Source organism: Acinetobacter sp. 1124_18A (assembly GCF_052824995.1).
Window position 1 is genome coordinate 115,344 of the sequence record NZ_VTDF01000005.1, and the last position, 190,477, is coordinate 305,820.

The 190,477-nt window shown below is 37.5% G+C and carries 180 protein-coding genes, 2 tRNA genes and 9 pseudogenes (1 of these 191 running past the window's edge); 122 read left to right on the forward strand and 69 right to left on the reverse strand.

Annotated features, from left to right (window positions below; all coding sequences use genetic code 11):
- Positions 1-371 carry the beginning of a peptidoglycan DD-metalloendopeptidase family protein gene (locus FY048_RS11880; protein ID WP_446091268.1) on the reverse strand. Its footprint begins 439 nt before the window's first position, so the window shows 371 of its 810 coding nt (coding positions 1-371); the start codon lies at positions 369-371; the stop codon falls past the left edge of the window.
- A gap of 338 nt (positions 372-709) precedes the next feature.
- Here FY048_RS11880 and FY048_RS11885 point away from each other — a divergent pair, with 338 nt between their 5' ends.
- The gene (locus FY048_RS11885) at positions 710-4,618 is read left to right on the forward strand and encodes a Dyp-type peroxidase (protein ID WP_446091269.1); all 3,909 of its coding nucleotides are present in this window, start codon (positions 710-712) and stop codon (positions 4,616-4,618) included.
- A 324-nt stretch (positions 4,619-4,942) separates the two neighbouring features.
- Entirely contained in the window at positions 4,943-7,522 is a 2,580-nt protein-coding gene (clpB, locus tag FY048_RS11890) for an ATP-dependent chaperone ClpB (RefSeq protein ID WP_446091270.1), read from the forward strand.
- 50 nt (positions 7,523-7,572) lie between these two features.
- Here the strand turns inward: clpB and FY048_RS11895 are convergent, their stop codons facing one another.
- Positions 7,573-8,067 carry a CinA family protein gene (locus FY048_RS11895; protein WP_446091271.1) on the reverse strand — a complete coding sequence of 165 codons (495 nt, stop codon included), beginning with the start codon at positions 8,065-8,067 and terminating at the stop codon, positions 7,573-7,575.
- Between the two features lie 267 nt (positions 8,068-8,334).
- Here FY048_RS11895 and FY048_RS11900 point away from each other — a divergent pair, with 267 nt between their 5' ends.
- The gene (locus tag FY048_RS11900; RefSeq protein WP_446091272.1) at positions 8,335-8,751 is read left to right on the forward strand and encodes a hypothetical protein; all 417 of its coding nucleotides are present in this window, start codon (positions 8,335-8,337) and stop codon (positions 8,749-8,751) included.
- 18 nt (positions 8,752-8,769) lie between these two features.
- On the opposite strand, the gene rlmKL is transcribed toward FY048_RS11900, so the two are convergent.
- Entirely contained in the window at positions 8,770-10,980 is a 2,211-nt protein-coding gene (gene rlmKL, locus FY048_RS11905) for a bifunctional 23S rRNA (guanine(2069)-N(7))-methyltransferase RlmK/23S rRNA (guanine(2445)-N(2))-methyltransferase RlmL (RefSeq protein ID WP_446091273.1), read from the reverse strand.
- 239 nt (positions 10,981-11,219) lie between these two features.
- Here rlmKL and FY048_RS11910 point away from each other — a divergent pair, with 239 nt between their 5' ends.
- The 5 genes from FY048_RS11910 to FY048_RS11930 all read left to right on the forward strand — a co-directional run bounded on the left by FY048_RS11910 (position 11,220) and on the right by FY048_RS11930 (position 16,468).
- On the forward strand, positions 11,220-11,564 hold the full coding sequence (locus FY048_RS11910; RefSeq protein WP_446091274.1) for a hypothetical protein: 345 nt from the start codon (positions 11,220-11,222) through the stop codon (positions 11,562-11,564).
- Positions 11,565-11,688: 124 nt separating this feature from the next.
- Positions 11,689-12,705, forward strand: coding sequence for an aspartate carbamoyltransferase catalytic subunit (locus tag FY048_RS11915; protein WP_003652674.1), 1,017 nt, complete (start codon positions 11,689-11,691; stop codon positions 12,703-12,705).
- A 12-nt stretch (positions 12,706-12,717) separates the two neighbouring features.
- Complete coding sequence (locus tag FY048_RS11920; protein ID WP_446091275.1) at positions 12,718-13,956, forward strand: dihydroorotase; 1,239 nt, start codon at positions 12,718-12,720, stop codon at positions 13,954-13,956.
- A gap of 210 nt (positions 13,957-14,166) precedes the next feature.
- On the forward strand, positions 14,167-15,594 hold the full coding sequence (locus tag FY048_RS11925) for an OmpA family protein (RefSeq protein WP_446091276.1): 1,428 nt from the start codon (positions 14,167-14,169) through the stop codon (positions 15,592-15,594).
- Positions 15,595-15,688: 94 nt separating this feature from the next.
- Positions 15,689-16,468 carry a Rossmann-like and DUF2520 domain-containing protein gene (locus FY048_RS11930; protein ID WP_446091277.1) on the forward strand — a complete coding sequence of 260 codons (780 nt, stop codon included), beginning with the start codon at positions 15,689-15,691 and terminating at the stop codon, positions 16,466-16,468.
- A 14-nt stretch (positions 16,469-16,482) separates the two neighbouring features.
- Here FY048_RS11930 and FY048_RS11935 read toward each other — a convergent pair whose 3' ends face one another.
- Both FY048_RS11935 and trmB read right to left on the reverse strand, forming a co-directional pair.
- The gene (locus FY048_RS11935; protein ID WP_446091278.1) at positions 16,483-17,109 is read right to left on the reverse strand and encodes a glutathione S-transferase family protein; all 627 of its coding nucleotides are present in this window, start codon (positions 17,107-17,109) and stop codon (positions 16,483-16,485) included.
- 194 nt (positions 17,110-17,303) lie between these two features.
- Positions 17,304-18,020, reverse strand: coding sequence for a tRNA (guanosine(46)-N7)-methyltransferase TrmB (trmB, locus tag FY048_RS11940; protein ID WP_174745688.1), 717 nt, complete (start codon positions 18,018-18,020; stop codon positions 17,304-17,306).
- 145 nt (positions 18,021-18,165) lie between these two features.
- On the opposite strand from trmB, the gene FY048_RS11945 reads away from it, so the two are divergent.
- Both FY048_RS11945 and FY048_RS11950 read left to right on the forward strand, forming a co-directional pair.
- Positions 18,166-20,604 (forward strand): ExeM/NucH family extracellular endonuclease, encoded by a 2,439-nt coding sequence (locus FY048_RS11945; protein ID WP_446091279.1) that lies wholly within the window; start codon positions 18,166-18,168, stop codon positions 20,602-20,604.
- 207 nt (positions 20,605-20,811) lie between these two features.
- Entirely contained in the window at positions 20,812-21,423 is a 612-nt protein-coding gene (locus tag FY048_RS11950) for a glutathione binding-like protein (RefSeq protein ID WP_016138765.1), read from the forward strand.
- Between the two features lie 57 nt (positions 21,424-21,480).
- On the opposite strand, the gene FY048_RS11955 is transcribed toward FY048_RS11950, so the two are convergent.
- Together FY048_RS11955 and ahpF are read right to left on the reverse strand one after the other, a co-directional pair.
- Positions 21,481-21,825 (reverse strand): hypothetical protein, encoded by a 345-nt coding sequence (locus FY048_RS11955; protein WP_016138764.1) that lies wholly within the window; start codon positions 21,823-21,825, stop codon positions 21,481-21,483.
- 174 nt (positions 21,826-21,999) lie between these two features.
- Positions 22,000-23,565, reverse strand: a complete 1,566-nt coding sequence (gene ahpF, locus FY048_RS11960) for an alkyl hydroperoxide reductase subunit F (RefSeq protein WP_446091280.1) — start codon at positions 23,563-23,565, stop codon at positions 22,000-22,002.
- Between the two features lie 267 nt (positions 23,566-23,832).
- Here ahpF and FY048_RS11965 point away from each other — a divergent pair, with 267 nt between their 5' ends.
- Positions 23,833-24,051: a DUF1653 domain-containing protein gene (locus FY048_RS11965; protein WP_446091281.1), complete on the forward strand. Its 219-nt coding sequence runs from the start codon at positions 23,833-23,835 to the stop codon at positions 24,049-24,051.
- Between the two features lie 45 nt (positions 24,052-24,096).
- A complete protein-coding gene (locus tag FY048_RS11970) occupies positions 24,097-24,684 on the forward strand; it encodes an O-methyltransferase (protein ID WP_446091282.1) in 588 nt (195 codons plus the stop codon).
- A 64-nt stretch (positions 24,685-24,748) separates the two neighbouring features.
- Here the strand turns inward: FY048_RS11970 and FY048_RS11975 are convergent, their stop codons facing one another.
- The gene (locus tag FY048_RS11975) at positions 24,749-24,964 is read right to left on the reverse strand and encodes a KTSC domain-containing protein (protein ID WP_016138760.1); all 216 of its coding nucleotides are present in this window, start codon (positions 24,962-24,964) and stop codon (positions 24,749-24,751) included.
- A gap of 193 nt (positions 24,965-25,157) precedes the next feature.
- On the reverse strand, positions 25,158-25,721 hold the full coding sequence (gene ahpC / locus FY048_RS11980) for an alkyl hydroperoxide reductase subunit C (RefSeq protein ID WP_016138759.1): 564 nt from the start codon (positions 25,719-25,721) through the stop codon (positions 25,158-25,160).
- Positions 25,722-26,073: 352 nt separating this feature from the next.
- Between ahpC and hrpA the strand changes: the two genes are divergently transcribed.
- Positions 26,074-29,931 carry an ATP-dependent RNA helicase HrpA gene (hrpA, locus tag FY048_RS11985; protein ID WP_446091283.1) on the forward strand — a complete coding sequence of 1,286 codons (3,858 nt, stop codon included), beginning with the start codon at positions 26,074-26,076 and terminating at the stop codon, positions 29,929-29,931.
- A gap of 95 nt (positions 29,932-30,026) precedes the next feature.
- Complete coding sequence (locus tag FY048_RS11990) at positions 30,027-31,133, forward strand: beta-ketoacyl-ACP synthase III (RefSeq protein ID WP_446091284.1); 1,107 nt, start codon at positions 30,027-30,029, stop codon at positions 31,131-31,133.
- A 103-nt stretch (positions 31,134-31,236) separates the two neighbouring features.
- Here the strand turns inward: FY048_RS11990 and FY048_RS11995 are convergent, their stop codons facing one another.
- From FY048_RS11995 to benA, 7 genes and pseudogenes are all read right to left on the reverse strand, one after another.
- Positions 31,237-32,493 (reverse strand): OprD family outer membrane porin, encoded by a 1,257-nt coding sequence (locus FY048_RS11995; protein ID WP_446091285.1) that lies wholly within the window; start codon positions 32,491-32,493, stop codon positions 31,237-31,239.
- Between the two features lie 44 nt (positions 32,494-32,537).
- On the reverse strand, positions 32,538-33,896 hold the full coding sequence (locus FY048_RS12000) for an aromatic acid/H+ symport family MFS transporter (protein WP_016138755.1): 1,359 nt from the start codon (positions 33,894-33,896) through the stop codon (positions 32,538-32,540).
- Positions 33,897-34,372: 476 nt separating this feature from the next.
- Complete coding sequence (gene benE / locus FY048_RS12005; protein WP_446091286.1) at positions 34,373-35,566, reverse strand: benzoate/H(+) symporter BenE; 1,194 nt, start codon at positions 35,564-35,566, stop codon at positions 34,373-34,375.
- A gap of 57 nt (positions 35,567-35,623) precedes the next feature.
- Complete coding sequence (locus FY048_RS12010; protein WP_446091287.1) at positions 35,624-36,409, reverse strand: 1,6-dihydroxycyclohexa-2,4-diene-1-carboxylate dehydrogenase; 786 nt, start codon at positions 36,407-36,409, stop codon at positions 35,624-35,626.
- Between the two features lie 21 nt (positions 36,410-36,430).
- Complete coding sequence (gene benC, locus FY048_RS12015; protein ID WP_446091288.1) at positions 36,431-37,447, reverse strand: benzoate 1,2-dioxygenase electron transfer component BenC; 1,017 nt, start codon at positions 37,445-37,447, stop codon at positions 36,431-36,433.
- A 52-nt stretch (positions 37,448-37,499) separates the two neighbouring features.
- A pseudogene (gene benB, locus FY048_RS12020) lies at positions 37,500-38,019 on the reverse strand (benzoate 1,2-dioxygenase small subunit).
- Positions 38,016-39,398, reverse strand: a complete 1,383-nt coding sequence (gene benA, locus FY048_RS12025; protein WP_446091289.1) for a benzoate 1,2-dioxygenase large subunit — start codon at positions 39,396-39,398, stop codon at positions 38,016-38,018. The pseudogene benB and the gene benA overlap by 4 nt, the downstream one beginning before the upstream one ends.
- Before the next feature lie 106 nt (positions 39,399-39,504).
- Here benA and FY048_RS12030 point away from each other — a divergent pair.
- Both FY048_RS12030 and FY048_RS12035 read left to right on the forward strand, forming a co-directional pair.
- Positions 39,505-39,634, forward strand: a pseudogene (locus tag FY048_RS12030) (hypothetical protein).
- 44 nt (positions 39,635-39,678) lie between these two features.
- The gene (locus FY048_RS12035; RefSeq protein ID WP_446091290.1) at positions 39,679-40,638 is read left to right on the forward strand and encodes a LysR substrate-binding domain-containing protein; all 960 of its coding nucleotides are present in this window, start codon (positions 39,679-39,681) and stop codon (positions 40,636-40,638) included.
- Between the two features lie 52 nt (positions 40,639-40,690).
- Here the strand turns inward: FY048_RS12035 and FY048_RS12040 are convergent, their stop codons facing one another.
- Positions 40,691-40,891: a heavy-metal-associated domain-containing protein gene (locus tag FY048_RS12040; RefSeq protein WP_077162564.1), complete on the reverse strand. Its 201-nt coding sequence runs from the start codon at positions 40,889-40,891 to the stop codon at positions 40,691-40,693.
- Positions 40,892-41,057: 166 nt separating this feature from the next.
- Between FY048_RS12040 and FY048_RS12045 the strand changes: the two genes are divergently transcribed.
- The 3 genes from FY048_RS12045 (at position 41,058) to FY048_RS12055 (ending at position 44,441) form a co-directional block, all read left to right on the forward strand.
- The gene (locus tag FY048_RS12045; protein WP_446091291.1) at positions 41,058-43,529 is read left to right on the forward strand and encodes a heavy metal translocating P-type ATPase; all 2,472 of its coding nucleotides are present in this window, start codon (positions 41,058-41,060) and stop codon (positions 43,527-43,529) included.
- 75 nt (positions 43,530-43,604) lie between these two features.
- Complete coding sequence (cueR, locus tag FY048_RS12050) at positions 43,605-44,006, forward strand: Cu(I)-responsive transcriptional regulator (RefSeq protein WP_446091292.1); 402 nt, start codon at positions 43,605-43,607, stop codon at positions 44,004-44,006.
- A gap of 27 nt (positions 44,007-44,033) precedes the next feature.
- Entirely contained in the window at positions 44,034-44,441 is a 408-nt protein-coding gene (locus FY048_RS12055) for a GFA family protein (RefSeq protein WP_446091293.1), read from the forward strand.
- A gap of 634 nt (positions 44,442-45,075) precedes the next feature.
- Here FY048_RS12055 and FY048_RS12060 read toward each other — a convergent pair.
- Positions 45,076-45,432, reverse strand: coding sequence for a four-helix bundle copper-binding protein (locus FY048_RS12060; protein ID WP_446091294.1), 357 nt, complete (start codon positions 45,430-45,432; stop codon positions 45,076-45,078).
- Between the two features lie 475 nt (positions 45,433-45,907).
- The gene (locus FY048_RS12065; protein WP_016138745.1) at positions 45,908-46,237 is read right to left on the reverse strand and encodes a hypothetical protein; all 330 of its coding nucleotides are present in this window, start codon (positions 46,235-46,237) and stop codon (positions 45,908-45,910) included.
- A 443-nt stretch (positions 46,238-46,680) separates the two neighbouring features.
- Here FY048_RS12065 and FY048_RS12070 point away from each other — a divergent pair.
- Together FY048_RS12070 and FY048_RS12075 are read left to right on the forward strand one after the other, a co-directional pair.
- A pseudogene (locus tag FY048_RS12070) lies at positions 46,681-47,274 on the forward strand (LysE family translocator).
- Positions 47,275-47,322: 48 nt separating this feature from the next.
- Complete coding sequence (locus FY048_RS12075) at positions 47,323-47,541, forward strand: hypothetical protein (RefSeq protein WP_446091295.1); 219 nt, start codon at positions 47,323-47,325, stop codon at positions 47,539-47,541.
- Between the two features lie 264 nt (positions 47,542-47,805).
- On the opposite strand, the gene xseB is transcribed toward FY048_RS12075, so the two are convergent.
- Together xseB and xseA are read right to left on the reverse strand one after the other, a co-directional pair.
- Positions 47,806-48,000, reverse strand: coding sequence for an exodeoxyribonuclease VII small subunit (gene xseB / locus FY048_RS12080; protein ID WP_446091296.1), 195 nt, complete (start codon positions 47,998-48,000; stop codon positions 47,806-47,808).
- The gene (xseA, locus tag FY048_RS12085) at positions 47,990-49,255 is read right to left on the reverse strand and encodes an exodeoxyribonuclease VII large subunit (protein ID WP_446091297.1); all 1,266 of its coding nucleotides are present in this window, start codon (positions 49,253-49,255) and stop codon (positions 47,990-47,992) included. The genes xseB and xseA overlap by 11 nt, the downstream gene beginning before the upstream one ends.
- A gap of 255 nt (positions 49,256-49,510) precedes the next feature.
- On the opposite strand from xseA, the gene FY048_RS12090 reads away from it, so the two are divergent.
- Positions 49,511-49,587: transfer RNA gene (locus tag FY048_RS12090), tRNA-Met, on the forward strand.
- A 173-nt stretch (positions 49,588-49,760) separates the two neighbouring features.
- A complete protein-coding gene (locus tag FY048_RS12095) occupies positions 49,761-49,994 on the forward strand; it encodes a hypothetical protein (RefSeq protein ID WP_009388781.1) in 234 nt (77 codons plus the stop codon).
- Positions 49,995-50,145: 151 nt separating this feature from the next.
- Here the strand turns inward: FY048_RS12095 and FY048_RS12100 are convergent, their stop codons facing one another.
- Entirely contained in the window at positions 50,146-50,817 is a 672-nt protein-coding gene (locus FY048_RS12100) for an XRE family transcriptional regulator (protein ID WP_446091298.1), read from the reverse strand.
- A 673-nt stretch (positions 50,818-51,490) separates the two neighbouring features.
- Here FY048_RS12100 and FY048_RS12105 point away from each other — a divergent pair.
- From FY048_RS12105 to FY048_RS12115, 3 genes are all read left to right on the forward strand, one after another.
- Positions 51,491-51,745 carry a hypothetical protein gene (locus FY048_RS12105; protein WP_446091299.1) on the forward strand — a complete coding sequence of 85 codons (255 nt, stop codon included), beginning with the start codon at positions 51,491-51,493 and terminating at the stop codon, positions 51,743-51,745.
- A 210-nt stretch (positions 51,746-51,955) separates the two neighbouring features.
- Complete coding sequence (locus tag FY048_RS12110) at positions 51,956-52,345, forward strand: hypothetical protein (protein ID WP_016138728.1); 390 nt, start codon at positions 51,956-51,958, stop codon at positions 52,343-52,345.
- Between the two features lie 30 nt (positions 52,346-52,375).
- A complete protein-coding gene (locus FY048_RS12115) occupies positions 52,376-52,921 on the forward strand; it encodes a glycoside hydrolase family 108 protein (RefSeq protein WP_446091300.1) in 546 nt (181 codons plus the stop codon).
- A 98-nt stretch (positions 52,922-53,019) separates the two neighbouring features.
- Here FY048_RS12115 and FY048_RS12120 read toward each other — a convergent pair whose 3' ends face one another.
- Positions 53,020-53,637, reverse strand: a complete 618-nt coding sequence (locus FY048_RS12120; protein WP_336167797.1) for a LysE family translocator — start codon at positions 53,635-53,637, stop codon at positions 53,020-53,022.
- A 240-nt stretch (positions 53,638-53,877) separates the two neighbouring features.
- On the opposite strand from FY048_RS12120, the gene FY048_RS12125 reads away from it, so the two are divergent.
- From FY048_RS12125 to FY048_RS12140, 4 genes are all read left to right on the forward strand, one after another.
- On the forward strand, positions 53,878-54,810 hold the full coding sequence (locus FY048_RS12125; protein WP_446091301.1) for an LpxL/LpxP family acyltransferase: 933 nt from the start codon (positions 53,878-53,880) through the stop codon (positions 54,808-54,810).
- Between the two features lie 342 nt (positions 54,811-55,152).
- Entirely contained in the window at positions 55,153-55,365 is a 213-nt protein-coding gene (locus FY048_RS12130) for a cold-shock protein (RefSeq protein ID WP_174746988.1), read from the forward strand.
- 210 nt (positions 55,366-55,575) lie between these two features.
- On the forward strand, positions 55,576-55,800 hold the full coding sequence (locus FY048_RS12135; RefSeq protein ID WP_016138723.1) for a hypothetical protein: 225 nt from the start codon (positions 55,576-55,578) through the stop codon (positions 55,798-55,800).
- 397 nt (positions 55,801-56,197) lie between these two features.
- The gene (locus FY048_RS12140) at positions 56,198-57,007 is read left to right on the forward strand and encodes a pyrroline-5-carboxylate reductase family protein (RefSeq protein ID WP_446091302.1); all 810 of its coding nucleotides are present in this window, start codon (positions 56,198-56,200) and stop codon (positions 57,005-57,007) included.
- 15 nt (positions 57,008-57,022) lie between these two features.
- Here the strand turns inward: FY048_RS12140 and FY048_RS12145 are convergent, their stop codons facing one another.
- From FY048_RS12145 to FY048_RS12155, 3 genes are all read right to left on the reverse strand, one after another.
- Positions 57,023-57,139, reverse strand: a complete 117-nt coding sequence (locus FY048_RS12145) for a hypothetical protein (RefSeq protein WP_446091303.1) — start codon at positions 57,137-57,139, stop codon at positions 57,023-57,025.
- A gap of 178 nt (positions 57,140-57,317) precedes the next feature.
- On the reverse strand, positions 57,318-57,803 hold the full coding sequence (locus FY048_RS12150) for an Lrp/AsnC family transcriptional regulator (RefSeq protein WP_034677787.1): 486 nt from the start codon (positions 57,801-57,803) through the stop codon (positions 57,318-57,320).
- Positions 57,804-58,035: 232 nt separating this feature from the next.
- Positions 58,036-58,710 (reverse strand): HAD family hydrolase, encoded by a 675-nt coding sequence (locus tag FY048_RS12155; protein WP_446091304.1) that lies wholly within the window; start codon positions 58,708-58,710, stop codon positions 58,036-58,038.
- A gap of 196 nt (positions 58,711-58,906) precedes the next feature.
- Here FY048_RS12155 and FY048_RS12160 point away from each other — a divergent pair, with 196 nt between their 5' ends.
- From FY048_RS12160 to FY048_RS12170, 3 genes are all read left to right on the forward strand, one after another.
- Positions 58,907-59,674 carry a class I SAM-dependent methyltransferase gene (locus tag FY048_RS12160; protein WP_446091305.1) on the forward strand — a complete coding sequence of 256 codons (768 nt, stop codon included), beginning with the start codon at positions 58,907-58,909 and terminating at the stop codon, positions 59,672-59,674.
- Positions 59,675-59,956: 282 nt separating this feature from the next.
- Entirely contained in the window at positions 59,957-60,295 is a 339-nt protein-coding gene (locus tag FY048_RS12165) for a hypothetical protein (RefSeq protein WP_016138719.1), read from the forward strand.
- A gap of 866 nt (positions 60,296-61,161) precedes the next feature.
- Entirely contained in the window at positions 61,162-61,716 is a 555-nt protein-coding gene (locus FY048_RS12170) for a TetR/AcrR family transcriptional regulator (protein WP_446091306.1), read from the forward strand.
- A 67-nt stretch (positions 61,717-61,783) separates the two neighbouring features.
- Here FY048_RS12170 and FY048_RS12175 read toward each other — a convergent pair whose 3' ends face one another.
- Positions 61,784-62,728, reverse strand: a complete 945-nt coding sequence (locus FY048_RS12175) for a metal-dependent hydrolase (RefSeq protein WP_446091307.1) — start codon at positions 62,726-62,728, stop codon at positions 61,784-61,786.
- A 284-nt stretch (positions 62,729-63,012) separates the two neighbouring features.
- Complete coding sequence (locus FY048_RS12180) at positions 63,013-63,246, reverse strand: DUF2171 domain-containing protein (RefSeq protein WP_004793546.1); 234 nt, start codon at positions 63,244-63,246, stop codon at positions 63,013-63,015.
- A 249-nt stretch (positions 63,247-63,495) separates the two neighbouring features.
- Between FY048_RS12180 and FY048_RS12185 the strand changes: the two genes are divergently transcribed.
- From FY048_RS12185 to FY048_RS12200, 4 genes are read left to right on the forward strand one after another with little or no spacing between them, the layout of a single operon-like run.
- Positions 63,496-64,509, forward strand: a complete 1,014-nt coding sequence (locus FY048_RS12185; RefSeq protein ID WP_446091308.1) for an acyl-CoA dehydrogenase — start codon at positions 63,496-63,498, stop codon at positions 64,507-64,509.
- Positions 64,497-65,291, forward strand: a complete 795-nt coding sequence (locus tag FY048_RS12190; RefSeq protein ID WP_446091309.1) for a PIG-L deacetylase family protein — start codon at positions 64,497-64,499, stop codon at positions 65,289-65,291. The genes FY048_RS12185 and FY048_RS12190 overlap by 13 nt, the downstream gene beginning before the upstream one ends.
- A complete protein-coding gene (locus FY048_RS12195) occupies positions 65,266-65,865 on the forward strand; it encodes a class I SAM-dependent methyltransferase (RefSeq protein WP_446091310.1) in 600 nt (199 codons plus the stop codon). Before FY048_RS12190 ends, FY048_RS12195 begins: the two co-directional genes overlap by 26 nt.
- The gene (locus tag FY048_RS12200; RefSeq protein WP_174732214.1) at positions 65,862-66,506 is read left to right on the forward strand and encodes a glycosyltransferase; all 645 of its coding nucleotides are present in this window, start codon (positions 65,862-65,864) and stop codon (positions 66,504-66,506) included. The genes FY048_RS12195 and FY048_RS12200 overlap by 4 nt, the downstream gene beginning before the upstream one ends.
- Positions 66,507-66,510: 4 nt before the next feature.
- Here the strand turns inward: FY048_RS12200 and FY048_RS12205 are convergent, their stop codons facing one another.
- Positions 66,511-66,873, reverse strand: a complete 363-nt coding sequence (locus FY048_RS12205; protein WP_446091311.1) for a DUF3592 domain-containing protein — start codon at positions 66,871-66,873, stop codon at positions 66,511-66,513.
- A 245-nt stretch (positions 66,874-67,118) separates the two neighbouring features.
- On the opposite strand from FY048_RS12205, the gene FY048_RS12210 reads away from it, so the two are divergent.
- Positions 67,119-68,366 (forward strand): mechanosensitive ion channel family protein, encoded by a 1,248-nt coding sequence (locus tag FY048_RS12210; RefSeq protein ID WP_446091312.1) that lies wholly within the window; start codon positions 67,119-67,121, stop codon positions 68,364-68,366.
- 187 nt (positions 68,367-68,553) lie between these two features.
- Here FY048_RS12210 and FY048_RS12215 read toward each other — a convergent pair whose 3' ends face one another.
- Positions 68,554-68,958, reverse strand: a complete 405-nt coding sequence (locus FY048_RS12215) for a hypothetical protein (RefSeq protein WP_446091313.1) — start codon at positions 68,956-68,958, stop codon at positions 68,554-68,556.
- A gap of 309 nt (positions 68,959-69,267) precedes the next feature.
- Between FY048_RS12215 and FY048_RS12220 the strand changes: the two genes are divergently transcribed.
- Positions 69,268-70,032, forward strand: a complete 765-nt coding sequence (locus FY048_RS12220; RefSeq protein ID WP_446091314.1) for a COG4705 family protein — start codon at positions 69,268-69,270, stop codon at positions 70,030-70,032.
- A 71-nt stretch (positions 70,033-70,103) separates the two neighbouring features.
- Here FY048_RS12220 and FY048_RS12225 read toward each other — a convergent pair whose 3' ends face one another.
- Positions 70,104-71,321 carry an MFS transporter gene (locus FY048_RS12225; RefSeq protein ID WP_446091315.1) on the reverse strand — a complete coding sequence of 406 codons (1,218 nt, stop codon included), beginning with the start codon at positions 71,319-71,321 and terminating at the stop codon, positions 70,104-70,106.
- A gap of 110 nt (positions 71,322-71,431) precedes the next feature.
- Here FY048_RS12225 and FY048_RS12230 point away from each other — a divergent pair, with 110 nt between their 5' ends.
- Both FY048_RS12230 and FY048_RS12235 read left to right on the forward strand, forming a co-directional pair.
- Positions 71,432-71,878 carry a winged helix-turn-helix transcriptional regulator gene (locus FY048_RS12230; RefSeq protein ID WP_130174032.1) on the forward strand — a complete coding sequence of 149 codons (447 nt, stop codon included), beginning with the start codon at positions 71,432-71,434 and terminating at the stop codon, positions 71,876-71,878.
- An 85-nt stretch (positions 71,879-71,963) separates the two neighbouring features.
- Positions 71,964-72,293 carry a hypothetical protein gene (locus FY048_RS12235; RefSeq protein WP_004793524.1) on the forward strand — a complete coding sequence of 110 codons (330 nt, stop codon included), beginning with the start codon at positions 71,964-71,966 and terminating at the stop codon, positions 72,291-72,293.
- Positions 72,294-72,455: 162 nt separating this feature from the next.
- On the opposite strand, the gene FY048_RS12240 is transcribed toward FY048_RS12235, so the two are convergent.
- The 6 genes from FY048_RS12240 to cysS form a co-directional block, all read right to left on the reverse strand.
- The gene (locus FY048_RS12240) at positions 72,456-74,354 is read right to left on the reverse strand and encodes an AAA family ATPase (RefSeq protein WP_446091316.1); all 1,899 of its coding nucleotides are present in this window, start codon (positions 74,352-74,354) and stop codon (positions 72,456-72,458) included.
- Positions 74,341-74,853, reverse strand: coding sequence for an ABC-three component system middle component 5 (locus tag FY048_RS12245; protein ID WP_446091317.1), 513 nt, complete (start codon positions 74,851-74,853; stop codon positions 74,341-74,343). Before FY048_RS12245 ends, FY048_RS12240 begins: the two co-directional genes overlap by 14 nt.
- A gap of 1 nt (position 74,854) precedes the next feature.
- The gene (locus FY048_RS12250; protein ID WP_446091318.1) at positions 74,855-75,442 is read right to left on the reverse strand and encodes an ABC-three component system protein; all 588 of its coding nucleotides are present in this window, start codon (positions 75,440-75,442) and stop codon (positions 74,855-74,857) included.
- A 3-nt stretch (positions 75,443-75,445) separates the two neighbouring features.
- Positions 75,446-75,640 carry a hypothetical protein gene (locus FY048_RS12255; RefSeq protein WP_446091319.1) on the reverse strand — a complete coding sequence of 65 codons (195 nt, stop codon included), beginning with the start codon at positions 75,638-75,640 and terminating at the stop codon, positions 75,446-75,448.
- A gap of 563 nt (positions 75,641-76,203) precedes the next feature.
- Positions 76,204-76,279 (reverse strand) — tRNA-Gly (locus tag FY048_RS12260).
- Positions 76,280-76,342: 63 nt separating this feature from the next.
- A complete protein-coding gene (cysS, locus tag FY048_RS12265; protein WP_419295948.1) occupies positions 76,343-77,764 on the reverse strand; it encodes a cysteine--tRNA ligase in 1,422 nt (473 codons plus the stop codon).
- A gap of 163 nt (positions 77,765-77,927) precedes the next feature.
- Between cysS and FY048_RS12270 the strand changes: the two genes are divergently transcribed.
- The 12 genes from FY048_RS12270 (at position 77,928) to FY048_RS12325 (ending at position 89,520) form a co-directional block, all read left to right on the forward strand.
- A complete protein-coding gene (locus FY048_RS12270) occupies positions 77,928-78,569 on the forward strand; it encodes a hypothetical protein (RefSeq protein WP_446091320.1) in 642 nt (213 codons plus the stop codon).
- A 203-nt stretch (positions 78,570-78,772) separates the two neighbouring features.
- Entirely contained in the window at positions 78,773-79,750 is a 978-nt protein-coding gene (locus tag FY048_RS12275; protein WP_446091321.1) for a KpsF/GutQ family sugar-phosphate isomerase, read from the forward strand.
- 3 nt (positions 79,751-79,753) lie between these two features.
- Positions 79,754-80,293: a KdsC family phosphatase gene (locus FY048_RS12280; protein WP_004793423.1), complete on the forward strand. Its 540-nt coding sequence runs from the start codon at positions 79,754-79,756 to the stop codon at positions 80,291-80,293.
- A gap of 37 nt (positions 80,294-80,330) precedes the next feature.
- Positions 80,331-80,879, forward strand: a complete 549-nt coding sequence (gene lptC, locus FY048_RS12285; protein WP_446091322.1) for an LPS export ABC transporter periplasmic protein LptC — start codon at positions 80,331-80,333, stop codon at positions 80,877-80,879.
- Positions 80,863-81,411 (forward strand): lipopolysaccharide transport periplasmic protein LptA, encoded by a 549-nt coding sequence (lptA, locus tag FY048_RS12290; RefSeq protein ID WP_446091323.1) that lies wholly within the window; start codon positions 80,863-80,865, stop codon positions 81,409-81,411. The genes lptC and lptA overlap by 17 nt, the downstream gene beginning before the upstream one ends.
- On the forward strand, positions 81,411-82,157 hold the full coding sequence (gene lptB / locus FY048_RS12295; protein ID WP_003650837.1) for an LPS export ABC transporter ATP-binding protein: 747 nt from the start codon (positions 81,411-81,413) through the stop codon (positions 82,155-82,157). Before lptA ends, lptB begins: the two co-directional genes overlap by 1 nt.
- Positions 82,158-82,430: 273 nt before the next feature.
- The gene (locus FY048_RS12300; RefSeq protein WP_446091324.1) at positions 82,431-83,897 is read left to right on the forward strand and encodes a TolC family outer membrane protein; all 1,467 of its coding nucleotides are present in this window, start codon (positions 82,431-82,433) and stop codon (positions 83,895-83,897) included.
- A complete protein-coding gene (locus tag FY048_RS12305; RefSeq protein ID WP_016138700.1) occupies positions 83,894-86,032 on the forward strand; it encodes a type I secretion system permease/ATPase in 2,139 nt (712 codons plus the stop codon). Before FY048_RS12300 ends, FY048_RS12305 begins: the two co-directional genes overlap by 4 nt.
- Positions 86,029-87,225: an HlyD family efflux transporter periplasmic adaptor subunit gene (locus FY048_RS12310; protein ID WP_446091325.1), complete on the forward strand. Its 1,197-nt coding sequence runs from the start codon at positions 86,029-86,031 to the stop codon at positions 87,223-87,225. Before FY048_RS12305 ends, FY048_RS12310 begins: the two co-directional genes overlap by 4 nt.
- Before the next feature lie 93 nt (positions 87,226-87,318).
- Positions 87,319-87,918, forward strand: a complete 600-nt coding sequence (locus tag FY048_RS12315; RefSeq protein WP_045435841.1) for an IMPACT family protein — start codon at positions 87,319-87,321, stop codon at positions 87,916-87,918.
- Complete coding sequence (locus tag FY048_RS12320; protein ID WP_446091326.1) at positions 87,911-88,522, forward strand: DapH/DapD/GlmU-related protein; 612 nt, start codon at positions 87,911-87,913, stop codon at positions 88,520-88,522. The genes FY048_RS12315 and FY048_RS12320 overlap by 8 nt, the downstream gene beginning before the upstream one ends.
- A gap of 155 nt (positions 88,523-88,677) precedes the next feature.
- Positions 88,678-89,520 (forward strand): universal stress protein, encoded by an 843-nt coding sequence (locus FY048_RS12325; RefSeq protein WP_045435836.1) that lies wholly within the window; start codon positions 88,678-88,680, stop codon positions 89,518-89,520.
- A 116-nt stretch (positions 89,521-89,636) separates the two neighbouring features.
- On the opposite strand, the gene FY048_RS12330 is transcribed toward FY048_RS12325, so the two are convergent.
- Positions 89,637-90,305: an O-methyltransferase gene (locus FY048_RS12330; protein ID WP_016138695.1), complete on the reverse strand. Its 669-nt coding sequence runs from the start codon at positions 90,303-90,305 to the stop codon at positions 89,637-89,639.
- Between the two features lie 211 nt (positions 90,306-90,516).
- On the opposite strand from FY048_RS12330, the gene FY048_RS12335 reads away from it, so the two are divergent.
- Positions 90,517-90,957, forward strand: coding sequence for a GNAT family N-acetyltransferase (locus FY048_RS12335; protein WP_446091327.1), 441 nt, complete (start codon positions 90,517-90,519; stop codon positions 90,955-90,957).
- Between the two features lie 45 nt (positions 90,958-91,002).
- Here the strand turns inward: FY048_RS12335 and FY048_RS12340 are convergent, their stop codons facing one another.
- From FY048_RS12340 to FY048_RS12360, 5 genes are all read right to left on the reverse strand, one after another.
- Positions 91,003-91,725 carry a D-Ala-D-Ala carboxypeptidase family metallohydrolase gene (locus FY048_RS12340; RefSeq protein ID WP_198078827.1) on the reverse strand — a complete coding sequence of 241 codons (723 nt, stop codon included), beginning with the start codon at positions 91,723-91,725 and terminating at the stop codon, positions 91,003-91,005.
- Between the two features lie 131 nt (positions 91,726-91,856).
- Positions 91,857-92,180 carry a ferredoxin FdxA gene (gene fdxA / locus FY048_RS12345; RefSeq protein WP_003650851.1) on the reverse strand — a complete coding sequence of 108 codons (324 nt, stop codon included), beginning with the start codon at positions 92,178-92,180 and terminating at the stop codon, positions 91,857-91,859.
- Positions 92,181-92,525: 345 nt separating this feature from the next.
- Complete coding sequence (locus FY048_RS12350) at positions 92,526-93,056, reverse strand: GNAT family N-acetyltransferase (RefSeq protein ID WP_446091328.1); 531 nt, start codon at positions 93,054-93,056, stop codon at positions 92,526-92,528.
- A gap of 61 nt (positions 93,057-93,117) precedes the next feature.
- Positions 93,118-95,757 carry a DNA mismatch repair protein MutS gene (gene mutS / locus FY048_RS12355; protein ID WP_045435827.1) on the reverse strand — a complete coding sequence of 880 codons (2,640 nt, stop codon included), beginning with the start codon at positions 95,755-95,757 and terminating at the stop codon, positions 93,118-93,120.
- 272 nt (positions 95,758-96,029) lie between these two features.
- On the reverse strand, positions 96,030-96,941 hold the full coding sequence (locus tag FY048_RS12360; protein ID WP_446091329.1) for a LysR family transcriptional regulator: 912 nt from the start codon (positions 96,939-96,941) through the stop codon (positions 96,030-96,032).
- 103 nt (positions 96,942-97,044) lie between these two features.
- Between FY048_RS12360 and FY048_RS12365 the strand changes: the two genes are divergently transcribed.
- Entirely contained in the window at positions 97,045-98,235 is a 1,191-nt protein-coding gene (locus FY048_RS12365) for an MFS transporter (RefSeq protein WP_446091330.1), read from the forward strand.
- Between the two features lie 169 nt (positions 98,236-98,404).
- Here FY048_RS12365 and paaZ read toward each other — a convergent pair whose 3' ends face one another.
- Positions 98,405-100,507, reverse strand: coding sequence for a phenylacetic acid degradation bifunctional protein PaaZ (gene paaZ, locus FY048_RS12370; RefSeq protein WP_446091331.1), 2,103 nt, complete (start codon positions 100,505-100,507; stop codon positions 98,405-98,407).
- A 265-nt stretch (positions 100,508-100,772) separates the two neighbouring features.
- On the opposite strand from paaZ, the gene paaA reads away from it, so the two are divergent.
- The 13 genes from paaA (at position 100,773) to FY048_RS12435 (ending at position 112,142) form a co-directional block, all read left to right on the forward strand.
- The gene (paaA, locus tag FY048_RS12375; RefSeq protein ID WP_016138686.1) at positions 100,773-101,711 is read left to right on the forward strand and encodes a 1,2-phenylacetyl-CoA epoxidase subunit PaaA; all 939 of its coding nucleotides are present in this window, start codon (positions 100,773-100,775) and stop codon (positions 101,709-101,711) included.
- 32 nt (positions 101,712-101,743) lie between these two features.
- Positions 101,744-102,034, forward strand: a complete 291-nt coding sequence (gene paaB / locus FY048_RS12380) for a 1,2-phenylacetyl-CoA epoxidase subunit PaaB (RefSeq protein WP_016138685.1) — start codon at positions 101,744-101,746, stop codon at positions 102,032-102,034.
- Between the two features lie 12 nt (positions 102,035-102,046).
- Complete coding sequence (paaC, locus tag FY048_RS12385; protein ID WP_446091332.1) at positions 102,047-102,802, forward strand: 1,2-phenylacetyl-CoA epoxidase subunit PaaC; 756 nt, start codon at positions 102,047-102,049, stop codon at positions 102,800-102,802.
- 16 nt (positions 102,803-102,818) lie between these two features.
- The gene (gene paaD, locus FY048_RS12390) at positions 102,819-103,319 is read left to right on the forward strand and encodes a 1,2-phenylacetyl-CoA epoxidase subunit PaaD (protein ID WP_446091333.1); all 501 of its coding nucleotides are present in this window, start codon (positions 102,819-102,821) and stop codon (positions 103,317-103,319) included.
- Positions 103,320-103,342: 23 nt separating this feature from the next.
- Complete coding sequence (paaE, locus tag FY048_RS12395) at positions 103,343-104,404, forward strand: 1,2-phenylacetyl-CoA epoxidase subunit PaaE (RefSeq protein ID WP_446091334.1); 1,062 nt, start codon at positions 103,343-103,345, stop codon at positions 104,402-104,404.
- Positions 104,405-104,413: 9 nt separating this feature from the next.
- Positions 104,414-105,187, forward strand: a complete 774-nt coding sequence (locus FY048_RS12400) for an enoyl-CoA hydratase-related protein (RefSeq protein WP_446091335.1) — start codon at positions 104,414-104,416, stop codon at positions 105,185-105,187.
- Positions 105,187-105,978 carry a 2-(1,2-epoxy-1,2-dihydrophenyl)acetyl-CoA isomerase PaaG gene (gene paaG / locus FY048_RS12405; protein WP_130118533.1) on the forward strand — a complete coding sequence of 264 codons (792 nt, stop codon included), beginning with the start codon at positions 105,187-105,189 and terminating at the stop codon, positions 105,976-105,978. The genes FY048_RS12400 and paaG overlap by 1 nt, the downstream gene beginning before the upstream one ends.
- 2 nt (positions 105,979-105,980) lie before the next feature.
- A complete protein-coding gene (locus tag FY048_RS12410) occupies positions 105,981-107,519 on the forward strand; it encodes a 3-hydroxyacyl-CoA dehydrogenase (RefSeq protein ID WP_446091336.1) in 1,539 nt (512 codons plus the stop codon).
- Between the two features lie 12 nt (positions 107,520-107,531).
- Positions 107,532-108,740 (forward strand): 3-oxoadipyl-CoA thiolase, encoded by a 1,209-nt coding sequence (gene pcaF / locus FY048_RS12415; RefSeq protein WP_446091337.1) that lies wholly within the window; start codon positions 107,532-107,534, stop codon positions 108,738-108,740.
- 40 nt (positions 108,741-108,780) lie between these two features.
- Complete coding sequence (gene paaK, locus FY048_RS12420) at positions 108,781-110,070, forward strand: phenylacetate--CoA ligase PaaK (protein ID WP_017390397.1); 1,290 nt, start codon at positions 108,781-108,783, stop codon at positions 110,068-110,070.
- Positions 110,071-110,123: 53 nt separating this feature from the next.
- Positions 110,124-111,089 carry a phenylacetic acid degradation operon negative regulatory protein PaaX gene (paaX, locus tag FY048_RS12425; RefSeq protein ID WP_000062822.1) on the forward strand — a complete coding sequence of 322 codons (966 nt, stop codon included), beginning with the start codon at positions 110,124-110,126 and terminating at the stop codon, positions 111,087-111,089.
- A complete protein-coding gene (locus tag FY048_RS12430) occupies positions 111,076-111,681 on the forward strand; it encodes a gamma carbonic anhydrase family protein (protein ID WP_446091338.1) in 606 nt (201 codons plus the stop codon). The genes paaX and FY048_RS12430 overlap by 14 nt, the downstream gene beginning before the upstream one ends.
- Positions 111,682-111,758: 77 nt before the next feature.
- Positions 111,759-112,142 carry a PaaI family thioesterase gene (locus FY048_RS12435; RefSeq protein WP_272274827.1) on the forward strand — a complete coding sequence of 128 codons (384 nt, stop codon included), beginning with the start codon at positions 111,759-111,761 and terminating at the stop codon, positions 112,140-112,142.
- Positions 112,143-112,331: 189 nt separating this feature from the next.
- On the opposite strand, the gene FY048_RS12440 is transcribed toward FY048_RS12435, so the two are convergent.
- The 3 genes and pseudogenes from FY048_RS12440 to FY048_RS12450 form a co-directional block, all read right to left on the reverse strand.
- Positions 112,332-112,766 (reverse strand): hypothetical protein, encoded by a 435-nt coding sequence (locus tag FY048_RS12440; RefSeq protein ID WP_446091339.1) that lies wholly within the window; start codon positions 112,764-112,766, stop codon positions 112,332-112,334.
- Between the two features lie 1,127 nt (positions 112,767-113,893).
- Positions 113,894-114,214: pseudogene (locus tag FY048_RS12445) on the reverse strand (PAAR domain-containing protein); the annotation flags it as partial.
- Complete coding sequence (locus FY048_RS12450) at positions 114,207-114,659, reverse strand: PAAR domain-containing protein (protein WP_446091340.1); 453 nt, start codon at positions 114,657-114,659, stop codon at positions 114,207-114,209. The pseudogene FY048_RS12445 and the gene FY048_RS12450, both read right to left, overlap by 8 nt.
- A gap of 217 nt (positions 114,660-114,876) precedes the next feature.
- On the opposite strand from FY048_RS12450, the gene FY048_RS12455 reads away from it, so the two are divergent.
- Together FY048_RS12455 and FY048_RS12460 are read left to right on the forward strand one after the other, a co-directional pair.
- A complete protein-coding gene (locus FY048_RS12455) occupies positions 114,877-115,527 on the forward strand; it encodes a hypothetical protein (RefSeq protein WP_446091341.1) in 651 nt (216 codons plus the stop codon).
- An 895-nt stretch (positions 115,528-116,422) separates the two neighbouring features.
- Positions 116,423-116,977: a TetR/AcrR family transcriptional regulator gene (locus tag FY048_RS12460; RefSeq protein ID WP_446091342.1), complete on the forward strand. Its 555-nt coding sequence runs from the start codon at positions 116,423-116,425 to the stop codon at positions 116,975-116,977.
- A 45-nt stretch (positions 116,978-117,022) separates the two neighbouring features.
- On the opposite strand, the gene FY048_RS12465 is transcribed toward FY048_RS12460, so the two are convergent.
- On the reverse strand, positions 117,023-117,490 hold the full coding sequence (locus tag FY048_RS12465) for an Lrp/AsnC family transcriptional regulator (RefSeq protein WP_004642213.1): 468 nt from the start codon (positions 117,488-117,490) through the stop codon (positions 117,023-117,025).
- A gap of 118 nt (positions 117,491-117,608) precedes the next feature.
- On the opposite strand from FY048_RS12465, the gene FY048_RS12470 reads away from it, so the two are divergent.
- The 3 genes and pseudogenes from FY048_RS12470 to FY048_RS12480 form a co-directional block, all read left to right on the forward strand.
- Positions 117,609-118,469: an EamA family transporter gene (locus tag FY048_RS12470; RefSeq protein ID WP_446091343.1), complete on the forward strand. Its 861-nt coding sequence runs from the start codon at positions 117,609-117,611 to the stop codon at positions 118,467-118,469.
- A gap of 202 nt (positions 118,470-118,671) precedes the next feature.
- A complete protein-coding gene (locus FY048_RS12475; RefSeq protein ID WP_446091344.1) occupies positions 118,672-119,298 on the forward strand; it encodes a hypothetical protein in 627 nt (208 codons plus the stop codon).
- A gap of 37 nt (positions 119,299-119,335) precedes the next feature.
- A pseudogene (locus FY048_RS12480) lies at positions 119,336-119,434 on the forward strand (aminotransferase); the annotation flags it as partial.
- A gap of 110 nt (positions 119,435-119,544) precedes the next feature.
- Here the strand turns inward: FY048_RS12480 and FY048_RS12485 are convergent.
- A complete protein-coding gene (locus tag FY048_RS12485) occupies positions 119,545-119,778 on the reverse strand; it encodes a hypothetical protein (protein ID WP_155120866.1) in 234 nt (77 codons plus the stop codon).
- A gap of 280 nt (positions 119,779-120,058) precedes the next feature.
- Between FY048_RS12485 and FY048_RS12490 the strand changes: the two genes are divergently transcribed.
- The gene (locus tag FY048_RS12490; RefSeq protein ID WP_446091345.1) at positions 120,059-120,283 is read left to right on the forward strand and encodes a hypothetical protein; all 225 of its coding nucleotides are present in this window, start codon (positions 120,059-120,061) and stop codon (positions 120,281-120,283) included.
- Positions 120,284-120,466: 183 nt separating this feature from the next.
- On the forward strand, positions 120,467-120,706 hold the full coding sequence (locus FY048_RS12495; protein WP_127491211.1) for a hypothetical protein: 240 nt from the start codon (positions 120,467-120,469) through the stop codon (positions 120,704-120,706).
- A gap of 110 nt (positions 120,707-120,816) precedes the next feature.
- Here FY048_RS12495 and FY048_RS12500 read toward each other — a convergent pair whose 3' ends face one another.
- Positions 120,817-120,969, reverse strand: coding sequence for a hypothetical protein (locus tag FY048_RS12500; RefSeq protein WP_003650910.1), 153 nt, complete (start codon positions 120,967-120,969; stop codon positions 120,817-120,819).
- Positions 120,970-121,483: 514 nt separating this feature from the next.
- Here FY048_RS12500 and FY048_RS12505 point away from each other — a divergent pair.
- From FY048_RS12505 to FY048_RS12525, 5 genes are all read left to right on the forward strand, one after another.
- On the forward strand, positions 121,484-121,633 hold the full coding sequence (locus tag FY048_RS12505) for a hypothetical protein (RefSeq protein WP_005041751.1): 150 nt from the start codon (positions 121,484-121,486) through the stop codon (positions 121,631-121,633).
- Positions 121,634-121,727: 94 nt separating this feature from the next.
- Positions 121,728-122,198 carry a hypothetical protein gene (locus FY048_RS12510; protein ID WP_446091346.1) on the forward strand — a complete coding sequence of 157 codons (471 nt, stop codon included), beginning with the start codon at positions 121,728-121,730 and terminating at the stop codon, positions 122,196-122,198.
- A gap of 145 nt (positions 122,199-122,343) precedes the next feature.
- Positions 122,344-122,532 (forward strand): hypothetical protein, encoded by a 189-nt coding sequence (locus tag FY048_RS12515; protein WP_446091393.1) that lies wholly within the window; start codon positions 122,344-122,346, stop codon positions 122,530-122,532.
- Between the two features lie 39 nt (positions 122,533-122,571).
- On the forward strand, positions 122,572-123,198 hold the full coding sequence (locus FY048_RS12520) for a hypothetical protein (RefSeq protein WP_213073792.1): 627 nt from the start codon (positions 122,572-122,574) through the stop codon (positions 123,196-123,198).
- Positions 123,199-123,887: 689 nt separating this feature from the next.
- Positions 123,888-124,460 carry a TetR/AcrR family transcriptional regulator gene (locus FY048_RS12525; RefSeq protein WP_446091347.1) on the forward strand — a complete coding sequence of 191 codons (573 nt, stop codon included), beginning with the start codon at positions 123,888-123,890 and terminating at the stop codon, positions 124,458-124,460.
- 157 nt (positions 124,461-124,617) lie between these two features.
- On the opposite strand, the gene FY048_RS12530 is transcribed toward FY048_RS12525, so the two are convergent.
- Positions 124,618-125,055 (reverse strand): DUF2147 domain-containing protein, encoded by a 438-nt coding sequence (locus FY048_RS12530; RefSeq protein ID WP_198496124.1) that lies wholly within the window; start codon positions 125,053-125,055, stop codon positions 124,618-124,620.
- A gap of 511 nt (positions 125,056-125,566) precedes the next feature.
- Between FY048_RS12530 and FY048_RS12535 the strand changes: the two genes are divergently transcribed.
- On the forward strand, positions 125,567-126,037 hold the full coding sequence (locus FY048_RS12535) for a Csu type fimbrial protein (RefSeq protein WP_151745203.1): 471 nt from the start codon (positions 125,567-125,569) through the stop codon (positions 126,035-126,037).
- Between the two features lie 43 nt (positions 126,038-126,080).
- Here FY048_RS12535 and FY048_RS12540 read toward each other — a convergent pair whose 3' ends face one another.
- From FY048_RS12540 to FY048_RS12555, 4 genes and pseudogenes are all read right to left on the reverse strand, one after another.
- Entirely contained in the window at positions 126,081-126,779 is a 699-nt protein-coding gene (locus FY048_RS12540; RefSeq protein ID WP_446091394.1) for a DUF1826 domain-containing protein, read from the reverse strand.
- 148 nt (positions 126,780-126,927) lie between these two features.
- Positions 126,928-129,456 (reverse strand): TonB-dependent siderophore receptor, encoded by a 2,529-nt coding sequence (locus FY048_RS12545; RefSeq protein ID WP_446091348.1) that lies wholly within the window; start codon positions 129,454-129,456, stop codon positions 126,928-126,930.
- 58 nt (positions 129,457-129,514) lie between these two features.
- Positions 129,515-130,481, reverse strand: a pseudogene (locus tag FY048_RS12550) (FecR domain-containing protein).
- Positions 130,482-130,511: 30 nt separating this feature from the next.
- Positions 130,512-131,018 (reverse strand): sigma-70 family RNA polymerase sigma factor, encoded by a 507-nt coding sequence (locus FY048_RS12555; RefSeq protein WP_017390315.1) that lies wholly within the window; start codon positions 131,016-131,018, stop codon positions 130,512-130,514.
- Between the two features lie 369 nt (positions 131,019-131,387).
- Between FY048_RS12555 and FY048_RS12560 the strand changes: the two genes are divergently transcribed.
- Positions 131,388-132,767 carry an EAL domain-containing protein gene (locus FY048_RS12560; RefSeq protein WP_446091349.1) on the forward strand — a complete coding sequence of 460 codons (1,380 nt, stop codon included), beginning with the start codon at positions 131,388-131,390 and terminating at the stop codon, positions 132,765-132,767.
- Positions 132,768-132,914: 147 nt separating this feature from the next.
- On the opposite strand, the gene FY048_RS12565 is transcribed toward FY048_RS12560, so the two are convergent.
- On the reverse strand, positions 132,915-133,337 hold the full coding sequence (locus tag FY048_RS12565) for a DoxX family protein (RefSeq protein ID WP_016138644.1): 423 nt from the start codon (positions 133,335-133,337) through the stop codon (positions 132,915-132,917).
- Positions 133,338-133,700: 363 nt separating this feature from the next.
- On the opposite strand from FY048_RS12565, the gene FY048_RS12570 reads away from it, so the two are divergent.
- Positions 133,701-135,647: a phosphatase PAP2 family protein gene (locus FY048_RS12570; protein ID WP_446091350.1), complete on the forward strand. Its 1,947-nt coding sequence runs from the start codon at positions 133,701-133,703 to the stop codon at positions 135,645-135,647.
- Between the two features lie 121 nt (positions 135,648-135,768).
- Here the strand turns inward: FY048_RS12570 and FY048_RS12575 are convergent, their stop codons facing one another.
- Genes FY048_RS12575 through FY048_RS12585 form a run of 3 tightly spaced genes read right to left on the reverse strand, consistent with a single transcriptional unit; the run spans position 135,769 to position 138,618 of the window.
- On the reverse strand, positions 135,769-136,683 hold the full coding sequence (locus FY048_RS12575; RefSeq protein ID WP_446091351.1) for an alpha/beta hydrolase: 915 nt from the start codon (positions 136,681-136,683) through the stop codon (positions 135,769-135,771).
- A complete protein-coding gene (locus tag FY048_RS12580; RefSeq protein WP_446091395.1) occupies positions 136,667-137,578 on the reverse strand; it encodes an alpha/beta fold hydrolase in 912 nt (303 codons plus the stop codon). The genes FY048_RS12575 and FY048_RS12580 overlap by 17 nt, the downstream gene beginning before the upstream one ends.
- On the reverse strand, positions 137,566-138,618 hold the full coding sequence (locus FY048_RS12585; protein ID WP_446091352.1) for a sugar phosphate isomerase/epimerase family protein: 1,053 nt from the start codon (positions 138,616-138,618) through the stop codon (positions 137,566-137,568). The genes FY048_RS12580 and FY048_RS12585 overlap by 13 nt, the downstream gene beginning before the upstream one ends.
- A 180-nt stretch (positions 138,619-138,798) precedes the next feature.
- On the opposite strand from FY048_RS12585, the gene FY048_RS12590 reads away from it, so the two are divergent.
- Positions 138,799-139,398 (forward strand): TetR/AcrR family transcriptional regulator, encoded by a 600-nt coding sequence (locus tag FY048_RS12590; protein ID WP_446091353.1) that lies wholly within the window; start codon positions 138,799-138,801, stop codon positions 139,396-139,398.
- A gap of 78 nt (positions 139,399-139,476) precedes the next feature.
- Here the strand turns inward: FY048_RS12590 and FY048_RS12595 are convergent, their stop codons facing one another.
- Positions 139,477-140,097 carry an NUDIX hydrolase gene (locus FY048_RS12595; protein WP_446091396.1) on the reverse strand — a complete coding sequence of 207 codons (621 nt, stop codon included), beginning with the start codon at positions 140,095-140,097 and terminating at the stop codon, positions 139,477-139,479.
- 348 nt (positions 140,098-140,445) lie between these two features.
- On the opposite strand from FY048_RS12595, the gene FY048_RS12600 reads away from it, so the two are divergent.
- Positions 140,446-141,456 carry a DUF6670 family protein gene (locus FY048_RS12600; RefSeq protein ID WP_446091354.1) on the forward strand — a complete coding sequence of 337 codons (1,011 nt, stop codon included), beginning with the start codon at positions 140,446-140,448 and terminating at the stop codon, positions 141,454-141,456.
- A 199-nt stretch (positions 141,457-141,655) separates the two neighbouring features.
- Positions 141,656-142,687 carry an AraC family transcriptional regulator gene (locus tag FY048_RS12605; protein WP_446091355.1) on the forward strand — a complete coding sequence of 344 codons (1,032 nt, stop codon included), beginning with the start codon at positions 141,656-141,658 and terminating at the stop codon, positions 142,685-142,687.
- Here the strand turns inward: FY048_RS12605 and FY048_RS12610 are convergent.
- Together FY048_RS12610 and FY048_RS12615 are read right to left on the reverse strand one after the other, a co-directional pair.
- Complete coding sequence (locus tag FY048_RS12610; protein WP_446091356.1) at positions 142,677-143,435, reverse strand: HD domain-containing protein; 759 nt, start codon at positions 143,433-143,435, stop codon at positions 142,677-142,679. The two genes, FY048_RS12605 and FY048_RS12610, sit on opposite strands and share 11 nt — an antisense overlap.
- Before the next feature lie 112 nt (positions 143,436-143,547).
- Positions 143,548-144,057, reverse strand: a complete 510-nt coding sequence (locus FY048_RS12615) for a GNAT family N-acetyltransferase (RefSeq protein ID WP_446091357.1) — start codon at positions 144,055-144,057, stop codon at positions 143,548-143,550.
- A 216-nt stretch (positions 144,058-144,273) separates the two neighbouring features.
- On the opposite strand from FY048_RS12615, the gene FY048_RS12620 reads away from it, so the two are divergent.
- From FY048_RS12620 to FY048_RS12685, 14 genes and pseudogenes are all read left to right on the forward strand, one after another.
- On the forward strand, positions 144,274-144,516 hold the full coding sequence (locus FY048_RS12620; protein ID WP_045435854.1) for a CPCC family cysteine-rich protein: 243 nt from the start codon (positions 144,274-144,276) through the stop codon (positions 144,514-144,516).
- A 734-nt stretch (positions 144,517-145,250) separates the two neighbouring features.
- On the forward strand, positions 145,251-145,799 hold the full coding sequence (locus FY048_RS12625; protein ID WP_446091358.1) for a TetR/AcrR family transcriptional regulator: 549 nt from the start codon (positions 145,251-145,253) through the stop codon (positions 145,797-145,799).
- Positions 145,800-146,171: 372 nt separating this feature from the next.
- Positions 146,172-148,643, forward strand: a complete 2,472-nt coding sequence (locus FY048_RS12630) for an RHS repeat domain-containing protein (RefSeq protein WP_446091359.1) — start codon at positions 146,172-146,174, stop codon at positions 148,641-148,643.
- Between the two features lie 458 nt (positions 148,644-149,101).
- The gene (locus tag FY048_RS12635) at positions 149,102-150,646 is read left to right on the forward strand and encodes an RHS repeat-associated core domain-containing protein (RefSeq protein WP_446091360.1); all 1,545 of its coding nucleotides are present in this window, start codon (positions 149,102-149,104) and stop codon (positions 150,644-150,646) included.
- 19 nt (positions 150,647-150,665) lie between these two features.
- On the forward strand, positions 150,666-151,247 hold the full coding sequence (locus FY048_RS12640) for a suppressor of fused domain protein (RefSeq protein WP_446091361.1): 582 nt from the start codon (positions 150,666-150,668) through the stop codon (positions 151,245-151,247).
- 224 nt (positions 151,248-151,471) lie between these two features.
- A pseudogene (locus FY048_RS12645) lies at positions 151,472-151,636 on the forward strand (RHS repeat-associated core domain-containing protein); the annotation flags it as partial.
- Positions 151,637-151,705: 69 nt separating this feature from the next.
- Entirely contained in the window at positions 151,706-152,131 is a 426-nt protein-coding gene (locus FY048_RS12650; RefSeq protein WP_446091397.1) for an HNH endonuclease, read from the forward strand.
- A gap of 9 nt (positions 152,132-152,140) precedes the next feature.
- The gene (locus FY048_RS12655) at positions 152,141-152,815 is read left to right on the forward strand and encodes an SMI1/KNR4 family protein (protein WP_446091362.1); all 675 of its coding nucleotides are present in this window, start codon (positions 152,141-152,143) and stop codon (positions 152,813-152,815) included.
- Positions 152,816-152,869: 54 nt separating this feature from the next.
- Positions 152,870-153,304: a hypothetical protein gene (locus FY048_RS12660; RefSeq protein WP_446091363.1), complete on the forward strand. Its 435-nt coding sequence runs from the start codon at positions 152,870-152,872 to the stop codon at positions 153,302-153,304.
- Between the two features lie 2 nt (positions 153,305-153,306).
- Positions 153,307-153,561: a hypothetical protein gene (locus FY048_RS12665; RefSeq protein ID WP_446091364.1), complete on the forward strand. Its 255-nt coding sequence runs from the start codon at positions 153,307-153,309 to the stop codon at positions 153,559-153,561.
- A 391-nt stretch (positions 153,562-153,952) separates the two neighbouring features.
- On the forward strand, positions 153,953-154,405 hold the full coding sequence (locus FY048_RS12670; RefSeq protein WP_446091365.1) for a hypothetical protein: 453 nt from the start codon (positions 153,953-153,955) through the stop codon (positions 154,403-154,405).
- Positions 154,406-154,454: 49 nt separating this feature from the next.
- Entirely contained in the window at positions 154,455-154,754 is a 300-nt protein-coding gene (locus FY048_RS12675) for a hypothetical protein (RefSeq protein ID WP_446091366.1), read from the forward strand.
- Between the two features lie 333 nt (positions 154,755-155,087).
- Positions 155,088-155,792 (forward strand): hypothetical protein, encoded by a 705-nt coding sequence (locus tag FY048_RS12680; protein ID WP_446091367.1) that lies wholly within the window; start codon positions 155,088-155,090, stop codon positions 155,790-155,792.
- Between the two features lie 142 nt (positions 155,793-155,934).
- Positions 155,935-156,252 carry a hypothetical protein gene (locus tag FY048_RS12685; RefSeq protein ID WP_446091368.1) on the forward strand — a complete coding sequence of 106 codons (318 nt, stop codon included), beginning with the start codon at positions 155,935-155,937 and terminating at the stop codon, positions 156,250-156,252.
- Between the two features lie 36 nt (positions 156,253-156,288).
- Here the strand turns inward: FY048_RS12685 and FY048_RS12690 are convergent, their stop codons facing one another.
- Entirely contained in the window at positions 156,289-157,254 is a 966-nt protein-coding gene (locus tag FY048_RS12690) for an oxidoreductase (RefSeq protein ID WP_446091369.1), read from the reverse strand.
- 109 nt (positions 157,255-157,363) lie between these two features.
- Here FY048_RS12690 and FY048_RS12695 point away from each other — a divergent pair, with 109 nt between their 5' ends.
- From FY048_RS12695 to FY048_RS12760, 14 genes are all read left to right on the forward strand, one after another.
- Positions 157,364-158,290 (forward strand): AraC family transcriptional regulator, encoded by a 927-nt coding sequence (locus FY048_RS12695; protein WP_446091370.1) that lies wholly within the window; start codon positions 157,364-157,366, stop codon positions 158,288-158,290.
- 77 nt (positions 158,291-158,367) lie between these two features.
- Complete coding sequence (locus tag FY048_RS12700) at positions 158,368-158,562, forward strand: hypothetical protein (RefSeq protein WP_035364364.1); 195 nt, start codon at positions 158,368-158,370, stop codon at positions 158,560-158,562.
- A gap of 250 nt (positions 158,563-158,812) precedes the next feature.
- Positions 158,813-159,271 carry a hypothetical protein gene (locus tag FY048_RS12705; RefSeq protein WP_003650983.1) on the forward strand — a complete coding sequence of 153 codons (459 nt, stop codon included), beginning with the start codon at positions 158,813-158,815 and terminating at the stop codon, positions 159,269-159,271.
- 312 nt (positions 159,272-159,583) lie between these two features.
- Positions 159,584-159,928 carry a hypothetical protein gene (locus tag FY048_RS12710; protein WP_446091371.1) on the forward strand — a complete coding sequence of 115 codons (345 nt, stop codon included), beginning with the start codon at positions 159,584-159,586 and terminating at the stop codon, positions 159,926-159,928.
- Positions 159,929-160,052: 124 nt separating this feature from the next.
- Positions 160,053-160,997: a DUF4424 family protein gene (locus FY048_RS12715; RefSeq protein ID WP_446091372.1), complete on the forward strand. Its 945-nt coding sequence runs from the start codon at positions 160,053-160,055 to the stop codon at positions 160,995-160,997.
- 95 nt (positions 160,998-161,092) lie between these two features.
- A complete protein-coding gene (gene mumR, locus FY048_RS12720; protein WP_446091373.1) occupies positions 161,093-162,004 on the forward strand; it encodes a LysR family transcriptional regulator MumR in 912 nt (303 codons plus the stop codon).
- Between the two features lie 340 nt (positions 162,005-162,344).
- Entirely contained in the window at positions 162,345-163,598 is a 1,254-nt protein-coding gene (locus tag FY048_RS12725; protein ID WP_003650999.1) for an NRAMP family divalent metal transporter, read from the forward strand.
- A gap of 34 nt (positions 163,599-163,632) precedes the next feature.
- Positions 163,633-164,397: a LamB/YcsF family protein gene (locus FY048_RS12730; protein ID WP_446091374.1), complete on the forward strand. Its 765-nt coding sequence runs from the start codon at positions 163,633-163,635 to the stop codon at positions 164,395-164,397.
- Between the two features lie 2 nt (positions 164,398-164,399).
- The gene (locus FY048_RS12735) at positions 164,400-165,215 is read left to right on the forward strand and encodes a putative hydro-lyase (RefSeq protein ID WP_446091375.1); all 816 of its coding nucleotides are present in this window, start codon (positions 164,400-164,402) and stop codon (positions 165,213-165,215) included.
- Between the two features lie 32 nt (positions 165,216-165,247).
- Complete coding sequence (locus FY048_RS12740; protein ID WP_446091376.1) at positions 165,248-166,831, forward strand: 5-oxoprolinase subunit B/C family protein; 1,584 nt, start codon at positions 165,248-165,250, stop codon at positions 166,829-166,831.
- Positions 166,831-168,549 (forward strand): acetyl/propionyl/methylcrotonyl-CoA carboxylase subunit alpha, encoded by a 1,719-nt coding sequence (locus FY048_RS12745; RefSeq protein ID WP_446091398.1) that lies wholly within the window; start codon positions 166,831-166,833, stop codon positions 168,547-168,549. The genes FY048_RS12740 and FY048_RS12745 overlap by 1 nt, the downstream gene beginning before the upstream one ends.
- 304 nt (positions 168,550-168,853) lie before the next feature.
- Complete coding sequence (locus FY048_RS12750) at positions 168,854-170,074, forward strand: chloride channel protein (protein ID WP_446091377.1); 1,221 nt, start codon at positions 168,854-168,856, stop codon at positions 170,072-170,074.
- Positions 170,075-170,314: 240 nt separating this feature from the next.
- Positions 170,315-171,232 carry a hypothetical protein gene (locus FY048_RS12755; protein WP_446091378.1) on the forward strand — a complete coding sequence of 306 codons (918 nt, stop codon included), beginning with the start codon at positions 170,315-170,317 and terminating at the stop codon, positions 171,230-171,232.
- Positions 171,233-171,908: 676 nt separating this feature from the next.
- On the forward strand, positions 171,909-172,463 hold the full coding sequence (locus tag FY048_RS12760) for a TetR/AcrR family transcriptional regulator (RefSeq protein ID WP_437119477.1): 555 nt from the start codon (positions 171,909-171,911) through the stop codon (positions 172,461-172,463).
- A gap of 55 nt (positions 172,464-172,518) precedes the next feature.
- On the opposite strand, the gene FY048_RS12765 is transcribed toward FY048_RS12760, so the two are convergent.
- From FY048_RS12765 to yddG, 3 genes are all read right to left on the reverse strand, one after another.
- Positions 172,519-172,752 (reverse strand): hypothetical protein, encoded by a 234-nt coding sequence (locus tag FY048_RS12765; RefSeq protein WP_013198320.1) that lies wholly within the window; start codon positions 172,750-172,752, stop codon positions 172,519-172,521.
- Positions 172,753-173,173: 421 nt separating this feature from the next.
- Complete coding sequence (locus FY048_RS12770) at positions 173,174-173,605, reverse strand: SRPBCC family protein (RefSeq protein WP_446091379.1); 432 nt, start codon at positions 173,603-173,605, stop codon at positions 173,174-173,176.
- 128 nt (positions 173,606-173,733) lie between these two features.
- Positions 173,734-174,666 carry an aromatic amino acid DMT transporter YddG gene (gene yddG, locus FY048_RS12775; RefSeq protein ID WP_446091380.1) on the reverse strand — a complete coding sequence of 311 codons (933 nt, stop codon included), beginning with the start codon at positions 174,664-174,666 and terminating at the stop codon, positions 173,734-173,736.
- A gap of 204 nt (positions 174,667-174,870) precedes the next feature.
- On the opposite strand from yddG, the gene FY048_RS12780 reads away from it, so the two are divergent.
- Together FY048_RS12780 and FY048_RS12785 are read left to right on the forward strand one after the other, a co-directional pair.
- A complete protein-coding gene (locus FY048_RS12780) occupies positions 174,871-175,821 on the forward strand; it encodes a 3-hydroxyacyl-CoA dehydrogenase NAD-binding domain-containing protein (RefSeq protein ID WP_446091381.1) in 951 nt (316 codons plus the stop codon).
- A 236-nt stretch (positions 175,822-176,057) separates the two neighbouring features.
- Positions 176,058-177,220 (forward strand): annotated as a pseudogene (locus FY048_RS12785) (zinc-dependent alcohol dehydrogenase).
- Between the two features lie 118 nt (positions 177,221-177,338).
- On the opposite strand, the gene FY048_RS12790 reads toward FY048_RS12785, so the two are convergent.
- Positions 177,339-177,875, reverse strand: coding sequence for an NAD(P)H-dependent oxidoreductase (locus FY048_RS12790; RefSeq protein ID WP_446091382.1), 537 nt, complete (start codon positions 177,873-177,875; stop codon positions 177,339-177,341).
- A 92-nt stretch (positions 177,876-177,967) separates the two neighbouring features.
- On the opposite strand from FY048_RS12790, the gene FY048_RS12795 reads away from it, so the two are divergent.
- Positions 177,968-178,321, forward strand: a complete 354-nt coding sequence (locus FY048_RS12795) for a winged helix-turn-helix transcriptional regulator (RefSeq protein ID WP_446091383.1) — start codon at positions 177,968-177,970, stop codon at positions 178,319-178,321.
- Between the two features lie 150 nt (positions 178,322-178,471).
- On the opposite strand, the gene FY048_RS12800 is transcribed toward FY048_RS12795, so the two are convergent.
- Positions 178,472-178,873, reverse strand: a complete 402-nt coding sequence (locus FY048_RS12800; protein ID WP_446091384.1) for a hypothetical protein — start codon at positions 178,871-178,873, stop codon at positions 178,472-178,474.
- Positions 178,866-180,206, reverse strand: coding sequence for an MFS transporter (locus tag FY048_RS12805; RefSeq protein WP_446091385.1), 1,341 nt, complete (start codon positions 180,204-180,206; stop codon positions 178,866-178,868). The genes FY048_RS12800 and FY048_RS12805 overlap by 8 nt, the downstream gene beginning before the upstream one ends.
- 98 nt (positions 180,207-180,304) lie before the next feature.
- On the opposite strand from FY048_RS12805, the gene FY048_RS12810 reads away from it, so the two are divergent.
- The 5 genes and pseudogenes from FY048_RS12810 to FY048_RS12830 all read left to right on the forward strand — a co-directional run.
- The gene (locus FY048_RS12810) at positions 180,305-181,201 is read left to right on the forward strand and encodes a LysR family transcriptional regulator (RefSeq protein ID WP_446091386.1); all 897 of its coding nucleotides are present in this window, start codon (positions 180,305-180,307) and stop codon (positions 181,199-181,201) included.
- 103 nt (positions 181,202-181,304) lie between these two features.
- A complete protein-coding gene (locus FY048_RS12815; RefSeq protein WP_446091387.1) occupies positions 181,305-184,472 on the forward strand; it encodes a DUF2345 domain-containing protein in 3,168 nt (1,055 codons plus the stop codon).
- Between the two features lie 12 nt (positions 184,473-184,484).
- The gene (locus FY048_RS12820) at positions 184,485-189,389 is read left to right on the forward strand and encodes an RHS repeat-associated core domain-containing protein (RefSeq protein WP_446091388.1); all 4,905 of its coding nucleotides are present in this window, start codon (positions 184,485-184,487) and stop codon (positions 189,387-189,389) included.
- Between the two features lie 11 nt (positions 189,390-189,400).
- Positions 189,401-189,814 carry an NTF2 fold immunity protein gene (locus FY048_RS12825; protein ID WP_446091389.1) on the forward strand — a complete coding sequence of 138 codons (414 nt, stop codon included), beginning with the start codon at positions 189,401-189,403 and terminating at the stop codon, positions 189,812-189,814.
- A gap of 331 nt (positions 189,815-190,145) precedes the next feature.
- Positions 190,146-190,477: pseudogene (locus FY048_RS12830) on the forward strand (hypothetical protein); the annotation flags it as partial.

Sequence of the window (190,477 nt, forward strand, 5' to 3'; positions counted from 1 at the left end):
TGTTCTTTAGCTTCTTGAGCGTAGCGGTCTAACTGGCTTTGGTTAGGGTTCACATAATCTTGGTTAGTGACTTTAATCCGTTGCTCCACATAGGGATAGGACTTAACTTCTATTTGAATAGGTGCTTTATTCGTGTCGAGCTGAACACTGCCGAGTGGAATAGATAACGGAATACCCACGACAGCATAACGCTGCTGACCTTCCTTGCTAATTAAAACTGGCTTTTGTTGAAAGGTAACCTGAGTAATATCGCTAGTTAGGAGAATAACTGCAATCCCACCAGCTCTTCTGGAGTCTTGTGGAAGCTCGGCAAAGCAATAAAAAGGTATGGATGTAAAAAGTAAAGTGGAGATGAGCTTTTTTATAAACATGGCAACCTTAATTTTTATTCAAAGAATAATGAAGATTATATCAATAAGTTTTAATTAAAAGTTATTTTAATTCTTTAATGAAATAGTTTTATTTGTTATTTTATTTTAATAGTTGATTATTGTAGTCACATATTTCTCTTTATTTTATTGGGTTTGCTTATTTCTTGTTTTAATTTTTCTAAATTTTATTTGAGATTTATTTTAGGTGCTAATTCCTACTATTTTGTTTGGATTTAAAATCTATTGTTATTTTAGTTTTATTATGAATAATGATTTTATAATTAAATTTATAATCATAACTTTAATTATTATATAAAAATTTTAAAGGACTTAATATAATGTTAAATATATCTTATGAAAATCGTTTTACTGAAATATGGAAATACATGCAACGAGGGTTGGTTTATCCAGCCCCCCATGCAATTTTTAGTACGGTTTGGCTTAATACAGAAATTACACGTGAAAAAATTCGTCAGTTAATGATCGCTGTGCGTCAAGAGATTAATAAAAATCCTGCACTTTCCAGTAAAAATACGACGTTGGCTATCGGTGTATCTTTTGATAATTGGGATCTGATTTGTAAAAAAGATAATTTGTCACGACCAAAAGGAATGCAATTACATTATCCAGAAGAAAAAAATCCAAATGTCTCAGAAGTTTTCTCTGAGTCTAATGGGAGTTTTAAAAATTCAGATGGTGACATTTGGTTGCATGTGAAAAGTGATGATGCTGATGCTTGTACAGTATTACAGAAATATATTGAGCATTTTTTAGTTTCAGATATCAAGGAAATATTTAGTCAAGTTACTGCTTCACAATCTAAAACCGGTCGTAATGGTAAGGTTTTAGGATGTCGTTTTTCTGAAAATTTAAATAACCCATCTGATCCTATTTCACTCGCAAAACATACTTTGATTGGTGCAGAAGATATTGAGCACTTTGGTGGATCATATGTTTTATCCCAACGGTTTCTGATTAACTGGGACCAGATAAATATGATGTCAGAAGATCAGATTGAAGATTTGATTGGACGTAAAACTGACGACACGATTATTCCAGACCGTGATAGCCGTTCGCACATTAAAGCGTCTCGTGTGCAAGATGAAAATGGAAATACTACACCTGTTCTGCGTCTAGGTTTACCGTTCGGCCGTGCTGAGTCAAACTCAAGTTTTAGAGTGCCAAAATCGGTCACTAAAGCAGATGAAGCCGGAATTTATTTTGCTGGTTTTGCAAAAACTGCTGCCATTTTAGAAGAAGTAATGGCAAGTCAGGTTGGAGCAATAGAAGGTTTCATGAATGACAGATTATTCAATAATCTTCACTCAGACTTAGGCGGTATATTTTATGTTCCAAGTTTAAAAGATTTAGAATTAGATGATGCTCCAGAATATTTAAATGATTTTAGTCGACTAGATAATGATAACTGGAATTTTTTCCCAGGGATGGATTGGACTCGATTTGATCGCCATTATACGAACAGTTCTGATAATGGTTTGATGTATTACAACCACAGTAATTATCTTTTTAATATGGCGACAGGTCTAAATCCTCATAGTGAATTTTTTAAACCACCATCAAACCGTATTTTAAGTCTACTTGAAAATACATTTTCTTTATGGCAAGACAACTGGTATTTCAATCGAAAACAAGAAGAAATTGAGCAAGGGGTAGATTATTACATTGATGAGTTTGAGATCAGTGATAAACCTGAAAATATTATGGGTTTATCAATTATGTTACGTAAAGGCTGGGCTATTCGATTAAGTCTGCAATTGTTCTCATCAGAAAATTATGGTTTCCGTGGGCGGAAAATATTATTAAAAAATGGTGAAATGATTCCATATTCGAGTGGACGAGAATGCGAAGGTAAGGTCATTTATGGATCGGACACTTATCGCATCATGCCAGATGAAATTATTGTAGGAGCTATGCCGAATTTGACCTTGGGTGAAGGTCGCTATGTAATGAAGTATTTATCTGAGGAAGAGCGTCTTCAGGGTTTTTTGCGTAACTTAAGTGAAGCATCGGGTGTAGGGCATGTTATTCCGAATTATAAAAAAGCATTAGATTTAGGTTTGGCTGGTCTACAACAAGAAATTGCTAAACATGCAAATAATGCACAGACTCAAGAAAAGAAAGATTTTTATGAAGCTTCTGCATTGGCACTGACTGGTATTTCTGAATATTTCTTAAACTACTCAAAACTTGCATTTAAAATTGCAGCCCAGATGCAAGAAGGGCAGCAATTCGAAAAAGAGAACTTAACTGCTATTGGTCGACGAATGGAAAAGTTGTCGAAAGATAAACCGGACACATTTATTGAAGCAGTTCAATTTATTTTCACACTGCATAGTTGTTTGCATTTAAATGGTGAGCCAACAGCATTTGGACGTATGGATCAGCTGTTGCAACCTTTCCTTGAAAAAGATGCGATTCCGCCTGAAGAAGCCCAAGAAATTATCGATGCCTTCTATATTAAGCTAGACGAAAAAGTACAACAAAACCGTATGTTTATGGAAGACCATCAGCCTTTTGGTAATCTTGCGATGGGTGGCAGTTCAGGCCCTTATCCTCAAGGTGCATCTTTAGGACAATGGATTCAACAGATTACAGTTGGTGGTACAGTCGCGGATGGTGAAGAAGACTTTTCTAAAACTGAACCTGCTTACAATGATGTGACACGATTATTCATTCGTGCATCAGGCCGTTTACCGTTAAATGCACCGTGTTTGTCTCTACGCACTCGCAAAGATATTCCGGAAGAGATTTTAGAAGAAGCTGCACATGCGATTTTATCTGGTGGCGCTCACCCGATTTTATTAAATGATGAAAAGCTTATTCCTAGTCTTCATCAGAGTGGAAATGGTGTAGGAGGAGATACACTCACTAATTTGCCAACTTGGAACTCTAAAGTCGATATTCGTTCAGCACAAAATTACGCTTGTGATGGTTGTTATGAACCACAATTTCCAGGTGAAAACTGGTTTTCTTTAGGTGGGTTCTCGACATTACAGCCGTTGGAATGTGCATTAAATCAAGGTAGAACAATTTCAAGTGCTGGGCAAAGCTATCTGTTTGGACAAACTGTTTCATTAAATAGCAGACCTGCTGATCAGATTGATAGTTTTGAAGAACTGTTAGAGCTCTATGAGCAACATTTTGAATTACTCAATCGCAAAGCTTTCAATGGTCAAATTCTAGGTTATGGCGCCAATACAGATATTTGCCCATCTCCAATTTTAAATGTATTGATGGATGACTGTTTGGCTAAAGGACAGGATTTTTATAGTGGTGGGGCTAAATATAATATTTATGGACCGTGCTATATCTCGCTGAGTAATACCATCAATTCACTATATGCCATTAAGGCAATGGTATTTGATCCATTAACCGCAGTTACTACATTGCCTGAGTTGTTAGAATGCTTGTGTTGTGACTGGGGATATAAAATGACCGAGCCATTTATTAGTAATTTAGCTGGTCACGCTCGTATTGCTGCACAAGCTGATCGTTATAAGCGCTTACGTGAGATTGCTTTGGCACAACCACGTTATGGGCGAGGGAATTCTGAAGTCGATAAATTAGGCGATGAGATTGTTCAAATGATTGCTGAAATATCCGTTAAAACATTTACCAATCCATGGCCCCAATTTGCACAAAGCCTTAAAAGTTTGGCTGAGCGTTATGGTTCAGAGGAGCATCCTTTTGGTATTCAAATTCAACCTGGCGTAGGAACTTTTGAAAATCATGTAGAGATGGGGGCGTGGAATGGGGCAAGTGCTGATGGTCGCCGTCTCGGTACAACTGTCGCATCTGATTTAAGTCCGTCACCAAGTCCGGCAGATTTAGCAATTGATCATCAAACAGTTGAATTCAGCCGCGCTTTACAAGGTTTTAAGGGGATGGGAACAGACTTAATGGCTGATGGAGCACCTACAGATTTTAATATTGGTGAAGACTTTGGCGTTAAAGAACTCGTAGCTATTTTAAAGCAATTTAGCCAAGGCGGATCATCCAATATTTTAACAATAACGGTCGCTGACCCAGAAACATTTGCTCAAGCTGTGACATCACCTGAGCAATATAATCTGTTGCGAGTACGTACTGGCGGTTGGTCAAACTTCTTTACATCTGTATTCCCTATCATTCAGGATCAACATCAGCGTCGTCCAATCTCTACGCCAGATCTTCCAGTAGAAAAAACAGAGCAAGCTAAATGCCCGTTCCACCAATGGCATAATTGATTAACTGTTTTGTAAGGTAGTCTTTCAAATGAAGGGCTGCCTTTAATTATTTTAAAATTTAACAGTGATAACTATTCAAAATTTCACAGCTTTAAAATTGCCATTTTTTGCAGAAATTTAGATAAAAACTTGGCCTTTTTGTTTTCTCTTAAAAATTATACAAAATATACTTGAAATAGATCATTCATAAACCCATATTATAATGGAGTTTTACTCATTGTTATTTTAATAACATTATGAAAAATATATAAAATTTTATTTGAAATCCGAAAAAAAGTTCCCATCTATTAGACAAGTACAAATTTGTTGTGAGGAATAACAAGAATGCGTTTTGAAAAATTTACAAACCGCTTGCAGCAAGCCCTTTCAGATGCTCAATCTTTAGCGATGGGTAAAGACCATACCGCGATCGCAGGTATTCATATTTTGAGTACCCTTTTAGAAGAGCCATCAAATATTAGTTTGTTGCAACAAGCAGGTGCACGGTTACCTGAACTTAAACAAAAGCTTGAGCAAGCTATAAAAGATGCTCCGACCATTGCGAATCCGACTGGGGATGTCAATTTAAACCCTGAAGCCGTTAAAGCGCTTAATCTGGCAGATCGATATGCGCAAAAAGCGGGTGATGAATTTTTGTCAACTGACTGGGTGCTATTAGGCTTAGCAGAAACAGGCGAAACTAAAAATATTTTAAGTGCTGTAGGTGTAACTCCCGACAGCCTACGCAAAGTAATTGAACATATTCGAGGTAGTGACAAAGTCATGAGTAATAATCACGAAGATCAACGTGACTCACTTAATAAATATACGATTGATTTAAATGAGCGTGCTTTAGCAGGGAAACTTGATCCTGTAATTGGACGTGATGACGAAATCCGCCGTACCATTCAAGTCTTATCACGTCGTACAAAAAACAACCCTGTACTAATCGGTGAGCCGGGTGTGGGTAAAACTGCTATTGTTGAAGGTTTAGCACAGCGTATTGTGAAGGGTGAAGTACCTGAGGGCTTAAAAAATAAACGTGTTTTATCCCTCGACTTAGGTTCATTACTTGCTGGTGCGAAGTATCGTGGTGAGTTTGAAGAACGCTTAAAAGCAGTTTTAAAAGATGTGGCAAAACACGAAGGCGAAATCATCCTGTTTATTGATGAGCTGCATACGCTTGTAGGCGCTGGTAAAGGTGATGGCGCTATGGATGCAGGTAATATGTTAAAACCTGCATTGGCTCGTGGTGAATTACGCTGTGTGGGTGCGACTACTTTAGACGAATACCGTCAATACATTGAAAAAGATGCAGCTTTAGAGCGTCGTTTCCAAAAAGTACTGGTTGATGAACCAAGTGTAGAAGATACCATTGCGATTTTACGTGGTTTAAAAGAGAAATATGCTACTCATCATGGTGTACAAATTTTAGACTCAGCGATTATTGCTGCGGCGAAAATGTCTCATCGTTATATTACAGACCGTCAATTACCAGACAAGGCAATTGATTTGATCGATGAAGCAGCTTCTCGTATCAAAATGGAGATTGACTCTAAACCCGAAGTACTTGATAAGCTTGATCGCCGTTTAATCCAGTTGAAAATGCAATTGGAAGCTGTGAAAAAAGATGAAGATGTCGGTAGTAAAGCTGAAGTCACTCATCTTGAAAAACAGATTGCTGAAGTTCAGAAAGAATACAATGATCTTGAAGAGATTTGGAAATCTGAGAAGACTCTTGTAGAAGGCACTAAACAAGCTCAAGTTGAACTTGATAAAGCGCGTATTGCTTTTGAGAAAGCTCAGCGTGAGGGTGATTTAGCTGAGGCAGCACGCTTACAGTATGGCGTAATTCCAGAGCTACAAAAACAACTGGAGCAAGATGAAGTTGCAGAAGAGAACGAAGAGCCAAAACTTATTCGTACTAAAGTGACTGAAAATGAAATTGCTGAGGTCGTTAGTGCTGCAACAGGAATTCCGGTCACTAAGATGCTGCAAGGCGAGCGTGAAAAACTACTCAATATGGAAGGTTTTTTACATGACCGAGTTGTAGGGCAAGATGAAGCTGTTGTTGCTGTATCGAATGCTGTTCGTCGTTCACGCGCAGGCTTGTCTGACCCGAATCGTCCAAGTGGTTCATTCTTGTTCTTGGGTCCAACAGGTGTCGGTAAAACAGAGTTGACCAAAGCGCTGGCTAACTTCTTGTTTGACAGTGATGATGCCATGATTCGTATCGACATGAGTGAATTCATGGAGAAACATTCGGTCAGCCGTTTGGTTGGGGCGCCTCCGGGTTATGTGGGTTATGAAGAAGGCGGTGTTTTAACCGAAGCTGTTCGCCGTAAACCATATAGTGTGGTGTTGTTTGATGAGGTTGAAAAAGCGCATCCAGATGTATTCAATATCTTGCTACAAGTGTTGGATGACGGACGTTTAACAGACTCACAGGGTCGAGTAGTAGACTTTAAAAACACGGTTATTGTGATGACATCGAACTTAGGTTCACAAGATGTACGTGAGCTAGGTGAGGGTGCAACAGACGATGACGTGCGTGCCATTGTAATGAATGCGGTAAGTCAGCATTTCCGTCCGGAATTTATTAACCGGATTGATGAGCTTGTGATTTTCCATTCACTCAAGAAAGCACAAATTCGAGGCATTGCCGATATTCAGTTGGATCGATTACGTTCACGACTTGTTGATCGTGATATGAGTTTAACTGTAGATGATACTGCCTTTGATTTATTGATTGATGCTGGTTTCGACCCTGTATATGGAGCGCGCCCATTGAAACGTGCGATTCAACAACAGATTGAAAACACATTAGCTCAAAAAATCTTGTCAGGTGATTTTGTCGCAGGCGATACCATTTTGGTTAAAGGCGAAAATGGGCATTTAGTCTTCGATAAAATGAAACTCAGCTAAGCTTTTTCTGCTAAAACCGAAAAGAGAATATGGAAACATATTCTCTTTTTTTATGGTGAGGCTGTTTGTGTTGTTGATGTGAGTAAAGTAACTAATGCATCTGAAACTTTCTGAGTTAATGTTCTTAATTTTTGTTCGGGGTGGCCAGATAAAAAATAATGGTAATGATAAATACGCTCTTGATAAGAAATGCAAATGAAAAAAGTACCTACAGGCTTTTCTGGAGTTTCACTCCCTCCAGATTTTAATAGACCAGTACAACTTACAATAAGATCGGCTTGTTGAAATAACCTTCGACCCAGCTTACACATTTCTTCTGTGACTTGTGGTGACTCTGCTGTGTAAGTCTCTATTAACTTTGGATTGATATTTAAAATACTAACTTTAATGCTGGGGTCATAACTCACTAAACCGCCGAGTAAAATATCTGCCCCGCTATTTTTATGAATAGAAAATTGGCTAGTTAAATAACCAGAACTGGCACTTTCAATAAATGCGACTTTAAGTTGAAGATTTTCTAATAATTGGCAGCACTGCTGAAGCATTATTTCACCTCGTATTGTTTCTATTTATAAATAAAATCAAATACAAATAAATTATAAAATCACAGTAAGTGATTTAGGAGTGTTGTTCAAGTCTGAGATAACAATCTATAAAACGACTTGAATATTCAAAAATCTCTGTGAAAAAATTCAGGTTTTAAAATGATCAATGTTAATGGTCGGGAAGTTCATTTATAACATTGCGGCATGCTTAAAAAATTGTTAATTTTGTTCGATATAACAAACAATAACAATTTTAGGATGAATGAAATGAACAATAAACAAGGGTATATGCTGGGAGTTTTGAGCGGTGTATCTGTATTATTATCAAATACATGGGCAGCACAACCAATGTCGGAAAGTGCGCTTGCAACTCAAACAGGAGCGATAACCACGTCTTTACCCGTCATTATTGCGAAAGCTCAGGACGATGCCAAAAAACCTGCGATAGAACAACAACAAGTGCGGCAGGCGTTGGGAGATAACTATTTACAGCAAGTTCGATGGAATGCGCTTAGAACTAGCGTACTTTCGCCTTATCAAGAACAAAAACAGAATCATGTTATTGATAATAAAGAAAAGAAGAGATTAGAAATGATTGCGCTACCGGAAAGAGCAGATCGATTTACTAAATATGATTTTGAGTCAAAAAATGTTCATGGCGAGGTTATTATTACCGTGAAGTAATAATAACCTCTAGTTTCATTAATATTGATCTAGAGCAGGGTGCTGAATTTTCCATGCACGGTGGATTTTTTGGTTACGTTTAAAATCAAGGCCGATGGTTTCAGAAGTGATTTCTTCAATCTGAAAAATAGCTTCAATTTCTTCGTCCATTTCAAAACCGCGATAGTTATTCGAAAAGTAAAGTGTACCTTCACTGTGCAAACGGTTCATTGCGCGTTTAATAAGTGAAACATGGTCACGTTGTACATCGAATGTACCATAGAATTTTTTCGAGTTTGAGAATGTCGGTGGGTCAATAAAAATAAGGTCGTATTGTTCATGACCCTCTTTTAACCACTCAAAACAGTCACTGGCAAAGAACATGTGTTGTTCATCTGGGTGATCTACAGTTAAGCCATTTAAAACGAAGTTTTCTTTTGACCAGTTTAAGTAGGTATTCGACAAATCTACACTTGTTGTGCTGGCAGCACCGCCCAGCGCAGCATGTAAGCTTGCAGTAGACGTATAACTATATAAGTTCAAGAAGTGTTTGCCACGTGCTTCTTGAGCAATACGTAAACGCATTTGACGGTGATCAAGGAACAAACCTGTATCGAGATAATCAGTCAGGTTAACTAAAATTTTAGCTTTACCTTCTTGAACGATAAAACGTTTTGAAGCCGTACTTTGTTTCGTATATTGAGTTGTACCAGTTTGACGTGCACGTGTCTTAATAAAGATGGCATCGCGGTTTAAACCAGTAACAGCACGAATCGCAGCAAGCGCTAAATTAAAACGTTTTTTAGCTTTTTCTGGATCGATGGTTTTTGGTGGTGCATATTCCTGAACATGTAAACGGTCACCATATAAGTCAACAGCGACATTAAAGTCAGGTAAGTCTGCATCATACAAACGTAAGCAATAAATATTTTCTTTAGTTGCCCATTTTTTCAAGGCAATCATATTTTTTTGCAAACGATTAGCGAAATCTTGTGCTTCTTCCATTTCAATTGGTTGAGCTTGCCAATTCACTAAAAATGGTTGATTCACTTTTTCTGGTTTGATTACACCGAAACGAATATAAATTGGCAACTTACCATTCATTAAACGTAAAGTTTCAGGTGCTTCAAACGCTAAAACATCAGATTGTTCAATTTGAGCTGCAATAATTGCTGCATATTGATTTGGAAAATGTTTTTGTAAAAGTGCTGATAAACCTAAGTATAGAGAACGGTTTGAAGCTTTTTCACCTAAACGTTCACCATACGGCGGGTTAGTCACAATAAATGCAGTTTTGCCTTCAGCTGCAAAATCCGGCCAGTCAGCTAAAGTACGTTCTTCGATTTGAATCTGACCTAATACATTTTCAAAGCCTGCCGCAATAATATTTTCACGGGTTGCTTTAATTGCTTCCCAGTCTGCATCGTAGGCATAAAATTTAGGTAAAGGTAACTCAAGTGCCTTTTCGTGACGCTCTGCTGCTTCTGCTTTAATTGAAAGCCAAAGGTCGCGGTCATGACCATGCCAGCCATTAAATCCGAAACGGCGAACAAGTCCTGGTGCACGGTCAGTTAAAATCATTAATGCTTCAATGATAAATGTGCCTGAACCACACATAGGGTCAAGTATAATCTCTGGATTACGCTGTTTGAGCTTAGCTTTTTGTAAAATTGCAGCAGCAAGGTTTTCTTTAATTGGTGCATCCGTCATAAAACGACGGTAGCCACGTTTATGTAGCGAGTCACCTGATAAATCTAGACAGTAAGTATGTTCAGTTTTACCTGCCAAAGCATATATCGTAATTTCTGGTTGTTTTGTGTCAATGCTAGGACGGCGACCTACAGCTTCCATAAAGGAATCAACAACGCCATCTTTTACACGCAATGTAGCAAATTGCGAATTGACCATAATTTCACGTTCTGCATGTAAGCGGATTGCGAACGTACTTTGTGGTGCAAAAATAAGCGACCAATCAAAGCTCATTGCGCCTTCATAAAGCTCTTCTGCTACATCACGGGCATCATGCGTAAATTCAAGTTCATAAGTATGAATAGGAAGTAAAACACGAGAAGCGAGACGCGACCACATACAAATGCGGTAAGCTTCTTCAAGTGTCCCTTCAATGATTAAACGTCCTGCTTTACGTTCTGTCACTTTGGTGCCAAGTTGTTCTATTTCTTCTTGTAAGAGGGGTTCTAAACCATCAGCACAAGTAATCCAATAGTGGTTTAAACGTAAAGAGGTATTCATAAACTCGATTGACCAAAACATATAAATATTAACGATGCAAAGTTTAACGTATTTTGATGCCTAAAGGTTTTTAAATTATTGCAACCTATCATTTAGCAACCAATAAACTGATTTTTAAAGAGGAATAGCTTGAAAATGGTATGTATTTTGCTAGACCAATATTATGGATGGTTATTTATTTAACAGACATAGTCGGTTTTTAACCATTTTTATAATTTTAATGGATGGGGATGTTATAAATGAAAGACATGATGGGGAATGGTTTTATTGCTAATGCGGATGCTTTCTCAGTAACCACACAAATATATGTACGTATGCGTAGAGTGACAGGGCGAGTAATAGATGCAATGTACGTGATTCAAAATAAAGATTACGCAAAGTATGTAATTGCGCTGGCATTAGAAACAGAAGATGACGATTTAAGACGATGCGTTGAGAGATTAAAAACGTTGGTAGACACGCTACCTGAGCCTACTGAAAAAGAAAAAATTGCTCTTGTTAAAGCCGATGAAGATTCAGAAATCACCGCCGAAGAAATTTATCGGGCACAAGTTCCACACCATTATATAGGTGCATTGAGATAGTCTAGATCACGGTCTTAAATTTTCTGGTCAATTTAGGGCCTTATTCTGTAAAGTTCTTCTGCGAAAAGAGCGGAATTCAGCTACACTATGCACGTTTTCGCGATTCGACCCATAGGAATCCATTATGCATATTGCAGCGTTGCATCAGCCGAGTCAGGTTCAGCTCAATCAAGACGGAAATTTAAAACATTTTTTAACAATTGAGGGGCTTTCAAAAGAAAACCTCACTAAGATTTTAGATACCGCACAAAGCTTTTTAGATGATAATAATAATTTAATTAACCGTCCGCTCTTAGAAGGGTTGACGGTGATGAATCTTTTCTTTGAAAACTCCACCCGTACTCGCACTACTTTTGAAGCAGCAGCAAAACGCTTGTCTGCCAATGTATTGAATATTGATATTGCACGTTCAAGTACATCAAAAGGTGAAACACTACGAGATACGCTCTGGAACCTTGAGGCAATGGCTGCCGATATTTTTGTTGTCCGCCATTCATCTTCGGGTGCTGCACATTTCATTGCTAAAGATGTGTGTCCAAAGGTCGCGATTATTAATGCTGGAGATGGTCGTCATGCCCATCCAACGCAAGCGATGCTCGATATGCTTACCATTCGCCGTGAAACAAAGAAACCGTTTGAAGAGTTGAGCGTTGCCATTATTGGTGACATTAAACATTCTCGTGTAGCACGTTCGGATGTTGCAGCATTACAAACACTAGGATGTAAAGATATTCGTGTGATTGCACCGAATACATTATTACCAGTGGGCTTTTCTGAATATGGCGAACATGTCCGCTTGTTTAACAACATGGATGCAGGGATCGCAGATTGTGATGTGATTATTGCTCTACGTATTCAAAATGAGCGTATTGATTCTCCAGCATTATCCTCACAGTCTGAATTTTACCGAATGTATGGCCTAAACAAAGAACGTCTTGGTTTGGCGAAACCTGATTGTATCGTGATGCATCCGGGTCCAATGAATCGTGGTGTGGAAATTGACTCAAGTGTGGCGGATGGAGACCAGTCGGTTATTTTAAAACAAGTAACTAACGGTATTGCTGTTCGTATGGCTGTGTTGGCACTGTCAATGCAAGGCCAACTCCAAGAGCAAGGTTTAATTGAAGCGATTACGTTGTAAGGAATGGATCACATGAGTATTGTAAAAATTGAAAATGTACGTGTGTTAGACCCAATCCAGAAAACAGACAACGTACAAACCGTATATATTCAAAATGGCAAACTGGTTGCTGCGGTAGAGAAAGTTGAACAAACACTTGATGGTCAAGGTAAATGGCTAATGCCAACCATGGTCGATTTATGTGCGCGTTTGCGTGAACCCGGTCAACAGCAACATGGTACGCTCAAGTCTGAAGGTAAGGCAGCACGTGCTAATGGTATTCTGCATGTCATTACCCCACCAGACTCAAAGCCGATTGTACAAGACAACGGTGCCCTCATTCATGGCTTGATTGAAAAGGCATGGCTTGATGGTGGCATTCATATGCATATTATTGGTGCTCAAACCCAAGGTTTAAATGGTAAACAACCTGCAAATATGGCTGGCCTTAAAAAGGGTGGTTGTACTGCTGTTTCAAATGCCAACGCCGCTTTTGAAAATGATGATGTGGTTATTCGTACTTTGGAATATGCAGCGGGTCTTGGCTTAACGGTTGTGTTCTATGCCGAAGAGCCACAGATTGCTAAAGATGGATGTACACACGAAGGTTTTATTGCTTCTCGCCAAGGTCTGCCGATGATTCCGGCGCTTGCTGAAACTGTAGCGATTGCCAAATATTTGCTTATGATTGAAGCAACTGGCGTAAAAGCTCACTTTGGTTTGTTGTCTTGTGGTGCATCTGTTGAGTTAATCCGTGCTGCAAAAGCAAAAGGCTTACCTGTGACTGCCGACGTTGCAATGCACCAGCTACATTTAACTGAACATTTAATAGACGGTTTTAATTCACTTGCACACGTTCGTCCACCATTGCGTTCTGAGCAAGATAAAGAACTTTTACGTCAAGGATTAAAAGAAGGCGTAATTGATGCAATTTGTACGCACCATGAGCCTTTAAGCAGTTCGGCAAAAATGGCGCCATTTGCAGAAACTCAGCCGGGCATTACAGCTTTTGATACCTATGTATCTTTAGGGATTCAACTCATTAATGAGGGTTTATTTGAACCTCTAGAATGGGTTGCTAAAGTAACGAGCGTGCCAGCGGAGGTTGCCAATATGACCTCGCGTTGGGAAGATGAAGCTGGATGGGTATTGATAGATCCTGTTTTAAGCTGGACAGTAAGCAAAGATACTATTTTGTCGCAAGGGAAAAATACCCCGTTGTTGGGCCAAAACCTAACGGGTAAAGTGCTTCAAACTTTTGCTAATTTATAAGTTACTTAATTAAAGTAAATTTTAAATATGAACAGGTAGATCAATAAGATCTACCTGTTTTGTAAATACTAGATGGAAAATTGTATATAAATTATATAAAAAACAACAAAAGATTGAAGGAAGATTAGAATAAAAAACTATCAGCAAAGAGAAGTATTTGAATAATCAAAAGTTGCTGATTACGACTTATAAGATTCGGGAGAATAATCAATGTCGATAAACCCTATAGAATTGCTTAAAGAAAAAGTATCTTCAATATTATTAGATGAACAGGATGGATACCTAGGCGAAAAATCGAATGCTTTATCTAAGTTTTATCCAATTTTACTTTCATTATTAGCTGCTAAACCTGATCTTATCGGACAATTGAAAAACAGTTTGACTCCTTCTTTATCAGACCTTTTTTCTCATAATGACCAAATCAAGAATACCGTGCTTACCCATTTAAGTGGTACAGCACCAAATAATGAAATAGAAAGTACACTCAACAGTGCAATTAAACCTAGCCTTAATGCAATTTCAGATGTTGCCGGAAATGATCAACAAAGTATTGTGAATTACTTGCGCCAACATGCAGATACTATTCGTTCATATTTACCAGCATGGGCAGTGGGTCTATTAGCGCCTTTAGGTGTTGGTGCAGGCTTATCTTCGGTTACACATTCAACTTCAACAGCTCCACCATTAGCTGCAGCAACTGAAAATACAGGTAAGTCTCGTGGGTTTCTGCCTATTATCGCTCTAATTATTCTGGGTCTTATCATTGCTTGGCTATGGCGTTCTTGTCAGCATAAAGAAGCTGTACCAGCACCAGAACCGTCAGCTGCAAGTGGTGTTGAAGCTGCTGCTGCACCCGCTAGCTTAACCTTGAGTACAGATGATAAAGGAACAGTGAGTCAGTGTCAGGCTGGGATTGGTGATCAAGGCTTCTTGGCAACGCTACAAACCAATGTTAAGAAGGTTTTTTCGACAACTCAAGATTGTAATGTGGATACAAGCCAAACTTATGCGGCTTCATTTACAGATAAAGATGCGCTTGCAGGTGTGTTAGGTGCATTAAAAGGTGTGCCAAATGCATCTTTAGAATGGGTTGGCGATAAAATCACTTTGAAAGCGGGTGATGCGGCAGCATTAGAAGCTTTAACTGCAAAAGTAAAAGCATTGGTGCCACATACTGAGGTTGTTGGTACAGCACCAGCAACAGCAACAGCTGAGCAATCTGTAAGCAATAGCTTAACTGCTTCGCAAACTGCTCTAGGCTCAATTGACCCGAACAATGTCGATGTAAATGCTTTGGTGAAAGCGCTTAACTTACAAATTATTAACTTTGCGAGTGGTTCAAGTGAAATCCCTGCGGATAACAAAGCCATTCTTGATCAAGCTGCAACCCTTTTAAATAAAGTGTCTGGAGTGAAATTAAATGTCGGCGGGCATACCGACTCAACTGGTAATGCTGCTGCAAATAAAGCTTTGTCTCAACGTCGTGCTCAAGCAGTTGTAGATTATTTAACATCTAAAGGTGTAGACGCGTCTAAATTAGTTGCACAAGGTCATGGTTCTGATCAACCAGTTGCTGAAAATACAACTGACGAAGGACGTTTCAAAAACCGTCGTATTGAGTTTTCAGTAGCTCAATAATCGACTCATTTATGAAAAATTAGTTATTTTAATTTGAAAAAAGCTTCTCATTTTGAGAAGCTTTTTTTATAGAGATAAATAGTGTTGGGTTAATATGAAAATCAGTTTGGTAGGAAGTGGACGAGTTGCCTTTCATTTGGCAAAAGGACTCTTGGCTCAAGGTCATAACATCGTACAAGTCTATGCACGTGATTTTGAGAAAACCCAAAAATTTGCAGAGAAAATTCAAGCCAAAGCATGTCAGTCTCTTCAAGATTTTCAAATATCTGATTTAATTATTCTGGCAGTTTCAGATAGTGCAATTGCTGAGCTTGCAAAACAGGTTCATGAGTTATTTCCTGAAATACTTATTGTCCACACTTCGGGTAGCACCAATATTGAAGTCATCAGTCATGTGCATGAAAAAGCAGGGGTGTTTTATCCATTACAAACATTTAGCTTTGAAAGAGATATTGACTGGTCTGCAACGCCGTTGTTTGTTGAAGCAATTTATAAAGATGACTTAATCTTACTTTCAGATTTAGCAAATAGCCTAAGTAGTCGAGTATATCAATACACCTCGAAACAGCGCTTAACTTTGCATTTGGCGGCAGTGTTTGCCTGTAATTTTAGTAATTATTGTTTTGATATGGCAAAGCAGGTTACAGATGATGAGCAGGTCGACTTTAGTTTGCTTCACCCTTTAATTCTGGAAACAGCAAAAAAAGCTACTGAAAATGATCCAAAGCAAATGCAGACAGGGCCAGCGGTACGAAGCGATCAAAATATCTTGGTCATGCATCAAAACTTATTAGCTCAAGCAGAACGAGATGATTTAAAACAGGTCTATCAACTTTTAAGTGATGGCATCTTACAACGCCATCACTCAGCTTAAAGCTCATTTAAAAATTAAGGTTCGCCGTTATTTCCCCATTTTAAAAAGCCCGTACGTTGATTTAAACGTTCAAAATATTGGTCGACGTGGTTAAGCGTTGGATGGTCAAAAGGCGTTGCCTTCCAGCGTTGTACAGAAAGACCAATTGGAATATCAGCTAGAGTGAACTCTGTACCTGCAACATAGGCTTGAGTTTTTGCAAGTTGTTGATCGAGAATCTGCATTTGATGATTCCAGCTATCAATACCTTGTTGTAATAAGTTTGGATCTTGGTGATTTGGTGAATGTCTCAGCAGAGACATAATGGTATAAGTCCAACTGTTATTCAGCTCGATCGCTTGCCAATCAAGCCACTGGTCTACAAAAAATCTTTCTTTTGCTTGAGTAGGGTAAAGCTGTTTTTCTTTGTCAAAAGCATTTGCGAGATAACGGATAATACTATTGGACTGCCAAAGGACTAAATCGCCATCTAAAACAACAGGGATTTGCCCATTTGGGTTTAATTCTAAAAATTCAGGAGATTGTGCTGAACGAACGCCTCTTCCCCAATCTTCTCTTTCATATTCAAGATCTAATTCTTCGCAGAGCCATAAGACTTTACGAACATTAATGGAGTTATCGCGCCCTAAGATTTTTAACATGTGTTGTCCTTAGCAATTTTTAGTATGGCAAGTACCAGTTTCTATAAATAGCTAGATTTGGCTCGATTGGCAATCATTAATTGGAAAGAAGAAATGAATAGATTGGCGCAGTGAATAAGATAGATTTTTAGTTATATAATTTTTTTATGATCAAAAGAAAAAAGGCCTAGTTAATTACTAAGCCTTTTTATTATCTACTTAATCTTTTTAAAGATAAAGTCATTAATTTTATGGCCTGACTCAATACCACGGCGTTCAAACTTAGTCACTGGGCGCCAATCTGGACGAGGGTAGCTATTACCTTTACCTGCCAAGTTTTCAAGGTCTGGACGGTTGTCTAATACATCTAACATCCATTCAGCATACGGTTCCCAATCTGTTGCAGCATGGAACGTACCGCCAAGCTCAAGCTTTTGTTCAACCAATGGCATACGCTCATGGGCAACAAAACGACGTTTGAAATGACGTTTCTTTTGCCAAGGGTCTGGGAAGTAAAGTTGTATGCAGTTAATGCTGTTGTCTGGCATTTCACGTAAAACCTGAATTGCATCTGCATCAAGTACACGTAAGTTTTTAACTTCTGCTATACCTGCTTCATATAGGCATTGAGCAATACCAGGCACATGGACTTCAATGCCCACATAGTTGCGTTCAGGGTTCGCTTTTGCCATAAGGACTAACGAACGCCCCATACCAAAACCGATTTCAACAGTTAAAGGACGCTCTGGGTGTTCAAAGTGTTGACGTAAGTCGCCAACAGGATATTCCAAAATTAAATCGCGATGTTGTTCTAATGCCGTGCGTTGAGACGTATTAAGTGGTGCTGAACGACGCATAAACGTCACAATTTCACGGTGTTCAGGCAAATTGTCTAAGTCTGCAATTTGCGTTTCTAACTGATCGATCGACATAACCTTGGCAATATTGAAATTCAAATGCGGTATTTTAAGTCTTCATGGGATCAAGTCAAATGTTTCGGTGTTTTTCTTCATGTAGATGTCATGATCAATATTTACTCTAAGAGACTAATTAAAACTCATATGAACACTTTTACTCATGAAAACTTTTCAATTAAGAACACTTTCGGTCTTTTTAAGTGCATTAGGTGCATTTTCATATAGCTCAGTTGCTCAAGCACAGCTGATGTTTAGTCAATATGTTGATGGTAGTAGTAATAAAAAGGGGCTAGAGATTTATAACCCAGATGGCGCTACTGTTAATTTAGCCGATTATGAGATTCAACAATTTAATAATGGTGGTACAGCAAAGACGGCAACTTTCCGTTTAGAAGGGGCATTAACTAGTAAGCAGAAGTTTTTAGTAGGCCGCTCAGAGTTGCAAACTGAACTTGGTAGTAAAGTAAATCAGGTCGCTGCTTTATCTTTTAATGGAGATGATGCGGTTGTACTTGTTTATAAAGGTACGCCTGTAGATCGTTTTGGCCGTATTGGTGAGCGTCCAGCAGCGGGATGGGGGATGGCAGTTTCAAGCTTGGGAAATAGTTTTAAGCGTATTGAAACAGAGAATCCAGCTTTAAGTGTTGATGCAACCGCAGCATTTGATTTGGATCATTCATGGTCGGCTTGGACAAACCGAAATGACTTTTCAAATTTATCAGGATCTACTACTCAGCCTCCTGTTGAAACAGTAAGTTGTTCGAGTTCAGATACAGCCATTGCTGACTTAACCACCGCAGCTCAAGACCAGACTTATACTGTGCGTGGTGTGATTACAGCTGACTATCGTTATGCCAATGGATTCTCTGGTTTTTATGTTCAGACACCAGACACTAAAGCACGTGCAAATGTCAGTAATGCTATTTTTGTTTATATTCCAAATAGCAGTGCAGTAAAAGGTGGGCAAGTTGGCGATGAAGTTATTTTGCGTGGCCGATTAACGTCTTATCAAAATCAGCTACAAATAGATCAATTACAACAAGATATTCAAACCTGTAATAGCAATATGGCAAATCAGGTTCAGCCGATTAGCCTCGAACTTCCATTTGCTAGTTTAACGGGTGGCTCAATAAATTCACCGCAGCGTTATCAAGGTATGTTGGTCAAATTACCTCAGACTTTAACGGTGAGTGAGAATTACAATTATGGTCGCTATGGTGAACTCTCGCTAAGTTTAGGCCGCTTATATATTCCAACCAATTTATATCCAGCGTTATCTCCTGAAGCCAAAGCTCTAGCCCAGAAAAACTTATTATCGAAAATTATTTTTGATGATGGTTATAACAATCAAAACCGTACGCCATGGTTACCAAGCAATTTTAGTGCTGCCAATACGCTACGTTCGGGTTATCAACTTAAAAATGCTGAAGGTATTTTAGAATATCGTTTTAATGGTTGGCGTGTGCAACCTGTGCTTGGGCGTAATCAGCCGGAGGTTCTTACTCAACCAAACCCGCGTCAAAGTGTCCTTACTAAAAATGCTAATCACATTCGTGTAGCTTCATTTAACGTTTTGAACTATGACAATGGCGCAACAGGTTTTCCAACAGAGCGTGGTGCGACAACGCAAGCTGAGTTTGATAAACAACATCGTAAAATTGTGAGTGCACTCAAAGCGATTGATGCCGATGTATACGGTTTGATGGAAATTGCTAACAATGGTTATGGCCCAGACAGTGCTATTGCCAATTTGACCAAAGCTTTAGGTAGCGATTGGAAATATGTGGTTCCTGAAAATCTAGACCGTTTAGGTGACGATGCAATTGCTGTGGCTATTATTTATAACAGTAAACGAGTTAAGCCTTTAAATAAGCCTGTTGTGCTCGATTTGGGTGATAAGAACCGAACAACATTGGCGCAAAGTTTCCAAGCAGTTCGTGGTAATAAAACGTTTACCGTTATTCCAAACCATCTTAAATCAAAAAGCTGTAGTGGGGTGGATGCTAGCTCTACTGACGCAGACCAAAAAGATGGTCAAGGCTGCTGGAATCCAACTCGTGTGAAAGCAGTAGATCAAATCGTGCAATGGCTCGCGAAAAATCCAACTCAAGTGCCTAAGCAAAATGCTTTGCTTGTCGGGGATATGAACAGCTACGCAAAAGAAGAGCCTATTTTGTCATTTGAAAAAGCGAATTATAAAGTTTTACTTAATGACGCTAAGGTAGGTCAAGGCACTCAGGCATATAGCTATGTTTTTGGTGTTGCGAGTGATGCCAACGGTAATGGCGGAGCCGGTAATTTAGACCATGCAATTGCAGACGCAGCTTTATATCCAAAAGTGGTCAGAACCTTTGCATGGCATATTAATGCAGATGAGCCAACTGTTCTAGATTACAACGAAGAATACAAAAACGATGAGCAAAAGGCATTGTTTTATGGTGAAGATGCTTATCGTTCTTCGGACCACGACCCTGTAATTGTAGATCTAGATTTAAATGGAAAAGACTCAAGCCATCCCGATGATGATAAGAAAAATGGTATTTTTGATTTCTTATCTGAATTAATGAATTGGCTTAGTCAACTTTTTAAGCGTAATTAACGGAAAAATTGCGTGACGCAAATGTGTTTTATCATATTTTAAACAATCGTCACGCAAGACAACTTGCAAGGAATGATTTTTTCAAGAATATTAGATGGTGTAAGTATTTTATAAGTTTACGCTTTTTTACAATTAAAGAATTGTGCAAACCTTGCAGGTTTTCTAGAAGCAATTTAAAACGTTAATATGAGATAACAAGGATCAGATATGAAATTATATTATTCGCCAGGCGCATGTTCTTTAGCTGCACATATTATTTTAAATGAAATTAATGTTGATTTTGACTTAGAACGGGTAAATTTAAAAACTCATAAAACAGAAAAAGGCGCAGATTATTACGAGATTAATCCAAAAGGATATGTACCAGCTTTAGAAATTAATCCGGGTTTAATGTTAACTGAAAACGTTGCGATTTTACCGTTTCTTGCTCAGCATGATCCTAAGCAGGATTTAATTCCTCCATCAGGGATGGGCCGTGCGAAAGTATTGGAATGGTTGGGATATTTGAACTCTGAATTACATGATGCATATGCAGTCTTCTTTGGGGCGTCATTAACAACTGATGAAAAAACTAAAGCTTATGCAGAAATTGATCGCCTTTTAAAATATATCGATAACTATTTGTCTGAATCTGATTATGATTATTTAGTAAATGATAATTTTGGCCCAGCAGATGCTTATCTATTTGTTTTAACAAACTGGTCAAACTCAATTGAACATGATTTAACACCGTATAAACATATTATTGCTCTACGTAATAAAGTTGCAGAACGTCAATCTGTACAAATTGCGATGCGTGATGAAGGTCTAATTTCTTAATCGGTTTAGACTTAAAAAAAGCCCCTGTATGGACAGGGGCTTTTTTATTTCTAGAGATTAGTGTTGAGCATCTTTTTTAACTTCAGCAGCGGTCTTTTCAACAGCTTGAGCTGTATCGGCAGTTGCCTTACGAGCAGTTGCTTCAGTTTTTGCAGCAGCTTCAGCGGTAGCATCAGCAGCATGATCAGTTGCAGCATCGATTTTTGCAGTAGCATTATCAGTTGCAGTAGCAATATCGCTTGCAGCTTTGTCACCAGCAGATTTGATATCAGCAGTTGCTTGTTGAGCAGCATTTTCTAAGTGTTCACCCGTTGTCGCGCCTGTTTCTGGAGCTTTATCTTTATTACATCCAACAAGAGCAACGGTCGCAGCAAGACCTAAAGCAACAAGTAATTTATTCATTGTGTTTTTCCTTCTAATTCATGGCATCCAAAATTATGGATGTCTAAAATATAAACATAAACTAACTGATTAATAAAGATCGAAAATTGTTAAAGAGTTGTAACTCCAATATTAAAAAAGCCTAGCATTTTGTAATGCTAGGCTTGTATTAAATAAGCATGGTTTGACTAAATTTTACTGCCCAGAACGGATGATGTAATCAAACGCAGAAAGTGATGCTTTAGCGCCTTCACCTACGGCAATAATAATTTGCTTGTAAGGTACAGTGGTACAGTCGCCCGCAGCAAATACACCTTTGACATTGGTTTCGTTGCGATCATTTACAATGATCTCGCCGCGATTGGTTAACTCAACTTCACTGTCTTTTAAGAAGTCAGTATTTGGTAATAAACCAATCTGTACAAAGATCCCTGCAAGCTCTACTACATGCTCTTCATCCGTCGCACGGTCTTTATATTTAAGACCTGTCACTTGTGATCCGTCACCTAACACTTCTGTACTTAAGGCATTCATAATCACAGTTGTGTTCGGCAAGCTATGCAGTTTGTTTTGCAACACTTGGTCAGCGCGAAGTTTTGTGTCGAATTCAACCAGAGTCACATGCTCAACAATCCCTGCAAGGTCAATTGCAGCTTCAACACCTGAGTTACCGCCACCAATCACGGCAACACGTTTGCCTTTGAACAATGGACCATCACAGTGTGGGCAGTACGCGACACCACGGGTACGGTATTCTTGCTCACCCGGTACATTCATTTCTCTCCAACGTGCACCTGTTGAAAGGATCACAGTTTTCGATTCAAGTTTTGCACCGTTTTCAAGTTCAACTTCAACCAGACCATTTATCGTTTGGTTTGCACCTGTGATTTTGCTGACACGTTGCAGGTTCATGATATCGACATCGTATTCACGAACGTGTGCTTCCATCTCGGCAGCAAACTTAGGACCTTGAGTCTTTTGCACGGACGTGAAGTTTTCAATGTCCATGGTATCCATCACCTGACCACCGAAGCGTTCAGCTACGATACCTGTGTTAATACCTTTACGAGCTGCATAGATTGCTGCTGTTGCACCCGCAGGTCCGCCACCAATCACCAATACATCAAAAGCATCTTTGGCATTGAGTGCTGCTGCATCTTTTTCAGCTGAGTTGGTGTCAAGTTTTGCCACAATCTCTTCAAGCGTCATACGACCTTGACCAATGTGTTCATTGTCTTGGAACACCATCGGTACAGCCATGATTTTGCGTTGTTCAACTTCATCTTGGAAGAAAGAACCATCAATCATCGTTGCCGTGGTGTTCGGGTTATAAATCGCGATCAGGTTAAGTGCCTGTACCACATCAGGACAGTTATGACAGCTTAACGATACAAACACATCAAAGTTGGCTTTAAGGTTTAAACCTTTAATCTGGTTAAGCACTTCATTCGACACTTTAGGTGCATAACCAGACACTTGTAACAGTGCCAAGATCAAAGATGTAAACTCATGGCCCATCGGTAAGCCAGCAAAGAACACACGAGGTTGTTCACCTGCTTTAGCCACACCAAAGCTTGGACGACGTGTATTGTTGCCGTCAAAACGGGCAGTTACTTTGTCAGAAAGCTCCGCGATTTCTGTCACTAACTCTTTAATTTGAGCAGCTTTATCTGATTCATCTAAAGCAGCAACTAATTCGATTGGACTTTCTAAACGTTCTAAATAAGCTTTTAATTGAGTTTTAATGTTTTGATCTAACATCTGTTTTTACTCCAATGCATCCAAATTCTTTCAATAGATGCATAGTACGTTAAAACACAAAATAGGTGAAACAGTATGTTTTTATAGATTTAATCGGTTTTTTGAATGTTGCGTGGCACTTATAAACAATATCAAAAATTTAAAGCGCAATTTGTCTTTAAGCACTCTTTATTACTCTTTTTTATCTTTTAAAGTGAAAGTATTTAAAAATTTATATATGTTATATGGCTGTAAAGATTTTATGTCATAACATTAAAAGGTACTTTCATGTCATTGCAACGCGGCATTTATCAGCATTATAAAGGTAATCTCTATCAAGTTTTTTCTGTGGCAAAACACAGTGAGACTGAAGAGAAGCTAGTCGTTTATCAGTGTCTTTATGGTGACTATTCAACTTGGGTACGTCCGCTTGATATGTTTACTGAAACGGTTCAAATGGCTGATGGAAATATCATGCCACGGTTCAAGTTAATTCAAAGCACTTAACTCAAACGGCTGTCATATAAAATAACGATTTTAAAGGGTGAAGATATGCCAAATACTTTTTTCTTACAAAGAGTTTCAGATTTATATGACACCTTTAAACGGCACGATGCACAGCAGTCAGATCGCTTGCTGCGTTATCGAAATATTGAGGCTGAGTCTGCAAAACTTCTGTCGCAATTTATTAGAATGCAGCAAGCCAAGTCCATTTTAGAAATCGGTACCTCAACAGGTTATTCTACTTTATGGCTTGCTGAAGCTGCACAAGCGACTCACGGAAAAGTAACGACACTTGAAATTGATGCCAATCGTAGTGCCGAGGCGAAGCGCCATGTTACTGAACTGGCATTAAATGAAATCGTTGATTTTTGGATCGGGGATGCCGCCGATTATTTAAAAGAATCTCAGGAAACTTTCGATTTTATTTTGTTAGATGCTGAGCGCAATGCTTACGAAAATTATTGGCCCGATTTAAAGCGTCTGATGAAGTGCAATGGTGGTGTTCTCATTATTGATAACGTCATTTCACATGCGGCTGAAGTAAGTTCATTCTTAGCTTTAATTAAAAAAGATGAAAATTTTATGAGCAGTATTTTGTCGGTAGGCGCTGGTTTATGTATTGTCGTAGCAAGATAAGCTATTTGATAATAGAAGTTATACGTTGATAAAGGCCTGTTCAAAGCAGGTCTTAGTTAATATGTTATGAAGCATTCACTAAAGATAAACGCGTAAAGTGTAAGTCGAATTCTAAATATTTATGTACAAAAGCAGCTTTGTCTGTTGAGCGTAATAAGTTGTTATAAATAAATTCTGGTACAGGATGATAAAGTTCGCCTGAACCGTCGCTATAAAATATTTTTAAATGACGTGAAGTCGCGCTGTATTTCCATGAAGTGACAATCTGTGTTTTCGCCATAAATTTTCCCCTTTTATTTCATATTACTAAAGCTCAAAAAAACATCAGGTATATATTCGACATTACTCAAACTTCATGTAATGGGGAAGGGCAGAATTGTAAAAGTATCAGTAGAAAATGTGATGTGCTTATTCAAAACAAAAGAACCATCCGATGAGGGATGGTTCTTTAAGTTTTTAAAATCTAAGAGAGATTAGATTTTACCAACTAGGTCGATAGATGGAGCAAGAGTAGCTTCGCCTTCTTTCCATTTAGCTGGGCAAACTTCACCTGGGTGAGAGTGTACGTATTGAGCAGCTTTTACTTTACGAAGAAGTTCAGACGCGTCACGGCCGATACCACCAGCGTTAAGTTCAACGATTTGGATTTTACCTTCTGGATCGATAACGAAAGTACCACGGTCAGCTAAACCTTCAGATTCGATAAGAACGTCGAAGTTTTTAGAAAGAGTCCAAGTTGGGTCGCCAACTAATGGATATTGGATTTTTTTGATTTCTTCAGAAGTGTCGTGCCAAGCTTTGTGTGTGAAGTGTGTATCAGTAGATACAGCATAAATTTCAACACCAAGTTTTTGGAATTCAGCGTAGTTGTCTGCTAAGTCACCAAGTTCAGTTGGGCAAACGAAAGTGAAGTCAGCTGGATAGAAGAATACAACAGACCACTTACCTTTAAGGTTAGTTTCGTTAACTTCAACAAATTGGCCGTTGTGGTAAGCAGTTGCTTGGAATGGTTTAACTTCAGTATTAATCAAGCTCATCATTGTCTCCATGATTGAGGTTTATATTTAAACTTGTTTACGAGATGTAGAATAAATAAAAATTCTTTATTGGGGAAATAGTATTTTTACATGACTAAAATCGGAAAATTGAATAAGTGATAAATTTACGATTTTTAAGTCCCCAAACACTGTATTCGATTTGACTGCAAAAACATGTAAATCAAATGACAGTTATAGTAAAAGAAACTTGCATAACAACATGAAGTCTACTTAGCCAAAATTCAAGGGTAAAATTTTAAAAAATTAAAAATATATAAAAAACCAAGTGTTTTACCTGAAGGGCATTAGAGCGTAAAATAGAGGATTGTTGTATTTTCAGGAAAATTTGTCTGTGCAGAATGATTTAAATATTGATCAGTGGGTAATGGCAAGAGATCGTTACCGTTTAAATCGTTTGCGTAAAGATAAAAAAGCCAATACAGCAGAGATTGAAAAATTATTTGAACAATCGAATGCCAAAGTAAGGCAGCGATTTGAACGTCTTCCTAAAATTAAACTAAATCAGGAACTACCTGTTTCGCAATATGCTGACCGTTTAATTGATGCGATTCAAAAGCATCAGGTCATTATTGTGGCAGGCGAAACTGGCTCAGGTAAAACCACTCAGCTTCCTCAAATTGCAATGTTAGCAGGCCGTGGCTTAACAGGTATGATTGGGCATACTCAGCCTCGTCGTTTAGCCGCACGTAGTGTTTCTCAGCGTATTGCAGAAGAAGTCGGCGAAAAGCTTGGCGAATCGATTGGTTTTAAAATCCGTTTTAATGAACAAGGTTCGCAAGATTCAATTGTACGGTTAATGACCGATGGTATTTTGCTTGCCGAGTTAGGCAATGACCGTTTCTTGTCTAAATATGACACGATCATTATTGATGAAGCACATGAACGCTCACTCAATATCGATTTTATTATGGGTTATTTAAAGCAGTTACTGCCAAAACGCCCAGACCTAAAAGTTATCGTGACTTCGGCAACTTTAGATGTAAATCGTTTTAGTAATTACTTTAATGATGCGCCTATTTTTGAAGTGGAAGGGCGTAGTTATCCGGTCGAAGTGCTTTATCGCCCAATTTCAGAGATGAATATTGGCGGAAGTGATGACGATGAGTTTGATGATTTCGAAGAAAACTTACCTCGAGCAGTCGTACAGGCAGTTGAAGAATGCTTTGCTGATGCTGAAGCAAAAGGTCATCCTGAACATGCTGATATTTTAATTTTCTCAAGCACCGAGCAAGAAATTCGTGAGTTGCAGGAAACCTTGCAAAAGTACGGACCAAGACATACCGAAATTTTACCTTTGTATGCGCGCTTAGCTGTTTCTGAGCAACAAAGGATTTTCAGTCCAGGTGGAAAGGGTCGCCGTATTATTATTGCGACCAACGTGGCCGAAACCGCACTGACTGTTCCAAACATTCGCTATGTGATTGATAGCGGTTTTGCTCGTATATCGCGTTATAACTACCGTTCACGTGTGCAACGTTTACCAATTGAGGCAATTTCTCAGGCTGCTGCTAATCAGCGTAAAGGGCGTTGTGGTCGTATTGCTGCGGGTGTGTGTATTCGTTTATACAGCGAAGAAGATTTCGTAAGCCGCCCCGAATTTACTGAGCCTGAAATTAAACGAACCAACTTGGCTTCTGTCATTTTGCAAATGCACAGTTTAGGTTTGGGTGAGTTAGAAAACTTTGATTTTATTGAGCCACCAGATTTCCGTCTTGTAAATGATGGGCGGAAGTTACTCATTGAGTTAGGGGCACTTAACGAGAAGAAAAATGAGCTGACTAAAGTCGGGCAAATGATGGCACGTATGCCAATTGACCCTCGACTTGCTCGTATGATCATTGGCGGTGCTCATTTTGGCGTGCTCAAAGAAATCTTGATTGTGGTGAGTGCTTTAGCGGTTCAAGACCCGCGTGAGCGTCCGGCAGATAAACAAATGCAGGCTGACCAAAAGCATGCTTTGTTCAAAGAAGCAGATTCAGATTTTCTGTTTTATTTAAAACTTTGGGATACTTTAAATCCTAAAGGTGAAGCAGGTATGTCTGAAAATAAACGACGTCAGTTTGCCAAGCAGAATTTTTTAAGTTGGTTGCGTTTACGCGAATGGAAACAGACGCATCATCAGTTAGTTGAATTAGCAGAAGGTTTAAAACTCAGCTTTAATGAAAAAGATGCTAACTATGAAAACTTGCATCGTGCATTGCTGACAGGTTTGTTGTCTTTTATTGCCAATAAAACTGATGAACGCAACACCTTTATGGCAGTGCGTCAGCAAAAGGCTAAAGTCTTTCCAGCAAGTACTTTGCACAAAACCAATACCTCTTGGGTGATGGCTTTTGAGATGGTCGAAACCTCTCAAGTGTACTTACGTACTTTAGCTAAAATTGACCCTGAATGGATTTTGCTTGCTGCACGTGATTTATTGAAATATCACTATTTCGAGCCGCATTGGTCTAAGAAAGCTGGCATTGTAAATGCGTATGCTCAAATTTCGTTGTTTGGTTTAATTATTGAACCAAAACGCTTAATTAATTTTGAGAAAGTTGACCAGCCTGCTGCGCATGAAATTTTCTTACGCGATGCATTAACCACAGGTAATTTGGGTACGATCCCACCATTTTTAAAACACAACTTGCTTAAACTTGAAGAAGTTGAACGAGTTGAAGATAAATTGCGTCGCCGTGATTTAGTGGTCGATGAAGAAACGATTTATCAGTTTTATGCCTCTAAAATTCCCGAAGAAATCGCAAGTCGTCGTAGCTTTGAAGATTGGCGCGCGACGGTAGAAGCAAATCATCCGCGTTATTTGTTTGTTGAAGATGATGCACTTTGGCTGAATGACCGACCAACAACGCAGCAATTTCCAGATCATTTACATAATGGTCAGCTACGTTTAGCAACGACCTATCATTTTGACCCAAGCCATGACGAAGATGGTGCGACTGTTCAGATTCCTGTGCAGGCATTGCCTCAAGTTGATGAAAATATCTGGTCATGGGGAATTCCGGGTTGGCGCCAAGATTTAATTGAGGCATTACTTAAAGCTTTACCTAAAGATAAGCGTCGTAATGTAGTGCCAATTCCTGATACAGCTCGTAAGCTCATGCAAGGCATTGATGCAGTACATTTACGTGAACATATTTTTAGTTATTTAGCTTTTGCTTTACGTGGTGAGCAAATTACTGACAAAGATTTCTCGTTTGAACGCATTGATCCATATTTGGTGCCTTTCATTAAAGTAATTGATGAAAAAGGTAAGTTGATTGCAAAAGGCCGTGATTTACCTGAATTAAAAGCGCGTTGTCGCGTAGAAACGCATCGTCCAGTGAAACAGCAAAAAGGTGAGTTTAAAAACTTCCCTGAGAATTTTACTTTTGAGGCTTCACATAAAGTTACGGGTGTTGTTGTGAAACAATATCAGGCTTTGGTACCTACAAAAGCTTTTGCTGAAATTGAAGCTAAAGATGATTCAGGCGTTGTTATACAGACTTTTAATGATCAGGCCGAAGCCATTAAGCAGCATCGTGAAGGGATTATCCGTCTAGTACACATGCAGCTTGGTGACTTAGTTCGCCAGTTGAAAAAGCAGATTTCAAAACCGCTTGCTTTGGCATATTCACCTTTGGGTGATAAAGCTAAGCTTGAGCAGATGTTGGTCTATGCAACGTTGCAAATGGCAATTACAACTTTGCCAATTAATGCAGATGAATTTAACAAACTGCTCGAGCAGGTCAAAAAGCAATTTTTGAGTCATGGTCAACAAGCACTTGAGCAATTAAGTGATATTTATATTCAATGGCAGCAAATTCGCCGTCAGTTATTGGTACTCGACCGAGATATATTTGGCCGTAGCGTTGATGATATTGAAGATCAACTAGATTTAATGTCGCTTGGTAATTTTGTTTATTGCCAACCAGTCGATCTTTGGCAGGAATATCCAAGATATTTAAAAGCGCTGCTATTGCGTTTAGACCGATTGCCAAATAATCTACAGCGAGATCATGCCGCTATTGATGATGTCGATCCATGGATGGACAAGGTATTTAAATTCAAAAACGATCCAAAAATCAAAGAATTGTATTTGATGTTGGAAGAATTCCGCATTTCTTTATTTTCTCAACCGATGAAAACCAAGATGCCTATTTCACCAACTCGACTGCAAAAGTTATGGGATCGTTTGGGAATCAGTTAAGATAGATCGGGGTCTGTTTATGGTGTTGTTTAGCTTACAACGCAATTTATAAATGAAAGATTAACAGACCCTATTCATTTTTTTAGGAGTTTTACATGGGCATTCGTATTACAGGTACTGGGCTATTTCACCCAACAGAAACCATTTCTAATGAAGAACTGGCCGTCAGTTTAAATGCTTATGTGGAACAATATAACCAAGAAAATGCAGAGAAAATTGCAGCGGGTGAACTAGAAGAATTACGTGGTTCAAGTGCTGAATTTATTGAAAAAGCTTCTGGTATTAAAAGTCGTTATGTAATCGAAAAATCAGGTATTCTTGATCCAACTCGTTTGCGTCCTCGTTTGTCTGAACGTTCAAATGATGAACTTTCACTTCAAGCAGAGTGGGGCGTTATTGCTGCGAAACAAGCAATGGGAAATGCAGGCGTGACTGCTGAAGATATCGATGTTGTGATTTTGGCATGTTCAAACATGCAGCGTGCTTATCCAGCAGTTGCGATTGAAATCCAGTCGGCACTTGGTATTCAAGGTTATGCTTACGACATGAACGTTGCATGTTCAGCTGCCACTTTTGGTCTGAAACAAGCGGCAGATGCAATTCGTTCAGGTGCTCGCCGTGTTTTATTGGTGAATGTTGAGATTACTTCTGGTCACCTAGACTACCGTAACCGTGATTGTCACTTCATTTTTGGTGATGTTGCTACGGCTTCTATTATTGAAGAAACGACGACTAAAACTGGTTTTGAAATTTTAGATATTCATTTATTTACTCAATTTTCAAACAACATTCGCAATAACTTTGGTTTCTTAAACCGTAGCGAAGATGCAGTGGTTGACGACAAGTTATTCCGTCAAGATGGCCGCAAAGTCTTTAAAGATGTTTGTCCACTTGTAGCAAAGATTATTAATGCGCAGTTGGAAAAAATACAGTTAACTGCAAATGATATTAAGCGCTTCTGGTTACATCAAGCCAATGCCAATATGAATGAGCTAATCTTGAAATATGTGGCTGGTAAAGAGGCAGATTTAAGCCGTGCTCCAATTATTCTGGATGAGTTTGCCAATACTTCTTCAGCAGGCGTTATTATTGCTTTACACCGTACAGGCCACGAAGTAGATAATGGCGAATATGGCGTGATTTCATCTTTCGGCGCTGGTTATTCAGTAGGTTCGATTGTTGTACAAAAGCATGTTGCTTAAGCTACAAGATTAATTAAAAACGCTCGTAAGAGCGTTTTTTTATGAGCGAAATAATATAAAAAAGCGGGCCAAAATTGGCCCGCTTAGAATGAATCAAAAGTTATTAAAACTTTTTGGTGTAGTTTACAAACAAGCGATCTTCACCAAAGTCATTACCATGTTTAACGTTGTAATCAATACGAATATATTGCAGGGCAACGCCTTTTAAGAACGGTTGCTGAAATGCATAGTTTAAAATCACATTCGACTCGGTTTCATGATTCTTTTCACCATTGGCTGCTTTAAAGTCATGGCCGTAAACATATTTCACCATTGCATTTAAGCCTGGTACATAGTCTTTAAAGTCGTAGCCATACATCACATGGTAAGACTTTTCGTCTTCTTTAAAGAAACCTGTTGCATTCCAGTTAATGAAGTAGGTCTCTGGTAAAAAACCATCTGGTAGAGGGTAAGCGGACTCACCCATAATTTGTTGATAACCTAAACCAAAGGTATGATTTTTTACTTTTAGCGTTTCAAGCACCCCAATATTTTGCGCATCAATATCAAAAGTATTGCCATCATCTTTTGCATTGAAATATTTAAATTTAGAGGTGAGGGCAAAATTAGGTTGTTTCCAATTATGCTCAAGCCCTACATAGTGTTTGTTATAGAGGTCTTCTAAATTACCAAAGTAATATTCGCCCTTTAAAGATGGCGTAAATTGATAGCGCAGATCTATGTAATTTAAGCCATCAGATTCTTTGGTCATTCCATTTGCCGTGAACGAAAACTTTTTAAAGTCTTCTTCATTTCGTGGAGAGACTTTTTCAACCCGCCCAATTTCAGCATAGAGCTGATCTGAAAGTTGCGACTTAAGATTGGTTCCCCAATAAGAGGCAAGCAATTGTCGGCTGGCATCCACAGCCGTTACAGGTAAATCTAGCCAGAGTTCACCGACACTTAAAAGGGTTTTGTCATAGCCCAGTTTTAAAGTGGCGCCGTATTTTAAAAAGTCGGATGCTTGTGACTGGGTTTCCTTGTTAAAAGGTAAAACCGTATCGGCTACATGTTTATCTGAACTCAAGCGAACAGCGTATTGGACAGAAGCATCTGCACCAATCGTAATCGGCTTGTCTGCAATTTGCAGTGGAGTGTCATGCATTTTCGATTTATAAAATAGCGATGCTGCCTGAGACCAACTGCCTGTGTCTTTGAGCGCATCATTATCAAAATCACGGTTGATATAAGCATTCTTTAGCGTGAATTTCCATTCATCTTCGAGCTGCTGATTCGGATTTGCAGCGAATGAATTACCACACATCAATACTAAGGTTGCGAAGGTTAAAGCATGTGGCTGAAAGCGATGTAATAGTTTCATAATCCATTTCCAAAAAGATGCGCCAGTCCTCGGCGCATTTATGTTTACTGCTGGGTAAGCGTGTTTTGAGGGTTAAAAGTTGATGGAGTCTGTGCAGCAACAGAGGCTTTTAGATTGACCATAAATATTGCAAGTGCAGCAATCACACCCGGAATTGCAATCGCTAAGAAATTCATTTGGTGAGGAAGCTCAAGTGTGAGTAGCGCTCCTGTTAAAACTGGTCCAATAATCGCGCCAATACGGCCAATTCCAGATGCCCAGCCCATGCCAGTTGAACGAAGTGCCGTTGGATAGAACTGTGCAACGAAAGTGTAGAGTAAGATTTGCGAACCAATTGTGGCAGCACCAGCAATCGCAATCAGGCTATATAAAATAAATTGCGGACTATTAATGCCAAGTAGAATTAAAGCTGCTGAACCCACAATAAACATGATCGTAATAACAGGTTTTAAATGGAATCTATCTGCCAAAGCACCACCACCAATTGCACCGACCATGCCGCCAATATTGAGTGCAAAGAGGAATAACATGCTTGCACCTAACGAATAGCCTGCTTGCAGCATGAGTTTGGGTAACCAGCTTCCTAAGGCATACACCATGAGTAAGCACATAAAGAAAGCAATCCAGAACATAAATGTGCTGAAGGTACGCCCTTGTTGGAAAAGGGCACGGACAGGTGCATCTGTTGTTGTGCTTTCATTTAATACCAGTTGTGTATTGGCGTTTAACTGAGTTTGAGGCGCAATTTTACTAACAATACTTTTTGCCTGCTCGCTATGGTTCGATTTCACTAAAAAGGTGAGAGATTCAGGTAAAAATTTCCAGATCAGCGGGAGTAATAATAGGGGAACACCCGCAATTAAAAACATGATTTGCCAGCCCATATCTTTAACCAGCCATGCACCGAGTAGAGCAGATGTCATGCCGCCAATTGCATAGCCACTAAACATGATTGCAACCAATGTACTGCGGATTTTTTTGGGTGCGTATTCGGTCATAAGTGCCACAACGTTTGGCATGACCCCACCAATACCAAGGCCTGCCATAAAGCGCAGAATTGCAAACTCGGTTGGTCCTTTGGCAAAGGCACCAATAAACGTAAACCCGCTAAATAAAGTGACACAAATCAGAATGGTTTTTTTACGGCCTAATTTGTCTGAAAGTGTGCCGAAAATCATGGCACCAAACATCATCCCGAATAGAGCAGCACTGGCGAGTAAACCAGCTTCTACCGCAGTTAAAGACCATTGCTGCATTAACAGAGGAAGAGCAACCCCATAAATAACTAAATCATATCCATCAAAAATAATAATAAGTAAACACCAGATTAAAACTTTCCAATGGAAAGATGTAAAACGTGCTTTATCAATTAGCTCATTAATATTAACCTTGCTCGTATCCATTTTCTTCACCTCCAATTTGTGAAGTATCGCGTTATTTTTTAATAAACTATTTTGTTATTGGATTAGAGTCAAAAACCTAATTGATATATCTTTATGTCTTTAAGGTATTGTGCTTTTATTGATTTAATTGTTTGAAAAATATGTATTTATTTTTATTGTTTAAGCTGGTTGTTTTGTGTCTTTAAAATGGAGTTAAATATTGTATAGTGAGAATTTTAAGGGTTTTATAGATGTTTTTTTATAGATTTTATTGATGAGAATCACAGCTAAAAATATCGTTAAATTTATATTATGAGTTGAAGTGAAAATATAAAAACAAAATACTAAAGTCTATTATTTAATTATTTTAGAGTTTTATCTTAAAAATGAAATTTAATCTATATTCAATAAAAATCGCCAAATCAGGGGTAGCAAATTATTTGCATCCTGATTTGGCGATTGAGGCTTTATTTTAGTTTGGGTTTTTAGAGAAAAACTTAATTTGTGGTTGGAGTTGAGCGAGGTGTGAGAATGAAATGGGCGATTACACCAATACAAATACCCCAAAAAACTGAGCTTAAACCAAGAAAGTGCATGCCTGATGCTGTCGCTAAAAAGGTAATAAGTGCAGCATCACGTTGATTGTCATTTTTCATGGCAACAGAAATATTGGTGGCAATTGCTCCAAGCAAGGCTAAACCTGCCAGTGCTGCAACCAACTCTTTAGGAAGTAAGCTAAATAGCATGACAATACTGCCAGCAAATAAGCCTCCTAAAATATAAAAAATTCCGTTGGCAATTCCTGCGATGTAACGTTTTTCTTTCAGTTCATGTGCATCTTTTCCCATACATAAAGCTGCGGTAATTGAGGCAAGCACAATTGTAATACCACCGACGCAGGCAACGGCTAAAGAGGCAATACTAGTGACAGTAATAATGGGTTTGGCTGGTGTGTCATAACCGCTGAGTTTCATAATCGCCATACCCGGTAAAAATTGGCCGGTTAGGCTGACTAAAATGAGAGGAACAGCGAGGTTGAGTGTTGAGTTCCATGTCCATTCTGGGCTAATCCACTGCGGGATTGCTAAACTGAAACTCACATCAACCGGATTCATTTTGCCTAAAATAAGGCTTAATAAAACTCCGGCAGCTAACACCCAAATCATGGTGTAGCGAGGCATTAAACGTTTGGCAATTAAAAAGACAATGAGCATGCTAAAGACAATAAAAGGCATGCTATCCGACGCAGTAAATAGACCAATACCAAATTGAAAAAGAATACCTGCCATCATGCCGGCAGCGACGTCTTGCGGAATCCACTTCAGTAATTTGTCGAAATAACCTGTAACGCCAATTAAAAAAATAACGATGGCGGAAGTAATATAGGCGGCTACTGCTTCATTCAACGAGACGTTTGGAAAGAGGGTAACTAATAGGGCAGTGCCTGGTGCTGACCATGCGGTTATGACAGGAGTTTTATATTTAATCGAAAGATAAATACCTGAAACGGCGGCACCAATTGAGATTCCCCAAATCCATGACACCATCATATCGGTGGACACATGGGCACGCTGAGCAGCTTGGAAAAAAATAATCAGTGGGCCTGAGTAAGAAATTAAAACCGCAAGAAAGCCAGCAACTGTTGCTGATATAGACCAGTCATTTTTTAATGTCTTTAACAGGGGTGCCATGTGTGATTGCCTCCATGCAAATCATATTATTTACCCAATCATGCAAAAAGATCAGGGTTAACCCTGATCTCCACCTCCGACCGAAATAACCGAGCCAGTCATATATGATGCATCGTCTGATGCGAGAAATAAAATCGTATTTACTTGTTCTTGAATTGTGCCATAACGACCCATAAATGTTCGATCTATTGTTTGATCAACCACTTGCTGCATCCAGTCTTTTTCATTTTGACTTAACGGATTGGCATTACGTGGTACTTTCCGAGGTGGCGCTTCAGTTCCACCAGTTGCCACGGCATTGACTCGAATCCCGTCTTTGGCATGTTCAAAAGCAAGCGATGCTGTTAGAGCATTTACACCGCCTTTAGAAGCAGAGTAGGGAATGCGATTAATACCACGGGTTGCAATTGAAGATACATTTACAATAACCCCCGACTGTTGCTTAATCATGGCGGGGAGCACAGCGCGGCAACACCATAACGTTGGAAACAATGAGCGATTGACTTCCTTAATGATCTCTTCTTCGGAAAACTCTTCAAAAGGTTTCATCCAGATCGCGCCGCCTACGTTATTAATCAGGATATCTACCCGACCATAGTGTTCGATGGCTTTTGCGACTACCGCTTGCGCACCTGCATAGGTTTCAAGGTCAGCATTAATCGTGACGGCATCGCCACCTGCGCTCTGAATTTCTTTGAGAACTTCTTCAACATATTCAGAGCGGTCAGCCATGATGACTTGTCCACCTTCAGCTGCAACTTGCAGTGCCACACCACGACCAATACCTTGGGCACTACCCGTAACAATCACGACTTTATTAGTAAATCTTTGACGGTTTGACATAGATAACTTCTCCACCTTGAGTTAGTTTGCAGAGAATTTTTCAAACAAGAAACTAGCAGGTTTGATATTTTCAGTTTCTAACCAGCCACGTACAGCTTCTACCATTGGTACTGGGCCACATAGGTAAACATCGACGTCGCCACCGTTTAACCAGTCACTTTCAATATGACCAGTGACATAGCCTTTGCGTTCATGGTTGCTCTCAGGGCTTGCCACCACAGTTCGATATTCAAACCATGGGAATTTCGCTTGCAACTCATTGAGTTTTTCTAGAGCAACCAAATCAAAGTCATTGGTGACACCAAAGACTAAACGAACAGGCTGTTCTGAACCTTTCTCTTCGAGTACTTGTAACATTGACATAAATGGGGCAATACCAGTACCGCCTGCGAGCATCAGCACTGGACGCGCTACATTACGCAAATAGAAGCTACCGAATGGACCAGTAAAAGTCATTTTGTCGCCAGCTTGGGCATTTTTGCTTAAGAATTCACTCATTTTGCCGTTCGGTACGTTACGGACCACAAAGCCCGTTAAGCGATTGCCCGGTTTTGAGCTAAATGAATATGAACGTGTTTCACCAGTTTCAGGAATAGCAACGTTGACGTATTGACCTGCAAGAAAATGAATATCTGGTTGACCTTCATCAAGTTGAATATCAAATGTGATGGTTGAATCTGATAAGTTTTCAACGCGGGCTAATGTGCCTTGGAAGCTATGAATTGCTGTTTTGCAAACATCTGACGATGCTTGAATTTGGAATACGGCATCTGAAGTTGGGCGACACTGGCAAGCAAGAATATAGCCTTGCTCAGCTTCTTCTGGTGTTAATGCATCTTCAATATAGGTTTCTTCTGGCATGTCATAACTGCCGGACTCGCAAAATGCGCGGCAAGTTCCACATGCACCATCACGGCAATCCAAAGGAATATTAATTTTTTGGCGATAGGCTGCGTCAGATAGGGTTTCGCCTTGAGCTACGTTAATGAAACGTGTAACACCATCTTCAAATTGAAGTGCAACATTGTGGTTTGACATGGCATGTATCCTACAAAATATTTGAAACTTTTACCCTCAGCCAACAGTCCGTTTAACTGAGGGGGTATGTCTTAAAGATGGTAGATATCAATCACTTGATTGATGTAGTCATTTTTTAAAACGACATACTTGCTCAAGATTTTTGGTTGATCACCTGAAAAATCGATCACATAACGTGACATACCGAAATAGCTGTAATTTGTCTTGTAACGGAAACTCAAGGTATTCCAGTTAAAGCGAACAGTAACTTTGTCTCCGTCGTGCTCTACGACTTCAACGTTGGCAATATTGTGGCTTGTGCGTGTGTCTGGAATGGTTGCAGATGAGCGCTCGGTTTTAATACGGAACACACGATCTTCTAAACCTTGACGGTCTGGATAATAAATAAGTGAAATTTCAGATTGCGGATCTTCAGTTAATCTATCGTCGTCATCCCAAGCTGGCATCCAGAAAGAAGCTTCGGGCGCATAGCATTCAATCCAATCTTCCCATTGTTCATCATCTAAAAAACGAGCTTCACGATAGAGAAACTGAGCAATATTTTCTAAAGTTGCTTTGTCTTGAGCACTCATGCTGTTTCTCCTTGATCAGCAATTTCTTTCTCTGATGCAATCGCATGTTTCATGGTGTGTAACCAATATTGATGTTGGGCAAGATAAAGACCTTCATCTTCAGTTTTGATACCACTTAACATTGGTTTTAAACCGATTTCGTTCGCTGCATCGTCTGGTCCATAAATCCAGTGTTTTGAACCGCGGCACATATCATTCCACTCAAGGGCAATACCTGCGTAGCCTGCCTGACAAGCACGGAATTCTTCTAAATCGTCTGGTGTTGCCATGCCTGAGGCATTGAAGAAATCTTCATATTGACGGATACGGCGTGCGCGAGCTTCGGGTGCTTCGCCTTTAGGTGCGATACAGTAAATGGTGACTTCTGTTCTATTGACAGAAAGTGGGCGAAGTACACGAATTTGCGAACCGAACTGATCCATCAAATAAACGTTTGGATAGAGGCACAAGTTACGTGAACGCTCAATCATCCATTTCGACATCGCTTCACCGTATTTTTCGGTGTATTCATCTGCTTTCGGGAAGTTTGGACGGTCTTCTGGGTTTGCCCATTGTGTCCAAAGCAACATGTGACCATTTTCAAAGCCATACGAGCCACCGCCTTGTTTACCCCAAGAACCTGCACTCATTGCACGGATGTTATCGGTAGCTTGAGTTTCTTTACGGTGTTGAGTTGTTGCCGCATAGTTCCAGTGCACAGCAGAAACGTGGTAACCATCGGCGCCATTTTCTGCGGTGAGTTTCCAGTTGCCTTCATAGGTATAAGTAGATGAACCACGTAAAACTTCTAAACCATGTTCAGACTGGTCAACAATCATGTCGATGATTTTGGTGGTTTCACCCAAGAATTCTTCAAGCGAAGGAACATCGGGATTTAAACTACCAAACAAGAAGCCTTTGTAATTCTCGAAGCGAGCCACTTTCTTAAGGTCGTGTGAGCCTTCTTGGTTAAAGCAATCAGAGTAACCAGCTTCGCTTGGATCTTTAACTTTTAGAAGTTTACCTGAGTTGTTAAACGTCCAGCCGTGGAAAGGGCAGGTATATGTTGCTTTGTTACCACGCTTGTGACGGCAAAGTTGTGCTCCGCGGTGTGAACACGCATTGATCATGGCATTCAATTCACCGTTACGGTTGCGGGCAATAATGACTGGCTGACGACCAATGTGAGTGGTGTAGTAGTCATTATTATTTGGAATTTGGCTTTCGTGTGCTAAGTAAACCCAATTACCTTCGAAGATGTATTTCATTTCGAGGTCAAATAGGGCTTCGTCAGTAAACACTGAGCGATGAAGTTTAAATTCACCTGTATCGATATTATCTACAAGTAATTCATCAATACGGTCAAGATGGCTAGTATTGATTACAGGAATACGTGGCATGTCCGTTCTCCGACTTTCCAAAAGTGTGGAAGTCACCAAGGCCTTAGCTACGATCTACAAGGTCTTGATATCCTAATATTGTCAATGAAGCGCATGAGTGCGCTAGGTGTTTAACCGTGAATTGATGAAGATGAATCACTGAAAGATTGGCAAGAAGGCTTTTTCACAAAGCAATTCATCACTTCATCGGTTTGTTGCTTGTATATACCTTAAAAGAATGGTTAAACTGTGTCTAAGACTGAATTTGCATTTTTTTATATCTTAAAGGTATGGAAGCCTTATGGAACTAAGACATTTACGGTATTTTGTGGCTGTTGTTGAAGAGCAGAGCTTTACAAAAGCCGCGGAAAAACTATTTATTGCTCAACCACCTTTGAGTCGACAGATTCAAAATTTGGAAAGTGAGCTTGGAATTCAACTGTTTGAGCGTGGAAGCCGTCCTTTACAGACAACCCCAGCCGGACATTTCTTTTATCAGCACGCTCTTAAACTTTTGTCGAATGCTGAAGAAATAAAAAGTATGACCAAACGTATTGGTCTGATTGAACGTAGTGTGACGATTGGTTTTGTTGGGTCTTTACTCTATGGTTTACTGCCGCGAATCATTTATTTATTTCGGCAACAACAACCTCATTTGAATATTCAATTGATGGAGTTAAGTACCACTGAACAACTACAGGCATTAAAAGAAGGGCGTATTGATGTTGGATTTGGACGTCTAAGAATTAGTGATCCTGCGGTGAGACGTATTCTGCTACGTAAAGAACGCTTGGTGGTTGCTGCGCATACGAGTCATCCGATTGCCCAGCGTACGGAAGGGGTATATCTGGCCGATCTCATTGATGAAAAGATGTTTATGTATCCCACTTCGCCAAAACCCAATTTTTCGACCCAGCTTTTAAATATTTTTGCTGAGCATAGTTTGGTTCCAAAAAATATGCATGAAATACGAGAAATTCAACTGGCTTTGGGCTTGGTGGCAGCGGGTGAAGGTTTGTGTATTATTCCTGCCAGTGCCGATACTATTCGCTTTCCTCATTTAAATTATATTCCGATTTTAGATAACGGCGCAGTCAGTCCGATTTTTATTACTGCTCGTGCAATGGACCGAAGTGAAGACTTGCAGCTATTATTTGATTGTATTTATCAGGTGTATGATCTTGAAGGGATACCTTATCAGCGGACGGTTTTTACGCTAGATCAAAATCCAATAGATGATTCAATCGGTATCGATTTTTGAATAGAGTAATTGCATAGCCTCAAAGATTGAAGCTATGCAGAATATTTATATTTTATTGCACTTGAGCTGGGAAACCATCTTCTTCAAGTGCTTCAGTAATTTTATCGACGCTTTCACTGCTTTCAACAGTTACGATTTTAGTCGCTAAGTCTACATCTACTTTTGCATTTGGGTCGATATCTTGAATCGTTGCAGTCACGCCACGAGCGCAGCCACCACAAGTCATATTTTCAATAAGTAGTTTCATGTTCATACTCCATCAAGAATGAGATGTTTGTTTGGATAACACTGAGTCTAAACCTTGTCATGATTGTAAGGTCAATACTAATTTTTTAAAAAAATATGCTTGACCTTCCCATGATGGGAATCTGTATGCTCAATACAGAATATTAAATTTTGCAAATTTGCAGAGGTGTTTGATGGACTCAAAAAACACAAAATTGCCAACATATAGTGAAACACTTCCAATCGAAGGCATGACCTGTGCCTCGTGTGTAGGTCGTGTGGAAAAAGCACTTAAAAAAGTTGAAAATGTAAAGATTGCCAACGTTAATTTGGCAACAGAAAAAGCCGTTGTTTATTCAAATCAACCGATCAAGCGCGAAGCACTGGTTAAAGCAGTTGAACGAGCAGGTTATGATGTTCCAAAAGCCGCACCAGTGGAGTTATCTATTGAGGGTATGACCTGTGCATCTTGTGTGGCACGTGTTGAAAAAGCCCTTAAAAAAGTAGACGGCGTTCAAGAAGCTACCGTCAACTTAGCAACAGAGCAGGCTTGGGTGCAGGCAGATAATTCAGTCAATGTTGAAGACTTAATTCGCGCTGTTAAAAAAGCAGGTTACGACGCGAAAGCATCTGAAAAAAATCAAGATGAGCAGCTCGACAAAAAAGCGTCAGAGTTAGATCAGCTTAAAAAAGATTTGATCATTTCAATTGTATTGGCTTTACCTGTGTTTATTTTGGAAATGGGGTCACATCTCATTCCAGCTTTTCACATGTGGGTCATGCACACCATTGGGCAATACAATAGCTGGCTTTTACAGTTTGTTTTGACCACATTAGTACTCGTTTTCCCTGGTCGCCGTTTTTACCAAAAAGGTATTCCAGCCTTATTGCGTTTAGCGCCAGATATGAACTCGCTGGTTGCTGTTGGCACCTTAGCTGCCTATAGCTTTTCAGTTGTGGCAACCTTTATGCCGCAGGTTTTACCCGAAGGCACGGTCAATGTTTACTTTGAAGCGGCTGCCGTTATTGTCAGTTTAATTTTACTCGGACGATATTTTGAAGCAAAAGCTAAAGGACGAACCTCGCAAGCTATTCAACATTTAGTTGGAATGCAGCCCAAAACAGCTCGTATTCAGCGTGACGGTCAAGTGGTGGAAGTTGCTGTTGCCGAAGTGGTCAGTGGAACTATTGTAGAAATTCGTCCGGGTGAACGTGTACCTGTCGATGGTGAAGTAGTCGAAGGGCATAGCTACATTGATGAATCTATGATTACGGGTGAGCCTGTTCCTGTTGAAAAAATAGTAGGGCATCAGGTGGTCGGTGGTACGATCAACCAAAACGGTACTCTAAACATTCGGGCAACCGCAGTTGGTTCTTCTTCTGTACTTTCACAAATTATTCGCATGGTTGAACAAGCCCAAGGTTCTAAACTTCCGATTCAGGGTTTGGTCGATAAAGTCACCATGTGGTTTGTACCGGCTGTCATGTTAATTGCTGCAATCACTTTCTTGGTTTGGTTTATTTGGGGGCCAGAACCTGCGTTGACTTTTGGTTTAGTGAATGCTGTTGCGGTACTGATTATTGCGTGTCCATGTGCGATGGGGCTTGCAACGCCAACTTCTATTATGGTCGGTACTGGACGTGGTGCTGAGTTAGGTGTCTTGTTCCGTAAAGGTGAAGCTTTGCAGCTTTTACAAGAAGCGCAAGTGGTGGCAGTTGATAAAACGGGCACACTGACCGAAGGCAAACCGACACTGACAGACTTTAATGTGCAATCAGGTTTTGAGCGTGAACAAGTGCTAACTTTAGTTGCCTCGGTCGAAGCCAAGTCTGAACACCCCATCGCACTCGCTATTGTTCAAGCAGCAGAGAGAGAGGGTCTAACTTTATTACCCGTAACCGCTTTTAACTCGATTACAGGTTCAGGTATTGAGGCTGAAGTATCAGGTCAAAAAGTACAAATTGGCGCAGACCGTTATATGCACCAACTTGGTTTAGATACCAACTCATTCCAAACGATTGCTGCTCAATTAGGTGAAGAAGGTAAAACACCGCTATATGTCGCTATTGATCAGAAACTTGCTGCAATTATTGCTGTGGCAGACCCAATTAAAGAAACAACCTATGCTGCGATTGAGGCCTTGCATCAATTAGGTCTCAAGGTTGCCATGATTACAGGAGACAATCGTCATACGGCGCAAGCGATTGCTAAAAAGCTGAACATTGATGAAGTTGTGGCAGAGGTTTTACCCGAAGGCAAAGTGGACACAGTTCGCCAACTGCAAAAACAATATGGTCGCTTGGCCTTTGTAGGCGATGGTATTAACGATGCACCAGCCTTAGCGCAGGCAGATGTTGGCTTAGCCATTGGTACAGGAACAGATGTTGCCATTGAAGCAGCCGATGTTGTGTTGATGTCAGGTAGTTTAAAAGGCGTACCGAATGCAATTGCGTTAAGTAAAGCTACCATGCGAAACATACGCCAAAACCTGTTCTGGGCATTTGTATATAACGTTGCACTTATTCCAATTGCAGCAGGTGCGCTATACCCAGCATTTGGTGTATTACTTTCACCTATGTTTGCAGCAGGCGCCATGGCACTTTCTTCGGTTTTTGTTTTAGGCAATGCATTACGCTTAAAACGTTTTCATGCACCATTACAGTAAGGGTGCTGAAAATCAACTTTTGGTTTAAGATCATGACAGCAGGTCTTAAACCAAATTTAATATTTGAGGTGTGAGATGAATATCGGTCAGGCATCCAAACATTCGGGCATTTCGGCGAAAATGATTCGCTACTATGAAGAAATCGGTTTACTTGAAGCTGCTCAGCGTTCTGCTTCTGGCTATCGCATTTATTCAGAAACAGACTTGAAAACTTTAAACTTTTTAAAACATGCCAGAGAGTTAGGTTTTTCATCTGAACAAATGAAAGAGCTGATTTCGCTTTGGAAAAATACAGATCGACATAGTGCAGAGGTGAAAGCCTTAACCGTAAAACACATTGCTGAACTTAACCAAAAAATTGCCCATCTCCAAGAAATGGTCAATATTTTGCAGGCTTCTGCTGATGATTGCTGTGGTAACCAACAGGCCTCTTGTGCCATTTTAGATCACATTGAAAAAGGTGTGGGTGTAAGCTAAATCTCATTAAAATAAAAAGGAAAAATCATGGCTTATACGGCTTCTTGTCTTTGTAATGGTATTCAACTTCAAATTGATGCCGAATTAGCGCCCATTATGGTTTGTCATTGTACTCAATGCCAAAAAGCACAAGGCGCTGCTTTTGCCGCCATTACACAAGTACAAAAAAGTGATTTAAATATTGTGCAGGGTGAAAACTTATTACAAGCCTACTTTGCTTTTGCAAATAAAAAGAGAGTGTTCTGTAAAACTTGTGGTTCACCTGTCTGGAGTGAACGTTTAGACAACCCTGAAGTGGTGCGTTTAAGGGTAGGGCTCATTAATGAAGAAATATCTACCCAAGTGAGCTCTCATGCTTTTGTCACTTCAAAAGTGAAGTGGTATTCAATTTGCGATGATGCTCATCAATATCCAAACGGTGTAGAAAATCCTTAAATATTAAGGTTTGATCGTATTTTATTCATTTGTAAAAAAACGTGAACAAGACTAGCCATGAATAAATAATGTGCTATAACTGTACTTAAGGTAATCGTAATATCTCCTCGCTCCACAGGGAAACTTGGGACAGGGCAAAAGATACGATAAGACCTTACATATAGCTAGCAAAGAGCATGTAAGAGATGGATAGACACAAATCTTAGATTGCTCACCGTTGCAGAAAAGCCCGTGAAACGGGCTTTTTTAATGCCTGAAAAAACTATTTATGGGGTGATCACTGCATAAATAATGTTTTTTAGGGTGCCATTTTTTACCATTTGTTCTTCAGCAAATAAAACGATGTAGAAATAATAAAATATTTTAAATATACAGACTCTTCTGTATTGCAATTTGATTTATTTGTAGGTACATTTACTTAACGGTTTAAAGTTCAAGTTTAATAATGAACTCATGGTCGTTGTGGGAGATCTAAGAGCCTGCATTCTTCCCCAAGATGCGGGTTTTTTTTATGCCTATAAAAAAGTGATTATTAACCCAGTTTAAATAAAAAATATCTAGTTTATTGTTATTTAATAAATTTTAATCAGCCTACGATCTAAAGATTGCGTAGGCTTTATGAGTGAAAAATCAATTATGCACGATATGCCTGACAAGCCTGAGCACAAGCTAGACATGCTTTTGCACAGATCTGGCAGTGTTCATGGTCATGTTTGCCGCATTCTGCTGCACAAAGTTGACAGGCATTTGCACACAATTGCATTGCTGCTTCAGCCAGCTCAGAATTTCTCAACTCTAGAGACGTACACAGTTGACATGTCTCTACACAAGTCATGCAATGCTTAATACATTCTCGCATCATATGAACATGTTCTTCTTGCAAACATGCTGCTGCACAGGTTTTACAGGCAATCATACATTCTATACAGGCTTGAATTGAGGTAGAGGTATGACAAAATAAAGCAGAGTGTGTTTCTTGTTGAGTTTCCATAAGAGTTCTCCTGTCGAAGACTGTTATTAAAAAATGGAATATCGTTATATTTTTCTATTTTAAAAGATCATTTTTAAGCAATGGTTGTTTGAGATGAAAGGGCTACAAATCACTCATACATAATTAACCTCGTAGTAGAATGTTACATCCAGTTTTTAACTTAAAAGCACTTATTTGTTAGTGAGTAGAGCTCTTAATAAAATTTAAGGATGATGTAAAATTTAATTGCATATAATACTTTTGGCTAATTTCTTATTGTGTGAATATTAGGCAAATTAGCAATGTGAACTTTAAAGGACACGAAATGGAAAACGTTAATCAATACGCTCACGGAGCTGAGCATGAAGTCCACATACATTGCAAACGATCATTAAGCACATTAATACTGAGTATGTTCGTATTAATTACAACTGGTCGTTAAAAGAAAAAGCACCCAAGGGTGCTTTTTCTATATGTCTACTATAAATAGATACGTTTAAGAGTGCATAAAGCCACGACGTTTTTTGTAGGCTTTACGGTCATAAGAAGGGATATTTGATTGCTGGAGATCGATCGCCAGTTGTTTTTTGCGTTGAAACTGAACTTCGTTAAGAAGAGCAGCATAAATTTTGGGTCGATCAGTTTTAAACTTATCTACATCCAATGGAATTTTCTCTTCATTTTTGACAATGTATAGAACAGAGCCATTGCCATTCGTTTCATAAACCGTCCAACCAAGCCGCACAGCATAGAGTCCGGTTTTCTGATTTTTACCTAAATAAGATTTAAAACCATCGGGATGAGGGCGAACATAAGCATTCATCATGCATCCTCCATCATTTGATTTATTTGATGAAAGCGACAATCAATGAATTGATGGGGAGTGGGACATCATATTCAGTAAAATCACGATTTCTAGTTGTTTATATATTGTTCAATTTTAAAATTTCAAGTGAGGGGGAAAACTGTCATTTACTGAGTTATGTAAGCTCAAAAATATTAAAAATAAAGCTTATTTTTTGAGTAATAAATTTTCAAGTTCATTCCTTGTTGGCAAGAAAAAATAGCTCACTATTCTGTATTTGTGTGATCGATTTTGCATATTTAAAATTGATGAAATCGTAAGTGAATTTAAGGTCAGTTTTAGTTAATTATTTGTTTTAAAAATAAATAATTAAGTTTTAATATTTCTTGTTACAACCATTTTGTCGACAATAGATGTACCTTTTTGACATATTTCGCCTAGCATAATTAAAGAGTTCGTTGCCTATGGTGTCATTTATGTTCATTGGACTTGTGGTCACCATTTTGTTGACTCCAGGCCCAACAAATACATTGTTAGCCTCTGCTGGAATACAGGCAGGAGTGAAGCAGTCTCTTAAACTTATTCCTGCTGAAGTGATGGGTTATCTCATTGCAATTACTTCATGGGGTATTTTACTTGAGTCCGTTTCACATTTTATTCCGTGGCTTCCACCCGTATTAAAGTTAATAAGTGCAACTTTTATTCTCTACCTTGCATTTAAACTTTGGACAACATCGACAAACGACATCAAATTAGACAATCCACTGATTACGCCTAAGGCTTTATTTGTCGCGACACTTTTAAATCCTAAAGCTTTACTCTTTGCTTCTGCTATTTTTCCACATGCAGCATGGGAAGTGTTTCACGTATATTTTATTCATATTGCTGTTTTTTTATCATTAATTACACCCATTGCTTTTTTATGGATTGCTTTTGGAACTGTATTTATTTCAAACAAAGTAACTTGGTTAAACCAGCGTAATTTATAACGTACGGATGCATTTATTTTAACTTTTTTTGCTATGCCAATCGGCTATTCAGCGATTAGCTCATTTTAAACTTAACCCATTATTCATATTAAAAATTTTAATTTTCAGGAGATTTTTATGAAAAGATTAAAAGTAATTATTAAGGACCAGTTTAACCAAAAAACGATTGCTTTGGCAAAAGTTCGACCTATGAATGACCATGCCCTTGAGCTTCATAAAAGCGTTGAACATATTGAAATTGATGATGATATTATTTTACCCAATATGGATTTACTATATGAAAATCCTAAAGATGGCAAAATTTATCAATTGGTGGGAGCAGTCAGTGAAGAATAGCTTTGAAAGCTGTTTGAAAATAACCAGAAGTAGAATGCGTGGTTAGTATGATCTTAATCAAAGAGCTTTTAATTAAGAGGTGCTGGAAATTAAGCCAAACTAACGGAATAGACACAATTAAAATATTGAACATCTGACATTCATGTGTGACTATGTTTTGGCAAAAGTGTGACCTAATCCACACTTTTGTATTTCAGGACTAAGTGGTTTTCACTAAGCCCATTCCTTCAATGAGAAGTAGGAATGGGCTTTTTCTATTGCATTTTATTCTTTAAACGTCTCATCTAAAGCTTGTTGAACTGCTTCTATGCGTGTTTTACAAGCTTTATAAGCAGTAATCGATTCTTCAACAATCTTCATTAAGTTATCAATATCTGGACTTTCTTGAGATTCAAGTAATTCGGCATTTTTTTTTAAAATATCATGCCCGTCCTTAAACGTTAACTCTTTATTCTTCATGTGGAATTACCTGTGTAATGTTGGCTTCAATCACACCATCTTGCATTTCAATCGCAATGGCAGGGCCTGAAATTTGATGTATAGAGCGAATTGCTTTTCCTTCCGATCTAACAATGGCATAGCCTTTGGCTTGAACCTGTTTTGGATTTTGTAAAAGGATTTCTTTCATTAAAGATTCGATTTGGGCTAATGAAAATTTAACTTGTTGCTGTGAACTAAACTGAATGCGTTCTTTCATCTGGTCAAGCAGGTGATGTGCTGAATTAAGTTGACCTTGTGCTGAAGATTTAATGTGATGAAGTAGCTGATCGTTCTTGCTTTGATAGGTCGTGATTTGATGCTGAGAAAGAAGCTTAATGGTTTGCAGACTATCTACAGCTTCTTGTACACGTTCTACAATATGGTTACGAATACCAGCAATCACTTTACTTGGTGTGTCAAATGAACGATGGGCAATTTCATCAAGAATTGTGCGGTCTTTTTCATGACCAATGCCGACCCAAACCGGAACACTGCGTTTGCAGAGCAGGGCTGCAAGTTCATAATCATTCAAATACGCTAAATCATTCACCGATCCACCACCACGAATAATTACTATCAAGTCCGGTGGAAATTTATAAGTGCTGGCCCATTGCCTTAAACCTGAACCTAAAGATTCTATGAGGCTGGTTGCAGCAGTATTTCCTTGAAATGTAGCGGTGTGATACACAAAATGGCAAACACCATTTCTTTCTAGCGCATCGGCATCTTTTTTAAAGTCACCTAAGCCCGCAGCATTTTGAGGGGCAATGACTAAAACATTTTGAATATCAAAAGGAGTAGGTATGAGTTTATTCTTATGAATTAAACCTTCTTGAGTGAGTCGTTCAATAATTTGCTGATACCGTTTAGCAATTTCGCCTAAGGTAAAACTTGAGTCAATTTCTTCAATATTGACTGAAAATCCATATTGAGGATCAAAACGTGCTCTAATTTTGATAAGCACATTTAAGTCACTTGAAATCTCAATACCAGTTTCACGCTCAAACTTTAAAACAATTTTACTTGCTGAGAACTTCCAAATGGTGGCTTTACAACTGGCAATGACTTTATCCGTGTCGGCATCTTTTTCTGCAAGCTCTAAATAGTAATGACCACCTTTAATATTTAAATTTCGAATCTCTGCTTTTACCCAAACTGGCTCATCAAAGGCCAGACGTATCACTTCCTGAACTGTGCCGAGATATTCACTAAGGGAAAACTGAGGTTCAGACATACGAAATAAAAACTAGAAGGCGAAACTAGATAGTATAAAAGCAACCCACCCAAGGCAATTGTTGTCTATGAATTTAGGGTTCTGTTTAAAATAAATACAACAATTCAAAAGATTAATTTTAAATTAAACTTATTAATCACTATCTAGTTAAAAAGATAATCTTAATTAAAAAAATATAAAACTGATAAATTACAACAGATTAAAAAAAAGAGTTTGCTTTATGAAATATAAGGGCGTATAAAGCTTACTTCCAATTGCGGGGTGGAGCAGTCTGGTAGCTCGTCGGGCTCATAACCCGAAGGTCGTTGGTTCAAATCCGACCCCCGCAACCAAAATATTATGCTCTGTGATGTACCACTTTTCATAATGCGAAAATTATGAAAAGCATTAGCTTATAAATAACCCTATATCAAGCTAAATATTAAATTCTAGACTGACTGTCCATACCTTAAATCTAGCGTTCTAATTAAATACCGTCAAATCACATGAGCTCAGTGATGAGTGAATGATTGTGAATATAGTAAATGAGTGGCTAATTGCCACAGCCGTAAATGGCAATGAGATTAATGTGAGGATTGTTCCTCATGTGCGTAAACAAAATTCTCTCGATGGATATCGTTGGGTCGAAGTTGGTAAAAAAATTCAACTTCAGTCTGGTGAAGAAATTGAGTTAAACCAAGATGGTAAAAGCTTTTATGCTGGATTTAATCAGCTTTATCGTTTAACTACGTATTGTTGATAAAAATGTTTAGTTTTAAAGCTAAAAACCTATCTCCTTTAAAAGAGATAGGTTTTTTTATATCTATAGGAATTATAAATAATTAAAGTTATAAAAAAGCGAAATGTATTAAATCGATAAACTTATTATTTTAATTATATTTATAACTTAATTAACCCGCTCGCCAGAATTGACGGCCCATAACTTTAAAGTTCTTCCCATTTTCTTCGGTGACACGTCGGTCTCTAAATTTCTCATTTAAACTATGCAAAATTAAAGAGCCATCGGCTTCTTTAAAAATTTGCTTAATCATTCCTTCGCCTGCAAAGTAAACCGCATAAATCTCGCCATCAATCACTTCAGTTTGAGAAATATCAATACCGACTAAATCTCCATCTTTAATGTAGTCTGTCATGCTATCGCCTTTAGCTTTGATAATACGCATGCACTCTTGAGCAACCCGTTTTTCTTTAAAAAATGAGGCAGGGAAAGGAATTTTGCCATTAATTGCATCGAAGTGAAACTCGATAGATTCGCCCGTACCACAAGAAAAATTAGCTTCTACCACTTCAATCCAGACAAATTGATCGGTGGCTTCTGCACTCACAACAGTTGGGCTAAATACATCACTTTCTCTAAAAGAGTCTTCTGTATTTCCGGTCGTTAACCAATAACCATCTACACCTAAAAATTGGGCAATGAGAGGTAGAAATGCAGATTTCAAATTTTTACCAGACTCTAAAGCCTGATAGGCAGGCTGAGACATCTTTACTGCCTCAGCCACTTCAGCCTGAGTTTTTTTGGCTTTAATTCTAGAGTCTTTTAAACGGTCTTTAAGAGCCATAATGGTCACACCAGCAAACTTATAACAAATATATAACTAAAGTTATATCGAGTAAAACAACTATAGTTATTGACTAATAATAACTATAGTTATAATATCAGTTATATCTTCAGATGAATAGATAAAGTTTAAATAGTGTCTGAGTCTCTATTTATAGGCTTATCAACGTGTTGAGATGAAAGCTAAATTTATTTTGTTTTTATTGGAGGCAAAATAAAACGGAGATAGCTCAATTATTATTTACAGATAGGCTATCAAAACAAAAAATGGAATAAAAAAAGCCCGATTCCGTGGATCAGGCTTAATGTTCGTCGATAAAGGGTATCAAGAACATGAAGAATTTAGCAAAGATTGTGAGGCGTAACAAAAGTTTCCGATATACGGCAAAGCCTTATTTGAACTTTTTGGTCAAAGAAATAAAGTTTGAAAAAAGCTTAAACCTAAGAACTTTCATACTTTTTTACAATTTCAAAAAAGGAAATATTTATTTTTAAATTAATGCTTTAAATGCATACAGTTTGGTTGTTTAGGTTTGTTGTACTCGATGAAACGTTTCCAACATATATCTGTAGCCATAGCTTAGCTATATTGCTCACATGGTGTATGAAAACTTCAAGAATAACAAACGATAAAGCTACCTTATTAAACGAGTAAGTTGAGTTGGAGATAGTGAATGACTACAGCAATGCAGAACAGAGCTAAACAACTTAAAAATGCAAAACGTGGAGGGTATGTCCCAACAATTGCAAAAGATATAAACAAACATAAGGTACAAAAAATAAAAAGGGCACTTGAAGAGGCAAGGCAAATTGCAAGTGAGCTTGAAGATGAAGCATTCGAATTCGATGATCAAGTCTCTATGCAAAAAGCGATAGGTGCAATCACCGTGATTGAGTTGATTGAACAAGCCTTAAACAGTGCACACTAACAGGCTTTAGCATACAAACATTCTTTCTTGGACCCCTGAAATATGGGGTCAAGGATAAGTTCGTCTTGCGATTTAGCGCGGTTAAAAAAGCGTTAGTGTTTTTTATTGACTGTAATAAAGAAAACTAAGGGTATTGATAAAACCTGAAAAACAAAAAGCTGGTAAGAGTGGCGAGTTTTCAAGTTTTACCCTTTAAAGCAGGACAAGATTATGAAAGCAGTTCCAACGAGTGGATTAACCACCTTTTTAAATTTTTATAGCATCGCAATTATGGTGGCTTTAGCAGTCAGTTTAGTTGTCGCAGTTGTGTTGATGATGCGTTTCCCTCGCTCACCGCAAGAATGGATTGTGGGACTGATATGTACAGTGGTTTCAAGCTTAACAGGTGGCTCATTTATTATCATGAAATGGAATTTACATGAATGGGTATCGGACATTTGGGGAATGATCACACTATGTGGATTCTTCTTTATTTGCGGTTTACCGGGTTGGGCGATTGTGAGATGGGTATTTAACTTCATCAATAAACAAGAAGGGAAAACGATTGTGGAAGTCATGAAAGACTTAAAAAAAGCAAAAGATGATCTTCAAAATAGCTAAAAACAGTTTCAATGATATAGGTAAAATAAAATGAATATTGACCAGTACTTAGAAGCAATCATAAACAGAGAAGGTGGATATGTTAATCATCCATCAGACCATGGGCATGCCACCAAATTTGGCATTACAGAGGCAGTTGCTCGATCACAAGGCTATGAGGGTGATATGCAAGATTTACCATTAGCTGTGGCCAAATCTATTTATAAGAAACAATATTGGTTTGAGCCCCAATTTGACCAGATCAATGAAATTAGCCCAGCTATTGCAGAAGAGTTACTTGATACGGCTATAAATTGTGGAGTCAACTTTGCCAAGCCTTTGTTACAACGTGCTTTAAATTTGCTAAATAAGCAGGGTGAAGAAGGCTGGCCCAATCTTGCTTTAGATGGTCAATATGGGCCTCTGACTTTTCAAGCACTAAGTACGTATTTGAACAGGCGTAATAAAGACGGAGAAACGGTATTACTACGCGTTTTAAATATTATGCAAGGGCAGCACTATATCGAAATTACAGAGAAGAACCCGAACTATGAAGACTTCTTTTATGGATGGGTTTTAAACAGAGTGTCGTTGTAAAAATTGTAATTAGATGAAAAGATGCTGAATAATAAAAATGCTTTAAAAGTCTACTCATGAGTTAAGACTTTTAAAGCATAATTCTGAAAAATAATGATTTATTGTGCGATGAGTAAAATTGCAAGAAGAAAGAAAACAGCTCCACTGACTTTATTGAGTATAGAAAAATTATTCCCAGCCAACATCTTTTCTTTAAAAATTGAAGAGAAATTTGCATAGACCAAATGAATTAAGAAACCAATAAAACAAAAGGTTAAAGATAGAACTAAAAACTGAGTTAGAATTTCTTTTTTTATATCAATGAATTGAGGGAATAAAGCAATAAAAAACACGATGGTTTTAGGGTTAAGCAAAGATGCGAGGAGGCCTTGATAAAAGAGTTTAGATTTACTTACATCCTTATCGCTTTGCTGATCAGTGATTAAATCTTGCGATGGCGTTTTTTTACTGAAGTTTTTATATCCTAGATACATTAAATAAAATGCACCAATAAATTTTAAAACCGTAAAAATAGTAGGGTTACTCGTAATAATAAGACCTACACCACTAGCGGAAATTACAGCAATTACAAACATACCAATAATTAAGCCGCTAATACCGAATAAAGCGGTTCTAACACCATAATTGATTGAATTTGTGACAGTAAATAAAACACCTGGGCCGGGGCTTAATAGGGTAAGAAATGCAATTGTTATAAAGACTAAAAGACCGCTCACGCTGATATATCCTATTTATCAATTGAGGCAAGATTGTGGGATTACTTTAAATGAGAAAATAGGTTATGTATACAGACTGTTATGTATATTTAAGACTTAAATAGATTAAATATTTAACATATGCATTTATATAAATAGGTCGGGTATATAAAGAGCTTAATACGCAAAGCAACATAAACATACAACCCCCACTACAGGGGCTGTTAGTATGCTAAGCCTATACCTCAAGAAATGTACAGTATGACGAAAAAAGAACGGCAGTTTAAATCTGGCGAATTTCGATTTTCCTTTTTATCGTTTAAATATTGGGGTCTATGGTTTTTAGCTTTTATTTTCATGTTATTGGCGATGTTACCTTGGGCTATTCAATGGCGTCTCGCCGATGTTCTCTCGAAAGTCGCATGGAAATCTTTGGGTTCAAGAAGAAAAACAACATTACGTAATTTAGAAGCATGCTTTCCTGAAAAAACACCTATGCAAATTGAAAACAAAGCTAAACAGGTTTTTGTTGATACTATAACGGGTGTATTTGAAGCTTTAAATGCTTGGTACAGCCCAAACTGGTTTAAAAGCCGCGTACATATAGATGGATTAGAGAACTTAACCAATAATCAGGAAAATGGTGTACTTCTATTAGGTACGCATAGCACGCTTTTAGATGCTGGTGGAGCCGCTTGTACCTTATTTTTTAATATGGACGTGGTTTACCGACCTCAAAACAATCCCTTTTTAGATTTTCTGATTCATCGTAGCCGTGCAAGAGTCTATAAAAACCAGATTGCTCGAGACAACATGAGAGGGCTTATTCAAAACCTTAAACATGGTCATGCAATATGGTATAGCCCAGATCAGGACTTTGGTTTAAAACAAGGTGTAATGGCCTCTTTTTTTGGAATACAGGCGGCTACTGTGACCGCTCACCGCAGACTGATGGACATTTCAAAAGCAGCAGCTGTACCTTTGTACTTTTACAGAAGTGGCAATATCAGAAACCCTCAATATCATGTTCTCGTGGAACCTAAATTAGAAAATTTTCCGAGTGGATGTGAAGTGAGTGATGCGGAAAGAGTTAATAAAATTATTGAGAATCAAATTCGGATTGCCCCTACACAATACATGTGGTTCCATCGACGTTTTAAGACACGTCCTACTGGTGAACAGAAGTTTTATTGATGGTCTTAAGGGCAGTAGAAAAGTGACTGCTTTCAATTAAAATGAAACAAAATTTGATTTTTAAATGGAAGAAATATTAATGAAATCAATATTAAATAGGGACGTGTAAGAGCATCAAAGTTTTCAGATTTGAATTATTTTGAATATCGTTTGCAAATGCTTCTGAAGCGTGTATTATCGAGAATAACTAACAAAATATTCTTGTCATCATAAATTTCTATTTGCGCAGTTTTATTTATAATCCTTGGGTTCTTCTAGATATTTAAGTTTTGACGTCTATTTTTTAGTTAAATTGGTTTCACCAATAATAAGTTATAATATTTTAAGACTCAGGATTAACATATGTCTACTACTACTGGTACAGTAAAATGGTTCAATGAAACTAAAGGTTTTGGTTTTATCGTGACTGAAGATGGTAAAGATATTTTTGCTCATTTTACTGATATTCAAACACAAGGTTTTAAAGTTCTATTGGAAGGTCAACGTGTTGAGTTTACCGTAGTACAAGGTAAAAAAGGCCCACAAGCTTCAAATATTGTGATTCTTCAAAATTGATAATTAAATAAAATGCATGAATATTTTTAAATAAATTTTATTTAAAGTATCGCATTTTAGCAAAGTTTAAAAAACCCACTTTATCTTTGTGGGTTTTTTATAAATTTCAACGAAAATTATATTTAAAATAAGAAGAAGTGAAAATAATAGTTTAAAAAATGCTTCTATATTTTATGTTATAATATAAACAATTAGGTATGTAGTATTAAAATGGATATTTGTATTGGCGGTATTTTTGACGGTCAAAAAATAGAAAACAATAATGATTTCTTTAAGATAGAAGAGCATTATTCAGATCATAGTTCTAAATATATTAAACAACACTTTCATTTGTTTGGAAAAATTTTTACCTTCTGGGTATGTGAGGATGTTGATTTAAGCCAAGCGATAAGAAAAGCCGAGAGAATTTTAAAGAATAAAAAAGAAAATCTTTAGCTAATAAATCACAATACATTTACTGCGGTCTGTTAATTTTAAGTTTTTCTTATTTAATATGAGATATTTTATTAGTAATTTAAATGAAATAGACTTATAAGTAAATTTTAGCTTTTGAAAGTAAATGTTTTTATTTTATAGTCTTAGATAGTGTTTACACTATGTTAGAGGTAGTTACAGACTTTTACAATTTGCATATGGAATTTGCTAAATATAGTTATACATTAGGCTTAAGTTAAAGTTGTTTTATTTATTGCACAAATAAAACAAAATCCATTTTAATATAATTTATTTGAGTGGATTCTTTGATCAGATAAACATCTTTAATTCAATATTTATAATTAAACTATAGATAATATTTATGTTATAGCCTCCCTTAGAAAGGAAAACATTTTAAATGTTAAGTGAAGTACAACCGAATATTTGCTTTGTTGGCAGTAGTAATTTAGCTTTGGCTTTAATCGGAGGAATGGTTTTAAAAGGATTTAAAAAAGAAAAAATACACTTAATCGAAGAGAAAAAAATTAATGATACAAATGCATTGAAGCAAAAAGAAAATGGTTTAAAAAAAGCTGACATTATTGTGTTGTTATTAGATCCCAAGCAATTAAAAGAGACACTTGCGCCGTTTAAAAAATGGTTAGCAAATAAGATTATTGTTTCTATGATGGCAGGGATTGATATTGCAAACTTATCTCGTTTTACGGGTTCAAAGAAAATCATTCGTGTGATTTCAAATCCGCCTGTGCTTACGCATACAGGTACTCACGTGCTTATTGCTTCAGAGCAAATGGACCAGCTTGATAAAGACTTAATTGAAACGTTGTATTCTCCAACAGGGCAGACTTTTTGGGCTGCTTCAGAAACACAAAGTGATGCCATTATTGCATTATCAGGTTCAGGGCCAGCTTACTTTTTCTATATTTTAGATAGCATGATTAAGACTGGCGTTTCACTAGGGCTAGATAAGCAATTTGCCTTAGATCTTGCGCTTCAAGCAGCGACTGGGGCTGTTGAAATGATTCGTAAAAGTAATGTTCCACCAGCAGAATTATGTGGAAAGGTCACTTTAGCAAACGGGATTACCGAATCTGCTTTACGAATGTTTGAGTTAGGCAATGTGTCAGATGATATACGTTTAGCTATGAAGGCCGCATATCATCGTAGCAAAGAAATTACTTCAGAAATTATTTCTGAGGCAAGCTAAATCTTCTTTAACAAATTAGGTCTTTAAAAAGTATTCCCAAATAATGAAACCTAAGCCAAACCCAATAAAAGAGTAGAGAGTAATAATAAAGAATACAAAACTGGCCTTATTTTTTTTCTTCAAAATGTTCATGGCGATGCCTCCAATTCAGATTAATTTTATTATGGAGATGAGGAGGCTGTAATCATAGATACAGAATTTTTTAAAAAAAATATAACAGAGTCTAAATCTGTTATGGTCTAAGCCGCTTAACTGAATAAGAATTCTAGAATCAATATCTTAACTCGATGACTTATAGGTGCTACACCTTTTATTCAATCAACATTAAATCGGCGGTATTGGCAGATTTAAGGGGACGTAGGGCAAAAGTCGAGCGAGTGTGTCGAATCCCTTTAATCGAATAGAGTTTTTTCCGTAAAAAACGCTCGTAATGCTCAGCATCTTTTACTGCTACTTTCACCAAATAATCATAATCACCTGTAACCAGATGAGCTTCTACAACTTCAGGTATATCGGCTAATGCTTCGCTGAAATTTTCCAGCATTTCATCGTCATGGCGCTCTAAAGTAATTTCTATAAAGAACACTTCATGAATACCAATCGCTTTTGGATTTACATTTACCGTATAGCCTTCAATAATTTTTAAAGTTTCTAGACGCTTTAGCCGTGTCCAGCATGGAGAGGATGAAAGACCGACTTCTTCTGCTAATTGAGCAACAGTTAAACGGCCATTGCCACGTAATGCAGATAAAATTTTCCGATCTATGCGATCTAGTGTGTATTCTGTTCTGTTCAAAATATAAACCAAAGAAGAATCTTCTGATAAAAGTAAATATACTTCATTTTTATGCTGCGAATATTTAAAAATATTAAAAAATTCAGGAAACATTTTGAGTTAAAGGTACATACACTAGTTCTATGCATCGAACCTTCTGGATAAGGGTTGTGATGGAGCAAAGAGCACTGTTTCAGTAAGGGTGACTAAACAGTGCTCTTTGCGGATTTCATATAAATTCTTAAATCTATTTTTAAAGAATAGGATTTTCTAATTTGTTAATTGCTATTTCTAGCTGATCATAATGGTGAATCTTTTTATCTGCTAAAGGATAATCAATGGAAGGGTCAGGATGGAAAAAGATCGTTTTCATTCCGGCTTTGTTTGCACCTTCAATATCGGCTTTCGGATTATCACCTACAAAAATGCATTCATTAGGGATAAAACCAAGCTCTTTACATGCATGCTCAAATATTTGTATATCGGGTTTTCGTAAGCCTATAGCCTCTGAAACAATAATTGTAGAAAAAAATTCTTTAAGACCTAGTGCATAAAAGTTATTTTCTTGGAAAGGGGATTTCCCATTAGAAACTAAGCCTAATTTATATCCTTTGTTATAAAGATTTTGAACTGTTTCAGGAACTCTTTCAAATGAAGAGGAAAACTTGTTAAAGTCATTAACGTAGGAGTTAAGCAAGGTCTCGACGTTAAAATTTTTGATATTAAAATCTTTAAGTAGTTGGGTATAAACCAAGTCTTTCCAAACATTTCCATTGTTATCTAATTCAATAAATCGAGTGATAAAATCTTGCTTATTCTTCTGTGATACCAGTTGAAAAAAGTTTACTTGCCATTCAACAAATTTTTTAAGTGATGTATTTCTGTCAAGTAGAGTCTGATCTAAATCAAATAAAATGGCTTTTGGCATTTTCTGTTTTTATAAAATTTTTAGATGAAGCCAGTATAGCTGTCTATTGAATTTAAGGATTTTAAAATTTTTTGATTACTGTGTATTAAAAAAATTAAATAATAACTTTTATTTATCAATTGAAGAAAAACTAATCATTATTTTTTATCTAAATTTTCCTTTATGGTGATTCCATTGCAAAGTAGGAAGCAAGGTTATGATCACCCAGCACGATATAAACCAAAAACAATATCAAAATAAATCTTTAGACTATTTGAATAGCCAAGCGCATTCTGAAGGAATTGAATTTAATAAATTTATTCATGAAATTCAGAAATATGAAAAGGCTGTTGTTCTAGATTTAGGCTGTGGTGGTGGTCATGTTTCTTATAATGTTGCTCCAGATGCTGACCTTGTCTTTGCCTACGATTTATCTCATGAGATGTTAGACACCGTGTCGAAGGCTGCTAGCCAGCGCAAATTAAAAAACATCTTTGTGCAGCAGGGCATTGCTGAAGACATGCCTTTTAGTGATCAGCAGTTTGATGTCGTTATCAGCCGATATTCAGCTCATCACTGGCAGCATGTTCCGACGGCCATGAAAGAAGTAAACCGCGTTCTTAAGCCAGATGGTATTGTTATTTTTGTAGATATTATTAGTTCTAGCTCGCCTATATTAGATACGTTTTTACAGACGATCGAAACTATTCGAGACCCAAGTCATGTACGAAATTATAGTGTGAAAGAGTGGGTCTATTTTATTGAAGATGCAGGCTTTGACTTAGTGGGTTTAGACAAACAAACGCTTTCATTAGACTTTGATAGTTGGGTAAAGCGTATGAAAACCCCTGAAGATCAAATTAAAACTTTACGCTATTTGCAGGAAGGTTCGTCTGACCTCGTTAAGAAGTATTTCAAAATTCAAAATGACGGTAGCTTTGAAAGCCATGTGGGTTATTTCGTCTTTAAAAAATTAGGGTTTTAAAGTGCTAGTGAGTAAGGGTTTTAGTCGATAAGAAATGAATTAAATATCACTAGAACTCTTTACTTGAATCGCTTGGATTATATTAAAGATAACAATAAAACAATTCTAATATCATTTATTTGATAAAACTTAATCACACAATTTTTTTAAGGTGATTAAGTGCTCAAAAGAGAAGAGGATTTATCTAATTTTCTTATTATTAATAGACACTTATGAGTAATTATTATTTAATACGCCCGCAACATTATCACTAATACTTTTAATAACTTTGTCGGGGAAATAATGCGTAATATTTTAGTAACAGTTTTCACTTTATTGGTAGGAACATCAGTTTATGCTGAACAAGAGCCAAAAACTTATATACAGCGATCAACTTGCGAGAGAACAGTACAACTACATGGTTTTTTAAGCCGCGCTCAACTTGATTGTAATTATCACTATACTTCACAAGAATTAGTTCATGAATCTGACAAATGTACTAAACATGAGCTAGGTGAAAAATATGGTAAAGAAGTTATGAGATTAGGTATGGACCAATTTGAGGCACGCAAGAGAGGAGATATGAAAGGCCAATTATGTAGTACGGTTTTAAAAGAGTTTCCAAACTATATTAAAAAATAAAATAAGGTTTTAAAAACCTCTTCTAGCAAGCCGATAAAATGGATTTAATTATTCATTTTATCGGTGTATCACCACATATAATTTGCTAATTAAATTAGAAAAGAAACTTTAAAAATTCACCGAATATCACATTGACACTTAAAATCTCTCTTATTATTCTCTGCGATAGAACGGAGGAGGGACGCCTTGTGCGTGCTGGTTCTATATGCCCAGTCTGCTAACCCTCTTTTGTTCTATTATTATTTTTACTAAATAATAAATTTCTAATGAAAGAATTAAATATTCTAATCCAATGAAAAATAATATTTATTCAATTGTTTTCTAGCCAATATCACATTGACACTCTAAACCCCTCCGATTATGCTTTGCCTGCTGGCCTACATCGCCAGCCGACTTTGACAGGTCGGATAGCCAACGCACACGAAAAAGTCTTTCTTTTTTGTGGGCATCCCTGCGTGCCCCCTCTACGGTGGAACGGGAGGGGGACACCTTCGGGTGTGCTGATCTTTTGGCTATCAGTCTGTCAACCTTCTCTCGTTTCACCACCATTATTTGACAGTAATGTGGTGAAGCTTCTTTATAGCCAAAGGAGTTCGCTTATGCGTACTATTTCTTCTCAATTTTTGGTCTTTGCCAAACTCTCTCTATCTATACCGCCCAACTGGTCTTTAAAACGGTTTAACCGACTCTAGGTTTCTACAACCTTAGCTCGTTACGACTAAAAAATCATAGCAACAATAAAACCTGAGATAGCTTAGGCACATTTTTGTGCTGCTTTTGCATGCCTGTTTTTAGCACTCATTTTAAGAGTGACGGCATTTCTATCTCTTTTAGATACAACAAAAAATTATTTAAACGGTATTCCTATGCCAAATTTAGAATCTTCATTTAGAACACTCAGAGTGCTTCACACCGCAAAAGACTTATTTAATCAATATGGGTTTCATAAGGTCGGGGTCGACCAAATTATTGCAGAAGCCAAAGTTGCCAAGGCTACTTTTTACAACGACTTTCACTCAAAAGCACGACTCATCGAGATGTGTCTCACTTTTCAAAAAGACGCGCTCAAAGTAAAAGTGTTTTCCATTGTTAATTCTTACCGTGAGCAAATGGTGCTTGATAAACTTAGGCAGATTTACCTGTTACATGCCGATTTAAATGGTTTTTACCATTTACCTTTTAAAGCAATTTTTGAAATTGAAAAGCTCTATCCAGTTGCCTATAAAGTTGTGGTTGACTATAGAAACTGGTTTGTTAATGAAATCTATAAGTTGCTTTTAACTTTAAAAGTTACGGCCTCCATTCAAGATGCTTATATGTTTTTATTTATGATTGATGGGGCGATGGTCCAGCTTTTAGATAAAAATGCGGTAGATGAAAGAGATCGGTTGTTGGATTATTTCTTTTTAAATTTTGCTTAAGCGACAAAACTCACTAAAGAAAAAGCCTCCAAATAAGGAGGCTTTTCATTATAAATAAAATAGCTGCTTAGCTTAATGTTGCAGGTTTTGCAGCTTGTGTCATTCCTTCAAAATATTGAACGGCAGGCGAACGAGCCATATAAGCTAAAGCTTGCTCGGTGTCACCTTCATGAAGTGGGTTAAATTTTGGAGAAACCCATCTTAATGTCGCTTTCCATAAATATTTAATGGTTGGTAAGTTGTCTGAGCGAGTCGCAGTTTTTTCAAATTCACGAATAATTTTGAAGTAGCCACGACGCATCAATTTTTGAATGTCTTTGTGCTCTAAATCTTGTTGGCCCAAACTACGCGCAAAGTCAGCAAGAAAATAAATAAACAGCGGGAAAACAGCCGCCATAATCACTTGGCGTGACACATAAAACCCAAACTTGTTTGTTAAAAGGTGTTCAAATAAGTCGTAGGCAACACAGCGATGTTCAACTTCTTCAGCCAAATGCCAACGGAACAAATCTGCCATAGCAGGGTCTGCTTGGTCCCAAGACTTACTGTCAAGCGTCCATTGACCAATGGTTCCGGTAAAGTGCTCAATTGCAGCAATCATACCTACTCGAAAAAGTAACCAATATTCATCAAGCTTTTCGCCTTTTAAAAAGGGTATACCTAAAGGTTTGTCACCCAATAAAATGTTAAACACAAAATGGGCGCGGTTGAGTGTTTCTTGAATGTCGTAGCCATTTTCACGTAAGAAGTCTTGAGCTTTTTCATGGGCACGTGCATGAGCTGCTTCTTGACGAACAAAGCCAATCACTTCTTGTTTTAATGTTTCATCGGTAATCAAGGGAAGGGTTTTATTAAACACGCGGCAAAACCAAAACTCACCAGCCGGCAAGAGCATATTAATGCCATTTGCTACATGTGAGCATAGCGGATCATTCGGCATCCAGCAGACAGACGACTCGGCAAAATCAAAATGTACTTTTCTTGCTTTAAGCTGATGATTCCCTGTGATCATATACGTCACCCTATTCATAATTGTTCATTTAATGCGAATGGACAATTTTTAGCATTAAGTAAAATTGATCACCATGTGAGTAAAGGACAAAAACATCTAACAAAAGGCTTATAGAGATAAAAAACGGCCTAAGTCAGAGATTTCATAAATAAAAAAAGGCTCCTTATGAAAAGGAGCCTTCAGTTCGGGGAGTTAGGCTGTAAAGTTTTTAAGCCTATTCATTTTTATAAGCTGAAACGATTTATTATAAAGTTCAGGTTAAGTCACGTATCGTGCTTAAAAGTCTAGATCGCTTGCCACTGATCTTTAACTTCTTCTGAATTTTTATTCAGAATGACTTGGTTTTCTTTCACTTCCCCAATCCATCCAGTAGGAATAAGGTGATGTTGACCGCTTTCGTCTCGAGTCAGCTTTAATTGGTTTTCACCATCTAGATGGTCGACTGTTCCTACTTTAGTACCACAAGAAGCAATAACGTCTGCGTGTTTTTTAATATCATTAATATTTAAAGTACTCATTTTAGACCTCTTCTTTAGAAATAGAAAAACGGTAAGACTTAAATTACTTTAAATAATTGGATAAATCAGGGGTTTTTAATAAACCTTACAGGATGGGTTTATAAGTTCACTTAATAAATATATTTGAGTAACAATGAAATAATTAGATATAAAACCAATAATATTTATCTTTTTATTACAATTTACATGTTTATTTAAACAGAAGTATTTAGATAAGGTTAAACCAAGTCTTATAAATAATTATTTGCAATGAATATTAAAATACCTATAAATGTGACGATATTAAGTATCTTGAGTGAATTTGAATCTGCCTTAGCTGAAGATAAAAGTAAGCTTCGTATAGATTTACTCTCTCAATTGGTAAGTTTAGCCAAAAATTTACCTCATCCTGCTTCGGGTCAGACCTATCAACGCTGGCAGCTTTTTGCTCAGATTGCTGGAGTTGATTTAAGTTTGGCGAAGCTTTTTGAGTCGCATTGCGATGCTGTAAGCATTTTATATGAGTTGGGTTATCAGCAAGAAATAGATGACCAACTTTGGGCTGTTTGGGCAGCAGACGGTGGACCAGCTCCGTTGCAAGTGAAAGATAACCTGTGTCAGGGCATAAAGCCTTGGTGTTCTGGTGCAGAGCTTATTCAAAAAGTTTTAATGAGTTTTAAAAATCAGCAAGGGCAGGCTCAGCTTTGTATTGTCGACTTAAGTGATTCTTCCATTAGCACGGACTTAAGCCACTGGCATGCAGTCGGGATGGATGCGACACAGACTGCAAGAGTAAGTTTTGAAAATACACCTGTTAAATTGATTGGTCACCCAAATAGTTATTTAAAACGCTCAGGTTTTTGGCATGGTGCAGCAGGTGTTGCCGCTTGTTGGTATGGTGCCGCCGTTGGTTTAGCTGGTTTCTTACAAGAAAGTTGCCAGGTCAGTCCAAATCCTTTTAAAAAATTGTATTTAGGCGAGGTCGCGCATCAATTAGAAATCACTAAGCAATATTTTAAATATGTTGCTGAACTGATTGACAGCAAACCCATGCTAAATCATGAGCGGGAAATACGAATATTACGTGCTCAAACAGAACAATGCTGTCTGAGTGTGGTTGAGCGAGTAGGGAAAGCGTTAGGTGCTCGTCCTTTTTGTGAGGATGCTACTTTTGCACAGCTCATGGCTGATTTGCCTGTGTTTATCAGACAAAGTCATGCTGCTTTTGATTACCAACAAATTACAGAACTTTGTTTATCGGACCAAAGTCTATGGGAACTTTAAAACATCCTTTGGTCGAAGACCGCATTATTTTTGGTGAGGGTACGTCCAAAGAGCAATGGTTAAATGCATTTCAACAACAACCTTTAGCGCCTTTAAATCTTGAGTTATTCTGCTCTAAAAGAGTGGTGATTGTCGCTCCACATCCTGATGATGAAGTACTTGGTTGCGGTGGTTTAATGCAGCAACTTATTGCGCTGAATTGTAAGATCCTCATTTTAGCGGTAAGTAACGGCACCCAAAGTCATCCTAACTCTACAAAATATCCTCCAGATCAGCTCAATATTCTTCGTCCGCAAGAAAGCTTGGCAGCCTTAAAGTATTTAGGGGTAGAAGAGTCAACTGAGCATGTAGAGCTTAATTTGTTAGATGGACAGATTCATTTGCAAACTGATCAACTGTGGCAGAGTTTAGAGCAGATCGTTCAAGCCGATGACATTCTAATTTGTAGCTATGCCTTTGATGGCCACCCAGACCATGAAGCAGTAGGCAAAACCGTACAAGCTTATGCAATTGCTAAGCAACTTCTATGTTTACACGTATTAATTTGGGCTTGGCATTGGGCAAAGCCTTTAGACTCACGAATTGATTGGTACCGAGCAAAAGCTTACCGCTTAACCGAAGAACAGCTAACTAAAAAACATCAAGCAATTTTGCAGTTTAAAACCCAACTTGAAGCAGATGAAACCACGGGTAATGCTGCGGTTCTTTCTTCAAGTGCAATTAAACGTCTTTTAATGCCTTATGAGGTTTATTTGAGTGATTCATTCTCGCATGTACTTTGAAGATTTATATCGTCATAACAGTGATCCGTGGGGCTATGATTCTCATTGGTATGAAGCTCGTAAAAGACAAATTTGTCTCGCGCTGCTGACAAGACCTCGTTATTCAAAAGTGTTAGAAGTGGGCTGTTCAAATGGACATTTAAGTTTTCATTTGGCACAAAGAGCTGAGCAACTGCTGTGTATAGATGTCTCTGAGTGTGCTGTTCGTTTAGCATCCAAGCGCTTAAAAGAATTTGAGCATGTGGTCGTTGAAAATAGAAAAATACCTGAAGACTATTCAATTCAAAAATTCGATCTCATTTTAATTAGTGAGATGGCCTATTACTTATCTGCTGATGAGTTGCTGCAGTTTATTGAAAAGTTAAAACATAGTTTAAATGACGACGGCGAGATTCTTTGTTGTCATTGGCGTCATGAAATTCAAGATTTTGAATTAAATGCAAAACAAGTCCATCAAGGCTTTCAGCAACATTTTCCATTTCATCACTATCTCAGCTTAAACGATCCAGATTTTATGATTGATCTATGGACGGCGAACACTTCCTCTTTAGCACAGCAGGAAAAACTAAGATGAAAATAGGTATCGTCATTCCAGCGCATAACGAAGAGCACTATCTATCTGCTTGTTTGCACTCTATTCAGGTCGCTATCGATAACATTAGCGGTTATGACGTAGAAGTGATTGTTGTACTCGATAACTGTACAGATCAGTCGCGGTTGATTGTACAAAGCCATCAGATCAATTGGATTGAATGCAACTACGCATGTGTTGGGCAAGCACGAGATTTAGGAATTCGCCATTTAATTGGGCGTGGCGTGACATGGATTGCATGTACGGATGCAGATACGGTGGTCAGTCCTGATTGGCTGCGCTATCAAATCCAGCACCAACCCACAGATGCAATTTGCGGCACTGTAACGCTAGATGATTTTAGTCATCTCTCTATAACGAAACAGCAAAAATATTTAGCGCATTATAAAGATCAGATGGATCATGCGCATATTCACGGGGCAAATTTAAGTTTTAGTGCAGAGGTTTATCTTTTGGTTGGCGGCTTTGAGCCTATTTCATGCCATGAAGATGTATCTTTAATCAAAAAATTGATCAAGCATTGTTGCAATATTACTTGGAGTAATCTGGTGCGAGTGACAACAAGTAGTCGCTTAAACGGGCGTGCACCTCAGGGTTTATCGTACTTTTTAAATAATCTCTAATGTCTTAAACCATTACCTCGCCCAATATTGAAATATTCTTTAAATTCTTAGGGTCATATTTAATTTTGATGATGCTTCCGACTTTATATTGATCATGATTTCGTTTAGCAATAAGCACCTTTAGGTTTTCAGTCATGATTTGGCCTTGCTCCGTTTGAAATTTCAATTTTATATAACATAACGGGCGATATTGCACCTTAGCTAATGAGTCCTGAAAATATACGACCTCGGCAGAAGTAAGGATTCCTCGTTTATAAATTAAAAATTTATGAAATAGACTTTTAAGAAAAAAGGTCCAAGCAATATAGATAAAGAATAAGCTAAACCAGACCACGCCAATAAAAGTCAAAAAGTCAGAAAATTTCACTCACTAAAACCAGAATTATTCGTTTAACGTATTATTTTAAATGAGTCGATTCATTCGATCTAGTTTATGTGCGTGATCTAAAACATAAGTTGATAAGACCTGAGCGTTAAGCGTCAAAATAATGAAAAACATAGCAGGGTATATAACTTAGTTGTTGTATTTATGACTACATATGTAAACAAGTCTTATTATCAAGTGCTTTAGCCCTTAAAATTCTACAAAATAAATTTTTAAGGGGTAAATTTTTGGATTTTTTAAGTTTTTTTCGCGATATTCAGGCTCATTTAAGCCATTATCCTTGGCTAGAGATGTTTGTTTCACTCACGATTTTGATTCTATTTGCCGCATTTGCAACTTTTATTGCTAAACGTATTATTGTGCGGGGCGTTCGTCACTTAGTGACCAAGCTAAAATCACCCAATCAATCTATTTTTGCTCAGCATAGCATCATAAAGAAATTTGCTAACATTGTTCCTGCTATTGTGATTATGAACGGTATTGCAACTGTTCCACATTTAACTCCAAAGTTTATTTCTTTTGTAGAAATGGGTGCGCAAGCATTTATCTTTCTTACACTCGCGCTTACGGTCAGCGAGCTTTTAAATATCTTCAATCTTATTTATCAGCGTAATCCGAAGTCTAGAAATAAGCCGATTAAAGGTTACTTACAACTGGTTAAGTTAATCTTATTTGTTGTGTGTGGCCTGATGATTTTGGGAACATTCCTTAAAAAGGATGTGTTCACTTTGCTTGCAGGTTTCGGTGCAATGGCAGCGGTATTAATGCTGGTTTTCCAAAACACGATTTTGTCTTTAGTGGCGAGTGTACAAATTGCCTCTTATGACATGGTGCGGATTGGAGACTGGATTGAAATGCCGTCGCTTAATGCCGATGGTGATGTAATTGATATTTCGCTGCATACGGTCACTGTGCAAAATTTTGATAAAACCTACACGACTATTCCGACCAATAAGTTGGTTACCGATACGTTTAAAAACTGGCGAGGCATGAGCAATTCGGGCTGTCGTCGAATGAAGCGTTCACTCTTTCTCGATCAAAGCAGTGTTCATTTCATGAGTGATGAAGAGCAACAGAAGCTCAAAGAATTTCTGTTATTAGATCAATATCTTGATGCAAAAAATTCTGAAATTGAAGATTTTAATAAGCAGTTAAGCAATCAATCTCGTTATAACAAGCGCCGTTTAACCAATATTGGGACGTTTAGAGCCTATGTTGAATTTTACTTGCGCCAGCACAAGGGAATTGCCCAAAATCAAACCATTATGGTTCGCCAATTACAGCCAACTAGCCAAGGTTTGCCTTTAGAAATTTATGCATTTACCAATACGATTGCATGGGTTTCTTATGAAGCAATTCAGTCAGATATTTTTGATCACCTCATTGCGATTCTTCCTGAATTTGGTTTACGTGTTTACCAAGCACCTTCGGGTCATGATTTGCAAAGATTAACCGCAGAGATTAATCCAAGTTAAGTTTTAAACTGTTAATAACAGGTTCTCAACTATTTTTTAAAAAGCTTCCAGATGGGGGCTTTTTTTAATATTTCATCTCTAGTGACCTGTGAGAAAAATATATAAATCTGCTAGCGAGTTGAATCGTTCCGTTTAAGACTTAAAAGTTAAGGGGAGTGAAAATTGAATTCGAACTCTTCACTGTAGGTTATCCAGCAAACCAAATATTCTGATGATCACACATTGGACTCAAATGTTTAATACGTAGATTGTCTCGCTCAAAATCGCCACTTCCACCAGCAATATCTAATTCGTTGCCTATGGCGATATGTCTGCCTTTATAGCTTAAAGCTTCTTTTTCAGAATCCCACTGAGCAGAGTGTTCAGGAAATATAATCAGGATATAGTTTACATAAAGGCATTCTTGTTTTAGCTGCAATATTCCTGTTAAGCGCGCTGAAGCAGAAACACCATTAGATTGATAAACAGGGAGTTTCACCGCACTAGTATTTTCGTTCGCTTCTTGCTGCCCACATCCTGTAAGGAGTACCAATACAACTGCGCAAATTAATTTATTATTAATACCCAATTTTGTTCCTATAGGGATTTCCATATAATTTTGATAGTAATCGACTGATGTTGCATATCAATCTTTAGATTGTTAGAGAAGATTTCATCTCATTAGGTTTTGAAGTGAATTATTTAAAACTAAAAAACTTATTCATTTACATGAATAATTCTTAAATATTATATTTTATTTATTTGTATATTGTTAACTTTTTCATCTGAATTTTGGGACAAGATATGTCGTGTAATTTTCTTTGGAAAAAGATATTTGTAATTTATTTTTAACCTTAATTTTATCTTAAGGCATAAATATTTAGATAGGAGCTAATGAATATGTATGTTGGGAGAACATACAATGATGAGTCATGAGAATTTATCTAAAACCTTGAGTAAGGTTCCAGAAGTCACATTATTATTCTGGATTATTAAAATTGCAGCTACAACGCTAGGTGAAACTGCTGGAGATGCACTGTCTATGTCCCTAAATTTGGGATATGTGATCAGCACTGCAATTTTTGCTGTGATCTTTGCAGTATTTGTCGGACTACAAATTAAAGCTAAAAACTATAATTCATTTTTCTACTGGGCGACGATCATCGCCACTACCACGTTAGGTACGACAATTGCCGATTTCGTTGATCGAACCTTAGGTGTGGGCTATGCAGGAGGAAGCTTAATATTACTTATTTTATTAGGCGTATCACTGTTTGTTTGGTATTTAAGCTGCGGCACAATTTCAGTAAAAAGTGTTCAATCTGCAAAAAGTGAAGCTTTCTATTGGTTAACCATCATGTTTTCTCAAACATTAGGGACAGCTTTAGGAGATTGGACTGCTGATACTCAAGGCTTAGGATATACTAGTGCCGCTTTAATTTTTGGTACTTTATTATTGGTGTTAGCAATCTGCTATTTTTATACCAAAATCTCAAGAACCTTATTATTTTGGTTGGCCTTCGTTCTGACCAGACCTTTAGGTGCAGTATTGGGAGATTTTCTTGATAAACCTATCGCACATGGCGGATTAGAGTTAAGCAGATTTAGTGCATCTTTTGTTTTATTAGCTTTTATTGTTGTCTGTTTAGTGGTCTTTAAACCTAAAGCAGCTCAGTCGTCTCATTAAATTAACGGCTCATTAAAAACCACATGATTCTCTTGAGTGATGTGGTTTTTTTATTTAAAGAGTAGGCGTTTTTAAGAGACTTTACGTGTTATCCACCAAAATAATAATGCCAAAAGGCTAACACCTGCACCGAGTGCACACACGCCAAACCACCCCGCATAGGCGTAAGTGGCGGTTGTACTGATTGCACCTATTCCACTACCGATTGCATAAAAGAGCATGTATAGACCAACAAGCCGGCTATGCGCTTCTGGACGAGTGCGAAAAATCATACTCTGGTTGGTCACATGTAAGGCTTGTCCGCCCAAGTCTAGTAATACGATGCCAATCACGAGTGCCCACAGTGAGTAAGCCATGAGTGAGAGTGGACCCCAAGCAAGCAGTAATATTACAAGTGCTGCTAAGCTTGTGCGCTGAGCATATCCGCGATCGGCCCAATAACCCGCACGTGCGGCAGCCAGGGCACCCACGACTCCAACAAGACCAAAAGACCCAATAATAGTATGCGAAAAACTATAAGGCGGCTCACTCAACGGTAGTACCAATGCACTCCAAAAAATATTGAATGCAGCGAACATGAGTAAAGCTAAAACACCGCGCACCTGTAGCACTTTTTCTTGGTGCAGCAAGTTTAACATCGATGCTAAAAGTTGCGGGTAGCGCATAGTAATGGGTTGAATTTCTAAATGAGGCAAACGTTTCCAAAGTGGCAATGCAATCATGAGCATGATGATGGCTGCACAAAAGTAGACGCCACGCCATCCCGCTAAATCGCTAATTCCCCCTGAAAATACACGGGCAAGCAGTAAACCAATGAATACACCACTTTGTGCAGTGCCAACCACATGTCCTTGCTCATGTGGGAGAGCAGCACTCGCAGCATAAGCGATAAGCCCTTGAGTCATGGCTGTGCCGAGGAAACCCACTGCAAGCATGCCTGCTAAAAGAACAATTGTAGAATGAGCAAAGGCAACCACGAGTAATGCCGAGATCAAAGTTAATAACTGAATAGCCATTAAGCGACGCCGATTTACAAGATCACCCAACGGCACTAAAAACACGAGGGCAAGGGCACAACCTATTTGAGTGGCTGTCACTACACCACCAATGGCAGCATGACTAACGTTAAAGTCCTTAGCTAATATGTCGAGCAAAGGCTGCGCATAATAGACATTTGCTACGCTTGCACCACTTGCAATAGCAAACAGCAAAATTACACCACGAGGCATGTTTGAAAGCGGTTTATCGCTTTCTGTTTGTGAATTTGAAGATGCAAGAGAAGCTTTCATGGTCTAAATCCATTTAATCTGGTTTTAAAATGCAACTAGTTGAATATTAAGTCTACTAGTTTTAAAATGCAACTAGATAACTTATTACTGATTATTGGTAAGGAAACTCGATGACGAACTCTACATTGTTAAAAGATGAACCTTGTCCTGTTGCACGTTGCGTCAATCTGATAGGGGACCGATGGTCACTGCTCATTGTGCGTGATGCTTTTGATGGAATGCGCCGTTTTGGAGATTTTCAGCGGAGCTTAGGTGTTGCGCGAAATATTCTTTCTGATCGACTAAAAAAATTAGTGGATGCAGGTGTTCTTGAAATGCAAGATGCTTCGGATGGCACGGCTTATCAAGAATATGTATTGACCGCTAAAGGGGAGAGTTTGTTTCCAGTTGTTGTGGCTTTACGACAATGGGGTGAGCAAAACCTATTTGAAAGTGGCGAGCGACACTCTCTGTTAATTGATAAAACTACAGGTCAGCAAATTCCATTTATGGCGCCAGTCGCGGCAGATGGTACAGTGCTGAGAGCTTTTAATACTCAAGTGCAAAAGGTGAAATAAAAGAAGAGAAAACAAAAATAACCTTTTTTAACTTAAATTTGGGCAGATTAGTTGGTACCCTTGCGCGTCAAATTAAGGTGAGATTATGAGATTTATATTCCTCTTTATAAGCGCGATTTCAATTCAATGTTATGCAGCATCGGAAGCCATGGAACTTCATTACTGTGAAACTGTGAAGAAAGCAGCGAGTGGGGTGATGGATGCAAGACAACATGAAGTGCCAGCTAAAGAGTTACACGACATCGCCGATCATCTTGAAGAGCAACAAGCCAAACAACTTTATCAAGAGCTTATCAAATCTGCATATTCTTCAAAGCTGTTTGAAGACCCTCTCATTAAGTCAAAAGCTGTCGAAAATTTTCAAACTACATGGCATGAACAATGTTTGGCAAAAGAATTGGCTAAAAATATTTGAGGGTGTTAGTTGGAAATAGCTAGCTGGGTTTTGGAAAATAGGATTTTGATTCTTACTTATCTTGTAGTTATACAAAGCACCCAGAAGCTCGAAAGTCAGGGTGCTTTATTATCTACAAAATAAGTATTATTAAAAAGTTAATTTTTGATAGATATAATCACTTTATTGTAAATTTAGTGATTTTGATTCAGCAGTAAAGATGCGATTATAAATAAATGGTTTTAGCTCTTCATTTAAATGTGTAACTGAGGTGGCTAATATTATTTGACTTTTATTTTTGAAAGAATCCACAGTTTCTTTAATCACCTTTTGTAAGTTGATATTTCGTTCAGGTTCAATACCACCATCATCAATTCCATCCAATATAAGAAAGCGTGGAAATCTCATAGTTTCAATTTGATCAGCAGTTTGTAATAAAGCTAAATGAAACATTTGACGAAGGATAACCATTGAACTTTCACTAAACTTATTTTTATTATTAATAAAAATTTGATTATCTCTAAAGCTAATATTAATATGAGTAGGGTTTATAAATTCTTTTTCCCTAGGCGTATCTTGTTTTAATAAATTAGCTAAATTATTATTTAACTGTTTCATTGTTTTAATTTTTTGTTGATGACTTTCCTCTTCTAGATCTTTAATTTCTGACTCAAGTATTGAAATGTCGGAAGTTAAATCTTCAATTTTGTCTTCAAGATATTTAGTTTCTTCATACAATGGTAAAATCTTATTTATCTCTTTAATTTCATTATCTATCTGCCCAATCGAGATTGATAAATTTGAAATATTGAGTTTCTCTTGATCAGTCCAATGTTCAGTTAAGGAATTAAGTTTATGAGATAATGAGTTTATATCGCCATTAATAGTATTAATGTTGATGATAATCTCATTAATCTTTTTTTCTCTATTAATATTAATTTTTTTTGATTCATCAATTTGGATGAGTAACTCATTTTTCATTCTCAAGAGAGGACTTGTATCTGTTTCATCTTCATTTTCACTAACACATTTACATAAATTACATGAAGTTGTTGGTGAATGTTCCAATTTGGACAAACATGAAGGACAGAATTCAAAATTAACTTTTGAAACATTTTGTATAAACTCGGACTCATCTAATCTATCCAGTCTGTCTATTAACTCATTGATAAAAAACTGTGAGTCTAACGCACTTATAGATAATTGATTTTTCTCATTTTCAAGCTGTCTTTTTTTTGTTACTAAAGTATTTAAATCTTTATTTATTTTCTCGATAGTTTTTAAATTTTCATTTTCAATTTTTTTAGGAGTTTTTCTCTTGTTGACTAATTCCTCTTTATATTTTAATAATTGTTCCTCTAATTTTAAAATTCTTTTCTCAGCAGCCGTTTTATTTGAAAATGTAAAAATAGACTTTTTAAAAATATTTTTTAAAAAATTCAATTCAGTAGCTGTTTTTGATTTTTCTTTAACTTTTTCTTTTAGAGTTACCTCTTTAATATAAAGATCATTGTTATAAAAACCTAATAAATATTCGCCTATTGTTTTTCTAGTAAGTGCATCATCAAAAAGTGATGTGGTAAGTATAGGAGAGTGAATAAATGGCTGAGCAGCATATATACATCGTAATATTTGATGTACTGTTAGATCTGATGAAGCTTCTAGATTTGTTTCTTTATTATCCATTAAGTTGAAAAAAATTTGAGAATAACTAATCTTTTCTGATCTATTCATCTGGAATAAATTCCATTTATATTCTTCAATTTTATTTATATCTAGCTTTTCATATGCTATAGAAATTGGTCTTCTAGATACATCTGAAATTTCTCTCTTTAATAGAATTGTAGAGCCGTTAATTTTTAATTCTAAATAACTTTCATCACAACTCAGAGCTTCTTTTTTTAATGGTACATCTTCCATACCTAAAGTATAAGCAATAAGATCTAAAATAGTTGTTTTTCCAGAGGAGTTTGAACCAGTGATAACATTTAGACCTGCTTTAAAATTACCTAAAAATACAACATTATTATCTTGTCGTATTAATAGATTCACTATTTCAATTGTTGGTTCAAGAATTTTCATATCGATATTCCAATAGCCCTGATCTTGCTTTCAAACCCTTTTCACCATTCAAATTAATATCTAGTAAAGTAAGTATAAGAATTAATGGAAGTTTTTGATCGCCATAAAATGTGAAATTTGAAAGTTGTACTTTTAAATCAGAATTAAATTTTTTATTGGTTCTCTTAATGTAACCCTTTTTAAAAAAATCAATATCAATAAATCCTTGAGAGATAATATTCATTAAGGCTCTCTTTTGAAGTATATTTATTTTTTTAAAAGTTTCATTACTATTAATTGGATTTCTATACTCTTTCTTTATATCTTTAAAAAAACTTTTTATTTCTATATGGTCTACTGGGAATTTAAAGTCTTTAATGCAAGCAGGGTATACTAGGTAAAAATCAATAATTTGAAATTTTTCAATCTCTATAGTTTTTGTTTCATCAAGAATATTTAATATATATAGCATTCTAAAGACGCAATGTGATACGTCAAATGCAGGACTATAAATTAACATTTTAAATTGTCCATTTAATATGGCAGTTACCAGCTAAGTAATACATTAAACCATACATTCTTTCACTAGTTATAGACTTACCTGTACCATCTATAATACTTAATGCATTGCCAATAACCATACTGTCAATTATGGCATCAATCACATCTCTTGGCTTTCCTGTTTTGATCGCTGGAATAACATAAGCCTTATGCTTTGTTGCGATAGTAGAAAGGATATGTACTAAAATATACTGACCTGAACTAGATGCCTCATACATAGTAATAAATTTATTAGTTGCTTCCTTTAATTCTAAAGCATCTTCAGTAAGTTCTTCTCTATCAGCCTCTTTTAACTTTTCCTCCAATGTTATCATTGCTGATTTTGGGGTTAAATAACGGAAAAGGCTATTTTTTGTCTCTTGATAAGTTTCATCATCAAGAAAATTATCTGAATTCTCAAGTATCCGCTGATACATTTGTGCAATTGTTCTTGTCGTGCTGCTTGGTGAAAGATTTAAGTTGTTAACTGTACTTTTATCATCACCAGCAATAAGCTTAACATGTTCTGCGGTTATTTGATTTTCGTTTTGATTGACGGAAGAATACATAATTTACTTTGTACTATTATCATCGCCACCTGTAAATTTCACAGGACCTTTACTTTTAACTTTATTATTGCTCTGGTTTACAGTATTCCTATTTCTATTAAATATCGTTTTTTGAGCTGTAATAGTTACTGTAATACCAGATAATAATCCTGCAATAAAAGTTAAAATTGCATTCAAATGTTCATTAATAAAATCCATAGATTTACCCCTAAGTTAAATTAAACATCTCTATATAGCCCCACTAGTTTTCATCCTTCACGGAATCCGATGATTTTCTCATGCTATTTGGGGTTTAACGGTTCTAAATACATGCCATTGCTTTCAATAATTTATTTCTTGAAAGTTCTTTCTGTTTTCCAGTTTTGTGCAACGATAACCAAATTATCTGTTTTTTAAATCCCTTATTTGAAAGTCAGAATTTGTGTATATTTTAACACCTTGTCTAAAATCTGAAAATATCTATTCTTAAACAATACTTAAATTATAACTATTTTTGTTAAATTTAAAGCTTGGTTATAATTATTTTTTAATTTTATTACAGTTGGAACAAATTCTGCTGTAGTCCAATATTTTTATCTATTAATGAATTCTATAAGACTCATATCATACTGAGATTGATAGATGAAATTTTGCCAAGCAAAGAGGGTGGCGTACCGACACGCATATGAAGCTCTTTTAATACGAATTTTAACTAGTCAAAGCTAACCACGAGACAATAAAAAAACCACCTAATTCTTTCGAATTAAGTGGTTTTTAAATTTTGGAGCGGGAAACGAGACTCGAACTCGCGACCCCAACCTTGGCAAGGTTATGCTCTACCAACTGAGCTATTCCCGCAATGTGAGCACATTATAGAGTGTTTCACTAAAGTGTCAACACTCTTGTGATTTAATTGAACATTTAATCAGCACGACGCCAAACTGTACCTTGGCGAGTGTCTTCTAATACAACACCTTGGTCGAGTAAAGACTGACGAATACCGTCTGCTTTAGCAAAGTCTTTTGCTTTTTTCGCATCAACACGTTGTTGAATAAAATCTTCAATTTCAGCATCAGACAAAGCAAGCGCTTCTTGTCCAATATCTGATTTTAAGAAATCATCTACATTGTGTTGTACCAAACCTAAAATGTTGGTGAGGTGACGTAACGTTGAATAAAGCACAGTTGCTTGGTCAGCTTGCTCTTCTTTTACAGCACGGTTCAATTCTTTGTTAAGTTCAAACAATACCGCCATAGCTTCGGCAGTGTTGAAGTCATCACACATTGCATTGTTAAAGCGTTCAATAAAGCTTTGATCAAGCGTTTCAGTTGTCGTTTGACCGTACACTTGTTGATAGGCTTTAAATGAATGATAGAAGCGAGTTAAAGAAGTTTTTGCTTCTTTCAATGCCACATCAGAGAAGTTCACAGGACTACGATAATGTGAAGACACAATAAAGTAGCGAATCACTTCAGGGTGGAATTTTTCCATCACATCACGAATAGTAAAGAAGTTGCCTAAAGACTTAGACATCTTTTCACCATCAACATTAATGAAGCCAACATGCATCCAGTAGTTCACATATTGTTCACCAGTTGATGCTTCACTTTGCGCAATTTCATTTTCATGGTGAGGGAACATTAAATCTGAACCACCGCCATGAATATCAAAGTGGTTACCTAGGCAGCAAGTCGACATTGCAGAACATTCAATGTGCCAACCCGGACGGCCATTGCCCCAAGGTGACGCCCATGATGGTTCATTTTCTTTGGCATGTTTCCAAAGTACAAAGTCAAACGGATGTTTCTTTTCAACTTCTACGTCGACACGCTCACTCGCACCAGCTTGCATATCATCAAGCTTACGACCAGAGAGGCGACCATATTTTTCAAATTTGGTGACTTCAAAATAAACATCGCCGTTTGAAGCAGGGTAAGCAGAGCCTTTATTCACCAGATTGCCAATCATATTTTGCATCTGATCAATATATTCAGTTGCTTTAGGTGCTTCATCGGGTGCAGCACAGCCTAAATTGGCTGCATCTTCGTTCATTGCATCAATGAAACGAGTAGTAAGCTGCTGAATGGTTTCACCATTTTCATTCGCGCGTTTAATAATTTTGTCGTCAATGTCGGTAATGTTGCGAATATAGCGAACATTCCAGCCTTGGCTACGTAAGAAACGAATAATGTAGTCAAATGCAACCATAACTCGAGCATGCCCGATATGACAGTAATCGTAAACGGTCATACCGCAGACGTACATATCGATGTGACCTTCTTTGCGAGGTACAAATTCAACTTTTTTTCGTTGCTCAGAGTTATATAAAACAAACGGTTGCATAAGGGTTTTCAAACACTCTAAAAAAATCGTTATCCATCATAACGTATACACCATATTTCATAAAGTTATCAGTAAAAAAGATGCTGAGATAAGTATCGTTATTTGAAAAATGATTCGTTATAGGTGAACATGCTGAAAGTTTTTAATGAATAAGAAAATTTATATGAATCATGTAAGTAACCCTTTTAAAAAAGCTGGTATTGCGCTCCTTACAATAGGTGTTCTAGATATTATTTTTATGATCTACTCGATAATAAGTAAGATTAGTTACTCATCATCATTTAATATATTTGCTGTAATTGTGGGAGTTCTCCTTCTAAAAGGTAGTATAAAGACTGCACGATTAACAAGATGGTTCAGTTTATTCTTCTCTATTATATTGGTGGGAGGAGCTATTGGGATGATATTGATCATGCCTTTCGATTTATTAAAAATACAAATTAAACTCAATATATTATCTGCGCTAATTACATTTTTTATTGTAGTGATATTTTTCTCTTTACTTATATGGATCTATCGTCAACTTTCGACTCCAGAAGTGCTGGAATTATTTACTGAAGCAGGGTATGCAACTACAAAGAGTTCAGCTTATTTCTTTGGTTCTGTTTTTTTGATATTTATGCTGGGAATGCTTACTATTGTAGGCAAAGAGTCAGAACAGAAGGCTAAAGAATTAGCTCGGCAACAACTTGGTTCCAATTTTCAATATTACGTTTCGAGCATGTCTTTGTCAGGGAAATCGGGTCAGGCAAATGTTATTGCGTATACAGATAAAGAAATTCGGCATATTCAGATAGATTGGTAATAAATATGGGGGAAAAAAGATTCTTTGGTAAGTGTTCTTTAAATAAGTTGAAATAAGAACCAGTTTTTTCTCCATGTTTAATTAAATCCTATACATTTAAAAACGTGTAGATGATTGAGTTATGTTAGAATGCCCCCAAATCTTTTGATTAAAATCACCGATCTTCACAAGAGATCAGATCAATTATTTTGAGTCAAACTCGTATGCCCAACCCTACAGATTTTCAAAGCAGCGCATTAGCAACCTTGCGTATTGAGCAGCAAGCCATAGACGTCTTAGCAACACAAATTAATGACAGTTTTAATCAGGCTTGTGAAATATTGTTACAGTGTAAAGGCCGTGTTGTGATTACTGGCATGGGGAAGTCAGGGCATATTGGTCGTAAAATGGCTGCGACTTTTGCCTCAACTGGTACACCATCTTTCTTTATGCATCCGGGCGAAGCTGGGCATGGCGATTTGGGTATGCTGGTTCGCGGTGACGTTTTAATTGCGATTTCCAATTCTGGAAAAAGTGATGAAATCATGATGTTGATGCCACTCATCAAACATCTTGGTGTACCTCTTATTACCATTAGCCGTACTGATAAAGGCCCAATGCCTCAAAATGCCGACATCGCTTTAACGTTAGGCGAGTCTGATGAAGCGTGCCCACTAGGTTTGGCTCCGACATCGAGCACAACAGCGACCTTAGTATTGGGTGATGCGCTGGCTGTTGCTTTACTTGAAGCGCGTGGTTTTACTGCAGATGATTTTGCTCGTTCGCATCCTGCTGGAGCTTTGGGTAAGCGTTTACTTTTACATGTAAAACACCTTATGCATACAGGCGATGAATTGCCAAAAGTTTCACCAGATACGCCAATGAACCAAGTGCTTTACGAAATTTCTAATAAACGTTTAGGCTTGACGACCATTGTTGATGAACAAGAACATTTGCTTGGCATTTTCACCGATGGTGACTTGCGTCGTTTAATTGATAAACAGCAAGGTTTCGATGTGAATTTACCTGTTTCTGAAGTTATGACAAAAAAACCGTCAACTATTTCTCAAGAAGCACGTGCGGTAGAAGCTCTACAACAGCTTAACCTGAAAAAAATTAGTCAATTTGTTGTGGTAGATGACCAAAATAAAGTGATTGGTGTAATTAGTATGCATGACCTTATTCAGGCAGGGGTAAATTAATCAATGGCATCTTATGCATTGTTAGAACAAGCACGTCACTTACAGGCATTGGTTCTGGATGTGGATGGTATTTTGAGTGATGGCTTTGTAACTTTAACCAATAGTGGCGATGAGATTAAATCATTCGATATTCGTGATGGTTTAGGCATGAAACTTGTGCAGCAAGCAGGCATGAAAGTCATCATTATTACAGGTCGAAAAAGTAATATCGTTGAAAAACGTATGTCTGATTTAGGCGTAGATCTCGTTTTTCAAGGCCGTGAAGACAAAGGTTCTGCGCTACGCGAAGCTTGTGCACAGTTTAATATTCTGCCTTCCGATTGCTTGTATATGGGCGATGACTGGCCTGATTTATCTGCTTTTGCAATAGCAGGAATGAGTGTGACTGTGCCAAATGGTCATGAAGAAGTGCGTCGCCGTGCGCATTTAGTTACCCAGTCAATGGGCGGGCGTGGTGCTGTACGTGAAGTCTGTGATATGTTACTGATCGCAAAAGGCATTTACCAAGAACTTCTTGAAAAATATCTTGCAGTACCGCATTAATAATAAGATTACTTAAAAAGGTAGGCTATTCCTGCTCATGGATACCAGAGTTTTATCTATTGTTGCTGTAGTTATTGCTGCTATAAGTGGTGGTTATTACTACTATAGTGGCAAAGCAAAAAAACTAGACATTGGTTCGGCGAAGAATATGACATATTCGGCGCAGGGCGTCCATTTGACTCAAACTGATGATCAAGGCAATTTGTATATTCGTGCTGAAGTTCGTCAGCTTGAACAGGATATGCAACAAAAAACATCAAAGTTGGACCAACTTAATGCCTCTATGTATAAAGATGGCAAAGTTGATGCGACGTTCTTTGCAAAACAGGCAAATGGCTATGATGATAACCGTAAAGTTATATTATCGGGTGATGTGGTAGCAACTAAACTTGCTCCACAAGGGAAAATTGAATTCCAGACCGATGAGTTAACTGGATATCCAAAAACCAGAGAAATTGAAACGAATCATCAAGTGCTTGTTCAATCTCCACAGGGCAATTTTGTCAGCAAAGGATTAAAAGCCAATTTGAATAACGGTCAGTACGAATTTTTTAATATTCGAGGAAAGTATGCACCAAAGTCTTAATTTAAAACGTTCTTCAGCTTTCCTAAAACAAGCTGCGGTCATTACATTCGTTGCTTTATCATCAGCTTCGACTTTTGCATTGCCGTCTGACCGTAGTCAACAAATTTCACTCGTGGCAGACCGTGCAACATATAACGAAAAAACTGGTTTGACGACTTACACTGGCAATGTCGTGATTGAGCAAGGCACGATGAAGCTTCAAGCCGATTCAATTGTTGCTACGCTAAACTCTAAGCGTGAAATCCAAACCATTACGGCTAAGGGTAGACCGGCTAAGTTTCAGCAACAAGTAAGTGCTGATAAGGGCGTGGCACGTGGTGAAGGCCAGAACATTGTTTATAATGCAGATTCAGGCATTATTACATTGAATGGTGGTGCATATTTATATCAAGATGGTTCTAGTATTCGTGGTAACTCTTTGAAATATAGTATGAACAAAGGTGATGTTGAAGCTCAAGGCTCATCGTCAAATCGTGTGCAAATTATTATTCCACCATCAAGTTCAAAAACCTTTCCAGGAGCGCGTGACTAATGCAGCAAGCTCTTCAACAACCCCAAACTTTGTGTATTAAGCACTTAGGAAAAAACTATAGTAAGCGTTGGGTCGTCAAAGACGTATCTTTTAGTATGCAAAGTGGACAGATTGTTGGTTTGCTTGGCCCTAACGGTGCTGGAAAAACAACAAGCTTCTATATGGTTGTAGGGCTAGTGCGTATGGACAAAGGTGAAATTCACCTTGATGATCTTGATATGTCCGATTTGGCAATGCATGAACGGGCACGTAAGGGTATTGGATATCTTCCGCAAGAGGCTTCTATTTTTAGAAAGCTGACGATTGCTGAAAATATTATGTCCATTTTAGAAACACGTAAGGACTTGAATAAGCAACAACGCCAGCAACGTCTGACTGAATTATTAAATGACTTTAAAATTAGTCATATTAAAGATTCATTGGGAATGAGTGTGTCTGGTGGTGAACGCCGCCGTGCTGAAATTGCACGTGCATTGGCTGCTGACCCTAAATTTATGTTACTGGATGAACCATTTGCCGGCGTTGACCCAATCTCGGTTGGAGATATTAAAGATATTATCCAGACTCTGAAAGATCGTGGTATCGGTGTACTCATTACTGACCATAACGTACGTGAAACTCTCGCAATCTGTGAACGTGCATATATTGTGAGTGAAGGAGCCGTAATTGCAGAAGGCACACCACAAGAAATTCTGGATAACGAGCAAGTTCGTAAAGTCTACTTAGGTGACGATTTTACAGTTTAAATATCAAAGTTAATCTATTTGTCTAAAAAGAGGTCAATGCCTCTTTTTAGTTTTTTTATATTTAGTTTTTAAAAACAATGATTTAGATTGCTCAATTAATAGAACTATAATGTGTGAATTATTCCTGCAATTATGCTTCTTTATGCAAAAAAATATGTAGAATGTAAAAGCTTTTAAACGATAACAAACAAGATCAACAAGACAAGCATGATTGGATATAACCAGAGAAGAGTAACAAGGACATGTAAAAAGCCGGCTTTCCTGAAAGGGTTGATGCTTTTAACTTCATTGCATGTACCTATGGTGATATATGCTGCTAAACCAAGTGAGCAATATCACACCTTAAAAGACAACTTATCACTACTTTTTGCCCCAAAAAGTAGTGATGAATTTAAAGTTGCCAAGATGCAAGAGCTGAGTAATTTTAAGTTAGATCAATCTAGAGTTAAGGAGTTTCCGACTGTTCAACTCAATGATAGATCGGCTGGATCTTATTCAAATTTGCCATCAAGGCAAATGACTTTACAGGAAGCGGTGAAAATCGCAATCCAGCGCAACCCTGATATTTCTCAAGCCATTTCTACTTTAGCTGGCCAAAACGCAGGTATTGATTATGCCAAAGCTGGTTATTATCCACAGCTTTCAGGCGGTATCACTACAGGTGACTTGAGTAGTGGTGAGCGTGGTCGGCAGTTGTTGACCTTAAATGCGACTCAGATGCTCTATGATTTTGGTAAAGTTAAATCAGGTGTAGATGTCGAGCAAGCCAAGGTTCAGGTTGAACAGGCCAATGTGCTTGTCAGCATTGATGATATTGCACTTGATGTTGCGCAGTCGATTGTTAACATTCAGCGCTATCTTCAATTAAATAAAATTGCCGAACAGCAAATTGCGGGTATTCAGCGAATTCAGGAAATTGCTAATTTACGTGCAAATGCTGGTATTAGCAGTCAGGCTGACCCGATTCAAGCTCAGTCTTATTTACAAGCTGCTCAGTCTGGTTTGATTGCACAGCAATCATTATTACGTCAGTACCAACAACATTTAAGAACATTACTGGGTGCCGATGTCTCGCGAACAGGTTGGATTATTTCAGATGATTTGGTGAAACAGTCTGATTTATATGGCGAACCTGAGTTTAATACCATTCCAAAAATGATTGCAGCTCAAGCCAGTGTTGAAGTGGCGAAAGCACAAAAGGAACAGACTCGTTTAACACGTTATCCAACCTTGTCGGTTAAAGGTTCCTTGAGTCAGGCCATTAATGGCAGAAACCCAAACAATGATAAAGATGACGGTCTATATAGTTCAGTCATGCTTGAAGCAAGCAGTCAGTTTTATCAAGGTGGAGCAGTTTCTTCTCAGGTAAAAATGGCAAGCTATGCAGAGGAAGCTGCAAAGTCTAAAGTCAATTCAGTTTATATGGATGTTCTCGACCAAATAAGAACGAGCCGTGAGCAAATTGAAAATAAACAACGTCAAATGTTGGTTTTAGCAAATCGCCAAGCCACTACAGTTCGTACACGTGAACTTTACCAAGAGCAGTACAAACTCGGTACACGTTCATTGGTTGATTTATTGAATGCAGAACAGGCCATTCATAGTGCCAATTCAGAACTTGAGTCGGCACGTTACGACATCTACAACAGTATTGTTCAGTACATTTCGGCAACAGGACGTTCCCGCCAAGCTTATGACTTAAATAATATTTCAATTCAGGGGTTCGAAGTACAACCATGATGACAAAAATAAACTACCAGCCCTGGTTACAGTCGGTCTTAACGATTGCTAAACATTATCGAATTGAGCCTTCAGAAGAAAGAATCCGTTTACAGCTTGACTGGAATCAGAATCAAAACCTTGATGATGTTTTACAGCTCATTACACGTCAGGTTGGACTGAATTTACGTAAAGTACCGTTTTCCTTAGACGTGCTGAACCCGTGGCGCCTACCTGTTATGGTCGAGTTTAACGACGGACAGGTCGGTGTTATTGATAAAGCAGATACACAAGGCAATGTCAGTATTCAGTTGAGTGGAGATCACGGCCTTTCCCAAAATTTAAGCTTAGATGTCTTAAAAAATACGATTAAGAATGTCTATATTCTGCGTCCTGAAAGTTCTATTCCCGATGCGCGTATTGATGAATATATCAAACCGTATGAAGCAAGCTGGTTCTGGTCAATTGTTCTAAGAGACTGGAAGCGCTACGTTGATATTATGTTTGCCTCACTCATTGCCAATATTTTGGCATTGGCGACTATTATTTTCTCAATGCAAGTCTATGACCGCGTTGTTCCATCACAGTCTGTTCCAACCTTATGGGTATTGGCAGGCGGTGTACTCATTGCAGCGCTTTTCGAATTTACCTTACGTATATCACGGGTATATTTATCCGATATTATTGGTAAACGTGCGGACTTACGTGTTTCTGACCGTGTATTTGGTCATGCCCTAAGAATCAAAAATAAAGACCGTTCAAAGTCTACAGGTAGTTTTATTTCTCAGATTCGTGAGCTCGAAGGTGTTCGTGAACTGGTGACTTCAACCACCATTAGTGCAATTGCTGATTTTCCATTCTTTTTCTTGTTCCTCACCATCTTTGCGATTATTGGCGGGAAGTTGTTCTGGGTGATGTTGCTGGTTGTTCCGTTGATGATTTTGCCGGGTGTTCTGGTGCAGAAAAAGCTAGCTCAACTCGCACAAGAAGGCATGAGAGAGTCTTCAATCCGTAATGCAATTCTTGTAGAAGCAGTGCAGGGCATTGAAGACATTAAGCTATTACGTGCTGAATCGCGTTTCCAAAACCAGTGGAACCACATGAATGAGGTTTCAGCTGATATTGCGATGAGACAACGTAAAATCGTTGGTACTTTAATGGCATGGACTCAAATGCTTCAAGGCTTGACCTATGCGATTGTAGTTTTGGTGGGATGTTTTGCCGTAATGGATGGTGAAATGACTACAGGTGCATTAGTGGCCTGTTCAATTTTATCTTCACGAATGTTAGGGCCAATTGCACAAATTACAGGTGTTCTAGGGCGTTTACAGCAGGCGAAAGTTGCAAAACAAAGCCTAGATGAACTCATGCAACGTCCGATTGATCAAGCTGACCGTTCGCATCTGGTACATAAAGCTGCTTTAAATGGCGATTACGAATTAAAAAATGTCTTGTTCCAATATGGCGAAGAAGACCCGAAACCAAGTTTGGCAATCCGTCATTTAAAAATTCGTGCTGGTGAAAAAATTGCAATTCTGGGGCGCAATGGTGCAGGTAAGTCAACACTGCTTCAGCTACTGTCAGGCATGCAAGTTCCAACTCAAGGTGCTGTGCATTTAGATGGTCTGGATCTATCTTTAATTGATCCATCTGATGTGCGTCGTGATATGGGTTTGCTCAACCAGAATGCGCATATTTTCTACGGTACGATTCGTGAGAACCTTACTTTGGGTGCACCGCTTGCAACGGATGAAGATATTCTTCGGGCTTTAGTGGTGACAGGTGCATTGCCTTTTGTGCAAGAGAAAAAAGAAGGGCTAGATCACCTGATTTTAGAAGGTGGCGTTGGTTTCTCTGGTGGTCAGAAACAAGCATTGTTATTGGCTCGTTTATTGATTCGTCAACCTAATATTTTATTGCTGGATGAACCAACAGCATCCATTGATGATGTGGCAGAGAAACAACTGATTGATCATTTAAAAGGATGGCTAGCACATCGGACCTTAGTCGTTGCGACTCACCGCCGAGCTGTTTTAGAGCTAGTGGATCGTATTATTGTCGTTAACGATGGCAAAATCGTGATGGATGGTCCAAGAGATCAGGTCCTTAATCAATCAACAGCCCAACAAAAACAAGTGCAAGGGGGTAATTCATGAGCGAACCACAACAAGAACAAGAACTCACCCGTTCAATGAATGTCTCTTATACCGAACCACCATTACCACGTGCCAGCTTAGTGATCTGGATTGTGGGGATTGGTTTAGTTATTTTCTTTATCTGGGCATGGGTATTTAAACTTGAAGAAGTTTCTACCGGTACGGGTAAAGTGATTCCATCGTCTAAAGAACAAGTCATTCAGTCTTTGGAAGGTGGTATTTTAACCAAGCTAAATGTACAAGAAGGTGACATTGTTCAAAAGGGCGAAATTCTTGCGCAATTAGATCCAACTCGTTTTGCATCTAATGTCGGTGAATCACGATCTTTACTTACTTCTGCTCAGGCAACAGCAGCGCGTTTGCGTGCGGAAGTAAATGGTACACCATTGGTTTTTCCAGAATTTGTGATGAAACAACCAAAACTTGTACAAGAAGAAACAGCACTATATCGCTCTCGTCGGGCTGATCTTGAGCAAACTCTTTCGGGTTTAAAACAGGCTTTGCAACTGGTACAACAAGAACTGGCAATGACAGAGCCGTTGGTTGCTAAAGGTGCGGCAAGTGAAGTTGAAGTTTTACGTTTACGTCGTGAAGCAAACGACCTTAGAAACAAAATGAATGATGCGCAAAACCAGTATTATGTTAAGGCTCGTGAAGAGTTGTCGAAAGCCAATACGGATAGCGAAACGCAGCAACAAATTGTACTGGGTCGTAGTGACAGTTTAGATCGTGCGGTGTTTAAAGCACCTGTACGTGGTGTTGTAAAAGAAATTGCGGTTACTACCCATGGTGGTGTTATTCCACAAAATGGTAAATTGATGACCATTGTTCCGATTGATGAACAGCTGCTCATTGAAGCGCGTATTTTGCCGCGTGACATTGCTTTTATTCGTCCGGGACAAGAAGCACTGGTTAAGATTACCGCCTATGACTACTCAATTTATGGTGGTTTAAAAGGTAAGGTTACGGTTATTTCTCCAGACACGATTCGTGATGAAGTTAAACAAGATCAATTCTATTATCGTGTTTATATTCGAACCGATTCAGACAAACTTTATAATAAAGAAGGTAAGGCATACGGTATTACACCGGGTATGGTGGCAACTGTAGATATTCGTACGGGTGAAAAGACGGTACTGGATTACTTACTTAAACCATTCAATAAAGCCAAAGAAGCGTTACGAGAAAGATAATAAAAAAAGCCCCGAATCTCGGGGCTTTTTTTATGGGTTTGATTCTATTAAATTCACGTTATAATTTGATTTTTATTATGCTTTATTTAATTTATGGCTTTTACGATTGCATCACCCATTACGTTTGAAGAAGAAATTAAAAAAAGTAGATTTCAGGCTATTGCTGTACCCGTAGAAAATGAACAGCAAGTTAAAGAATTTTTAGAACAAAACAAAGATATCTCGACGACTCATCAATGCTGGGCATGGAAAATTGGCCATAACGTACGCTTTAATGATGATGGCGAACCCTCAGGAACAGCAGGTCGTCCAATCTTGGCAACCATTGAAGGGAATGACCTGACGAATATTATTGTGATGGTTAACCGCTGGTATGGTGGAATAAAGCTAGGTACAGGCGGTCTTGTAAGAGCATATGGTGGTTGTGCTGGACAATGTTTGCTATTGGCTGAGCGTATTGAACTCATTGCCAAGAAAACGATTTATTTTTCCTGCCACTTTAATGAGTGGGCCATATTTCAATATGAGCTTACTCAACAACAAATTGAATATCAGGAAACCTATACTGCAACGGGCGTGGATATCGAAGCAAGACTACAAATACATCAAATTGAGCCACTTGCCTTAAAACTCAGAGATGTAACGCGTGGTCGTGAAGAGTTAAAAATTGAAGAGGAATTGACTGATGACTGATTCCTTACTCAAATATCGGGAACAACATAAGCACCGTTTAAATTATATGCCATGGTTATATTGGACTTTAAAATCTAAAAATCGTGTTTGGGCCGAAGAGTGGCAACAAGAATATCAGGCTTATTTGATGGAGATGGAAACAGTTGAGATTGGTAAAAACTGTTTTATCTCGCCCTTAGCTCACATTTTTGCTGAGCCAGGACGAAAAATTATTATTGGTGATAATTGTTTTATTGCAGCAGATTGCAGTTTGCATGGACCCATTGAAATTGGTAATGAGGTCGCGATAAATCATCATTGTATTTTAGATGGGGGGCGAGCTGGCATAAAGTTGCATGATCAGGTACGTATTGCTGCATATTGCCACTTATATGCATTTGATCATGGTATGCAGTTAGACCGTCCACTTTACCAGCAACCTGTCACCTCCAAAGGAATTGAAATTGAGCAGGACGTTTGGTTAGGTGCACATGTGGGTATTAAAGATGGTATTAAAATAGGTAAGCATGCTGTGGTCGGCATGAATAGTATGGTGACCAAAGATGTGGAACCGTACCATATTGTAGGTGGCAACCCCGCAAAATTTCTTCGTTTAAGGGAATAATTCAGTCTTAAGAATGTAATAAGATGTTTGATCTTTAAACAAAAAAGTTGATTTTTATACATAAACCTTAACATACGAATTTTTATCTATGTTAAGTTAAAGCTAAGTTTTAAGAATAATCTCCAAGGCAAAAGACCTGAAGAAGAGAGGCTGACATGAACCGTGTTATTGCGTGTATTGACTCATCACCGTGTATTAATGCTATTGCCGATGCAGCAGCATGGGTTGCTAAAGCAACTGGACGAGAACTTGTATTATTACAAATTCTAGACTATTACCCTGCAAGTTATCATCTTGGTGAAATTAGTGGAGTAATTGGCTTTGAAAGCAATGCAATGCTGCTAAAAGAGTTAGCTGAGCTGGAACAAAAACAAAGTGAACTCGCTTTAGACTATAGCAATAATTTACTTCGTCATATTTCTGATCTTATTAAAGAAAAACACGATATTACGTGTTCAAAAATTCAAGAAAAGGGTGATTTTTTAGAGCAAAGTTTTAATCTCTTGCATGAAAATGACATCGTAATTTTAGGTCGAGTCGGGGAAAGAGCTGCCGAAAAACAGAAACCAATTGGTAGTAATGTTGAAAACTTTATTCGTGGAGCCAACTGTACTGTTTTGACTATTGGTGAAAACTTTAAAATACCGACACGATTTATTTTCGCCTATGAATATTCACCAACTTGTCAAAAAATGATGCGCCGCATTGCTCAAAGTGATTTATTGCGAACACTGCAATGTCATTTGGTTTATGTTGGCGATCATCCAGAAGTACTCAATGAACCTGAGCATTATCTTAAACAAGCGGGCATTGATGTTGTGACCGTATATCGCTATGGTGATGTTGCACAAAATATTTTAGAGTACCAACAAGAACATGGTATTCAAATTATTGTGCTTGGGGCATTTAGTCATAGCAAGATCCATCAATTCTTCTTGGGAAGTATTGCCACAACCATATTCCGAAACGCGACTGTGCCATTGCTTGTGGCTAAATAATAAGATTTCCATATAGTTATCCGCAAAACTTGTGGATAACTATATGGAAAAGCAACAGTAATAAAAGTAATTTATTGATTATAAATAAAAAAATAAAAAAGACGATTTTTTAACCGTTATTTCACAATTGCAATTGCGAAGCCATCATGACCTTTTGAACCAACCGTTTGCAATGCTGTGCAAGACAATATTTGTGGGTGATTTTCGAGGGCTTTAAACATTTCACGGATGCCTTCAATACTTGGTTTTTTATTATCTGGGTTTAAAATATCACCTGCGCGAATTACATTATCAAGCACAATAATCGTACCCGATCTAGAGAATTTCAGGCTCAATTCTAAATATTCCGGATAACCCTGTTTATCTGCATCAATGAAAATAAAATCAAAAGGCTCCATAGATTGAGGATCAATCGCGGAAAGGATATCTGCGGCACGGCCAGCTTTAAGCTCAACTTTTACAGGAAGATTAGCATGGTCGATATTTTTTTGAGCCATTTCTGCATGAGTATCTCGGCCTTCAATTGTGAGTAAATAACCATCTTCAGGTAACGCACGGCCTAACCAGATGGTACTGTATGCAGCAAAGGTTCCGATTTCTAAAACTCGTTTGCATTTATTCATTTGAATAAGCATTTGCAAGAACATACCTTGGTTAGGAGCCACTGCAAGATGATTTGAAAAGCCGTGTTCGTCGGTATTTTTTAATGCATATTCGAGTCGCGGGTCTTCGGGAATTAAATGTGAATCGATATATTCGTCAATGTCTGTCCACATCTGCTGCATAATCAAATTTACCTATATGTTGTTAGGGGGTATTTTAAACGTTTATGCCTAGAGTGCAAAAATCTTCGATTGAAGAAATTTTGGTTGATTGGGAAATGAGCAAATTACTGTTTCTAAGCCAGTAACCCAAATTAAAAAATAAATATGAAAAGGCTCATTTCTTGCTTATTTTTTATCACTGTTTAGTTAGAAATGTATAAATGAGATGGATATGAGGTTTGGTGCTTTCACAAGTGTAGATTTTGAAGAGGGTATGGAGGTTTATTGTTCAGCTTTTAGTAATGAGCCATGGAATGAGCAGTTTGATGATTTAGAGCCAATTAGAAAATATTTTGAGAGATATTTTCAATATTCATCTTCTTTTGGCTTTTGTGCAAAATGGGGAAACCAATTAATTGGTGTAGGAATGGGGCATATTCACCCAACTATACAAGGGCTTCGTTATTATCTAGATGATTTTTTTATTCATCCCCAATATCAGGGAAAAGGAGTTGGTTCTAAGCTTTTAAAGTATATAGAAGGAAAGTGTAGAGAAAATAATATAGAAACCATTGTTCTGCACACGTTAAGAGCATCTATTTCCGAAGATTTTTATAAAAAGCATGGCTTTAAAAACCGCTCAAAACTCATCTCTTTAGCCAAACGTTTGTAATGGGTTTAAGTGAAAACTCCTTTCGATTGAAAGGAGTTTTTTAATTTAAAAATTACACATCGAACTGCTTCGAGTTAAATCAGGTCCCCAAGTACGATAGCCTTGAGTATCAATATGAATTTGTCCGGAGCTATATAAACCAATACCCATATTTAAGCTTTGGCCATGCTGAGCCCAGAATTGACAGAGTTTAAATTTGGTATTTTCAATAAATGCGTAATCTTGAGCTTGTGGAAACTCAGGACCAATACGGAAATCAATTGCAGAGTTAAATAAATGTTTAGAAGAACTCGCGCCACCAGCACATTCATTTAAAGGTAAATCTCGGTAAACTGAGGTTACCTCAAAGTCGGTTAAAACTTTTGATGCAACTAAATATTTAAATACGCGTAGGGTCGATAAAGAATTTCCCCAAAGTTCGCGATTAGGCACAGCATATTCTGAGCGCCCACATTTTTGCCAATCGCGTGCTGAACGTAATAACTCAAAACTTGGTACAATGCCCGCGACATTATTTCGGGTTAAGAATTTTTCGTATTCACGAACACGTTCGTAATTTTCACCAGAACTTAACCAACCTCGATAAGATGTAGGCTCAACTTTAGGGGGAATCGGGCGCTCGATAATAACACGCTCTTGTGGAATAAAGATTCGTTTACCACTTGGAGAGGTTTTGCCTGTTGTTGTGTGTTGGGGAGAGCTGACACAACCTACCATAACCGCTGGGATTATGCATAAGGGCACCATACTCTGCAAAAACTTCCGCATAAGAAAAATTAAGCACTTATAAATATTGCGGCTATTTTAATGCAAAACAGTGCACAAATTACGAGGAATTTGCAATGAAATGTTTGAATAGGGTATAAAAAAAGATCAGCGGTTGCTGATCTTTTTCAAAATTACTTTTCAAGATATTGTAATTTATCAGGTTTGCCGTTCCATTCTTCACGGTCAGCCGGTTGATCACCAATTTGAGTAATGTTAGGCCATTTTTGAGAAAGGTCGGCATTGAGCTCAATAAACACTTCTTGACCTTCTGGTAACTCATCTTCAGAGAAAATTGCATTTGCCGGGCACTCTGGTTCACATAATGCACAGTCAATACATTCATCCGGATTGATCACTAGGAAATTCGGACCTTCGTAAAAACAGTCTACAGGACAAACTTCTACGCAATCTTGGTATTTACATTTAATACAATTTTCAGTGACAACAAAGGTCATGGCGACAGCTACCTAAAAAATATGGTTTCATTTCGAATAGCTTATTTTAGGCAAAAAAGGGGTAAACAAACAATTGCTTTTATTGATATTCTTTATTCATGCATATGAAGATAAGTTAATACGTTGATAATCAAACGGATCTTCCATCCTTAAGATGTGTTAGTTTATAAAATCAAAATTATAATATGTTTTATAAAACAATTACTTAAAAAATATTTCCTTTGAATATCCAGATGTCATTTAAGTCAAGGCATCTATTTTATTAAATGCCTTAATTTCTCATTTTTCTTTTACAAATTTTTGATTTTCTGCTTTTTTTGTTGAAAATCACTTAAATCTGTAGAACTAAAGGGTACAGAGCAAATGAATATCTTCAGGTTCTAATTGCCAAAGTTGTTGATCTGGAGCATTTAAAGGTTGTGCACCGTGCTTCATATAGAAATCTACAGTGCGTCGACTGGGGGTTGCTGAAATATACAGTTGATTTGCACCGAGTTGTTTAGCGGACTCTTTTGCATCTTGCATAAGTTTAGCACCAATGCCTTTACCTTGATGGTCTGCATCGACATAGAAATAGTGTAGTAATTTAGCGTTAGAGTAGTCAGCTATAATTTGATTTGACACCACACTCAAGCCAACAAGTTTTTCTGCGGCATCAAATGCACCGATAAATATTGAACCTTGTTCATAGAGTTGTTTTAGTTTAGGTGGGTAATTTTCTAAATGATATGAGTCCCAATGTTGGACATCAAAAAAACAATCAACCAATTCTAAGTGTTGTTGATGTTGAATATACATTTGAGTAATTAATTCACGACGGCTAATCTGCTGCCAAATAAGATCGATTTCTGAACTTTGTAAAGATCTTAAAATCATATAAATATTATTCTCCGAGATGAATAAGCAGACCTGAGCCTGCTTATTCAGACGTGATTTATTAGGATTTTAGTGCAGCTTTTAACTCGTAGAGCTGCTCAAGCGCCTGACGAGGCGATAAGTTATCGACTTCAATTTGCTTAAGTAAATCTAGAGCAGGGGATGAAACCTCTATTTCGACAACTTTCTCTATGACTTGTGAACCAGCGTTCGCATCTGGTGGCGCAAACAAATCATTTTGAAAGCTCGTTTGTAGATGTTGCTGCTGCTGTTTCTCTAAAATACGTAAACGTTTTTGAGCTTCTTTAATTACATTGGCAGGAATACCCGCTAATTTTGCAACCTGTAAACCATGACTTTGACTTGCAGGACCTTGTTGAACCTTATGTAATAAAATCAGGTTACCGTTAAGCTCTTGCGCCGTGACATGGTAGTTATCAATTCCTGCTTCACCACCAAGTTCAGTCAACTCGAAATAATGGGTGGCAAAAAGGCATAAACATTTTACGCGCTTCGTTAAATCAACCACGCATGCCCATGCTAAAGACAAGCCATCATAGGTACTGGTTCCGCGGCCAACTTCATCCATCAAAACAAGCGATTGATTCGTCGCATGATGCAGAATTTGAGAGGTTTCTGTCATTTCAACCATAAAGGTCGATTTGCCTGTAGATAAATCGTCGGCTGAACCAATACGAGTGAAAATACGATCGATTGGACCGAGTTTGGCTGCTTTGGCTGGAATATAACTGCCGCAGTAAGCCAATAAACTAATTAATGCCGTTTGACGCATGAATGTTGATTTACCGCCCATGTTTGGGCCAGTAATGATTGCCATGCGATGTTGACTATCAAGAAAAGTATCATTTGGTGTAAATGGTGCTTTATTTAATGCTTCAACTACAGGGTGACGGCCTGCCTGAATTTTAATGCCCGTTTCTGGGGTAAATTCAGGACGTGCCCAATTGTTTAAGCGTGCTTGATGAGCAAAGTTAGCAACCACATCAATTTGAGCAATTGCTGAACTCATCATTTGGAGATGAGCAATATTTTCGCGAAGGTTTTCAAGTAAAGCTTCAAATAATGCTTTTTCACGTGCTAATGCACGCGACTCGCTCGACAGAACTTTATCTTCAAAACTTTTTAGCTCAGGCGTAATGTAGCGTTCAGCATTTTTTAAAGTCTGGCGACGAATATAATCAGCTGGAGCTTGCTCTGCTTGAGCACGAGTGAGTTCGATGTAGTAACCACTTACACGGTTATAACCGATTTTAAGGGTATTAATGCCAGTACGTTCACGCTCTTTAATTTCTAAATCAATGAGGAATTGACCTGCATGATCGCGAATTTGGCGTAATTCATCGAGATCAGCATCGTAGCCTTCTGCAATTACATTGCCATCACGAAGTAATACAGGTGGGTTTTCAACAATGGCTGCCATCAAATGTTGATGAAGCGCTTTAAAATCACCAAGTTCTTGATCAAGTTGAACTAATAGTTTGGATTTTTTCGCTTGAATGACTGGAGTTAAAGCCGTTCTTAAAGCTGGAATTTGTGCACATGCATGACGAAGCTGTACTAAATCACGTGGTCGCGCACTGCCCAGTGCAACACGACTAAGCACACGCTCAATATCACCAATTTCTTTAAGCACTAAACGAACTGGGCTTTCGTGATATCCCTGAATTAATTGCTCAATGGCATCTAAACGAGCATCGAGTAATGCGGTATCACGAACAGGTTGCATCAGTGTACGGCTTAATAAGCGTCCGCCCATTGCAGTTTGGCAATCATTTACCAGTTGGAATAATGATGTTCCATGTTCAAATAATGGTTCAATAATTTCTAAGTTACGACGTGTGATTGGGTCAAGCGCAATAAAGTCTGTGCTTTGTTCAAGTTGAATTGAACGAATATGCGGTAATGCAGTTTTTTGAGTTTCTTTTGCATAGTGAATGAGTGCAGCGGCAGCAGCTTTGGCTAAAGGTAATGGATCTAAACCAAAACCTGAAAGCGTTGATACCGTAAACTGGTCACATAAGGTTTTTTGTGCATTATTTTGATTGAAGTCTACATTCGGGCGTTTGGTAACGGGACAATCTAAGTGCTTTTTAATTTGTTCGATAATATTCGTGTCGACCAAGTCTTCATCAATTAAGATCTCACTTGGCATTAAACGCGCAAGTTCGATAGGCAATTGTTCTGGCTTGTAATCTTGTTGTTGAACTTTAAAAATGCCTGCACTTAAGTCGAGTAAAGCAAAACCAATCTGGTTTTGATGGATGCATAATGAAACTAGATTGGATGATTGATAACTGCTGAGTAATGCATCATCAGTTAACGTACCCGGAGTAAGAATACGAACAACTTTACGATCAACCGGACCTTTACCTGTCACTTCTCCAACTTGTTCGCAAATGGCTACAGTGCGCCCAGCTTTGACAAGACGTGCAAGATAACCTTCTGCCGCGTGATAGGGAACACCCGCCATTGGAATAGGTCGCCCACTGGCTTTGCCACGATGGGTTAAGGTGATACCTAAAAGTTTGGCTGCTAAATGAGCATCCTCAAAGAAGAGTTCATAAAAGTCACCCATACGGTAAAACAGCAACGCATGTTGATAGTCCGTTTTGACTTTGAGATATTGCTGCATCATAGGTGTATGAGAAGATAAGTCAGCCATGATTTCAGCGCTATTCATGCGTATTAAACCCTTAAAAAATCAATAATAAATAAGTTAACTTTGAAAGTTTGGTTGTCCAACCAATTCTAACAACTTCTGTGTAAATCTGACTTAGTCTAATAAAACAGTATACCTTTTAGTGTACCTTTTTTAGTGTCAATATTGAGTTAACAGTGTGTGAGAACTTAACTTAATTTTTCACGGTTATTATCTTAACAAATTGAGGCTAATTGACAAAAAGGATTCCTCAAATGAGCGAAGAAATAAACAGCAAAAAGAAAGTAACCTTATCAGCTCGGACTATCACTCAATTTCTGCTGCATAAAATCAATAATCGCTCTTGTTTTAGCGGGTAAATAACGGCGATTTGAATAAAGTGCGAACAATTGCAATGGGGCAGCCGATTGTTCAAACTCAATCTCGATTAAACGTCCATCGCTAATGTAGGGTTGGCAGGCTTGTTTGGATAGAATTGCAAAACCGACACCTGATATCGCAGCTTGTCCGGCCATCTCTCCGCTATTTACCCGATAATGCCCTTTAACCTTGATGGTCTCGAATTCTCCCTTTTTATTGACAAATTGCCATGGGGCCCCTTTGAGTGCACTTACTGTTGTAATACAAGGCAATTCTTCAAACTGCTGGATATGAGTCGGGGTGCCGTAACGTTGAATGAGGGATGGGGCTGCAACAATGGTGCAAGGGATAGTCACCAAATGACGGGCGATGTAGTCACTGTTATCCATCTGACCACGGGTAATAATGATAGCTAAATCCAGATCTTCTCGCAGAGATTCAAATCCTGATAAATTTGTGACACAGCTGATCTCTAGATCTGGGTACTGACAGGCGAAATCGGCAATAACAGAACCCAGCAATGCAGGGCCTATTTCATTGGGAATACAGATTCGCAATGGGCCTTTGAGTTGTATTTGCCGCAACGTTAATTCTGTCTCAGTTTGCTCAAGTGCTTCCAGTAATGGCTTTGCTCGAGTGTAGAGTAGCTGCCCCGCCTGAGTGAGTTTCATATGTCGGGTGCTACGCTCAATGAGCTGAAGATCCAATTTTTCTTCTAATTGAGAAATACAGCGGCTAACGTTTGATGTCGGCATTTCAAGGATTTTCGATGCCCCAACAAAACTTTCTCTTTCAACCACCGCAATGAACACTTTCAGGGCATTAAAATCCAGAGTCGGACGCATCAATTATCCTATATTTGATAATAATAAGTGCCATTTCTACCATATAATAAAAACCATTGATAGCAGTTAAACTCGGATATCTTTCATCCATAGGTTGCTTGCTATGCCCCCAGTCATGCAGACATTTAATCATAAAGCTCTCATGCGGATAGCCATTGTAATTACTTTTGTCCAGTTCACGAATGCACTGGAATATATGGTGTTCAACCCTGTATTTGTTTTTATGGCAATAGATTTTGCAGTGCCTGTATCATTCTCAGGCTATGTGTCAGGCATGTACACACTTGGTGCTGTTCTTTCGGGAGTTATTGCCTTTTACTGGATTGGTCATTTCAATAAGAAAAAATTTTTAATCGCTAATATGGTGCTGTTAGGTTTACTGACACTTTTGACTACATGCACATCCAGTTTTAGTCTTCTGCTCGCACTACGATTCTGCGCAGGATTAGTTGGCGGTACGACCATGGGTGTAGGTATAAGTATATTGATAAACAACGCACCACCTAACTTACGGGGGAAAATGTTGGCGACGGTGATTGCGTCATTTTCGATGGTAAGTATTGTCGGAATGCCCACGATATTATTTTTGTGCACACATTATGGCTGGCATGTGGCTTTGTGGCTCATAAGTACCTTGTGTGTATTGGCACTGCCATTGATTGTATCCCTCATACCCCAAGACCTAGTCTCTTTAGACACACCCCGTGCGCTGCCTCTCGATATGGATACTTTACTGTTCGCTTCCAGTAATGCGCTTGTTCAGTTTAGTCCTATGCTGGTTATTCCTATTTTGGCACCATTAATGATACAGCAGTTGGGCGCTTCGCAAGACCTATTGCCTTGGCTCTTCTTCAGCGGGGGCATGATAGGTTATCTGTCTACAAAAATTACAGGGGCATTAACCTCTCGTTTTTCTGCTTTGATGCTGGCGACAGCTTCAACCATCGTTTTTATATTGAGTTTGTTGATACCAATTTTAGGCTATCAGCATGCGACGTTATTTATTACTTTATTTCTCGGCGCATCTTACAGTCGTTTGGTGTCATCTTCGGTGGTTACGATTCAGTTTCCTGATGATAGGCAAAGAGCTGGGTTTTCTTCATTACAGACCTCAATCATGTATCTGGTTACAACCATCGCATTTTTCCTGTCTGCTTTTTTATTACCTGATCATGGTATGACACCACAAAATGTAAACAAGTTACTGATGATATGTGTAATTTTAGCAGCAGGATTTCCAATTCTCATTATTATTCTGCAAAAGAAACTGGCTAAACGTTTGCATCTAACATAATTCTAAAGTTGTTATTTTTGATCCATTAAAAGGGTGACGACTAAAAAGATTTCGGCCTTTGATTTATCACTAGCTTGAAGACTACATTATTTCTTGTGGTGTAAGTTTAACGCCTATGTAAGATAAAAAACTGATGGATAAACTGAATATCCATCAGTTTGAGCTCTATTTATAAATCACGAGCAACTAAAGTCAAAATATCGTAAGTTGCGACAAGTTCACCGCGTTGGTTTTTGACTTTAATATCCCACACCACAACCCCATGCGCAGGCTGAGATGGGTCTTTTTGTGGCTTAGGTGTTTTTTGTTTGCAGGTCAGTTCAACCTGAATCGAGTCACCAATTTTAACTGGTTCAACAAAGCGTAAGTTGTCCATACCGTAATTGGCAATCACTGGACCTTGAGCTGCATCTACAAATAGACCTGCTGCGGCAGACACAATGAAGTAGCCATGTGCAACGCGCTCACCAAAGAAAGACTCGGCAGCTGCAATTTTGTCGGTATGCGCATAGAAGTAATCACCACTTAAACCAGCAAAGTTAACAATATCTGCTTCGCTTACGGTGCGACGCGCCGTTAATAGGCGTTCACCAATCACTAACTCATCAAAAGATTTTTTAAATGGATGTACGCGGTCTTCGTTAACTTTCGAGCCAGCAGTCCATGAATGGGTAATTTGAGTCAGGCTATTTGGAGAACCTTGAATTGCAGTACGCTGCATGTAGTGTTTAACCGCGCGAATGCCACCTAATTCTTCACCGCCACCTGCACGACCAGGGCCGCCGTGTACTAAATGCGGAAGTGGTGAACCATGTCCTGTACTTTCTTTTGCTGACTCTGCATCGAGTACATGCACACGTCCATGCCAAGGTGCAATTTTTTGAATAATCTGTTCGATATTTTCATCGTTATTTTTAACAACTGAAGCCACTAAGCTACCTTCACCACGTGAAACGAGATCGGCAAGTTCCTCAATGTTTTGATATGGCATGAGTGTACATACTGGACCGAAAGCTTCTGTTGTATGAACATGTGTCGCTTGCAAAGGTTGTTCGCATAACAATAAAGTTGGAGCGAAAAAAGCACCTTTTTCAGGATGATCTGCATTAAATGTAAAGCTATCGTTGCCACCAAAAACAATTTTTGCGTCTTTGCTGAGTTCAGCAACTTTTTCTGCGACGTCATGTTTTTGTTTAATGCTCGCTAAAGCCCCCATTGTAGTTTCTTCTTTTTGAGGGTCGCCCACCACAACTTTAGCAAGTTTAGCAGTTAGCTTTTCTTGTACAGTAGTTAACAAATTTTCAGGAACGAAAGCACGACGAATCGCAGTACATTTTTGGCCTGCTTTTGTGGTCATTTCACGGAAGACTTCACGCACAAACAAATCTATCGTTTCTTCATTTGCTTGAGGACTTAAAATTGCACTGTTTACCGAGTCGGCTTCCATGCTAAATGGAATCGAATATTTATTGAGGTGAGGGTGATTACGTAATTTTTGACCTGTGTAAGCAGAACCTGTAAACGTAACGCAGTCTTGAGGTCCTAAGTGATCGAACAGGTCATAAGTCTGACCGCAAATGAGTTGTAGTGAGCCTTTTGGTAATACATGCGCTTCTTCAATGGCTTTTACAACCGCTTGAGTTAATTGAGAGCCATCGGTTGCAGGTTTAACAATACATGGCACACCTGCAAGTAGAGTCGGTGCAATCTTTTCAAGCATTCCCCAAATTGGGAAGTTAAAAGCATTGATATGAACGGCAACACCCGCTTTAGGACTTAAAATGTGTTTAGCACCAAAAGTTCCATTTTTAGATAATTGAATCCAGCTATCTTCAGTAATAATTTTTTCATCATTGAGTTCACGTCGAACCAAACTCGAATAAGCAAATAATGTCTGGATGCCACCTTCAATATCAATCCATGCATCTTTACGAGTTGCACCTGTCGCATAAGCAAGTTTGTAGAACTCTTCTTTACGCTCAAGTAAATATTGGGCAATTTGTTTTAACGCATTTGCACGTTGGTGAAATGTCCAGTTAGCCAGTTCTGAACCATTTTGTTTGGCATATTGAACAACACGTTTCATATCAATGCCATGACTACTTACGGCATAAATCGATTCACCTGTAATGGCGTGATAAACAGGACGTAGTTCTTCACTCGTCGAATGCCATGTTCCATAGACATAAGAAGCAAGATGAGACAGTTGATGCTCAGACTGCTGAAAATCTGTGTCAGTTGAGGTTCCTTCTAGGTGTGCTTGTTCAAGCATGACCAAACTCCTTTTTTATGTGATACATCAATTATAAAAACTGCAAAAATATGATTCATAATTTCAGATTAATTTGTCTAAAAGTCAACTTTATTTTGATTTGTAAAAGTAAAAAGGTTTTTTACAATTGGTTTAAGTTTAATAATTTCAATAATTTGATGTGCTTTGCTGCTGGTAATTTAATTTGATACTAAAAAAGTGATTGACTTTGTTTTTAGTGTATCGAAAAATAGATTCAAGGGTGATACCTACAGGGAATGAAAGAATGGAAAACAACTACCAGAAATTTGAACAAAATATTGCCAATGAAATTACGATCGAGGCTAAGGATCAAATGCCCGATGCCTACCGCAAAACATTGATTCGTCAAATTGGGCAACATGGCCATTCTGAAATTGTAGGTATGTTGCCTGAAGGAAACTGGATTACTCGTGCGCCGACTTTAAAACGTAAAGCGGTTTTGCTCGCGAAAGTACAAGATGAAGCAGGTCATGGCTTATATCTGTATAGCGCCGCAGAAACCTTAGGTGCTGACCGTGATGACATGATGGAAAAATTGATTGATGGGAAAATGAAATACTCATCAATTTTTAACTATCCAACTTTGACTTGGGCAGATGTTGCTGCAATTGGTTGGCTTGTCGATGGGGCAGCCATTGTGAACCAAGTTGCGCTTTGCCGTACGTCTTACGGACCGTATGCACGTGCAATGGTACGTATTTGTAAAGAAGAAAGTTTCCACCAACGCCAAGGTTTTGAAGCCATGATGGCTTTGGCAGGCGGTACACCAGAACAAAAACAGATGGCACAAGATGCAGTAAATCGCTATTGGTGGCCAGCACTCATGATGTTTGGTCCAAGTGATGAGCATTCTCCAAACAGCGCGCAAAGCATGGCATGGAAAATCAAACGCTTCGGTAACGATGAATTACGTCAAAAGTTCGTTGATAACACGGTGCCGCAAATTTTACAGCTTGGTTTAGAAGTACCAGACCCAGATTTAAAACTGAATGAAGAAACAGGTCACTACGAGTTTGGCGAGATCGACTGGCACGAATTTAATGAAGTAATTGCCGGACGTGGACCATGTAATCACGAGCGTATCGAAGCGCGCCGTAAAGCTTGGGAAAACGGCAAATGGGTTCGTGATGCAGCAGTGGTCTATGCGAAAAAACAGCAGCTTGAAGCGAACAAAGTGGCTTAACAAGATTTATGGAAAAATTTGAGGAAATCAAAATGGAAGATAAAAACAACTGGTCGCTCTACGAAGTATTTGTACGTAGTAAACAAGGTTTAAGCCACCGTCATGTAGGCAGCTTAAGAGCACCGGATGATGAAATTGCACTGCAACATGCTCGTGATGTTTATACACGCCGTAATGAAGGAATTAGCATTTGGGTCATTCGTTCGGAAATGATTAGATCTTCACAACCTGATGAAAAATCAGAATTTTTCGATCCGTCATTAGATAAGGTCTACCGCCACCCAACTTTCTACCATATCCCAGATGGCATTGAGCATATGTAAGGAAGAATGGAAATGAATAATACAGTTTTATCTAAATTCTTATTACATATTGGCGACAGTCAACTGGTTTTATCGCAGCGTTTGGCTGAATGGTGCGGGCATGCGCCTGAGCTTGAAATTGATATTGCTTTAGCAAATATCGGTTTGGACTTGTTAGGTCAGGCAAGAAACTTTCTGACTTTAGCTGGGCAGTATGATGAGGCTAAGCGTGATGAAGATCAGCTTGCGTATTTCCGTACTGAACGTGAGTTTTTAAACCTACTGTTGTGTGAACAACCGAATGGCGATTTTGCACAAACGATTGTACGCCAATGGTTGATGGATCATTACCATCTTCATTTAATGACTGCTTTAACACAGAGCTCGCTTCCAGAAGTAGGTGCGCTTGCTGTCAAATCTTTAAAAGAAGTGAAATACCACATTCGCTTTTCGACAAGCTGGATGGAGCGTTTAAGTTTAAGCACAGATGAAGCGCATCAACGTGTGCAAGAGGGATTAAATAATTTATGGCGTTTTACTGCTGAATTATTTGAACTCAATACAGACGAACAAGCATTAGTCGCACAAGGCGTGATTCCAGATTTTTCAAATGAAAAAGAACAATGGAACCAAACCATTGCAGATGAGCTTAAGCGTTTTGAATTAAATGTTGCTGTGAACGGTGCTTATCGCCGTGGTGCAAAACAAGGATTGCATACCGAGCATTTAGGTTATTTGTTGGCTGAAATGCAGAGTATTCAAAGAACTTATCCAGGAATGACCTGGTAAGACAAGGAGGTGAGCCATGCAAATGATTCGTCATTGCATCGACCAATGTTGGGATGTTCTACAAACGGTAAGTGACCCTGAAATTCCGGTTTTATCTGTTGTGGATTTAGGCATGATTCGCGGTGTAGAAATTAACGATCAACAAGAAATTATTGTTCGTTTAACTCCGACATATAGCGGTTGTCCAGCAACAGACATGTTGAAAGCACAAATTGCTGAAGCATTTACCGCAGAAGCTTTGACACCAGTCAAAGTCATGGTCGATTTATCAGAAGCATGGACCACCGACTGGATGTCTGAGGCGGGTAAAAAGAAACTGCAAGTTTATGGCATTGCACCACCTGAAGGGTTGGCGCATCAGTGTGGTACTCACGTTAATTTAAAAAATGGTGTTGAGTGTCCACGTTGCAAAAGCCGACATACCCGACTGTTAACAGAGTTTAGTTCTACCGCCTGTAAAGCACTTTATAAATGTCAGGACTGTCTTGAGCCTTTTGATTACTTCAAATGTATTTAAGTCTTTAGATAAGGAAATCAGCCATGAGCCAATTTGTACCATTAAAAGTAAAAAGTATTACGCCTCAAACCGATCAGGCAATTTGTATTGCATTTGACGTTGTACCTGAACAACAAGAACAATTCCAATTTCAACCGGGGCAACACTTAACCATTCGCCACTTAACTGAAGCTGGTGAAATCCGCCGTTGTTATTCAATTTGTAGCTATGCAGCAAAAGAAGACATCAGTATTGCGGTTAAAAAAATTGATCAGGGGCAATTTTCACATTGGGCAAATGACCATTTACAAGTGGGCGATGTGCTTGAAGTGATGCCACCACAAGGCGTGTTTTTTCAAAAAGCAGCAAAGGCTGGTGGGCAAAACTATTTAGGCGTTGCTGCGGGCAGTGGTATTACCCCAATTTTATCGATTGTTAAGCAAGTATTGTTTGAACAACCTCAAGCTAAATTTACGTTGCTCTATGGCAATCGCTCATGGAAACAAACCATGTTTGCCGAGCAAATTATGGATTTGAAAGATCAGTTTAAAGAGCGTTTTCAACTCATCAATATTTTTTCTCGTGAGTTCAACGACAGTGAACTGATGAATGGTCGTATTGATGCAGAAAAGCTAAAACAGCTTTTTGATTTTAATGTGCTTGAAACGAGTTTTGACCATGTTTTTGCCTGTGGTCCAGAAGAAATGATGAATGCTGTAGAAAGCACGTTACCAAATTATGGGATTGCAGCAGAGAAAATTCACACTGAACGTTTCCATACAGGGCAAGCCCGTAAACGTAGTGCTGAAGCTGATGCAAACCGCAAAGAAGAAAAAGTAAACATCATTTTAGATGGTCGTGAGCTGATCGTTTCTGTGGCTCAAGACGATGAAAGTATTCTTGATGCGGCTTTACGTGCTGGTGCTGATTTACCGTATGCCTGTAAAGGTGGGGTGTGTGCGACCTGTCGTTGTAAAGTTGTTTCTGGTGAAGTCGATATGTTCCTTAATTATAGTCTTGAAAAAGATGAAGTCGAAAGGGGCTATGTGCTCAGTTGCCAGACCTTACCAAAGGGTTCAAATGTTCGTTTGAGTTTTGATGAATAGAGGCCTTTCATGCAAGAGTTGATCAAAGCCAGCACAGCAGCTGACGGTGTCTTGTTATTAACACTAAACCGTCCAGAAAAAAGAAATGCTTTAAACAATGCAACATTGCAATGTTTATGCGAGTTGCTCGAAGAAGCTGAACATAATGCTCAAGTCAAAGCGGTGGTTTTAACGGGTAACGCTCAATGTTTTGCGGCTGGGGCAGATCTTACAGAATTGGCTGCTATGGACTCTGTCGCTTTGCAACTCGATATTCGTCCGAAGCTTTGGCAAAAAATTGATGCTTTTAGTAAGCCGCTCATTACCGCAGTGAATGGCTATGCCTTAGGCGCTGGGTTTGAGTTAGTTTTGCATTCAGATATGGTGATTTGCGGTGAAAATGCCCGTTTTGCTTTACCTGAAATTGGCCTTGGCATGTTACCGGGTGCAGGGGGAACACAGCGTTTAGCTCGCTTGGTTGGACAACAACTCACCATGCGCTGGGCAATGACAGGTGAGATGATTTCGGCGAAACAAGCAGAGCAACATGGTATTTGCAGCCAAGTGGTACCGACTGAATTAACCGTTGAATATGCTATTCAACTTGCAGCCAAAATTGCGAAACAAGCGCCTTTAGCGATTCGCGTGATTAAACAATCAATTAAAAATATTCATGAAACGACTTTAAGTCAGGGACTCAAGTTTGAACGACAAAACTTTGTCTGGCTGGCGGCTACAAAAGATCGAAACGAAGGGATTAATGCTTTCTTTGAGAAAAGAAAGCCAGTGTTTAGAGGTGAGTGATGGACTATCAAAATATTATTGCTGAAGAAAAAAATGGTGTTGGCTACCTGACATTTAACCGCCCAAAAGCACTGAATAGCTTTAACGTTGATATGCATCGTGAAGTGGCAGAGGTTTTAAACCTTTGGACCAAAAATCCGGATGTTCGCTGTGTGGTGATTAGTGGCGAAGGTCGTGGCTTTTGTGCAGGGCAAGATTTAGGTGACCGGGTAGTAGACCCAAATGCTGAAGCTCCAGATTTAGGATATTCCATTGAAACTTACTATAACCCGCTCATTAAAACGATTGTAAATATGCCAAAGCCTGTGATTTGCGCCGTAAATGGTGTGGCAGCAGGTGCAGGGGCAAATATTGCACTGGCATGTGATTTGGTGATTGCAGCCAAATCGGCAAACTTTGTGCAAGCATTTTGTCGCTTAGGTTTGGTTCCAGACTCGGCTGGTACATGGTTTTTACCACGTGCCGTAGGCCATGCGCGTGCGATGGGTTTGACTCTGTTAGGTGACAAGCTACCAGCAGAAACCGCAAAAGAATGGGGCATGATTTGGGATGTGGTTGAAGACGCTGAGCTTAAAGCAAAAGTCACTGAACTCGCGGAGCGTTTAGCGAAACAGCCTACTTTCGGTTTATCTCTTATTAAAAAAGCCATTCATCAATCAAGCAATAACACCTTTGATGAACAAGTGTTGTTAGAGCGTGACTTACAACGCATTGCTGGTCGTTCAGAAGATTATCGTGAAGGTGTTCAAGCCTTTATGAATAAACGTGAACCAAATTTTAAAGGGCGCTAAGCATGACAGATTTAGACTTATCTCGTGCCCAAATTGCCGTCATTGGTTCTGGCACCATGGGCATCGGCATCGCCCAGTTAGCGATCGTCAATGGGCACTCGACCATTTTATATGATCTGGATGCTCAAAAAGCGCAACAAGCCGTTGAGGGCTTGGGGCAGACGTTTAAAAAGCTGGTTGAAAAGAGCAAGCTCACACAACAGCAAGCGGATGAAGCCTTGGCGCGTTTAACTGTGGTGAATCAAGTTGAAGCGCTGCGTGATGCTGACTTGGTGATTGAAGCGGTCGTTGAGAAAAAAGAAGTTAAACAGTCTTTATTTAAGCAACTTGCTGAAATTTGTAGTGCGCAAACTATTTTTGCAAGTAATACATCTTCAATTTCAGTGACTGCAATTTCGGCGGGCATTGCTCATCCTGAGCGTGTGGTCGGTTTACACTTTTTTAACCCTGCGCCAGTGATGAAACTGGTGGAAATCGTACAAGGCTTAAAAACCCCAAACAGCTTATGTTTGGCTTTAAAAAACTTGATGCTCGGCTGGAAAAAAATCCCAGTATTAACCAAGTCGACTCCCGGTTTTATTGTGAACCGAATTGCACGTCCGTTTTATGCTGAAGGCTTTAGAGCACTGCAAGAACAAGTCACCAGCTACGACCAGCTAGACTACGCCTTAAAGCAATGTGGCGGTTTTGCGATGGGGCCGTGTGAACTTACAGACCTCATTGGTCAAGATGTTAACTTTTCTGTGACCCAAAGCGTTTATCAAGAATTTTTTTACGAGCCACGCTACCGTCCAAGTCTAATTCAAAAAGAATTGGTCGATGCAGGAGCTTGGGGCCGTAAGTCGAAACAGGGCTTTTATCGCTATAACGAAAAAAATCAGTACGAGACATTTCAGCCCCAAGCTGTGGTTGCCAAGCCAGTCGATGGCCATATTCAGCTAAAAGGGACTTGGTCTCAGCTACCTGCGTTTTTAACGCGTTTAGGTTTAAAAAGCGGATCTGCCAGCGACGATAATATCCTTCAAATTGATGATATCGATTTACGTTTAAGCCAAGGTGAGTCGGCCAATATTCATTACCTGAGCCGTAAAGTGGTTTTGATGGATTGGCATCATGATTTTGAGCAAGCAGAGGCTTTAGTACTCAGTCATAACGAGCTTTGTGAAGCAAGTGATTTGGCTAAAGTTGAAGCTTACTTTGCACAGTTTGGCATCAGCGTGATGTGGATTAAGGACCATCCAGCACTGTTAACCTTACGCACCATCGCTTTACTCATTAATGAAGCCTGCGAAGCAAGCTTACATGGTGTTGCGAGTCTGGAAGATATTGATAATGCCATGAAATATGGAGTGAATTATCCTAAGGGTCCTTACCAGTGGTTGACACAAATGGGCGGTGCTTATGTGCTCCAAACCTTAAATAACTTATATGCACTGTATGGAGAGGAAAAATATCGCGCGAGTATCTACCTCAAGCAATACGTAGCGAAAACTCAAAACATTGCTACTCAATATTCACGTGATATGACCGAATTTGCATAATCAGGAGTCAACATGGAAGACGTTTTAATTTGCGATTTTATTCGTACCCCAATTGGACGATATGCAGGTGCCCTAAGTGCTGTACGTGCAGATGATTTAGCTGCATTGCCAATCAAATATTTAAAAGATAAACACCCGAACTTACCATGGAATACGGTAGACGAAGTATTTTTAGGATGTGCTAACCAAGCAGGTGAAGACAACCGTAACGTTGCACGTATGGCAACACTCTTGGCTGGCTTACCAGATACAGTGCCAGCCATGACAGTCAATCGCTTGTGTGCATCGGGTTTAGATGCTGTGGGACTTGCAGCACGCTCAATTAAAGCTGGTGAAGCGCAGTTTGTATTGGCAGGTGGCGTTGAGTCGATGAGCCGTGCGCCATTTGTACAAGCTAAACCAACCGAAGCGTTTAGCCGCACACCTGAAATTTACGACACGACTATTGGCTGGCGCTTTGTAAATAAGCAATTCAAAGCACAATACGGTACCGACAGCATGCCGGAAACTGCCGAAAATGTAGCTGAAAAATATCAGATTAGTCGTGAAGACCAAGATGTGTTTGCATTGCGTAGCCAACAAAAAACGGCTGCGGCACAACAAAACGGTTTCTTTAACGATGAGATTTTACCTGTCGAGATTGTAGATCGTAAGAAAAACGTGAACGTTGTTAATCGAGACGAACATCCTCGTGAAACAACACTTGAAGCACTCGCAAAACTAAAAGCCCCGTTTAAAAAAGAAGGTGGCTCGGTGACTGCCGGAAATGCCTCTGGTGTAAATGATGGCGCTGCATGTGTGTTAATTACCAACCGTGAATTTGCAGATACACATGGTTTAAAACCTTTAGCACGTGTGATTGGCATTGCAAGTGCAGGGGTTGAACCCAAATATATGGGTATAGGTCCTGTTCCTGCTGTGCAGAAAATTTTAAAGCAAACAGGTTTAACGCTAGATCAGATGGATGTGATTGAGCTGAATGAAGCATTCGCAGCCCAATCTTTGGCTTGTATGCGTGAACTCGGTCTAAAAGATGACGATGAACGCGTTAACCCAAATGGTGGTGCGATTGCGTTAGGCCATCCGCTAGGTATGAGTGGTACACGTTTAGTGATTACTGCAACACGTGAGCTAAAAAAACGAGGTGGACGCTATGCACTTTGCACGATGTGTGTGGGTGTTGGACAAGGCGTCGCACTGATTTTGGAAAATTTAAATTAATTCAGACGGTTTTAAAAATTACATAATGAGGAGAGAGGCGATGGACAGCCTTACAACGGATAATGTTGAACAATTAACACTTGCAGAGCTTAGAGAGCTGCAAACTAAACGGTTAAAACAAACCCTGACTTTTGTATATGAAAATAGTCCGGTCTATAAGAAAAAGTTCGATGAAGCGGGTGTACATCCTGATGACTTCGTAACTTTGGACGATCTGGCGAAATTTCCATTTACCACCAAACAGGATTTAAGAGACAACTATCCGTTTGGAATGTTTGCCGTACCGCAAGAGCAAATTGTGCGTTTACATGCGTCATCGGGCACAACGGGTAAACCGACCGTGGTGGGTTATACTCAAAAAGATATTAATACTTGGTCGGACATTGTTGCGCGTTGCTTACGCATGGCGGGTTTAAGTGCCAAAGATATGATTCAGGTTGCTTATGGTTATGGACTATTTACTGGTGGTCTAGGTGCACATTATGGCGCTGAACGCTTAGGTGCAACCGTGATTCCAATGTCTGGTGGACAAACTGAAAAGCAAGTTCAGCTCATTCAAGACTTTAAACCTACTGCAATTATGGTTACGCCATCGTATTGCGTCAGTATTATTGAAAAGCTGGAACAACAATTTGGTACTGCACGTAATACATCTTTAAAAGTCGGTATTTTTGGTGCCGAGCCGTGGACCAACGAACTTCGCCGTGAAATTGAAGAACGCCTCAATATTAAGGCACTCGATATTTATGGTTTGTCTGAGGTGATGGGTCCGGGTGTTGCGATGCAGTGCTTAGGTGAGGGCGAGGGATTAACGATTTGGGAAGATCATTTCTACCCAGAAATTATTAACCCTGAAACGGGTGAAGTCTGTAAAGATGGCGAACTTGGTGAGTTAGTCTTTACGACCATTACCAAAGAAGGCTTACCGATTATTCGTTACCGTACCCGTGATTTGACCCGTTTACTCGCTGGCGAAAATCTGGCAATGCGTAAGATGGATAAAATTGTGGGCCGTAGTGACGACATGCTCATTATTCGCGGCGTGAATGTTTTCCCGACCCAAATTGAAGAGCAAATTTTGCAAGTTCCGCATTTAGTTCCAAATTATGAAATTTTGGTGACTAAAAAAGGCCATATGGATACTTTGCATATTCGTACAGAGATGTGTCATAACTGTACTATACAGGCCAATCAACTTGCTCAGGAGTTGATGAAACGCATTAAAACCATGATTGGGATTAGCGTTACTGTAGAGGTTGTTACAGAAGCGACCTTACCTCGTTCGGAAGGTAAGGCAAAGCGGGTAATCGATATGCGTCAGATTGCTTAACATCAAGATCATTCAGGGTATAGAATCTATACCCTGAAACTAAACGCCAAGACATGAGTATGAGTGCAAAAATACAGCAAATAATTGATTCTGTTGTAAAGAATGAGACCTTAAGTGGAACTTCGCTTATTTCGACAATTTTTGGAGATTCAGTACTTCATCGGGGTGGAAATATAAGTCTTGCAAGCCTGATTCAATTATTAGAGCTATTTGGTTTTAATGACCGTGCTGTAAGAACCTCTGTTTTTCGTTTAGTTAAAAATGATTGGTTATGTTCGGACAAAATCGGCAGAACCAGTTTTTATCGAATTACCGATTCGAGCCGTTCGACCTATTTGCAGGCCGAGCAACGTATTTATAACGACCAGATGAAAGAGTGGGACCATTATTGGGATCTTATTCTGATGTCTAGCCTCGACACTGAAAATAAAGCGTTGTTAAAGAAAGAACTCGAATGGTTAGGGTTTGCCAATATTTCGACAAACTTAATGGCTTATCCGGGTTGTAACCGTATTGAACTGCAACGGTTGTTGGTCGACTTAAATATGAGTGAGCAAGTGGTGGTGTTTAAAGCCGAAACATTGCAGCTCTTTAATAATTCGGTCGATACAATTGGTCGTATGCTCAGAACCAACTGGCCAATCGATGAATTACGCCAAAGATATTTACAGTTTCTCGATATTTTTAGGGAAATTGGCGTGTTGCTCATGCAGGAAAATGAACAACTCGAACCTGTTCAGGCCTTTCAAATTCGAACTTTGCTGATTCATTATTATCGACGGATTTTGTTGAAAGACCCTGCATTACCGCTTGAATTGTTGCCAACCGACTGGCCTGCGATTAGTGCACGAACGTTATCAATGAATATTTATAAAAAAGTATTTGAACCTGCCGATGAATACTTCTTGTCTGTTGCCGCAACAGCAGAAGGACCAATGCCAAATGCCACAGCACATTATTGGCGCCGTTTCGGAGGTTTGGTTGCGACAAATGAGAGGTTAAATCATGCCTTGTTATAGTATTGACGGTGTTATTCCAGTCGTCAGCCCAGAGGCTTTTGTACACCCAACTGCTGTTTTAATTGGTGATGTGATTATTGAAGCGGGCGTATATGTGGGGCCATTTGCTTCATTGCGTGCCGATTTTGGCCGTATTCATATTAAGCAAAATGCCAACATACAAGATAGCTGCACCGTACATGGCTTTCCACAAAGCGTGACTTTAGTTGAAGAAATGGGGCACATTGGGCATGGTGCAATTTTGCATGGTTGCCGCATTGGTAAAAATGTTTTGGTCGGCATGAACAGCGTAATTTTGGACTGTGCCGAAATTGGTGAAAACACTATTATTGGCGCAAATAGTCTGGTCAAAACCAAAGATATAATTCCGGCAAATGTATTGGCAATGGGCAGTCCTGCCAAGGTTGCACGTGAGTTATCAGAACAAGAAAAAAAGTGGAAAACTAGAGGCACGCAAGAATACATTGAGCTTGCGCAGCGATGCTTAAACTCAATGCAAGAAGTTCAGCCTTTAAGCTCAGAGTTGGATGACCGCTTGACCTATAAGGACTTTAGTTCTTCAAACTATCAGATTAAACAAGATAGTGTTTAACGGCTTTTAATAAGTCGATTTCAATATACATAGATTTATAACATTTAAGGAATACTCGCACGAGTAGGGAGACGTTTGTGCAAAAAATGGAAACTACTGCGGTTGATCAATTCGCAGAGCTATTGGGTGTTCAAGTGCTGCATCGCAGTTTTGATGAAGCGCGTTGTCAGCTTAATGTGAAAGACGAACACATGAATGCATTGGGCGGCGTGCATGGTGGTGTTATATTTTCTTTAGCCGATATTACTTTTGCGATGGCTTGTAATGCAGGGGATGCGCCATATACAGGCCTACAAGCTGATATTCGCTATATGAGCGGTGCGAAAGATAGGGTGTTATTTGCAACGGCAACCAAGGTCGGAAGTAGTAAAAAATTTGCGCATTATGAAGTGGTGATAACAGATGGTTTAAATAATAGAGTCGCTTTATTTACATCTACCTGTTATAGGCTTGCGCCGTGATATGTATTTATGGGGCGAGGAGACTCAGAGGAGAAATTATTTAAATTAATAAAAGCGTTGAATAGGCTGGTTATGTTCCAAAGCTAAGTCATAGTTATCGTACTTAGCTTTGATTTATTGAAAAGGGTGTGCTTTAGTTAGACTACATTAGCTACTCACCTTTTATAAATAATGAGTCGTGAAGGGGCTTTATTTTTCAGGGTCTAGATAAACAACACCTAAATTAACTTTTTTATAAGGTCTGAATTCACCTTCATCAGCTTTTATTCTTTTATATTTCTCCTCAGAATAGTCTATATCCTTTACCTTAAACCCAACAAAACTAATATAAATTAAAGCAGCCATGTTAGAGTACTCATGCATGTCTGGTTTAAAAAAGTAATATTTTTTTGCAATAGGTTTTAATGTGAAACTACCATCTTTATTTAAAACAAGCTCGGGAGCATCATTTGGAGTTAAGCCATTAAATCCAATAAAGCCTTTTTGTAGTCTTAGAGGTTCTTTCGTAGCGTTATTATAAATATAGCCTGTCACTTCTGGAGTAAGATAAATTTCTTTCTGTGAGCAAGCTGAAAGAGTTACTGTCATACAAAAAAAGAGTAGCAGTGTTATTATTTTTTTCATTGTTTTGAGATTCCTGAAATAAATAAAAGCCCAGTTACATCTTTTTTATTTGCAACCATATTTTTATCCCAACTTGGAATTGCTGTTAAATTACCTTTGGCATATTTCATCAAATCTATTTCTCCTGATATAGGGTAGCTTGTCCCAGATTTTGGAACTTGCCAAATCTCTGATGAACCATGATGCGTTATAGAGTCCATGACTCCTCCATAAGCTTCCACAATAGCATGGCCAGTTTCATGAGCTATTGTTTCTTTAAATGACTTGTCCGATACCGTTTCTGGATAGAATCCCCACGTTGTTCTATCAAAATATAAATATCCAGTTATATACGCTGTTTTTCTTGATAGAGCTGAATTTGAACTTCTAAACATTGGGTCATTTGGATCAACATTGGTGACATATGTTAATTTCATTTCTGGCATAGCATTTACTTTAGAGATTTTTGCTTTTACAAAAACTTCATAGTTTTTGCCATCTAAAGAAATATTTTTACCCGTTGCATGGAATTGATTTCTACTCCAATAATAATTAATTCCATCAATTGATAATTGTAGAAGTTGTGAAAAATCCTTGGTTTGTGTTGAATAAGGTTGAACTCGACGTATTTTTATTTGACTTGCTGGGACCAAGTGTCCGCTATACAGCCCTTTAGCACCACCATCAACAAAATTAACTCTAAGGGTAATATCTACTTTTAATTTTTTTCTATTAATTACAATATCCATCCAGTCTTTATTAAAATATTTGAAATTAAAAGTTTTTTCATCTAAGGCTATAGCACTACCACCATTAATACCTTTAACTCTAAACATGACACCACTTGAGCCTGTCATGAATTTACTATCATATATGTCCTGAATGAATCCATCCCATTGGATTTTAAATTCTTTAGTACCTTGAAATGCCCCCTCGATTCTTTTTACTTCTATAAATTTTCCATCTTTTTTAACTTCTAAGACGATAGCCTCAAATATTGCATTAATAGTTGAACCAGAGAAAACTAAATTGCTATTACTTGGGGAACCATCTGGCTTAGGTGCTCCCAAAGGTATAAATGGTTTAAGCATTACATCTTTTAAAACAATTTCATTTTTCTTTATTGCATCATCCATAAAATTGTTTTTCTGTTGAGTATTGGTGGGCTGAAAACTAGAATTTGTGGTACTTGAGCTTCCACCACCACTTTCCCCAACAACATGGCTTTGTTGAGGTAGAATCGTGGCACCGCATGTCACCTTATCTCCAGCATAAGCTACTGGTTTGCCATCCATAATCACATGATCATGACTTTTAACCACTGTAGACCAACACTTACATTTAGGGCACATATGCCCATCGCCAGCTCTAACGAATAAATTACCTAGCTGTGAACTTCTAGATTGAGTTGATGGAATAATTCCGCCATGATCAGTAATAGCATTGTGAATAGCAAAACCTTTAGCCATGTTTGAATCCTCGAGAGTCATCATGGTTTAAAAAGTTTTTAGGGATTGGTTGATCTTGAAAAATTCGGATAGCAATTGAAGTATTTGGACTATCAATAATTTCATCGCCATTTTCCAAGCGGCTTCCTACTAAGGCTACTGACCTTCCATTAACAATGCAGGAAACACCTGCACCTGAAATAATTTTAGAAGTGGTTCCATCGGCATATATAGCCTCATCGCCTATAGAGGCAATAGTAATACCACCAATTTTATAGTCAGCATTTAAAACTCTAACCAAGCCACCATTTCGCGTTTTTGAACCATTCACAGCAAGATAATACACAGTATGTGGTTTGTGGTGATAATAAAGCTGCTCTGCCTCAATAGTTTGAGTAATATCTTCTTCAGATAATTTGAATAATTGCTCTACAGGTAATTCATTTAAAAACTTTGGTGTAGCCAAACTATAATTCCTTGTTACTTTTATGAATAGGACATATCATAACAAAGAAAAATATACAGATCTGTCTATTTTTGTGTGAACTTAAATAGCTTTTTTTCTTAAGAGGGAGAGGTTACAAGTCAGATGGCTAATCCAACTCCTAACAATAATAATATCTAAAATTTTTAATAAACGTTATGATAAAGTTTATAAAAATATTGATATTTAAGATCAAGATATGGAAGAACAAGCAAAAAAAGAAGCAGAATTAAATTCTGAAAATTTAAAATTCTTATATGAATATTTAAGTAAACAATATGAGCATGTTAAGACACAAACTGTTCGATTAGATGATAAAGCTACTAAGTATCTAACATTTGTTACTATAGTAATGGCAACAATTGGAATTATATCAAGATATTACTTTTTTGAAATTTCAAGTTATAGTTTTATATCTACTTTACCAATTATTTTTCTATGTATATCTTTTTTCTTAATTCTACATATTTCAAGATACTTATTATTAGTTTTAAAAGTTACTGATGTTAATAAGTTTTCTGCAACATCACAAATGAATAGTTATATAAAAACTAATAATATCGATGTTATTTATGAAGGCTTATCTGATGATCTTTCAACAATAATTGAAAGTTATGAAAGAAGTTTGGCTAATAAGAAAAAAAAATTAGAAAAATCCTATAGAGCAACAAGTATCTTAGGTGTAATTTTAATTTTACTACTTTTTTCAATTATTATAGATTTATCTACTAGAGGAGTTAAACCATCTAAATCTATAACCACGACTTGTATTATCGATTTGAGTAAGAAAAATGTCGAACACAACACCACCAAAGCCGCAACCACAACCTGCTCCACGACCACCCGTTGAGCAAGATTGGATCATTCATCAATCGCCAAAAAAAGAAAGCAGGAACTAAAATGACGGATAAATCAAAATCTAAACCAGCACCTACTCCTAGACCACCTTTAATTATTGTCGGTGATTCAAAACCTCCAAAAAGTAAATAAATTATCTATACTCATTATGCATAATTATCTTTTTATAATTTTTAATAATCAAAGGGCAGTTATAAAACTGCCCTTTGATTTGAAAATATAATTATTAGATTAACTGTAATGTAAGTAGAATAGGGAAATTCCATTAAACAGTACATATTTACAGTTTCATACCCCTCTATAACGCCCCACTTAACAATAACTTCCTCATTATTTAGCCTTACTTTTCTAATGATTTAATTTAAAACAAATGGCATTTTGCGTGCTTGACTGTAATAGGACAGGGCACTATTCTTTGCCTGCTGGCCACATTGCCAGACGGTCGTCGCGGACCGGTTTTTTCGACCACATCAGGATTATTTCTTCTGAGGAATAGTTTTGTGTGAGCATCTCCTCGTTCCCTCCCGTTGCGGTAGGACGGGAGAGGGACACCTTCGGGTGTGCTGGAGTCGAAACCAGTCCGCGAACCCTCTTCCGTTCTGCCACCATAATTTTAATGTCTGGCAGAACTCCCAATAAAAAGGAGTTGGCTTTGCACATCCATTATTTCTTGGCAACCTTTGCCAAAAGCTATAACGACACAGCTTAAAAATTTAAAGCAGCTTGATGACCTTTAGGGTTTTCAGGCTTTAAGTCTTTTTTATTTAAAACTTAGCAACAACAAAACTTGAGATGTGCCAAGCACAGTCTTTATAGGCTTTGCTGTGCCTTTTTTCTCCCAAAAAAGTATCTCATTAGAAACAACAAGAATTTATAACGGTAAAACTATGCCAAAGTTAGTTCTCCCAACACGTGCTATACAAGTTATTAATACGGCGATTTATTTATTTCACCATCACGGCTTTCATGCTGTTGGGGTCGACAAAATTGTGAAAGAGTGCCAAATTCCAAAAGCGACTTTTTATAATTACTTTCACTCTAAAGAGCGGTTTGTTGAAATCTGTTTGATCGTACAAAAAGAACGATTAAAAGAAAAAGTGGTTTCAATTGCTGAGTACGGCCAAGGCTCAAACGTGAAAGATAAACTCAAGGCGCTTTATCTTTTACATACCGACTTAGAGGGGCTTTACTTTCTATTATTTAAAGCCATTTTTGAAATAAAACTGACTTATTCAAACGCCTATCAAGACGCAATTAAATATAGAACGTGGTTAATCAATGAAATCTATAGCCAGCTTAGAGCACTTAAAACCGATGCTTCCTTTCAAGACGCCAAACTATTTTTATATATGATTGAAGGCGCAATTATTCAGCATCTAAGCTCAGATGGGGTAGACGACAGAGAAAGCTACTGGAATATGATTTCTAATGTCTTTCTTTAGACGTTTAAGCCTATGTTTGGGGGAGGAAGTCAAAATTAGAAAAGTTTAAATATTTAACTCAAAGTTTACTTTTACACGGTCTAAAACAATTAAGGTTCGATATGTTTTTACATCTTCATTATCCGCAAAATGTTTTCTAACTAAACTTTCAAAATGAGATAAGTTGTTGCTCAGCATGATAATGATAAAAGAGACTCCTCCATTCACAAAGTAGCACTGTTGAATTTCTTCAACAGAAGCAAAGTATTGCTTCGCTCTGTCCATAACTACAGAGCGGTCTTCGCTAAGTCGGACTTCAATAATAGAAGTAATTTTTTCTCCAAATTTTAGCGGATTTAAAATAGCGCAATTTCTTAAAATAATTTCCTTCTCTTCCATACGAGATATACGTCTTTGAACTGAAGCGGAGGATAGGCCAATTTTTTCAGAAATTTCTCGATGCGAAGTTTTATTGTCTTTTTGAAGTATTCTTAAGATTGCATAATCAAAATTATCTAAAGAAATATCTGACATGAGTAAATCTCTCATTAAGCTTTAAATATAGAGTTATTTAATCGTTTTATTGAGAGAAATAGAAGAAATATATTGATTATATAGAATTAAAATTTCAATCATTCCCAGAGTGGTAAATATGATGATTGAGACAAACTCCAAGCAAGGCATGGCATTTGCAGCCGCATTTCTATCTTTAGTTTCTGTGCAAATAGGAGCATCAATAGGAAAAGCCCTTTTTCCAATTCTGAGTGCAGAAGGAGTGACCTTAACTCGACTTGCTTTAGCAGCATGTTTCTTATGGATTGTTTATAAACCTTGGAGAGACTGGAATAGACAGACCAATTGGAAAAATCTCATTATTTATGGGGCCATCCTCACTTTAATGAATACTTTAATTTATAAAGCATTTTCTTATATGTCTGTGGGGATCGCGATTTCCATCGAAGTGTTGGGACCACTTACGGTTGCTATTTTAATGTCCAAAAATAAATTAGATTATTTTTGGGGAGCATTATCTCTTATTGGTTTGCTTTTTTTACCTATGGGCAATTCAAACAATAACTTTAGTTTTATTGGTATGACGTATGCGCTTGTGGCTGCCGTGGGTTGGGGACTGTATATTATTTATGGCTCTAAAGTTGCACAAGGGGGTGGAAGCTCTGTTGCGACTGGAATGTTCCTAGCAGCTTTGTTTGCAACACCTTTAGGGGCTTCTCACATTATCCATATTTTTGATAGTTATAAGATTCTTTTGACATGTTTACTCATGGCGATGCTGGCGAGTGCTATTCCATTTATATTAGATATGGTTGCGATGAAAAAATTGCATCCGCGAGTTTTTGGAATATTAGTGAGCGCATCACCAGCGGTGAGTGCTTTAGCTGGATGGCTGATTTTAGATGAACGATTAAATCATTTTCAGATCTTTGGTATAGCAATTATTATGGCATCGTGTGCAGGATGTTCTTATTTCTCCTATAAACGTAATACTGCATAAGCCCATTCATTTATGGTGACTTAGGTCTAAAAGCTAGATGAGTCGTGTGAAGGGGGAGAAATAATAATTAGAGAACCCCTCCTTAAAAAAGCTGATTCTGTACAAAAGAATATAAAAACAGCAAGTAACACTTACTCAAGTATCATTTTAATCTGATTGATATTTATACAATATAGTTACCAGATCACAAGGATATGAACTGATGAAATTTCTAAAATTTTTAACTTTTAGCACGATTCTAACTTTATCCGCACATAGTTATGCGACAGTGGGTGGTGGACAAAAAATTGAAGTATTGGGTTATCAGCAAAAAGAGAAGAAACTTTATGTATTGAGACACTACGAAGATGGTCGAGGACGTTTACCACAACTATATTATTATCTATTAAATAGTAAATCGCCTGACAAACTTATTGAAGTTAAATCTCTCTATATCAATCCAAAAACACATAAGATTGATTATGATCAAGATAGTACAGCATTTGATAAAGCGCTTAAAAAAATTAAAAGGAATTTAACTCCTTTGATCGTAAGTAATAGTAAGACTGTAAAAATTCAGACATTAAAAACTCATCAGAATCAAATATCAGCTTGGTTTGATCCTTCAGAAAAGATCACACAATATAAAACCGAATATGTTGTAAAATCGCCATCTTTACAAAGTAAGGCCCATGTGGCGGTTCATTACACCAAAGCAATAAAAATTTCCCAAAATTATAGCGTGCCTAAACACAATAATAGGTTGGTTGTAGTTAGATATTTGGGGGTTCCAGAAGAAACTGGTTATGACATTGAAGACCCTGTTTTACTACTGCCTGTGAAAAAATAAGTTTAAGAGCAAATTATTTTCTTGGTTCAAATCTGTAGCAGCAGGGCATCACTATCTGGATGTTTACGACAATATTGCCAGTATTGATCATTATCATCCTGCGATCATTGAAATTGTAAATGAGCAAAAGAAAATACCCATTTGCTATTTTCTAATCATTTTGAGAGTTAAAAATGGTTATATTTCAAAAAGGATTTTAATTTTTATATAATTAAATCAGTTATCTATAAAAATGAATGAATTAATTTATTCAAGATCAAGTTGATTATCGTCTTTAGTAATTTTAATTTTTAACTTTTTATATTTGCGTTTGTTTGGATCAATTGCAGAATTTATGACCTCATCTGAGAAAGAGGTGCATAACATTAATTTTGCGTATGCACGGTAGCCTATTAAAATTCTGCGTAGCGGATAGTCCGTTCTTGAAGAATAATATTCGATTCGCGAGTTAAGCTCTTGTAGTAGGGTCTGTTCGGCCATTCGAATAATTTTCTGTAAGTGGTTCATTGCAGCATATAGAGATTTATCTAATCAAAGAAGGGTTATTTTCACTAATATGAAATCTGGAAAATTAAATACTAATATTGCATATTTAAATATCCAAGACATACAAATTGTTTTTTATTACCTGTAAATTTAAGTAGATATATGAAATGCATAATGCATTGATAAATGGTAGAAAAATTACGGGTAACAACTCTTTTTAGAGCAACCGATCTATGTGTGTTATAGTCAATTTCGATTAATAATTGGCATTAAAATGGATATCTGTATTGGCGGCATACTTGATGGTCAAAAAAGAAAGAATGATCACACTCATTTCAAAGTAGACAACCATTATTCTGATCATGGTTCTCAATATAATAAAGAGTATTTTCATTTAGATGGGCAACTTCATTCGTTTTGGATAAGTGAAGAACTTGACTTCTATGAAGCACAAAAAAGAGTTGAATTAATACTGAATACGAAACTTTTAGTTACCTAAATTAAAATAAATAATTTATTATAAAAGAGGGTGGAATTTTGAAGCTATCCTCTTCATTAAAATAAACTTTAAATATTTTATAGATTTAATTTTTGAAATTTATCCATACATAATTATTCATGAATCTATTCTTTTATCCTGTAATCTAAAGAAAATAATTTAGTTTGGATTGTAGGTGTCTATATGGGAGATAAATTGATTGAAAAAGATAAACTTTTAAATTATCTTGCCCAAAAAAATGCAGAGAAAGAAATAGAGTGTGAATGGTTGAGGAATATTATTATTCGGTTAGTTGATGAGCTTGAAGATAACCGATTACAAGCACAGCTAATCCGACAAGTAAATGAAGAACTTATTTTATTAATACAAACACATGTCGATCCAGATTTTAATTCAAAAGATTTAAGTAAATTTAAAAATTAATTGGGTTTTGAGTTTTTAAAGGATCTGGTTGGAAGATTTTTTTATAAAAAATTAATATGAAAGAAGCCCAAAAAATGTACTTCTTTCATATTAATTAAAATTTTATCTTTTTATTTATTTTTTTCTTCATTATTTTTAATTGGTGAAGAATCTTCTGATTCAGATGGCTGGGCTGGTTTTTCAACTTTATCCTCATTTGGTTTTGGATCGGAGTCATTTTGGTTCTGAGTTGCTTTTTTTGAAAAGTCTTTAAAATCAGACATTTTAAGCTTCTTAATAAGAGTAGTGAAGTTTGATAGTATACCTTTCACTGAGTTACATTGCGGTAGTTATGGGAGTGGTATGTAGTGATATGTTCCTTTATATACTTTAATATAGATATTATTTTTTAAAAAATATCTTATATGTTGATTTAAATAGTAAAATTTAAATCAAGGATGAAAATTAATAGATATTTTAAATCTATTTTATTTATATAGTCTGCAAAAAAAATATGATATCCACATCTGTGGTTAAAATATAAAAACTTTATGATGTTGTTTTTGTGGGTTAAATTTGTACTTGAGGTATGAGCGTAAAGTTAATAAACTTAAAATAATAAAAAATATAAGGGTTTAAAGTATTTATTCTGTGTGGTGATTAAAATATATGTATTGTGACAATAAACAACAGTATCACATTCAGATACACTTGCGCTGTATCTATATAAAGGTAAAGGGACTATGTTAACTAAGTGCTAGATAATCATCTGCACACCATTAAATAGGAGAGACTCTAATGTCTCAGGACCAAGTTAAAAGCGATCAAGACAAATCAAAAGAGCAACAACAGCAACAACAAGATGGTAAAGAGTTTGAACCTAAAACTCCTGAGCAAAATGACGTAGAAAAAGTCAATCAAAATGATAAAAATGAGAAAAAATCATAATATAGAAATTTATATTTTTTCTTAAAAATATTGGTTGGTAGAAAGAATAACTATTCTTTTTGCCAATTTATAAAATTAAGAGGAATATTTTAATATGTATTTTATAATAATAATTTTTATCTTACTTATTTTTGCTTATATTTTATTTAAGGTTTTTTCTACAGTTAATCTAGAGCTCCCCGAAAGCACCCTAAAAATAGCTGGAAAAATATTTACAGAGAACAAAAATTTTTTTGAACATGAAATAATTGTAATTTTATACCAAGAAGAATTGATAACTTTAGTCGGCAACCAAAATGGTGGTAGCGTGAAAGTCTTTAAAAATGCTGTAATATGCCTCGAAAAAGAAACAAATAAAATCGCAGTATATATAGATACTTTAAGAGTCGGATATCTTAATAAAATAAACTCTTCTAGTTTTGTTAATTTTTTAAAAATAAAAGGTTTTAGTGAGACAGATGCTTTTGAAGTTGATGCCGTTATAATGAGTGAAGAATCAAATCAATGGAGTGTGAAGCTAGACATACCATACGATATGGAAAAGTTTAGGTTTGATAAATATTAAAATCCAATAAATATTTGATTGATATTTTATAAGATATATTTTGGTACATTTTTTTTAGTATTGAAAATAAAAAGAGATCATAATTATTGTAGTGATAATAAAAAGGAGAAAAGATATGGAACTTAGAGCCGTCAAAATGCATAAAATGTTTAGAGAGTTTCAGGATGAAAAGGCACTGGGCTATGTAGGGGAATATGATGAAAAACATGATCTTGTAGCTGTATATAATATTTTTAAAGAAAAAATGAAGAAAATAGACGGAACCTATCAATGGATTCTACCTTCATCGGGTGAAGTGTTTTTTGTTGAAGAAGATCCACTCTATGTTCGTTAATTAATTTTCCCGTCTAAAAAACCACAAGGATATCAGCTAATGAAGTTTCTAAAAATTCTAAGTTTTAGTGCTATTTTTACGTTATCCGCACATACTTATGCGACAGTGGGTGGTGGACAAAAAATTGAAGTATTGGGTTATCAGCAAAAAGAGAAAAAACTTTATGTATTAAGACATTATGAAGATGGTCGAGGACGTCTACCACAATTATATTATTATCTGTTAAATAGTAAATCACCCGATAAACTTATTGAAGTTCGATCTCTATATATCAATCCAAAAACCCATAAGATTGATTATGATCAAGATAGTAGTGGATTTAATAAGGCTATAAAAAAAATTAAAAAGAATTTAACCCCTTTGATCGTAAGTAATAGTAAGACTGTAAAAATTCAAAGATTAAAAAGTCATCAGAATCAAATATCAGCTTGGTCTGATCCTTCAGAAAAGATGACACAATATAAAACTGAATATGTTGTAAAATCGCCGTCTTTACAAAGTAAGACCCATATTGCGGTTCATTACACCAAAGCAATAAAAATTTCCCAAAATTATAGAGTGCCTAAACAAAATAAGAGGTTAGTTGTCGTTAAATATCTGGGGGTTCCAGAAGAAACTGGTTATGATGTTGAAGACCCTGTTTTACTACTACCTATGAAAAAATAAATTTAAGAGTAAATTATTTTCTTGGTTCAAATCTGCAACATACACAACATCTGTGTATATTCAGCTCAAGACTTATCTGCACTTGGCTGTTTTAATTTATGCCTGCTTTATAACCCCCACTTAACAATAACTCACTCATTATTTATCCTTACTTTTTAATGATCTATTTTAAAGCAAATGTCATTTCGTGTGCTTGACTGCAAAAGGGTTGGACACTATCCTTTGCGTGCTGGCCTACATTGCCAGTCGGTTTTGACGGACCGCTTCTCAGAGCATTAAAAGAGCTTTCTTTTAGTGTTTAGCCCCTCGTGCCCCCCTCTAAGGTGGAACGGGAGGGGGGACACCCTCGGGTGTGCTGGCCTCTGAGACCAGTCCGTCAACCCCTCTTTCGTTCTGCCACCATAATTTTAATGTTTAGGCAGAACTCCCAATAAAAAGGAGTTGGCTTTGCACATCCATTATTTCTTGGCAACCTTTGCCAAAAGCTATAACGACACAGCTTAAAAAATAAAGCAGCTTGACGACCTTTAGAGTTTTCAGGCTTTAAGTCATTACGGCTCAAAAAAACTTGCATCAACAATAAAACTTGAGATGTGCCACGCACAGTCTTTACGGCTTTGCTGTGCCTTTTTTTCTCCCCAAAAAGTATCTCATTTAGAAACAACAAGAATTTTTATAACGGTAAAACTATGCCAAAGTTAGTTCTCCCAACACGTGCCATACAAGTCATCAATAAGTCGATTGATTTATTTCACCATCGCGGATTTCATATTGTTGGGGTCGACCGAATCGTGAAAGAGTGTGAAATTCCCAAAGCAACTTTTTATAATTATTTTCACTCTAAGGAACGGTTTGTTGAAATCTGTTTGATTGTGCAAAAAGAACGTTTGAAAGGAAAAGTGGTTTCAATTGCTGAGTATGACTGTAACACTAATGTGGTTGATAAGCTTAAGAAGCTCTATTTCTTACATACAGATTTAGAAGGGCTGTACTATTTATTATTTAAAGCCATTTTTGAAACGAAACAGACCTATCCAAACGCCTATCAAGTTGCGATTAAATATAGAACGTGGCTAATCAATGAGATCTATAGTCAGCTTATAAAACTAAAAACCGATGCGACTTTTCAGGATGCAAAACTATTTTTATATATGATTGAAGGGGCAATTATTCAGCTTTTAAGTTCAGATGGGGCGGACCAGAGGGAAAGGGTGTTGGATTGTTTTTTTGTGGGGTTGAATGGATGTAAGGGAATAATTTAAATGATAGGCCTTATGCCACCTTTAACTGATTAACTAGACTAGTATATTCAAAAGATTAGAAAGAAATTTCTTTAGAAAATTGCATGGCTCTTGAGATAAAGGATTAAGTCAAAAAACCATGCAATTTATAAATAAAGACTTTTAAAGACCTCGAAGCTTATTTAATTCGATACCATGTTTGGTTCCGTCCAATTGCAGAGATACCAATGTATCCACGAGCGATAAGTTTGCTCCCATCGGGTGACATTGTTGCACTAAAACGATATGTCTTATCTGACTGTGGATCGAGGATAGATCCTTTGTCATATTTATTTTGACCTACACTTTTTAAATTTTTGACGATGGTTAAACCAATTAAAGATTTGTTTTTGTAGGTACCTTCACACATCGTACATTTATTGGCTTCACTCGGAACGAGTATTTTTTCGATGTTAGCAGACAGGTTACCATTTTTATCTTCGCTAAATTTTACCAGTGCTCTGGGTTCATTGGTTGCATCATCAATTGTTTTCCAAACGCTGCCATGTAGTTTGTCTGAAGCAAATGAATGAATCGAATAAAAGCTGAGTAAAAGTAATAATAAATATTTTTTCATATCAATAGTTTCTCTAATTAAAAACAGATGGCTTTAATCGCCAGAATGATTCATTTTAAATTTAACTTCACAATCTTCTTTATATTGAATCAATAAGATAAATAATATGTAAAGTTATAATCTATTTCCCGTAATATTATTTTGATCGTTTTTTTTATGCAATTGCGATAATGGACATAATTATTAAATATGGCCTTAAAAGCCGATGATCAGATTATTAATAATCTTTAGAAGTAGGGCGAGTAGGTTGGTATACATGGTGATCAATGTTGACAAAATATCTGCTTAAAAGAAATAAAAAAACATCAACTACTTTTAAAATTAATTAGATTGTGTGTAATTCATCACAATTTATAAAAATAAGATGGAAATCATGTGTTTAGTATTGATTGACAGTCCGCAATATTAAGTTTTATAACTAAAAGATCCTGAAAACTGTTTCTTTAACCAGAACAGAGAAATAACAATATAAAGACGAATAGATATTAGAACGAAAATATAAGGAGAAGAAATGAAAGTCATTAAATACGCCTTATTTTCTCTTATGGGAATGCTGATAATAAATAGTGCAGATGCCGGAAATACATCTACATCATTGAAGGTCAGTTTAACTATTGTAGAAACGTGTGAAGTTTCCACACAAGGAAATTTAGATTTTGGTTCAGTTGTTCGCTCTCAGCCAGTTGCTGGTGCAAGAACGGATGTATCTGTCCAATGTAGTCAAAATACACCGTATCAATTGGCGGTAACTTCAGACAATAACTTTGAACTTAAATCTGCTGCAAGCACAGCATCTGTTGCATATGTACTCTATCAAGATGCTGGTCATACTCAAATTTGGGGAGGGTCGGGAAGTAAAATACGTTCAGGAATTGCAACAGGAATGAAAGAAACTATTCCTATTCATGGGGCAATTACATCGAGTACCAATGTTCAGGCAACCAAGTATGAAGATTGGGTTCGTGTGAATGTCATATATTAAGAGTAGAAAAAAGTAATGATGAATATAAGAACCACCGAAACATTTAACAAATCAACAGCAACCGATACTCGCCATCCTTTTCAACAGGTGCTCGATGAACACACGGTAAAACCTGTTGTGTAGGATGGTCTACCGCCAGACGCCACAAATGTCCTGTGCCTAAATTTACAGGTTGGGCGTTAGATTTAGGCTGGTAATGCAAATCAAAAAAATACTCTGCCAAGAAGGCTTCAAACTTAGCATCTGGGCCTTCATATAATGCTTTGAGCTTTTCTCTAATTTCTGGGATTAAAACTTTTTGTTCAACCTGATCATTGGGCACAATATCGCTAGCAGCGCCGTGATAGGTACATAAAAAGGTGTATGTTTCAATGGGGGAGCGATCAACATGAAATGAATATACGTCTGTTGAAATGAAATCTAGCTCTTCATCGCGTTCATAATGTTTAAGCAAATTAAGTACAGGTGATGCACCAAATTCAGTTAACTGCTCGATATCTTGTAAAATAGTTTTCCTTGCCAAATTGCCTTTGTCAGAAAGTTGTAGCGCTAAAAGCTCTTCAATAGAAACTTCTGTAATATTTTCTTTTAAATGAAGTTTATTCACAATTTCTTTAAAGTCACCAACCAAATTTCTGTGCCAACACATCGCATTTGCCTCTCCTTGAAACTTTGTACTTATAAGTTCAGAGAAACTAAACACTTGCCTAATTTGATTGCTGTCAGAAAACGTATTCTTCATATGAGAAATAAAATAATTGAGCATGTCTAATTATAGCCTGAGATTAGGCGAAAATATTCTAGTCCAGCTTATTAAGTAGATTTAACCTTACTTCAGAAGTAATATTATTTGCCTCTGAAGTAAGGTCTTTAAAAGTCGAATAATTTATTTACCACTCATATTTCACACCCACTCGAAAATTAGTTGGAGCGCCGTAATAGCTATTTGTGGTGGCTAAATGGTATTTCTCATTAAATAAGTTATTAAGGTTGAAGTTGAGCATAAGATTATTGTTCACCTTATAACGTGCCATTAAGTCGACCAAAGCGTAACTTTCTTGAGTAAATCTACCTGTTGCGGAGACCGCATTTTTTTCATAAATTTCGCTTTGCCAACGAACACCGCCACCAATGGTGAGGGCTTCATCAAGATAAGGCAGGGTATAGGTGGTAAACAGTTTGGCTGTGTTATTTGGTACACCGGTATTTAATCGGTTGTCTTGACTATCTTTTGATAAGTTACGGCTGAAGCTTGTGGAAACTTGCCATAAATCAGTCAACTTACCTGTCGCTTCAATTTCAAAGCCACGGCTTTTGGTGCCAGATTCTGTGCGATAGGCTTGGGAACCATCTGGGGCAAATACATCTGCTAATGCAATCGCTGTATTGTCCTCTTTTGTTTGATAAATAGCAGCACCAACATTTAACTGATTATCAAAAAACTCACCCTTAATACCCAGCTCGGTACTATTACCTATTAATGGGTCTATGTATTCGCCTGTAACAGCTTTCTTATCTTGCGGTGAAAAAATATTGGTGTAGCTTGCGTAAGCAGTCCAGTTGTCAGTGAAATTATAGGTAATACCTACATATGGAATCACCTTGCCACTTTCTTCTTGTGTTGTGTAGGTGGTCTTATTGTTAGCATCTGAATGGTTGCCCGTTACACGTTCCCAGTCTTCTACACGGGTGCCTAAAATGACTGCAAGATTATCGGTTGCTTTAAGACGAACAGCACCAAAAATAGATTGGCTACGATCATCGCCACTGTACCAACCATCTATTTTTGTTTCGGGGCGATTAGGTGTACTGCCATCCCAAGCAAAAATATTTTTTAGAGTCCCATCCCATGTCATTCCGTTATTCCAGCCAGAATAGGTAGGGCGCTTATTTTTGCTTTTTGTGTAGGTTGTCCCTAACACCACATCATGAGTTTGATTAAACAAATCAAATGAACCGTTTAAGGTTAAGTTAAATAAGTCTTGAGTTGGACGATAATCCCAACGGGTTGCATATAACATCGCCCCGCTGCCTGTGGCTTTATCGATCCCTTCACTTGAGAAGGTATAGCCAACAATTTCATCTGAATCTGTAATGGTTCTAGACACCACACCTTTTAATTTCCAACGGTCATTAAACTGGTGTTCAATATCTGCAAAGTAAGATGTGGTTGAACGATCGGAACTTGTCCAGCTCGCTGCCGCTGAATCTGAGCGAGACCAATTAATGAGTGTGCCATCTGTATAAAAGCTTGGTAAGCCACCTCTAGCGACCCCAGTCATATCAATTTGTTGGTAACTCACACCTAAACTTGCTTTGGTTTGGTCATTTAAATCAGCTTCTACTACCGCATAAGCAACTTTACGTTCTTCGTTGTAACGGTCGATATAGGAGTCTGATTTTTGGTAGGCAAAAAGAGTACGGCCACGAATACTTCCTGATTCATTCAGTGGGGTGGAAACATCAATATCGGCTCGGTAATAATCCCAAGAACCGATGTCGGCACTCACCGAAGCTTTAAAGTCTTGTAATGGTTTTTTTCGGACCAGATTGATACTTGCGCTTGCACTTCCGGCACCTGTCATTAAGCCATTTGCACCTCGGACAACTTCGACACGGTCAAATAAAGCCATATCTTGACTTTGGAAAATACTTGAATATGAACTAAGTAATTTGACACCATCGAGTAAATAACTATCCACTTCTTGGCCACGTGCGTAAATGGGCGAATTATCACTGCCAATATTTCCGCCTTGTTTAATAGAAAGGCCTGCTGCCTGACTCACAACATCAGTTAATTGGGTGAGGTTCTGATCTTTCATTTGTTGATTGGTGATTACACTGACCAGCTGAGGTGTTTCTTTCAAACTTAAAGTTAAGCCCGTAGAGGCAGTGGTGGCTTTCGCTGTGTATAACCCAGATCCTTCAGTTGTTAGATTTTCGCCATGTTCGGCATTGATATGAATCGTTGCTAAATGAGCTGTACTCGTTTCACCAGCCGCCGTATCAAGTTCATTATTATTTGCTTTAGTTTTAATGGCTTCTAACTGAAAAACTTTGGGTTCAATTGGAGCGGGCGAAGCCTTTATTCGGATGCTATAACCGCCGTTGTTGACTTTAACAGCTTCAAATGGATGATTTTGTAATAACAGGCTTAAAGCATCGTCAACAGCGTAATTCCCTTTAAGCGCTTTGCTTTTTGTTTTTGAAAGGCTCGCATTATCGTAGCTAATGGTCGTACCTGTTTGAATCGCTAGTTGCTTAATGGCCTGATCAAGTGTGCTTTGATTAATTGAAATGCGATAAGTTTGCGCAGCGTAAGCAGAAGTTGTGGTAAGCGCCGTGACCACCAATGGCGTACTCCACAGCACTGCACGTATAGCCAAAGCCAATTTACTTTTTGCTTGATAATCCTTCATGTGGTCTTCTCGACAGAGAGTGTATTTCTCTATAAGTCGAACCAGATCAAAAAAAGGGTCACATTTTTTTATCTTTTTTTAATATTTAACAGATAAGGACTGTAATAGGTCAGTTCAAGTTGATGGCTATAGGCCAAAGTTTCTAAGCTTTGCTCTGGATTTTTTAGAGAAAACACGCCAGAAATCTTAATATCTTTCAATTCCGGATCAATGCTATAGGTTCCCTTTTTATAGCGGAATAATTCATCCAATACTTTTTGGAGTGGCCATTGATCTACGACTAAAAGTTGTTGCGTCCAGTAAGGCTGATCATTATCGAGTGGAAGTGATTTTGAAATATATTTTTCGTCAAAAAAAGCACGCTGGCCTTGTTTTAATATCTGTCGTTTAGATGAGTTCTCTGGCTCAATGGCTACTGCGTGCTTATACACTTTAACTTTTGTTTGTTCGCTATTTTCTTGTCTCACTGAAAATTGAGTTCCTAAGGCTTCTACCGAACCATTCTTGGTTTCGACAATAAATGGCCGATGTTGAGCATCCTTTGCTGTTTCAATATAGATTTCGCCATCTATTAATTTTATTTGACGTGTCTTTTGTGTGAAATTTATATCGATATAGCAATTACTTGCCATAATGAGTTGTGAACCATCTTTTAACGATACTTTTTTAATTTCACCGACTTTGGTGTGATAGTCGGACTGCCATTTTTCCCAAGGGATGAAATATACCGACAAGCCAACAATGATTAAACCCGAAAGACTTAACAGCATATTACGTTTAGCAGCGAGATTAAATTTTTGATTGGACTGGACTAACGCTTCGGAAGGGAAGTTGCCTGCAAGGTTTGATAAACCGTGGCTAAATTTTTCCATTTGCAGGAGCGCTAATTGATGTTCTTTTTTTTCAGCTTTCCATTGCTCAAACTGTTGCTGCTGTAACGCTGTCATTTCCCCTGAATGCAAAAGTACCAACCAATCTGCGGCTGCATCTAAAACATGGTGAGGGATTTTCGTAATATCTGACATAGGGTAGCAATTTAAGCATGTTTAACGGATTTAATTATAGAGGTCTATACATGCTAAAAAAGCTTGTTTCATATCTCTTTTTACAGTGGCCTCAGAAATATCCATTTTTTCACTAATTTCTCGGTAAGTCATGCCATCTAGTTGAGACATCAAAAACACTTGAGCTGTTCGGGTAGGTAGTTTTTCTAAAATTAAATGAACCTGATACAAGGTTTCTTGAATATAAACTTCATGTTCGGCAGAGGGGTAATATTCTTCTGGAAGATGTTGTAGGGCATCGAGATAGAGATTTTCAATATGCTGACGACGCCAGTGGTCAATAATGACATGCTTGGCGATTCCCATTAGCCATGCTTGTGGCTCTTTAATTTGTTTAAAACTATATTCACTTTTTAAAGCACGATAAAACACTTCCTGACTCAGGTCTTCAGATTGATGATGATGCTGAAGCTTATGTTTAAACCATGACAAGAGCGTGGTTTGCTGAGAACGGTAAATTTGGCTAAACCATACTTGTTTATCTACATTCAGGTTCATAGCAGAGGAGCCCACAAATTGGTAATGAGTAGCACAATTAAACAAACATTTAAGATATTCTTAAATAGTAATGATAATTATTATTAATATCAATCATTGAAACGATATATTCTAAAAATGGTAATGTTCTAATTTTTCACTATTTAAAGCCTGTACCTTAGTCGCTGAGGGATGTATCGTTAGGGAATAATACTTTAAAATTATAGGGTGATTGAAAAAGCAACATCATTCAATTAAACAACTGGACTGTACCACCACAATTAAAACAACACCGATCTCAAGAAGAATCATATAAAGAACAAGGGAATAAAACATGAAGTTTTATTGGTGAATATTGAAAAGGAAAATCAATGATCAAGATGGGGGTCTATGAAGAAATATTTTACGGTTGATTTATTTATGATAGCTTCGTCTTACTTTAAAAAACGTCAGAAAAATTACCGCGCCGTAAAGGATCAGCAGCTTACAATCGCAGCAAAAGCGAATATCTTTATTTGCATTATTTTTTGCTTGTTTTGGACCATATATTTCGCATTTTCTCAAATGTGGTTGATTGTTGGTATGGACATCTTTTTTACACTGATCTCCATATTTAGCCTTTTTCTCATTTATATAAACCGTGTTTCAGCGGGCATTCTTTTATCTCAAGTCGTTTTGCTTGTTTTTCCAGTTATTTTCTGCTTATTTTTTGATGTAGCTACAAATGACCGTCCGCAGGTTGCTCAATTGTTTTTACCTGCTGGGGCGATATTGGGGTATTTAAATTACCGTAGAAATCCAAGCTTTTTACAAATCGTTTTAATTCTATTGTCGATTGGGTGCTTTATATTTTTTAGTGGTAGCTCTTTTAATCTTGAGAGCGCTATACCTTTGCCCGAAGATATTCGTGACCATGGTGGCTGGATTGCAACTTGTGTCGCTACCCTCATGATTTGTATTTCAATTTACACCATGCAATTAGAGATACAGACAGAAAATACCATGGTGCAAGACCTACGTTTAGCACTGGCAAAAGAACAATTTGAGCTTTTTTATCAACCGCAAATCAATGCTTCTGAAACACTAATTGGCGCAGAAGCTTTATTACGATGGCAACATCCTGTTTTAGGTTATGTTCCCACAAAAGATTTTATTCCCGCGGCTGAAAATTTTGGATTAATGCCAGAGATTGGGGAGTGGGTATTGGCTCAGGCTTGCAAAGTTTTAAAAGATTGGAGTAGAAAAGACGAGACCAAAGATCTTACACTTTCAATCAATATTAGTGCTGATCACTTCATGCAACCAAACTTTGAGCAGACTGTGATCGGGCTGATTCAGCAGTATGAGATAAATCCATCTCGACTCATATTAGAAATCACTGAAAATATTGCTTTAACGAATTGTGTCAGCATGATTGAAAAAATGTATATCCTATCTAAACAAGGAATTCAGCTTTCTCTTGATGATTTTGGTACAGGATATTCATCTTTAAGCTATTTACAAAAGATGCCGATTAGACAAATCAAGATTGATCGTAGCTTTGTACAAGCAGCTTTGGATGATAAACGTAGTAATAAATTAGTCACTGGTATTATTAAAATTGGACTAGATTTGAACCTACAAGTGTTAGTAGAAGGAATTGAAACTGCTGAACAGTTTAGCGCTTTTAAAAACAATGGCTGCACGGAGTTTCAAGGCTATTTATGGGGATACCCCATGCCTTTAAAAGATTTTCTTAAACAAGTACCACATCTGAATAGTTCGGATTAATTTTTGATTTCATTGGATTTTCTTCTTATTTTTATGAGTTTTTTAAATAAAAAAAGAGAGCTTGAGCTCTCTTTTTTCTTAACTTTGTTATGTTTGTTTATTGCGTTTAGCTCAATGCTTCTTAAATTAGCTGATCATTTAAGGATCTTACTTTTTATCCAAAGAGATAGTTCCAGGACCAGTGAACGCTAATAAAATGAATCCCCCAATAATGCTTATATTTTTGTAAAAATTAATCATATTAGGATGAACGGCATCACCTGTCATATTCCAATAAGCATGGCCGATGATTGCAGTTCCTAATGTGTACAAAGCAAAAATTAAAGCCACTGGACGGGTAAAGAAGCCAAGCACAATAAGAAGAGAACCACCTACTTCCATTGCTACAGCAATAGCGGCTGCAAGAACAGGAAGAGGGGTATGTAATGATTGCATGTAACCCACGGTTCCCTCAAACCCAATCAATTTTGGTATACCTGAGATGAGAAAAAGAGCAACTAGCAGTACACGTGCAAGTAATAATAAAATTGATCTGGCACTTTTTAGTTCAAAATATTGTAAGTTATTCATTTGAAATACACCTTATATGTATATTGTTGATAGTGTGATAGAGAGCACCTTTAATCATTTTTGATAGTTCTAATTAGAGTGATTGTACTCTTATAATTCTATATCGATAGCCGAATCAGCCCATACCAAACATGGTGTTCCTGAGTATGAGTATAGTATCACCTAGAATGTTTCACAATTGCACCCACTGAACCTAGATATCTTTGTCTTTAAAGAATTTCCTTATTCGTTTGCTTATGGGCAGTTCCGACCTATAAAACTGCAAAGATATTATTTAGAATAAATTTAAATTAACTGGTGATATGTAATAACAACTAAACATTGATGGTGAAAGATACGGATATTTATTAAACGGGTCACATCATGTCAAGCTTTAAAATAAATACACTTTTACTTTCCCTTATCTCTTGTTCAGTCTTTTTTTCAGGGTGTAATGACAGCAATTCTTCTGATGATAATTCGGCAGCAAATCAAGAAATACCCGCAGCGCCAAAGGGTGTAGGCTCTGAGGATACTGCTCCAGTCCCATCAAATATCACCACCATTGTAGATTCATGGGTGACCAATCAACGTGGCGATGCACGTTATGCAACGGTTGAAACAAATGCTGGGGTACGTGTGCTGAGTGGCTTTTTAGATGTATGGACGCCATCAAGTTTGTTTGTAGATGCAGGCCAATCTGCTGAGGCAAAAGACGGCTTTCCTGCCGTAGTCGCATCAAACTGGACAGGTTTACCAGGTGACAGTACGGACGGTACAAAAAAGAATGCGGATGTATTGAACTACAATATTAATTATTCCATTCAGACCACCCATAAACGTACAGAAGAAGAAGCTATTCGTGCTTATTTGGATGATAGACGTGGAAAAAGTTATAGCGTAACGACAGGGATGGGAGCATTAACCGATCCATGGCGAAAACTCACTGGGCAGACCACCACAATCAATTCAGTGCCAGCCGATGCCGCACAAGTAAAATATGATGACAAAGGAAATAATAGTGGGCTGACGACGGCTGATGGAAACGCCAACTTTGGAAAAGTCGTTGAATTTGTTCAAGCGATGGGGAATAACTCATCAACAGAGTCTGCAAAACGTTTTTATAAATATGCTCGTCCGTGGCGCTGGAGTTCTGAAGTTATTGTAGTGCCTAGTTTAGAGTCTGCAAAAAGTAGTACGCCTGCAACTGACGGTGGATTCCCAAGCGGACACACGGCTGAAGCTGGCCGAAATGCAATTGCGATGGCTTATTTAGTGCCTCAGCGTTATCAGGAACTAATCGCTCGTGGTTTAGATTTGGGTGATTCACGTATTATTGCGGGAATGCATTCAGCGATGGACGTAATTGGCGGACGACTTCAGTCGATTGCCGCAGATGTTGCAAACTTAAATGCCATGACTGTAGAGCAACGAAAAGAAGCTTATTTACAAGCTCAAACACAGCTTATGAAAGAAACCAATAGCTCAACGTTTGAGTCGTTTAATAGTTTGTCTAAAACACCGTATGATGCGAATGACCGTTTTGCCGATCTTGAAAAATTAAAACAGCAGGTGAATCATTGGATGACCTATGGTTTTAACCAAATTGGCGATAAAACAAAAATAGCCACTGTACCTAAAGGAGCCGAAGTTTTATTAGAAACTCGACTTCCTTATTTAACTGCCGATCAGCGCCGTGTAGTTTTGAAATCGACTGCTCTTGCTTCGGGTTACCCAGTCATGGACGACGTAGAAGGATATGGTCGTTTAAACCTGTTTAGAGCGGGCGCAGGTTATGGCAGCTTTGATGGCGACGTAAATCTGAACATGGATGCCAGTTTAGGTGGCTTTAGCCAATATGACCAATGGAGTAATGATATTACGGGTGCAGGTAAACTCACCAAATTAGGCACGGGAACTTTAGCACTGACAGGAAATAACGCGTTTACTGGCGGTATTGATTTAAAGCAAGGTGGTTTAGAAATATTGTCTGAGCATGGTGCTGGTCAAGGTGATATTTATATGCATGAAAATAGCCTATTAAAAACCAAATCAGCTAAAACAGTTAACATTGCGGGTAATTTAACTCAGCTTGCAGGGACCACATTCAACATCACGTTTAAATCGAATGTACTTCCAGCAGTTCAGGTGGCAAATACGCTTACTTTAAATGGAACATTGCAGCTCGTCACAAAAGACAATTTAGCGGCAGGAACGTATACGGTGTTATCAGCTAAAAAAGTCCAAGGCACCTACAAAAAAGTGACACTGAATGGCAAGGATATTATGCCAATCTATCAAAATAATAGCGTTAAGTTCACGGTGTCATAAGCGTAACTCGGATAAACAACATCCATAGTTAAAATTTAATTGGGCCACTTCAGATGTGTAATTAAACAATTCTGAAAAGTGGCCCGGCTAAGCAATATGTTTGAATAATGGAAAAATATATCTACATACGAATTTTGCTATAGATAGATTTTACATTCTCGGGGCTAATTGCCAACATGTGAATCGCACCGTGAATCATTCCGTCTAACAAATGAAAGTTCACCTGAATACCGGCATCCCACAGTTTTTGAGCATATCTTTCACCATCATCACGAACGGGATCATATTCACAAACAAAAATGGTTGCATCCGGCAGACCTTCTAAAGACTGAGCGAGTAACGGGCTTACAAGTTCATTGTGTTTTTCACTTTCATCTTGCACATATTGATCCCAGCAATAAACCATTGTGGATGAGTCCAAACCATAACCTTCCGCGTATTGGCTATAAGAGTTGCTACTCATGGTTGCATCTAAAGCTGGGTAGAAAAGAAGTTGATGGCTCACCTTAATTTCTGGGTATTGTTTTGACAGTAGACATGTGGCGGTAGCTATATTTGCGCCGGCACTATCTCCACCTACAGCAATACCGTTTGGATCAATTCCAAATAGTGAAGCATTCTCATGGATATAGCGGAACGCCGTAAAAAAATCATTTAAAGGTGTTGGGAACTTAAACTCTGGAGCCAAACGGTAGTCCACAGAAAATACAACCTGTTGAGTTGATTCTGCTAATAACCGACATGAGCGATCCCATGCATCTAAACTTCCAAGACACCAACCTCCACCATGAGCAAAAACCAAAGCCGGTCGTTGCTCTATGTTTTCGAGTGAATAGGGAACATAAACACGAACTTCAATTTCGGTGCCGTCAGAAACAGCAACATAAAAACTTTGCTGATAGCTTGCATCATGCTGAATGCCTTGCTGATCAATAATGTCTTTATTTACTTGTTCTCTTAGCTCCTGTAACGAGTTTACAGCCTGTGTGGTTGGTCTGGACTTAAGCCAGCTTTCAATTTCAGCAAGTAGAGGCATAGCTTTTTTCCTGCTGCAAGAAATCTAAAATGAGAGAGCTAAATGTTTCTGACTGTTCTTCCATAATGAAATGACCGCAGTCTTTTACAATCGCACTTGTTAAATGCGGTGAAACCTTTTTCATGGTTTCATAAGGTGCATTGTCTGTGGCATGTTCAGCGCCTATGGCTAAAACTGGCATGTCTAAGCTTTTAGTTTCTCTGATTTTATTTTGACGAATGGTCTCTGGAATAGAGCGGTAATAATTAAAACCCGCCGTTAAACGACCCGGAATTTTATAGGCTTCAATATAAGTCTCAATCGCCACTTTATCTTTGTGCCAAGACCATTTATCAAACATATAATTTAAATAAGTATCTTCACGGCCTGTGATTAAGGCTTCGGGTAAATCTAGGGTTTGGTTAAACATGAAATGCCAAAGAAAGATATTTTCACTAGGCTCCACAAAAATAGGAGGTGCGGGCGCTAAACCGGGAATCACAGCTTCTGTTACTGCAAGACGAGTCACTGACTCAGGAAAGTCAGATGCAAGTGCATAGGCAACCCACATACCAATATCATGACCAACAACCGAATAAGTCGGATATTCAAGTTGAGTCATGAGCATCGATAGAATTTTAGCAATACGCCCCGTATCGTAACTTCCATCCAGTGGAGCTGAATTTCCTGTTCCGGGTAAATCAACAGCGATTGCTCGATAACCCTGTTTCGCCAGTTCAACCATGACTTTGTGCCACGCGTACCATGTCTGCGGCCAGCCCGGAATAAGCAATACAGCTGGACCTTCCCCTAAGGTGACGTAGTGTAATTTTTTACTTTCGATGTGAATGTAATGATGTTGGAATTCGTTATGTGAGTTTTCATGTTGATCTCTTACGGTTCTTAAATCCCTAATAACTGATTAATTTGAGTCTGATTCACAGGGGCAGCAGCAAAGTCATCAAACACTTTATCGGTGACATGAATAATATTTTGCTTAATAAACTCGGCACCTTCGCGTGCGCCATCGTCTTTATTTTTGAGGCAGCATTCCCACTCTAATGTTGCCCAGCCTTCGTAGTCGTAATGCGCTAACTTGGAAAAAATCGCTTTAAAGTCAACTTGACCATCACCCGTAGAACGGAATCGACCCGCTCGATTTCCCCAGCTTTGATAGCCGCTATACATTCCTTGGCGGCCTGTTGGATTAAATTCGGCATCTTTAACATGAAACATGCGAATGAAATCTTTATAGATATCGATATATTCCACATAGTTCAGTTGCTGCAAAATAAAATGGCTTGGGTCAAAAAGAATATTGCAACGTGGGTGGTTATGAGTCCGCTCTAAAAACATTTCAAATGTAATGCCGTCATGCAAATCTTCACCGGGGTGAATTTCATAGCAAAGGTTGACGTCTTGTTCATCACAAGCATTCAAAATAGGAAGCCAGCGACGCGCTAATTCATCAAACGCCGTTTCGATGAGTCCTGATGGTCTTTGAGGAAATGGAAATACATAAGGCCATGCCAGCGAACCAGAAAATGTCCCCATGTCTTTAAGACCTAAACGGGCAGATGCTTGAATCGATGCGAGCATTTGCTGTTTTGCCCACTCGGTTCTAGCCGCTGAATTGCCATGCAAATGAGAGGGGGCAAAGTTATCGCACATTGAGTCATAAGCAGGATGCACAGCCATTAACTGCCCAAAGATGTGTGTCGTTAACTCACTAATTTTTAAGCCATGATTGTTTAAAGTACCTAATATTTCATCGCAATAATCTTGGCTTTCTGCTGCCAAATTGACATCAAATAAACGCTTATCCCAAGCAGGAAGTTGTACCGCTTCAAAGCCTTGGTTTGCTACCCAAGCAGCAATATCTTCTAGACGGTTAAAAGGGAAAACATCATCGCTAAATTGAGCAAGATGAATACTAGGGCCTTTGATGGTTTTCATAATAAAACCTAATTGGTTGTCGATCGACAAACAATAGGCTGAATTTTGGATAAAAACAACTTTTTATTTGAAAATCAAAACAAAACGGGACTATTTTGAATAAATCTCATTGATTTATTTGTGAAAATATTTTTTTCGAATAATAATGAAAAGACGTACTAAGTTTGATAAAGGGTCATTATGGCTGGTAGACCAAGAGAGTTTGATCGAGAAGAAGCCCTCGTAAAAGCGAGAGATTTCTTCTGGCTTCATGGCTATGAAGGCACATCAATGTCAGATTTAGTTGAAGTTTTGGGGATTGCCTCAGCTCGAATTTATAAAGCATTTGGCTCGAAAGAGGCTTTGTTTAGAGAGGCCGTAAATCACTACGACAAAAATGAAGGTAACTTTGCGCTAAATGCTTTAAAGCAAAAAAATATTAAAGATGCAATCAACCAATTATTTCAAGATGCGCTAGCGCTTTACACGCAAGCCAACCATTCCTATGGGTGCATGGTTGTGTCCGCAGCGAGTGTGTTAGGTGAAGAAAACCAAGCAGTTTTAGACTGGATGAAAGCACAGCGTATTGCACGGGGTCAGAGTCTAGTTGATCGATTTGTTCAAGCAAAATCAGATGGTCAATTGGTCGCAGATGCAGACCCTAAAACTTTAGGGCAATATTACGCGCTTGTTCTGCATGGGCTATCTGTTCAAGCAAGAGATGGATATTCCAAAGAAGAGCTTGCTCAAGTGATTCATTTTGCATTAAAAAATCTAGAGCAATATGTCGTAAGCGGTTAATACATTGAGATTTATTTAACTTATATTGTATTGGCAGAACTCCAAATATAAGAGCTCTACCTTATATTGAGTTTTTAATTAATCAAACTTAGTAACGTCTGGTACTGACTCTAAATAATCAAAAAATTGCTGTATTTGTTCTTCTGTTACCCGTGCTGTAGAAATAGGCGGCAACTCATCTCTACCAAAGAATCCAACTTCGGGTGTTTCAATACTTGGTGTTAGTTCACCATCAATAATTTCGCACCAGAAGAAAGCCTTATACACATGTAAAAACATAGGAGGATGGGAGTGTTTGGTTCTATCTGTTAAAGCCAATAATTTAATAGCTTTAACTCGTAAACCTGTCTCTTCAAGAACTTCTTTTTCAGCATTTTCTGACGCCGAGTAACCCACGTCAGCCCATCCACCCGGAACAGACCATCGCCCATCTCCAATTTCTTTTACTAATAATAATTTATTTTCTTTAAAAACAACTGCTCTGACATCTAGTTTTGGAGTGGCATAACCTACATCTTGGAGCACGTTATCAATAAATTTTTCTGTTTTGATTTCTTTTAGTTCTAATAAATATTCAATATGTCCTAAGAGTTGTTCATAACGTTCTTTGTCATAAACATCTTTTGAATAATGTAAACCTGTTTGAGCAATACCAGTAATTTTATTTAAAGTTTCTAACCACTTAACTGAGTCATGCATTGCAACGGATGCCTTCAAGCTTATATCTTTTAGCTATGGTAAGACATACTCAGGCGAAGCACTATAAAACAGTTGTTAACTGAAATTTCAAACGAAGTCTTAAGAGGTTTTTTATGAACATAATTTTATTCATATTTTTCATACCAAACTTTCGTTCAAACAGTTATGGATTTGAAGAAAGTTAGAATTCTAGTGTATTAAAAAATTGACATAGTATGATTGTGGTTGAGTACAGCAATGTCAAAAAAAAAAGAAAAAATGAAATTACTATTCCTCTAGGAGTTGCTTTACAGGTATAGCCCTTTTGAAATCAAAAATGGCTGATCATTGTTATTGAGGAAGGAATATATGCGTTTTTCATTGCCAGCTAGAATTACAAATAATATTGATCGTTCAGGTTTAGTAAATAGTAAATCTTTTAATCCAGATACTTCAGTTAGTACACCGCAAGGAAAATATACCTGTGTTCACTATGGAATTATGATTCCAAATTTACCTGAACCTTTTAATTTCCTAAATATTATTGTGGTCGTGGGTCAACCTCAAATTAAGCTATTTCGAAATCAACATTTAATCAAGACAAGTGATATAGATACGGCTAACGTTTTAATTGGTACAGCTACTGGAACCCCTGATCACTTTAATGGCTATAGTGTAGAAAAAGATTGCACATTAGTGACCAATGGTAGTTACTTAAAGTTTGGCAATGATGTAACTATTGAAGGAACATACCCCGAATTTCATGCTCACCGTGAAGGTCACAACTTTAATTTTGATTTAAAGCTTCGAGCAACAGATAAAATTGCGCACTTCGCTAATCTTGTAGGGGGAGCATATGATCATTGGGCTTTGCTATGTGAGTACCAAGGATATGTAGAGCAAGCGGGTGTAAAAACAGAAATTAAGGGTTTATGTACTTACGAATATGCCCGTGCCATTAATATTAATCTTCCACTTAACTTTTTCACGTATCAAATTTTGAATATTGATGAAAAGACCCAAGTTTTATTTGTGGATACGTTCGGTCCATTAGGTTTAAAGTTGCAAAGTAGAGTCTATGTGCGCTCGCTAGATGACCATGGGGGTATTTACTCTCGTGGTTTTAAATCTACTGTTCACGAATATGAACCTGAAAGAGTTACGACTCCAGATGGAACTAGCATGCGCTTACCACATAAATTTAGTTGGCAAGTGGATGATGATCATGGAAATCTTCTCATTAAAATTGATGGTATTACTAACCGTGACTTTAAGTATGGTATGGCGGGAGGCTATGCGGGAAGTTACCAATATAATGGGCTATTTAAAGGGAAACCAATACAAGGTAGAGCTTATATTGAATACATAGACCCGAAATAATCTTAAAATTTAATCAAGCACTTGTCTTCAATACGCTCTGCTTTTTACATCGGGTCAGGGCGTTTTTCAAAATTACATTTACATGTATAAGAGCTATAAACTTACGGTTCATACTGAATAAAAACTTTATTGTTAACTTAGTTAGGTGGTATTTTACTCAGCTATTGCTTTGTTTTCGATTGAGTTTGTAATTGTGAGCATGTCTATAAAAGAATCAAAAATTCGTAGTGATGCGGGCATCTTTCCTTGGCTAACTTATTTAACAATGAAAGACATGGGATTAGATACAGATGCTATCTTTTCAAGTGTTAATTTTTTAGAGCATACACTGAATATCCCAGATAAAAATGTAAGATATGACAATCGTATTCAAGAGAAATTTTGGGCTGTTGCTGAAAAGGTCAGTGGTAATAAAGATATTGGGTTAGTCGTAGGCGGGCGAATGCCTGTACTACGTGGCGATTTATTTGAATATGTATTTTTAAGTAGTTCTACTTTCGGCCAAGGTTTAAATACAGCAATAAAATATTATCATTTATTTACCAGTGCATTTGATGTTTTAAAGCTTGAGGTAAAAGGAGAGGATGCTTACTTGATTGGTTTAGAGCATTCTATTCGGCACTATTTAGAATGCGCGATCTCAATTTTATTAGCATATTTAAAACATGTTTCTAATGAAAAATTTAAGCCCTTAGAAGTGTGGCTGACTTATCGTGAAGGTGCGGATGCAGAGCGATATCAAGAGATCTGGGGATGTCCTGTATATTTCAATATGCCTGAAGGGTGTATCAAGTTTAATGCCGATATTTTAAATGACTCTTCTGTGGCGGCTAATAAAACATTAAATAAAATCCATGAGACTATTATTGAAGAATCTTTAACTCAGATAGAAAAGCATGAACTGGTTTTTAAAATCGAAAATACTCTTCAAGATCAACTAAAATCAGGAAATTTTAAAATAGATGATATTGCCAAAGCACTCAATATCACTTCAAAAGCCTTAAGAACTGACTTAAAAGAAATTGGTACGAGCTATGAAAAAGTATTAAATGAATACCGTCAAAAGCTTGCACGAGATTTGTTAGAAAACACACAGTTAAAAAGTGATGAAGTGGTTTACTTGCTAGGCTTTTCTGAGCCTTCAGCTTTTTCTAGAGCGTTCAAATATTGGACTGGTGAAACTCCTTCACAATATCGGAAACGTAAAAGTAAAAAGATTATTACTCTTTAAATGTATTTGACTTAATCATGAGCGGTAAACCAAGTTCAGATAATAAACCTGTCCGTGAATTTGGAACACTTTTTCTCTCTAAAGCAATAAGCTCAATAAATTCTTTATTAAATTGTTTTCTAGGGTATTTTTCTAAAATTTCATTTCTAAAAGATAGGGGGAGTCTATATAGACCATCACTAATCACATCACAGGATGCGCCTTGCTGTAATAGAGTAATTTCTGCTGGGTCAGAATGATCTATATAGCCGTTCATATGTAAGCAGATAGCATCTCTAATAACTTCACTTTTCTTTTCATCAAAGCTATGTTCTTTAGCCTTTAGCTCAAATTGTTTGGCACTTTCATAGGTAAAACAATTACAACCTTTACTATGAATATGCTGTTCTGTTAAGCCAATATCATGAAAAAGTGAGGCTATTAAAAGTGATTCATGGTCATATTGCTGATTTTGTATATTGCCTAAGGCAGCTCCCCAGAAATAGGTCCGCCATGAATGATTGTAGATAGATATACTTGCTTTAGCCTCTAGTTCATCAAGCGCGACTTTAACCATTTGAGTATCTGGTATTACGATCTGATCGATATCAAAATTATGGGAAGTTTTGAACCGAAAGTAATTTATTTTTATAGAGGCCATAATACTCGGCAGCATAATTTTTTGAATTAACTTAATTTTCTCTTTGAAACTGAGCTGACCATTTGTAGTTTGCATCCAGTTATGTGAACCAATTTTTATAGTTTTCATTAGTAGATCTCATTTTAGAGTAATTGCTCTAAAATATTATCATAGATGATTTTTTGCAAGTTGGATCTTTTAAGACATCATTAGTCTTTTAATTGTTATGTGTTTTTTAGCATTAACAACTAATAGGAATCTCATAGGTTACAAATTCGTATTTGGGGCCTGTAGATTTTGAAACTACTTTGCCTCCCAGAGATTCAGCAATTTTTCGACTTGGATAATTCTCTTCAGCGACTGGATAAATAAAATAGTCAGGTTTAACAAAGTCGATCGCCCACTTAGCGACTCCTGATACAGCTTCTTTTCCATAACCATGATAATGATAATCTTCGCGTATCCAGATTCCTAACTCCGGATTAGGAGTTTGCATACGATGTAGGCCAACAAGACCTACAAATATTTGAGAATGTACCTCTCTTATAGCAAATATAATTTCAGATCCAGCTTTGAAGTTTTTTAACCAACCATTCCAAGTTTGATCAAACTCGTGTCTTGGTTGAGGGTCCCACGCCATATAGCGTGTCAGGGTAGGTGTAATGCAGTTGTATGTTTCATCTGCATCTTCTGCTGAAAATGGATTTAGATTAAGCCTTTGAGTAGAAATGCTCACTTCATGCAGATTCAAACCATCCTTATATAAATTACTTAAGTTTAATTGTTATCAAAAATATATTATTAATACTAGAGTTAGAATAACTAATAAACCATGACCAATAATAGCTATAAAAAATTTTAGTTTTGAATGGTAAAATAGAGGAACACATTCATGAGCTATCCATAAAATGTGTTTAAACCTACTGATGGTATACTTTATTGGAATAGACAAAGATGGGAGAAAATAGTGTCTTACGCATGTCTATGTTGTGGTTATCTTACATTTGATGACTTAGCCTATGATTCGTTTGAAATCTGTCCAATTTGTTTTTGGGAAGATGATAATGTTCAGAATGAAGATCCTGATTATATGGGTGGGGCAAATGGCATTAGCTTAAATATGGCTAAACAAAATTTTCAATTATTTGGAGCAATAAAAAAAGAATTGATACCGTATGTCCGTAAACCTCTTGAAGAAGAAATACCTTGATAAATAAATATACTTGTATAAATGGGTTGGAATAAAATTACATATTTACATCCTTTGTAATAAGGTTTTATCAATTTATTGGAAATTCTTAAAGCAGAAAAAATAGTCATTTGACCTTATATCAGTATTTTATAAACCCCAATTTAACAATAACTTCCTCATTATTTAGCCTTCCTTTTTTAATGATCTAATTTAAATCAAATGTCATTTTGCGTGCTTGACTGTAAAAAGGTTGGGCACTATCCTTTGCCTGCTGGCCTACATTGCCAGTCGGTTGTCGCAGACCGATTCACACCCGTATCAGGATTATTTCTCTGAGGAATAATTTTGTGCGGCCATCTCGTTCCCTCCTGTTGCGGTAGGACGGGAGTGGGACACCCTCGGGTGTGCTGGTTGTGTGACCAGTCTGCGAACCCACTTCCGTTCTGCCACCATAATTTATAATGTTTTGGCAGAACTCCAATTACGAAGGAGTTGGCTTTGCACATCCATTATTTCTTGGCAACCTTTGCCAAAAGCTATAACGACACAACTTAAACATTTAAAGCAGTTTGATCGCCATAAGGTTTTCAGGCTTTAAATTACTTCGTCTAAAAACTTAATCAACAATAAAACTTGAGATGTGCCAAGCACAGTCTTTATGGGCTTTGCTGTGCCTTTTTTTCTCCCAAAAAACGGCAGCGGTTTTTATATCTCATTTATATACAACAATAACTTTTTATAACGGTAAAACTATGCCACATTCAGATCTTCCATTTCGTGCTTTAAGCGTGCTTCACACTTCAAGATTTCTCTTTAATAAATACGGCTTTCATAACGTCGGAGTAGACCGAATTATTGATTCCGCAAAAGTGCCCAAAGCGACTTTTTATAACTACTTTCATTCAAAAGAACGTCTCATTGAAATGAGCCTAACCTTTCAAAAAGATGGCCTTAAACAAGAGGTAATTTCAATCATCCATGTTCAAAAAGAATTAACTCTAGTTGAAAAACTGCGCAAGATTTACTTTTTACATGCCGACTTAGAAGGGCTTTACCATTTGCCGTTTAAAGCCATTTTTGAAATTGCGAAAACACATCCAAAGGCCTATCAGACCGTAGTTGAATATCGGAACTGGTTCATTAATGAAATCTATAATTTGCTTTTAACCACCAATGCAAATGCTTCAAAACAAGATGCGCATATGTTTTTGTTTGTGATTGACGGTGCGATGGTTCAGCTTTTAGACCCTAACAAACCAGATGAAAGAGAGCGGTTACTTGATTATTTTTTGGTGGGATAGGTAGGGGAGAGGTAAAAAAGATTTTTTGAAATGTAATTTCATAAGCTTATTTAAAATACTGCTTTATACCAGTAAATAAATAAAAAATCTAATAGATACTCTTAAGCTTAAGCAATGACTGAGTGGGATTAAATCATTTATTTAAATAAAAGCTAATAGTTCTTTTATTTTAGTAGTGAAATTATTTTTATTGTGTAGGATTACTTAAAAAACAATAGGAGTTTTTGAAGTAATTAAATATGGTTTAGAGAATTTATTTAATAAGGTTCATTATTTTGTTTTTGTGTTGTTTTTATAAATAAATATATAATATGTTTTCTTTATCTTGTTATTTTAATTTAAATAATTTTGATTTTACTCGGAGAAAAAGTAGTGGGTAATAAAACCAATATTTATAAGAAATCCAGATTTCTTATATTTTTTTCATCTTTTTTTTTAGTTGATAGTGTAACAGCAGCTCCCTTTTTAGAGTCTGCAAAAGTTGCACCAGAAAATATACAGTCATGTATTGCTGACTCTGGTATAAATCCACTTTCAAACCAAGTGGAATTATCTAGAGTTGATATTTCCGGTCCTTTACCTTTCATTAGAAGCTATTCAACAACCATTTTCTTTGGTGGAACACATATCCAATATTACAATACTCTTATGGATAGAGAAATTCGTGAAATGGGTATAGGTTGGACTCATAATTATGATTATAAGATGGACGAAGGGGTAGGGATTGATTTTAATGGAATGCGTGGTGTGAGGAGTGTGTTTCTTCCAGAAATTGGAAGGCAAATTTATTTTCAAATGAATAAAGATGGATCGTTCACTAGAACTACTGGTGCACCAAGGTGGAACTTGGTTAAAGATAAAGAAACTACGTTAACCGAACTTTCTAATAATAGATATATTGTTAATCATAAAGGAACAGAAATTGAATTTGAATTTCGTCCTAGTCAGAAAGGATTTATTGCTACTAAAGCTACTTATCCTGGTGGAAAGGTATTAAATTTCTCTTATGTATTTTCAACAGCATATAATCGATGGTTACTTACAAAAGTTGCTGATAACACGGGAAATACTCTCAGTTTTAATCGAATTAATTTGGATGGAAAAAGTACAGATCCTAATGCTCAGCATTATCGTGGAGCAATTTTTAGTGTAAGTTCCAATAATAAAATCCAACCTCAAACAGTTCAATATAGTTATAATGTTGGAGAAGTAACTTGGCCTGAATTCTTCTTTCTTGAAACTGGTCCTGAAAAAGCTTATAGATATAATCAATATCCTAATTTAACTCAAGTAACATCCACAGCTAACCCTCAAGAAGATTATAGTTACACCACTTATTCCAAGCCTGCTGCTATTAGATCTAGTGTTTCATTCCCTATAATTAGTGAATTCAAGCAAGCAAATATATTAAGACGTACATGGGCTTATACAGATAACTCAATAACGAGTAAAGTTCCAGATTTTCCTAACGAAGAAGTTCGTATCCAAACAGAAAATATTAATAACCAACATATATTATCTATTTTTCGAAGATTTAATAATACACTTACTCAGACAGACCGCTATATTCATGAGATTGATTTAGGTAATTCTGATGTTGGTAGTGTGCCATCAAGTGTATATCAGGGAGATGAAAGATATGCACGTTATCAATCAGATGGCTACGCATCTTGTTTAACTTATAATAATGTTCCATTAAAAGATATTGTTACATCAAATAGTATACGTCAGCTTTCCTCAATCACGGATCAAAATTCAAATCGTACAGATTTTAGTTATGATGAAAATAATCGCCTGTTAGAAACTGTTGAAGCAAAGGGAACAACCTCCGAACGTAAAACTTCATTGTCTTATACTACGAAATTTTGGATACCTAGCACGATTAAGCGAGGAAACTTAACACAGACTAATACAGTAAATACTCTTGGACAGATTACTGAATCTCTTCAAAGTTCTACGCAAACGGGTAGTATTAAAAAAACTACAATCTATGAGTATTTAGCGAATGGATTATTAAGTTTTATTGATGGTCCTAGAACAGGTACAGCAGATAAAGTAAGTTTTACTTATGATAGTTTTGGTAATAAGGCTTCAGCGTCACAAACTGTTAATGGGTCTGAAAGAACTACAAGCTATGTAGGCTATAATTCATATGGTCAGCCCGAGCGAATCGTATATCCATCTGGGCTTGTAGATAAATTTAATTATAATTCAGATGGTTCTTTAAAAAATAAAATTACAGGTACAGGTGGTTCAGCGACAGTCATAACTGGTAAAACAACGGAATATACATATGATAGTTTAAAACGAGTTGCATCAGAAAGTAGTCCTGATGGAGAAATCACCTCGTATTCTTATAACTTAAAAGATCAACCAACTACAATAATTGCTCCAGATGGAAGCAAAATTATCAAAGAATATTATGGGAACGGAGTTGTTTCTGTTGAGAAAAAAACTGATAGCACAGACTCAACTATATTTGATCAAACTTTAACTGAAATAGATGTAAATGGTAGACCAAGTGTTATTAAACGTGGATCTCCAGCTTGGAGCTCTACAAAGATTACCTATGATGGAAATGGTAATAGAACTCAATCTACTTCAGCTTTGGATATTGCAGAGAAGTGGACATACAACGCATTCAACAAAGTACTGTCTCATTCAAATGGTTTGAGTAATTTAGATACAAAAACTTATGATGCTCAAGATAATACACTTACAGCTTTAGATTCACTCAAGTCAGGTACGAACCCATATAGCTATCGCAATGGAGGTATTCTTACGCAGGAAGTTAATGCTGATTATGGTACAAAAAATATAGTTATGATGAAGCAGATTTGTTGATCCAATCAACATTTGGTATCCGTAAATGTGAAAATTTAAAAATCGATGAAATTGAAAGAATTGGAGAACAAACTTGTACTAATTTAAATAGCTCTACTCCATCTACCTTACAGCATAGTTTTAGTTACGAATATGATAAAACAAAATATGGAAATTTAGATTTTGTAACTTCAAAAGATAGCACCTACGGCAGTACCACAGCATATATTTATGATGCATATGGTCGTATCGTTGGTAAGACGCAAACCAATAATGCAATAAGTACTTGGGGAGCAACAAAAACTAATTTAAGTGTGGGCTATGCATATACACTAGGCGATAAACTATTATCTATAAGTATGCCTTCTGGGCGTGCCTTGACATTTACTTATGATGCTACAAACAAAAATCAACTTAAGAATATTAATCTCGACAAGACGTCTTTAGTTAGAGATATAACTTATGATGGTTCAGGTCAAATGACTGGATGGAAGTGGGGAGCAGGAGAGGCAAGTTATGGGCAAACGTATGATGCAAAGAATAGTGGAAATATAAAATCTATTACGAATAAAAATAATAGTAGTTCAGTTAACTATAGCCTGTCGTATGATTTTGACCAAGATAATCGTATTACGAAGATAAGTAGGAACAGTAATATTAATGATAGTTTTAGTTATGATAATGCTGATCATTTGACCAAAGAGACTCGTGTAAATGGAACTACAAATGTCTTTGATATTGGTTATACATATGACACAAATGGTAATCGTTTAACTTTAGCTGCGACAGGAACACACCAACAACCTCAGTCTAGTGTAACTTATACTTATACTGGGAATAAATTAAATACTCTTTCTGGTACTGCTGCAAAATATACAGCCAATGCAGAATTGATCTATGGTGGTTTTACACCAACGTATGACTATTCGGGTAACCGTCGTGAAGATAAAACTACAAGTGGTACGACAACTTCACCTCAGTATTACATGGCTTATAATCACAAAAATGAACGTACTCTTCGTGGCTATGCTGCCAATGGTTCAGTGTGGAAAACTAATGCCATCCAATATATTTATGATGAAAGTAATCATTTGATTGGTGAATATAATGCTGATGGTATACCACTGGTTGAATACGTCTGGATGGGTGATAAACCCGTTGCTGCCATCTATGGTTCAGGCGTTACAACTAAAACGTACTGGATTGTAACTGATGCTCAAAATACACCGCGCTGTTTGATTGATGCTGCTGATGGGACAACAACTGTTTGGGCTTGGGATTCCACCGCATTTGGGGTAGGGATACCAAGTGTTCAAACTGTGAAGTTTAATCTCCGTTTTCCAGGACAATACTACGATGAATTAACTAAACAGCATTACAACCATAATCGTTTTTATAATCCTGTACTAGGTCGTTATATGGAGCCTGACCGTATTGGTTTAGAAGGTGGGTTGAATCCTTATATTTATGCTGGTAATGATCCTATCAACTATTTTGACAGAGATGGATTGAACAGGGGAAGTAATAGAAACTTATCTCCTATTAGACCAAATACAGATCCATTGATACTTACGAATGTTCAAAGTTTAATTGGGCAAATAAGACAGTTCAATCCTATTTTTGAATATAATGTAGTGTCCCCCAATGGGCGTCCAACATATAGTATTACTGATGTACATAGATTACAGGAAATTTTAAACAGAGGTCCTGTAAACTATTCACGACCAAAAAACTTCCGTGTTGGAGTTCGTAATCAAGTATGGGAAAATGCTAAAGAAGGTTCTACTAATCGAGTTAGGGATGCTCTTACAGGTCGTTTTATGAACCAGAATCAACCTTGGGAAATGGGGCATAGACCTGGATATGAATTTAGAAAGCATCAACAAAGTGCTCAACAGCGTGGGATTAGCAGGCCGCAATTCTTAAATGAACATAATGAACCTTCACACTATAGACCGGAGCTACCCAGTTCTAATCGAAGCCATAGAGGTGAAGACATGACGAATACTTATTTTGGTCCTTAATTGAGCGCTAGAGATTGATATGAAAGAAGTTACCATAGAAAAGAAAGTAATAGCCAAAATGGTTGCTAAGGCTTTTGGAGGCCAGCCAAGAGTAATTAGGTATTGGGATGAAAAGGATGAAAATTGTGTTGATATTTTGAGCTGCTTAGATCAACCCCAAAAGGGAATCACCTCTTATTCAACAATAGGCGTTTCTGATTATGTCAATATTATTGATAGTAAGAATATTGACATAAGGGTTGAGCTTGTTGGTATTTGTTCTACTAAGATAGAATTTTATCCTAATATTCTAAGTACAGCTGCATTTTGTATCATTAATTCTAAATGGTCTAGTTTTCCAGATGCAATATTTCCAAATGTTATAGGCATGTATGACAGTTCTATAACAATGCAGCATTTGTTATTTACAGATCCATTTATCTGGGAAGATACATTAGAAACTTTGAAATTTGGTGAGAAAAGGGTTGCTTGGTTATTATTAATACCTATTTCTGAGGCTGAATTGCAATATGCAGAGAAAGAGGGCGTTGGTAAATTGCAAAAACTACTTGCTGAAAATTATGTTGATATATCTGATCTAAATAGGGCTTCTGTAGTTTAATATCTAATAAGGGGAGCATGATTCAGATAGAATATTTGTTTAATTTATTAGATTATTTTATCTTTTGCTTCTGCCCCTTTAAAGGGGCAGAATTTTTTTTATGCTATTTATTTTTATACATCACAAAATTCAGCACAATCAGCTATTAGAGCTTTCTATTTTTTAAAAGCACCACTAAGTAAACCACTGCAATCTCATCTGGTAGTTAAGGTTATCCTAGATAATACTACGATGAATTAACTAAACAGCATTACAACCATAACCGTTTTTATAATCCTGTATTAGATCGTTATATGGAGCCTGACCGTATTGGTTTAGAAGGTTGGTTGAATCCTTATATTTATGTTGGTAATGATCCTATTAACAATGCGGATACTACAGGATTAGGCCCCATCTCTAAAGTAACAAGAGTTCCCGCTGATTTTATTATTAAGCAAGCTCAGCAGGAAATTCGCCTTATGAATGGTTCTAGGGCTGGTACAATTTATAAAGGGGTGGAATTCTCAAAAAACGGTTTTCCTATTTTTACTCCATATGCGAAAGCAATTGTGAAACTAGATAAAGGACAAAAAGGAAACTATACCAGTGATTTTACAGAGGCTAATCGCCTTGCTAAATTTGGGAAAACACCAGAAGGTTATATTTGGCATCACTATGAGGATGGTGTAACCATGCAACTTATTCCACTTGAAATTCATGATGCGGTAAGGCATAGCGGTGGTGTAGCAGTTGTTAATAGAGCGAAAACCGTTGCTTTGACTTCTCTAATCAGTATATTAAGTTTCTCAGCAAATGCAGCAGAAGTTATTGATCCTACGACTTATTTATATTCAAGTGGAGGTCCTTCTTTCTTGCCCCCAAATCCTCCGCCTAGTAAAAAATAGGAACAGAATATGACCAATATTACAGATGAAATTATCAATAGTTTTGAGGAAAAAATTGGCAGCTCGTTACCTGAAGATTATCAAAATTATTTAAAAAGATATAATGGAGAAAAACCAGAGAAAACTTATTTTAATATTTCTAGTCAAATTGGAGACTCTAAAGTTCATCTCTTTTATGGCTTTTTTCAACCTAATTACAAGGATGTTGAATGGAAGTACTCGAATTTTAAAGACTTTGTAAATATGAAAAATTTTCTTGCAATTGGTTGTGATGAAGGAGGAAATCAAATTGCTTTAAACCTTACGAATAATAAAATTTATTTTATTGGTATGGATCAAGCACTAGATATTTGTATAGCAGAGTCTTTTACTGATTTTATTAACCATTTGCAGATTCCTCCTTATAGAGATGGATTGGATGAATTTTTAAAGACAGGAAGTTTAGATGATTTGAAAAAAATGATAGAAAAGGATAAATCTATTATTGATGAAAGAGATGATTTGGGGAGCTCAATTCTAGAAAGTGCTGTTATTAATATTCGCCCAGAGTTTGTTGAATATCTTATCCCTTTTTTTTCGAAAGAAGATATTAAAATAGCTCTCAAGACTGCTATCAGAAATTCTGAATTCTTTAATGGGTATGATGTAATAATCTCTTCATTAAGAAGCAAACTTAGTTCTTAATTAAAATATGCTTAGTTGCGAATTAAATTCAAGGCTAAGCATACAATTTTCAGTATGGGCTTAGAAGGTGAATTGAATCCTTATATTTATGCAGATGGGAACCCTATTGTAGATGGATTGAATTCTCGAATTGGTAGAATTGCAGCTATTCGCCCTATGTCTGATCCTCTTATTAGTGCTAACGTTACAAGAATTGAGACAGAAATTAGACGCTTTGACCCTAACTTTAGATATCAAAAGTTAGTACCCTCTTGGCAACCAACTTACAATGTTAATGATGTATTATTCTTACAGAATAGATTATTTCAGTTTCAAGCAAGAAGACAAACAGAAATAGATAATTTAATCAGATCCGCAAACCAAATTTATAGTGAACAAGGTATTACTGCCCTTATTAGAGCTTGGGATAAACATGCAGGACGTCAAGGAGTCCGTTTTAATGCTGATAACTCTTTCTCCGGTTTACTAGATCCTAAATGGAATAAATAGATATGTCTCTTCCCCCTAATTTCGAAATTATTTTTGCCAGCAATATTGAATTTGAATTCTTAACGGTTGAAGTTTATTTTTATAGTTACAGAATTTTTCAATTAAATCGAGAAAATGGTATTGGGAATATTGAGATAGATTTTCTCTTAGATTTAAGAGCCATTCCCAATCAAATAGATATTAAATTCTCATTAGAGGATTTCTATAAAGTCATAGAAATCGCCAAAAATGATTTAATAAATTATGATAAAAAATAAGAAACCAAATATATTATTTTTGTTGAAAATTAATTAGACTTATAAAAGAGTAGTTTATTAATAAGCCACCCTTTTGGTTAAATATCCGTCGATTTTTCCAGTACTATTAATAAGTATTCAAATGGTAACTATCTAGCCACAGGAGTCGTAACTTTTCGCCCAGATACATATAGTTGGAAACCTGATTATGGACGTTTTGTTCAAGATACAGGAATTAAAACTTTTAGCTTAATCTTGGGTAATACTCCTTCTGTAAATTATAGAAATAATATTTATAATGAAGAAATGCCTATATCTTAACCAAGAACTTATTGGTTTGTAACACCTGGGAAGTGGAAGTAATAATTTGAATATTGAGTGTAGTGTAACTCGCTACACTCTGGAGAATATAGTGAAGTATTTAAAATATATACTAATTTTATTGATTTTTTTTGGTCTATTAATTTTCTTTTTTGATTGGAAAACTAAACTCAATACATTTATTAAATATAATCATATTTTTAAAGCATTATATTTGGGTGAGATTATGAAGAAAAAGAATATGATTATGGAGAGTTGTTCTTATGGAAAAGTCAAAGATATTAACTTAAAAGCTATTAATCTAATAGATCCTATAAATAGAGGAAGAGTCCAATATCATGCGAATTGTATTAAAGATGCTAAGTTAGTTTATATAGGTATATATCAAAATGACTATGGAGTTGCTACCTATAGATGTTATGAGAAAGATTTAGTTCTTGAATATAGTTGGACAGATTTTCAAGATTCTTGCTCTATTTTGGAAGTAAAAAAAGAATGGAATATTCCTGAAAAAGAAACTATTCATTCATTAAATACTCCATAACTAGAGTCAATAAATGATATGTTTAATAGTTCCACATGATCAAGATGCTGTGGAAAAACATAATTATGGTGAAGAAGATCCGAAGACCATGACAATAGTCCCATTAGAAGAAGATAAGATTAATACCTTGTGGGATATAGGTTATTTTGATGACTTAAATAGTAAATTTGGATTAATGATTAGCACAGGTGAGGATGAGAAAATTACTGGCCAAGAAGTTTTGAAAGATGTACTTAGTACTACAAATCAATATATAAGTGATTATCCAGATATTGAATATTTATTTATTCTGAAGTCTTTACTTGAAATGGCATTAGAAAAAGAGACAGAATTGAATATTTATATATAGAGAATATTCGGACTCTAGTAATCAATTATTTTTAATAGAAGAGTATAAGTGAATGTTTTGTAACTTAGCTTGTCACTAAATTTTAACTTGATATTTAACAAAGGTAATTTTAGAATCCGCCCAACTAATTTTTAGGAGCTTCAATGTGAGTACTTGCTCGAGTGACGGTAGTCGATCGGTAATAGTCTAAGTATCCACTGAAGTCCTTACAGACCTCTTTTTGTGGATGCAAGAAGAGGTTTTTTATTTTTATCTTTTCATTTCTATTATTAGCCCATGATTTAATCATGACGGGTTGCAGTACTCGCATATGCTCCATAACTTATGGGAGTGATGCCAGTGGTATTTACTTTAAAGAAACGCTCACTTATTTCAGGTTTCTGTTTATTGGCTTTATCTAACGCTAGCCATAGTGGACGACCTATGGTTGTTGACGATGCAGCTCTTGTTTCACCAAAAACCTGTCAACTCGAAACATGGATGCAGCATAATCCTGACAACAAAGAATATTGGGCAATGCCTGCCTGTAATTTTGGTGGCAATTTTGAGTTTGCTGTAGGGCTGGGAAGAGTAAACGATGATACTGAGCACGTCAGCTATGCAACCTTACAAGGTAAAACCTTATTAAAGCCTTTAGAAACCAATGATTGGGGAGTTGGTTTTTCTTTTGGCACTCAAATGAATACTAAAGATTCTTCTAAGAAAGATTGGACTGTTAACGTTCCATTAAGTGTTTCTACTTTCGATGATAAATTTTTAATCCATGCCAACCTCGGTTGGTTACATGAAAATACCACGCATAAAAACCAGACCACGTGGGGAATTGGAACCGAAACACAACTTACTCATCCATTAACGCTCACTGCCGAAGTATATGGTAATGACCGAAACGACTCCTTTTACCAGACAGGTTTTAGATACATGGTCTATAAAGACTTTGTTCAGTTAGATGCAAGTTATGGCAATCAAATCTCTCATCAGGATAATGCTTTTTTCTCTGTCGGATTTGTATTCCTAACAAATGCATTTTTACCTTGATGATTTAGAAATATCTTTATCTATCAAAAAATCTGACAGATTCTAATTTTTGATATCAGATAAATACATTTATCCTAACTGAACTTGAGCACAACCTTTTGAAGTGCTCCTCTTTATGGTTAGATTTTTAGGTATTTAAAAAATGAATAAAATGCACGTAACTTTAGCGGTAATTATTGGCTTAATTGTTGGTGGAGTAATCGGCGCTCTAGGTTACTCTAAAACTGCTGCACGTTATGACGCGATGACCACAGCATGTGTAATGGTAAACCAAGCTGTTGAGCATGGGATCTTGAAACCTGAACAAGTAAAAGAGCTAGGTGAGTTCACAGGTCAAAGCCTTAAAAAAGATTATGAATCTGTTGCATCCAAATTTAAATTCTCTGAAAAGCAATTAGGTAATGCATCTGAAGGTTCTAATTGTAGTCAGTTTATTGTTGGGGTGAATGCCGCAAAATAATGAGTAGGAAGCCCACAGTGTGTGGGCTTTTTTATATTAAAATGCATTTATACCAGTTAGTTCAGCTGATAAGCCCCATAATCGTTCAGCTTGTTCTGAATCAAGCGCATGAGGTTTTACTCCCGCAAAAGTCAATTCTGCACTAGTATTTAACTTAGCTATATCGCAATCTTCACAATATAAGCCTCCAAATAATTTTAATTCGGGTGCTGTAGCGGCCCATAATGTAGTCGCTGCACCTTGTTGACGAGTCTTTAGATTGCTAACTGTAGAGTTTCCTTCTTTATCAATCCAACCCATTGCAAACATTTCTTCATGACTTAAATGACGTTGAAGTGGGGTAGAGATTCTTCCTGGATGAATTGAAAATGCTTGTACATTATAATTTTTACCAAGTTTGTCTAAGTGCACACTAAATAGAGAATTCGCTGTTTTAGCTTGTCCATAAGCTAACCATTTATCATAGCCTTGTTTAAAGTTAATATCATTCCAACGAATGGGAGAAATTTGATGACCTGCTGATGACAATGTAATGACACGTGCCCCCCCATTCAATAGTGGCCACAGTTGGTTAGTCAAGGCAAAGTGACCTAAGTGGTTAATTGCAAATTGAGATTCCCACCGATTCCCTACATAAGCCTCAGCACAAGCCATCACACCAGCATTATTAATAAGAATATCAATATGATTTCCTTGATCTAATATACGTTGAGTGAATTGATAAACACTATCTAGATCTGCTAAGTCTAAAGCCTCAATTTGAATACCAGAAATATCATTTGTAGCAGCTTTCGCTTCTTCAACATTTCGAGAGGCGACAGTAACAATTGCACCTGCATTTACAAGGGCTCGGGTAGTTTCTAATCCAATACCCGAATGTCCACCAGTAATGATGACATTTTTATTTTTTAAATTTATATCAGCCAAAACATCTTGTGCTGAGCTATTTATATCGAATTTTGAGCCTAATGGATATTGAAAGATATATTGTGCATTTTTCATTTGATTTACTTCTATGTTCAATAAGACATAAAGCAGTATGGACAGTAATTATTGGATAAACCATAATCAAAAAGCCAACTTCCTTTTTTAATCGTTCGGAATTTTCTAGATGGATGCTTTATCAAATGTACTATCTTTATTAAAAATTAATAAAAGTAAAGTAACCGGTTTAGATGCGGGTGGGGACTGGGCCATTAGTTTTCCAGCATTTGAGGGAATAAAATTTAATACTATTTTAAAGGGGCATTGCTGGATCAAATCAGAAGATGAACAAAATCCTCTTCTTTTTGAAGAGGGGGATTGTGCTCTGCTTACAAGAGGCGAGCCATTTATAGCAACGAATAATCTTAATTCACCCGCAGTCGATTCTTCTTGTGTTTATGATGGAAAGGGGGGGAAGATTACCGTGTGGAACGGTGGAGGAGATTTTTTTCTAATTAGTATTAGTTTTGATTTTGATGGGGATATTGGAAGTATGCTCACAAAAGCTCTTCCCCCCTTTGTACATCTAAAAAATGCTTCTAATCAAGTATCAGTTCTACAATGGGCGATTCAACAACTTAGTATCGAATTAATGGAAGATACCTTAGGTAATGAACTTATGACTAATCATTTAGCTCAGATTATGCTTTTACAAGTTTTACGATTTTGGTTAGGTCCGGGTCAAGAAAGGTATACTGGATGGTTGGCTGCACTTTCTGATCAACGTCTTGTCCGATCAATGAATGCTATGCATATGAAGCCTGATTATCCATGGAGTGTTGCAGAATTAGGAAATATTGCTGGTATGTCCAGAACCTCTTTCACGGAACATTTTCGTAAAGTAGTGGGTCAATCCCCGATAAACTATTTAATAGATTGGCGAATGCAGCTCGCGGTTGATATGTTAATTCGAAGTGAAAAGAAAATCCTGAATATTGCTTATGAAGTAGGTTATCAGTCAGAAGCTGCATTTAGTACTGCATTTAAACGTATATTTAGCTGTTCACCTACTCAATATCGTACTGCTCGATTAGATACCTCTAAACAGCTATAATAATGCTCGCCAAAAAAAATCTAAGCTAAGCTTGCTCTAAAGGCAGGCTTATTGTATGTGTAAATCTGCTAGGAAATATGAAACGTTATCTAAAGCAAATTGAATCAACCACTTCTAACTGGACAACAGAGCAAGACTGTTTCTTGATAGAAAATAATTCTCTCCCAATTCACGAACTCACAGAACACTTGCCTTTTTCTGAAGAAGAAATAAGAGTGCGTAGATCTGTTTTGGGTTTGATGCGACGTGATAAACAGATGAAAACATATTAATTTTACCAATTGGTATAAAATAATATGAAAGTAAATGTTTCTAATTATCTCTATTCAACCATTCATTTTGTGGATGAGTTATCAAAACCATAATTTTTTTAGGTGTTTTTTAGGCTGTCTTTACATAAGATGCTAATTACTTACAAACCGCACCTATAAGATTACCTTTACTTACACTTCTTTGAGCATAATCAAAGTCATAAAAGATTTTTAGATCAGCACTTTATAACAATAGTACGGAGAGAGGTTAATGCCAAAGTATTTAGCTGTAGCCGAAAAGGTTTATAAAAATATTAAAAAAGATAGCTTATTCACTGATGACATTACTCAGAATCTTAACTGTTTAATTAGTCAGATTCGAAAAGCGATCAAGGGAACTGAGTTTAAGCTCAAGTTCAACTATATAGATTTTGAAGAGAACTTAACCAAACCTTTAAGTGAATGCAAAGTTCAAATTGACTTGAGTGTCATGCCAAAATTTGCAAATGAAGGAGAGTATCTTCTATGGTTAGCTGGTTTTATTGAACGAATTACGGAAGGTGGAAAACCTAAATTGCCACCAATTTCGCAATTTCTTCCACCAGGTTTTAAGATGTCGAAAGATGCATTTCCCGTATCTGTAGCTCCTCAAAAAGAAGAGCATGCAGACATGATTATCAATTATTTTAAATCTGAAGATTTTAGTAAAACCAATAAAACTCCCTCATAAAAAGAATGTAGAAGTGACCGTCCACCACACTTCTATATACTGCTGGTTTAACTTCAGCGACCGCCTTCTGGGGCGGTTTTTTTTGTCTTAATCTCATCCTAACTAACTTTTAATATTGTCTAAATTTAGATTTTAGAAAATATTAAATGTATACAAATGTGCAAATATCTATTGAATTATAATAAATAACAATATCTTAGTGATATTTGTTAATAAAGAAAAATATACGGTTTTCACATAAGCAATGTGTCAAGTAACGCAATTAAACATTTAGCTGTTCATAATCTTTAAAAAAAGGGGAATATAAATAATATGAATGAAAATGCCGAGTTAATTAAATACATAGACGTTGCTGAAAATGTATATGAACGTATTTATGAAAATAACCAAGTTTCAAATAACTTGATTGTTAACCTCAATCGAATTATGGCGGAAATCAAAAAGCAGGCCGAAGTAAAAGACCTGAGGTTAAAATATAAATCGATCGACTTTGAATATTGTTTGAGTCTACCTTTGGCAGATCGAGATATAAAAATTGACCTGAGTTTGATTCCTCACTTTGAACACCGCGATGAGTGTATTTTATGGTTAACAAACTTTATTGGAAAAATTAGTGTGCAAAAAAGGATGATAAGGCAGAAACTAAATTATCATTAAAATGAATTAGATTTTAAATGCATGAACGAACCGTCTTTAGACGGTTTTTTGTGGGTGAAATATATAATATGATTTATCTTAGATTGACATTCCATAATTAGAAAATGACATAGAGCGCTTTAAAATGAAAAAGCTTGTAATGACTTTTGCTGTATTAATTCAACTATCGACCTATAGTGTAGCCAATGATTCCACGGGCTATGTCGGTACGGGTGGGATTCAATATCTCAAAAATTCGCAGATTGCGATGCAAAGCGAAGATCTATTTATTAGTAAAAAACTGATTAAAGTCGATTACCTCTATAAAAACCTAAGCAATAAAGATGTTACTGAAACCATTTTATTTCCACTACCGCGCATTGATAATTTCTTTGAGTCTGATTTTGCCCATACAGAAGAACTTCTAAAAAGTTTTAAGATCGTGGTGGATGGAAAAAATATAAAACCGGAAATGCATGTCAGAACGTTTATTCAAAAAGATGAAAAATCGCCTCTGATTGATGCAACGGATGAGTTTAAGCAATGCGGTTTTAATGAAAAAGATATGCTCAACCCGTGGCTACGTAATAACTATGATTATGAATATTATGTAGATAAGCTAAAGCAATGTAATAAACCACAAATACAGAAAATTTTAGCCAATTTTAAAAAAGATGATGTAATCCCTTGGTCATCTCAAGTGATCTATAGTTGGAAGCAAACCTTTAAAGCCAATAGTTTGACTAAAATTCACCATGAATATAAACCTTTGGTGGGTGGTTCTGTTGCCTTATATCCCGAGGAAGATAGCCGACAATTTTGTATGGATAATCAATTTAAGCAGGGCTTAAAAAAAGCCAGTGCAGAAAATTCACCATTTAGTGCTTTGGGCTATATTTTGACGACGGGTGCAAATTGGGCAAAACCAATTGAAAATTTTAAGTTAACCATTGAGCGTGATAAAGGTGAGCTAGTTTCATTTTGTTGGGATGGGCAAGTCAAAAAAATTAGCCCAACTCAATTTCAAATGATCAAAACCAAGTTTGTACCAAAACGAGACTTAGACATTATTTTTGTGAGAGTGAAATAAGCCACACTCAAATAAAAATGAATAAATGGCTAGCCTAATCACGTTAAGAAATTCCATACTATAAAAGTAGAGGGATTTCTAATGTGGGATGAAACGTGAATTTAAAGAATCTGGAAGCTTTTTATTGGGTTGTGACTTTAAATAGCTTCAATAAAGCTGCAACTAAATTGCAAACCACTCAGCCTGCGGTATCTCAAAAAATCACATCTCTTGAAAATGAATTAGGTTTTAAAGTTTTAGACCGAAGTTTGCGAAAATTTAAACTGACGCACAAAGGTATGACATTATTTAAATATGCCGAAAAATTTATGCGTCTAGAAACAGATTTAGTCGCAGAACTGACCGAAAACCAGCATCTAACTGGCATCATTCGTTTGGGAGTTTCAGAAACCATTGTTTATACATGGTTAGTTGAATATATCGAAAAGGTTCAACAAGAGTTCCCGAAAGTTTCAGTAGAAATTGTGGTAGACCTGACGCCTAACTTACAAGAAGGTGTGCGTACAGGTGATTTGGACATGGCCTTTTTACTTGGACCAACTTTGGCTTTTGAATGTATTGAACAGGCATTGTGTGACTTTGAGCTGAGCTTTTTGGCTTCACCGTCATTTAAGGGCTGTGTGGCTCAAATGTCTTTTAAAACTCTCATGTCTCATACCATTTTAACTTATCCCAAAATTACCTATCCCTATAAAGAATTGAAAGCCAGAATGAAAGAACAAGGAATTGATGAACCACTTTCAATTACCAGTTATTCATTGGCAACTCTGTTGCGTTTAGCTGAGCAGGGCTTAGGCATTGCTGTCGTGCCGACCTTAACCGCTTTAAAAGAAATTACAGATGGTCGACTGGAAATATTAAATACACCGATTCAGTTAAAGACCTTTCATTTCACCTCGATCTACATTCAAGGTAATGACGTTGCCTTGAAAGAAAAATTGACAGAGGTTGCGGTTAAAGTCTCGGAAAGTGCCATGAAAAGCCTCAATGAGAAAATCCAAAAATAAGCGCTGTTATTATTTTTCATAAAATATTTTTTCTTATTTTAAATAGGCTGCTTGCATGCAAAGTCATAAAAGCAGCTTATGAAGTTTGATAAGTAAAACTTATCCTGATTTTTTAATAAATATTAAATGTTTTAAAATCAAATATTTGGTTTTTTATTTTTATGTAAAAAGTCTTATTGTCCGTAGGGATTAGCTATGTTTTTATTTTAGATACAAGATTTGATCACCGATTGTGTTGATTGGGGAACAGGGAATCTTTGTCATTTAAAAGGATTAAAGAATATTGTTTGGGAAAAATGATGTTCTTGGTTCAACTTGCAAATAGCGTTGTTAAGCTCAAATGGATGAGGAACGCATTAATATGTCTTTACTGAAATCTTCTTTTTTATCAGATCGCCAATGGGCCATTGTTGCCTCAATCTTTATGATGGCGACCTCTGCAATGGGGCCCGGATTTTTAACCCAAACTGCTGTATTTACAGTGAAGTTAGGCGCGGCATTTGGCTTTGCCATTTTAGTTTCCATTCTGATTGATTATGTGGTTCAACAAAATATTTGGCGAGTGGTCACACTCACTCAAATGCGTGCATCGGATATTGCCAATAAAGCAATTCCCGGCAGTGGCTACTTACTGGCATTTCTGGTCATTCTAGGTGGTTTTTTCTTTAGTATTGGTAACATTGCAGGTGCGGCTTTAGGTCTAAATGCGCTTTTTGGCCTAGACACAAAGTGGGGCGGTATTTTAAGTGGTGCGTTAGCCATTTTGATTTTTGCCTCAAGAAAAGCAACGCTTGCCATGGATAAAAGCATGATCGTGTTGGGATTGCTTAAAATTCTCCTGATCATTATTGTTGCCGTTATTGTGATGCCTCCTGTGGGACAAGCTGTACATCAGACCTTTGCTCCAGATCAGATTGACTTTGCCATTATTACCACCATTGTGGGGGGTACGGTTGGTGGTTATATCTGTTATGCAGGCGCACACCGTTTACTCGATAAAGGTGCTGTTGGCCCTGAAAATATTGATGAAGTCGCTAAAGCTGCAACCAAGGGCATTATTGTTGTCGGCATCATGCGCTATGTGCTGTTTTTAGCATTCTTAGGTGTAGTGGTGAGTGGTGCAAATATTGATTTAGCCAGCCATGACGCCAATCCGGCAGCTCAAGCATTTCAATATGCAGCGGGCACATTTGGTTTTAAATTATTTGGTTTAATTTTCTGGGCAGCCGGCATTAGTAGCACCATTGGCGCAGCATATACTTCTGTGTCGTTCTTTAACGTGTTTAAAAAGAACTTAACACCAAAGCAAAACAACTATACGACCATTACCTTTATCGCATTGGCTTTATTGCTCTATGTATTATTGGGCGCAACTCCAGCAGGTCTACTCATTTTTGTGGGTGGTTTTAACGGTTTAGTGTTGCCAATTGGCCTTACAATTTTTGTGTATGTTGCTGCGTGTCGTAAAGATTTAATGGGTAATTATAACTATCCAAAATGGTTACTTATTTTGGGTGGATTAACATGTCTGTTGACGTGGTGGATGGGCTATATGTCGTTTACGACAGTGTTTAACTATTTGACTAAGCTTTAAGCCAGACTTTGTTAAGTAATAAAGGAATAATGCCATGTTTGTAGATTTAAATAGTGATTTGGGTGAGAGCTTTGGCTCATGGAAAATGGGCAATGATGACCAGATTTTACCCGTCGTGACCAGTGCCAATATTGCTTGTGGCTTCCATGCAGGTGATCCGCTCGGCATTTTAAAAACAGTTCGTAAAGCAGTTGAGCTTGGTGTGACCGTGGGTGCTCACGTGTCTTACCCAGACCTTGTTGGTTTTGGCCGCCGTAATATGGATTTGTCACGTGACGAACTGATTGCCGATGTGCTTTACCAAATTTCTGCACTCGATGGTTTGGCAAAAGTGGCAGGCTCAAAAGTGCAATACGTTAAACCGCATGGCGCGCTCTACAACACCATTACACATGACCAAACTCAGGCAGCCGCAGTGATTGACGCGATTAAAATGTATAACCCTGAACTGGTGCTAGTGGCTTTGGCTGGATCAAACTTAGTGGAACAAGCACGCGCGGCTGGTTTAAAAGTTGTGTCCGAGGCTTTTGCTGACCGTGCGTATAACAGTGATGGTTCATTGGTATCTCGACGTTTAGAAGGTGCGGTTTTACATGACTCGGCATTTGTTGCCAGTCGTGTGGTTTCAATGCTTAAAAATGGTGGAGTTGAGTCAATTGACGGTGTATTTACCCCAATTCAAGCCGATACCATTTGCCTACATGGCGACACTGACGGTGCGCTTGAGATGTCGGCAGCCATTAAAGCTGAGCTTGTAAAAAACAATATTGAAATTCGCCCATTTGTAAACAAAGCATAAGGATGAGCACCATGTATAAGGATATTAAAGTCGACCCAGCTCAGCTTGAAGCCGCTTTAGATGCGCGTTTAAAAATCCGTGCAGGGTTTGATAAACCAACAGCAGGCATGGCTGCGGGTATGACACAGGTCAACATGATTTCGGTGCCAAAAGAGTGGGCTTACGATTTCCTTCTTTACGCACATCGTAACCCGCAAAGCTGCCCAGTGCTTGATGTGCTCGAAGAAGGCATCTATGCAACAAAGCTTGCTGCAGACTCAGACATCCGCACCGATTTCCCACGTTATCGCGTTTGGAAAGATGGAGAAATGGTTAATGAAGTGACCGATGCAAGCGAGATTTATAATGCCCATCCTGATTTGGTGACTTTCTTAATTGGTTGTAGTTTTTCGTTTGAAACAGCTTTGCAAGAAGCGGGTATTGAAGTTCGCCATATTCATGATGACACCAATGTACCGATGTATCTGAGCAATATTCAGTGCCAGCCAGCAGGGCGTATTTCTGGAAATATGGTGGTTTCAATGCGACCGATTCCATCTCATCAAATTAGTGAAGCAGTAAAAATTACCGCGCGTATGCCAAGTGTTCATGGTGCACCTGTGCATATCGGGCACCCTGAAAGCTTAGGGATTTTGGACGTAAACAAGCCTGATTTTGGTGATGCTTCTCGTATTGAAGCGGGTGAAATTCCAGTGTTTTGGGCATGTGGGGTAACACCGCAAGCGGCAGTCATGAACTCGAAAATTCCTTTTGCCATTAGTCATGCACCGGGTCATATGTTTATTACCGACATTCCTGACCGTGCTTGGATTGGCTAATTGGACTAAAGAAGAATTAAAAGGATAAGCAAATGCGTTTTTTATCGGTAAACGCCGATTGTTTTCTGATTGAGCTCGCGAGCCTAGAAGAAACTTTGGCGTTGTACAATAAATTGCAAAATACGCAATTGAATGGAATTAAAGACTTAGTCCCCGCTGCAAAAACAATTTTGGTTTTTTTTAACGAGATCGAAACCAATTTTAAAACGCTGGTTGCTTCAATTCAGAGCCTCAAAGTTGATTCTGGATTTGAGCGTAGCGGCCAAGAAGTGATTGTACCGATTCGTTACGATGGCGAAGACCTTGCTCAAGTTGCAGAGTTGCAAGGTTTGTCTGTGGCAGATGTGATTAGAAAACATCACCAAAGCGTGTGGAATGTCGCTTTTATTGGTTTTGCGCCGGGCTTTGCTTATATGAGCAGTCCCGATCGGCCTTTTACCGATATTCCACGCTTAACAGTTCCGCGTAAAAAAATACCGTCAGGCTCTTTGGGTTTAGCTGGAAAATACTCTGGAATTTACCCAAAAGACAGTCCGGGTGGCTGGCAGCTTATTGGTACAACATCTGAAAAAATGTGGGATTTAGAGCGTACAAATCCAGCACTACTTTTACCAGGCATGACCGTACATTTTGAGGATGTTTCGCATAGTCCAATAACCGTAAATGTACCGCAGCAAATTACTCGTACGGTTGAGCCGAAACAATCTACGCCACTGTTTACGATCACTGCGCCGAGTCTACAGATGCTCATCCAAGATGAAGGGCGCTTAAACCAGACCAATATTGGCGTTGGCGTTGCAGGTGCAATGGATGTGTCTGCCATGCATAGTGCTAACCGAATTGTGGGTAATCCAACCGACACACCCGTAATTGAAGTTTTAAACGGTGGCTTAAAAGCCAAAATGCAGCATGCAGCCGTGATTGCGGTTGCAGGTGCAATCTCAACCATTCGTGTGAAATTTACCGATGGACAAACCGCAGACTTTGAAAGCTATCAGCCGATTGATTTGGATGAAGGCGATGAATTTCAAATTCAGCCACCAACAGTAGGGCTTCGAAACTATTTGGCAGTTCGTGGTGGCATAGATGTTGAACCAGTGCTGAATAGTGCCTCGTTTGACAGCTTGGCGGTGTTAGGTCCAGAGCCTTTAAAGCTTGGAGATACGATTCATCTAGGACAAGTGAAGGCAGCCAACATTAGTGTAAATGAAGTGGGCAAGTTCGATTTGCCAAAAGCTGGCGAGTTGGTTGAGCTAGATATTGTGATGGGACCACGCACAGACTGGTTCGAACAAGACAGTATTGAACTGCTGTGCCAGCAAGAATGGCTCGTGACCAATGAAAGCAACCGTGTCGGACTCAGACTTTCAGGGGAGCAGCCTTTAACTCGCAAAATTACCCATGAACTAGAAAGTGAAGGCACATGCATTGGTGCTTTACAGATTCCACCGAGCGGCCAACCAGTTTTGTTTATGAATGATCACCCTTTAACGGGTGGATATCCAGTCATTGGCGCTGTTGCTAAACACCATTGGGATTTAGTAGCGCAGATACCAGCAGGTTGCCACATCAAATTTAAAAAAATTGCCGAATTTACAGATTTTGAGAATGAATGATGAATACAGAAAAATTATTGATTGCTAACCGTGGTGAAATTGCCGTTCGTATTATTCATGCTTGCCGTGACATGGGAATTGCATCGGTCGCGTTATATGCAGATGACGACATTGGCAGCATGCATGTCGAACTTGCAGATGAAGCATGGGGCTTGGCTGGCGCTACCGCGAGCGAAACCTATTTAAATATTCCTGCCATTATTGAAATTGCAAAAAAATCGAAAGCGACTATGGTTCATCCGGGTTATGGCTTTTTGTCTGAACGTGCCGAATTTGCCCAAGCCGTGATTGATGCAGGCTTAAAATGGGTAGGGCCATCCCCAAGTGCCATTGAAAAACTAGGCGATAAAATCGAAGCACGTAAAATTGCTGCTTCTGTCGGTGCGCCGTTAGTTCAAGGTACACAAGACCCACTCAACAATGGCGATGAAGCTTTAGAGTTTGCTAAACAATTTGGTTTACCTATTGCCATTAAAGCCGCATTTGGTGGCGGTGGCCGTGGTTTAAAAGTTGCGTGGAAACTCGAAGAAGTGAAAGAGCTTTATGAGTCGGCAGTCCGAGAGGCAAAAGCTGCCTTTGGCCGTGGTGAATGTTTTGTCGAGCAATATTTAGATAAGCCGCGTCATGTCGAAGCACAAGTGATTGCCGACCAACACGGCAACATTGTCGTGCTTGGTACACGTGATTGCTCGTTGCAACGCCGTAACCAAAAGTTAGTTGAAGAAGCACCAGCACCATTTATTAGCGAAGAGATTTACCAACAAATATTAACTTCGGCAAAAGACATTTGTCAGGCAGCAAACTATGTGGGGGCGGGAACAGTTGAGTACTTACTGAGTCGTGATGGCAAGCTTTCATTCTTAGAAGTAAACACCCGTTTGCAAGTTGAGCACCCAGTGACCGAAGAAACTTCTAAAGTCGATTTAGTAGTTGAGCAAATTCGCGTGGCACAGGGCCATGAACTTTCTATTAAAGAAACACCAAAAGCCCAAGGCCACGCCATTGAGATTCGAATTAATGCCGAAGACCCAGCACGTGGTTTCATTCCAGCCTTTGGTGTGTTGAGTTTGTTTGAAGCGCCGTTTGGTAACGGTGTACGAGTTGATACAGGTGTTCGCACTGGTTCATTAGTATCGAGTCATTTTGATTCGCTCATGGCAAAACTGATTGTGACTGGTCCAACCCGTGAAGTTGCAATTGCTCGCGCTAAACGTGCTTTAAAACAATTTAAAATTGAAGGTGTGGCATCAGTTCTAGATTTTCACCGTGCGGTATTAAACGAACCTGACTTTACAGATGAGTTTAATGTACATACGCGTTGGATTGAAAATGACTTTAAACAAGAGTTAAAGCCGACCAAACGTGGTATTCCAAACCATCAACAACCGATGTTGCTCAGCTACATTGAAATTGATGGCAAGTTACACCGCTTAGGTCTACCAGCGGGCATGTTTGCACAAGGGCCAGCAACCGCAGTTCAAGTGCAGACTAACGAGCCAGAAGTAAGTGCCGAGCATTTACTTGCCCCAATTAATGGTGTGATTAGTGCTTGGAAAGTCGAAAATGGTGAGCAAGTGTCAGAAGGGCAAGTGGTTGCGATTATGGAAGCCATGAAAATGGAAGTGCAGGTGCTTGCCCACCGTAGTGGAGCTATTCAGATTAGCGCAGAGAAAGGCGCGACCTGCCATGCAGAAACCGTCATTGGAAGCATTAATTAAGTTTAAATAAATGATTTCACCTGACTAGATTTTAATTTAGTCAGGTCAGTCGGAATATATTTTTATCGATCAAGTAAATTAGCCATTTTTCGCAATTGTTGTTAACCATTTTCAACTTGAAAGCTTGTGCTGGTTATGAGATATTTATCACAGTTTAGTGATATCAAAATTAATCACTGTATAAAAGCTCGCGTATGCGAGCTTTAATTTTTAGCCCAGTTTAAGCACTTCTCACTTAATGAGCTGGCAACATAAAAAAATTTGAGAATTTGGCATCCACTCAAAGGCGAATTGAAGAAAGCGAATGAAAATTCTACCTTCATCTGAATATGATCAAATTCTAAAATACAGTGTCTATTGGCTCGTCATATCGATTGTGATTGGGGTTGTAGCGGGGCTGGCATCGACTTTAATTTTTGTCGCTTTTGATATCTCTAATAAAGTAAGAAGCCTGCATCACTGGCTGATTTATTTCTTACCCTTTGTCGGTTTTGGCATTGGTTATCTCATTAAAAAATATGGATCACCCATTGAACGGGGAACCCATTTACTGATTGATGAAATTCATCAACCTAAGTCGTTTATTCCGAAACGAATGAGCCCCATCATTTTTATCACTTCAATTTTAACGCAGTTGTTTGGTGGTTCGGCAGGGCGTGAGGCGCCAGCCGTTCAGCTTTCAGGTGCTTTAATTGATCATTTGAGCCATATTTTAAAAATCTCGGAAGATAACCGAAAAATTTGTTTAATCGCCAGTATTGGTGCGGGCTTTGCAGGGGTGTTTGGCTTGCCTCTGGCGGGTGCAATCTATGGTTTAGAAATTACCGCTTTAGGTAACTTGCGATACTCAGCTATTTTTCCATGTTTTGTGTCGGCTCTCATTGCTTCGACCATCCCTGAGCTATTCGATATTGTTCATCCACATATTTTTTATGTGATTAGTGAGTTTCCTGCCATTCATTTTGGTACGCTCATGAACTTAATTGTGGCAGGTCTGATCTTTGGTTTGGTCGCACGTTTCTTTATTGCGTCCATTCATTTTGCGAGTGACGTCTTTTATAAATACATTCGTTATTTGCCCTTAAGAACGATGGCAGGCGGCATTGTCATTATGCTACTTACTTTGTTCACCGCACATCAGCAATACAATGGTTTGGGTACAGATAAAATTATTTCATCTTTTTATGTACCGATTGAGTTTTATGACTTCTTTAATAAGACCGTTTTTACTGCCATTACTCTAGGTTCAGGCTTTAAAGGGGGTGAAATTACACCGTTGTTCTATGTGGGGGCGACATTAGGTAATGCTTTAGGGGCGGTTTTAAATCTGCCTATTTCATTGCTTGCAGGGTTAGGCTTGGTGAGTCTGTTTTCAGGGGCGAGTAAGGCGCCATTAACGTCTATTATTTTAGCTGTTGAGCTATTTGGAATGAATGTTGCCACTTATGCCATCATTACTTGTTTGTTGGCAGCGCTATTTTCTGGAAATTGTGGGTTGTATCGCCGTAAAAAGTTGATGGATTAGAGAAGTTTATTAGGTGGGTTACTTGATTCTTGCTTCGTTAGTTCTAGTTAAAATTAATTTGAAGATTACAGCTGAAAATAATCTCAAAAAAAGATTAAAGTACTTTTTAATATTAAGTATAAAAAAATAAGGTTGAGTATATTTAGTTATATACAAGATTGATTATTTAAATATCCTTAATGGTAACAAATAACAGCTCAATATATTACACTGGGATAAATTCTTGGGTGGAGCTTATTTATGCAGGCATTATTACTAATATTCGGATATTTTTTTGTTTGGTGTATTTATATTCTAGCTTTGTTATTGCCTTACTATGTTGCTTATTCAATCATAGAACCTCATAGTTTTATGGGGACAGTAGGTGTTTTTCTTTTAGGCTCAGTTATTGCTCCTTTAATTGTTATGGCAGCTATAACAGTTCTAGGAACAATTGGTCTAAGTTTTGATGCGTTAAAGAATAAATTTTCAAAATCGAATTCCTATGAGAAAAATTTAAAAACTGTTTATACAGAACCTGAAAAAAGAAAAGGTAAATCACTTATTTATTTTTTAATTTTAATTATTTTTGTATGTGTAGGAATTATAATTTATTTATTGAATTCTCCCAACAGCTATGTTGAGCAACCAGCCTACAGTGAAACTGATAGCGTATATCAAGATGAGAATAAATTTAATAATCCTATAAATAATATTGATTATCAAGCTGAGAGTAGTGCTTCCTATACGAAGGATATTGATATTTCATCTCAAGAAGAGCAACCTAAAGTATTAGAGGAGGAGTTAAATGAAAGTACTTCGACAAATCTTAGCTCACCTAATTTAACAACTTTAGGACCTTCACACTTAAAATTAGATATCCATTTCATTGATGAAAAAGGAACCTCTTTTAATATGGATTTTAAAAATGCTAATAGACCTGAATTAAATACTTCTGGAACTTGTACTTATACTAAAAATCCCTTAGAAGGCGAAACTAGATACTCCAAGCTTATAGATAAGGAGTTGTCAGTATATGCTTTATATGAGTGTGATAGTGGGAGAACAATAGAGGTTTCTAAGTTTAATGAATTAGATCAAGATCACTTAATAATGACTTTAAGCTTAACGAATAATTCCAATAGAGTTTTTTATAGTGGTGAAATGGTTGAACCATAAAAATTTAATTTTATATAGTCAAAAAACTTTATAAAACATTTATCTAAAATTAATAGGATTAGGGTAAGTTAAATTTTCGTGATGATTGACTTACCTATTTTTTATTTCCCCAACCGCTCGAACTTAATACAAACTATATTTTCTACGCTTGACGCCAACAAGAGCGAATACTATCCTTTGCGTGCTGGCCACATTGCCAGTTGGTTTTAGCAGACCATCAGCCAAAGTACACGAAAAAGTAGTAACTTTTTTGTGGAAATCCCTGCGTGCCCCCTCTGCGGCGGAACGGGAGGGGGACACCTTCGGGTGTGCTGGATTCTTTGGCTCCAGTCTGCTAACCCTCTTTCGTTTCGCCACCATTATTTAGCAGTAATGCGGTGAAACTTCTTTTATAGCCAAAGGAGTTCGCTATGCGTACTAATTCTTCTCAATTTTTGGTCTTTGCCAAACTCTCTCTAGCCATACGGCCCAATTGGTCTTTAAAACGCTTTAACTGTTTGTAGGTTTTCTACGACCTTAAATCGTTACGACTAAAAAATCATAGCAACAATAAAACCGAGATAGGCGAGCACATCTTTAGTGCCGCTTTTGCATGCCTGTTTTTAGCACTCATTTTAAGAGTGACGGCATTTCTATCTCTTTTAGATACAACAAAAAATTATTTTAAGCGGTATACATGAAAAATTTAGAATCTTCATTTAGAGCACTGCGCGTGCTTCACGTAGCAAAAGATTTATTTAATCAAGATGGCTTTAATAAAGTCGGTGTCGACCGAATTATTGCAGAAGCCAAAATTCCCAAGGCTACTTTCTATAACGACTTTCACTCAAAAGCACGACTCATCGAGATGTGTCTCACTTTCCAAAAAGATGCGCTCAAAGTAAAAGTATTTTCAATTCTCAAATCTTACCGTGAAGAAATGGTGCTTGATAAACTCAAACAGATTTACCTTCTTCATGCCGATTTAAATGGCTTTTATCGTTTACCCTTTAAAGCAATTTTTGAAATTGAAAAACTCTACCCAAAAGCCTATAGCGTGGTGATTGAATATAGAACTTGGCTCATCAACGAAATTTATAAACTGCTTTTAACCGTCAAAACTACTGCTTCAATGAAAGATGCCCACATGTTTTTGTTTGTGATTGATGGGGCAATGGTGCAGCTTTTAAGTAAAAACAGTGTAGATGAGCGAGACAAGCTACTCGAGTATTTTTTAATAATGCTGTCTTAGCGATAAATTCAAACACATTCTAAAAGGAAAAAAGCCCGTAACTGGGCTTTTTTATTTATTCGAGTTCAAGTTGATCGTCATCTTTAGTGACTTTGATCTTCATCTTTCTATATTTACGTTTGTTTGGATCTAAAGCAGAGTTTGAGACTTCATCAGCAAATTTTGGATTTTGCATGAGTTTTGCATAGGCTCTGTAACCTATGCGAATTCGGGTAGGCGGACAATCTGTTCTTTTGGAATAATATTCAATAAGTGAATTTAATTCCTTTAACAAACTCTGATGTTCCATTGTATTGATTATTTTCTATTAATTAGTAAGTTATTTTTAGCATACTAAACTTTAGAAAATTTCTAAAGATCTAGTTGATATACATTACCTCTATTAAATGTGATTTGAATTGCATTGGTTTTATAAATGGTGATTTGTTTTGCTTTTTATCTTGGGTTTTTGATTTCTTTTTAATCAAATAGTCATAATTAAGGGTTAAATTAATTTTAGAAAAAGAAAATAGATAGAAGATTGCCACGAACAAGAACTATTTAAGCAATTTTCTCAAACTGTAGTATTAAGCTGACTTTAACGAGTCAGCTTTTGTTTTTGTGGTTAGGTCCTCGAATTTCCTATTTGTAGAAATTGATGCAGCAGTTCATCCATACATCTACTTAAAAATAAAAGCCCAATAATGGGCTTTTCATTTGATATATCTTGATTAAAACTTAAGTTTTTTAAGCCCACGACTTACGCCATTTTGTAGGGCTGCTTTAATAATTGGGCCAATAAAAGGAAGGCGACCTTTAAAGCTAATGGTGTATTCCAAACGAGTACGGTTATTTCCCAAGTCAGTAAACTTCATGATACCACGGTGACCCTTAATTGGACTAATACCGCTCGTGATCGCGTACTCAATAAGTTCATTTTCTTTGTAGACTAAATTTGTTTCTACAAATGAAGGGGTCAGTGGAATAGACATTTTACGAGCAGAGCCAACACCATTACGGGCGTCTTTTCCGTTGCTAATACGAGTCACTTTAGCAGGAGCGAAAAGTTTGCTTAAGTTTTCGTGCTCACTTAAGGTTGCAAAGACCTTGTCTACGGGTGCATCAAATTCTTGTACGATGTTGATTATTTGAGTTTTTAACATCTTATTCCCTCTATAAATTATTTTGACATGGATGATTGTCAGAATTTGGATATTATCACGCTTTGGATAATGGGGGAATTCTTCTTCGTCGGAGTTATCTTAAGTCCGAAAAAAGCATTGTGAAAAATCTACAATGCTTTTTGGTCTTTTCTTAATTTTTTAAAAAAGGGCTGAATCACAGACCAGTTCGTTGAAACCCAGCAAATAAAGGAACCCGCCGTCACCATTGCTGTTCCTTGCCAAAAGCTCATCGATAATTGAGTTTGTAAAACAAACATAGCCAAAATAGACGAGATAATCGGGGTGAAATAAGAGGCCACCACAAGTATGGTAATGTTTCCATGAATGATGCCAATGTTCCAAGCAGCATAACCAAAACCCATGGCAGCAGATGCCACTAAAAGGGTGAGGAGAGCTGGAATATCCATTGATGGAATAGCAAATTGCCCCGAGACAAGCAGCTTGAGCCAGAGAGTGAGCGCGACACCAACAAAGAAAATGGAAATTGGATTTTGCCCATTACTCATTTTTTTAGTGATTACACAGTAAAAAGCCCAGATGATGGCACCTGTAAATGCCAAAATATAGCTCAGTGGGTTGCTATGAAAATTATCGACAATACTATTTAGACTAAAATCACCGCTTCCAGTTTGAATAAAAATAATGCCAGAAATTGAAATAAGTAAGCCGAGAATAATAAGAAAATTAAACTTTAATTCCTTAAAAATCACGAAAGCCAAAACCGTTAAACTTGGCCACAAATAGTTAACAATACTAATTTCAATTGCTTGTCGCGCTGTCTGAGAGTAAGCAATCGCAAATGAAAAGCACACCTCATATGCGACAAATAGAATTGTGCCAAATATTAAGTATTTTTTAGAGATCTGTTTAAAGTCTGGGACTTTGAAAATGGCAAGCAACAGTAGCGCACTTAAAGAATAAATAAGCGTAACACCTAGCTCAGGTCCAAGGGCGGCACTGACTTGCTTCATCAGACCGACCAGAGATGCCCACATGAGAATGGCGCTTAAACCAATCAATGTTGCTAGATTTTTTGACATAAAATTCAGTAAATAACGGTTAAAAAATGGTAAAAGATTAAGTTGTACTAATGAAAGGAATCAATTTTCAAGCTAAGGAATATAGGACAAATTATATAAAATATAAACAATTAAATTTATTGATTGGTTGAATCTGCTATGTTTATTTAAGCATTCATGTGAGTAAAGAAATTTCGAATAAAACAACATTTTTACGAGGAAAATATGGAAGTCATTAAAACGGTTGGTGTTGTTGGAGCAGGTGTAATAGGTGCAAGTTGGACGGCCTTATTTTTATATAAAGGATTTAAAGTTAAGGTTTACGACCCCTATCCTATAGATGAAGTGGTCTTTAAAAATAGAATATCTGCAAATTTAAATGATTTATTGGCTTTAGATCAGAACGTTGAACGCACCCATACTCAATCCGATGTGCTGCTTCATCTGGAAATTTTTAATCATTTAAAAGATGCAGTTTCAGATGTAGATTTTATTCAAGAAAATGCCCCTGAACGTCTCGATGTAAAACAACAGCTATATCAAGAAATCACAGCATATTGCCCTCAACATACCATTATTGCTTCAAGCTCATCGGGCTTAAAAGTATCTGATTTTCAAAAAGAAGCGCAACATCCTGAACGTATTTTATTAGGTCATCCTTTTAATCCGCCTCATCTCTTACCTTTGGTCGAGATCGTTGGCGGTAATTTGACGGATCCCCAAATTTTGAAACAGGCTTCTGAGTTCTATAAACAGTTGGGCAAGAATCCAATTGTTTTAAATAAAGAAGTAAAAGGGCATGTCGCAAACCGTTTGCAGGCCGCACTGTGGCGAGAAGCTTTTTCATTGGTTGAACAAGGCGTGTGCTCTGCCGAAGATGTTGATGTCGCAATTACCAGTGGACCGGGTTTAAGGTGGGCGCTATTTGGTCCCTACATTAATATGCAGCTTGCCAACCAAAAGGGTTTTAAAGAGGCCATTCATCATTTAGGCCCACCGATGACAGAATGGTGGAATGATATGCACGCATTTCAACATTCAGATGAGACAACAGAGTTGTTGGAAGCACAAACTAATCAACTTTTAACTCAATATAAAGATATCGATTTATACCAAACCAGAGACAAAGGTCTGGTCGATATCTTAAAGCTTAGACAGCAACTTAAACTAGATTAATTCAAATTTTTAAGACAAAGCCAATCATTTTATTGCAGGGATGATTGGCTTTTTTGTTGGGGCAAATAATAAAAACATCCCTAGCTGAAACAATCCTATATTCATTAAATGTTACTGAAATTTCTGTCGCGTTGCATTTGAACTATATGCCTTACGTGAAGAGTAAGAATCGTTGCAAACCGTAAAGAAAGCCTCCTCATAATCAAAGGACATCATAGAAAATAGAGGAATATAAAATGCGCGCTCTTACTTACCACGGTGCAGAAGATGTTCGAGTAGAAACAGTAGCAGACCCTATTATTCAAGAACCAGATGACATTATTTTACGAGTGACTGCCACAGCGATATGTGGCTCTGATTTACATTTATATCGAGGCAAAATCCCTAGAACAGAGCAGGGCGATATCTTTGGGCACGAATTTATGGGCGTGGTTGAAGAAGTCGGCCCAGCCGTCACCACAGTGCAAAAGGGTGATCGAGTGATTGTTCCTTTTGTGATTGCTTGCGGCGAATGTTTCTTTTGCCAACTTGATCTAACCGCTGCCTGCGAAACCACCAATACAGGGCGCGGAGCAATTATTAATAAAAAGCAGATTCCACCAGGTGCGGCTTTATTTGGCTATAGCCTCTTTACGGCGGTGTACCGGGCGGGCAAGCAGAATATGTGCGTGTGCCAAAAGCCAATAAAGGCCCTTTTAAAGTGCCAACTTCACTGTCGGATGAAAAAGTACTTTTCTTGACTGATATTTTACCGACTGCTTGGCAAGCAGTGACTAATGCACAAGTGAAACGTGGCTCAACCGTTGCAATTTATGGTGCAGGACCAGTCGGACTATTAAGTGCTGCTTGTGCCAAGATGCTTGGTGCTGAAAAGATATTTATGGTCGATCACAATGACTATCGATTGAATTATGCAGCGGCAACATACGGTGCTATTCCAGTTAATTTTGACGAAGTAGATGCGGCCGAATTTATTATTCAACATACTGACAATTACCGTGGTGTCGATGCTGTAATTGATGCGATTGGTTTCGAGGCAAAAGGCAGTGTGATTGAGACAGTTCTAACCAATTTAAAGCTTGAAGGTTCAAGTGGAGCTGCACTGCGTCAATGTATTGCCGCGGTTCGCCGTGGTGGAGTAGTCAGCGTACCGGGTGTATATGCAGGCCCAATTCATGGCTTTTTATTTGGCGATGCTTTTGATAAAGGACTGACTTTTAAAATGGGTCAAACCCATGTGCATCAATATTTACCGCAACTCTTGGAATTGATTGAGCGTGGTGAATTATCACCCGAAACGATTATTACCCACCGAATGAAATTAGAAGACGCCGCAGAGGGATATCGCATTTTTAATGAAAGAGAAGAGGACTGCCGTAAGGTGATTCTGCTTCCTTAAACTCTCAATCTTGTAATTCATTCTTAAGCCTCTTAGTGAAAGGGGCTTTTTTTATTTTGATTAGCACCTGTCGCTTAAACCAAAAGAGAGCATCGATATTGATGCTCTCTTTTTTATCTTATGCTTCGGTCAAAAGCTTTAGTACGTTATGACCATGTTCAACAGCTTTTAACTTAATTTCAGACTCTGAATGACCTGATAAAGGCGAAACTTCATAAAGCAAGAATGTGCTGCTTAATTGCATTTGCGTATATTGAATTGAATATTGAACTGCTTTTAAAAAGCTATCAATTAAGTTTTCTCGGTCATTCACCATGTCGGCTTCTTTTTGCCCGACCGTCATACTAATAATGACTTTTTTGTCTTTTAATTTGTCGCCTTCAGAGCCATAAGCAAACTGATAAGTAAAAACTTCATCAAACCATAATTTTAAAATTGCCGGCATATTAAACCAGAACATCGGATATTGCAGAATGATGGTGTCGTGGCGTAACAACGCTTCTTGTTCAGCACTGACATCAATTTTATAGTCCGGATAAAGCTGGAAAATATCTCGGACTTCAAGATCTGGATAGGTTTTAACGAGTTCATTCACAATTGTTTTATTTGCAATTGATTGAGCGTAGTAGGGATGGGCCAAAATAAGTAAAGCCATAATAAAGCCTTGTAGCTATAAAAATCATAGCTACTATAATTTTTATAGTATTAGCGTACAATAACTATCAAAGTTGATAGGTGGCGTCAAAAATGGCAAAAACTGAAAATAAATGTGAAATCAGCATGAATGGGAAAACTTATCCATGTCATATCAGTATGGCTATGGATTTGGTCGGTGGAAAATGGAAAGGCGTTATTTTGTATTATCTCAAAGATGGGCCAAAACGCTTTAATGAAATCAATCAATTAATGCCAACTATCACAGAAATGACCTTAAGCCTTCAACTTAAACAGTTAGAGCAAAGCGGCTTAATATCCAGAACAGTTTATGGTGAAAAAGCACCGATTAAAGTGGTTTATGAAATGACCGAATTGGGCCAGACTTTCAAGCCTGTTTTAGAGTCTTTATCGCTATGGGCACATACGATGATTAGTCAGAAATAAGATTAAAAAATTAACTTTCTTAAAAATGTAAATATTAGCCCCATCCTTTTGCATGGGGCTTTTTTTGGCTCAAAAATTACTCACAAATTTGAGCCAATACGTAATATTGTTAAGCAAAATAGGTGCCATCTTTAAGGTGCTCTAGATGAGTTAATAAGATGAGGGAACTAAAGTTTCATGTAAATAAACCCAATAACATTTTTCACCTTCTACTTTAATGCAGGCTGTAGAGGTACGTAATGTTTCGGTTTCATCAGTTTGCTGATGTTCCTGATATTGCACCCAACAATAATTTTCAAATTCGTATAAAGCTGTACTCTTAAGAATGTCGATTTTTAAAGAAGGTTTGTTCCCGATATTTTGACTAAATAAACTATTCACTTCTGCGAAACCAATGCTATGGCCTTGAACCGTTACCATCTTAAAATTTTGATCAAAGCTCTCTAAAAGCGGGCTCAGACTTTGCTCTGCATTTATTCCTGTAAATACATCTTCTATTAAAACATGTAGGTCAATGACACTTTGAATGGCTTGATCCATTTGGTTAGACATGGGTTTTCTCCTTTAAAACGGGAATGATTGAAAGTAAGCAGAGTAAAGCTGCAATTAAAAAAGTATGTTGATAACGAAGCAGATCGCTTGAGCCAAACATCAAGTTATATATCGAAATGAGAACAACAGTACCGACACTAAATGAAACTTGTCGATTAATATTCCAGAGCACACTTCCTTGTAATAAATCTTGGCCTGAAAAATCAATCAGTGAGCTAATTTGGGCAATGTTGGCACTTAGACCGCCACCCATACCCATCAATAAATAAGCAATTACTAAAAAGCTCAAAGGGCTAGTGTTTGAAATACAAAATAAAAGAAATATGCCAAGGCTATGTAGGGTTATTCCAATAATAAGAAGATACTTTTTTCCTAACCGTTGATAGGGCAGGCTACCACTAATCATGGCTGCGAGTGCCCCAGTTGCATAGAGCAACATGAATAAACCAGTTTGTTTTGCATTAAAGCCAAAGTTAAGTTGTAAATTAAAAATATTGAGTAAATTAACGCCAGTAAAAATACCCGGAACGGCGTAATAGACAATAAATGCATTACGTAAATTTTTATTTTTTAATAACCCAAGATTAAGAACAGGATGGGAAATTTTTTTCGCATGTCGAATGTAAAAAATAAGCATTCCGACTGAAATTAGAAAACTAGTTAGAGCGAATAAGGCGTTATGGTAATCACTATAAAATGAAAAGGAGAGTAATAAACATAACAGGCTTATATTAAAAATAACCAAGCCTTTTATGTCTGGTTTTTCACTCGACACATTCTGTGTTTTTTTAATCCATAACCATGCCAGAGCCGAGGCAAGTAAAGAAAAAGGAAGGTTGGACAAGAATACCCATCGCCAATTCAATGAATCAATAATTACGCCACCAATGGCAGGTGAAAAAGCTGGCGCAATCAGTGCAATTGCCATAATCATAGTAGAAATGCGTTGGCGTTCTTGGTTGGGGAATAATGCATATACGAGAGCTTGCCCGACTGGAATTAATAAGCCTCCAGCTATGCCTTGAATAAATCGCCAAAAAATTAAGCTATAAATCGATTCACTAAAGCCAATAAAGCAGATGCTTATCGAAAATAACAGCATCGAATAACACAATAATTTTTGGTTCCCAAGTTTGCTGGCTGACCATAAACTCATGGGCATAATTAAAATGAGGCCGAGAATATACGCATTTGTTACCCAAGCGACCATGGATTGGCTAACTGAAAATGACGATGCAATATTAGGCAATGCAATTGCAGACATAAAAATGTTGATGCAATCAATAAAGAACCCAAGTAAAAACACTGTCGCTATTTTATATCGATAAGACATACCTACCTCCGTGCAGGCAGGGTAAGATCCAGCTCTTTTATTGTCGATGCAAGCGAAGTAAAATCATTGTTTGATAATTTTAAACAATTGGCTTAATTGTGCAAAAAAACCTCAAGCAAATTACCAGTTTTTTACAAGTCGTTGATTCCGGCTCTTTTACCAAGGCTGCTGAAATTTTAGGCTTAAGCCGATCAATGGTGAGTATTGATATAAAACAATTAGAAAAGCAGCTCAATACAAGCCTATTAATTCGCAACACCCGTAATATTGCTTTAACTGAAATTGGTCAGCATTTTTATGAAGATTTTAAACAAATTCAACTTCAGATTGATGAGGCATTTGAACGAAGCCAACACTTAGGTACAAGCATTACAGGCACTTTACGGTTTTCGTCTACCAATGAGTTTGGCCAACGTTTCATTCTGCCTTTACTTCCTGAGTTTTGTCGGCTTTACCCAGATTTACGTTTACAGTATTCGTTTAATTCATCTCTCGATGATTTAGTGACTGAAAAATTAGATCTGGTTATTCGGCTAGGAAATTTAAAAAACTCATCTCTAAAAACTCGAAAAATCGGAGAATATCCAATTTATCTTGTGGCTACTCCACAGTTTATAAAAGACCATCCTATAGAAAATATATCTGATTTAGCAGATGTTCCTTGGATTGGCCACACCTTATTAAATTGGCAAGATTCACAATATATTTTACAAAACAGTTTAGGGGAGCAATATTCATTACCTTTTATTCGAAGTCAGTATGAATCAAATTCGGTCACTGCAATTCATCAAATGGCTCTTTCATCTTTAGGTGTAGCGATTTGTCCTGCATGGTTAGTTGATGAAGATATTCAACAAAATCGCTTAATTCGATTATTTCCTGATTTTTCGTTACCGCTCCAAACTATTCAATTACTTTATCCTCATACCTCTAATTTACCGGCCAAAACCAGAGCATTTATAGATTATTTAATAACCCGTCTTTCTTTTAGATAAACTGAAAAGTATGTAAGTTGTGGAAGATAAGCAATTTTATATAAATAGACAATTCTGTCTGTTTTTTATAAAATATCGATGATTATGACTCAGTTTTATAATAATGATGTCCCATAAAATATTTCAAATTTTAGATAGTTTAGGTTTGGTTGCACAGAATCGTGTACTTCATGTGCAATTTTCCAACCCCTCATTAAACAATCAGGTCTTCTTACAACGCATTGAAGGCGAGCATACGCTCAACCAAGGCAGCGGTGCTGAGTTACTGTGTCTGTCGACAAACGCCCATATTGCATTAAAACAATTTATTGGCTGTCAGGTTGCTGTCGATCAGGTGACGGACACAGGCCAGTTTTTTAGAACAACAGGTATTATTATCGAAGCGAGCCAAGGCCAAAGCGACGGCTCACTCACCATTTATAACTTAACCTTAAAAGACCCAACTGCACTCTGGCATAAACGTCGCAACAGCCGCGTGTTTATGAATAAAAGCGTGCGCGATATTAGCGAAATTCTATTTAAGGAATGGCAGGGGAAAAGCCCATTATTTGCCTCAAGTCTAACGCTAGATACGGCTGGGTTAACTAAAGACTACGATGTGCGTCCATTTGTGATGCAGTCAAATGAAAGCGATTATGACTTCTTAACCCGTCTGTGGCGTAGTGAAGGCATTAACTGGTTAGTCGATGAATCGCAACTTTTGGTGGCTGATCCGAATGCATCTATTCAGCCACAAGTCTTACGTTTAATTGACGATAACCAAAATTATCAGGCTCTTGAACGCCGTAACTTACACTACCAACGCAGCAGTGCCACAGAGCAGTTCGATACCATTACTCAGGTTAAAGCTGAGCGCCGTTTACAGCCAACGTCTGTTCATGTGCAACGCTGGCAAGCTGATGCCCTACAACAAGAAGAAGGTAGTGGTAGCGTACAAGGTAAGCAGCAGCACAGCGAACACTATGACAATGCGAGCTTAAACCTTGAAGATGCATGGCATGTCAGCCCAGCTTGGATGCAGGACTTAAACGGTGAAGACCAAGCCACAGCTTCAGGTAATAGCCAGATTGAACAGCTTAACCAGCACATTAATGCTTACCATCATCTAAGTTCTAAACAGTTTACCGTTTCAGGTAATGTTCGTGATGCACAGGTCGGTTACTGGTTTGAACTCAATGACCACCCAGAACTCGACCAACACGACAATGCCGATAAAGAATTTTTAATCTTAAGCAAGCACTACTATAACCAGAATAATTTACCGAAAGAATTACAACAGCAACTTGAGCGCTTGTTGCCAAAAGATAGACTCAAGGCAGCCCAACTCGACACGCAAAACCCTGAGCAACGCCATTTTGCTGAGCTGAATGTCGTTCGACGCAACATTAAAGCTGTCCCTGAATATAGCCCGCTAGAACACCGACCAGCCGCTTACCCGCAGCACGCTAAAGTGGTGGGATTAGAAGGCGAAAGCATCCATGTCGACCAGTGGGGACGTATTAAAGTCCGTTTTCTGTTTACCCGAACAGATGACCATAGTCATGACGGTGGAGCAGGCAGTAACGACAATGACACCGACTCAGCTTGGGTCGATGTACTCACCCCGTGGGCAGGTGCGGGTTATGGTGCGCGCTTCTTGCCTCGCGTGGGTGAAATCGTAGTGATCGACTTCTTTGACGGCAATGTTGACCGTCCATTTGTGGTGGGGCGTATTCACGAAGCCGAACGCTACCCAACCCAGTTTGACCAGAAAGGCCAGTTACCCGACACTAAAAAACTCAGTGGTATCCGCTCCGAAGAAGTCGACGGTAAAGGCTTTAACCAACTACGTTTTGATGACACTACGGGACAAATCAGTGCCCAGCTACAAAGTAGCCATGCGGCAAGCCAACTCAACTTGGGTAACTTAAGCCATCCAAAAGATAAGGCAGAAAGTGATGGTCGTGGTGAAGGGTTTGAACTTAGAACAGACCAGTGGGGTGCAGTAAGAGCAGGCAGTGGCTTACTCGTTAGTACCTACAAGCAGGACCAAGCCCAAGGTGTACACCTCGATGCAAATGAGGCCAAACAACAAATCGAAGGTGGCCTTAACAATGCCAAGGCACTCAGTGAGGTTGCTAAAAATCAGCAAACTGATCCATTGGAAGTGCTTGAGAATCTAAAAACTTTCTTGGAACAGATTGAAGAAAAAGATCAAGACAAAGCTGCCGCTTTTAAGCAAGCCTTGATGATATTAACTGCACCTAACAGTATTGCTCTAGCCAGTAATGAAGATATTCACCTCAGCGCAGATGCTCAGTTGAGTCAAATTGCTGGAGACAGCATTAATCTGACCACTCAAAAGAACCTGATTGCGCATGCCCAAAATAAAATTAGCCTTTTTTCGGCTCAAGAAGGAGCGAGATTATATGCAGGCAAAGGTAAAGTCGAGATACAAGCGCAAGGCGATGGAGCAGATTTAATTGCCCGTAAAGCTGTTCAGATTATTTCAACAGAAGACAAAATTGAAATTAGTGCTTCTAAAGAAATCGTTATCACGGCGGGTGGCTCTCAAATCAAGATTAATGGCTCGGGAATTTTCCCTGTTACTGGTGGCAAGTTTGAGGTAAAAGCTGGGCAGCATTTGTTTATGGGGGGGGGGAGTGCGAATTTTAGTTCTTCACTACCGCCTCCGCCAAAACGTGGGCAGGGTGTACTTGAGCTTTTGCATGACTATTCACATGGAGCATTTGTTAAAGGGGCTGGTTATACCGTAACTGATAATTTGGGCAAAGTCGTTAATGGAAAGCTAGACGATAAAGGATTTGCTCGTGTTTCTGGTTTGGCAACAGGTTCAGTGAAGGTTCTGTTTGATCCAGATCCTCGTAATCCTTGGGATGAGGCAAGTGATTTTAAACGCAAGGTAGAGTGGCCAAATCAAAATGATGCAGAAGGCAGCATTGGTGTTGCATCTGGCAGTAAAGGTTTAACTGAAACATTGAAAAATGACTTTAAAAAGTTGAGTCAACTTGCAGACAATGTGAAATCTGTACAGCAGAAGATTGAATCGGTTAAAAAAATTAAAGATCAAGGTGCTCAAGCATTACTACCAATGGCGATTGAACAGGTTTTAGGGGAGAGTGATGGATCTAGGTTAAGTCAATCATTTGTTAGTCAAAATAGCTTTGTGCCTTCAAATCAGCAGAGTAATCCACTCCGAATGTTGACTCAAGCAAGCTCTGACAAAACAGCAATAACAAAAATCCAATCACCTTTTGAAACGTTTGTATAATTTGAGAAGAACATGTCACAAAATTCAGTCGTTGCTCCTTTAAATACTTTTAGTCCCAAAGATTTAACTGCAAAAAAAGCAGCAGTTGATAAATGGTTCAGGGAATATACAGATGGTATTGTTACTGTTGATCGACTAGAGACAATCTGTAGAAGTGTACCTGTCTTAGGTAGTGCCTTTGCTGTTGGCGATATCATTATTGATATCATAAGTATGCTCAATAAAGGTGGTCTTGAGAAAGTTGAGATTTTTGATTGGTTGAATTTGGGAATCGATGTTATTGGATTGGTACCAATGGGACCGGTTGGACCTTCTGTGCGTGGTGCAGCACGGCCAGCATTATTTTATGTAAAGAATGAATCAGAAAAAATTATCAAAGCGCACGCAAAGAAATTAGGTAAAAAAACATTAACTTCTCAAGAAGTAAAAAAAGCTTTAAGTACAGGATTTAAAGACAGCGCAAGTGTATTTTTAACGACCATTATTGCTGAAAATGTAGCGGGTACTTTAGAAAACTTTGCTAAAAAAGGGCAAAGTTTACTTAATCAGGTTCTAAAAGAAGTTGGTAATTGGATTGTCTTATTAACAAAAACTATTGATGACGGCTTTAAGAAATTAGTCAGCGGTTCTTTAAATGGACTTCCAAACCTTAAGCGAGCAGGCCAGCAGTCTTTAGGAGTTATAAAAGGAATATTTGAACTTGATGGAACCCGTATAGTAAACAATGCCAAATATGCTACTGAAAATGTTGCAAAGACTGTAGGTAAAGGGTATGTCAACCTAGCCAATTTAGTAGTCTCTGATGAAGCACGAGCTAAAATTTTAGCTTTAGGCGCAAAAATAAGATCTATAGGACAAGTTGCCCAAGGAAAAGTAAATAGTTTAAGTGACCCTAATACTTTATGGACCATCGGTTGGCTATTTAGCATTATGGGAATGGTTGCTGCAAAACATCGGCAAAAGAAAGCACAGATTAAGGCAAAAGAAACGACAAAGGCCAATGCAACTCATCCATCAAGTGCCACTGACAAATCAACTAAACAAGCTCATGCAGAGAACAATGCCAAACGATGTAAAAATTGTATGGGGGGGACGGGTGGTTCAATTACCTTTGCAATGGGTACAGAGTTCTTTACTCATGTTGATGCACAACTTGGCGGCATAATTGAGGACCACATTAGCCGTACTTATGTTTCAAACCTTTACCAGATGGATGACTCTATTTTTGGAGCACGTTGGGTTACACCATTTACAACAAAAATTTCTCGTAAATTTAAATACAGCCCAAAGAAGAATGATTACAAAGACTATTTAAATGGGCTTGAATACATTGGTTTAGATGGCCGAGCAATCGATCTACCTGACCTAAAGACGGGTCAAAGTATTTACGACCCTATCGAGCAATACACTTATACAGTTTTATCCGATCAGCTTCATTTAATTGTCTACGGTGAAGACGAGAAACGCTATTATGAAAAATACGGTGAGGACTACCGTCTATCCTATATAGAACGTAAAAATGGTTTCAAAGTCGCTTTACGTTATGACCATGTTTCTATCGATAATAAAACAATTTTATCGGACATTTTATTTAAACAGGACGATAATTTGCTGGCTCATTTAGCTTTGCAATTAACTCCACAGGGTTTGGTTTCCGATATTTGGACAATCAAAAATGGTCAGTTAGATCGTGTATTGGCAAGTTATGACTATGATCAACAAGGTGACTTGGTTCAGGCGACAAATGAATTTGCAGCTTCTTATTATTATCAATATACCCATCATTTAATTACACGTTATACAGATCTTACTCATCGGGGGATGAATCTAAAATGGGATGGTATTTTACCTACTTCAAAAGCGATTGAAGAATGGGCAGACAACGCTAGCAGTGCCTCAAAGTTGGAATGGGATAAGAATATCCGAAAAACGACAGTGTTAGATGTTGAAGGGAATAGCACTGAACATTACTACGATATTGATGGTTATACTTACCGTATTGTTTATCCTGATAATTTTGAAGAGTGGTTCTTTAGAGACAATACTAAGAACATCACTTTACATATCGCCAAAGATGGTTCTAAAACTTCTTATACTTATGATGAGCGCGGGAATGTCTTGACTACAACTCAAGATGATGGTGCGACAAGTTATTTTGAATATGATGAAAAAAATCAACTCACTGGTATGGTTGACGCAGAACAAGGGCGCTGGTTTAAGCAATATGATGGTTCTGGAAACCTGATCAAAGAAATTGATCCGCTCAAGCATGAAACTGCTTATGCTTACAATGCCATGGGCTTAGTCACTTCCATTACAGATGCTAAAGGTGGAAGTAAGTCACTCAAATATGATGATCAAGGGAATTTAATTAGTTATACAGATTGTTCAGGTAAAGAGACCAAGTGGCAATACGATGAGCGTGGTCGTGTAATCAGCATTGAAAATGCATTAAAACAAAAAGTTGAGTATTTTTATACTGAACTTAGCTTAGAAAACCGGGAACCTATTATAAAGGGTTTACCTCTGAATGCTTTTGGGCAACTTGAAAAGATTAAACATGCTGATGGCACAGAAGAACACTTCATTCATGATGCTGAAGGGCGTTTACTGGCACATGTAGATCCTAAACAGAACATCACTCGCTATGAATATGATGAGGCGGGTTTAATTCTGTCTCGTACAGATGCTTTAAACCACAAATTAAAATATAAATGGGATCGATTGGGACGTCTAACCCGACTAATTAATGAAAATGGTGCCAGTTACCAATTCTTCTATGATGTCGCAAGTCGACTCGTTAAAGAAATTGACTTTGATGGTAAAGAAACGGTTTACCACTACAACGAAAACTCAGGCCAACTTGCAACCAGTATTGAAGTTGCCTCTGCTTATGGACAAGATCTCAAAGACCGAGCTGCACCAAAAGACCGAATTCAACAATTTATTTTTGACAGTATGGGGCGTTTAGAACAGCGTACTGCGGGTTATGGTCACTATGGTTTAGAACTCGAAGAAAAACAGTCTGAAGAATTTGCCTATGATTATATGGGGCGAATCATTCAAGCCAAAAATACTCAAAGCAATTTACAATGGTTTTATGATGCGGCTGGCAATTTAGTACGGGAACACCAGCAAGATTATAAAATCAATAAAACCGCGGTGTGGAAACACCAATATGATGAAATTAATGATCGAATCAAAACGACTCGTCCAGATGGGCAGATTATTGACTGGTTGACCTATGGGAGCGGTCATGTACAAAGTTTAATCGTAAATGGTCAAGACCTTGTTAGCTTTGAGCGTGATGATTTACACCGAGAAATTGCACGTCACTATGCCAATGGAGTGAGTCAAGAACAGCAATACGACTTGGCAGGTCGTTTGAAAAGCCAAATGATGTTGAGTGAACATGAAAATGGCTATCAAAACCAATATAAGCCGCACAACAATGCATTAGAGCAGACCAGTCAATTGGTACAGCGTCTTTATCAATATGACAAAACAGGTGAGCTAACGGCAATTCGAGATACTCGCCGTGGCAATATTGCTTATAAGTACGATCCTGTAGGTCGTTTACTTGAAGCGAGCAGTAAACTTGGAAAAGAAACGTTTAACTTCGACCCTGCCAGTAACATTATAGATTCGTATCATAGTCAAAAGGCTCAAAGCCATTCACAAAGTGTGCAAGAAAAGGACTATGGTTATAACCGTTTAGTTAATAACGTAGTTAAAGAATATTTAGATCAACAATACCAATATGATGCTTATGGACAACTTGTAAGACAAAAAACGAGTCAAGGTGATTTAAACCTTGAGTGGGATGTCTATGGCCGCATGGTGAAGAGCCATAATAGTCAATACACGGCAGAATATCGCTATGATGCTTTAGGCCGCCGTATTCAAAAGCGGAGTAAGCATCACCATACAGGTCAAGAACAGAACATCATTTATGGATGGGATGGCGATACGCTTGCTTATGAGTCTACCGAGCAGTTGACCAAGCATTACATCTATGAAAAAGACAGTTTTGTGCCAATGCTACAGGCTGTTTATTTAAATCCAATAGAATTACACCAAACTCCAGATTGGTCAGATAGACCTTATAACATACACCGTGACCCGCTTTGGAAAACTGAAAAACAGGGTAAAGAATTTGATGATGTATGGTTCTATCACTGCGACCATTTAGGCACACCGCAAGAAATGACCGACCATACAGGTGCAATTATTTGGAAAGCCGAATATAAAGCTTGGGGCGAGTGTAAAGCAGAGAAAGCCAAGTCGAATTTCTTCGAAAACAGTGAAATTATTTCAAATAATATCCGTTTTCAAGGTCAGTATTTTGATGAAGAGACAGGGTTACATTACAATCGTTATCGTTATTATTTATCTTATTTGGGGCGGTTCATAAGTAAGGATCCATTAGGGCTTTTAGGAGGAGAAAATAAATATTTATATGCTCCAAACCCTTTAAAATGGACAGATCCATTAGGGCTTTTAGTTACCCCAACATATACTAGAGGTGCCAATGGGCGTGTTGAGAGAGTTCAAGCAACAGTATTAAAGAGTGATTTAAATACAGGAACTAGTACAAATGCTAGTTCAATTGCTGAAGCAAGAAGAATGGGAAATTGTAGTAAGGTACAAGCTGGTCATTTACTAGCTAAAAGATTAGGGGGCAGTGGTGGTGTTGGTCATGTATTCCCACAAACTCCTGGGATAAATATGGGAACTTATCGCGTTTATGAAGGAAAAGTGGCAAAAGATGTGGAAGCTAATGGTTCTGCAAAAATAGATATAAGATTTATTTACCCTAATCCAACAAGTAAAATGCCGAGTGGTATAATTTATCAATATGAATCGGGAGGTAAAACGCATGTTCAACCTTTCGCTAATCCAAATCCGTGTAAATAAAGGTAATTATTATGAGCGTAGAAAATGCAAAATTAGTATTAGAAAATTTTATTAATAAAATGAAAGATTGGGAGAAAAAATGGGGGGATGTTTTAGAAAAAAATCCTGATCTTATCTTTAATGAGGCGGGGATGGAAAGCCGTTTAAATGAATTAGTAATGATCCAGAATGAATATTTGTCAGATAAAGCATTATCATTAAAACAAGATAGAAGGATTACTTTAACTTTTGGTATTCCTCCTGAGTATGAACAACTCATATCAAAAGAAAATATTATAAATGAAAAGAAAATTGAGTTTTATACGAAAAATAATGAAGGTAAAGAATGTAGAATTTATACATTAATTTGTGAAAATAGTAATTGGAAAATTGATATTATGAAAATTGATTCATTGGATTGGAAGTCTAGTCGACAAGTATTTTAATAAATAAAATATCTTGATAAAGATATTTATATGAAAAGGGTAGTCTTCATTAAATATTTAATTGGAGAGGTAAGTGACATAATTTACAACGTGACCCATTATAGAAGGTAATGAAAACTGGAAAATATTTTAATATTTTATAATTGTGGGTCACTTTCTGTATGTTTTGTAGGTGTTAATTAAAAATTAGGATGAATTGAGTCATAAATTAATAATAGTGAAATTACAGTTTATTAAACTAACGAAAAGAGTTGATCTACATTAGTCACTACGAGTTTTTTTATCAGAACCGCGAACAAAATCGATTCGATTAAGTTAGGATTAAATAAATATGAAGTATTTTGTTTTAAGTGCGACGCAAAGTAGTTTTTGTCCAATTTTACTTGTGGATGATGCTATTCTATATATGAATAAAGAGCAAGTTAGCCAAAATATCGAATGTGGATCTTTACCATGGTATAGCTATAAAACTAGCAAAAACTGCGATCTACCGATCGAAGGTGTACTTTTTTTAAAAAGTAAAAAAATAGAAATAAGTATTAGAAATATAAATGAAAATATATATGTTGTGGATGAAGTTTTTAAAAATATTTTTGAAAAATATATTGATTTTGATTTTGATTTTGATTTTGATTTTGATTTTGATTTTGATTTTGATTTTGA

Coding starts and splice junctions, on each gene's coding strand:
- paaX (WP_000062822.1), top strand. CDS start 110,124: ATGAGTATGAGTGCAAAAATACAGCAAATAATTGATTCTGTTGTAAAG.
- FY048_RS12640 (WP_446091361.1), top strand. CDS start 150,666: ATGAAAGAAGTTACCATAGAAAAGAAAGTAATAGCCAAAATGGTTGCT.
- FY048_RS12310 (WP_446091325.1), top strand. CDS start 86,029: ATGAGCGAACCACAACAAGAACAAGAACTCACCCGTTCAATGAATGTC.
- FY048_RS12460 (WP_446091342.1), top strand. CDS start 116,423: ATGCCAAAGTTAGTTCTCCCAACACGTGCTATACAAGTTATTAATACG.
- FY048_RS12145 (WP_446091303.1), bottom strand. CDS start 57,139: ATGAACATTTTGAAGAAAAAAAATAAGGCCAGTTTTGTATTCTTTATT.
- FY048_RS12125 (WP_446091301.1), top strand. CDS start 53,878: ATGACGAAAAAAGAACGGCAGTTTAAATCTGGCGAATTTCGATTTTCC.
- FY048_RS12180 (WP_004793546.1), bottom strand. CDS start 63,246: ATGAGTACTTTAAATATTAATGATATTAAAAAACACGCAGACGTTATT.
- FY048_RS12055 (WP_446091293.1), top strand. CDS start 44,034: ATGGCTTATACGGCTTCTTGTCTTTGTAATGGTATTCAACTTCAAATT.
- paaG (WP_130118533.1), top strand. CDS start 105,187: ATGGACTATCAAAATATTATTGCTGAAGAAAAAAATGGTGTTGGCTAC.
- FY048_RS12710 (WP_446091371.1), top strand. CDS start 159,584: ATGAATGAAAATGCCGAGTTAATTAAATACATAGACGTTGCTGAAAAT.
- FY048_RS12655 (WP_446091362.1), top strand. CDS start 152,141: ATGACCAATATTACAGATGAAATTATCAATAGTTTTGAGGAAAAAATT.
- FY048_RS12330 (WP_016138695.1), bottom strand. CDS start 90,305: ATGCAGCAGATGTGGACAGACATTGACGAATATATCGATTCACATTTA.
- FY048_RS12560 (WP_446091349.1), top strand. CDS start 131,388: ATGAAGAAATATTTTACGGTTGATTTATTTATGATAGCTTCGTCTTAC.
- FY048_RS11935 (WP_446091278.1), bottom strand. CDS start 17,109: ATGTTAAAAATCTTAGGGCGCGATAACTCCATTAATGTTCGTAAAGTC.
- FY048_RS12770 (WP_446091379.1), bottom strand. CDS start 173,605: ATGTTAAAAACTCAAATAATCAACATCGTACAAGAATTTGATGCACCC.
- FY048_RS11995 (WP_446091285.1), bottom strand. CDS start 32,493: ATGAAACTATTACATCGCTTTCAGCCACATGCTTTAACCTTCGCAACC.
- FY048_RS12240 (WP_446091316.1), bottom strand. CDS start 74,354: ATGAAAATTCTTGAACCAACAATTGAAATAGTGAATCTATTAATACGA.
- FY048_RS12695 (WP_446091370.1), top strand. CDS start 157,364: ATGGATGCTTTATCAAATGTACTATCTTTATTAAAAATTAATAAAAGT.
- FY048_RS12440 (WP_446091339.1), bottom strand. CDS start 112,766: ATGAAAAAAATAATAACACTGCTACTCTTTTTTTGTATGACAGTAACT.
- FY048_RS12475 (WP_446091344.1), top strand. CDS start 118,672: ATGAAATTTCTAAAATTTTTAACTTTTAGCACGATTCTAACTTTATCC.
- FY048_RS12235 (WP_004793524.1), top strand. CDS start 71,964: ATGAGATTTATATTCCTCTTTATAAGCGCGATTTCAATTCAATGTTAT.
- FY048_RS12220 (WP_446091314.1), top strand. CDS start 69,268: ATGATGAGTCATGAGAATTTATCTAAAACCTTGAGTAAGGTTCCAGAA.
- ahpF (WP_446091280.1), bottom strand. CDS start 23,565: ATGTTAGATCAAAACATTAAAACTCAATTAAAAGCTTATTTAGAACGT.
- benC (WP_446091288.1), bottom strand. CDS start 37,447: ATGTCAAACCACAATGTTGCACTTCAATTTGAAGATGGTGTTACACGT.
- FY048_RS12215 (WP_446091313.1), bottom strand. CDS start 68,958: ATGGAAATCCCTATAGGAACAAAATTGGGTATTAATAATAAATTAATT.
- FY048_RS12350 (WP_446091328.1), bottom strand. CDS start 93,056: ATGATTTTAAGATCTTTACAAAGTTCAGAAATCGATCTTATTTGGCAG.
- FY048_RS12690 (WP_446091369.1), bottom strand. CDS start 157,254: ATGAAAAATGCACAATATATCTTTCAATATCCATTAGGCTCAAAATTC.
- FY048_RS11975 (WP_016138760.1), bottom strand. CDS start 24,964: ATGGCGAAAACACAGATTGTCACTTCATGGAAATACAGCGCGACTTCA.
- FY048_RS12650 (WP_446091397.1), top strand. CDS start 151,706: ATGAATGGTTCTAGGGCTGGTACAATTTATAAAGGGGTGGAATTCTCA.
- lptC (WP_446091322.1), top strand. CDS start 80,331: ATGGATACCAGAGTTTTATCTATTGTTGCTGTAGTTATTGCTGCTATA.
- FY048_RS12270 (WP_446091320.1), top strand. CDS start 77,928: ATGAATCATGTAAGTAACCCTTTTAAAAAAGCTGGTATTGCGCTCCTT.
- fdxA (WP_003650851.1), bottom strand. CDS start 92,180: ATGACCTTTGTTGTCACTGAAAATTGTATTAAATGTAAATACCAAGAT.
- FY048_RS12595 (WP_446091396.1), bottom strand. CDS start 140,097: ATGCATGACTCAGTTAAGTGGTTAGAAACTTTAAATAAAATTACTGGT.
- FY048_RS12300 (WP_446091324.1), top strand. CDS start 82,431: ATGCTTTTAACTTCATTGCATGTACCTATGGTGATATATGCTGCTAAA.
- FY048_RS12315 (WP_045435841.1), top strand. CDS start 87,319: ATGGCTTTTACGATTGCATCACCCATTACGTTTGAAGAAGAAATTAAA.
- FY048_RS12175 (WP_446091307.1), bottom strand. CDS start 62,728: ATGATCACAGGGAATCATCAGCTTAAAGCAAGAAAAGTACATTTTGAT.
- FY048_RS11920 (WP_446091275.1), top strand. CDS start 12,718: ATGAGTATTGTAAAAATTGAAAATGTACGTGTGTTAGACCCAATCCAG.
- FY048_RS12765 (WP_013198320.1), bottom strand. CDS start 172,752: ATGGAACATCAGAGTTTGTTAAAGGAATTAAATTCACTTATTGAATAT.
- FY048_RS12740 (WP_446091376.1), top strand. CDS start 165,248: ATGCGTTTTTTATCGGTAAACGCCGATTGTTTTCTGATTGAGCTCGCG.
- paaC (WP_446091332.1), top strand. CDS start 102,047: ATGAATAATACAGTTTTATCTAAATTCTTATTACATATTGGCGACAGT.
- FY048_RS12400 (WP_446091335.1), top strand. CDS start 104,414: ATGCAAGAGTTGATCAAAGCCAGCACAGCAGCTGACGGTGTCTTGTTA.
- FY048_RS12755 (WP_446091378.1), top strand. CDS start 170,315: ATGCAGGCATTATTACTAATATTCGGATATTTTTTTGTTTGGTGTATT.
- FY048_RS12430 (WP_446091338.1), top strand. CDS start 111,076: ATGCCTTGTTATAGTATTGACGGTGTTATTCCAGTCGTCAGCCCAGAG.
- FY048_RS12780 (WP_446091381.1), top strand. CDS start 174,871: ATGGAAGTCATTAAAACGGTTGGTGTTGTTGGAGCAGGTGTAATAGGT.
- FY048_RS12105 (WP_446091299.1), top strand. CDS start 51,491: ATGACTACAGCAATGCAGAACAGAGCTAAACAACTTAAAAATGCAAAA.
- yddG (WP_446091380.1), bottom strand. CDS start 174,666: ATGTCAAAAAATCTAGCAACATTGATTGGTTTAAGCGCCATTCTCATG.
- FY048_RS11950 (WP_016138765.1), top strand. CDS start 20,812: ATGAAATTATATTATTCGCCAGGCGCATGTTCTTTAGCTGCACATATT.
- FY048_RS12165 (WP_016138719.1), top strand. CDS start 59,957: ATGCGTAATATTTTAGTAACAGTTTTCACTTTATTGGTAGGAACATCA.
- FY048_RS12045 (WP_446091291.1), top strand. CDS start 41,058: ATGGACTCAAAAAACACAAAATTGCCAACATATAGTGAAACACTTCCA.
- cueR (WP_446091292.1), top strand. CDS start 43,605: ATGAATATCGGTCAGGCATCCAAACATTCGGGCATTTCGGCGAAAATG.
- FY048_RS12715 (WP_446091372.1), top strand. CDS start 160,053: ATGAAAAAGCTTGTAATGACTTTTGCTGTATTAATTCAACTATCGACC.
- FY048_RS12790 (WP_446091382.1), bottom strand. CDS start 177,875: ATGGCTTTACTTATTTTGGCCCATCCCTACTACGCTCAATCAATTGCA.
- FY048_RS12000 (WP_016138755.1), bottom strand. CDS start 33,896: ATGGATACGAGCAAGGTTAATATTAATGAGCTAATTGATAAAGCACGT.
- FY048_RS11915 (WP_003652674.1), top strand. CDS start 11,689: ATGCATATTGCAGCGTTGCATCAGCCGAGTCAGGTTCAGCTCAATCAA.
- FY048_RS11895 (WP_446091271.1), bottom strand. CDS start 8,067: ATGCTTCAGCAGTGCTGCCAATTATTAGAAAATCTTCAACTTAAAGTC.
- rlmKL (WP_446091273.1), bottom strand. CDS start 10,980: ATGAATACCTCTTTACGTTTAAACCACTATTGGATTACTTGTGCTGAT.
- lptA (WP_446091323.1), top strand. CDS start 80,863: ATGCACCAAAGTCTTAATTTAAAACGTTCTTCAGCTTTCCTAAAACAA.
- FY048_RS12805 (WP_446091385.1), bottom strand. CDS start 180,206: ATGTCTTATCGATATAAAATAGCGACAGTGTTTTTACTTGGGTTCTTT.
- FY048_RS12095 (WP_009388781.1), top strand. CDS start 49,761: ATGATTGTGAATATAGTAAATGAGTGGCTAATTGCCACAGCCGTAAAT.
- FY048_RS12495 (WP_127491211.1), top strand. CDS start 120,467: ATGGGAGATAAATTGATTGAAAAAGATAAACTTTTAAATTATCTTGCC.
- clpB (WP_446091270.1), top strand. CDS start 4,943: ATGCGTTTTGAAAAATTTACAAACCGCTTGCAGCAAGCCCTTTCAGAT.
- FY048_RS12135 (WP_016138723.1), top strand. CDS start 55,576: ATGGATATTTGTATTGGCGGTATTTTTGACGGTCAAAAAATAGAAAAC.
- FY048_RS12665 (WP_446091364.1), top strand. CDS start 153,307: ATGTCTCTTCCCCCTAATTTCGAAATTATTTTTGCCAGCAATATTGAA.
- FY048_RS12305 (WP_016138700.1), top strand. CDS start 83,894: ATGATGACAAAAATAAACTACCAGCCCTGGTTACAGTCGGTCTTAACG.
- FY048_RS12565 (WP_016138644.1), bottom strand. CDS start 133,337: ATGAATAACTTACAATATTTTGAACTAAAAAGTGCCAGATCAATTTTA.
- FY048_RS12605 (WP_446091355.1), top strand. CDS start 141,656: ATGTCTATAAAAGAATCAAAAATTCGTAGTGATGCGGGCATCTTTCCT.
- pcaF (WP_446091337.1), top strand. CDS start 107,532: ATGGAAGACGTTTTAATTTGCGATTTTATTCGTACCCCAATTGGACGA.
- FY048_RS12610 (WP_446091356.1), bottom strand. CDS start 143,435: ATGAAAACTATAAAAATTGGTTCACATAACTGGATGCAAACTACAAAT.
- paaE (WP_446091334.1), top strand. CDS start 103,343: ATGAGCCAATTTGTACCATTAAAAGTAAAAAGTATTACGCCTCAAACC.
- FY048_RS12190 (WP_446091309.1), top strand. CDS start 64,497: ATGGGAACTTTAAAACATCCTTTGGTCGAAGACCGCATTATTTTTGGT.
- FY048_RS12485 (WP_155120866.1), bottom strand. CDS start 119,778: ATGGCCGAACAGACCCTACTACAAGAGCTTAACTCGCGAATCGAATAT.
- FY048_RS12335 (WP_446091327.1), top strand. CDS start 90,517: ATGAGGTTTGGTGCTTTCACAAGTGTAGATTTTGAAGAGGGTATGGAG.
- paaZ (WP_446091331.1), bottom strand. CDS start 100,507: ATGCTTGAACAAGCACACCTAGAAGGAACCTCAACTGACACAGATTTT.
- FY048_RS12505 (WP_005041751.1), top strand. CDS start 121,484: ATGTCTCAGGACCAAGTTAAAAGCGATCAAGACAAATCAAAAGAGCAA.
- FY048_RS11990 (WP_446091284.1), top strand. CDS start 30,027: ATGGGCATTCGTATTACAGGTACTGGGCTATTTCACCCAACAGAAACC.
- FY048_RS11955 (WP_016138764.1), bottom strand. CDS start 21,825: ATGAATAAATTACTTGTTGCTTTAGGTCTTGCTGCGACCGTTGCTCTT.
- FY048_RS12500 (WP_003650910.1), bottom strand. CDS start 120,969: ATGTCTGATTTTAAAGACTTTTCAAAAAAAGCAACTCAGAACCAAAAT.
- FY048_RS12510 (WP_446091346.1), top strand. CDS start 121,728: ATGTATTTTATAATAATAATTTTTATCTTACTTATTTTTGCTTATATT.
- benE (WP_446091286.1), bottom strand. CDS start 35,566: ATGGCACCCCTGTTAAAGACATTAAAAAATGACTGGTCTATATCAGCA.
- xseB (WP_446091296.1), bottom strand. CDS start 48,000: ATGAAGAATAAAGAGTTAACGTTTAAGGACGGGCATGATATTTTAAAA.
- paaK (WP_017390397.1), top strand. CDS start 108,781: ATGGACAGCCTTACAACGGATAATGTTGAACAATTAACACTTGCAGAG.
- FY048_RS12815 (WP_446091387.1), top strand. CDS start 181,305: ATGATGTCCCATAAAATATTTCAAATTTTAGATAGTTTAGGTTTGGTT.
- FY048_RS12590 (WP_446091353.1), top strand. CDS start 138,799: ATGGCTGGTAGACCAAGAGAGTTTGATCGAGAAGAAGCCCTCGTAAAA.
- FY048_RS11930 (WP_446091277.1), top strand. CDS start 15,689: ATGAAAATCAGTTTGGTAGGAAGTGGACGAGTTGCCTTTCATTTGGCA.
- FY048_RS12750 (WP_446091377.1), top strand. CDS start 168,854: ATGAAAATTCTACCTTCATCTGAATATGATCAAATTCTAAAATACAGT.
- FY048_RS12515 (WP_446091393.1), top strand. CDS start 122,344: ATGTTTAGAGAGTTTCAGGATGAAAAGGCACTGGGCTATGTAGGGGAA.
- FY048_RS12735 (WP_446091375.1), top strand. CDS start 164,400: ATGAGCACCATGTATAAGGATATTAAAGTCGACCCAGCTCAGCTTGAA.
- FY048_RS12170 (WP_446091306.1), top strand. CDS start 61,162: ATGCCAAATTTAGAATCTTCATTTAGAACACTCAGAGTGCTTCACACC.
- FY048_RS12800 (WP_446091384.1), bottom strand. CDS start 178,873: ATGTCTAACCAAATGGATCAAGCCATTCAAAGTGTCATTGACCTACAT.
- FY048_RS11925 (WP_446091276.1), top strand. CDS start 14,167: ATGTCGATAAACCCTATAGAATTGCTTAAAGAAAAAGTATCTTCAATA.
- FY048_RS12700 (WP_035364364.1), top strand. CDS start 158,368: ATGAAACGTTATCTAAAGCAAATTGAATCAACCACTTCTAACTGGACA.
- FY048_RS12725 (WP_003650999.1), top strand. CDS start 162,345: ATGGATGAGGAACGCATTAATATGTCTTTACTGAAATCTTCTTTTTTA.
- FY048_RS12465 (WP_004642213.1), bottom strand. CDS start 117,490: ATGTCAGATATTTCTTTAGATAATTTTGATTATGCAATCTTAAGAATA.
- ahpC (WP_016138759.1), bottom strand. CDS start 25,721: ATGAGCTTGATTAATACTGAAGTTAAACCATTCCAAGCAACTGCTTAC.
- FY048_RS12660 (WP_446091363.1), top strand. CDS start 152,870: ATGGGCTTAGAAGGTGAATTGAATCCTTATATTTATGCAGATGGGAAC.
- FY048_RS12535 (WP_151745203.1), top strand. CDS start 125,567: ATGAAAGTCATTAAATACGCCTTATTTTCTCTTATGGGAATGCTGATA.
- xseA (WP_446091297.1), bottom strand. CDS start 49,255: ATGTCTGAACCTCAGTTTTCCCTTAGTGAATATCTCGGCACAGTTCAG.
- FY048_RS12585 (WP_446091352.1), bottom strand. CDS start 138,618: ATGAAAACCATCAAAGGCCCTAGTATTCATCTTGCTCAATTTAGCGAT.
- FY048_RS12470 (WP_446091343.1), top strand. CDS start 117,609: ATGATGATTGAGACAAACTCCAAGCAAGGCATGGCATTTGCAGCCGCA.
- FY048_RS12100 (WP_446091298.1), bottom strand. CDS start 50,817: ATGGCTCTTAAAGACCGTTTAAAAGACTCTAGAATTAAAGCCAAAAAA.
- FY048_RS12075 (WP_446091295.1), top strand. CDS start 47,323: ATGAAAAGATTAAAAGTAATTATTAAGGACCAGTTTAACCAAAAAACG.
- FY048_RS12160 (WP_446091305.1), top strand. CDS start 58,907: ATGATCACCCAGCACGATATAAACCAAAAACAATATCAAAATAAATCT.
- FY048_RS12820 (WP_446091388.1), top strand. CDS start 184,485: ATGTCACAAAATTCAGTCGTTGCTCCTTTAAATACTTTTAGTCCCAAA.
- mutS (WP_045435827.1), bottom strand. CDS start 95,757: ATGAATAGCGCTGAAATCATGGCTGACTTATCTTCTCATACACCTATG.
- FY048_RS12130 (WP_174746988.1), top strand. CDS start 55,153: ATGTCTACTACTACTGGTACAGTAAAATGGTTCAATGAAACTAAAGGT.
- FY048_RS11965 (WP_446091281.1), top strand. CDS start 23,833: ATGTCATTGCAACGCGGCATTTATCAGCATTATAAAGGTAATCTCTAT.
- FY048_RS12545 (WP_446091348.1), bottom strand. CDS start 129,456: ATGAAGGATTATCAAGCAAAAAGTAAATTGGCTTTGGCTATACGTGCA.
- FY048_RS12555 (WP_017390315.1), bottom strand. CDS start 131,018: ATGAACCTGAATGTAGATAAACAAGTATGGTTTAGCCAAATTTACCGT.
- FY048_RS12760 (WP_437119477.1), top strand. CDS start 171,909: ATGAAAAATTTAGAATCTTCATTTAGAGCACTGCGCGTGCTTCACGTA.
- cysS (WP_419295948.1), bottom strand. CDS start 77,764: ATGCAACCGTTTGTTTTATATAACTCTGAGCAACGAAAAAAAGTTGAA.
- FY048_RS12680 (WP_446091367.1), top strand. CDS start 155,088: ATGCCAGTGGTATTTACTTTAAAGAAACGCTCACTTATTTCAGGTTTC.
- FY048_RS12040 (WP_077162564.1), bottom strand. CDS start 40,891: ATGAACATGAAACTACTTATTGAAAATATGACTTGTGGTGGCTGCGCT.
- FY048_RS12455 (WP_446091341.1), top strand. CDS start 114,877: ATGGAAGAACAAGCAAAAAAAGAAGCAGAATTAAATTCTGAAAATTTA.
- FY048_RS12230 (WP_130174032.1), top strand. CDS start 71,432: ATGACGAACTCTACATTGTTAAAAGATGAACCTTGTCCTGTTGCACGT.
- FY048_RS11970 (WP_446091282.1), top strand. CDS start 24,097: ATGCCAAATACTTTTTTCTTACAAAGAGTTTCAGATTTATATGACACC.
- FY048_RS12825 (WP_446091389.1), top strand. CDS start 189,401: ATGAGCGTAGAAAATGCAAAATTAGTATTAGAAAATTTTATTAATAAA.
- FY048_RS12225 (WP_446091315.1), bottom strand. CDS start 71,321: ATGAAAGCTTCTCTTGCATCTTCAAATTCACAAACAGAAAGCGATAAA.
- paaD (WP_446091333.1), top strand. CDS start 102,819: ATGCAAATGATTCGTCATTGCATCGACCAATGTTGGGATGTTCTACAA.
- paaA (WP_016138686.1), top strand. CDS start 100,773: ATGGAAAACAACTACCAGAAATTTGAACAAAATATTGCCAATGAAATT.
- trmB (WP_174745688.1), bottom strand. CDS start 18,020: ATGTCGATCGATCAGTTAGAAACGCAAATTGCAGACTTAGACAATTTG.
- benA (WP_446091289.1), bottom strand. CDS start 39,398: ATGCCACGTATTCCTGTAATCAATACTAGCCATCTTGACCGTATTGAT.
- FY048_RS12140 (WP_446091302.1), top strand. CDS start 56,198: ATGTTAAGTGAAGTACAACCGAATATTTGCTTTGTTGGCAGTAGTAAT.
- FY048_RS12245 (WP_446091317.1), bottom strand. CDS start 74,853: ATGTTAATTTATAGTCCTGCATTTGACGTATCACATTGCGTCTTTAGA.
- FY048_RS12570 (WP_446091350.1), top strand. CDS start 133,701: ATGTCAAGCTTTAAAATAAATACACTTTTACTTTCCCTTATCTCTTGT.
- FY048_RS12155 (WP_446091304.1), bottom strand. CDS start 58,710: ATGCCAAAAGCCATTTTATTTGATTTAGATCAGACTCTACTTGACAGA.
- FY048_RS12745 (WP_446091398.1), top strand. CDS start 166,831: ATGAATACAGAAAAATTATTGATTGCTAACCGTGGTGAAATTGCCGTT.
- FY048_RS12320 (WP_446091326.1), top strand. CDS start 87,911: ATGACTGATTCCTTACTCAAATATCGGGAACAACATAAGCACCGTTTA.
- FY048_RS12115 (WP_446091300.1), top strand. CDS start 52,376: ATGAATATTGACCAGTACTTAGAAGCAATCATAAACAGAGAAGGTGGA.
- FY048_RS12635 (WP_446091360.1), top strand. CDS start 149,102: ATGACTGGATGGAAGTGGGGAGCAGGAGAGGCAAGTTATGGGCAAACG.
- FY048_RS11885 (WP_446091269.1), top strand. CDS start 710: ATGTTAAATATATCTTATGAAAATCGTTTTACTGAAATATGGAAATAC.
- FY048_RS12110 (WP_016138728.1), top strand. CDS start 51,956: ATGAAAGCAGTTCCAACGAGTGGATTAACCACCTTTTTAAATTTTTAT.
- FY048_RS12540 (WP_446091394.1), bottom strand. CDS start 126,779: ATGAAGAATACGTTTTCTGACAGCAATCAAATTAGGCAAGTGTTTAGT.
- FY048_RS11900 (WP_446091272.1), top strand. CDS start 8,335: ATGAACAATAAACAAGGGTATATGCTGGGAGTTTTGAGCGGTGTATCT.
- FY048_RS12250 (WP_446091318.1), bottom strand. CDS start 75,442: ATGTATTCTTCCGTCAATCAAAACGAAAATCAAATAACCGCAGAACAT.
- FY048_RS12730 (WP_446091374.1), top strand. CDS start 163,633: ATGTTTGTAGATTTAAATAGTGATTTGGGTGAGAGCTTTGGCTCATGG.
- FY048_RS12795 (WP_446091383.1), top strand. CDS start 177,968: ATGGCAAAAACTGAAAATAAATGTGAAATCAGCATGAATGGGAAAACT.
- FY048_RS12600 (WP_446091354.1), top strand. CDS start 140,446: ATGCGTTTTTCATTGCCAGCTAGAATTACAAATAATATTGATCGTTCA.
- paaB (WP_016138685.1), top strand. CDS start 101,744: ATGGAAGATAAAAACAACTGGTCGCTCTACGAAGTATTTGTACGTAGT.
- FY048_RS12685 (WP_446091368.1), top strand. CDS start 155,935: ATGAATAAAATGCACGTAACTTTAGCGGTAATTATTGGCTTAATTGTT.
- FY048_RS12520 (WP_213073792.1), top strand. CDS start 122,572: ATGAAGTTTCTAAAAATTCTAAGTTTTAGTGCTATTTTTACGTTATCC.
- FY048_RS12490 (WP_446091345.1), top strand. CDS start 120,059: ATGGATATCTGTATTGGCGGCATACTTGATGGTCAAAAAAGAAAGAAT.
- FY048_RS12035 (WP_446091290.1), top strand. CDS start 39,679: ATGGAACTAAGACATTTACGGTATTTTGTGGCTGTTGTTGAAGAGCAG.
- FY048_RS12360 (WP_446091329.1), bottom strand. CDS start 96,941: ATGCGTCCGACTCTGGATTTTAATGCCCTGAAAGTGTTCATTGCGGTG.
- FY048_RS12625 (WP_446091358.1), top strand. CDS start 145,251: ATGCCACATTCAGATCTTCCATTTCGTGCTTTAAGCGTGCTTCACACT.
- FY048_RS12060 (WP_446091294.1), bottom strand. CDS start 45,432: ATGGAAACTCAACAAGAAACACACTCTGCTTTATTTTGTCATACCTCT.
- FY048_RS12065 (WP_016138745.1), bottom strand. CDS start 46,237: ATGATGAATGCTTATGTTCGCCCTCATCCCGATGGTTTTAAATCTTAT.
- FY048_RS12010 (WP_446091287.1), bottom strand. CDS start 36,409: ATGTCAAACCGTCAAAGATTTACTAATAAAGTCGTGATTGTTACGGGT.
- FY048_RS12365 (WP_446091330.1), top strand. CDS start 97,045: ATGCCCCCAGTCATGCAGACATTTAATCATAAAGCTCTCATGCGGATA.
- FY048_RS11945 (WP_446091279.1), top strand. CDS start 18,166: ATGAAAACTTTTCAATTAAGAACACTTTCGGTCTTTTTAAGTGCATTA.
- FY048_RS12575 (WP_446091351.1), bottom strand. CDS start 136,683: ATGCCTCTACTTGCTGAAATTGAAAGCTGGCTTAAGTCCAGACCAACC.
- lptB (WP_003650837.1), top strand. CDS start 81,411: ATGCAGCAAGCTCTTCAACAACCCCAAACTTTGTGTATTAAGCACTTA.
- FY048_RS12525 (WP_446091347.1), top strand. CDS start 123,888: ATGCCAAAGTTAGTTCTCCCAACACGTGCCATACAAGTCATCAATAAG.
- FY048_RS12280 (WP_004793423.1), top strand. CDS start 79,754: ATGGCATCTTATGCATTGTTAGAACAAGCACGTCACTTACAGGCATTG.
- FY048_RS12530 (WP_198496124.1), bottom strand. CDS start 125,055: ATGAAAAAATATTTATTATTACTTTTACTCAGCTTTTATTCGATTCAT.
- FY048_RS12705 (WP_003650983.1), top strand. CDS start 158,813: ATGCCAAAGTATTTAGCTGTAGCCGAAAAGGTTTATAAAAATATTAAA.
- FY048_RS12200 (WP_174732214.1), top strand. CDS start 65,862: ATGAAAATAGGTATCGTCATTCCAGCGCATAACGAAGAGCACTATCTA.
- FY048_RS12185 (WP_446091308.1), top strand. CDS start 63,496: ATGAATATTAAAATACCTATAAATGTGACGATATTAAGTATCTTGAGT.
- FY048_RS12340 (WP_198078827.1), bottom strand. CDS start 91,725: ATGCGGAAGTTTTTGCAGAGTATGGTGCCCTTATGCATAATCCCAGCG.
- FY048_RS12325 (WP_045435836.1), top strand. CDS start 88,678: ATGAACCGTGTTATTGCGTGTATTGACTCATCACCGTGTATTAATGCT.
- FY048_RS12255 (WP_446091319.1), bottom strand. CDS start 75,640: ATGGATTTTATTAATGAACATTTGAATGCAATTTTAACTTTTATTGCA.
- FY048_RS12275 (WP_446091321.1), top strand. CDS start 78,773: ATGCCCAACCCTACAGATTTTCAAAGCAGCGCATTAGCAACCTTGCGT.
- FY048_RS11910 (WP_446091274.1), top strand. CDS start 11,220: ATGAAAGACATGATGGGGAATGGTTTTATTGCTAATGCGGATGCTTTC.
- FY048_RS12410 (WP_446091336.1), top strand. CDS start 105,981: ATGACAGATTTAGACTTATCTCGTGCCCAAATTGCCGTCATTGGTTCT.